Genomic DNA, 228,621 nt, shown 5'->3' with positions numbered 1-228,621 from the left:
GCGGCGGCCAGCAACTCGCGGGTGTAGTCGTGCTGCGGGTGGTCGAACACCGTGTCGCGCGGCCCGGATTCGACGATCTTGCCGGACTGCATCACCGCCACCCGGTCGGCCACCTGCTCGACCGCGCCGAGATCGTGCGACACGAACAGGCAGGCGAAGCCGTAGCGCTCCTGCAGTGCCCGGAACAACTCCAGGATCTGCTTCTGCACCGTCATGTCGAGCGCCGAGACCGGCTCGTCGGCAATGACGAAGGCGGGGCGGCGGATGATGGCGCGGGCGATCGCCACGCGCTGGCGCTGCCCGCCCGAGAGCTGGTGCGGATAACGCGTTGCGTGGTCGGGAGAGAGACCGCAATCGGCCAGGGTCTCGGCCAGCCGGTCCGCCTTCTGCTTCGGCGTCATCTCCGGCGCCAGCCGCAGCGGCTCGGCCACGATCGGGCCGATCTTCATCCGCGGGTCGAGCGAGGAATAGGGGTCCTGGAAGATCATCTGGCAGTTCAGCCGATGATCGCGCGCGGCCGCGCCGTCCCGGTCGCCATGCACGTCGCCGCCGCGGAACAGGATGCGGCCGGCGGTGGGCTTCAGCAGGCCGACGATGGCGCGGCCCAGCGTGGTCTTGCCGCTGCCACTGCCGCCGACCAGCGCCACCGTCTCGCCCGGATGGATCGCCAGGCTGACCCCGTCCACCGCCCGCTTCGGCGGGGTGCGCGAGAACAGGCGCTGCCGGCCGGCATGGTCGATGGTGACGTCCTCGACCGCGATCAGCGGCGCGCTTTGGTCGACCGGCGGCCGGGCGGCGCCGCGCTTCGGCAACGCGTCCAGCAGCTTGCGGGTGTAGTCGTCGCGCGGGCTCAGCAGCACCTGCTCGGTCGGGCCGCCATCGACGGCGCGGCCGCGTTGCAGCACCACCACATGGCGGGCGTAGCGCGCCACCATCGCCAGGTCGTGGCTGATCATCAGCACGGCGGTGCCGTTCTCGCGCGTCAGCTCGACCATCAGGTCCAGCACCTCGCGCGCCACCAGCGTGTCCAGCGCCGTGGTCGGCTCGTCGGCGATCAGCAGGGCCGGCTTGGTCAGCATCACCGAGGCCAGCATGATCCGCTGCCGCATGCCGCCGGAGAATTCGTGCGGATAGGCCGACAGGCAGCGCTCCGGATCGGCGATGCGGATCCGCTCCAGCATCGCCAGGCTGCGGCGCCGGATCTCGGCATCGTCCAGCCGCAGATGCAGCTTCAGCGCCTCGGCCATCTGCCGGCCGATCGGCATCGCCGGGTTCAGCGAAACCATCGGCTCCTGGAACACCATGCCGATGCGGGCGCCGCGGATACGGCGCAGACCCTTGGGCGGCAGCGCCGCCAGGTCCTGGCCGTCGAAGCGGACACGGCCCGCGATCCGCTGCATCGGCGGCGGCAGCAGGTCCAGGATGGCGCGCGCCGCCATGGTCTTGCCGCTGCCGGATTCGCCGACCAGCGCGAGCATCTCGCCGGCCGGCAGGGCGAAGCTCAGGTCGTCGACCACCACCGGGCCGCCGTCGCCGGCGCGGATGGTCAGGTGCTCGACCGAGAGGAGGGGGCTCATCGCTGCATCCTGGGGTCGAGGCGGTCGCGGATCGCGTCGCCGAACAGGTTGATGCCGAGCAGGGTGAGGGAGATGCACAGGCCGGGGAAGATGCCGAGCCAGGGCGAGGTGCCGATATAGGGCCGGCTGGCGGCCAGCATGTTGCCCCAGGTCGCGGCCGGCGGCGGCACGCCGAGGCCGAGGAAGCTGAGCGCGCTTTCCGACAGCAGCACCCAGCCGAACATGCTGGTGGCCAGCACGGTCAGGGGGGCGATGCAGTTCGGCAGCACGTGCCGGGCCATGGTGAACAGCTCGGAATTGCCCATGATCTGCGACGCCTCGACATATTCGCGGCCGCGGATCGACAGCACCGTGCCGCGCACCACGCGGACCACCGAGGGCATGTAGGCCAGGCCGAGGGCCAGGATGATGCCGTATTTGTTGGCGCCGAGCACCGCCATGATGCCGAGCGCCAGCAGGATGCCGGGGAAGGCCAGCAGCGCGTCGTTGAACATCATGATGATGCGGTCGACCCAGCCGCGCATGTAGCCGGTCAGGACGCCGATCAGGGTGCCGCCGGTGACCGCGGTGGCGACGGTCAGCAGGCTGATCCAGGAACTGGTGGCGGCGCCGCTCATCGCCCGGCTCAGCACGTCGCGGCCGAACTCGTCGGTGCCCAGCCAATGCGCGGCCGAGGGCGCCTTGAACCGCGACAGGATGTCGATCTTCAGCGGGTCATAAGGCGTCCACACCACGCTGAGCAGGGCGGTCGCGACCAGCACGCCGATGATCAGCCCGCCGATCGCCGCATTGGCGCGGATCTTGCGCCGCCTCGGCAGGGCGAGGGTGGCGGGGGTCTCAGCCTGTGCGCTCATGCCGTCACCCGCGGGTCGAACAGGGGATACAGGAGGTCGACGAACAGGTTGACCAGGACATAGATGCCGGCGACGAACAGCAGGCAGCCCTGCACCACCGGATAGTCGCGGGCATAGATCGAATCGACCAGCAGGCGGCCGAGGCCGGGGATGGTGAACACGGTCTCGACCACGGCGATGCCGCCCAAGAGGTTGCCCAGCATCAGGCCGATCAGCGTCCAGGTCGGGGCGAAGGCGGTGCGGAAGGCGTGGCGCCACAGCACCGCGCTTTCAGACAGGCCCTTGGCCCGGGCATGGGTGATGTATTCCAGCCGCATCACCTCGATCGTGCTGGCCCGCGCCATGCGGATGATCACCCCGGTCTCGACCAGCACCAGCGTCGCCACCGGCATGATCATGTACAGCAGGGCGGCGCCGGCATCCTCGCCGAACGGGACGTAGCCGATCACCGGCAGCCAGCCGAGCTTCAGCCCGAACAGCAGCAGCATCAGCAGGCCCAGCCAGAAGCTCGGGATCGACAGCAGCAGCGTGGCGCCGGAGATCACGGTGAGGTCCAGCGCGCTGTCCTGCCGCCAGGCGGCGATCATGCCGGCGGGCACGGCAACCAGGCTGGCCAGGGCCACCGCCGCCAGCACGATGGTGGCGCTGACCGAGAACCGGTCCAGGATCAGCGGCAGCACCGCCTGGCCGGTGCTGATCGAGGTGCCGAAATCGCCGGACAGGACGTTGCTGAGCCAGTACAGGAACTGCACCGGGATCGACTGATCCAGCCCGAGCGACCGGCGCAGATCGGCGACGGCGGAGGGGTCCGCCATGTCGCCCAGCATCAGCGTCACCGGGTCGCCCGGGATCAGCCGGATCAGGGCGAAGACGGTGATGGCGACGATCAGCAGCGTCGGCACCGCCATGCCCAGGCGTTGCAGCAGGAAGCGAAGCATCGCGGCCTCCCCCGAGCGCGTCGGTTCAGTTCTTGATCGCCACGTTCCACAGCCGCGGCTTCGACGCCGACCAGGGCTGGTAGCCCTCGATCCGGTCGGAGATCGCGGCGATCTCGGCACCGTTATAGGTCACGATCAGCGGCACGTCCTCGATCTGCATCTGGTGCAGCTTGTCGAAGATCGCCTGGCGCTGCTTCGGGTCGCTGGTCACCATCGCGTCCTGGATCAGCTTCAGCGCCTCGGGATTCTCCCACACCTTGCGCGGCTGCGTGTCCTTCGGGCCCGACATCATCTCGTAGCTCAGCGCCGGGTCCATCCGGGCGGAGTAGCTGAACGACATGGTCTGGTAGTCGCCGCTGGTGTAGCGGTCCAGCTGGGCGCCCCAGTCCAGCACCTCCAGCTCGATGTTGATGCCGGCCTGCTGCGCCAGGGCCTGGGCCAGGATCGCGGTGTCGTAGACGCTCTGGTACTTGCGGTTGACCAGCATCTTGATCGGCTGGCCGGTGTAGCCGGCTTCGGCCAGGAGCTTCTTGGCCTCCTCGATGTTCGGCGTGTAGCCCTGGCGCTCGACATCGGTGTAGTAGGGGCTGGCGGCCGGGATCACCGAGGGGTTGGCCGGCGCCGTGCCCAGGGTCACCGCCTGGGCGATCTGGCTGCCGTCGATCGCCAGCGCCAGGGCTCGGCGGATGCGGACATCCTTCAAGAGCGGGTCGCGGGTCTGTAGCAGGATCGCGCTCATCGACAGGGTCTGCGCCAGCTTGGTCTGCACGCCCTTCTGGCCGTCGAGCTCGGCTCTGTCGGAGACGCTGACATCCGGCACCAGGTCGATGTCGCCGGACAACAGCGCCGTCTTCGCCGCCGCCGGGTCGCCGATGATGGTGAAGCGCACGGTCTCGGCCAGCGCCTGCTTGCCGCCGGTGTAGCCGTCGCGGTCGCCGCCGCGCGAGGCGTAGTCGGCGAAGCGCTTCAGCAGCACGTATTGCGCCGGCTCCCACTTCTCCAGCTTGTAGGGTCCGGTGCCGATCGGCGCGATCCACTTGCCGTCCGGCCCGACCGAATCCGGATGGATGATCGCGCCCTCGGCGCAGTCGGTGCGGGCGATGGTGGTCAGGAACAGGGCGCTCGGCGCGTTCAGCTTGAACACCACGGTCTTCGGGTCCGGCGCCCCGACCGACTCGATCTTGATCCGGCCGCGGCCGTCGAGCTCCGGCAGGCAGCGCCACTCGGTCTTGGGATCGAGCCAGCGCTTCCAGCTCCACACCACTTCGGCCGAGGTCATCGGCGCGCCGTTCTGGAACTTCACGCCGTCGCGCAGCTTGAAGGTGTAGGTCTTGCCGTCGTCGGAGACGGCGACGCTGTCGGCCAGCATCGGCCCGACCGTGGCGTCCTCGCGATAGGCGACCAGGCCTTCCACCACATGCAGGATCACCGCATCGGTGTTGTCGTCGCGCTTGGTGCCGGGGTCGGTGCTGCGCAGGTCGCCGTTCAGCGCCACGCGGATGGTGTCGGCTGGCGGCGCCGCCCAGGCCGGGACGGTCGAGGCGAGCGCCGCCGCGAGCGCGAGAAGGGAAAGACGGGTCAACAGGGCCTCCCTGTGTTGAGGCGTTGAAAAGGCCGGACCGCGTTCAGGCCGCGTTTTTGGTCCGGCGGGACAGATCGAGCGCGTAGGTGGTGAAGGTGCGGTTCAGGGCGGGCAGCGGCGCCACCTCCATGACCCCCTCGGCCGGGCGCATGATCACCATGGCGACGGTGGCCGACAGGTTGGCCCGCGACGACGGCCGCGGCGGTCGGCACACGGCGTAGGGCGCGCCGAAATCGTCGAAGAAGGCCGCCTTCATGTCCTCGGCGGTCAGCTGGCCGCGCTTGGCCTGGAGATGCTGCTGCACCCGCCAGTCGCGGTAGTAGCTCTCGGGCGAGCTCGGGATGCCGGCTTCCTTCAGCTTCGTCAGGGCCACCGGGCTGCGCCAATGGTTGGCATGGACCAGCAGGCCGTCCTCCGGATACAGCGGGAAGGTCTCGTCCGGCGCGCATTCGAAGTCGATGGCGAAGCCGCCGGCATTGCTCAGGATCATGTTGTTCGAGGCGGATTTCGCCGTGGTCGCCACGATCCGCATCGACAGGGCGAAATGCTCCTGCTCCAGCGCCTTGCGCCGGATCAGCGGCAGCGGCACGCCGACCCCCAGCTTGTAGTCGCGGTCGGATTCGAGGTAGTTGGCGGTGATCGCGGTGCCGACCGAGTTCAGCCCGTTGCGGGCCAGGCCGCCGGCCTCGGTGAAGGTCAGCACGTCCGGCCCGTCCTCGCGCCGCACCCGCAGCACGATCGCGGTCTCGGCGCATTCCGCCCGCCAGTCCCAGTTCTGACCATGGATCAGCTGGCCGTCGGCGCTGGCCGACCCCATGATCACGGCGCCGGTGCAGCCGTCCGGATCGTCCTCGGCCAGCCCCTTCCGCCGGTGCGCCAGCTGCATCACCTCGGTGCGGCAGTTGATCAGCGCCACCGCCTCGAAGTCCAGCTCCGCGCCTTCGGCGATGCCGCGCATCTCCTCGATCAGCTCCGGCGCGAAGTCGTCCATCTTCGGCAGGAAGTCGGCGACGAAGCCGCGGATCTGCGCCCAGTCATAGCCGAGATCGCGCAGCTGCCGGGCATAGACCTCGACGCTCTTGCGGGTGCGGTCGGCCGCGGCGGCGCCGTATTGCCGGCCGCGCTCGCGCGGCGTGCCGTGGATGTCGACGAAGGGGAAGGGCGTCATGATCGGGAACCCGTTGTCATCGGTTGGTCACACCGTAATGCGCTTTGTGGATACGAAAAACATCTTTTTCGGGCATGCTGCGAAGTCGAAAGATTTTTACACGCTCGCCGCACGCCCTTTCCCCGCGCCGAGCGATCGCTATCATGAAGGGGCACAGCGTGGAGCACAGCGTGTCAGCGGCGGAAGCGGCGGAGCGGGCGAGCCCGCTGCAATTGGAACTGGCCCGGCAGATCGTCGAGCGGATGCGCGACGAGGGATGGGGGCCCGGCATGCGGGTGTCGGAGCAGGCGCTGGCCCGCACGCTCGGCGTGTCGCGCTCGCCGATCCGCGGCGCGCTCGACCTGCTGGTGGCGCAAGGGGTGCTGGAGGCGGCGTCCGGCCGCGGCTTCGTCGTGCTGCGCCGGCCCGGGGACGATGAGATCGCCAAGCTGATCCCGCGGTCGGAGGGTGAGGAGGTCTACGTCGCGATCATGACCGACCGGGCCAATGGCCGCCTGCCGCAGGAGGTGTCGGAGGCGGAGCTGATCCCGCGCTACGGCGCCCCGCGCGGCGTGGTGCGCAAGGTGCTGATGCGCTTCGCCGCCGAAGGGCTGGTGCAGCGTCAGCGCGGCCATGGCTGGCGCTTCGTCGACAGCCTGGAGACCGACGAGTCGGTGAATGAGAGCTACCAGTTCCGCATGGTGGTGGAATGCGCGGCGCTGCGTCAGCCCGGCTTCCGCGTCGACCGCGACCGGCTGCAGCAGCTGCGCCGGGCGCATGAGGACATCACGGCCCGGGCGGCGGGCGGCGTCGGCACCGACGAATGGTTCCGGGTCAACACCGCCTTCCACGAGATGCTGGCCGCGTCGTCCGGCAACCGCTTCTTCCTGCAGGCGGTGCGGCAGCAGAACGCCCTGCGCCGGATGCAGGAATACGCCGATTTCGTCCAGTTGCCCCAGGGCCGGGTCGAGCAGTCCTGCCGCGAGCATCTGGCGATCCTCGACGCACTCGAGGCCGGCGATATCGAATGGGCGGCCGCGCTGCTGCACCGCCACCTGGCGCTGGCCGCCGGCACCTATGCCGGCGACGCCGCGGCGGAGGGCAAGCAGCGGGCCGAGCTGAGCGCATGACGACGGCGGGGCCTTACCACATCCGGCCAGGCCGCCCCGACGAGGTCCAGGCTGTCCGCATCATCGAGGTCGCGGCGGCGTCGCGGTTCCGCGCCATCGGCCTGCCGATGATCGCGGCGCTCGACCCGGCGGAGCCGCAGGAGGTGCTGTTGCGGGCGCAGGAGGGGCGGCTGCTGGTCATGGCCGACGCCGCCGACCGGCCGGTCGGCTTCGCCCTGTTCAGCGAGATCGACGGCACGCTGCACATCGAGGAGCTGGACGTCCATCCCGACCATGCCCGCCGCGGCCTGGGCGCGGCGCTGATCGAGTGGCTCGACGCCGTGGCCCGGAAGCGCGGGCTGCCGGAGCTGACCCTGTCGACCTTCCGCGACGTGCCCTGGAACGCGCCCTATTATGCCCGGCTCGGCTTCCTGCCGATGGCGGACGAGGATCTCGGCCCCGGCCTCGCCGCGATCCGCGACATGATCGCCGTCAAGGGCATCGACATCGTCCCGCGCCTGTTCATGCGCCGTCCGGTGACCGGCTAAGGCTGGTCCATCCTGACGAATTCGGCGCGGAGCCGGGCCGCGGCGAAATCCACGAACGCCCTGACCTTGGCGCTGGCCAGGCGGCCTTCCGGAATGACGAGATGGGCCGGCAGCGGCGGCAGCTCATCTTCCGGCAGCAGGATGACGAGGCGGCCCTCCCGGACATGCTGATCGATCTTGTATGACATGATGCGGAGCACGCCCTCGCCGTCGACGGCAGCATCGACCGCCGCCTGATCCGCATTCACCATCAGGCGCGGGCGCATCCGCACGTTCCGGTTCATCCGCTGTCCCGGCGCGGGCGGGAAGCTCCAGATCTCGTTCGGGCTCAGCTGGGCGATCGCGATGCAGTCATGGTCCGAAAGGTCGGCCGGCGCCGTGATCGGCGGCCTGCTCGCGAGGTAGTCCGGCGAGGCGCAGAGCACGCGCCTGACGTCGCCGACATGCAGCGCGATCATCGCCGAATCCGACAAGGCTGCGATCCGGAGGGCCACATCCACACCCTCCTCGATCAGGTTGATCATCTGGTCCAGGAGCAGGAAGCGGATCTGGACTTCGGGGTGGGCTCTCAGGAACGCGCCGATGATCGGGCGCAGGATGTGGGTCCCGAACATCACCGGCGCCGTGATCGTCAACAGGCCGCGCGGCGCGGTGCGCTCGCCGGCCACCGACAGGTCGGCTTCCTCGAGGTCGGCCAGCATGCGCCGGCAGGCCGCGGCATAGCGTTCGCCGGCATCGGTCAGCCGCAGGCCGCGAGTGCTCCGATGCAGCAGCTGGACGCCGACCTGGCGTTCGAGAAAGGCGATCGCGCGGGTGACCGCCGCCGGTGACCGGCCCAGCCGGCGTCCCGCGCCGGCAAGGCTGCCTTCGTCGAGGCTGGCGACGAACACGCGCATGGCGTCGAGTCGATCCATCGTCCTTGCGGCTGGCGAAAGAGAAGCTTTCCGAGGATAGGCGTTCTGGCGATCGGGACAAAGCCGTAGCCTTCTGCGGCGACAGGGCGGCCACGCCCCTCTGCAACCCCGCCAGAACGAGGAAGATCGAGATGTCAGCGACGAGACCGGCCGTCACCCATCACCGCACGGCCACCGTGGACGGCGTCGACATCTTCTACCGCGAGGCTGGCCCGGCCGATGCGCCGGTCGTGCTGCTGCTGCATGGCTTTCCGACCTCGTCGCACATGTTCCGCAACCTGATCCCGGCGCTCGCGGATCGCTACCGCGTGATCGCGCCGGACTATCCCGGCTTCGGCCAGAGCGCGATGCCCGACCACCGGGAATTCGCCTACAGCTTCGCCCATTACGCCGAGCTGATGGATGGGCTGCTGGGGCAGCTCGGCGTGCGGCGCCATGCCATGTATGTGATGGATTACGGCGCGCCGGTCGGCTACCGCCTGGCGCTGAGGCACCCCGAGCGGATCAGCGCGCTGATCATCCAGAACGGCAACGCCTATGAGGAAGGACTCAAGGAGTTCTGGGATCCGATCAAGGCCTATTGGGCGGACGGCTCGGCGGCGCGCCGCCGGGCGCTGGACTTCCTGGTGGCGCCGGAGACGACGAAGTTCCAGTACACCGACGGCGTCAGCGACGTCTCGCGCATCTCCCCCGACAACTGGGTCCACGACCAGGCGTTGCTGGACCGGCCGGGGAACAAGGACGTCCAGCTCGACCTGTTCCGGGACTACGGCACCAATGTCCCGCTCTATCCCCAGTTCCAGGCCTTCTTCCGCGAGCGCAAGCCGCCGACGCTGCTCGTGTGGGGCCAGAACGACAAGATCTTCCCGGCCGACGGCGCCCATCCCTACAAGCGCGACCTGCCGGACCTGGAGTTCCACCTGTTCGACACCGGCCACTTCGCGCTGGAGGACAAGGCCGACGAGATCTTCCCCCTGATCCACGATTTCCTCGACCGGAAGATCGGCCGGCCATGACTCAGTCCCATCACCTTGCCTTGTCGCGCCGCGGCTTCTGCCTGTGCTGCGCCGGCTCGGCCGCCTTCGCCGCCGGCGGCGGCTGGCTGACGCCGCGCCAGGTCTTCGCCGAGGCCCGCGGCATCGTCGACACGATCCGCGCCGCGGCGGCGACGGCGCCGATCCAGGTCCACACCCTGCGCGGCAATGTCAGCGTGCTCGAAGGCTCGGGCGGCAATATCGCCGTGCTCACTGGCCCGGACGGCAAGCTGCTGGTCGACGCCGGCATCACCGCCTCCCGCCCTCAGCTTACCAAAGCTCTCGCCGGGTTGGGTCCCGAGCCGATCACGCATCTGATCAACACCCATTGGCATTTCGACCATGCCGACGGCAACGAATGGCTGCATTCGGAGGGCGCGGCGATCCTGGCGCACGAGAACACGCGCAAGCACCTGCTCTCGGCCCAGCGCGTCGAGGATTGGAACTTCGACTTCCCGGCATCACCTCCCGGCGCCATCCCCGTCGACGTCTTTGCCTCGGATCGCACCGTGCAGGTGAACCGTTCGACCCTTGCCCTTAAGTATTACGGCCCAGCCCACACCGACAGCGACATTTCCGTCACCTTCACCGAGGCCGATATCGTCCACGCCGCCGACATCTACTGGAACGGGGTCTACCCGTTCATTGACTATTCGACCGGCGGCAGCATCGACGGGACGATCCGCGGCGCCGAGGCCACCCTGGCCGCGACGACCGACAAGTCGATCATCATCCCGGGACATGGCCAGCCGGTCAGCAACCGGTCCGAGCTCCAGGCCTATCGCGACATGCTCGTTGCGATCCGGGACAACGTCGCCGGGTTGAAGCGGCAGGGCCGGCCGCTCGAGGACATCGTCGCGGCCAAGCCGACCGCTGCCTACGATGCAAAATGGGGCCGGTTCGTGATCGGGCCCGATGTCTTCACGAGGCTCGTCTACGAAGGCGTCTGATGTCACGCCCCGCCTGAGCTTAGGGCTCGGGACCCTGGTGAAGGTCCGCCTTCGAGGTTCGATCCCGGCCTGAACGTCAGAACGCCGTCAGCCCGGCGACGTCCCGGCCGAAGGCGGATTGCGGCTGGGAGGGCTGGAAGCGCTTGGCCCGTTCGCGTCGGGCAACGCAGCCGGAAACGTCCGTCGCGATCGCGGTCCAGGCCGCGCCGCGCTTCAGCGAATCGAGGAAGCATTCGTCGTAATAGGTGTAGCGGTCGTCGGCACCGCAGCCGAAGGACGGCCGGTCGGCCCGGGCCGCGGTCAGCACGATGCGGTCCGGCGTCGTCAGCGCCGGTGTGTCGCTGTAGATCCCGGAATAGCAGCCGGATGTGACCAGGACGGTCGGCCGGCCGGCACAGGACCCGTCCAGGGCCTGGGCCAGATAGGCCGGCGGGATCACCGCATCGTCGGCGGCGGCGAACAGCCCGCGGCCCTCGATGCCATGTGAGGTGATGTAGACGAAGCAGCCGGTTCCGGCGGGGCCGGCCAGACCGGTCATGGCGCGGTCGAAATTCGCCTTGGTCGCGACCGCCTCCGGCTGCCGCGCATCGGCCTTGAGCACGGCGATATCGGCCGACGCCATGCCGAAGGACAGCAGGTGGCGCCGCAGCGCGTCGACGCCGTTGTCGAACACCGGCTCGGCATCTTCGGCCGCGACCAGCAGCGCCTTCCATCGCAGCGGCGCGTCCGTCGCGGCAACGGAGGGGGAGGGGACGGCCTGGCCGGCACAGCCCGACAGCAGCGCCGCAGCCGCCAGGGCCACCAGTCGCAGCATCATCGTCGAGCCCATGTGCCCCCCATCATCCCAGAGACCGTTTGAAAATGCGCTGGCGTGAGTCGGCTGGTGGTGGTGTCGAGAACCGGAGCGCAGCGGACATTTCGTCCGTGAGCACCGGAAGCGGAGACACCGCCGCCAGACGGCCACGCCAGTAGCATTTACAGGCGGTCTCTCACCAGGCGCCGGTGTTCGGCATCGATGCCCAGGGCTCGGCCGGCGGCTTCGAGCCGCCTTTCTGCAGGATCTCGATCGAGATGTTGTCCGGCGAGCGGACGAAGGCCATGTGCCCGTCGCGCGGCGGCCGGTTGATGGTGACGCCGGCCTTCTGCAGCCGGTCGCAGAATTCGTAGATGTCGTCGACCTGATAGGCCAGGTGGCCGAAGTTGCGGCCGCCGGTGTAGACCTCGGGGTCCCAGTTGTAGGTCAGCTCGATCGGTGCGTCCTCCTGGCCCGGCGGGGCGAGGAAGACCAGGGTGAAGCGGCCCTTCTCGTTCTCGATGCGGCGGGTCTCCTTCAGGCCCAGCAGGTCGCGGTAGAAATGCAGCGACTGCTCCAGGTCGGTGACGCGGACCATGGTGTGCAGGTATTTCATCTTCCATCCTCTCGCGGGTTCGCGGCGGCGGGTGTCGGATCGTCCGAGGCAGTCCGGACCCGCGCTACCATCGTCGCCCGGCGGCTGTCTGACAAGTCGCTCCGGCCATTCAGCCGGAGGCGGAGAAAATCTCGTGACAGCGCATATCAGAGGTTGTGATCGGCCCCATCGTTCATAAATGATGGAGCAGTGTCGGCCCGGCCGATGCATCCCCGACCATCTCTGCTCCGGAGGCCGAGGCGCATCCATGCCGCACGATACCCCCCTGATCGCCACCATCGTCGCCGGCCTCGGCCTGGCCTTCATCTTCGGGGCCCTGGCCAACCGGATCAAGGCGCCGCCGCTGGTCGGCTATCTGCTGGCCGGCATCCTGGTCGGGCCGCACACGCCGGGCTTCGTCGCCGACCAGGCGCTGGCGCCGGAGCTGGCCGAGATCGGCGTCATCCTGCTGATGTTCGGCGTCGGGCTGCACTTCTCGCTGAAGGACCTGCTGTCGGTGCGCGCGATCGCGGTGCCCGGCGCCGTGGTCCAGATCGGCTTCGCCACCGCGCTTGGCCTCGGCTTGGCGCTGATGCTGGGCTGGACCATCCCCGCCGGGCTGGTCTTCGGCCTCGCCTTGTCGGTCGCCAGCACCGTGGTGCTGCTGCGGGCGCTGCAGGAGCGCCGGCTGGTGGAGACCGAGCGCGGCCGCATCGCCGTCGGCTGGCTGATCGTCGAGGATCTGGCAATGGTCCTGGCCCTGGTGCTGCTGCCGGCGCTGGCCGGGCTGGTCAACGGCGACACCGACCTCGGCTCCGATCCGCTCGCCGTCTCGCTCGGCCTCGATCTCGGCGTCGGCGGCATCCTGGCGCTGACCCTGGTCAAGGTCGCCGCCTTCGTCGCGCTGATGCTGGTGGTCGGCCGCCGGGTGATCCCCTGGGTGCTGCACTACATCGCCCACACCGGGTCGCGTGAGCTGTTCCGGCTGGCGGTGCTGGCGCTCGCGCTCGGCGTCGCCTTCGGCTCGGCCAAGCTGTTCGGCGTGTCGCTGGCGCTGGGCGCCTTCTTCGCCGGCATGGTGCTGGCCGAATCCGAGCTGAGTCACGCCGCGGCGCAGGAGACCCTGCCGCTGCGCGATGCCTTCGCGGTGCTGTTCTTCGTCTCGGTCGGCATGCTGTTCGACCCGACCAGCCTGTGGCGCGACCCGCTGCCGCTGCTGGCGGCGGTGTTCATCATCGTCATCGGCAAGTCGGTCGCCGCCTTCGTCATCGTCCGGATCTTCGGCCATCCGGTGACGACCGCGCTGCTGATCTCCGCCAGCCTGGCGCAGATCGGCGAGTTCTCCTTCATCCTGGCTGAGCTCGGCGTGAAGCTGGGCCTGCTGCCGGAGGCCGGGCGGGACCTGATCCTGGGCAGCGCTATCCTGTCGATCCTGCTCAACCCCGTGGTGTTCAACCTCTTCGGCCGGCTGCGGCCGCTGCTGGAGCGCGTGGCGCCGGTCCCGGTTCCGGCGGGCGGCCCGGCCATCCCCGCCGAGGAGGCGCCATCGGCCGAGCCTGCGCCCACCGCAGCACCCGCGCCCGAGCCGGCCACGCTGGATGAGCCGGCGTTGCCGACCACGCTCACGGATCATGTCGTCCTGGTCGGCTACGGCCGCGTCGGCAGCCTGATCGGTGCGTCGCTGCAGGCCGCCGGCCGGCCCTTCGTGGTGATCGAAGATGCCGACCAGCCCTTGGCCCGGCTGCGCGAGGCCGGAATCGAGACCATCATCGGCAACGCCGCCGTGCCGGAGGTGCTGGGCCTGGCCAACCTGCCGGGGGCCCGGCAACTGGCCGTCGCTGTCCCGAACGCTTTCGAGGCCGGCCAGATCGTCGCCCAGGCGCGGGCCGCCAATCCCGGCATCGCCATCATCGCCCGGGCGCATTCCGACGCCGAGGTCGAGCATCTGCGCAGCCTCGGCGCCGATGCCGTGATCATGGGCGAGCGTGAGATCGCCCGCGGCATGGCGGATGCCCTGGTGGCACACGAGGGCGAAAAGCCCGGAGTCCCGCTACCCGCGTGACTCCGCCAAGCCCATTGCAAATCTGTTGCGCGGGGGCATGGCTTTAGACATATTACATATTGTATACCAGTTGAAATCCTGCCAATCATGACTGGTCGGCTTCGATGCCAAAGCGGCGCTCAGCGTCTGCAACCCTCCATGACTCGATTGGCGCTCAGCGCCCTACGCCTTTGCAGGCTCTGCCCGACGGCTCGGGATGAGGCAAGGCCGGCTCTCCGGAGGCCCCGGAGGACCGGCCCGACCCCGCAGCCACCGCCGGTAGAGCATCGGAGGCCAAAGAACCGCCGGCAATCAACGACCGGTCGAACGAGTGCAACGAGACACTGGGAGAGCCATCGCCATGAGTGCGATTTCCAACGCGAGCGCCGGGACGGGGAGAGCGCCCGCGAATCGCTGGATTCAGCTGATCGCCGGCATCGTCTGCATGGTCGCTGCCGCGAACATCCAGTACGCCTGGACCCTGTTCGTTCCGGAGATCCAGGAGACCTATGGCTGGAGCCGCGCCGCGATCCAGACCGCCTTCACTATCTTCGTCGTCGTCCAGACCTGGCTGACCCCGATCGAGGGCTACTTCATCGACAAGTACGGCCCGCGCGCGATGGTGCTGGTGGGCGGCGTCATGACCGGCCTGTCCTGGATCGTGAACTCCTACGCCACCTCGCTGACCGGCTTCTATGTCGGCGCCGCGATCGGCGGCATCGGCGTCGGCTGCGTCTACGCCACCTGCGTCAACGCCGCGCTGAAATGGTTCCCGGACCGCCGCGGCCTGGCCGTGGGCCTGACCGCCGGCGGCTACGGCGCCGGCTCGGCCCTGACCATCATCCCGATCGCCAGCGTTATCGCCGGCTCGGGCTATCAGACCGCCTTCTTCTGGTTCGGCCTGATCCAGGGCAGCATCATCTTCGCCGCCGCCTGGTTCCTGCGCGCGCCGGGCAAGGAGGAGGTGAAGCACTCGACCAAGGTCGCCCAGACCCGGCGCGACTACACGCTGGGTGAGGCGCTGCAGACGCCGGTCTTCTACGTCATGCTGTTCATGTTCATCTGCACCGTCACCGGCGGTCTGATGGCGGTCGCCCAACTCGGCGTCATCGCCCAGGATCTCGGCGTCAAGGACATGCCGGTGAACCTGTTCTTCTTCACCATGGCGGCGCTGCCCTTCGCGCTGATGCTCGACCGCATCATGAACGGCATCTCCCGGCCCTTCTTCGGCTGGGTGTCCGACCATATCGGGCGCGAGAAGACGATGTTCATCGCCTTCACCATGGAAGGCATCGGCATCGTCGCGCTCGGCACTTTCGGCCACAACCCGTGGGCGTTCCTGATCCTGTCGGGCGTGGTGTTTCTGGCCTGGGGCGAGGTCTACTCGCTGTTCAGCGCCACCGCAGGCGACACCTTCGGCACCAAGCATGTCGGCAAGATCTACGGCGTCCTCTACTGCGCCAAGGGCGTCGCCGCGCTGCTGGTGCCGTTCGGCAACCTGCTGATGGAGGCCACCGGCACCTGGTCGACGGTGCTGTACACCGTGGCGGTGATGGACCTGATCGCGGCGTTCTCGGCGATCGTGATCCTGCGGCCGATGCTGCAGCGCCATCATGCCCGCAACGCCTCGGCCCTGGCGACGGCCGAACCGCAGCGGGCGGTCAGCCACAGCGGCCGGCTGGCCAGCGCGAACTAGGCTCCGGGCCGGGCCGGCTCTTGCGGCGCGAACCCCCTCCCCCTAACCCCCTCCCGCGAGGGGAGGGGGGACCAGGGTTGTCTGGTGTCGGGAGCGCTCTCTCACCTCACACCGTCAGAGTCCCCCCTCCCCCTGCGGGAGGGGGGTAGGGGTAGGGGGAGGGGGGTCCAGCCGCAAGAGCCGCTCCATCGCTCCGCTTCGCAGATCCGCCACAATCCGGCGGGACGATGCTGCCATGTCCGACACCGTCAGCATCATCCACATCCTCGGCCGGTTCCTGCTCAACATCCTGGTGGTGCTGGCCTGGCTGTTGGCGGCGGCGTTGGCGTTCACGCTGGCGAGCTGCACCTCCGGTGACCCGCTGAGCTGGGCGGTCCTGGTCCTGGTCGTGGCCGGCTACTTCCTGTGGCCGGTGACCCTGGCGCTGCTGGCCGGGGCGCTGGTGCTGGCCGTCCGCCGCCAGCCGACCCGCAGCTGGCTGCGGACCATCCTGGCCGTCGCGGCGATCCTGGCCTTCCTTGCTGCCGCCGCCGGCTTCGGCAATCGCGAGGCCTGCACCTTCGGCGGCTTCTGAAGCCGCCTCAGAGACCGTTCGGAAATGCGCTGGCGTGAGTCGGGTGGCGGTGGTTTCGAGAGCCGGCGCGCAGCGGGCGTTTGAGTCCGTGAGCACCGGAAGCTTCGAGTCCGCCGTCAGACGGCCGCGCCAGTAGCGTTTCCGGACGGTCTCTCAGCTCTCGAAGACGAGTTGGATGCGGTCGCTGGCGAAGCTGGACAAGCCGAACTCGACCACCGCGCCCTCGGCGTCGACATTGATCGCCTCGGTCGCCATCACCGGCCGGGTGCGGGTGATCTCGAGCAGCCGCTGCTCCCGCGCATCCGGCAGTCGGGCCGACACCCGGGTGCGCCGGCGGGTGTAGTCGGCGATGCCGAAGCGGGCGAAGCTCGCGGTCACCGATCCGGTCTCACGGAAGATCTCGACCAGCCCCGGGAAGCGTGCCGCCGGGAAGTAGTGGCTGGCGAGGCTCAGCGGCAGCCCGTCGGCATGCGACCGGGTGTCCAGCCGGATCACCGGCGTTCCGGCCGGCACCTCCAGCTCCCGCGCGACCGCGGCCGAGGCCATTTCGTTCGCCGAGTCCAGCAGTTCCAGCCGGGCGGAGCGGTTCTCCCGCCGCATGTTCTCGTGGAAGCGGGTGCGACGGCCGATCAGATAGGCGATGGCGCCGAGATGGACGAAGGTGCCGCGGCCCTGGGTGACGTCGATCAGGCCGCGCTCCTCCAGCTCCGCCATGGCCCGCCGCACCGTGTGGCGATTGACGCCGAACCGTTCCGACAGCTCCGCCTCCGTCGGCAGCCGGGCGCCGGCGGCGTGCACGCCGTCGCGGATCTCGTGCTCCAGCGCCTCGCTGATCTGGCGCCACAAGGCGACGCCGGCGCCGCGGCTGAGCGAGGTGCGTGGAGTCATGCGGGTGCCGTCACGCAAATTTCATCCTTGCCGACTTGCGGCAGTCGTCGAATCTCGTCCATGATCTAAACATACGGATGACTAGATGAATGTGCAATAGGTTGATCGGTCTATGACCAACGAAACCGAACAGCGCCGGGACTGGATGGCCGTGCTGGCCAAGTCGGATCCGGCGACGCTGCAGCGCCTGTGGTCGGATCTCGGGGACGAGGCCGGCTTCACCGCGCTGCGCCCGGCCGAGACCGGCATGGTGATGGTGCGCGGCCGCGCCGGCGGCGACGGCATGGCCTTCGCGCTCGGCGAGATGACGGTGACCCGCTGCACCGTTCGCCTCGACGGCAGCGACGTGCTGGGCTTCGCCTATGTCGCCGGCCGCGACCGCCGCCATGCTGAGATCGCGGCCCGCGCCGATGCCCTGCTGCAGACCGACCGGCGCGAAACCGTCGAGGCCGCCCTGATCGCGCCGCTGCGCGCAGCGCAGGCCGAGGCTCGTGCCGTGGCCCGGCGCAAGGCGGCGGCGACCCGCGTCGACTTCTTCACCATGGTGCGGGGGGAGAATCCGCGATGAGCGCGATCCTCGATCCGGCGGCGCTGCTGCCCGGCTTCGCCGACCCGGTGCTCGGCAGCCAGTCGGTGTTCCGCGCCGTGCTCGACGCCATGTCCCGGCCGGGCCGGCCGGTCGCCTGCCCGGAGCCGCTCGCGGCGCCGGCTCCGCTCGGCCGCGCCATGACGGCGGCGGCGCTGACCCTGGTCGATTTCGACACGCCGGTCTGGCTGGACCCGGCCCTGGCGACCCCGGCGGTGCAGAGCTTCCTGCGCTTCCACACCGGCGCACCGCTGGTCGCCGACCCGGCCGCGGCGGCCTTCCTGCTGGTGGCCGATGCCGCGTTGCTGCCGCGCCTCGGCGGCCTGGCCCCAGGCGAGGACCGCTACCCCGACCGCTCGGCGACGCTGGTGGTCGAGGTGTCGGCGCTGGACGGGCCGGAAGCCGGCCGCTTCACCGGCCCCGGCATCGAGACGGCCGAGCCCGCCCGGATCGCCGGCCTGCCCACCTGGTTCCGCGAGGATTGGGCGGCCAACGGCGCCGCCTATCCGCTCGGTGTCGACCTACTGCTGACCTGCGGCGACCGGATGCTGGGCCTGCCGCGCACCACCCGCTGGGAGGGCTGATCCGATGTATGTCGCCGTCAAGGGAGGCGAACGCGCGATCGAGAACGCCCAGGCGCTGCTGGCGGAGACCCGTCGGGGCGATCCCGCGGTGCCCGAGATCGCCCCGGGCCAGATCCGCGAGCAGCTGGGCCTGGCCGTCGACCGGGTGATGGCCGAGGGCTCGCTGTACGACCGCGATCTCGCGGCACTGGCGATCAAGCAGGCGCAGGGCGACCTGGTCGAGGCGATCTTCCTGCTGCGTGCCTACCGCACCACGCTGCCGCGCTTCGCGGTGTCGGAGCCGGTCGACACGGCCAGGATGACGGTGCGGCGCCGCGTCTCCGCGACCTACAAGGACATCCCGGGCGGCCAGATCCTGGGGCCGACCTACGACTATACCCACCGCCTGATCGACTTCGCCCTGGCCGCCGCGGGCGAGCCGCCGGCGGCGCCGGAAGGCGAGGCGGGGCCGGACGGGCCTGTGCCGCGGGTGGTCGACATCCTCAACCGCGAGGGGCTGATCGAGCGCGAGGCCGAGGCGCCGGAGGGGCATGAGCCGGTCGACCTGACCCGCGACCCGCTGAGCCTGCCGGCCGACCGCGACCAGCGGCTGCAGAACCTCGCGAGAGGCGACGAGGGCTTCCTGCTGGCGCTCGGCTATTCGGTGCAGCGCGGCTATGGCGGCAACCACCCCTTCGCCGGCGAGATCCGGCTGGGCGAGGTGGCGGTCGAGATCGTGCCGGAGGAGCTCGGCTTCGCCATCGAGATCGGCGAGGTCACCGTCACCGAATGCCAGATGGTGAACCAGTTCGCCGGGTCGAAATCCGCGCCGCCGCAATTCACCCGCGGCTACGGCCTGGCCTTCGGCCATTGCGAGCGCAAGGCCATGGCGATGTCGCTGGTCGACCGGGCGCTGCGCGGCCGCGAGCTGGGTGAGGACGCGCGCTACCCGGCGCAGGACGAGGAGTTCGTGCTGGCGCACAGCGACAATGTCGAGGCCTCGGGCTTCGTGCAGCATCTCAAGCTGCCGCACTATGTCGACTTCCAGGCCGAGCTGGAGCTGATCCGCCGGCTGCGGGCGAAGCATGAGCAGCGCGCCCGCGAGGCCGACGACACCCGGAAGGAGGCGGCGGAATGAGCGCCGGTATCGTGACGAAGAGGGTGGGGCGGCGCCACCTCCTCACCCTCCCAGCCCAAGTGGGCTGGGCCCCTCCCTCTCCCCGAGGAGAGGGAAATGGAACCAAGCGCAGTTTCACCTCTCCCTGGGGAGAGGTCGAAATCGCGCAGCGATTTCGGGTGAGGGGGCAGAGCGATGTCTGACGCAGCGACCAGCGTGGCCCGCGACCCCGGCTACAACTTCGCCTATCTCGACGAGCAGACCAAGCGGATGATCCGCCGGGCGCTGTTGAAGGCCGTGGCGATCCCCGGCTATCAGGTGCCGTTCGGCGGCCGCGAGATGCCGGTGCCCTATGGCTGGGGCACGGGCGGCATCCAGGTCACCGCCAGCATCATCGGGCCGGACGACGTGCTGAAGGTGATCGACCAGGGCGCCGACGACACCACCAACGCCGTCAACATCCGCCGCTTCTTCGCCCGCGTCGCCGGGGTGGCGACGACCGAGGACACCGGCGCGGCCACGGTGATCCAGACCCGCCACCGGATCCCGGAGCAGCCGCTGGTGGAGGGCCAGATCCTGGTCTACCAGGTGCCGCAGCCCGAGCCGCTGCGGCAGCTCGAGCCGCGCGAGATCGAGACCCGGCTGATGCATGGCTATGCCGATTACGGGCTGATGCATGTCCGCCTGTACGAGGACATCGCCCGCTACGGCCATATCGCCACCACCTACTCCTATCCGGTGATGGTGCATGGCCGGTATCTGATGTCGCCGTCGCCGATCCCGAAATTCGACAATCCGAAGATGCACATGAACCCGGCCCTGCAGCTGTTCGGGGCGGGGCGCGAAAAGCGGATCTACGCCATCCCGCCCCACACCCGGGTGGTCAGCCTGGATTTCGAGGATCATCCCTTCGACATCCAGCATTGGGACCAGCCCTGCGCCCTGTGCGGCGCCGAGGACAGCTATCTCGACGAGGTCGTGCTCGACGATGCCGGCGGGCACATGTTCGTCTGCTCCGACAGCCATCACTGCCGCACCCGGCGCGAGGCCGGCCATCACGGCGCCCTGAGCGGCGAGGCGCTGGCCGCGTACAACCGCGCGGTCGACCAAGCCCATGGCGAGCAGGCTCATGAGCCGAAGGGAGCCGAGGCATGAGCGGCGACATCCTGCTGCGGGTCGAGGGCCTGACCAAGCTGTACGGCGACACCGTCGCCGCCTGCCGCGACGTCTCCTTCGAGATGTCGCCCGGCGAGGTGCTGGGCATCGTCGGCGAGAGCGGCTCGGGCAAGACCACGCTGCTCAACTGCATCTCCGGCCGGCTGCCGCCGAGCGCCGGCACGGTCGCCTTCGACACCCGGGTTCGCGGGCTGATCGACATCTACGCGCTGTCGGAGCCGGAGCGGCGGATGCTGGCCCGCACGGACTGGGGCTTCGTGCACCAGAACCCGCGCGACGGGCTGCGCATGGAGGTCAGCGCCGGCGCCAATGTCGGCGAGCGGCTGATGGCCGTCGGTGCCCGGCACTACGGCCAGATCCGCGGCCAGGCGCAGGACTGGATGGCGAAGGTCGAGCTCGACCTCGGCCGCATCGACGATCGGCCGGCGACCTATTCCGGCGGCATGCAGCAGCGGCTGCAGATCGCCCGCAACCTGGTCACCAACCCGCGCCTCGTGTTCATGGACGAGCCCACCGGCGGCCTCGACGTCTCGGTCCAGGCCCGGCTGCTCGACCTGCTGCGCGGGCTGGTGCGCCGGCTCGGCATCGCCGTGGTGCTGGTCACCCACGACCTCGCCGTCGCCCGCCTGCTGGCCGACCGCCTGATGGTGATGCGGCACGGCAGGGTGGTGGAGACCGGCCTGACCGACCAGGTGCTGGACGACCCACAGCACCCCTACACCCAGCTCCTCGTCTCTTCCGTCCTGCAGGTCTGAGCCATGCCGCACACGAGTCCGATGATCGAGGTCTCCGGCCTGTCCAAGACCTTCGTTCTCCACAATCAGGGCGGCGTCCGGCTGCCGGTGTTCGACGGCGTCGACTTCACCGTGGCCGCGGGCGAATGCGTCGTGCTGGGCGGCGCGTCCGGCGCGGGCAAGAGCACCTTCATGCGCACCCTCTACGGCAACTACCTGGCCTCGGCCGGGCGGGTGCTGATCCGGCACGACGGCGCGCCGGTCGACATCACCGCGGCGACGCCGCGCCGGATCCTCGAGGTCCGGCGCCGGACGCTCGGCTATGTCAGCCAGTTCCTGCGGGTGATCCCGCGCGTGCCGACGCTGGAGATCGTCAAGGAGCCGATGCTGGCCTCCGGCGTCGCCGAGGCGCAGGCCGAGCGCCGCGCCCGCACCCTGCTGGCCCGGCTGAACCTGCCCGAAAGCCTGTGGTTGCTGCCACCGGCCACCTTCTCCGGCGGCGAGCAGCAGCGGGTCAATCTCGCGCATGGCTTCGCGATGGAGTATCCCATCCTCCTCCTCGACGAGCCGACGGCCTCGCTCGACGCCGACAACCGGCGCGTGGTCATCGAGCTGATCGAGGAGGCCAAGGCCCGCGGCGCCGCCATCGTCGGGATCTTCCACGACACGGCGGTGCGCGACCGGGTGGCGACCCGGATCTTCGACGTCACGCTCTACAAGGCGGCCGCATGAGCACGGATCTGATCTTCTCGAATGCCCGGATCGTCACCCCCGAGGCCGTCGTCACCGGAACGCTGCGGGTCGAGGACGGCCGTATCGCGGCGATGGAGGAGGGAGGCTCGATCGTCGGCGACGATGCCGATGGCGACTACCTGATTCCCGGCATGATCGACCTCCACACGGACCATCTCGAGCGCCATGTGGCACCACGGCCGGGGGTGATGTGGAACAACGTCTCGGCGGCGATGGCGCATGACGCGCAGGTCGCCACCGCCGGCATCACCACCGTGTTCGACAGCCTTTCGCTGATGGGCGAGCACAAGGGCGTGCCGCGCGGGAGCCTGCTGCGGCCGATGGTCGACGGGCTGGAGGCGGCGCGCCGCCAGGACATGCTGCGGGCCGACCACTTCCTGCATCTGCGCTGCGAGGTCGCCGACCCACATGTGCTCGACTACCTCCAGGTGCTGGTCGACGACCCGGCGGTGCGGCTGCTCTCGATCATGGACCACACGCCCGGCCAGCGGCAGTACGCGCAGGTCGAGAAATGGCGCCAGGCCAACCGCCACCGTTACAGCGAGGCGGAGCTGGACGTGCTGATGAGGCAGCGCCAGGAATCGCAGGAGGCGCATGCCCACCGGCATCGCCTCGCCATCGCCGAGCTTGCCGCAGGCCGCGGCCTTGCCCTGGCCAGCCATGACGACGAGACTCCGGCCCATGTCGACGAGGCGGTGTCGCTCGGCGTCTCGATCTCGGAGTTTCCGACCACGGCAAGCGCGGCCCAGGCGGCACGCAGCCATGGCCTGTCGATCCTGATGGGCGCGCCGAACGTCGTCCGCGGCGGCTCGCACAGCGGCAATGTCGGGGCGGCGGACCTGGCGGCGGCCGGTCTGCTCGACATCCTCGCCTCGGACTACGTGCCGATCAGCATGCTGCACGCCGTCTGCCTGCTGGCCGAGGCACCGGTCGGGCTCGGCCTGCCGGAGGCGGTGGCGCTGGTCAGCACCAACCCGGCCAAGGCGGCGGGCCTCGACGACCGCGGCCGGATCGCGCCGGGGCTGCGGGCCGACCTCGTCCGCTTCCGCCTGATCGACGGCGTGCCGCACATCCGCGCCGTCTGGCGCGCCGGCAAGCGGGTTGCTTGAACGGGATAGGCCGATGAACCGTCGCGTTGCCTCTCCCGCTTGCGGGACCTTTTCGCAGCACCCATTCCAACCCCGTCATTGCGAGGAGGCGAAGCCGACGAAGCAATCCATGCCTCCGCTCTTGCGGCCCGATGGATTGCTTCGCTGCGCTCGCAATGACGGTGTTGGAATTCCGAGAGGGTCTCGCTTGTGGGACAGGCAACGCGAACTCCCTGTCCGACCGATGTTTGAGACGACGACATGACCCGACGCTACGCGATCTACTTCGCCCCGCCTCCCGCATCCGTATTGGCGGAGCTCGGCGCTGAGCTGCTCGGCCGCGATCCGGAGACGGGAGAGGCGCGGCCGCAGCCGCGGCTCGACGGCCTCGACCCCGACCGGTTCCACGCCATCACCAAGGACGCCCGGCACTACGGCTTCCACGCCACGCTGAAGGCGCCGTTCCCGCTCGCCGAGGGCGTGTCGGGCGAGGCGCTGCATGCGGCGGCGGAAGCCTTCGCGGCCGGCCGCGCCCCTGCGACTGGCCCGGCGCTGGCGCTCGCCTCGATCGGCGGCTTCCTGGCGCTGGTACCCTCGGCCGATGCGCCGGCGGTGCATGGCCTTGCCGATGCCTGCGTCGAGGCCTTCGACCGGTTCCGCGCCCCGCTGACGGCGGCGGAGTTGGAGCGGCGGCGCCGGTCGCCGCTGACCCCGGCGCAGGACCGCCACCTCGAGCGCTGGGGCTACCCTTATGTGTTCGACGAGTTCCGTTTCCACATGACCCTGACCGCCCGCCTGACCGACAAGGCCGAGCATGACCGCGTCCGCACCCTGCTGGCAGAGCGCACCGCGCCGGTCTGCATCGATCCGCTGCGGATCGATGCGATCGCGGTCTACGAGCAGGCCGACCGGCAATCCCCGTTCCTCGTCACCGGCCGCTATCCGCTGAAGGGCGCGTCGGCATGACCGCCACGGTGACCGCGGTCGGCCTCAGCCCGACCCACAGCTTCAGCAAGCCGGTGCTCGATGCGATCCGGCTGTTGGCCGGGCTCGGGGTCGAGGGCGACGCCCATCTCGGCGTCACGGTGAAGCACCGCTCGCGGGTCAAGGCCGACCCGACCCAGCCCAATCTGCGCCAGGTCCACCTGATCCAGAGCGAGCTGCATGACGAGCTGGCCGCCGCGGGCTTCACCGTGGTGCCGGGCGACCTGGGCGAGAACGTCACCACCCGCGGCATCGACCTGCTCGGCCTGCCGACGGGCGCCAAGCTGCGGCTCGGCCCCGACGCCGTGGTCGAGATCACCGGACTGCGCAACCCCTGCAGCCAGATCGACGGCTTCCAGCAGGGCCTGCTGAAGCAGGTGCTGGGCCGCGACGAGGCTGGCAACCTGGTGCGCAAGGCCGGGGTGATGGGCATCGTCCTGGCCGGCGGCACGGTGTGCCCCGGCGACCCGATCGGAATCGAGCTGCCGCCGCAGCCGCACCGCCCGCTGGAGCGGGTGTGAGCGGCTTAATGTGACGCCGGCGCGCCCGGCTGGCGCAGCGGATGGGCGCGAGCGAAGCTGTCCAGCGTCAGGCAGGCCTCCGCGATCCGGTGCACGGTGGGCAGCTCCGCGGTGTCGATCTGGAAGCCCCGGGCGCCGGCCACCTGGCTGATCAGGCAGAGATCCGCCAGGGTGGGGGTGTCGCCATGGCAGAATCGCCCTGTGCCGGACTCCGCCGACAGCCGCCGCTCCGCCTGCACCAGCCCTTCCCGGAACCAGTGGCGAAGCCAGCCCGTCCGCCGCGCCTCGTCGATCTGCAGCTCGTCGGCGAGATAGCGGCGCACGCGCGGGACGATCAGCGGATGGTGGTCGGCCGCGAACAGCAGCGCCAGGGAGCGCACCCGCGATCGGCCGCGGGCATCCGCCGGCAGCAGCGCCGGCTGCGGATGCGTCTCCTCCAGATATTCGAGGATCGCCAGGGACTGGGTGAGGGGCGGGCCGTCATCGACGAAGAGCGAGGGCACGACCGACTGGGCATTGACCGCGCGATAGCCGGGCGCGTGCTGCTCGCCGGCGTCGAGATCGATCATCGTCTCCTGATAGGGCAGCCCCTTCAGGTTCAGCGCGACGCGGACGCGGAAGGAAGCAGCCGAGCGCCAGAAGCCGTACATCCGGATCATGAGGCGACCTGTCGTGGAGTCGGGCGGGGATGGCCGGATCGGCCCGGCCATCCTGTATCTGGGAGCCGCCGGCTCCCCGTTCCCGACCTTCCTGGGCTCGGCCGTCGCGCCCTATCGCCGCAGATTGGTCTTCGCCAGCTCGATCAGCTCGCTGCCGCGGCCGTTGATCACGGCGCGCAGCATGTACATGCCGAAGCCGGCGACCTGGCTGGCCGAGACAGTGGGCGGCATCATCAGCTCCAGCTTGTTGGTGGCGACGTCGATCACCACCGGCCCGTCATGGTGCAGGCCGCGTCGGATCGCGTCCTCGACCTCGCCCGGATCCTCGACCCGGATGCCGAAGATGCCCATCGATTCCGCCATGGCGGCGAAGTTCGGGTTCTCCAGGTCGGTGTAGGTGTCGAGGAATCCGGTCGCCTTCATCTCCATCGCCACGAAGCCCAGCACGCCGTTGTTGTAGACCACCACCTTCACCGGCAGGTTCTGCTGCTTCAGCGTGATCAGGTCGCCCATCAGCATGGTCAGGCCGCCATCGCCGGACAGCGACACCACCTGCCGCTTCGGATAGGCGGACTGGGCGCCGATCGCCTGGGGCAGGGCATTGGCCATCGAGCCGTGGTTGAGCGACCCGATCAGCCGCCGCTTGCCGTTGACCTTGAGATAGCGCGCCGCCCACACCGAGGGCGTGCCGACATCGAAGGTGAAGACCGCGTCGTCGTCGGCCAGGTCGCTGACCAGCTTGGTGAGGTATTGCGGGTGGATCGGCGGCCGGCCCGCCTTGCCGGTGGCCAGGTCGTCCAGCCCCTCGCGCGATTTGACATAGTCCTGCAGCGCGGCGTCGAGATGCTCGCGGTCGTCCTTGACCTCCAGCCGCGGCAGCAGCGCCGTGATGGTCTCGCGCACATCGCCGACCAGCCCCAGCTCCAGGCTGCAGCGCCGGCCCAGATTCTCGGCCCGGATGTCGACCTGGATGATGCGCGCATCGGCCGGATAGAACTGACGGTAGGGGAAGTCCGTGCCCAGCATCAGCAGCACGTCGCAGTTCATCATGGCATAATAGCCGGAGGAGAAGCCGATCAGCCCGGTCATGCCGACGTCGTAGGGATTGTCGTACTCGACGAACTCCTTGCCGCCGAAGGCGTGGACGATCGGGGATTTCAGCGTCTCGGCAAGGCCCATCAGCGCCTCATGGGCGCCGGCGCAGCCGCGGCCGCAGAACAGGGTGACCCTCCGGGCCTCGTTCAGCAGGGCGGCCGCCCGCTCGATCTCGGGTTTGGCCGGCACCACCACCGGCTGCGCCGGCAGCAGGAATGGGGAATGGCGCCGGTCGCCGATCTCCTTCAGCGCCACGTCGCCGGGAATGACGACGACGGCGACGCCGCGCTTGGCCACCGCCTCGCGCATCGCGATCTCCAGCACGCCGGGCAGCTGCGCCGGGTCGGAGACCAGCTCGCAATAATGGCTGCACTCCTGGAACAGGGTCTGCGGGTGAGTCTCCTGGAAATAGCCGCGGCCGATCTCCGAGCTCGGGATATGCGCCGCGATCGCCAGCACCGGCACGCGGTTGCGGTGGCAGTCGAACAGGCCGTTGATCAGGTGCAGGTTGCCTGGCCCGCAGCTGCCGGCGCAGACCGCGAGCTCGCCGGTCAGATGGGCCTCGGCCCCGGCGGCGAAGGCCGCCACCTCCTCATGCCGCACCCGGATCCAGTCGATCGTCTTCTTCCGGCGCAGGCTGTCGGTCAGCCCGTTCAGTGAATCGCCGACGATGCCGTAGATCCGCTGGACCCCGGCATCGGCCAGCATATCGGCGATCATATCGGCAACCGTTCTCTTGGCCACGACCGGTCCTCCTGCAATCGGGTTGGGCTTCGGCATGATAGCCGGATGAGGCGCTATCCGAAGACCGAACGGTTCGATGACGGATGCAACGGGTTTCGTGGACCCCGACATGCGGCCGTAGCGCTGCCGGAGCAAGCTGCGCTGCTCTAGGGTCCCCGACCGACCCCTTTGGTACGACAAATCGTTCATCGAACGGCAGAGCCCGACATGACCCATGCCATCGCCGCCGACCCTCCGTCGGCCCGGCGCCTGACCGCCGGCGACTACCGCACCCTCGGCCTGGCCGCGCTCGGCGGCGCGCTGGAATTCTACGATTTCGTCATCTTCGTGTTCTTCGCGGCGGTGATCGGGCAGCTGTTCTTCCCGCCGGACATGCCGGACTGGCTGCGCCAGTTCCAGACCTTCGGCGTGTTCGCGGTCGGCTATCTGGTCCGGCCGCTGGGCGGCATCGTCATGGCGCATTTCGGCGACCTGTTCGGCCGCAAGCGGATGTTCACGCTCAGCATCCTGCTGATGGCGGCGGCCACGCTCGGCATGGGGCTGCTGCCGACCTATGCCCAGATCGGCGTCTGGGCGCCGGTGGCCCTGCTGGTGCTGCGCATCCTGCAGGGGGCGGCGATCGGCGGCGAGGTCCCGGGCGCCTGGGTGTTCGTGGCCGAGCATGTGCCGGCGAACCGCATCGGCTATGCCTGCGGCACGCTGACCGCGGGGCTGACCGCCGGCATCCTGCTGGGATCGCTGGTGGCGACCGCGATCAACAGCAGCTTCGGCCAGGCCGAGATCGCCGGCTGGGCCTGGCGGCTGCCCTTCCTGCTGGGCGGCGCCTTCGGCCTGCTGTCGGTGCATCTGCGCCGGATGCTGCACGAGACCCCGATCTTCCAGGAGATGCAGGCCCGCAAGGCGCTGGCGGCGGAGCTGCCGCTGAAGGCGGTGCTGCGCGACCACCGCGGCGCGGTGCTGGTGTCGATGCTGCTGACCTGGCTGCTGTCGGGCGCCATCGTCGTGGTCATCCTGATGACGCCGACGCTGCTCGAGAAGCTGCACAGCGTGCCGCCGACGCAGGCGCTGCTGGCCAACAACGTCGCCACGCTGGGGCTGACGGCCGGCGTCATCCTGGCCGGCCTCATCATCGACCGGATCGGGGCGGGGCGGTTCTTCGCCATCGGCTGCCCGCTGCTGGGGATCGCTGTCTGGCTGCTCTACACCAAGGGCGCGGCCAGCCCCGACTTGCTGCTGCCGACCTATGCCCTGGCCGGTCTTCTCGTCGGCGTGGTCGGCGGGGTGCCCTTCGTCATGGTCCGCGCCTTCCCGGCGGCGATCCGCTTTACCGGCCTGTCCTTCTCCTACAACGTCTCCTACGCCGTGTTCGGCGGGCTGACGCCGGTGGTGGTGCCCCTGCTGCTCGCCGCGGATCCGCTGGCGCATCTGCACTACATGCTGGCGCTGTGCGTCCTCGGCTGCGGGGTCGGCCTGTGGCTGATGCGGCGGGAGAGCCTGTCGCCGCTCACCGCATCATCAGCACCGGGATGAGGCAGGACCGCGCCATCGCGGTGGTGGTGCTGCCGATGATCAGGTTGCGGATGCGCGAGTGGCCATAGGCGCCCATCACCAGGAGGTCGATCGAGGCCGCCGCCACCTCGGCCGAGATCACCGCCTCCGGCTCGCCCGGCAGGATCCGGGCGCGGATGTCCCAGCCGGCGTCGCGCAGCCTGGCCTCGGCGGCGTCCAGCTTGGCCTCCGCCTCCTCGTCCGGGCTGCCGGCCATCAGCAGATGGCCCTCCAGCCCGCGCAGCAACTGGCCGTTGGCGATCAGCTCGACCGCCTTGGTCACGCTCGGGCCGCCGTCGAAGGCGATCAGGAAGCGCCGGATCGGCTTGAAGGCGCGGGCGGCGACCAGCACCGGCTTCTTCGCCGCGCGCGCCACCCGCTCGAGATTCGAGCCGAGATGCAGCTTGGCGAAGTCGGCCGCCTCACCGCGCTTGCCGATGACGATGACGCTGGCATCCGGCTCGAACTCGCCGACCGTCTCGACCAGGTCGCCATTGTAGAGATGGGTGACGACATCGGCGACGCCGGCTTCCTTCAGCCGGGTGCGGCCTTCGTCGAGGATCAGCCGGCCGCGCTTCTGCGACAGGCCGGCCCGCTGCTCGTCCATCGCCGCCAGCTCGGCCAAGATGTCCTGGGAATAGGCGACCAGCGTGCCGCTGATGTCGACCGGGATGGTGGACACCTCACGGCGGCCCAGCACATGCAGCAGCTCGACCGGCTGGTTCAGCCGCGACGCCGCCCAGGCCGAAAGATCACAGATGCTGTGGGAGTAGATCGAGCCGTCGATACAGGCGAGGACCTTGGCCATGCCATCGGCTCCATGTTGGCCGGGCCCGCGCTGGGCGATCGGCGACAATGAAGACTGACTCAATGCCGATACCGACACAACCATGTGGGTAGGACGGTGCGGTGATCCAAGATCGAAATGGAGCTAACGCGGCACGTTCGACGCCCAGGGCACCTGCTTCATAAAGGCGGCGAGAACGGCCCCGGACGCGTCGTCATGGACTGGCGTGACTCGGTACTTCACGATCCAGAGGCGTTCGACATAGCAAAAGATGTAGATTTCCGAACGGACCAACCCTGGCGTGTTGTTGATAAAATCGTTGGTTTCATAGATCGCGACGTGCCCTGGCACGCCGGCTTCGTTATGCGGCGGCGCGACCGTGTCCTCCCGGATCAGCCGCGCCTCGGGATGGAAGGCTACAAGCTCCTGCTCCCGTCGACCCAATTCCTGCCGACACAGCTCGCCGCGAAGTAGAGACTCCGACGTGCGAATGACAGTCTCGTCGGTTCCTTCAGGTCCGCGCAGGCTGAATGGTGTCGGAACCGGATAGACATGGGCCGAGATCCGCATCCGGCCTGAGGATGTCCGCACGTCGTAGTTGGCGCCGACATCCCGTCCCTTGTCGTCATACTGCGTGACCGTGACCCGGACGAAACGGGAGCCCGCGGCCGTGCCTTCGGTCGGAAAAGCCATGCCCGAGCCGGCATGGACATAACGGCCCTGGACGGCGACCTCTCCCGGCCGGGGCAGGATCGGCGTCGAGCCTTCAGGGGTTCGCGGTCCGGCGCATCCGGCCAGGACCAGGAACGCCACGACACACCATCGAGCCGGTCCGGCCCTGAAGCCTTTCGGCATCGCCCCCTCCCTGTGATGCCGCTCCACGATGCCATAGCTTGCGGACCGGAGCGAGGCGGGGCCTTCGAAGGGGGATGGCCCACCGAAGCGGGCGCCGGGTCAGGCGGCCTGGTACAGCCGTGTGGTGTCGGCCGGCAGGGAGACGCCCAGGTCGATCACGGCCTTGAGCGGCAGGTGATCGGAGGCGATCCGCGACAGCGCGCTGCGATGGACGTCCACCTGGCGCAGCACGCCCTGCGGCCAGCCCAGGATGCGGTCGAGCGAGATCAGCGGCAGCGGGGCGGGGAAGCTGGGCGGGCTCGCCTGCAGCGGCCCGAACAGCGCGCCCAGCGGCCGCAGCGAGGAGCGGCGCCCGGGGCGCCATTCGTTGAGGTCGCCGACCAGCAGCGTCGGCATGCTCTCGCCCTCGGCGATCTCGTCGAGGATCATCGCGGCCTGGCGCATCCGGCAGCGCCGCAGCAGGCCGAAATGGGCGGCCACCACCCGCAGCCGGCCGGCGGGCAGCGCCAGCTCGGTGACGATGGCGCCGCGCGGCTCGGCGCCCGGCAGCGTCAGGCGACGCAGGCGGGTGACCGTGCCGTCCCGCACGAGCAGGGCGTTGCCGTGCCAGCCATGGCCGTCGGGCAGGTCGGAGACATGCACGAGATGCAGGCCGCTGTCGCGGCGCAGCGTCTCGGCGTCGAGCAGGCCGGAACGGCGACCGAACCGGCGGTCGACCTCCTGCAGCGCCACCACGTCGGCGTCGAGCTCGGCGACCACATCGGCGATGCGCAGCGGGTCGAAGCGCCTGTCCAGGCCGACGCATTTGTGCACGTTGTACGACCCGACCACGACCGTGCGGGCGGGGGCCGTCGGTGTCTCGGGCAGGATGCCGGTGCGGAAGGATGCGTCGTACGGGGCCATCTCGGTTCCGAAAGCCGGGACCGTCAGACATCGCCCGGGACTAACGGGATTTAATCTACCACGGTGCCGATGCCAAGATGCCGCGACGGAATGTACCGCCCCAGCCCGGCCGCATCCACCGAGAGGGCAGGGATCTGCGGGTGCCTGATCAGCGAGAGGCGGCTCCGTTGCCTATTCCGAAAAAATCGAACAAATCCGCGGTGCACAGAATAAGAACCTATCTGCAGAGATCAGGATATCGTTCTCTTTGGTCTTCAGTGCCGTCGGCTGTGAATAATCGAATAATTTCTGGGGATGGAGTTCGGGAAATCATGGACCGAGACGCCGAACCGATTTCAGATCAGCGGCAATACGGCGAGCCCGGCAGCGACAACGTGCTTTATCTGCCGCGTCGAGACGGCGCGAGGGATCCGAAGGGCGATCCGGGCCATGCCGTCCCGCAGGAAGACCGGTACGTGCCCGGAACCCGCTTCGAGGCGCCGCTGATCGTGTATCGCCCCGACGGCTCGCTGAAGTCCGAATGGTGGTTCAGCGCGGATGGCGCCCACCGCATCGACGGGCCCGCCTATGTCCGCCACAACCGGGACGGCAGCCGCGTCGAGCACTGGTACCTGCATCACCGCCGGCACCGGACCAGCGGGCCCGCGGTCATCGAGTGGACCAATGACGGCAGCGTGCGGCAGGCCCAATGGTGGATCGGCGGCAAGGAGGTCACGGAGATCGCGGAATCCTTTTTGGCCGAGGCAGAGGCGCCCTGGCCGCTCGACGCGACGGACGAGAGTGTCTTTCTCCGCCGCTGCGTCGGCGAGCTGCGCTCCCGTCGCCCGGGCGACGAGAGCATGCGGCCGGAGCCGATCGTCGTCGGCGTGTGCCTGGCCAGCCTGTTCTGGCTGCCCGTGGCTCTGACGGCCGCCCTGCTCTGGGCCTAGCCGGTCAGGGGTCGTCCGCCGCCGAGGCCTCCGGGCGCTTGCCCGCCGGCACCGCCATGCCCCGCCCGGACCGCGGCGGCCGGCCGAAATGCTTCTTGTACAGCCGATAGAAGGTCGACGCGTTGCTGAAGCCGTAATCCAGCAGGATGGTCGCCACCTTCTTCCTGCCCTGCTCGAGATCGCGATGCGCGGCTTCGAGCCGCAGGGTGATGATGGTCTCGCGCAGGGATGCGCCCAGCCGTTCGAACAGGCCGTACAGCTTTCGAGGCGAGATCTCGAAGTGGCGGGCGATGGATTCGGGCGAGAGGTCCAGGCTGCTCAGGTTCTCGGCGATGTGCATCTTGATCTGCTGGAGCAGCAGCCGGTCCCGGTCGTGAGTCCGTGACGGAGCCATCCCGAGCAGATAGGCGCGGATGATCTCGACCAGATGGTTGAACGACGGAACCTCCGGGATGGCGGTCAGCTCCGCCCCCTGGTCGCTGGTCATCAGCTCGTTGTGGAACCGGATATAGGTCGTGATCGCCTCGCTGTTGATCACCGCGAGGGCCTCCAGGCCCGGGAACAGGGCCTCGGCGCCCTGTGTGATGTGCAGCCAGTCGAGGAGACAGGAGCGCCCGGACTCCTTCTCCAGGACCAGATCGAAATCGCAGTTGCCGTCGAGGACGACGGCCGCGCCCGGCTTCAGCCGGACAGTCTGGTCCTTGATCAGCAGCGCGCAGCTGTTGCCGGTGGCGATGACCAGGCAATGGGCGGGGGCGGGGCTGCCCGGCGCGCCGCGGCGGCGCAGGATTCCGGGCGTGCAGTACAGCCGCAGGGATCGATGATCGTCGACGATGCCGAGCTTGGCCGTGACCCGGAACGGCACATCGGTGGTCGGCACGAAGTCCGCATGCAGCAGGGGCTGGCAGAACTGCGACCGGAAATAGTCGACACCCCCCTCATACAGCATCGAGCCGGATGTCGTGACCCGCTGGCCGGCCGAGGTGGTTTGGTGGGGGATGACCATCGTCTTGCATCACCGGAATGGCGGGGACATCGGAGGGGCGGCATCCGTCTCCGCGACCGTTCAGGCGGCGATGAAGGCCGGGGTCGGCGCGCATGCATCCGATATAGCGGGGATGGCAGGCCGGTTGGCGCGGCTTGGAATATCGTCCTGCGCAGATGTAATATCAAATTATGCAGGACATTATCGATCGGTGCGGCCGCGGGGCAGGCTGCTTCGATGCGGCCATGACGGTGCGCAGGCGGATCCTCGGTTCCGACATTCCAAGTCCCATGCTCGCGGTGGCCGGGCGCTTTCCGCCTTGGCTGCGCTCTCCGGCAGCCCGCGGGTCGCGCCTCGTGCTTTGGGCGAAGATCTGCTATGGGTCGGATGGCGGTGATCGTCTTTTACCTTCTCAAAGAACATTTTCCGATGATCTCGATCGTCCAGGCGGTTCGCGGGAACAGGGGTGGCAGGGAACGTTCCCTATGATAACGTCACCATGATGCAGCGGGACGTGGCAAGGATTCAGGGGAATGCCTCCCGGCTTTTCCAGTTTTTGGAACTCTCTGTCTTTCTGTAATTCAAAATGAAAAATTATTTCGATTTTGGGAGAGATAATAAACTTATTGTGATTTAAATTTATCACGCTTAGTTATCCGCGCGGTTTGGAAAGCACAAATCGAGGGGGCCTGCCTGATGGATTGCGTGAACCTGTTTTGCCTCCCCGACCAGGCAACGGACATCTGGTTGAGATGAGGTCACTCCTTTGTCGGAGTCGCGGAGTTGCCGATGATGCTTTGCAGCTCCCGGGGCTCGGCAGAGCCCATCCCGGATCGCCCGCGACGCCGATATGTTGCCATGCCCGGTGAAGGCGATCTCATGCTCTTCGTGAGAGCAGAGTCCTATCGCGAGGCCGGATGACCGCGCCGCACGCAGGACGACGCTGCAGACATTGAGACATGCAAGAGAGTTCTGCCTGGGGATCCATCCTGTGCGCTGGCCCGGACGAGCATTGCCGGCGGTTGTGCCAGCCGCTTCTCGATTCCGCGCTGGAGCCGCTGGGAAGCCAGTCCGGGGCCGCCAATGTGCTGTTCGGCTTCGTCGGCCGGCACCGGGCCATCCAGATCCGCTCGGGTCCCGGCATCATCCGCCGGCCGGCCGGGGGCTTCTCCCGCCTCGGCGACCACTATCTGGTCCTGGTGCCCTGGAGCGCCTGCCTGCTGATCAGCGGGGGGCAGAGCTGCGCCCTCGCGCCCGGCATGGTCGCCGCAATCGACGGTGACCGGGGCTTCGAGCTGCAGCTGGTCGACGACGGCGGCGAGGGCCATACGGTCGACTGGCTGCACATCGCGGCGCCCAGCCTGCCGGAGCTGCGCCGGATGACCGGCTGCATCGCCATGACCAGCGTCATGCTGGCGCGCTACGTTTCCAGCCACGCCAGGCTGATCGTCAAAGGGGTGGGGGCGGACGAGCCGCTGGCGGCGCGCATGCCGATCTTCGACTACATCCGCAGGGCGATCAGGGACTATGTGCAGCAGGCCGATGCGGCCGAGCCCGAGGGCGCGCGGTCGCTCGACCGGATCCAGTCCTTCATCGAGAGCCATGTCAGGCATCCGCAGCTGGGGGCCGATCTGATCGCCCGGGAATTCGGCATCTCCAAGCGCAAGCTGTACGCCGTCGTCGGCGAGAGCGGCGCCTCGCTGCACGACATGATCATGGCAGCGCGGCTGGAGGCGGCGCATCGGGTGATCGAGGCCGGCGGACAGAAGATGGCGAGCCTGATCCGCGACCACGGCTTCACCAACGCCTCGACCTTCTACCGCAACTACAAGCGCCGCTTCGGCCGGACGCCGCGGGCCGGATAGGCCGGCCGGGCGGTGGCTCCCGGACCTAGGTGGACTTTGCCGGCGCGCTCCTCGGGGCGTCGGTGCTGGCCCGCAGGAGCAACTGGCTCGACAGCGTCGTCTTCAGCGGCGGCGCGGCGCTGGCGTCCTCCAGAAGCTGCAGCATGATTTCCGCGGCGCGGGACCCGAGATCCTGGGTCGGCTGCGCCAGCGTGGTCAGGGGCGGATCGCAGAACGCGCCGACCGCGGCTCCGTCGAAGCCGAGGACCGAGACGTCGCCGGGCACCGCGACGCCGTGCGACCGGACAATGCCGATGAAAGAGATCGCGCCGTCGTCGGCCCAGCAGACGATGGCGGTGGGACGCCGCTTCATCGCCAGATAGGACTGCGCCGCCTCGACGCCGGCCCGCAGGCCGTCGTTGAACCCGAGACGCCCGCCATGGCGGATGACGGCCCGCTCGGGCAGGCCTGCCGCCGCCAGGGCGTCGAGCAGCCCGGAAAATCGCTCGGCCTCGTGATAGCCGCCGGCCGGGTCGGCGACATAGAGGAACGTCCGGTGGCCCAGGGCGATCAGGTGAAGCACGGCGTCGCGCATCGCGCCGCGATCGTTGGTGATGACGCTCGGGATGCCGGCCGTGCTGCGGTCGATCAGCAGCGACACCACCGGGACATCCGCATCGGCGAGCGACCGGCACCCGTAGGACGGCAGGGCCGCGGCTCCGAACACGACCACGCCGCGGACGGAGCCGCCGAAGGCCTGGCCGAGGATGTGCCGCTCGGCGGCCGGGGAGTTGCGGTTGCAGAACAGGAGATCGAAGCCGTGTTCCGAGAGGGTGGCGGAGAGGCTCTGCACCACCGCGGGAATGATCTGGGCGACGCCGAAGATGGTGCTCGGGCCCGGCAGGGTGGCCATGATGTTGGTGGATTTGCCGGCGCGCAGGCTTCGTGCCGCGGGGTTCGGGATATAACCCAGCTGTTCCGCCGCGGCGGCGACGCGCCGCCGGGTCTCTTCGTTGACCCGGCCGGGAACGGTGAGAGCGCGGCTGACGGTCGAGGTGGCGACGCCCGCCAGTCGCGCGACATCGCTCATCAGCGGCCCCGAACTCCGGCCGTCCTTGGGTCGCCTTGGCATGCCGTCCGTGCTCCTCTGCCCCCTCTCGTCGATGAAAGAATTGTTGCAAATGTGGCGGGCTGGCCGGGGGCGTCCGGGATCTCAGCGGGCCGGAAGAAAAATCTTGCAAACAATCCGACAATCACTATGGTCGGCAAACGATTGCCAGGCATCGGTCGGAACGGATGGAGGGGTTCGTTCCGTAATGCAGGGCCAACCAGACCCCAGGCAGGCGAATGCTGTCTGCCCAGGGGGCGATTTCCCCCACCCACTTTCACCGACCGACCGATGCGCCGGATAGCGTCCCACGCCGCCCCCACGCAAGGCAACTCCGTCTCGGGATCGATCCTCTTCGCTGATGCGGAGGCGTTCGCCCGGCAGGTCTGCGACTCCGTGCTCGGCGCGACCTTCACGCCGGACGGCGTGGATTTCCGCGCCGCGATCCGGTTCAACCTCGTCGGCTGCAGCGGGGCGGCCCATCTGCGCATCACCCCCGGGGTGCTCACGCGCCTCGGCCGGCCCTGCGACGGTCCCTGCGGCGGGCCGCATTTCCTGGTTTTGGTCCTGCGCGAGAACGGCCACCTGACGGTGGGGGAGAGCGGGCGGCCGCTGTCGCCGAATTCGGTGGTCGTGGTCAGCGGCGATCTGGGGTTCAGCCTGGCGCTGTCGGCCGGGACGGCGGGCGCCTGTGAGCTGGATGTGCTCCAGGTCGCCGGGGCCGAGCCGCCGGCCCTGGCCAAGGCGTCCGGCGTCGTGGTGGCGACCAGCGCCGCGCTGGCGGACTACATCCTCGGCCTGGCCGATCTGGTTCAGCCGGAAGGCGGGGAGATCGGGCCGTGCCAGCGGGACATCCCGATCTTCGACTATATCGGGGCCGCGATCCGCGACTATCTGGCAGGGGGCGAGGGCGAGGACGCCTCGCGCCCCGACCACGGCCTGTATCAGCGGATCAAGGGCTTCATCGCCCAGAACGTGAAGAACCCGGCCCTCGGCGCCGACCTTCTAGCCCGCACCTTCGCGATATCGAAGCGCAAGCTCTACAGCATCTTCTACGACAACCGCGCCTCGCTGCACGAGACGGTGATGACGGCGCGGCTCGAAGCCGCTCGGCGCGAGATCGAGGCGGGCGGGCAGAAGGTTGCGAGCGTGATTCTGGACCACGGCTTCTCCAACCCCTCGACCTTCTATCGCAACTACAAGCGCCATTTCGGCCGCGTGCCGCGCGCCTAGCCCCCGCATTCGGGCCAGACCGGTCGACAAGTTCCGTCGCCTCGAAACCAAGTTTGTTCAAGAGAATGACTCGCAATCATTCTCTGCCGGCCCGAATTCGATTTGTCATCTAAAATACAGTTTACAGTTTAGTAATATTTTATGCCCAAAATCTGCCGCCTCGCTGCGCAGAATGCGCTGATTGCCACAATAATTGCTCGATTTAGGAGATCGGTCTGCACCAAACGGCGCTGCGGGTGATGCAGCATTAAGGAATATGCAAATTACCTTCACCGATATGCAGATGGTCTGGGCAACGATCGACAATCGCGGGGCAATCATTTCGGCGTCCCAGGAATGGACAGCCGCTGGTGCGGGCCGTGGAGACGCCGGCCCCTCGCCAGCCGGGCAGATCGGCGCCGGGCCGTCTCGGCTCGTCATGCGGGAAGGCGGAATGAACCGATCGGATGCCCGGCCTTTTGCGGACGGTGCGGCGGCCGGCGCCCTGACCGGCCTCGCCCCCGTGATCCCGGGCGGATCTGTGGCAGGGATGTCGTATCCGTTGCCGGGCCCGCCGCCGGAATGGCGGGGCGAAGACCCTCATCTCCAACCGGCGGCCGGGCCGTCGGTGCGCGCCGGATGGCAGGGCCGGGTCCAGCTCGACCATTATCGCGACGTGCTGGCGTGGGAGCCGTTCCCGTCGGCGCCGCGTGATTTCGGCGACAGGCGGCCGTCGGCCCCACGCGGCGTCTCGACCCTGGCCTATGCGCCGGAGCAGCAGTTCGAGGCCTGGCGCGCGCATCACGCTCCGCTGATGGATGTCGGCCTGCCGCCCGGCGTGACGCCCGCGCACGGCTTCGTCGCCGAGTTCATGACCTGCGGCCTGGGCGGCCTGTGGCTGGCCTATGGCCATGCCGATGCCCATTCCTTCGGTCATGCCCTCGGCCAGGCGGGGGGCCGGCGCACGCCGATCGGCTGCTGGCGCCTGATGCTGCTGACGGTCGGGGAGATCTGGGTCGAGACCCCCGACGGCCAGGTCCATATCCGGCCGGGCGATCTGTTCCTGCTGTCGCTGGACGAGCCGTTCCGGGGCCACGCGACCCACCATGGCGGTCTGTCCCTGACCCTGCCGCGCGACCTGTTCGTGGCCGCCGCGGCGAATTTCGACGCCGCGGCGGGCGCCATCCTGACCGGGTCGCTCTCGGGACTCCTGGTCGATTATCTGCGCAGCCTCGAGGCGCGGCTGATCGGCATGTCGCCGGAGGAGCTGGCGCTGGCGGGGCGGGCCACGGCCGATATGCTGGCGGCCTGCGTCGGGCCGTCCCGCGACCGGCAGGAGCAGGCGCGCAGCGCCATCGCCTCGATCCTGTTCGACCGCGCCCGCTCGCACATCCAGGCGCATTTCGGCGACCCCGAGCTGACGCCGGAGCGCGTGGCCCAGGACCTGCGTGTCTCGCGCTCGAACCTGTACCGGGTGTTCGAGCAGTCCGGCGGGGTGTCGCGCTACATCCAGCAATGCCGCCTGTTCGCCGCCCATGCCGCCCTGACCCAGGAGAGCGGGCGGCGGATCCAGGACATCGCCTACAGCTGCGGCTTCAAGCTGGCCTCGGACTTCACCCGGGCGTTCCGGCGCGAATTCGGCTACAGCCCGCGCGAGGCCCGCGACGCTTGGCGCAAGACCGCGGGATCGGCCGCCGAGGCCGATGATCCGCGGTTCGGCCTGACCCCGATGCCGGCGGAGTGAGCCGGCAACCGCCGCGGCACACCAGCGGTGGGCATATGAGCGTATTGCCTCTCCCGTTTGCGGGAGAGGTCGGACATCCGAAGGATGTCCGGGTGAGGGGATAGCGGCCTCGCCGAAAGCACAGCTCTGCCAAGAGCGAGCGCGTGATCCCCCATCCTGAAACGCTGATCCTGGTGTCGCGGCCGAGCCGCCCTCACCCGGTCTCGCTGTGCGAGCCCGACCTCTCCCGCAAGCGGGAGAGGCAATTTGATAGCGCTCGGAGGACACGCCCGCCTCGCCCGGATTTCCCTCAAATTGCAGGGGCTTGTTGCGGTCGGGACACAGGGACGGCGCCGAAGCCACGAATGGGACGCCATGCCAATTATTGGGACGCCCAGCGGAGTGACGGCATCGGAGCCGTGAGGAATTCTTGGCCCGTTCGGTTGTCGGACAAGATCGAAGCAACAAGGCCGTCCAGAGAGCGCCGATCGGCAAAGAGAGACTGGGCTTTTACTTCGATTGTCTTCGGTCCGGCGACCAGGAAGGACGCCGGTCCTGACCAATCCTGTGCGGTTGGTGTGGATCGGTGCTGCGGCCGGCCTGTGCCGGCAGGTCATGCGGGGGAGGGGTGGGATGAATCGATCGGATGATCGGTCCCTGGATATCGAAGCGGCGGAGCCGAACGGGCCCGCCGGCGATGCGTTTTCCGACGGGCCGGACGGCCGGCCGCCGGATCCGCAGCCCAAACCTGATTCCCTCATCCATCAGCTGCCGGGCGTACCGGCGGCGCACGAGTTTCAGACTGGCATTTCAGCGGGGAGTGACATCATGAGCGACACCCAGATCAAGCACAGCGTCCGGCGTCATTCCTCCCATTTCGCCAGCAACTGGGTCGCCGGTGCCGACCAGCCCAGCAAGTCCCTGCGGCGGCGCCTGATGGCGGCGCTGCGCCTGGCGCATCGCGCGCTCGGCATGAAGCGGGACCGGCTGGGTCTCGGGGCCCTCGGCACCGGCGGCGCCGTCGGCGGCGCCACCCTCGCGGTCGACGGCGCCGCGGCGGCGCCGGCCACCCTGTTCGGGGTGCTGCGCCGGGCCAGGGGGCTCTACGCCGCCGTTTCGCTGGCGACGCTGGTGGCGCAGCTGCCGACCCAGGCCTTCGCGCAGGCCATCTTCGGCCCCGGCAGCAGCGGCAGCGGCGGCAACCCGACCGCCATCGGCAACAACGCCGTGGCGACCGGCAACAACTCCACGGCGCTGGGCACCGCCACCCGCGCCACCGGCGATGGTACGATCGCGATCGGCTATTCGAATCTCGCCAATGGCCTCAACGCGATCGGTATCGGCGTCTTTTCGAACGCGACCGGCGTCAACGCCCTCGCCCTGGGCGGAAACGCCCAAGCCATCGCGGACGGAGCCTCCGCCTTCGGCGTGAACTCCATAGCCAGCGGCGTCAGTTCAATCGGCCTTGGCAACAATGCCATCGCCTCCGGGGGGAATGGGACGGCGTTGGGCGTCAGTTCGCGCGCCACCGGCGGCAATTCGATCGCCGCAGGCGCCAGCGCCAGGGCGACCGCCGCCAGCGCATCGGCCTTCGGCCCAGGGGCATTCGCCAGCGGCAACAACTCCACGGCGCTGGGATTCAACACGCAATCGGCCGGCGATAGTTCCGTCGGCCTCGGTGCTGCGGCCAATGCCGCAGGCGTGCGTTCCATTGCCATGGGCACAACGGCCAATGCGGTCGGCATTCAGGCGATGGCGCTGGGATATCGTGCACAATCGACCGCCGAAAATTCCGTCGCGGTCGGGTCTGCGGCCACCGCCAGCGGCCTTGCGTCGGTGGCCATGGGGCTGTCGGCCACCGCGACCAACAACAGCTCGATTGCGATCGGCTGGCAGTCGGTTTCGACCGCCGTGAACTCGATCTATCTCGGCGCGCGCACCGTCGCGGGGACCGGGGCGACGGCGGAGAGCGCCATCGGCATCGGCACCGATGTGACGGCCTCTGCGGTGGACGCGCTGGCCATGGGCCGCCAATCGGCCGCGACCGCTGCTCGCGCAATGGCATTTGGGGTGAACTCCAGCGCCGCGGGCCAGGGCGCCGTCGCGGTCGGCCCCACCGCCAATGCGGCCGGCAACTTCTCGCTGGCCACGGGCAACGGGGCTGTGTCGAGCGGAGTCGGCTCGGTCGCGTCGGGGTCGGGGGCCCAGGGCACGGGCGTTTCCTCCACCGCGGTCGGCAACAACGCCGCCGCGCTTGCCGACAACGCGACCGCGTCCGGGGCAGGCGCCGTGGCGGGCGGTCTGAACGCCGCGGCCGTGGGCGCTTTCGCCAATGCCTCGGGTGCGAGCTCGACGGCCGCGGGCGTCAACGCGAGCGCCAGCGGTGCTGGTTCGCTCGCCGCGGGCACCGGCGCGGCCGCGAGGGGCGTCAATACGGTCGCGGCTGGCGCTGCGTCCAATGCCGCGGCAGCCGGCGCCATAGCCGTGGGCTCCTTCGCCAATGCCACGGGAGGGAATTCCACGGCGATCGGTGCCGGCTCCACGACGGGGGCGAGCAATGCCTTCGCCGGGGGACGTCTGGCCAATGCCGCAGGCCTGGATTCCATCGCCATCGGCACCACGGCCAACGCCACGGCCGCGAGCGCCACGGCGATCGGCGACGCCTCGCAGGCACTGGCCGCCTCGAGCGTGGCGCTGGGCGACACCAACACCGTGGCGGCGGCGGCCGGCCCCGGCTCGGTCGCGATCGGCCACAACTCGACGGTGAACGGCGGCACCGGCGCGGTGGCGATCGGCGAAGGCCAGGTCGTCACCGGCAACGGCGCGGTCGCGATCGGCGACCCGAACACCGTCAGCGGCACCGGTGCCGTGGGTATGGGCGCGAACAATGCGGCGACCGGCGACGGCGCCGTTGCGCTCGGCAACACCAACATCGCCAACGGGCTCAGCGCCGTGGCGCTGGGCAACGCCGCCAACGCCACCGGTACCAGCACCATCGCCTTGGGCAACGCGTCGGCGGCCGGCGCGAACAACGCGATCGCGCTCGGCAACGGCGCCACGGCCGGCCAGGCTGGTTCGGTGGCACTGGGCTCGGGCTCGGTGACGGCGGCGGCGGTCGGCACCGCCAGCACGGTCATCGGCGGCACCACCTACAATTTCGCCGGCACGACGCCGGGCAGCACGGTCAGCGTCGGCGCCCCGGGCGCCGAGCGCACCATCACCAATGTCGCGGCCGGCCGGATCTCCGCGACCTCGACCGACGCCATCAACGGCAGCCAGCTCTTCGCCTCCAACCAGGCGATCCAGGGCGTCGTGGCCGGTGCGGCCGTGCACTATTACAGCGTGAACGACGGCGGCACCCAGAAGGCGAACTACGGCAACGGCGGTGCCACCGGCATCAACTCGATGGCGGCCGGCGTGGCGGCGACCGCATCGGGCACGAACGCGTCGGCGGTCGGCTTCCAGTCCAATGCCAGCGGGAACCAGGCCGTTGCGTTCGGTGACTCGACGAATGCCTCGGCCAGCCAGTCGATCGCGATCGGCGCGACAGCCGCGGCGGGGGGAGCGAGCGGCTCGACCGCCGTCGGCGCCGGCGCTAATGCCAGCGCCACCAACAGCCTGGCGCTCGGCGTCTTCTCCAACGCGGGCGCCCAACTCGCCACGGCGGTCGGCCCCGGCGCGCAGGCCACGGACGCGAACGCCGCGGCGATCGGCCCGAACTCGCATGCGACGGCGCAAGCGGCCTCGGCGCTGGGCTTCCAGGCCAACGCAACGGGTCTCAATTCGACGGCGGTTGGCGCCGGATCGGTTGCGTCCGGCTCGGCGTCGGGCGCTCTCGGGGTCAGCGCCAACGCCAGTGGCGCCAGTTCCCTGGCCCTCGGCGGCGGCGCCATCGCCTCACAGGATTTCACGACGGCCGTCGGCCGCGCCGCCCAGGCGACCGCGGCGAACGCCACCGCCGTGGGCATTCTTGCCAATGCCGCCGGCGCCGGTTCATTCGCGGGTGGCCTGCAGTCCAATGCCGCCGGGCTGTTTTCGACCGCACTCGGGAATGCGTCCGTCGCCGCGTCCGATGGCGCCACAGCCCTGGGGAACCAGACCAACGCGACCGGCGTCAACTCCACCGCGGTGGGAAATGCCGCGGTCACCAACGGGGATGGCAGCGCGGCCTTCGGGGCGGGGGCGAACGCGACCGGCCTCCGCGCCACGGCCTTGGGCCGCCAGGCTCAGGCCAACGGTGACAATGCGGCCGCCATCGGCAACAGCTCGCAGGCGCTGGCAGCCTCGACCGTGGCGCTGGGCGACACCAACACCGTGGCGGCGGCGGCCGGCCCCGGCTCGGTGGCGATCGGCCACAACTCGACGGTGAACGGCGGCACCGGCGCGGTGGCGATCGGTGAGGGCCAGGTCGTCAGCGGCGACGGCGCGGTGGCGATCGGTGACCCGAACTCGGTGACCGGCACCGGCGCCGTCGGCCTGGGCGCCAACAACACGGTCAACGGCACCGGCGCGGTCGGTCTCGGCAGCGGCAACACCGCGACCGGCCAGGGCTCGGTCGCGCTCGGCAATGCCAGCAGCGCCGCGGGCGCCGGCTCGCTCGCCTTCGGCGACGCGGCTTCGGCGGTCAATGCCAAGGATGTGGCGCTGGGCTCGGGCTCGGTGACCGCGGCGGTGGTCAACACGCCCAGCACGGTGATCGGCGGCACCACCTACAATTTCGCCGGCACGGGGGCGACCAGCACGGTCAGCGTCGGCGCCGCCGGGGCCGAGCGTACCATCACCAATGTCGCGGCCGGCCGGATCGCGCTCGACTCGACCGACGCCATCAACGGCAGCCAGCTCTTCGCCACCAACCAGGCGATCTCGGCCATCGCCGCCAGCACGCCGCTGCACTATTACAGCGTGAACGACGGCGGGGTGCAGAAGCCGAACTACACCAACAACGGCGCGACCGGGCTCGATTCCATCGCGGCCGGCCCCGGGGCTTCGGCCACCGGAGCCTATTCGACCGCGGTCGGCACGACCACGAAGGCGACCGGCGACTGGGCGACGGCCCTCGGCCAGAACGCCAATGCGGCGGTCCAGCAGGCCACGGCCCTCGGCGCCGGCAGCCTCGCCACCGCCCAGTTCGCGACCGCGACCGGCTTCCAGGCCATCGCGACCGGGGTGGCGTCCACGGCGACCGGCCTGCACGCCAACGCCTCGGCCCAGAACGCGATCGCGATGGGCAACGCGGCCACCGCATCGGCGGCGGACAGCATCGCCGTAGGCACCAGCGCCATTGCCACGGGGCCGTCGGGCGGCGCGATCGCGGTCGGCCTGAACGCCAACGCCACCGGGTCGTTCACGACCGCGATCGGCACGGGCGCGAAGGCCAATGGCGATTGGGCCACGGCCTTCGGCCAGAATGCCAATGCGGCGGCCCAACAGGCCCAGGCCCTCGGCGCGGGAAGTGTCGCCTCGGGCCAGTTCGCACTCGCGACCGGCTTCCAAGCCTCTGCATCGGGGCTGGCCTCCACGGCGGTCGGCCTGCACGCCAACGCGTCGGCGGAGAATGCGATCGCGGTCGGCAACGCGGCCACCGCCACTACGGCAAACGCCACGGCGGTCGGCGCCTCCGCCACGGTCTCGGCCGTGAACGGCACCGCGCTCGGCAGCGGCGCCGTCGCCGCGGGAACCAATGGCGGCGCGACCGCGGTCGGCACCAACGCCAATGCCGCCGGCGAGTTCTCGGTGGCGGCCGGCATCAACGCCAATGCGGGCGACCACGCCTCCATCGCGATCGGCACCGGCACCAACGCGTCCGGGGCCCGCGCCATCGCCATCGGCGACACCGTCCAGTCCACCGGCGCCGGCTCGATCGCGATCGGCGCCAACGGCACCGCACAGGCCAATGCGACGGCGGACGACGCCATCGCCCTGGGCGGGGCCAGCGCCGCGTCGGCGGCGCAATCGCTGGCGCTGGGCGCCGGCGCCACGGCCGGCCAGGCGGGCGCGGTGGCGCTGGGCTCGGGCTCGGTGACGGCGGCCGCGGTCGGCACCGCCAGCACGGTGATCGGCGGCACCACCTACAACTTCGCCGGGACCACGCCGGGCAGCACGGTCAGCGTCGGCGCCCCGGGTGCCGAGCGCACCATCACCAACGTCGCGGCCGGGCGGATCGACGCCACCTCGACGGATGCCATCAACGGCAGCCAGCTCTTCGCCACCAACCAGGCGCTGGAATCCAGCATTGCGGGCGCGGCTGTCCATTACTACAGCGTGAACGACGGCGGCACACACGGCGCGAACTACGGCAATGACGGCGCCACCGGCGCCAATTCGATGGCGGCCGGCATCGCGGCCACCGCATCCGGCGATCAGGCCGTGGCGCAGGGCTATCAGGCGAACGCGTCGGGCGGCGATGCCATTGCGCTCGGCACCGGCGCCAACGCTTCGGCCGTCAGCAGCACCGCGATCGGCGTCAACGCCTCGGCATCGGGGGTCAGCGGCTCCACGGCGGTGGGTGCCTTCGCCAATGCCAGCGCCACCAACAGCCTGGCGCTCGGCGAGTTCGCCGGCGCGTCCGGGGAGTTCGCCACGGCTGTCGGTCCCGGTGCCAACGCCACCACCGCGAGCGCCACGGCCATCGGCAACGGGGCGCTGGCGACCGGCGGCAGCAGCATCGCGGTCGGCCGGATCAGTCAGGCGAGCGGCCTCAACGCCCTGGCCATGGGCGTCGGAACCAACGCAAGCGCCGACTCCGCCATTGCCCTGGGCAATGCGAGCGCCGCTTCCGGCACCTTGTCGGTGGCGATCGGCGCATTGGCCAATGCGTCGGCAGACAGCGCCATCGCCATGGGCAATGCCGCCAGTGCGACCGCGAGTTCCGCGATCGCTCTGGGCACCAACGCCAACGCCTCGAACTCCTGGGCGACCGCGATCGGCACCAATGCGATCGCGAGTGAAGAGACCGCTATCTCGATCGGCACCAACACCCAGGCTCTTGCCCGCTCGACCGTGGCCTTGGGCGAAGCCAGCACGGTGGCGGCCGGGGCCGGCCCGGGCTCGGTCGCGATCGGCACCAGCTCGCAGGTGCTGGGCGGCACCGGGGCGGTGGCGATCGGCCAGGGCCAGGTGGTGAACGGCGACGGCGCGGTCGCGATCGGCGATCCGAACTCGGTGACCGGCACCGGCGCCGTCGGCATGGGCGCCAACAACACGGTCAACGGCACCGGCGCGCTGGCGCTGGGCAACACCAACACCGCGACGGGCCAGGGCTCGGTCGCGCTCGGCAACGCCAGCAGCGCCACCGGGGCGGGCTCGCTCGCCTTCGGCGACGCGGCCTCGGCGACCAACGCCAAGGACGTGGCGCTGGGCTCCGGCTCGGTGACGGCGGCTGCGGTCGGCACGGCCAGCACCACGATCGGCGGCACCACCTTCAACTTCGCCGGCGCCGCCCCGACCAGCACCGTCAGCGTCGGCAGCGCCGGCAACGAGCGCACCATCACCAATGTCGCGGCGGGCCGGATCGCGATCGACTCGACCGACGCCATCAACGGCAGCCAGCTCTACGCCACCAACCAGGCGGTCGAGGCGATCGCCGCCAGCAACCCCGTCCACTACTACAGCGTCAACGACGGCGGCGCGCACGGGCCGAACTACATCAATGACGGCGCCACCGGCGCCAATGCGATGGCGGCCGGGATCGCGGCCACGGCATCGGGCGCGGGGTCGGTCGCGGTCGGCTATCAGGCCAACGCGTCGGGCGGGACCACGATCGCGGTCGGCAATGGGGCAAAGGCCATCAGCGGTGGCGGAGGCGGAGCCATGGCCCTGGGGTCTCTCGCCCAGGCCGTCGTCACGGGCGGCGACGGTTCGCCGATCGCCATCGGCATCGCGTCCACTGCGAGCGGTGCTGCCGGCACGGCGCTTCCAGGCGGCTTCACCTCTTTCGAGGCGGTGGCGCTGGGGAACTCCGCGAAGGCGACCGGGCAGGGCGGCTCGGCCCTCGGCCCCAACGCCGCTGCGACCGGCACCTGGTCCACCGCCGTCGGCCTGAACAGCACGGCGTCGGCGGATCGCACCACGGCCATGGGCGTTCTCGCCAACGCGACGGCGGCGAACGCGACGGCGGTCGGCGTCCTGGCCACGGCGAGTGCGGAAAGCGCCGTCGCCCTGGGCCTCAACTCCAATGCGTCGAACAGCTGGGCGGTCGCGATCGGCACCAATACCGTCGCGAGCGGCGCCACCGCCGTGGCGATCGGCACCAACAGCAACGCCCTTGCCGACTCGACCACGGCACTCGGCTTCAACAACACGGTCGCGGCCGCGGCCGGTCCGGGCTCGGTGGCGATCGGCGCCAACTCGACGGTGAACGGCGGCACCGGTGCCGTGGCGATCGGCCAAGGTCAGGTGGTGAACGGCGACGGCGCGGTTGCGATCGGCGATCCGAACACCGTCACCGGCACCGGCGCCGTGGGCATGGGCGCCAACAATACCGCCACCGGCACCGGCGCGCTGGCGCTGGGCAACACCAACACCGCCACGGGCCAGGGTTCAGTGGCGCTTGGTAACGCCAGCAGCGCGGCTGGGGCGGGCTCGCTCGCCTTCGGCGACGCGGCCTCGGCGACCAATGCCGACGACGTGGCGCTGGGCTCGGGCTCGGTGACGGCGGCGGCGGTCGGCACGGCCAGCACCACCATTGCCGGGACGACCTACACCTTCGCCGGAACGGCGCCGACCAGCACGGTCAGCGTCGGCGCGCCGGGGGCGGAGCGGACCATCACCAACGTCGCGGCCGGCCGGATCGCGGCCGACTCGACCGATGCCATCAACGGCTCGCAGCTCTTCGCCACCAACACGGCGGTCGACGACGTCGCCAGCCAGATCACCGACGTCACCGGCAAGCTGACGCACTATTACAGCGTCAACGACGGCGGCACGGCGGGCGGAAACTTCAACAATGACGGCGCGACCAGCGCGGGCGCCCTGGCGGCCGGCATCGGCGCCGTGGCCTCGGGCGGCCCGTCGACGGCGGTCGGCAACAACGCCGCCGCGACGGGCGGGACCACCGTCGCCCTCGGCAGCGGGGCGACGGCCACCGGCGGCGGCAGCGGCGCGGGCATGGCCCTGGGAACCGGGGCCAAGGCCATCGTGACGGCCGGCGACGGCTCTCCGATCGCCATCGGCCCGGGCGCGACTGCGAGCGGCGCCGCCGGCACGGTGCTTCCGGGCGGGTTCACCTCCTTCGAGGCGACCGCGATCGGCGGTTCCGCGACGGCCACGGGGGCCGGCGGCACGGCGCTCGGCGGCAACAGCAGCGCGACCGCGACCTGGTCGACGGCCGTCGGCCTGGCCTCCAGCGCGACGGCAGACCACGCCACGGCGGTCGGCGTCCTCGCCAACGCCTCGGCGGCGGATGCGCTCGCCCTGGGCAACGGCGCCACGGCCGGCGATGCCGGCGCAGTGGCGCTGGGCACAGGCTCGGTGACGGCGGCGGCGGTCGGCACGGCCAGCACCACCATTGCCGGGACGACCTACACCTTCGCCGGAACGGCGCCGGCCAGCACGGTCAGCATCGGCGCGGCAGGGGCCGAGCGGACCATCACCAACGTCGCGGCCGGCCGGATCGCGGCCGACTCGACCGATGCCATCAACGGCTCGCAGCTCTTCGCCACCAACACGGCGGTCGACGACGTCGCCAGCCAGATCACCGACGTCACCGGCAAGCTGACGCACTACTACAGCGTCAACGACGGCGGCACGGCCGGCGCGAACTATAACAATGACGGCGCCACCGGCCTCAATTCGCTGGCGGCGGGCATCGGCGCCTCGGCCACGGCGGCGAACGCCACTGCGGTCGGCGTCCTGGCCACGGCGAGTGCGGAAAGCGCCGTCGCCCTGGGCCTCAACTCCAATGCGTCGAACAGCTGGGCGGTCGCGGTCGGCACCAATACCGTCGCGAGCGGCGCCACCGCCGTGGCGATCGGCACCAACAGCAACGCCCTTGCCGACTCGACCACGGCACTCGGCTTCAACAACACGGTCGCGGCCGCGGCCGGCCCGGGCTCGGTGGCGATCGGCGCCAGCTCGCAGGTGCTGGGCGGCGCCGGGGCGGTGGCGATCGGCCAGGGCCAGGTGGTGAACGGCGACGGCGCGGTTGCGATCGGCGATCCGAACACCGTCACCGGCACCGGCGCCGTCGGCCTGGGCGCCAACAACACGGTCAACGGCACCGGCGCGCTGGCGCTGGGCAGCGGCAACACCGCGACGGGCCAGGGCTCGGTCGCGCTCGGCAACGCCAGCAGCGCGGCGGGCGCGGGCTCGCTCGCCTTCGGCGACGCGGCCTCGGCCATCAATGCCAAGGACGTGGCGCTGGGCTCCGGCTCGGTGACGGCGGCTGCGATCGGCACCGCCAGCACCACGATCGGCGGCACCACCTACAACTTCGCCGGCACGACGCCGACCAGCACGGTCAGCGTCGGCAGCGCCGGCAATGAGCGGACCATCACCAATGTCGCGGCCGGGCGGATCGCGATCGACTCGACCGACGCCATCAACGGCAGCCAGCTCTACGCCACCAACCAGGCGGTCGAGGCGATCGCCGCCAGCAACCCCGTCCACTACTACAGCGTGAACGACGGCGGCACGCCCGGCGCGAACTACATCAACGACGGCGCGACCGGCGCCAATGCGATGGCCGCCGGCATCGCGGCCACCGCGAGCGGAGGCCAGGCGGTCGCCATCGGGTACCAGTCCAATGCGAGCGGCCTGGAGAGCACGGCGCTGGGCTATCTGAGCCAGGCGACGGGCGTCAACGCGACTGCACTCGGCAACCAGATCACGGCCGAGGCTGACGGCAGCGTCGCGATCGGAGCGAACACCGGGCTTGCCGTCGACGCGGCGTCGACCAACGGCGTTGCGATCGGCTGGGGGGCGAAGGTCGCCAACGCTCCGTCTGCCATTGCCCTGGGCGACACGGCGAGCGCCGGGACTGCCGACGCAATCGCGCTCGGCCATGGCGCGACTGCGGGGGCGAATGCGGGCGACGTTGCGCTCGGTTCCGGCAGCATCACCACGGCGGCGGTCGGCACGGCCAGCACCACCATCGCCGGGACGACGTACAATTTCGCCGGCACGGCGCCGACCAGCACGGTCAGCGTCGGCGCGCCGGGGGCGGAGCGGACGATCACCAACGTCGCGGCCGGGCGGATCGCCATCGACTCCACCGATGCGGTGAATGGCAGCCAGCTCTTCGCCACCAACACCTCGGTGGACACGCTGAACACCAAGGTCGACAACATCAGCAACGGCGGCGGCATCAAGTACTTCCACGCCACCTCGACCCTGGCGGACAGCCAGGCGACGGGGACGGACAGCACCGCCGCCGGTCCTGAGGCCGTGGCCTCGGTGACGGACGGCGTGGCGGTCGGCCACGGCGCCACCGCCGGCGCCAATGCGGGCGACGTGGCACTGGGTTCGGGCTCGACGACGGCGGCTGTGGTCGGCACGGCGAGCACCACCATCGCCGGCACCACCTACGCCTTCGCCGGCACGGCGCCGACCAGCACGGTCAGCGTTGGTGCGCCGGGGGCTGAGCGGACCATCACCAATGTCGCGGCCGGCCGGATCGCGGGCGACTCCACCGATGCGGTGAACGGCAGCCAGCTCTTCGCCACCAACACGGCGGTGGACAGCGTCGCCAGCGAAGTCACGACCATCACCGGCAAGCTGACGCACTACTACAGCGTCAACGACGGCGGCACGGTGGGGGCGAACTACGACAATGACGGCGCCACCGGCACCAATTCGCTGGCGGCCGGCGTCGCAGCCAGCGCCACGGCGGCGGACGCGGTCGCCCTGGGCAACGGCGCGACGGCCGGCGATGCCGGCGCGGTGGCGCTGGGCTCCGGCAGCACGACCGCGGCTGCGGTTGGCACGGCCAGCACGACGATCGCCGGCACCACCTACAACTTCGCCGGAACCACGCCGGCCAGCACGGTCAGCGTCGGCGCACCGGGGGCCGAGCGGACCATCACCAATGTGGCGGCGGGGCGGATCGCGGCGACCTCGACCGATGCGGTGAACGGCTCGCAGCTCTTCGCCACCAACACCTCGGTCGACACGGTGAACACCAAGGTCGACAACATCAGCAACGGCGGCGGCATCAAGTACTTCCACGCCACCTCGACCCTGGCCGACAGCCAGGCGACGGGCACCGACAGCACCGCCGCCGGTCCTGAGGCCGTGGCCTCGGTGACGGACGGCGTGGCGGTCGGCCACGGCGCCACCGCCGGTGCCAATGCGGGTGACGTCGCCCTCGGCTCGGGCTCGACCACCGCGGCTGCGGTCGGCACGGCCAGCATCACCATCGCCGGCACGACCTACGCCTTCGCCGGCACGGCGCCGACCAGCACGGTCAGCGTCGGCGCGCCGGGGGCGGAGCGGACGATCACCAACGTCGCGGCCGGGCGGATCGCGGCGACCTCGACCGATGCGGTCAACGGGTCGCAGCTCTTCGCCACCAACACCTCGGTCGACACGGTGAACACCAAGGTCGACAACATCACCAACGGGGGCGGCATCAAGTACTTCCACGCCACCTCGACCCTGGCCGACAGCCAGGCGACGGGCACCGACAGCACCGCTGCCGGTCCGGAGGCGGTGGCCTCGGTGACGGACGGCGTCGCGGTCGGCCACGGTGCGACGGCCGGGGTGAATGCCGGCGACGTAGCGCTGGGTTCGGGCTCGACGACGGCGGCCGTGGTCGGCACGACCGGCACCACCATCGCCGGCACCACCTACGCCTTCGCCGGCACGGCGCCGACCAGCACGGTCAGCGTCGGCGCGCCGGGGGCGGAGCGCACCATCACCAATGTCGCGGCCGGCCGGATCGCGGGCGACTCCACCGACGCGGTGAACGGCAGCCAGCTTTTCGCCACCAACACGGCGGTGGACAGCGTCGCCAGCGAGGTCACGACCATCACCGGCAAGCTGACGCACTACTACAGCGTCAACGACGGCGGCACGGTGGGGGCGAACTACGACAATGACGGCGCCACCGGCACCAACGCGCTGGCGGCCGGCGTCGCAGCCAGCGCCACGGCAACGGACGCGGTCGCCCTGGGCAACGGCGCCACGGCCGGTGATGCCGGCGCGGTGGCCCTGGGCTCGGGTTCGGTGACGGCGGCGGCGGTCGGGACGGCGAACACCACCATCGCCGGCACGACCTACACCTTCGCCGGCACCACGCCGACCAGCACGGTCAGCGTCGGCGCGCCGGGCGCTGAACGGACCATCACCAACGTCGCGGCGGGGCGGCTCTCCGCCACTTCCACCGATGCGGTGAACGGCAGCCAGCTCTTCGCCACCAACACGGCGGTCGACGACGTCGCCAGCCAGATCACCGACGTCACCGGCAAGCTGACGCATTACTACAGCGTCAACGACGGTGGCACGGCGGGCGCCAACTACGACAACGACGGTGCCACCGGCACCAATTCGCTGGCAGCCGGCGTGGCAGCCAGCGCCACGGGGGCGCGGTCGACGGCCATCGGCTACCAGGCCAGCGCGTCAGGCGGCGCCGCGGTCGCGATCGGTCCGGGCGCCACCGTCACCGGCGCTTCCTCGGTCGCGCTCGGCGACGATGTCAAAACGGCCGGTGATATTGCGGTTGCGATCGGCTACTCCTCTCAGGCGTTGGGGGCGGCGACCGTGGCGATCGGCGCTTTCAACACCGTGGCGGCGGGGGCCGGTAGCGGCGCGGTTGCGATCGGCAACAACTTGCAGGTGCAGGGCGGCATCGGCGCGGTGGCGATGGGCGAGAGCCAGGTCGTCGACGGTGTCGGCGCGGTCGCGCTCGGCAACTTGAATTCGGTGACCGGCACCGGTGCGGTGGGCATGGGCTCCAACAACACCGTCAACGGCCCCGGCGCGCTGGCGCTCGGCAGCGGCAATAATGTGTGGGGCCAGGGTTCAGTCGCGCTCGGCAACGCCAGCAGCGCCACCGAGGCGGGCTCGCTCGCCTTCGGCGACGCGGCTTCGGCCACGAATGCCGGCGACGTGGCCCTGGGTTCCGGCTCGGTGACCGCGGCTGCGGTGGGCACCGCCAGCGCGACGATCGCCGGCGGCACCTACAACTTCGCCGGCACCTCGCCGGCCAGCACGGTCAGCGTCGGCAGCGCCGGCGTCGAGCGCACCATCACCAATGTCGCGGCGGGGCGGCTCTCGGCGACCTCGACCGACGCGGTGAACGGCAGCCAGCTCTTCGCCTCCAACCAGGCGATCGACAACGTCGCGAGCCAGATCACGGATGTGGACGGCAAGCTGACGCACTACTACAGCGTCAACGACGGCGGCACCCAGGGCGCGAACTACGACAACCGGGGCGCCACCGGCACCAACTCGCTGGCCGCCGGTGTCGGCGCCAGCGCGACGGCGGCGAACGCCACCGCGGTCGGCAACGGCTCGCAGGCGCTGGCCGCCTCGACCGTGGCGCTCGGCGACACCACCACGGTGGCGGCCGCGGCCGGCACGGGCTCGGTGGCGATCGGCCACAACTCCCAGGTGCTGGGCGGCACCGGCGCGGTGGCGATCGGTGAAGGCCAGACGGTGAGCGGCGACGGCGCGGTGGCGATCGGCGATCCGAACATCGTCAGCGGCACCGGCGCCGTCGGCCTGGGCGCCAACAACACGGCGGACGGCACCGGCGCATTGGCCATCGGCAGCGCCAACATCGCGACGGGCCAGGGCTCGGTTGCGCTCGGCAATGCCAGCAGCGCCGCCGGGGCGGGCTCGCTCGCCTTCGGCGACGCGGCTTCGGCCGGCAACGCCGGCGACGTGGCGCTGGGCTCCGGCTCGGTGACCGCGGCGGCGGTCGGTACGGCCGGCACGACGATCGCCGGCACGAACTACAGCTTCGCGGGCACGGCGCCGACCAGCACGGTCAGCGTCGGCGCGCCGGGCGCCGAGCGCACCATCACCAATGTCGCGGCCGGGCGCCTCTCGGGTACCTCCACCGATGCGGTGAACGGCTCCCAGCTCTTCGCCACCAACCAGGCGGTCGAGAGCGTGGCGACCGCAGCCAATGCCGGCTGGAACCTGAGCGCGGATGGCGGGGCGACCAGCCAGAACATCGCGCCGGGCGGCACTGCGAGCTTCGCGGCGGGCAGCAACACCACGGTCAGCCGCACCGGCTCGACCATCACCTACGGCGTGGTGGCCGACCCGAGCTTCAACTCGGTGACGGTGGGCGGCACCTCGATCACCACCGACGGGCTGACCATCGCCGGTGGCCCGAGCATCACCACGGCCGGGATCAATGCCGGCGGCAAGACCATCACCAATGTGGCGCCGGGCGTGGGCGGCACCGACGCGGTGAACGTCAACCAGCTCAACGAAATCGGCGACGTCGCCAATGCCGGCTGGAACCTGCAGGCGAACGGCGACACCGCGACCAAGGTGGCGCCGGGCGGCACGGTGCAGTTCCTGAACGGCCAGAACATCGCGGTCACCCGGACCGGCACGGACATCACCGTGGCGACCACGCCGGCCCTGACCGCGGACAGCCTGACCCTGACCAGCGGCCAGGTCTTCGACGCCTCCGGCCTCAACATGAACGGCACGAAGATCACCGGGCTGGCGCCGGGCGAGGTGTCCTCCACCTCCACCGAGGGCATCAACGGCTCGCAACTCCACGGCGTGGCCCAGAGCATCGTCACCCATCTCGGCGGCGACTCGACGGTCAACCCGGACGGCACCATCACCGGCCCGACCTACAACATCCAGGGCAACAACTACACCACGGTGACCGACGCCTTCGATGCGGTGGACGGCAACCTGACGACCATCAACAACCAGCTGACCAACATCAACAACGGCGCCGGCATCAAGTACTTCCACGCCAACTCGACCCTGGCCGACAGCCAGGCGGTCGGCACGGACAGCGTGGCGGTCGGGCCCGAGGCGGTTGCCTCGACCCAGGACGGCATCGCCATCGGCCATGGCGCCGTGGCCGGGGCCAATGCCGGCGACGTGGCGCTGGGCTCCGGCTCGACGACCGCGGCGGTGGTGGCCACCGCGGGCACCACGATCGCCGGCAAGGACTACAGCTTCGCCGGGGCGACCCCGACCAGCACGGTCAGCGTCGGCGCGCCGGGGGCGGAGCGGACCATCACCAACGTCGCGGCGGGCCGCCTCTCGGCCACCTCGACCGACGCGGTGAACGGCAGCCAGCTCTTCGCCACCAACTCGGCGATTAATGTTCTGGGCACCCAGGTCGGCAACGGCGGCATCGGTCCGGTCCAGTACAGCAATGCCGGTACGCCGACGACCCCGAACGGCGGCACGCCGACGTTCGACCTGACCCTGGTGGGCAAGGACTCCGGGCCGGTCAGGCTGCACAATATGGACAAGGGCGTGGTGTCCTCGACCTCGACCGACGCCATCAACGGCTCGCAGCTCTTCGGCACGGCGCAGAGCATCACCAACGTGCTCGGCGGCACTTCGACGGTGAACCCGGACGGCACCATCACCGGGCCCACCTTCGTCGTCCAGGGCGGCAGCTACACCACCGTCTACGACGCCATCGGGGCGGTGGACAGCACTCTGACCAACATCAACAACGGCGGCGGCATCAAGTACTTCCACGCCAACTCGACCCTGGCCGACAGCCAGGCTATCGGGACGGACAGCGTGGCGGTCGGGCCGGCAGCCGTGGCCTCGACCCAGAACAGCGTGGCCATGGGCAACGGGGCGCAGGCGAGCGCGAATGCCGGCGACGTGGCGCTGGGCGCGGGCTCGAAGACCGCGGCTGCGGTCGGTACCTCCAGCGCCTCGTTCAACAACTTCACGCTCGACAACTTCGCCGGGGCCAACCCGACGAGCACGGTGAGCGTGGGCGATGTCGGCGCCGAGCGCACCATCACCAACGTGGCGGCGGGGCGGATCACAGCGACCTCGACCGACGCGATCAACGGCTCGCAGATGTTCGCGCTGGCGTCGGTGGTCGACAACTCGATCAACGGCGGTGGCGGCATCAAGTACTTCCACACCAACTCGACCCTGGCGGACTCCTCGGCCACCGGCACCAACAGCACGGCCATCGGCCCGGCCTCGACCGCCAGCGCCGCCAATGCGATCTCGATGGGCAACGGCGCCAGCGCGTCCGCCAACAACGCGATCGCGATCGGCGCCGGGGCGCAGGCGACCAAGGCCAACTCGCTGGCCCTGGGCGCAGGCTCCAAGACCCTGGCCAACCTCTCCGACGCGGCCTACACGCCGGTGGTGGGCGCTACCACCGCCGGGGTGGCGACCGGCGAGGTCTCGGTCGGCTCGTCGGGGGCGGAACGCCGCGTCACCAACGTCGCCGCCGGCTCGGCCCCGACCGATGCAGCCAATGTGAGCCAGCTGCAGGCCCTGTCGAGCCTGTCGGTGAAGTACGACACCGACAGCTCCGGCAACATCGGCAACCGGATCACGCTGCAGGGCGGGGACAAGAGCGCGCCGGTCGTCATCGGCAATGTCGCGCCGGGCGTGGCCGGCACGGATGCGGTCAATGTCGACCAGCTGAACGGCGCCTTCGACTCTCTCAACGGCAAGATCAAGCAGGCGCGGCGCGAGGCCTGGCAGGGGGCGGCGATCGGCATCGCGGCATCGTCGCTGCAGTTCGATCCCCGTCCGGGCAAGATCAGCGCCGCGATGGGCGGCGGCATGTGGCACGAGCAGGGGGCCCTGGCCCTCGGCCTCGGCTACACCGCCGAGTCCGGCCGGGTCCGCTTGAACGCCCGGGCCGTCACCAGCGGCGACGACTGGGGTGGCGGCATCGGCGTCTCCTTCACCTTCAACTGAGGGCGAGGCCGATGCGGCTGGCAGGGCTCCTGTTTGCGGCGCTGGCGGTGGCGGCGACGTCCGGGACGGCTTTCGCGGTGGGCTGGGTGCAGTTGCCCGGCGGCTACGCGGTGAAGCCCTCGGAGGTTGCCATCCCCGACGGCGAGGAGCTCGGCCAGTACCGGCGGGTGGTCCAGCCGTTCAAGAACTGGACCCTGATCTGCGACGAGAGCCTGAAGTCGAAACGCCGGGTCTGCAACCTGACCCAGTCGATCGTCGACCAGCGCGGGGCGCCCGTCTTCAACTGGTCCTTCGTGGCCACGGCGGACGGGCAGCCCCTGGTGGTGATGCGGGTTCCGGCCGCGGTCGGCCTCGGGCAGCAGATCGGGCTGGCGCTGGGCGACAAGCCGGACCGGATCGTCGCCCAGACCGACCGCTGCGACGGGGCGTTCTGCACCGCTACGATCGCGATCGGCCGGATGCTGCGGCGGCACATCCAGGCCGGCACCGACTGCACTGTCTCCTACACGATTCCGGATGCGGGCGAGGTGTCGTTCCAAGCTCCCCTCGAAGGCCTGTTCACCGCCCTCTCGGCGATGAAATGACCCTTTCGAACTGGTTCTTTTAAAGAGAAGGATGAATACGATGCGACTGACCAAGACTCTGCTTCTGGGGACCGTCTCGGTCGCGCTCATTGCCGGCGCGGTCGTCGCGTTCGATCTGATCGGCTTTGCCCAGCTGCCGGCCCAGGCGGCGGATGCGCGGAAGCCGGCGGTAGAGGCGCCGAAGGCGCAGGAGCAGGCGGCCCAGAACAAGCAGCCCGCCGCGGCACAGCCGGCGGCACCGCAGCCGGCTGCGGCCACCACCGCAACCGGCACCGTCTTCGACGAGCACGTCAAGCAGGCCAAGATAGGCGCCTGCGGCAACGTCTTCTCCGCGCTCGGCCGCGGTGTCGCCGCCGATGCGAGCTACGCCGCGCAGACCCAGTGGGACACCAAGGCGGTGGATGCGCATGCGGTCGAATCGATCGTCGCGCTCAGCGCCGGTCCGTCGACGCAGGGAATGCCCGCAGCCGGCGTCGTTTTCACGGCTCCGGTCGGGCGCTCCTGCGAAGGCACCCTGGTCCGGGTGACGCCGGTCAAGGCCAGCTGCCAGGCCGTCGCGACCCAGCTCGTCGGCCAGGAAAAGGGCCAGGCCGGCATGCTCGGCGACCTGCCGCTGGTGTCCCTGCCCAACGGGGCGAGGGTCGTGCTCATGTCGATCGACGGCAACTGCGTGGCGATGACGAGCCTGCGCGCCGTCGGCTGATGGAACGCCGCCCGCGGCAGCGGCGGCCGGGATTGCGGGAGATGAAGATGCTTCGACCGATCGTTCTGGTTCTCACCTCCTGGGCCTGCTTCGCCGTCGCAGCCGGGGCGGCCGATCCGCCTCTCGCGCCGGCGCCGGCCGTGGCTGAGACGATCGATACCAACCGCAGCTACCTGGTGTTCTTCGACTTCGACAGCTCGAATCTGACCCCGGAAGCCAAGCAGGTCGTGGCCTCGGCTGCGGCCAGTGCGCTGCAGGGTGAGACCACCCGCATCGACGTCACCGGTCACACCGACCGTTCGGGCTCGGTCCAGTACAACCAGGCCCTCTCGGTTCGTCGTGGCGAATCGGTCCGTCGCGAACTGATTGCGGACGGCGTTGCCGACAGCCTGATCGCGGTCAAGGGCGTCGGCGAATCCGATCCGCTCGTCCCGACCGCCGACGGCGTCCGCGAGCCGCAGAACCGCCGCGTCGAGATCGTCCTGTCACCGACCGGGCCGGCGGCCGAGCAGAGTCCCGGGATGAGGGGGATCTGGGGCGCCATCGCCTATTCGGTGGCGGACCAGAAGCGAGGCTTCTTCTGGGGCGCCGACAAGCCGGATGAGGCACAGGAGATCGCCCTGCGGCACTGCGTGCACCGGGGCGGCCAGGATTGCCGGGTCGTGTCGTTGTTCCGCAATCACCGGCACTGGACCGATGACGACAAGAGCGGCTTCCCCTACGAGCACTGCGCCGCCCTGTCGGTCGGGAAGTCTCCCGCCGCCGGCCGGTCGGCCCCCTGGGGCGCCGCTTCGGCCGAGACCCGCCGCGAGGCCGAGGAGAAGGCCACCGCGATCTGCGGCGGCGATGCCAATGAGTGCCGGATCCCCGAATGGGTCTGCACCTGAGCCGGCGCGTGGCCGGAAAGACCAGCGATTAACCCGTCAGACAGCCGAGATTCTTTGATGCTCCCCGTTTCCGCCCTGCAGTCGATGAACGTGCTTCTGGCGACGCCGTGCTACATCTCGGCCGTCTCGATGAACTACGTGACCAGCCTGTTCGAGTTCACCCATGAGGCGATCCGGCTGGGACTGAGCTCGTCCCTGCACATGCGCTCGGAGAGCCTGGTCACTCGGGGCCGGAACGAGATCGTCAAGTTCTTCCTGATGAACGAGCAGTACACGCATCTGTTCTGGATCGACTCCGACATCGTCTTCAAGCCGGCGGACGCGATCCGCCTGCTGCTCTCGGACCATGATGTCGCTGCCGGGGTCTACCCGATCAAGCGCTTCAACTGGCCGCAGCAGGGCCTGCCTGCCGGCACGACGAAGGAGGCGTTCGAAACGCTCTACACCGACTACCCGTTCAACCCGGTCGGCCTCGGCTCCGAACCGCTGGCCAAGTTCGTCGGCGAGGAGGGCTTCGTCGAGGTGGCCGAGGCGCCGACCGGGTTCATGGTGATCAAGCGGCATGTGTTCAGCCGGCTGATGCAGCACTATCCGCAGCTCAACTACGTGCCCGACGGGCCGCCGAACAATCCGGAGGCGCCGTTCTACTGGCTGTTCTTCGACTGCATGGTGGACCCCGACACCAACCGCTACCTGTCGGAGGACTACGCCTTCTGCCGCCGCTGGCGGGATATCGGCGGCAAGGTCCATGCCGATCTCAAATCCGACCTCGGGCATCTCGGCCAGCACATGTTCCGCGGCAATTTCGCCGAAAGCATCAGGCTGCGGGCCTATGATCCGGGACACCGGAAATGACGCGAGGGCCGAGGTCCAGAGATCTCCCGGGCGGGAAACAGGCAATTCGGCGCATGTCCGCTTCGCAGATGCCGACGCGTTGACCGCTGTCCGGCGTGGACGCAGTCGGCTCAACCACGATCCTGACATCGGACGCGCGCCCCGACACAAGATGGCATATGATGCAGCCCGAGAGGGTCGCAATGCCGTCGAGCTTCAACGTCAATCGCGCAGCCGGCTACGAGCAGTTGATGGGGCGCTGGAGCCAGAAACTCGCGCCTTTGCTGATCCAATTTGCGGGCATCGATGACGGCGAACGGATCCTCGACGTCGGCTGTGGCACGGGCAGCTTGACCTTTGCGCTTCCACAGGCTGCAGACGTGAGGGAGGTCGTCGCGATCGACTATTCGCCCGTCTTCGTTGAGGAGACGAGACGTCGCAACCACGACAGGCGGATCGCTGTTCGGGAGGCGGATGCCTGCGCACTTCCCTTTCAGGACGGCTATTTTGACCGCGCTCTGTCGCTTCTCGTTCTTCACTTTGTAACCGATGCCGCAAAAGCGGTCTCCGAGATGCGCCGCGTGGTTCGTCCGGGCGGTGTCATAGCCGCCGCAGTCTGGGATCATCTCGGCGGGCTGCCTTCGATGCGAATGATGTGGGACACGGTGGCCGCATCGGGTGGTGCCGCGCGTGAGGCGCGCAGCCGATACCTGTTCCAACCGATGATGCGCCCGGACGAGATGAAGCAATGCTTCATCGAGCAGGGGCTGGCGGAGGTGGAGCAGACCTCGCTTGTGATCCGGATGGACTACCGGTCGTTTGATGACTATTGGGAACCGATCGCCGCGGGCGAAGGGCCGCTCGGCAAATATGTGTCGGCGCTCGGCCCGGCCGAGCGCGCCGAGACCGACGCCGCGGTCAGGGCCGCCTATGAGGGCGGCGAGCCTGATGGACCCCGGTCGTTCGCCGCGGTCGCATGGGCATGTCGCGGTGTCCGTCCATTCCCCTGAGGCGCGGTCAGAGCGCCGACGGAAAACCTGGACGGCATGCGGGCGCTTTGCCGATCCACTTCGTGGAGGTCGGGCCGACGGAATTCGAATCAGGGGGGCCGAAACCGAAGCTCCTCCAGACGCTTGTCGCATCCGGAAGAAGCTATGGAGTGGAAACGGCGACGGACGGAGGTCGCGGTTTCAATCTGAAATGGCTCCCTGGACTGGACTCGAACCAGTGACCCGCTGATTAACAGTCAGCTGCTCTACCAACTGAGCTACCAGGGAACACGAGCACCGGATCGCTCCGGGCTGTTGGTGGCGCGGCTTATAGCAACCTCGCCCCGCGCTGCCAAGCCTCACTTGCATCCCAGCGGCACTTTTTGGAGATGCTGTCCCGGCCGGCATTTTTGGTGAGCCGTTTGGAGGCGCGAGCCGGAATCGAACCGGCGTGCACGGATTTGCAGTCCGCTGCTTGACCACTCAGCCATCGCGCCTCGACGGCGGCCCCCGTATATCGTCCGCCGAGAAGCAGGGTCAAGGAGGAACGCGTGGATCTTTCGATCCGGTTCGCGCGGGCGATTGGGCCGCGTGGCATCAGACCGATTGTGTTGCGGGCGCGAAGGCCGATATAACCGCTGCGTTTGAGCGCGCAGCGGCCGCCCGGCCGCTGCGCCTCGCCGTTCTCAGATGCGGAATCCCATGGTCGACTACGCAGCCGCCCGCCTGAACATGGTCGAAGGGCAGATCAAGCCCAACAAGGTCATCGATCAAGCCCTGATCGACGCGATGATGGCCGTCCCGCGCGAACGCTTCGTGCCGGCCGACCGGCGCGGCGTCGCCTATGTCGACGAGGATGTGGCGATCGGCAGCCGTCGGGTGCTGATGGAGCCGCGGGTCCTCGGGCGGCTGTTGAACGACGCCCGGATCACGCCGGTCAGCCGGGTGCTGATCGTCGGCGCCGGCACCGGCTACAGCTCCGCGATCGTCGCCCGCCTCGCCGCCAAGGTGGTGGCGCTGGAGGAGGACAAGGCGCTGCTCGGCACCGCGCGTGGGGCGCTGTCGGAGCTGGGCATTCGGAGTGTCGCGCTGGCTGAAGGGCCGCTGGCGGAGGGTTGGCCGGCCGAAGGGCCCTACGACGTCATCCTGATCGACGGCGAGGTGGCGGAAGTGCCGGCGGCGCTGATCGCGCAGCTGGCGCCCGGCGGCCGCCTGCTCACGGTGGTGGATGACGGCAATGGCGTCGGCCGTGCTATGCTGGTCAGCGCGGTCGATGGAGTCGCGTCGCAGCGCCCGCTGTTCGACGCGACGACGGCGATGCTGCCCGGCTTCGAGCGCAAGCCGGCTTTCCAGTTCTGAGTGCGACGGGGCATCGGGTGCAGCAGTTCGAGATCGACGTGACGACCCTGTCGGATTGGCGGCGCGACGGCACCGGGCATGTGCTGGTCGATGTGCGCGAGCCGCAGGAGTTGGCGGTGTGCCGGATCGAGGGTTCGCTCGACATACCGATGGGCGAGATCCCGGGCCGGCTGGAGGAGATTCCGGGCGATCGCCCGGTGGTCGTCATGTGTCACCACGGGGGGCGCAGCGCGCAGGTGGTGCGATGGCTTTCGGCGAGGGGCATGGACAACGTGGTCAATCTGCGCGGGGGCATCGATGCCTGGGCGTGCGAGATCGATCCAACCATGGGACGGTATTGACGATGACACGATTTGGACGGTTCGGGCTCTCCACCGCGGTCCTGGCCGCGGCGCTGATGCTGGGCACCGCCCCGGCCTCGGCCCAGTCGATGGCCGAGGCCCTGGCCTCGGCCTACTCCACCAACCCGGATCTGGCCGCCGACATCGCCAATCTGAAGGCGGTCAATGAAGGCGTCGCCCAGGCCCTGTCCGGCTACCGGCCGCAGGTCAGCGCCACCGCCAGCATCCAGAGCCAGTTCACCAACACTCAGACTGATGGGAACGCAGGCGGCACTCCCCTCAACAACGGCGGCAGAGACAGCGAGTGGCACGAGGTCAACCCGGCCACGATCGGCATCACCGTCACGCAGGACATCTATGACGGCGGCCAGACTCCGGCCGCCGTCAATCGGGCCGAGAACACGGTGATGGCGACGCGTGCGGTCGTCCAGACCACCGAGCAGACGGTGCTGCTGGACGCCGCGACGTCCTATGCCGACGTGGTCCAGAACCAGTCGGCCCTCGACGTGCAGCGCAACAACGAGGCGGTGCTGCGCCGGCAGCTGCAGGCGACCCAGGACCGGTTCAATGTCGGCGAGGTGACCCGCACCGACGTCAGCCAGGCCGAGGCCAGCCTGGCCAGCGCCGTTGCCGGCCGGGTGGAGGCGGAGGGCACGCTGCGCGCCAGCCGCGCCACCTTCGAGCGCTTCATCGGCCAGCCGCCGGGGACGCTGGAGACGCCGACGGTGCCGGCGGGGCTGCCGACCTCGATGCAGGACGCGATCCAGAAGGCCCAGGCGAACTATCCGGGCATCGTCGCGGCGGTGTTCACCGAGCGCGCCGCGGCCGACAACATCGACCTGCAATTCGGCGCGCTGCTGCCGCAGCTGACGGTGCAGGCCCGGCTCCAGCGGCAGTATTCAACGGTCTCGCACCCGAAGACGACGATGGGGACGAACGCATTCGGGCAAGAGGTGCCGGAAAGCGGCGGGGCGCAGTCGCGCGTCGATTCGGCCTCGATCGTGGCCCAGCTGACCATCCCGCTATACTCGCAGGGCAATCAGGAATCGCTGGTGCGCCAGGCCCGCTACACCCATGGCCAGCGCCGGATCGAGATCGAAACACAGCGCCGCACCGCGATCCAGGGCGCGGTCCAGGCCTGGCAGGCGCTGGTGACGGCGCGGGCGGCGATCAAGTCGTTCCAGGCCGCGGTCAGGGCCGAGGAGCTGGCGGTGGAAGGCCTGCAGCAGGAAGCGCAGGTCGGGTCGCGCACCGTGCTCGACGTGCTGACCGAGCAGCAGAACCTGCTCAACGCCCAGCTCAGCCTGGTGCAGGCGCGGCGCAACGAGGTGGTCGCCGGCTACCAGCTGCGGAATGCCACCGGTACCCTGACCGCGCAGGACATGGGGCTGGCGGTCAGGGTCTACGATCCGGAGCCGGACTATCAGAAGACCCGCGCCCGCTGGTTCGGGACGTCGGTCGACGAGTGAAGACTGCTTCTCCCGGCGTGGGGAAGGCTGCGCGTCCTGTCGTTGCCGGGCCTGACCCGGCAATCCGGAGGTGTCGACAGTCTCCGGATGCCCGGCCCTGATCCGGGCATGACATTTGCTGGAAGTGAAAGACGACCGAGAGGATGAGCGAGACGCGGGCACAGCAGGAGCCGTCGATGGAGGAGATTCTGGCCTCCATCCGGCGCATGATCACCGAGGACGATCCGGCGCGCGGCCGGGCCGTCCCGATCGATGCTGCGCGGGCCCAGCCGTCCGCCGCGCCGGCCGATGACGACGTGCTGGAGCTGACCGAGGCGCTGGACGATCCGCGGCCGGCCGCGTCTCCGCCCCCTGTCGAGGCGCCGCCTGCCGCGGCTCCGGCTGCGGAGGACGACTCCGTGGTGTCGCCGGCCAGCGCCAACGCCGCGCTCGCGGCCCTGGCCCGGCTGAACGCCGCGGCGCCGCCGCCGGCGGCGGTGCACAAGAGCCAGACGGTGGACGATCTGGTGCGCGAACTGCTGCGGCCGATGCTGAAGGAATGGCTCGACGCCAACCTGCCTCGGCTGGTCGAGCAGGCGGTCGAGCGGGAGGTATCCCGCATCGCCAACGGCGCCGTACGGCGCTGACCCGCCGCTCCGCTTCACCGCTCCATCGTCAAGAATTCAAGAATACGGAAGGTTCAGCCATGCTGGACAAGACTTACGGGCCGCGCGAGGTCGAGGCCAAGCTTTATCCCGAGTGGGAACAGAGCGGCGCCTTCGCCAACAACGCCCAGTCGAACGCGGCGCCCTTCACCATCATGATGCCGCCGCCGAACGTGACCGGCAGCCTGCACATCGGCCATGCCTTCAACATGACCCTGCAGGACGTGCTGACCCGGTTCAACCGGCGGCGCGGCCGCGACGCGCTGTGGCAGCCCGGCACCGACCATGCCGGCATCGCCACCCAGATGGTGGTCGAGCGCGAGCTGGCGAAGGAAGGCATCAAGCGCCAGGATCTCGGCCGCGACGGCTTCCTGGAGAAGGTCTGGGAGTGGAAGGCGCAGTCCGGCGGCACCATCACCAGCCAGCTCCGCCGCCTCGGCGCCACCCCGAACTGGGAGCGCGAGCGCTTCACCATGGATGAGGGCCTGTCCCGCGCCGTGGTCAAGGTGTTCGTGCAGCTGCATCGCGAGGGCCTGATCTATCGCGACAAGCGGCTGGTGAACTGGGACCCGAAGCTGCGCACCTCGGTCTCCGACCTCGAGGTCGAGCAGAAGGAGACCAAGGGTCATCTCTGGCACTTCCGCTATCCGATCGAAGGCGAGGAGGGCCGCTTTATCGTCGTGGCCACGACCCGGCCGGAGACGATGCTGGGCGACACCGCCGTCGCCGTGCATCCGGATGACGAGCGCTATAGGGACCTGGTCGGCAAGCACGCCATCCTGCCGCTGGTCGGCCGCCGCATCCCGATCGTGGCCGACGCGTATTCCGACCCCGAGAAGGGCTCGGGCGCGGTCAAGATCACCCCGGCGCACGACTTCAACGATTTTGAGGTCGGCCGCCGTCACAACCTGCCGCTGATCAATATCCTCGACGAGGAGGCGCGGCTGAACGACCAGGTGCCGGAGGCCTATCGCGGCCTCGACCGGTACGAGGCGCGCAAGCGCGTGGTCGCCGATCTCGAGGCGCTGGGCCTGGTCGAGAAGATCGAGGACCATGCCCACACGGTGCCCTACGGCGACCGCGGCGGCGTGCCGATCGAGCCGTTCCTGACCGAGCAGTGGTACCTGAAGGCCGAGGTGCTGGCGAAGCCGGCGATCGAATCGGTGGAGCAGGGCCGCACCGTGCTGCTGCCGAAGATGGCGGAGAGCATCTTCTTCGAGTGGATGCGCAACATCCAGCCCTGGTGCATCAGCCGGCAGCTGTGGTGGGGCCACCAGATCCCGGCCTGGTACGGGCCGGACGGCACGATCTTCGTCGATGAGAGCGAGGCCGAGGCCAAGGCGGCGGCCGAGACCCATTACGGCGAGCCGGTCGAGCTGCGGCGCGAGACCGACGTGCTCGACACTTGGTTCTCCTCCGCTTTGTGGCCGTTCTCGACCCTGGGCTGGCCGGACCAGACGCCGGAGCTGCACCGCTACTACCCCGGCGACGTGCTGGTCACCGGCTTCGACATCATCTTCTTCTGGGTCGCCCGGATGATGATGATGGGCATCCATTTCATGGGCGAGGTGCCGTTCCGCACCGTGTACTTCCACTCCCTGGTCCGCGACGAGAAGGGCCAGAAGATGTCGAAGTCCAAGGGCAACGTCATCGACCCGCTGGAGCTGGTCGACCGCTATGGCGCCGACGCGCTGCGCATGACCATGGTGTCGCTGGCCGCCGGCCGCGACATCAAGCTCGGGCCGCAGCAGGTCGAGGGCTACCGCAACTTCGCGACCAAGCTGTGGAACGCCGCCCGCTTCTGCGAGATGAACGAGTGCCGGCCGGTGCCCGGCTACGACCCGGCGGCGAACACGCTGACGCTGAACCGCTGGATTGTCGGCGAGGTGGCGAAGACGGCGGAGAAGACGGCCGCGGCGCTGGAAGGTTTCCGCTTCAGCGAGACGGCGCAGGTGCTGTACCAGTTCACCTGGGCCGGCTTCTGCGACTGGTACCTGGAATTCGCCAAGCCGGTGTTCTCGGGCACGGACGAGGCTGCGAAGGCCGAGACCCGCGCCACCACTGCCTGGGCGCTGGAGCAGGTCCTGAACCTGCTCAACCCGATCATGCCGTTCGAGACCGAGGAGCTGTGGCGGCACCTGGCGGATCGCGGCGACGCCACGCTGGTGACCCAGCCCTGGCCGGAGTATCCGGCCGGCTTGGTCGACCCGCAGGCGGCGGCCGAGATGGACTGGGTGATCCGCCTGATCTCGGCGGTCCGCACCATCCGGTCGGAGATGAACGTGCCGCCCGCGGCCGAGCTGGCGGCGACGCTGCGCGACGCCTCGGCGGAGACCCGGCGCCGGCTCGACACCCATGGTGCGCTGATCCGCCGCCTGGCCCGGCTGTCCTCGATCGAGCCGTCGGAGGCGGTGCCGGCGAAGGGCGCCGCCCAGGCCGTGATCGACGAGGCGACGCTGGTGCTGCCCCTGGCCGGGATCATCGATCTCGATAAGGAGCGGGCGCGGCTGACCAAGGAGATCGAGAAGAACGCCTCCGAGGTCGAGAAGATCGACCGCAAGCTCGGCAATGCCCAGTTCCTTGAAAAGGCGCCGGACGAGGTGGTCGAGGAGCAGCGCGAGCGCCGCGCCGAGGGCCAGGCCGTGATCGAGAAGCTGCGCCAGGCCCTGGCCCGGGTGGCGGGCTGACCGGCGACACGACGCCGCCATAGCCGCGGGTTGATATTGCAGCGGCCGTTCGGGAGTGATCCTGGGCGGCCGCGCTGCTGTGTGCTTCTCCGGACAGAGGCAGGGAACCGGCCGCGGATGGCGGCTCGTTGACCCGATGAGCGGGCCCGCAGGGACGCCCCACGGGGCATCGTTCGACCCGCTGCCAATCTGCTACCGGCCGAGGGAGAGCCTTATGAGAATTGCCGAAGTGATGACCAGCGACGTCGCCGTGGTGCGGCCGCGGGACAGCGTCCGCCATGCGGCGCAGAGGATGGATGAGTTGAACGTCGGGTCGCTGCCGGTGTGCGACGGGAAGCGGCTGGTCGGCGTGATCACCGACCGCGACATCACCGTCCGCGTCACCGCTGCGGGGCTCGACCCCGAGGACACGGAGGTTTCGAACGCCATGTCCCAGGATGTGCGCTGGTGCTGGGCGGATGACGACGTCGAAGAGGTGTCGGAGCTGATGGGCGAGGCCCAGATCCGCCGCGTTCCCGTGATCAACGCCGACAAGCAGCTGGTCGGCATGGTCTCGCTCGGCGACCTGTCGACCAAGCACGCGCCGGGCGCCGCGGAGACGCTGGAGGAAGTGTCGACCCCATCCGCGCCGGACCGGAGCGGGAAGGGGAACTGAGGCCGATCGGCCTCGATCCTGATCGTCGCCCGACCGATCTGATCAAGTCTTGACAGAAAAAGTTGTCAAGGCTGGAATGGGCGCATGCTGGATGTGGATGTCATCGACGATCCGGCGGCCGCCATGGCCGCGCTCGAGCCGGTTCGCAGCCGATTGCTGGCGGAGCTGGCCGAGCCGGCCTCGGCCGCCGGGCTCGCCGCGCGGCTCGGGATCCCGCGACAGAAGGTGAGCTACCACCTGCGCGCGCTCGAGACGCACCGGCTGGTCCGCGAGGCGGAGACGCGGCGCTGGGGCGGGCTGACCGAGCGGCTCTACGTCGCCACCGCCACCTCCTACATCGTCTCGCCCCAGGCGCTCGGGCCGGTCGCCGCCGATCCCGCGCGCGCCTCCGACCGGCTGTCGGCCAGCTATCTGATTGCGCTGGCCGCCCGCGTCGTTCGGGAGGTCAGCGGTCTGTGGCGGGCCGCCATCCGCGCCGAGAAGCGGCTGGCCACCCTGTCGATCGACACCGAGATCCGCTTCGCGTCGCCCACCGACCGGGCCGCCTTCACCCAGGAGCTGACGGCGTCGATCGCCGCCCTGGCGGCGCGCTACCACAACGCGTCGGCGCCGGGGGGGCGGGACCACCGCCTGGTCCTGATGGCCTATCCCAAGCCCGCCGACCTATCGGGAGAGGAGCAGACATGCCACTGAAGACCGACGCGACGCGACGCTGGGTCGAGCTCGACGTGCTGCTGCCGGGCACGCCGGAGCAGGTGTGGCAGGCGATCGCCACCGGTCCGGGCCTCAGCGCCTGGTTCACCGCCACCTCGGTCGAGGAGCGGGTCGGCGGCGCCATCCGCTTCGAGTTCGGCGAGGGCATGGCCTCCGCCGGCACCGTCACGGCCTGGGAGCCGCCCTTTCGCTTCGCCTATGAGGAGACGGGCTGGAACGGCGAGGCGCCGCCGGTGGCGACGGAATGCGTCATCACCAGCCGGTCCGGCGACGCCTGCGTGCTGCGGCTGGTCCACACCCTGTTCACCACCGACGGCAGCTGGGACGACGAGCTGGAAGGCTTCGAAGCCGGCTGGCCGGGCTTCTTCGTCATTCTGCAGCTGTATCTGAAGCGATTTGCCGGGATGCCGGCGGCGCCGGCCCGGGCCATGGCCATGCATCCCGGCCCCGACCTCGCGGCCTGGATCGACCTGGGGCGCCGGTTCGGCTTCGCCGGCGTCAATGTCGGCGAGCGGTGGAGCGCGCCGGCCGACGTCCCGGCGCTGGCCGGAACAGTGGAGCGGGTGCAGCAGGATGCCAAGTCGCGCGAGGTGACGGTGGCGCTGGACCGGCCGGGGCCCGGCATCGCCCTGATCGGGATCCATGGCTGGCAAGACCGGGCCCGGGTGGCGGCGAGCGTGTTCTTCTACGGCGACCGCGCCGCCGACACCGCCGCCCGGTTCGAGGCCGAGCTGCGCCGCTGGGTCCACGAGACCTATCCGGACCAGGAAGGGGAATAGCGATGCCTGTGAAGAAGGACGAGACCGGACGGCGATACGTCGAGGTCGAGACCGAGGTGCCGGGCACGCCGGAGGAAGTGTGGCAGGCGATCGCCACCGGCCCCGGCGTGACCTCCTGGTTCGTGCCGACCCGGATGGAGGAGCGGGTGGGCGGCACGGTCACCGCCAATTTCGGCCCGGGGATGGATTCGCTCGCGACCATCGCCGTCTGGGATCCGCCGCACCGCTTCACCGCCGACAGCCGCGACGACATGGGGCCGGGCAGCCCGGCTATCGCCACCGAATGGACCGTCGAGGCGAAGTCCGGCGGCACCTGTGTCGTCCGGGTGGTGCATGCCTGGTTCGCCGACAGTGACGACTGGGACGCGCAGTTCGGTGCGTTCGAGAGCGGCTGGCCGGCCTTCTTCCGCATCCTGCGGCTGTATCTCGCCCATTTCCGCGGCCAGAGCGGCGTCAATCTCCAGCTGATGGGGGTGGCGTCGGAGCCGATGGCCGGGGAGGCCTGGGCGGCGCTGGCCGGGCGGCTTGGCATCGCCGGCGCCGGGCCGGGGCAGCGGGTGCAAGCGGCGGCCGAGGCGCCGGCCCTGGCCGGGCAGGTAGAGCGCGTCGGCCCGGACGATCATCCGGAGCTGCTGCTGCGGCTCGACGCGCCGGCCCCTGGCATCGCCCATCTTTTCGCCTTGCCGATGGGCGGGCAGGTCTATCTGCCGGTCCGGCTGTACCTGTTCGGCGACCACCCGGCGGCCATCGCCGCGCGGGAGGAGCCGGTGTGGCAGGCCTGGATGGCCCGCCACTTCCCGATGCCGGCCCAGCCGGGCTAGCTGAATTGCCGATGTAGCGAAGCCTCAGACCTGCCGCATGCCACCGTCGACGCAAAGCTCGACGCCGGCGATGAAGCTCGACTCGGCGCTCAACAGGAAGAGCGTCGCCGCTGCCACCTCAGCAGGCTGCGCCATACGGCCAAGCGGAATCGATGCGATCACCGCCGCACGCATCTCATCAGGAACTCTTGCCATCATCTCGGTGTCCGTCGGCCCTGGAGCGACGACATTCACGCGGATGCCACGCGGTGCGAGCTCGGCCGTCCAGGTTCGGGCATAGGAGCGCAGGGCGGCCTTGGTCGCGCCGTAGGTGCCATAGGAGGGAAAGCCGGCCGCCCCTGCGATCGACCCGACGAGTACGACCGAGCTACCATCGGCCAAGGCGCCGAGCGCCGCTTTCAGCCCGAAAACCGGACCACGGACATTGACCGCGAAAAGACGGTCGAAATGGTCCGGCGTCTTGTCGGTCAGGAGCGCCGGCTCGGCCATGCCGGCATTCAGCACCAGCGCGTCGATGCGGCCGCAAGCTTCCTTCACGGATGTCACGACTCGCGTCAGATCCTCCGGCGCGCTTGCATCTGCAACAAGACCGCGCGCACCGCCACCGATCTTCGAGGCTGCTGCCTCAACCTCATTGGGGGCTCGACCGGTGAGAAAGACGGTGGCTCCCTCCTCCGACAGCCGCTCGGCAATAGCAAAGCCGATCCCCTTTGCGCCGCCAACCACGAGCGCCACCTTGTCCAGCATCCGAGCCATCGTAAGTCCTTCAACTGAGTGATGGCGTTCCATATATACGGCGTATATCTGATATCAAGAACGCACCTAGAGTAGCCTAGATATGGTGGACGATACCGACCTCGCGCTGCTGTCAGATCGGGTGCTCTCCGATATGGCGCGCATACGCCCCGTGCTCGATAAGATCGCCGACAAGTGGACGATCATGATCCTGACGGTGATCTGTCCCAAGCCGTCACGCTTCAACGAGATCAAGCGGCGGCTGGACGGGATCACGCATAAGGCGCTCGCCGATGCCCTGAAGCGCTTGGAACGCAATGGTCTGGTGACACGGACCGTGCTGCCGACAACGCCGATCGGTGTCGAATATGCCATAACCCCGCTCGGGCACTCGCTGCGCGAACCGTTCGAGGCTCTGTGTGCTTGGGCACTGCAATATGGTGACGCGATCGAGGAGGCTCGGGTTGTCAGCGAGCGCGCGAGGGCGGAGAATTAAGCCTCGCTGAACGATGGCTGACGGAGGCGTCGGTCTTCGGTGTTGGTGGCGGGCTTCGGCGATTCCCGCCACCAACACAGGGCGTCTCAGCCCGCGCGCCTCAGCCGGCCTCGCGCTCCAGCAAAGCGCGCTTGCGGGCCACGCCCCAGCGATAGCCGGACAGGTCGCCATCGGAGCGGACCACGCGGTGGCAGGGGATGGCCACCGCCAGATCGTTGGCGGCACAGGCCTGGGCCACCGCGCGCACCGCCTTCGGGCGGTCGATCCGCCGGGCGATCTCGGCATAGCTGGCGGTGCTGCCGGCCGGGATGCTGCGCAGCGCCTGCCACACCTTCTGCTGGAAGGCGGTGCCGCGGATGTCGAGCGGCAGGTCCAGCATCGCCTCTCCATTGGCCGCCGACGGCGCCTCGACGAAACCGACCACCCGGGCCACCAACTGCTCGAATTCGGCATCGCCGCCGACCAGCCGGGCCTTGGGGAAGCGGTCCTGCAGATCCTCCAGCAGCGCCTGCGGGTCGTCGCCGAACTGGATGGCGACGATGCCCTTGCCGGTCGCCGCGACCAGGATGGCGCCGAGATGAGATTGCCCGACGGCGAAGCGGATCTCCGCCCCGGTGCCGCCGTCGCGGAAGGCGGTCGGGGTCATGCCCAGCCGCTGCGGCGCCGCGGCGTAGAAGCGGCCGTTGGAGTTGAAGCCGGCGCCGTAGATCGCCTCGGTCACCGTCTCAGTCTGCTCCAGCTCGTCGCGCATCCGGTCGGCGCGGTGGGCGTCGGCATAGGCCTTGGGGGTGACGCCGGCGACCGACTTGAACATGCGGTGGAAATGGAATCGGCTCAGCCCGGCCGCCTCGGCCAGCTCGTCCAGGCTCGGCATCTCCTCGGCCGTCTCGATCTTGCGGCAGGCCGCGATCACCAGGGCGGTCTGGCGCTCGGCCAGCGACAGCTCGGTCGGCTTGCAGCGCCGGCAGGCGCGGAAACCGGCGCGCTCGGCCGCGGCGGCGTCGGCGTGGAAGCTGGCATTCTCGCGCCGCGGATGCCGCGAGGCGCAGTTCGGCCGGCAGTAGATCCCGGTGGTGCGCACGGCGAAGACGAAGGCGCCGTCGGCGGCGCGGTCGCGGCGCAGCACGGCAGCCCAGCGGGCCTCGTCATTGACGAAGACCGGGGCGGGGACGGGGGCCGGAGGGATGAAACCCATGATGCGCTCCTGTTCGACGGTGGGATCGACAGGTCCCGCTGATATGGGGATGCCGATCGTTCTGTCGAAGATGGCGGGCCACGGGCCCGCCGGCACTCCGACCCTTGCTCTCAAATTCCAGGCCTCGCAGCGACCCGGTTCTTGCGATCCCGGGCTTGCGCCATGGGCTTGCGACCGAATTCGGTGGCAACAAGCGGAGCGCGGGGCAGGGGCGACGCGGGGATGCTGGGGCTCCCGCCGCCACCCGCGAGCTCCCAATGTCCGCCGTCGCCCCGCTTCCCGCGCCGTTCCGCCGTCTGGCCTGGTCCAATCTGGCCGCGCAGTCGGCGGAGCAGATCGGCCTCGCCGCCGCGCCGATCGTCGCCGTGCTCGCCCTCGGCGCCGGGGCCGGCGGCACCGGCCTGCTGCAGACCGTGCAGACGCTGCCCTTCCTGCTGCTGTCGCTGCCGGCCGGGCTGCTGGCCGACCGGTCGTCGCGCCGCCGGATGATGGCGGCGGCGGAAGCGCTGCGGGCAGTCTCGCTCTTCGCCGTGCTGCTGCTGTTCGCTACCGGCAGCCTCAGCCTCGGCCTGCTGGCGGCGCTCGGTTTCCTCGGCGCGGCCGGCACCGTGGCCTACAGCGTGGCGGCGCCGTCGCTGATACCGGACCTGGTGCCGCGGGCGGCGCTGCCGGCCGCGAACGGGCGGATCGAGCTGGCGCGCAGCGCCGCCTTCGCCGCCGGCCCGGCGGTCGCCGGCGCCCTGGTGGCCTGGACCGGCGCCGGTCTGGCCTTCGCCGCCGCCGCGGCCCTGTCGGTGCTGGCCGTGATCCTGCTGGCCGGCATCCACGAGCCGCAGCGGCCGGCGGCGCCGGGCCGCCATGTGTTGCAGGACCTGCGCGAGGGGGCTTCTTTCGTCCTCACCCATCCGCTGCTGCGGCCGGTGCTGCTGACCGCGGTGTTCTTCAATCTCGGCTGGTTCGTGCTGCAGGCGATCTATGTGCCCTACGCGGTCGACCATCTCGGCCTCGGCGCCTCCTCGGTTGGCGCCACGCTGGCGGTGTACGGCATCGGCATGGTGCTGGCCGCGCTGGCGGCGCCGCGGATCGCCCGTCACATCCCGGTCGGGCCGATGCTGCTGGTCGGGCCGTTCTCGGGCCTGGCCGGGGCGCTGCTGATGCTGCTGACCGTCTGGCTGCCCTTCGCCCCGATCGCCGGGCTGGCTTTTTTCCTGTTCGGCGCCGGCCCGGTGCTGTGGGTGATCTCTTCGACCACCCTGCGCCAGGCGGTGACGCCGCCGGCGATGCTGGGCCGGGTCTCCGCGATCATCACCATGGCCACTTTCGGCGCCCGTCCGATCGGCGCCGCCATCGGCGGACTGATCGGCGACAGCCGCGGCGCCGCCGCCTGCCTTGCGGTCGCCGTGATCGGCTTCGTCATCCAGGCCCTGGTGATCGCCGGGTCGCCGGTGCCGCGCCTCGCCGCCCTGCCGGCGGCATAAAGGCTCAGCGCGATCGGTCGAGCCGTCCCGCTACCAGGGCCGCCGCCCCGAAGGCGGCGCCGATCAGGCAGATCAGCGGCCACCCCCCGGCCGCCCAGGCGAGGCCGGCGGCGGCCGATCCGACCGCGCCGCCCAGGAAGAACAGGCCGACGAACAGCCCGTTCAGCCGGCCGCGCGCCTCCGGCCGCAGCAGGTTGATGGCGCGGCGGCCCAGCGTCTGGTCGCCGGTGACGCCGATGTCCAGCACCACTGCGGCCAAGCCCATGGGGACCAGCGGCAGGAGCCTCCCGCCAGACGGCGCCGCGCCGGCCCAGGCGGCCAGGGCGAAGCCGCCGATCACGGCGAGATGCGAGGCCAGGCTCGCCGGCCGGGTCCAGCCGCGGTCGCCGGCCCGGCCGGCCAGCGGCGTCACCGCGGCCCCGCCGGCGCCGACCAGGGCGAACAGGGCGATGCCGCCCTGGCCCAGCTCGAAGGGCGCCTGCGCCAAGCGCAGCGCCACCGCGGTCCAGAACAGGCTGAAGGCCGCCATCACCAGGCTCGCCGTCAGCGCCCGGCTACGCAGCACCGGCTCCTCGCGTAGCAACTGCCACAGCGAGGCGATCAAGGCCGGATAACCCGTCTCAGCCGCCGGCTGCCGCTGCGGCAGCCGTGCGGCCAGCACCAGGGTCAATAGCGCCATGGCGACGGCACTGGCCAGGTAGAAGCCCCGCCAGCCGGCGCTGCCGGCGATGACGCTGGCCAGCGGACGGGACAGCAGGATGCCGACCATCAGCCCGCCCATGACGTCGCCGATGACGCGGCCGCGCTGCTCCGGCGGCGCCATGGCAGCGGCGATCGGCACCAGGATCTGGATGGCGGAGCAGGCGGCCCCCAGCAGCACCAGCACCGGCAGCAGCGTGGCGGCGGTCGGAGCCAGGGCGGCCAGCCCGGCGCAGGCGGAGGCGCCAGCCAGCATCCGCAGGATCAGGCGGCGGTTCTCAGCCAGATCGGCCAGCGGCACCAGCAGGAACAGCCCGGCGGCATAGCCCAGCAGCGTCGCCGTCGCCACCAGCCCGGCCGCGGCAGCGGAGAGGCCGAGCGACGGGCCGATCAGCCCGACCAGGGTCTGCGGCGCGAACAGGTTGGTGACGATGATGCCGACCGAGGTGCCGAACAGCAGGATCAGCGGGCGGGTGAGGATGGCTTCGGGCTGCGGCAGCACCGTGGCCGGAGAGTCGCTGGTGACCGACATGATCCATTCTGGATGAGGGGTGGGTATATCGACCAACAGCTTTATTCGCATTCCTCAAGATGCTACAATTCAATTGTCTCTATAAAGATTATGCGAAGTCGGTATGAATATTCCGGATCTGGAGGCCTTTGTCGCCGTGGTGGAGACCGGGTCGATCGTCGCGGCCTCGGCCCGGCTTCACCTGACCCAGCCGGGCGTGACGCGGCGGGTGCAGAACCTGGAGGAGCGGCTCGGCGCGGCCTTGCTCGACCGTCAGTCGAAGCCGCTGAAGCCCACCGCCGCGGGACGCCAAGCCTACGAGCAGGGGCGCCGGGTGCTGCGCTCGCTGGAGGATCTGCGTGCTGCCGTGGCGCCCGAGGGCGAGGTCCGCGGCGAGTTCCGGCTGGGCATCATGCCGTATCTGTCCGAAGCGGCGTTGTCGGTGCCGCTCGACCGGTTGCGCGCCGAATTCCCGCAGCTCACCCTCCGCGTCACCTCCGGCTGGTCGGTACGGTTGGTCGACCAGGTGGCGCGCAGCGAGCTCGACGCGGCGGCGGTGTGCCTGCCGGAGGGCGTCAGCCCGCCTGAGGATCTGGTCGGCGAGGATCTCGGTGCCCAGCGCGTGCTGCTGGTGGCGGCGCCGTCGCTCGCCGTGCCGAGGCCGGCCAGTCTGGTCGAGCTGTCGCGCTTCCCCTGGATCATGAACGAGAGCGGCTGCGGTTTCCGCACCTATCTGCGGCAGCGTTTCGAGGCCGAGCGGCTGCCGTTCCAGGTGGCGATCGAGGCGCTGAGCGCCGACTTGCGGATGTCGCTGGTCGCCCGCGGCCTCGGCATCGGTATTCTGACCCCGTCCGCGTTAACCGACAGCCGTTGGCGGGACGCGGTCGAGGTGGTCGAGGCCGTGGATTTCCAGCCGCAGGTCCGGGCCTGGATACTGCACCGGCCGCCTGCGGGACGCTTGGCCCCGCCGATCGCGACGTTCCGCGACGGGCTGGCCGAAGCCCTGAAACTGCCCGGGCCGCTCCTGGCCTGACGGCGCGGAACGGCCCGGAGATCAGCCGGTTACTCCGCCGCCCGGTTGACCGTCGGGGTGATGTCGATCGAGACCGGCTGCGCCGGCAACGGATAGCGGTTCTCGACCGGATCCGACAGGTTCAGCTTCTTGAGGTCGATCCGCATGACCGTCGGATTGTCGTAGGTGCGGAAGTTGAAGACCTTCTCCGTCAGCTCCTTGACCACGACCACCTGGGGGTAGTCGTATTCCGGCGCTTTGCCATCCTGCGTCCGCGAGGCGCTGGAGCCTTTCGGGATGTCGACGGTGTTGAGCAGGTGCAGCGCCAGGTTGCAGGCCTCCTTGCTGTCCTTCGGCGGCTGGGCATGCTCGGCGAAGTGCTTGTTGAAGACGGTGCGGACGAAGCGGGACGGCGGGGTCGAGTCCCCGGGCACTCCCCGCATGCCGCTGCCGTGTCCCGCCTGCGCGAACCGCTTCAGGCCGATCTCGATGGGTTCGGCGTCGACATTGGACAGGCCGACATAGTTCTGGAGGTTGGTGATCTGCCAGGGGAAAGGCGGGTCGTTGGTCACCACGCCGACCGGGTTGTCGTAGACATGGGTCTCGCGATCGGTGAACTCGACGACGATGCTCCGGCCGGCCTCGTCATGGATCGGGAAATGCAGCGGCGATTTCTCATCCAGCACCAGATCCCCCCAGACCTCGATGTCCTTGTTGTGCAGCCTGTGCTTGACCTCGTCGACGGTGGCGCACGTGCCGAGCACCCAGCTGGCGAAGAGTTCGACGACCACGGCCTTGTCGCGACGTACGTCATGCTTGTAGCGCGTGGTGGGCAGCCACAGGGCGCCGATGCTCAGCCCACCTCGTTCATACCGTCGCTGACGATATTCCTGTTGTAGGCGCTGGTGCCGACATAGCCGTACTTGGCGTTCCAGCTATAGCCCTCCTTGCCGTCCGGGGCCGGGCTTTGCTTCAGGGTGCCTTTGCCGCCGACCAGGATTTGGGATTGGAGATCCGTTCCGAACTCCACGCTGCGTCCGTTGACCACGCTGGCATCGCGCGCCAGCAGCAAAAAATCGGTGCACATAATCTGCCTCCTCGCGTGAGGGATCCCGCCCGGAGCCGGCGAAATCGGCCGGCCGGCAATGCTCCGTGCCAGGACGGGACCCGGATGATGCTGGGTTCAAAAGGGCTCGGCGGCGAGGTGTCTGGACCAATCGCCCCTTGCCGTCCGAGCCGAAGCCAGGATGGCATCTGTCCATCCGGAGCGGTAGGTCCAGATGACTGTTATCGTTGAGTCCAGATCTATAAAATCCAATACTATGTTATATATCCTATAATGGAATAAAGACCTGTCTCGGCATGTTCAAAGCCTTCGCCCGGGAATGATCGCAGGACGGGTCTCTTCATGATCCGGTTTTGCCTCGAGACCCGCTCCTATGAGCAGGTCAACCTAGAGGGAGCCGGCGTTGAGCGACAGACAATCGCCAGCTAGCCGGACGAAATCCGACTCGCCCTTGGCACGATGGGCGACTGATAAAGGCCGATGGCCGGTTTTGCGCATCTAGCCCTTCTTGTCGGTCGCGGGCGCCGGTGTCTGGGGGATCTGCGTCTGGCCGGCCTGGATCTGGCTCTGTCCGCCTTTGGCGTCGGCCTGGGCGCTGTAGGGGCAGGCGAAGGCAGGTGACGCGATCAACAGCGCTGCGGCAGCAAGGGCAAGGAGCTTCATGTCGGCCTCCCGTTCCTGCGCCGGAGCGCCGGATCGTGGATCCGGGGTGCGGCGCCATGGCATAAGGCATCGATCCGGATCATCGTACTCGCCTGCGCCGGGTCTGGAAAGCCGCTGTCCGGAGTCGGGCTCAGGCGCGCTGCTTCTGCCGGGCCTGCTGCAGATAGGGCGCCAAGTACTGGCCAGTGTAGCTGCGCTTGGCGCGCACCACATCCTCTGGCGTGCCGGCGGCGATGATCTCGCCGCCGCCGTCGCCGCCTTCGGGGCCGATGTCGACGATCCAGTCGGCGGTCTTGATCACCTCGAGATTGTGCTCGATCACCAGCACCGTGTTGCCCTGGTCGACCAGTTCGTGCAGCACCTCCAGCAGCTTGCGCACATCATCGAAATGCAGGCCGGTGGTCGGCTCGTCGAGGATGTAGACGGTCTTGCCGGTGGCCCGGCGCGACAGCTCCTTGGCCAGCTTCACCCGCTGCGCCTCGCCGCCCGACAGCGTGGTCGCGGCCTGGCCGATCTTGACGTAGTCGAGGCCGACGCGGTGCAGCGTCTCCATCTTGTCGCGGATCGACGGCACGGCTCGGAAGAACTCCGCCCCTTCCTCGACCGTCATGTCCAGCACCTCGGCGATCGACTTGTCGCGGTACAGCACCTCCAGGGTCTCGCGGTTGTAGCGATGGCCCTTGCAGACGTCGCACTGGACATAGACGTCGGGCAGGAAGTGCATCTCGATCTTGATCACGCCGTCGCCCTGGCAGGCTTCGCAGCGGCCGCCCTTGACGTTGAAAGAGAAGCGGCCGGGGCCATAGCCGCGGGCCTTCGCCTCCGGCAGCCCGGCGAACCAGTCGCGGATCGGGGTGAAGGCGCCGGTGTAGGTGGCCGGATTCGAGCGCGGCGTGCGGCCGATCGGCGACTGGTCGATGTCGATGATCTTGTCGAGGAACTGGATGCCCTCGATCGCGTCATGCGGTCCCGGGTGCTCATGCGCGCCCATCAGCTGCCGGGCCAGCGCCTTGTACAGGGTCTCGATCACCAGGGTCGACTTGCCGCCGCCGGACACGCCGGTGATGCAGGTGAAGGTGCCCAGCGGCACCTCCATGGTGACGTTCTTGAGGTTGTTGCCGCGGGCGCCGACCACCTTCAGCACCTGGCCCTTGTGGCCGGGGCGGCGGCTCGCCGGCACCTCGATCCGCTTGGTGCCGGTCAGGTATTGCGCGGTGATGCTGTCGGGCGCCTTCAGCACCTCCTCGGGCGTGCCATGCGCCACCACGACGCCGCCATGCACGCCGGCGCCCGGGCCCATGTCGACCAGGTAGTCGGCGGCGCGGATCGCGTCCTCGTCATGCTCGACCACCAGCACGGTGTTGCCGAGGTCGCGCAGCCGCTTCAGCGTGCCCAGCAGCCGCTCGTTATCGCGCTGGTGCAGCCCGATCGACGGCTCGTCCAGCACGTACAGCACCCCGGTCAGGCCGGATCCGATCTGCGAAGCCAGGCGGATGCGCTGGCTCTCGCCGCCGGACAGCGAGCCGGAGCCGCGCGCGAGGGTGAGGTAGGTGAGGCCGACGGCGCTGAGGAAGGTCAGCCGCTCGTTGATCTCCTTCAGGATGCGGTAGGCGATCTCCTGGTCCTTGACCGACAGCTTGGCGGTCAGCGCCGCGAACCACTGCCCGGCTTCGGCGATCGACTTCTCCGCCACCTGGCTGACATGCAGCCCGTCGATCTTCACCGCCAGCGCCTCGGGCTTGAGGCGGGCGCCGCCGCAGGTCTCGCAGGGACGGGTGCCCTGGTACTTGCCCAGCTCTTCCCGGGTCCAGGCGCTGTCGGTCTCGCGGAACCGGCGCTCCATGTTCGGGATCAGCCCTTCGAACGGCTTCTCGGTCTTGTAGGTGCGCAGCCCGTCATCGTAGCGGAAGGTGATCGACTCCTTGCCGGAGCCGTGCAGGATCGTGTTGCGCACCGCCTCGGGCAGGTCGCGCCAGGGCGTGGTGGTGCTGACGCCGTAATGGCTGGCGATCGCCTCCAGCGTCTGGTGGTAGTATTTCGAGGACGACCCCTCCCACGGCGCTACCGCGCCCTTGGCCAGGGTCCGGCTCTCATCCGGCACCACCAACTCGGGGTCGAACACCAGCTTCGCGCCCAGGCCGTCGCAAGCCGGGCAGGCGCCGTGCGGGCTGTTGAAGGAGAACAGCCGCGGCTCGATCTCCGGGATGGTGAAGCCCGAGACCGGGCAGGCGAATTTCGAGGAGAACAGGGTGCGGTCGCCGCTGTCGGCGTTCTCGGCGATGGCCAGGCCCTCGGCCAGTCCCAGCGCGGTCTCGATCGAATCGGCCAGCCGGTTGCCCAGGTCGTCGCGCACCACCAGCCGGTCGACCACCACCTCGATGTCGTGCTTCAGCTTCTTGTTCAGCGTCGGCACGTCCTCGATCTCGTACAGGGTGCCGTCGACCTTGACGCGCTGAAAGCCCCGAGCCCGCAGCTCCTGCAGCTCCTTCTTGTACTCGCCCTTGCGGCCACGAACGATCGGGGCCAGCAGGTACAGGCGGGTGCCGTCGCCCATCGCCATCACCCGATCGACCATCTGGCTGACCGTCTGGCTTTCGATCGGCAGGCCGGTGGCCGGGGAGTAGGGCACACCGATGCGGGCGAACAGCAGCCGCATGTAATCGTAGATCTCGGTCACCGTGCCGACGGTGGATCGCGGGTTGCGGCTGGTTGTCTTCTGCTCGATCGAGATCGCCGGCGACAGGCCCTCGATCGAATCGACGTCCGGCTTCTGCATCAGCTCGAGGAACTGGCGGGCATAGGCCGACAGGCTCTCGACATAGCGGCGCTGGCCTTCGGCGTAGATGGTGTCGAAGGCGAGCGACGACTTGCCGGAGCCGCTGAGGCCCGTGATCACGATCAGCTGGTCGCGCGGCAGATCGACGTCGACATTCTTCAGATTGTGCTCGCGCGCGCCGCGGACGCTGATGAACTTATGCATCGCCAGGACTACTCTTGCGGGAAAGGCGTCCCCGGCTCCGGGCACACCGATGTGCAATATGGGGCGGGCGAAGCTGGAAAGCGACTCCGGCCCGGCTGCGGATTGCTATGGGCCTGCGCCGAGCTCCGGCCCAGAGCGAGTCCGATGTCGGGAATCGAACATATCGGGAACGTTGCGGTCAAGCGGAAAGCAAGATACGATGCCCGTCCAAGGCCTTCCAGGGGCTAAAGCCCGCGATGCCGCCGGTGTGAGATTCCATGATCTATCGGATTGGCCTGGTCGCTTTTCTTCTGCTGCTGTCGTGGGCCAGCGACTCGACGGCCGCTACGCCCGACTGCAGCGACGCCGGCAGGCGGCTGTGGAGCCGCAGCGATCCGCAGGTCAATCTCAGCCACATCTTCTGCGGCGAGATCGGGCGCAACGGCGACCCCAAGGGATTCCATTCGCGTGCCGCCGGCGTGCCGACCGGCGCGGTCGACCGGGTGGAGGAGACCGCCCATCGCGGCGACATTGTCTACGACGCGACCGTGATCTTCAGCAACGGCCGGCACAAGCGGTCGACCTTCTATCCCGACGACTGCCCGGCCGAGGCGATCCTGCGCTCGGTGCTCTATGCCTGGCGCAACCAGACCGGCGCGCATCCGGCCTGGGGCGTGCTCGGCCCTTCGGCACCGGATGGCGGGAGCCAGGGCGACGGTTATTGCCGCGCCGACCGCGGCCGGCCGTTCGAGATCCGGATCGGCACGGTCCAGCGCCGCGGCCAGGATGCGATCAACACCGCGTTCCCGAACTGAGAGGCCGGCATGAAGGGAAAGCAGAGCACGATCGAGGTCATCCGCGACGCCGAGGGGCGGCCCCGCGTCGTGTCCGGCACCGCGGCGCCGATCCTGGCCGATTTCCTCGAGACCGACCTGCGCGGCGACGCCACCTGGGCGGCGAAGGTGGCGGAGCGCCTGGGCGAGGCCGGGGAGGGGGGAGAGCCGATCACCGGCAACCTCTACGCGCTGGAAATCCGCGGCGCCCAGTCGGTGCTGCGCAACATCCACGACGCCGAGGTGCCGGCGCTGGTGCTGCCGACCCGGGATCTGGCGTCGGCGGTCGGCGCCTGGCTGGCGGCGCTGCGCAAGCCCGGCCGCGCGGCTCGGTCGCGGCGGAAGGAATGAGTCCGGCGGGAGTTCAAACGTGATTGGAATCAGGGAACCATCCGTCTAGGGTCCGCCGCTAACACGTATGGAGTGAGGTCTGGATCATGGCTGGCAGCGTCAACAAGGTCATTCTCATCGGCAATCTCGGCCGCGATCCGGAGATCCGGGCCTTCCAGAATGGCGGGCGCGTGGCGAATTTCTCGATCGCGACGTCGGAGAACTGGAAGGACCGCACCACCGGCGAGCGCAAGGAGCGCACCGAATGGCACCGCGTCGCGGTGTTCAACGACGCGCTGGTCGGGGTGGTCGAGCGGTTCCTGAAGAAGGGCTCGAAGGTCTATATCGAGGGCCAGCTCGAGACCCGGAAATTCAACGACCAGAGCGGCGCCGAGCGCACCATCACCGAGGTGGTGCTGCGTCCGTTCCGCGGCGAGCTGACCATGCTCGACGGCCGTGAGGGCGGTGGCGGCGGTGGTGGCGGTGGCGGCTTCGAGGACGAGGGCGGCGCAGGCGGCGGCTACAGCGGCGGTGGTGGCGGCGGCTACGGCGGCGGGCGGTCCTCCGGCGGCGGCGGCCCGTCGGGCGGTGGCGGCGGCTCCTCCGGCGGTGGCGGCGGACGCGGCCCGATGGCGGACGATCTCGACGACGAGATCCCGTTCTGATCCTTCCGGAGGGATGAAACGAAGCGGGCCGGCTAGTTTACCCAGCCGGCCCGTTTGCATTCAGGCTGCGGCGCTCAGCCGATCGCTTCGATCGGCTCCCGCCGCATATTGTCCGGCGGGGGGCGGCGCATCCCGGGCTGGGCGGCCCAGGACGCGGCGTTGGCGATCACCGTCTGCACCGCGGCATTGTGATAGCTCGGGAAGGTCTCGTGCCCGGGCCGGAAGTAGAAGATCCTGCCATAGCCGCGGCGGTAGCTCAGGCCGCTGCGGAACACCTCGCCGCCCTTGAACCAGCTGACGAAGACCAGCTCGTCCGGCTCGGGCACATCGAAGAACTCGCCATACATCTCCTCCTGCGGCAGCTCGATGTAGCGGTCGAGCCCGGCCGCGATCGGATGCGCCGGGGCGGTGACCCAGATCCGCTCGGTCTCGCCCTCCTTGCCGTGCACCCGCCAGTTGACGCTGCAGCTGGTGCCCATCAGCCGGCGGAAGATCTTCGAGTAGTGGCCGGAATGCAGCACGATCAGGCCCAGCCCACCCATGACGTGGCGGCGCACCCGCTCGACCACGGCGTCCGACACCTCCTCATGCGCCTTGTGGCCCCACCACAGCAGCACGTCGGTGCCGTTCAGCACCTCGTCGGTCAGCCCGTGCTCGGGCTGGTCCAGCGTCGCGGTGGCGACCGGAAAGCCGCGCTGGCGCAGCGGGTCGGCAATGGCCTCGTGAATGCCGTCGGGATAGACCGCCGAGACCTCGGGGTTCTGCAGCTCGTGCCGGTACTCGTTCCAGACCAGCAGGCGGGGAAGGGGCATGTCGCTTGTCTCCGGGATTGCGCGGTCAGGGAAGGATCTCGGACAGCGACACCCATGTGCCGTCCTGGGCGCCCGACCGCATGCAGGCGAAGCTGGTGGCGAGGGAATGGATGTTGTCCTCGCCGGAGGTGAAGTAACGCGGCGGCTGACCGTGGACAGCCGCGGCGAAGGCATTCAGCGTGCCGGCCCGGTCGATCAGCGCCAGCGGCTTCATCGGCAGGTCCCGGACCGACCCGTCCGGCTTGCGCAGCGCCAGCTTGTCGGCGATCTCGCCGGCCATGCCGCGGGCCTGCCACACCAGCTGCCCCTCTTCGCACTCGATGGCCCATTCGCCGGTCCAGGTGGTCGGCGTGCCGCGCGACACCCAGGAGCCGTTGTAGGACACCATCAACCCGTTCTCGAGCGCCAGCAGCGCATGGGCGGCGGCGTGGTCCTTGAACGGGCTGTCCGGCGTATTCCAGCTGCGGCAGGCGACCCGCTGCACATTCTCGCCGAAGATCATGCGCATCAGGTCGAAATGGTGGATCGCCATATCCAGCAGCAGCGGGCCGGGGATGTCGTGGTAGCGGTGCCCGGTGACCTTCCAGTTCTGCCGGAAGTCGATCAGCGCCGACAGCGGCCGGCCATAGGTGCGGTCGCGCACCAGGTCGGCCACCGTCTGCACCGCCGACATGTAGCGATAGTTCTGGCTGACCATCAGGATCCGGTCGACCTGCTTGGCTAGGCCGATCAACTCCTGCGCCTCTTCCAATGTCGAGGTGAAGGGCTTCTCCACCAGCACATGCTTCCCGGCCTTGAGCGCCGCCTCAGTGATGCTCTTGTGCCCGGCGGTCGGCAGCACTGCCAGGACCGCTTCGGCATCGACGGCGGCGATGGCGGCGTCGAGGCTGGGGAAGCACTTGTCCTCGGCCAGGCCGAGCGTCTCTTCGGCCCGCTTCAGCGCCTCCGGACTGGCGTCGACGAAGCCGACGACGTCGACCGCCTTGACCTGCGGCAGGATGGTGTGGGCCCAGTTCATGCCCCAGCCGCCCAGGCCGACCTGGATCACCTTGACCGACATTCCGTCTCCTTCATGCTTCCGTTATCCCGTGATGCTCACCAGCGGCCGCCGCGGCTCAGCCGGTTCAGGTCCTTCTGCAGCTGCGCCAGGTTGGCGGCGCCGTCGCCCTGCTTCGACAGGGTGCTGTGGACCGCGTTCCAGAACAGCGACGAGACCTCGCTGTAGCGCTCGCCCGTCACCGCCGAGGGCCTGGCCACGGCGCTGTCCAGGATCTGCCGCGTCGTCTTGAAGAACGGCCGCTTCTCCAGCAGCTCGGCATCCTCGTACAGCGCCGGGATGGTCGGCTGGTAGCCGCCTTCCATGGCCCGGCGCTTCTGCTCGTCCCGGGAGGTCAGGTAGATGGCGAAGGCCGCCGCCTCCTTCGGGTTCTCGGAGTATTTCGAGACCGCGATCTGCCAGCCGCCCAGCGTCGCGGCATTGCGGGCGCCGTCGCCGTCGCCCTTCGGCAGGGGCGCATAGCCGACCTTGCCTTTGACCGGGCTGTCAGCCGCCTCCGCCAGGCTGGCGGCGTAGGGCCAGTTGCGCATGAAGGCGGCGTTGCCGGACTGGAACACGCCGCGGGCATCCTCCTCCATGTAGTTCAGCACGCCGTCCGGCGCGATGGTGCCGATCCAGGCGGCCGCAGTGTCCAGCGCCTTGGCCGCTTGCGGGTTGTCGATGGTGATCTTGCCGTCCGGCCCGACGATCGAGCCGCCGCCGAAGCTGGCGATCCATTCCAGCGCGTCGCAGGTCAGCCCCTCATAGGCCCGGCCCTGGAAGACGAAGCCGAAGAAGCGGTCGTTGCCGTCCTTGCGCTCACCCTCCTGGATGGCCTTGGCGGTCTCGGTCAGCTCGGCCCAGGTCCCGGGCACCTTGAGCTTGTATTTGTCCAGCAGGTCCTGGCGGTAGTACAGCAGCCCGGCATCGGTATACCAGGGCAGGGCCAGCAGTTGGCCGTCGCGGGTCAGGCCTTGGACGATGTTCGGGAAATATTGGTCGATGGTGGCCTGGTCGACATATTGCTTCAGGTCGACGAAGTGGCTGCCGAGGATGCCGGGCCAGATCACATCGACCTGGAACACGTCGATGTCGCTGGACTTGCCGGTGAGGAACTGCTGGTAGAGGGCGAGCTGTTCCGAGGTCGATTGCGGGGCGGCGACGACCTTGACGGTGTTGCCGGTCTTGGCCGACCAGGCTTTGGCCGCCTCGTCGCACAGCCTGGACTGGATGCCGGTCGAGCCGCAGGCGAAGGTGACCTCGGCGCCGAAGGCGGCTGAAGTTGTCGCCATGGTGAGGGTAAGAGCGGCGAGAGCGGTCAGGTGCTTCCCGGACATGGTTCCTCCTGTGGTTCCGACGAACGGATTCTGATGTCCGCTGCAACCGCTTTCAGGTTAGTGGCGTGACGATGTTTGGCAACCGGCAATCGATGCCACGGATCGGCATCCGACAGCCTTTGCCTGCCGGAAGAGGGAGGGTGGTAAGGCTCGCTCAAGGGGTTTAAGGAGTACTTAAGGATCCCGCAGAAGGCATAATCCGCCCCGGCCTTCCACAACCAGCGGTCGTGGCCTCCATGACACGGCTGGATGTTTTCTCGATGCGAGATTAGACAAAAAAATGGACATAAATAAATATTCCGTATATTTCGATATAGTTTGCAACTCTCGGTCGGGTTTCTAGGAAAACACTCCGACGCGGCTTAGGTCCATTCTCATGCATAATATGATATGCGGGCTTTTCTGCTTCTTGAGTTCTAGTAAGATTTGCTGCTGCTTTTGCGGAACCTAATAAAGCTTGTGCCGAAGTCTGGTTTGTGCTACATAGTCGGCTATTACTGCTAGTTTAGCTCACCTTTTAGGGAACGCAGGGAATGAGCAAATACTCTGGAGTCCTGAGGCGCTAGGCGAGTAGGTTTGGCAACGCCGCCCGCTGAGCAGGCCGTACGGTTTGATATGTGCATTGAAGCCCCCCACCGATGAACACGAATGCGCTGACACGAGCTTATCTGGTCCTCGGGGGGCTGGGGGCGGTCTCGCTGATTGCCTATGGAATCTATAAGAGTTCCGTGCCGGTGGGAACGGTCTCAGCGTCGACTCCGGTGGCTCAGCCTGCGCCCGCCGACGTGAAGGTGTTCGGCGTCATGACGGCTGCCCGGTTCATCGCGCGTGGGCAGGTCATCACGCGCGAGGATGTGGCCACCACCTCGATCGCCGGCGGCGTGCCGCGGGGGGCGCGGACGGCGATCGGCGATGTGGTCGGCAAGGTGGCGACGGCCGACATCATGCCGCAGCAGCTGCTGCTCGATTCCACCATCTCCGCCGATCCGGCCCAGGCTGGCCTCGCCGCGCTGATCCCTAGCGGTTATCGCGCGATCAGCATCCTGACCAATGACGAGATCGCGGTTGGCCAGTTCGTCCGGCCGGGCGACAAGGTCGACATTCAGCTCGTGTTGCCGGACAACGTGCTGAGCAAGCAAGGCGCGATGGGGCGGCCTGAAGCAGACCTCAGCGAGGCGCGCACGGTTCTCCAGGACGTGCTCGTGCTCACCGTCGGCGCCACCCTCGGTGATCCGACTCTGACACAGGAAGCAGCCGAGAAGGCCGCAGGCGCCGCCGGACGCCGCAGCGAGCCGGCGAGGACCATCAGCCTGGCGATGACGCCGGACCAGATCGCCAAATTCGCCTTAGCCCGCAGCGTGGGTTCCTTCTATCTGTCCCTGCGCGGCAGCGACGATCTGCAACTGATCGACGACAACACTGCCAAGCTCTCCGATATCCGCGGTCCCGCCTCGCCGCCGTCCGCCCCTGCGCCGCCGCAGCAACGACCGATCGAGCTGATCGTCGGCGACAAGACCCAGTTGATCTACCCGAAGACGTCCGGAGAGCGGCGATGAGATTTGTGGTCCGTATGCTGTGCGTCGCGGTTCTCGTCTTCGTCTCCCAGATCGCGGGGGCGGAGGAACTGCGGCTCGGCGTCGGAGCCCAGCGCGTGATCAACCTGCCGGCGCCGATCACCCGCATCGTCGTCGGGCAGGGCGGTATCATCGACGCGACCGCGCTGAACGAGGACCAGTTGCAGATCACCGGGCTGCAGTCGGGCCAGACCACGCTGGCCGTCTTCACCGCCCAGTCGGGCCAGGGGATCTCCTACGACGTCACCGTGGGCGGCGCCCCGGCGGTCGCGCTGCCGACCATCCCGGACCGCGGCGATCCGGCCCGCCAGATCCGCGGCCAGCCGGGGCTGCAGGGCGTGCGGGTGAACCGCGACGGCGACACGCTGGTGCTGTCCGGCACGGTGCCGGATCTCGACGCCCATGCCCGGGCATCGAGCATCGCCCGCGCCTATGGCGGCGGCAACGTCGTCGACCTGACCCGGGTCACCGGCAACCAGATGGTCGCGGTCGACATCCAGTTCGCGGCGGTGTCGTCGACCACGCTGCGGGCCCTCGGCTTCAACTTCGCCGCGCTCGGCGGCAGCGATTTCCAGGGCGCGATCGTCGGGCCGAACACGCTGCGGAGCTTCGAGTTCAACCCCCGGCTGTCACTCGAAGCCTCCGCCCCGCTGGCCAGCGCCTTCAACCTGTTCCTCGGCGATCCGCGCAACGGCATCTTCGGGGTCCTGAGCGCTCTGTCGCAGGCCGGGCTGACCCAGCTCCTGGCCCAGCCGACGCTGCTCGTCCGCTCCGGCGACCAGGCCGAGTTCCTGGCCGGCGGCGAGGTGCCGATTCCGGTGCCGCAGGGCGGGGCGTCGAACGGCACGGTGACGATCGAATATCACGAATACGGCGTGAAGCTGGAGATCGCGCCCGTGGTGATGTCGGACAAGCGCATCGTGCTCAAGGTCGCGCCGGAGGTCAGCGAGCTGGACTTCGCCAATGCTCTCGAGTTCCAGGGGTTCAGCGTGCCGGCCTTCCGCCGCCGCTCGACCTCGACCACGGTCGAGCTCGGCAACGGCCAGAGCTTCGTCCTGGCCGGGCTGATGTATAGCAACAGCCAGATCAACGAGAGCAAGTTCCCCTGGCTCGGCGACATCCCGATCATCGGTGCCCTGTTCAAGAGCACCAACAACCAGCAGGAGCGGCAGGAACTGATCATCGTCGCGACGCCGCGGCTGGTGACGCCGCTGTCGCCCGGCCAGATCCCGCCGCTGCCCGGGGTGGATACGCGCAAATACAACCCGAGCATCGGCGACATGATCCTCAACGTGGATCAGGTGGAAGACCATCTCGCCCCCTACGGACTGATGCGGTAGGGCATGATGTTCAGGCTGATCGTCGCCTCCTCCGACACCGCCCTCGCCGCCCGGCTCATCGGCCCGCTGGAAGGCGTGGCCGCGATCATCCGCTCCGCGCCCGAGACCGCTGCGCTGCTGGAGCTGTGCCGCAGGGCCACGCCCGACCTCGTGCTGATCGATGCCGACCCGGTCGACGGCTTCGGCACTCTGTTGGGCGAGGCCATGCGCGATCTGGCCGGCGTCGATCCCGAGGCGTTGCTGGTCGTCCTGGGCGACGAGGGCGATGCGCGGTTGGTGCTGCGGGCGATCCGCGGCGGCGCCGCCGATGTGATCGACCGGGGGACCGAGGGGGACGAACTCCGCAACCAGATCGCCCACCATCTGACCGGCGCGCCGCGCGGCGATGCCGCCGGGGCCGGTGCGCTGACCCTGGTGATGAGCGGGCAGCCGGGCGGCGAGGGGCTGTTTGCGGTCAACTTGGCGGTGCTGCGCGCCAAGGCGCGCGGGGAGGGCCTGCTGATCGACGGGGCGTTGCCGTCGAGCGAGGCCGGCGCCGCACTCAACGTGCCGCTGACCTATACGATCCGGGATGCGGTCCAGGACCTGCCGCGGCTCGACCGGACGCTGCTGTCCTCGGCGCTCGGCCATCATGCGCCGTCCGGGCTGCACCTGCTGCCGCTCGCGGTGGCGGGGGAAGAGGTGCACGACATCGCACCCGACAGCATCGCCTCGATGCTGCTGGTGCTGCGCGCGATGTTCGGCGAAGTGGTGCTGAATGTCGGCGGCATCCGGCATCCGGGGTTGCTGACGGAATTCACGCGCACCGCTGCCCGGATCTATCTGGTGGCGCCGCAGAGGTTCACGGCGGTCAAGGCCTGCCGCGACCTGCTGGTGCAGATCGCCCCGAACCCGCAGGTGCTGGACCGGATCACGCTGGTGGTCGAGGACCATATGCCGGGCATCACGCTGAGCGAGGAACAGATGCGCGACGCGCTCGGGCTGCGGCGCTCGGTGCGGCTGCCGGCGGCGCGGGTCGAGTTGATCAACGCCCTCAACACCGGGCGCCCCCTGGTGCTCGACCAGCCGCGCGCCGCCTACAGCCGGGCTCTGGAGCGGCTGGCGGCGGGAGATCCCGTCCCGGCGGTGGTTCCGGCGGCCAAGCCGGCCGCGCGCAGCGCCGGCCTGTTCCGCCGCCTGCGGCCGTCATAAGGGGATGCGACGATGGCCGGGCTGATCAACGGGGTCGGTGTGAGGACGACGGGGGAGGCGGATCTTGGTGCCGCCGAGCTGCGCACGACCGACGGCTATCAGCGGACGAAGTTTGCGATCTTCAACCTGGTGCTGGAGCAGCTCGAGGCGCTTGGCATCACGGCGGAGACGGCTCCGGCTTCGATGATCCGGGACGGCGTCGAACAGGGCATCACCCGCTTCGCCGCCAAGGAAGGGCTGGCGCTGAATGCGGCCGAGCGATCTCTGCTGGCGGCCGAGGTGCACAACGAGGTGGTCGGGCTCGGCCCGCTGGAGCCGCTGCTGAAGGACCCGTCGATCGACGATGTCATCGTCAACGGCCCGTTCCGGATCTTTGTCGAGCGCGCCGGGCAGCTCTCGGCGGTGCCGGCGCGGTTCCGCGACACCGCCCATCTGATGAACATCATCCAGCGCATCGTCAGCCCGATCGGCCGCCGGGTCGACGAGGCGACGCCCTATGTCGACGCCCGCCTGCCGGATGGATCGCGGGTCAATGTCGTGATCCCGCCGATCGCGATCGATGGGCCGATGGTGTCGATCCGCAAGTTCCGCGCCCAGGCTATGGGCGGGCAGGACTATGTCCGGCTCGGCTCGATGAGCCAGGAGATGCTGAGCTTCCTCGCCGCCGCCGTGCGGTCGCGCCTCAACATCCTGATCTGCGGCGGCACCGGCTCGGGCAAGACCACACTGCTCAACATGCTCAGCAGCTACATCGAGGAGAAGGAGCGGCTGATCACCATCGAGGATGCGGCCGAGCTGCAGCTGCGGCAGAGCCATGTGGTGCGGCTGGAGACGCGGCCGCCCAATCTCGACGGCAGTCGCGAGGTCACCGCCCGCGACCTGGTGCGCAACGCCCTGCGGATGCGGCCCGACCGGATCATCCTGGGTGAGGTGCGCGGCGCCGAGGCGGTCGAGATGCTGCAGGCGATGAGCACCGGCCATGACGGCTCGATGGCGACGATGCACGCCAATACCAGCCGCGACGCCTTCGGCCGGCTGGAGATGCTGCTCGGCTTCGGCGGTCTCAGCGGCGATCCGAAGACCCTCCGGCGCTACATCGCCAACAGCGTTCAGATCATGGTCCAGGTCAACCGCATGGCCAACGGCAAGCGCCGGGTCACCTCGGTGTCCGAGCTGACCGGCCTGGAAGGGGAGAGCTACAGCCTCAACCAGCTCCTCACCTTCGTGGAGCAGCCGCCGCAGAGCGGATTGGGCGAGTTCCGGGTCCATTCCGCACGCCCGTTCTACGCTCATCGGCTGGTCGGGGGCCCCGATCTGCGGGCCGCCATGGGAGGCGCGCCATGACCGGCCTCGGCTTCCTCCTGCTCGGTGTCCTGGCCCTCTTCATCATGGCCGGGGTAAGCCTCCTGGCCGGCCGGGCGCAGCGCCGTCGGCAGCAGCACGTGCAGGAGCGGCTGCAGGCGTTGCGCGACAATATGCCGAAGGCAGCAGGCGTGGCACGATCGGCGGTCACGGCGCTGCCCGGTCCGCAGTTTCTGCGTCTGTGGCTGACTCGGGCCGACATCGCTCCGACACCCCGCTCATTGGGCGCTGCGACGCTGGCGATCGTCTTGACGGCAATTGCCGTAAACTGGCTGGCAGGGCCTTGGGCCGCCGCTCTGACCGCAGTGGCGCTTACGTTCGCCGGCATATACGGGCTGTGGCGCCTGGCCTGCCGCCGCCTGGACGCCTTCATCGAAGGGCTGCCCTTCTTCCTGGATGCGCTGCGTCAGCTGCTGGTGGTGGGGAATTCCGTCCAGCAGGGGCTGCTCAAGGCTGCGGAGAACACATCCCCTGCGATGCAACGCTATCTGCAGCCGATGATCCGCCGCATCAACAACGGCGCGCCGATTCCGGAAAGCATCGAATGGCTGGCGCAGCGGCTGGAGCTTGCAGAGCTGTATATGCTGGCCGCGGCCGTGGAAACAAATTTCCGGTATGGCGGCCGGATGTCCAATGTTCTGGCCAACCTGATCCAAATTCTGCGCGACCGGGCTCGAGTTGAAAGAGAGCTCAAGGCAGCAACCGCCGAGATTAGATTTAGTGCGATCGTGCTTGGTTTGATGCCTTTGATAGCGGCGGTGATGATTTCATTTATCAAGCCAAGTTATGTCATGTTCTTCGTCGAAACGGAGCGGGGGAATCGGTTGGCGCTGATTGCAGTCGGGCTGCAGATGCTTGGGACGGTCGTCTTGCGCCGTATAATGCGTCTGGAGTTCTAGGCCATGCCGACCGTTGAGCTCATCATCATCGTCGTCACGGCCTGTTCGAGCCTCGGGTTACTGATGCTCGGCCTGCGCGGCACGGTGAGCGAGTTCCGGCTGAGGCGCCGTCTGGTCGCCATCGCCGATCGGTCGGAGATGGTCGACGTCGGAAATATTGCTTGGCTCCTGCCCTTTGAGCGGGTTCTGGTCAGCAGCACCAAAGATCGGGAGGAAATCACCCAGGCGCTGCGGTCCGCAGGGCACTACGAAGCCGGGGCCGTGCTGGCCTTCGCAGGCTTGCGCTTCGCAGCTGTGGTTCTGGCCATCATCGGTACCGGTCTCGGATTGTGGCTGATGGGGCACTGGGGAGGCATGGCGCGGTTCCTTCCGCTGGCGGCGGGGGGCGTGACTTATGTCGGCGCCAAATTCGCATTGCAATGGCGAGCGTCGGTTCGGCAGCGCCGGGTCGCAGCCGAGCTGCCATTCGTGCTGGATCTGATGCTGCTGATGCTAGAGAGCGGTGTCAGCCTGGATCAGTGCTTCCGCTCGATCGCCCAGATGAACAACGGGGCGATTCCGTTGGTCCGGCAATCGATCCGTCTGCTGGTTGAAGATATCCAGCGCGGCATGCCGTACGACCAGGCCTTCGACCGTTGGGCGGATCGTCTGGGAGTGAATGGCGGACGCGAACTGACGGCGATGTTCAAGCAGACCATGCTCCATGGCACCGAACTCGGTCTCGCCTTGCGCGAGTTCATCCGTGAATTCACCGATAAGCGTGTGTCGTCGGTGCGGGAGAGCATCGGTCGCAAGACCACGCAGATGACCGTGGTCATGATCCTCTTTCTCATGCCGGCTTTGTTCATCGTGCTCTGCAGCCCGGCCGTTGTGACGATGTTCCGCACTTTGAAAGGCTCCTGAGGAATGCGGACGCCACTCCGCCTGGTATCGCTTCTGCTGCTGTCCTGGCTGTCGGCCTGCTCGAGCCTGTTCGGCAACGACAGCACGCCGCGCCGCGAACCATCGCCGGCCGACCAGCTGCCGCAGGCGGCGCCGCTCGACGCCGAGAATTCGCGCGATCTCTATCTTGGCATCGTCGACAAGCTGCGGCAGGGTGGCAAGTCGCGGGCCGCGCTGGCCTATCTCGACGACTACGACAACCGTCACCCGGGTGACCTCCGGGCGCAGGTGCTGCGGGCCGACTCCTTCCTCGACATCCAGGACTACGACCGGGCGGAGGCGATCTACCGCGAGCTCGTGAATGGCGACCAGGCATCGGCGGCCTATGACGGGCTCGGCCGCGTCGCCGCCGGGCGCGGCGACTGGGCCAAGGCCCGGGCGCAGTTCCATGAGGCGGTGCGGCGCGAGCCGATCAACGTCAAATATCTGAACGACCTCGGCTTCGCCGAGATGCGCATCGCCTCCTATGATGAAGCGCTGTTCACGCTGCGCCAGGCCAGCGAGCTGGCGCCGACCAACGCCCAGGTCCGCAACAACCTGATCCTCTGCCTCGACGTCGCCGGCCAGGGCGACGCGGCGAAGGCCATGATCCGCCGGATCGCCGACGCCAAGGAGCGGCGGGCGGTCGAGCAGATGGTCGGGGCCGCCCGCACCCAGATCCGCACGCCGACCACCGCCGGGGCGAGCCCCTCGGCAGCCCCGCGGCGCCTGGCCCAAGCCTCGGAGACCCAGCCATGATCCGACCGGCCCTAACGAAGGCCCATCTGTCGATGCTATGCGCCGCCCTCCTGCTTCTTCCGGCCGCCACGGCCGGGGCGCAGCAGGCGCTGGTGCCGGCCCGGCCTGCCGCGCCCGACTGGTTCGAATCCAACCGCACCCTCCAGATTCTGCGGGCGCAGCAGCAGCCGGCATTGCGTCCGGGGGGCCAGGGAGGGCTCGCCGGTGCGGAAGCCGCGCAGATCTACCGCAACTACACGCAGCAGATCGGCAGGCCGATCCAGGGTGGCTCCGGTGCATCCGGCTATGGTCCGTCGGGCGGATTCGGCGCCAATGGGTTGTCCTCCGGCTACAGGCCGCCGCAATGAAACGAGCGCGCGCCATCGCTGCAAGGGCGACGGAGCAGGGGGCGATCGCCCCGTTTGCGGCGGTGATGCTCGTTGTCGTGCTCGGGGTGGCGGCGCTCGCGACCGATGTCGGCGCTTGGTACGGAGGGCGTCGCCAGTTGCAGGCAGCGACCGACGCCGCGGCCTTGTCCGCCGTCAACACTCCCGATCGGGCGAGTGAGATCGCTGATAGAATTCTGGAACTGAACGGCTCCACCGGCGTCACGGTCACGGCTGTCAGCACGGGGACCTATTGCCCGAATGCCGAGTTGGCTTCGTCGGCGCGCTTCGAGCCCGGAATTGTCGCCTGTCCGAATGCGAGCTTTGTCCCGACGACACCGAATGCCGTGCAGGTGACGACCAGTTCCAGCGTTCCGATCGGTCTGGCCCGTGCGCTGGTATCGGAGGAAGTTTACCAGATGTCGGCCAGCGCCACGGCCGCCCGGATCGATGAGGCCGGGCTCCAGGCCGGCACCGGTCTCGTCCAGATCGATACACAAAAGAGCGCGCTGCTGAACCTGGTCCTGGGGAATCTGCTCGGGACCAGCCTGAACCTCAGCCTGGTTCAGTATGACGGCTTGGCCAATGCCGATCTGAAGGCGCTGTCCTTCCTCAACCAGCTGGCGGTGCAACTCGACCTGTCGGTCGGCACCTATGATCAGCTGCTGCAGACGCAGGTCCAGGTGACCGATCTGATCCAGGCGACGGTCGACGTGCTGGAGGCCCAAGGCCAGGTTGCCCAGGTGGCGATCGATGGGCTGCTGACGCTGCAGGGCTCGATCGTCGGCAACCCGGCGATCGAGCTGGGACAACTGCTCGACCTCGGTGTCTGGAACAACATGCCTCTGGGAGGGGAAGCCCAGCCGAGCGCGCTCGATGCCGGGCTGAACGTGCTGCAACTGGTAACCCTGGCGCTGCAGGCGGCCAACGGCAAGAACGCCGTGGCTTTGCCGGCCGTCAAAATAGGGCTTCCGGGCGTCGCCACGCTGCAGGTGACGGCGACGGCGATCGAGCCGCCGCAGTCGCCGCCTTTCGCCTTCGGCCCGGTTGGGATGTCCGTTCACACGGCTCAGGTCCGGCTGCAGCTGACGCTGAAGCTGCTCGATCTGTTCGGGCTTCTCGGCAAGGGCATCGAGCTCCCGCTCTATCTCGAAGTGGCCGCCGGTGAAGCCACCTTGACCGGCATCGATTGCGGCGACGAGCCCGACACCGATGCGACGGTGACGGTCCTGGCCAAGAGCGGTCTCGCCCGGATCTATATCGGCAAGCTGCCGTCCAACCTGATGACCAATTTCGACAGGGCGGTCTCTGACGAGGATATCAAATCCACGCCGCTGGTTGATCTCAGCGTCCTCGGGCTCCTGGGCCTCGTGCGCATCGACGGACGGGCGATCGCCAAGCTTGACGGCACTGAAAGGTCACTGACCTTTACCCAGGCTCAGATCAAGAATCGCGAGGCCCAGTCGATCAGCGCGGATCCATCGGCCGTTCTCGCCGGTCTCACCGGCGATCTCGCCGAAACTCTGGAACTGAAGGCTTGCTTGCTGGGTGGCCTCGGGGGCTGCAACGGTGGGGGGCTGGATCTCGGTTCGCTTCTCCTGCGCCCGGTCCTCGTGGCGGTGGATCAGCTTCTCGATCCGGTGATCAGCTCGGTGCTCGGTCCGCTGCTCGACAACGTGTTGCTGGCGCTGGGCGTCCGGCTCGGGAACATGGACGTGGTCGTCACAGGCGTCCGTTGTGGGGTGCCGGTGCTGGTCAACTGATCGAGATACCTGCCGGCGCACCGGGGCGCCGACGGGCATGTAGCATCCCGGATTTTGGAGGTTAGTGGCATGTTGCGGATTATCGTTTCGAAGTTCCTGACCCGCGTTGCTCGAGAAGAGGACGGAATCACCGCCGTCGAGTATGCGGTTCTGGGTGCGCTGATCGTTGCGGCACTGAGCGCGGTGGTTGGTGGTTTTACGACCGAACTCACGACAGCCTTCACAGACATTATCAAACCATAATGGCAGGCAGGAGAAAATGACCAGAGAACGTCTTCGTCTAATCCGCATTGGGCGTGAGGCGTCGTCTCGAGTTGAGATCGAGAGCAAGTCGGCGGGCAGCCAGCCCGCCGACCCATCCGGCGAGGCCGGGCTGGCGGCGGTCGAGTTCGCCCTGGTCGCCCCTGCCTTCTTGGCGATCGTCTTTGGAATCCTGATCTACGGCTTCTTCTTCGGAACCTGGATCGCGATTTCGCAGGCGGCGGCTGAGGGTGCACGGGCATCGGTGGCGGGCATGTCCACGACGGAGCGGACGAGCTTGGCTGAGGCGGCCGCGGCAGCGGTGCTCGTGAACTATGGCTCGCTTCTCAACTCAAAGAATTGGACAATTACGGCACAGCCCGGGGCGGCTCCCCACACCTTCCAAGTTAGCGTCCAATACGACTTGTCCGGGAAGAAATTCGAGGACGTCGCCAGCTCAATTTCCGCCTTGATTCCTGTGCCGACGGACACGCCGACGGCGACTGTAACCGTCGGCTATGGCGGCTACTGATGAGTGGTGTCGATTTCATCTTTCTTGGCCTCCTGATCCTGCTCCTGCTGCCGATCGTGCTGATCGATCTGCGCGAGAGCAGGATCCCCAATATCTGCAACCTGGCGTTGGCCGTGGGCGGGCTGGCCCAGGCCCTGGTCCGCAGCCCGACGCTGCAGACACTCGGCCTGGCGCTCGGTGCCGCGGTGCTCACCTTCGCCCTTCTGGCCGGCACCGCCTGGGTGATGCAGAAGATCGACCGCCACGCGCGGATCGGCTGGGGCGACCTGAAGTTCCTGACCGCCGCCAGCCTCTGGGTCGGGCTGCAGGGCAGCCTCGTGGTGCTGATCCTGGCCAGCATGGTGGCGCTGCTGGCCACACTGGCCATGGCGCCCTGGCGCGGCGTGAAATGGCGCGAGATGCGGCCCTTCGGCCCGGCGCTCGCGGTCGGGCTGCTGGTCGTCACCGTCACGGTCTTCATCCGCAACGCGTGACATCGGCCGTATTTTGCATGCGGCAGATGTTGATCCGATCAAATCCCTTCATCTCGCATGACAATGGTGCTTAGCTCCCGCCATCCATAGCTGGGAGCTTGCCATGAGCACCGATATGAATCGCCGGATTCTGCTGGCCGCGCGGCCGGTCGGGGAGCCGAAGGAGACCGATTTCCGCCTGGTCGAGGAGCCGGTGCCGGCGCCGGGGCCGGGCCAGTTGCTGGTCCGTACGCTGTGGCTGTCGCTCGACCCCTACATGCGCGGCCGGATGAGCGATGCGAAATCCTACGCGGCGCCGGTCGAGATCGGCCAGGTCATGGTCGGCGGCGCGGTCGGCCGCGTCGTCGTCTCGAACCATCCCGGCTTCGCCCCGGGCGATATCGTCGAAGGCCGCACCGGCTGGCAGGATTACGCCCTGTCCGACGGCACCGGGCTGCGTAAGGTCGACCCGGCGCTGGGGCCGATCTCGACCGCGGTCGGCGTGCTCGGCATGCCGGGGATGACGGCCTATACCGGCCTCCTCACCATCGGTCAGCCGAAGCCGGGCGAGACCGTGGTGGTCTCGGCCGCCTCCGGCGCCGTCGGGTCGGTGGTCGGGCAGATCGCGAAGATCAACGGCGCGCGCGTCGTCGGCATCGCCGGCGGCGCCGAGAAGGCCGCCTACCTGACCGGCGAGCTCGGCTTCGACGCCGCGGTCGACCACCGGGCGCCGGATTTCGCCGAACGGCTGGGCGCGGCCGTGCCGGACGGGATCGACGTCTATTTCGAGAATGTCGGCGGTACGGTGTGGGAGGCGGTGTGGCCGCTGTTGAACCCCTTCGCCCGGGTCCCGGTCTGCGGCCTGATCGCCCAGTACAACGCCACCGGCCTGCCGGACGGGCCGAACCAGGTGCCGGCGCTGATGCGCAGCGTGCTGTCGAAGCGGCTGACCCTGCGCGGCTTCATCGTCAGCGACTTCGCCGACCAGCACGCCGCCTTCCTGCGCGACGTCTCCGGCTGGATCCACGACGGCAGGCTCCGCTACCGCGAGGACGTGGCCGACGGGCTGGAGAGCGCGCCCCGGACCTTCCTGCGGCTGTTCCGGGGCGAGAATTTCGGCAAGCTCCTGGTCAAGGTGGCGGAGTAGCGTCGGATCACAGCAGGGTCCGTCCGGCCACGGCCATCAGGCCGATGCGGGTGATCGCGGCGTCGAAATCCGTGTCCAGCGGCAGGCCGAGGTCGCTGCGGCTGGAGTCGCTCAGCGTCTCCAGCCGCAGCCGGTTCGGCCGCGCGACTGCTCGCGTCGAACCGGCTGCGAGGCGGCGCCAGATCCGCTCCAGCAGGCCGGCGGGACGCTGACGCAGCGGCAGGCGCAGGGCATGGGTGCTCATGACGATCTCCTGGAAGCCATGGAAAGCGGGCAGGCGGCGGCCTTCGGCGCCGGCGGCGGGACCGTGTCGATGCCGTATCGTCCGATGATCACCGGGCCGCTGGCGTCGGACACCGTGACCACGGTCTCGGCCGCGGTGCCGGGCCGGGCCCGGTACATCACCACCTCCGTCAGAACGGCCATCGGATCCTCCATCTCGGCCCCGGCGACCCCGAGGCGATGATGGGAGATTACGCCACCCCTCCTGACATCATCCTGTCAGGAGAGATGACCGAGCAGCGTATTCGAGGGTCCGATTTTCGCCCGGCGCGCCGGTGCCGGTCTGGATCAGCCCCGGCTGGCGATCAGCGCGGCCGATCCCGCCATCATCGCGGCGGCGGAGCGGTTGGCCAGGCGCAGCCGGCGCGGCGACCGGAAGAAGCGGCGGGCGCGCGCGGCCCCCAGCACATAGGCCGACTGGACCGCGAGGTCGATGCCGACCTGCACCGTGAACACCGCCGCGATGCCGGCTGCGTCCAGCGTGGTCAGATCCAGCACCTGCGGCAGCACGGCGCCGAAGAATACCACCGCCTTCGGGTTGCCGAGGGTCAGCGCCGCCCCGCCCAGGAAGCCGCCGGTCCGGCGTGGCACCGCATCCGGCTCTGCTGCCGGGGCGCGCCACAGCTTCCAGGCCAGCACCGCGAGATAAGCGATGCCGGCCCATTTCACCGCGACGAAGACCGGCTCATAGGCCAGGGCCAGCGCCGACAGGCCGAACACCGCGGCGGCCAGCCACAGCGCGTTGCCGGCGACCATGCCGAGCACGAAGGGCAGAGCCTCGCCGGCGCCGCGCGACAGCACCCGGGCCACCAGCGCCGTCTGGGCCGGCCCGGGGATCAGGGCGGCGAGGGCAACGGGCACGGCGAACAGGGCGAGGGCGGTGATCATGGCGCGGCTCCGTCGGTCGGCGAGGGCCAGGATAGCTTATGTCCTTTGGCTGGCCTACGCGACGGTGGTCGCATGGCAGATCTGGCGTTTGAACGGCTGATCCCGGGGCAGCGCTGCTGCTAGGGTGCCGCTCCAAGGGAGAGGCGCCGCGATGTACCAGGTTCCGATCCGGCCGGGCGAAAGCTGGATGCGCGCCCGGGTCCGGCGACATATCTATGAGCTGCTGCGCCTGGCGCTGCCGGTGATTGTCGCGCGTGCCGGGCTGATCCTGATGGCGCTGGTCGACACGCTGTTCGTCGGCCGCTACGGCAGTGCCGACCTGGCGCATCTGTCGATCGCCAACGCCCCGATCGGCAGCATGATCGGCACCTCCACCGGCCTCGTCATCGGCACGCTGGTGATGTCCGCCAATTCTCTCGGCCGCGGCCGGCCCGATCAATGCGGCGCGGTCTGGCACCGGGCGCTGATCTATGGCGGCGCCATCGGCCTGGTGCTGGCCGTGCTGTGCCATTTCATCGAGCCGCTGCTGCTCCTGACCGGGCAGGCGCCGGAGCTGTCGAAGGCCGGCGCCGACATCGCCATCGTGCTCGGCTGGGGCATGCCGGCGGCGGTGATCTACACCGTCACCGCCTTCTTCCTGGAAGGGCTGAAGCGGCCGGTGCCGGGCATGATCGCGATGATCGTCGCCAACCTCCTGAACGCGCTGGTCAACTGGCTGCTGGTGTTCGGCGCCGCCGGGTTCCCGGAGCTCGGGGCGATAGGCGCGGCTTGGGCCAGCACCGCCTCGCGCGTGTTCCTGGCGGCCAGCCTGGTCGCCTATGTCTGGTGGATGCGCGACCGTGAGACCTTCGGCATCCGCCGCTGGCAGGGATGGCGCTGGCGCGACTGGACCAAGCAGCGCCAGCTCGGCTATGGCGGCGGCCTCAGCATCTTCATCGAATCGGGTGCCTTCACCGCGCTCACCTTCTATGCCGGGCTGCTCGGCACTCTGCCGCTGGCCGCGTTCTCGGTCGGCCTCAACCTGATCGCGCTGATCTTCATGGTGGCGCTCGGCCTCGCCTCCGCCACCGCGGTCAGGGTCGGCGTCGCCCATGGCCGGCGCGACCTGAAGGACATGGTGCTGGCCGGCTGGGTCGGGCTCGGCGTCAACAGCGTCGTCATGGTGGCCTTCGGGGCCGTGTTGTGGATCTTCGCCCGGCCGATCGCCGAGGCCTATACCAGCGATCCGGAGCTGATCCCGCTGGTGGTGCCGGTGGTCGTGGTCTCGACCTTCATCCTGATCGTCGATGGCGGCCAGGTGGTGGTGGCAAACGCGCTGCGCGGCCGCGGCGACGTGGTGGTGCCGACGCTGCTGCACACCATCTCCTACGTCGTGGTGATGACGCCGCTGGGCTGGTTCCTGGGCGTCCATCTCGACCGCGGCGCGGTCGGGCTGTTCGAGGCGATCCTGATCGCCAGCGTGGTCTCCGTCGGGCTCCTGGCCGGCCGTTTCCACCTGCTGGCGCGCGGCGACGCCCGGGCTTCGGCGGCGGCCGGCGCGACCGCCTGAGGACTGCTCGGGCGCGATTGTTCGCAGGTGCGGAAACGTGCTAGCGTCGCCGCGCCCGGCAGGCTGACCGGGCGCGTCCTTTTGTCAGTCCGGACAGTGCCTTGACCGAACGTCCCACCACGCCGCCACACTTCGACATCACCCCGGTGACGATCGAGGAGGAGATGCGGCGCTCCTACCTCGATTACGCCATGAGCGTGATCGTCTCCCGCGCCCTGCCGGATGTGCGCGACGGCCTCAAGCCGGTGCATCGCCGCATCCTGTTCGCGATGAAGGAGGGCGGCTACGATTCGACCAAGCCGTTCAAGAAGTCGGCCCGCGTCGTCGGCGACGTCATGGGTAAGTATCATCCGCATGGCGACAGCGCGATCTACGACGCCATGGTGCGCATGGCGCAGGACTTCTCGATGCGGCTGCCGCTGATCCAGGGGCAGGGCAATTTCGGCTCGATGGACGGCGATCCGCCGGCGGCGATGCGCTACACCGAGGCGCGCCTGGCCAAGGCCGCCGAGGCGATGCTGGACGACATCGACAAGGACACGGTCGACTACCAGCCGAACTACGACGAGACCCAGTCCGAGCCGACGGTGCTGCCGTCGCGCTTCCCGAATCTGCTGGTCAACGGTGCCGGCGGCATCGCCGTCGGCATGGCCACCAACATCCCGCCGCACAATCTGGGCGAGGTGATCGACGCCTGCCTCGCCACCATCGAGAATCCGGCGATCACGATCGAGGAACTGAACGTGATCGTGCCGGGGCCGGACTTCCCGACCGGCGCCATGATCCTCGGCCGCTCCGGCATCCGCTCGGCCGTCGCCACCGGCCGCGGCAGCGTGGTGATGCGGGCGCGGTCGTCGATCGAGGAGATCCGCAAGGATCGCGAAGCGATCATCTTCACCGAGATCCCGTTCCAGGTGAACAAGTCGCGGCTGATGGAGCGCATCGCCGAGGTCGTCAACGAGAAGACGGTCGAAGGCATCTCCGAGCTGCGCGACGAGAGCGACCGCGACGGCGTCCGCATCGTCGTCGAGCTGAAGCGCGACGCCAGCGCCGATGTGGTGCTGAACCAGCTGTACCGCTCGACCCCGCTGCAGACCTCCTTCGGCGTCAACATGCTGGCGCTGCTGGGCGGCCGGCCCGAGCTGCTGAACCTGAAGCAGATCATCGAAGCCTTCATCGCCTTCCGCGAGGAGGTGATCACCCGGCGCACCCGCTATCTGCTGACCCGCGCCCGCGAACGCGCCCATGTCCTGGTCGGTCTCGCCACCGCTGTCGTCAACATCGACGCGGTGATCGAGCTGATCCGCCGCGCGTCCGACCCGCAGACGGCGCGTGAAGAACTGATGGCCACGGCCTGGCCGGCCGGCGAGATCGCGCCGCTGATCGCGCTGGTCGACGAGCCCGGGCGGCCGCTGGCCGAGGACGGCACGTACCGGCTGTCCGAAGTCCAGGCCCGCGCCATCCTCGACCTGCGCCTGCACCGCCTGACCGGGCTGGAGCGCGACAAGATCGGCGACGACCTGCGCGCCATCGTGGCCGAGATCCAGGAATACCTGACGATCCTGGGCAGCCGCGAGAAGCTCTTGGAGATCCTTCGCGGCGAGCTGGTCGAGATGAAGGACCAGTTCGCCACCCCGCGCAAGACCGAGATCCTCGACCTCGAATTCGAGGCCGACATCGAGGACCTGATCCAGCGCGAGGACATGGTTGTCACCGTCTCCAACGGCGGCTACATCAAGCGCGTGCCGCTGTCGACCTACCGGGCGCAGCGCCGCGGCGGCAAGGGCCGCAGCGGCATGGCGACGAAGGAGGAGGATTTCGTCTCCGACCTGTTCGTCGCCAACACCCACACGCCGATGCTGTTCTTCTCCAGCCGCGGCATCGTCTACAAGCTCAAGGTCTACCGCCTGCCGATCGGCACGCCGCAGTCGCGCGGCAAGGCGATGGTCAACATGCTGCCGCTGCAGCAGGGCGAGACCATCTCCACGGTCATGCCGCTGCCGGAGGACGAGAGCACCTGGGACCAGCTCTACGTCATGTTCGCCACGGCCTCGGGCGGCGTCCGCCGCAACAGCCTGGCCGATTTCACCAGCATTAATCGCAACGGCAAGATCGCGATGAAGCTGGACGAGGGCGACAGCCTGATCGGCGTCAAGGTCTGCCGCGACGACCAGGACGTGCTGCTGGCCACCCATGTCGGCATGTGCATCCGCTTCCCGGTCACCGATGTCCGCGTCTTCAAGAGCCGCGATTCGGACGGCGTGCGCGGCATTCGCCTGGGTGAGGACGACCGCGTCATCTCGATCTCGATTCTGCACCATCTCGACGCCACGCCGGACGAGCGCGCCAACTATCTGCGCATGGCCAATGCGGCGCGCCGGGCCGAGGGCGAGGAGACCGACGGCGAGGACAGCGAGACGGTGGAGGAGCACGATCTCGACCCGGCCCGCTTCGCCGAGCTCGAGGCCGTCGAGGAGTTCATCCTGACGGTCAGCGAGGAAGGCTTCGGCAAGCTCAGCTCCGCCTACGGCTACCGGATCACCGGCCGCGGCGGCAAAGGCATCTGGACGATGGCGATGGGCGAGAAGAACACCGCCGTCACCGCCTGCTTCCCGATCTCGCCGAACCAGGAGATCATCCTGGTCACCGATGGCGGCCAGCTGATCCGCTGCCCGGTCGCCGATGTCCGAATCGCGGCCCGCAAGACCATGGGCGTGCGGCTGTTCAACGTCGCCGAGGGCGAGCATGTCGTCTCCGTCGCCTCGGTGCCGGAGGAGAACGGCGACGGTGGCGAGGGCGATGCGGCTGACGAAGCGGCGTCCGGTGAGGCCGCAGGTGAGCAACAGGACGGCGCCGCGTCGGGCGGCGACGGCGCATAAGGAAAGCCGCACGGATGTCCAAGGGCCGTATCGGGGTCTATCCCGGCACCTTCGATCCCATCACCAAAGGACATATGGACATCATCCAGCGGGCGACGCGGATCGTCGACCATCTGGTCGTCGCCGTGGCCCGCAATGACGGCAAGGGCCCGCTGTTCTCGACCGATGAGCGGGTGGAGCTGGTGCGGGCCGACGTCGCGCCCCTGGTGGCCCAGGGCATCTCGATCGAGGTCCGCTCCTTCGACGTGCTGCTGATGCACTTCGCCGCCTCGGTCGGCGCCACCACGGTGGTGCGCGGCCTGCGCGCCGTCTCGGATTTCGAATACGAATTCCAGATGGCCGGCATGAACGCCAAGATCAATCCGGTGATCGAGACGGTGTTCCTGATGGCGTCGGACCGCTACCAGTTCATCTCCTCGCGCTTTGTCAAGGAGATCGGCCGGCTGGGCGGCGACATCGCCCCCTTCGTCAGCCCGCTGGTGGCCAAGCGCCTGAACGAGCAGTTCGCCCGCAAGGGGATGGTGGCGGATTAGGGGCGGGCCAAGGCCGACCGGTCCTGCCAGGGCAGTATGACGCAAAGGTGCACCAGCAGTTCGTCCGGGGCGGGGTCTCCCGGCTGCCCTGCGGAGATCATGCCGTCCTCCGGCGGTTCAGCGACGGGAGGCAGCGCCCTGCAACGGACCGCCAGGATGTCCAGGGCCCGGTTCGCATGCGTCGTGCACTCCGCCAACCGACGCGCGGGCGACGGGCGGTCTGCAGTGACTTGCACCACCAACTGGTGCATGCAGAGGCCTATCGGCGCCATGATCAGGGCCTCCAGGACCTCGATGGGAGGCTTTGGCACAGGCTTCTGAGTGCAGGCCACCAGCAGCAGCGCGGCGACCGCCGCGCCGAGCAGTCGTCTTTCGCCAAGCATGTCCTTCCCCCGTGTCCGGCTGAGGGGAATGATGAGGCCGGGGCGGCATGCGGACTGTAACGCAGCTCACACTTTGCGGGTCGCAGGTGTTGACCGTCGGGCGGTGCCTCCCTAATGTGCGGCCCGCTCGCCTGGGGACACCCGGGCCGGCAGTGTGAGCCGGTAGCTCAGTCGGTAGAGCAGAGGCCTTTTAAGCCCCTGGTCGTGGGTTCGAGTCCCACCCGGCTCACCATCCCCTATACTAAGAAGTTGATTTAAAAGAGGGTTTGTAGATTTGGCCGGCGAGGTTTGTAACTCCTTGCCCGCCAGATGCTCGGTCATCTTGATCACGGCGGCCTTGGCGAGGAGCTTCTGCCGGGCTGCGGCCACGTAGCGTTCGACCTCCTTGATCGACTTGTGGCCGGTGATCGACATGATCTCCAGCGTGCTGCATCCGGCTTCGGCGAGCCGGCGCGCGGCCGCCTTCCGGAGGCCATGCAGGACGCAGCGATCCGGCACGCCGGACGCGCCGATCTTGTCGGCCATCCAGTTGCCGAACCCGTTCGATGTGAACGGCTGTCCGAAGTGCGTCGTCAGGATCACGCCGTGAGTACGCGTGAGCTGATGGCCGCGCGGATCAGGCGGCTTGGTCGAGCTGGCGGAGAGGCCGCCAATTCCATGGCAGCAAGTCGTCGATCCGTTTGATCGGATGATCGGCGATGCGGGCGATGACGTCGGCGAGGTAGGCCTCGACGTCGAGGTCGTTCATCTTGGCGCTCTCGATGATGGTGTACATGGCAGCGGGGTTGCGGCCCGGTCGAGCCGCTGTCGACCCGTCAGCTCAACCGTGCCGTCCATGCCGCCGCCGAGGTCGCCGGGATCAAGAAGCGGGTGTCGCCGCACACGCTGCGGCACAGCTTCGCCACCCACCTGCTGGAACAGGACGCCGACATCCGCGTCATCCAGAGCCTGCCCCCGCGAAGGCGGGGGTGCTGCTCGGCCACGCCAAGCTCGACACCACGGCCCTCTACACCCGCGTCGCCAACACCACGATCCGCAGCGTGACCAGCCCGCTCGACCGGCTTGCGCCGCTGCCCGCAGGGAGGCCGAGACCCGGAGCCTAGCCCGGCGGCGGTGCGCCGCCCGAAGCTGGAGGTCGCAGACATCTTCCATCACCATGCGGCCGCCTGGCGCCGAGCCAATGCCGGGCATGTGAGCCTCGGCCAGCTCAAGGTGATGTCGGCCATCGAATGCTGCCGCTCGGCCGCCCTCGGCGGTCATGTCGAGCACTGCGAGGATTGCGGCCACAGCCGGATCGCCGACAACTCGTGCCGCAACCGCCATTGTCCCAAGTGCCAGGGCGCGGCGGCGAAGGACTGGCTCGCCGCCCGCGAGGCCGATCTGCTGCCGGTCGGCTACTTCCACCTGGTCTTCACCCTGCCGGCCGAGATCGCCCCGGTCGCCTACCAGAACAAGGCGGTGGTCTACGACCTGCTGTTCCAAGCGGCGGCCGAGACGCTGCTCACCATCGCGGCCGATCCCAAGCATCTCGGCGCCCGCATCGGTGCCACCGCCGTGCTCCACACCTGGGGCTCGGCGATGACCCACCATCCGCATCTGCACATGATCGTCCCGGGCGGCGGGATCTCGCTCGACGGCACACGCTGGGTGGCTTGCAGACCCGGCTTCCTGGTGCCGGTGCGCGTCCTGTCCCGCCTGTTCCGGCGGCTCTTCCTGTCGCGGCTCGCCGATGCCCATGCAACCGGCCGGCTGGCGTTCTTCGGCGAACTCGATGGCTTGCGTGACCGGCAGGCCTTCGCCGCGCACCTCGCGCCGCTCGGCAGGAAGAACTGGTTCGTCTACGCCAAGCCGCCCTTCGCCGGGCCCGAGGCGGTGCTCGCCTATCTCGCCCGCTACACCCACCGCGTCGCCATCTCCAACAGCCGCCTGGTCGGCCTCGACGAGCGCGGCGTCACCTTCCGCGACAAGGATTACCGCCGCAACGGCCGGGAGCGGCTTCGCACGATGACGCTGGCGCCCGACGAGTTCATCAGGCGCTTCCTGCTCCATGTTCTGCCCAAGGGGTTCCACCGCATCCGTCACTACGGATTGCTCGCCAGCGCCACCTGCAAGGCCAACATCGCGCGGGCCAAAGAACTGATCGCCGCGCCCCCGATCTCGATCGATCCGGCAACCCAGCATGACGACGCGGACATGGCCGCCGGCGTCGCGGCCGACCATCGCCCGCCATGCCCCTGTTGCGGCGGCCGCATGATCATCGTCGAGAGCTTCAGGCGCGGCAACGCACCCCGCGGCCCACCATCGCCCCGAGCCGGGGGCAGGGCCGCGATGCCATGACGCCCACTGCCTCATCGCACCAGCCGCCTGCCGGGGGACCTTGCTTCCGCCGTCGCATCGCTGTCGCCCCGGCGCCTCCGAAGGCGCGGGCGACGCCGTCGATCATGCCAGGACAACCCCGCCGACGGCCGTCGCGACGACAAACTCCCGACCGCTATCGTCGTGCCGCCGCCATCGATACCCGCCAGCGCATTCCTCACGCACCCCGCCGCCGCCATCAAATCCCCATAGACCGCTGATCCCCACCCGGCCCCCGCGGGGTCCTTCCTGGGAGGGTTTCGGACGCCGGCCCTCAGCGCCGGCGGATAGGTCTCGACGGGCCGGCATCCGAAACCCTTCACCGAAGCGGACAAGAGGCGCGGCATGCTCGCCGCGCCCCTCTACGGTGTGCCGAGCATGACTGACAGCTTGGAGGTGGAAGTCTTCTGTCCAGCCTGATGGCGGTGAAGGACTATCGAAGCGCAAGGGCGTCGCCGCGAGGCGGGGTCTGAAGGAAGCGTGGAGCAAAGCCGCGGCCCGATGGACAAGAACCGGATATGAGGCCTACCCGGCCGGACGAGCGAGCCGTTGATCGCGAAGTCCAGGGCCATCAATGGCCGGGGTGGTAAATCCGGCGGGCGTGCGGTGAAGGCGGTCGGTCTTACCTCGGGAGGTCTGCGCCGTGTCCCTCGGGACTGAGGTGGCCGCAAGGCCGCCTGACCGCGGCGCAGAAGTCAGCTGAGGGCATAGTAGGCGGCGGTTGCCGCCGAAGGCCCGAACGGTGGAAGAGGCCAGTAGAGCGGCGATCTCGAGCGAGCCATGCGGCAGAAAGATCAGAGCAAGCTGACCCTGGGCCCCTCGGCGGAGGGTGAAGCCCCGAGCCTTGCGGCCCAGGCGACCGAAGCTCGCGCGGCGAGAGCCAGCCTCGAACGCCCGGCGGTCGCGGGACCGTCGATGGAGATCATCCTTGACCGAGAGAACCTGAAGACGGCGCTGGCACGAGTGCGGCGCAACAAGGGTGCGGCGGGGGTCGACGGCATGGGTGTCGACGATCTGCCGGCCCACCTGAAGCGGCATTGGCCCGCGATCCGGGCTCAGCTGATCAACGGCACCTACAAGCCGCAGCCGGTGCGGCGGGTGGAGATCCCGAAGGCGTCGGGTGGCGTGAGGCCGCTCGGCATCCCGACGGTGCTCGACCGCTTCATCCAGCAGGCGGTGATGCAGGCGCTGCAGGCGGACTGGGACCCGACGTTCTCCGAGGCCAGCTTCGGCTTCCGGCCGGGGCGCTCGGCGCATCAGGCGGTGGCCCGGGCGCAGACCGATATTGCGTCCGGCTACGGCGTGGTGGTGGATCTCGACGTGGAGAAGTTCTTCGATCGGGTCAACCACGATATCCTGATGGGGCTGGTGGCCAAGCGGGTGGCCGACAAGTGCCTCCTGAAGCTGATCCGCGGCTTTCTGACCGCGGGCGTGCTGGAGGGCGGCCTCGTCGGCCCGACGGAGGAGGGGACGCCGCAAGGCGGACCGCTCTCGCCGCTGTTGTCGAACCTGATGCTGGACGTTCTGGACCAGGAGCTGGAGAAGCGCGGCCATCGCTTCGTCCGCTACGCCGACGACTGCAACATCTATGTGCGCAGCCAGCAGGCGGGCGAACGGGTGATGGCCGGCATCGAGCGGTTCCTGGCCAAGCGGCTCAAGCTGAAGGTCAACAGGGCCAAGAGCGCGGTCGCCAAACCGAGCGCCCGCAAGTTCCTGGGCTTCAGCTTCACCGGCGGAAGAGAGCCGCGGCGCCGGATCGCGCCGAAGGCCATCGACCGCTTCAAGGCGAAGGTCCGGGTCCTGACGCGGCGCACCCGCGGCGACAACCTCAAGCAGATCATCGAGGAGCTGTCCGTCTACCTGATCGGGTGGCGCGGCTACTTCGGCTTCTGCCAGACCCCGTCGGTGCTGCGCGCACTCGACCAGTGGACCAGGCGGCGGCTCCGCGCCATCGCCTGGAAGCAATGGAAGCGCGGACCCAAGCGCTTTGCCGAGCTGCGACGCCACGGCGTCGGCCGGGATCTGGCGGCCCAGACCGCCGGCAGCCCACACGGCCCCTGGCGGCTCAGCAACAGCCCCGCGCTCACCATTGCACTCCCCACCGCCGCACTTCAGTCCCTCGGTCTCGCCTCCATCGCCAACCCGCTCCCCGCTTAATCCGCCGAACCGCCGGATACGGACCCGTACGTCCGGTGGTGTGGGAGGGGGGAGCCAAGAGGCTTCCCCCTATCCCGATGTCCGGATTGGGTTCTCTGCGGACACCCCGGTGATTGCTGCTGACCGCAGACGCTACAGCACGAAGTCGCCGGCGACGAGGCCAATGGCGCCGGCGAGCTGGATGTGGAAGTCGGAGACGCCGTCTCCGTCAATGTCGCCGGCAATGGTGGTGACGGTGCCGTCGGAGGCGTAGCGCAGCTGGCCGGCGATGCCGGTGTAGAGCCCGGTGCCGATGAAGGCGAAGGCCTGGTCGCCGGCGACGCTGGTGTCGGCATCGCTCGCCGACAGGTCGATAGTGTCGCCCTGCGCGTGACTGAAATCGGAGATCCGGTCGGCGTCGGCTCCGGTGAGGCTGTCACCGATCGTCGTGAAGACAAAACGGTCCGCCCCGGCGCCGCCGGCCAACACATCCCTGCCGGCGCCGCCCGTGAGCACATCGTTGCCATTCCAGCCCTGCAGGGTGTTGGTGAGGGCGTCGCCGGAGAGGTGGTCATCGCTTTGGCTGCCGGACAGGATCTCGAAGCCCGTCAGGATATCGCCCTCGGCGTCCCCGCCGTGGCCGGTGCCGGTCGCAAGGTCGACCGTGACGCCGACGGAGCTGTACCAGTAGCTGGCGGTGTCGCTGCCATCGCCGCCGCTCATCCCGTCGCCGCCAGCCCCGCCGCGAAGCACGTCGGCACCGGCTCCCCCGCTGAGATCGTCGCTGCCGTCGCCACCTTCGAGAGTATCGTTTCCGCCGAACCCACTGATGGAGTCTCCGCCCGAAGCGCCCTGGAGGATATTCGCCTGGTCATTGCCTTTCAGGATATCGTTGTGGCTGGAACCCTGGATATTCACAGCCGCACCGAACTGGAATCGATCGCCCTCGGCGTCGCCGCCGTAGGCGGAGCCGGGGCCGAATGTCAGATCGACCGTGACCGCGGCCGACGAGCCTTGGTAGCTGATGAGCGCTGTGGTGTCCAAGAAGTAGTCGGCGCCCGGACCGCCCCAGAGCACGTCGTCGCCGCCGCCGCCGGACAGGAGGTCATCTCCCGCACCGCCGTAGAGCTGGTCGGCAAAACCCGACCCGATCAGTGACTCTATCCCGATCAGCGTGTCGCCTTCGGCATCGCCGCCGCTGCCGGTACCGGCAGTGAGATGGATGGTGACCCCGGTGGCCGAGGACGAGTAATTCGCCGTATCGCGCCCGTCCCCGCCATTTAACACGTCAGAGCCTTGCCCCCCGATCAGCATGTCAATGCCGTCCAGGCCATTGATAATATCGTCATCGGCGGTCCCGTACAGGGTGTCAGAGCCAGACGTTCCATTAATCGTGGCCATATGATCTTCTCCCGGGAATGTGAATATAGATCCAATGTGTTGCCGGATCTGCCATTGTTCTCCAGCCTCCTATAAGAAGTAGTCTGTGTCGCCAAATTTTAGGTGCGCGGGATAGGCAAATAGATGAAGCGAGGAGCTTTTCACCTTTTGCGGACACCGAGGGGCCACGAGGCCCCGCCGCTAGAAGTCCGCTTTTTCCACCCGTTGCGAACATCGGAGCGATCAAGCGCTCGACGTCAATTCTGGACTGCTAGCTGAGAAGCCTAGTCCGACCTTGGAATATTATCAGTATTAGCGGCGAATTCGATTGCTTGAATTTTTGACTTAACATGCGATGCGCTTCCCCGTATCGATCTGCAAGAATTTTGCGTATAATAGTTATTTTAGAATACGGAGGTAAACTTGATATAGAAGATGCTGTGCAAATTTTATATGTTATTTCTATTTTTATAGATAAATCAATTCGTACTACTTTAGAATGAACATTTGGGGCGAGATATGCTCTGGGATAAGCAACTAAAAATCTGCAACTTCCAACCAGATGGTGGCCATATACCACCCGCGTCGGAATTGGTGCCCAATGGCGGTTTAGGTAGCATTTACGGTCTATTGGAGTGGAATTTATCCTATGAGCAATGTTATTGCGACCACAGGATGTGAACAGAACCAGAATTTCAATCGGATCACGCGGTTTCTGGACTCTGGGCGATATACCTCTCTTCTGCGCATAGCGGGCGAGCTCAGCGCAAAGATGGCCGTCCGGCCGATGCGCGCTTTAGAGATTGGCTGCGGCCCCGGGACCGCCCGCTCCTCGATGCCTACAGCGCCCTGCGGGACGGCCCTGACCTTCGATGCCCGACGACGCCTCTTAGCCCTCATAATCGAGGAGTAAGGGCATGAAGGCGAACCTCTTGAGAGGCCGCAATCCGCCCAATGCCGTCGGCGCGGCCAGTAGGATCGCGCCGAAGACCGCCAGTGGCCTGGCTTCCTTCGATGCTCGAACACGCTGCAACCGGGGAATCGCTGGCGGTCCCTTCCGTAGGCCGGGTCCGCTTTCGGGCCTGGATAGGTCGCTGGAAATGTCCGCTTCGGAGCACCCGATCAGGCCCCGTCGCTGTTTACCCTCCCGAAACAAGCGGTCCTTCCGGTCGCGATCCGGAAAGCGGGCGTGATCCGGACAGCGCCACCCGGACCAACCAATGGCCTGCGGTCGCTCCATCATCTTCCAGGAGCTGCCGGCCGCGGACGCAGAGCCCGACCTAGAACATGGTGAGGGGAGATCCGGGCCGGGCCTGAGCGCTGGTGTGAGAACGAGCGCTCGCAGAATGGAAGCCCTATCGCAAGTAGCAGAACAGGGGTGATAGCACCCCTTTTTGGATCTGATGACCGGAGGCTGAAAACGGAAAGCCCAGCCGAAGCTGCCTCGTGCTGAGTTGCCGGTGAAAAATGGCGAGAGCGAGTGGCGTTCACCGCCCAATCGTCAGCCCTTGCCTGCCGAGCCGATACCGTGATTTGGGCCGTGCTACTTGCAGTGCCAGACCGTCTCGCCGCGCGGGCCTGGCCTGCCGAAGGCGCCCCACTCGGTGCAGCCAGGGTGCTCGCAGTAGTGCACCCAGCCGGGGGCGATGATCTTGGAAGGGGGAGGGGCGTCGCTCATCCCTGAAGGTTAGCGCGGCGTCGGGTGAGTCGGTTGTGCCCCGCCCGGAGCGTCGCAGCATCGGGTAGCCGATCATCACGCATATGGAGGCACGTCGACCAGTGTTCCGATCATCCCCGGCCGATAGCGCGGCCGCGGGTGAGTCGGCTAGGGGCCGGCCTGAGGGTCGCAGCATCGGCTCCTCGAGCCTCAGGCATATGGCGGCACCTCGACCAGCGTTCCGATCAAGCGCAACAACGCCTGGTGCTCCGGCCCGCTGCCGCTGCGCAGGAACTCACCCAGCTCGATATGGGACAGCCGGCCGCCAGATGGGGCGTTGGGCTGATGGATGATGAAAGCGTGACCATCGGTCGGCTCGCGTGCGAGGAACCACGCGTCACCGCTCGGGCTGCGATAGAGTTCCCGCCGCTCTGTCATAGGGGCTCCTGTCGTTTGGTGACCTTGGGCGGAGTAGGGAGTCTCGGTTTCGCTCATCGGCTCGGGACGCAAGGACTCGGCCCAGCCCGTCGCTTCGGTCTGATTGCCGCTCCGATCGCCTCCTGGGCTGCTTGGTTGACCAGTGCAGAATTCTTCGGCTCTGGGCCGCCGCCTTGCCAGGCGATTCTGATCATGCCTGTTCGGAGCACTCGGAAGCGGCCTCGGTAAGCGGCACACTTGACCGTCCCTTCGCCTCCAATGTTCCGGACGGTCCAGTCGGACGGATCGCAGCCCTTGGCCATGCCGGGGCAACTGCACGAGCTGGCGCCCGGTTCCCGATCCAGAGCCTAGCGTCGGCCGAGCGTGCGATAGCAGGCCTCTCGCGCCGCGTTGTGCAGCCTCGAATAATTCGGCCCCCGGCTTCGGCCCACGTTCCCAGGCGATTTGGATGATCCCGCCGCTCTTAAACCGGAAGCGGCCGAGATAGTTGGCACAGGACACCGTGCCCTCGTCATCCGAGAACACTACCCGCCAATCCGACGGATCGAGGCAGCTTGTTCTAGTTCCGACTAAGATCCGCTCTGCGACCTGATCGCCGCGTCGATAGCCTCGTGGGCGGCGCGTCCAACCGGGCCATTCTCGGCTGGGCCTGGGCCGCCGCCCTGCCAGATGATGTGCACGACGCCGGCGTTGCGTACGCGGAACCGCCCGCGGTACTCGTGACACCAGATCGCGCCCTCGTCACCGGCGTGCTCGACGGTCCAATCCGACGCATCGCGCCCGCTTGCCATCTTCAGCCTCCAGCGTCGATGCGTCCAGCCTTGCTGGCAGGGCAGCGAACTCAAGTTACAGGTGACAGGGGGGAGAAAGGGCGAATCGCTGGAGGCGGATGCTTCGGAGCCGCCGAGATGAGCGAAGAGCAGGGGAGTGCGTGGCCGAAGTCGCGGCTGCGGGCGTTGTTGGAGCATTTTTCGACGATCGAGGATCCGCGGGACGTGCGTCGGATTCTGCATCCGTTGCCGGAGATCCTGCTGCTGGTGGTGTGCGGGACGCTGGCGGACTGCGACGACTATGAGGGGATCGCGTCGTGGGGCGAGGCTCATCTGCCGTTTCTGCGGCGCTATCTGCCGTATGAGCACGGGGGTGCCGGGCGAGCGCTGGCTGACGATCCTGATGAACCGGATCAACCCGGCGCTGTTCTCGGCCGCTTTCAGCGACTGGGTGCGCGAGACCTGGCCGGAACGGCCGGAGTTGGTCGCCATCGACGGCAAGACCTCGCGCCGCAGCCATGACCGGGCGGCGGGCGCCGGGCCGCTGCATCTGGTCTCGGCCTTCGCCACCACCCGCCGGCTGGTGCTCGGCCAGGAGGCCGTGCCCGACAAGGCCAACGAGCTGGCCGCGATCCCCGTCCTGCTCGAACGGCTCGGCGCCGAGGACGGGCTGAAAGGCGCCCTGGTCTCGATCGACGCCATCGCCACCAATGCCGACATCGCCACGGCCATCCGAAAGGTCGGCGCCGACTATCTGCTGGCGGTCAAAGCCAACCAGCCGACCCTCAGGGCCGAGATCGAAGCCGGCTTCGCCGCTGCCGAACCTCACAGCCTCGATACCGACATCGATCTCGACAAAGCCCATGGCCGCATCGAGCACCGCCGCGTCGATGTGCTCCGCGAGGTCGACTGGCTCTCCGGCGAGCTCCGCCTGCCCGGCGTCGCCTGCATCCTCCGCGTCCACGCCAAGGTCGAACTGGCCGACCGCTGCCGCCAGGACACCCGATACTTCATCTCCTCCGCCAGCCTCTCCGCCACCCAGGCCGCCGAGGCCGTGCGCGGACACTGGGCCATCGAGAACCGCCTGCACTGGGTCCTCGACGTCACCTTCCGCGAAGACCAGTCCAGGCTCCGCAAGGGACACGGTGCCCAGAACATGGCCGTCGTCCGACACTTCGCTCTCAACCTCCTACGCAACGCCCACGATAAAAAATCTCTCAAACTCCGCCGCAAAATCGCCGCCTGGTCCCCTGAATACCTCAGCTCGCTACTCTCCATGCCAGACCGGTAACTTGGATTCGTAGCCCTGGCCTTGCTGGTTCGCTGTCCGCCATCGGCCTTCTCGCACGCTTCGGTCGCAGCGTGGAGGACATCCGGCGAAAGCCCGCCTTCAGGCGCGCTGGCCCACTCGATCTGTATGTGACCGTGGCTGTTGCGCGTGAACCAGCCGCGGAGATCACCGCAACTCACTGATCCGGTGCCGTGGCCGGTCGGAAGGATGGTAAGGTCGCGCCAGTCGCTACAGTGCTCTATGTCGCTGGCAATGGGTGTCGCGGGCGCGGAGTTCCTTCGGCCACCCCGCGTTCATTGGTCGAACCGGTTGCCGCGCTTGTGGTTCAGATGCGGCAAGCCTACTTCGAAAGTAGTACTAGGGCGAAGCTCATAGCATGCTATGATATCATTGCTTCGACCGAGGAAATGAATGTGCTCGGGCCGTCACCCCGCACACGGTCTCGCGGATACAATATTCTTGCCCGTGATGACGGATCGGGAAGGAACGCTTGAAGCTGGAGAGGCCACCACACCGTGGCGGCCTTTTCTATTTCAAGCAGGGTGATTTCCGGCCGAATGCATCCGACGAGATGTATGGGAGCCACCTTTGGCCGCATGAAGCTTGAAGGCGATCTCAGTCCGGTTCCGAGCTTGCAGCTTCTTCATGATGGTCCGGATGTGCACCTTCACGGTGCTCTCGCACAGGTCCAGCTCATAAGCGATGATCTTGTTCGGCTTTCCGAGCGCGACGGCTTCGGCCACAGCGGCCTGCCGCTCCGATAGACCAAGCATGCTGTGGACGGATTGCTGGCGCTCCGGCCGCTCTCGACCAGCATTCTGCAGAGCGCTGGCAGGGACGAAGGTGCCCCCCGCCATGGCGAGGTGAAGCGCTCCGATCACAATACTCAGGCCGACACTGGTGGGAATGTAGCCGCGAGCTCCCAGCGCCAGGACCCCCGCCATATGGTGCGGATCCTCGTCTTCACCCAGCACGACCACGGGTAAATCGGGATGGGCGCTCACCAACGTCTGTACCTCGGTCTCAAGGGAACGCTGGTCGTTGCAGGCAGCCTCCCATTCCAGGAGGATGAGCGCCGTGTCGTCACGATCTGAGCTCAGTTCCCACTGATCGATGTCGGCGAAAGCCCGGGCTCGAAACCGGCCGTCGGTTGCGAGCGCCTGCGTCAAGATTTCCCGGCCCAGGGCGCGTCTGTCGATGATCGCGACCGTGGCCGGGCCCGGGGCAGGGTTATGATCATTCTGAGTGCCAATGAAATGACCGGTCTCAAAATCTCCCGCCTGACCTAGATCGAGCATCGCGCTGCGAGAAGCCGCGGAGTTATCGCTGATAGAAATCATTACTTAACCCCCTCTTAGCTGTTGAGAAGTACTTCCCCCAACTTCCCGGCTAGAGATCTGGTTTTTCTGCGCTCAATTTTTTATTTTAGCAGAGCCGAATCACCCCGCAATCATGCGGACCGACCTCGCCGTGCATATCTCATCTATTGCATGGCAATTTATGCAAAAGCAATAGATCGTGGTGTAAGCCATTCGGACAGGGGTTTTGAGCCCAAGCCCATCCTAAAGTAGTAGGTGGGCAATTGCGGGCACATGCTCGCCGATCGCCATCCCCATGGCCTAAGCGACTGCGACCCGTACTGGCGGGGCTGTTCGGCCTTCAACTGGCGCAACTGCTCGGCCACGTCGATCAGGACCGCTTCCCAGGAGCCCGGCACATACTCGCTGCCGCCGGTCACCTTGCCGAAGATCTTGCCGTCGGGGGACGCCATGTCCTCGGGTGGCCGGCTGCCATCCATGCGAGGGGGCTTATCCCAGCCGCACATCATGACCTAGATGAACGTCACCAATTCCTGGTCGATGTCGAGGGCGACCGATCCGTGGCCGGTGATGACGTTGTAACTCAGGTCCAGTCGGTAAATGCGGCCTTCATGCCGCCACATGATCCGGGCGTTGGCGCAGTCGTCGCTTTCCTCGTCGGCCGGCCAGACCTTGTGCTGGAATCCGAACAGAGGGAAGTCGTCATGGTTGCAAGCGGCGGCGGCGATCTCTCAGGCCGCAGCGGCCCATTTGCTCTTGGTCACCAGAGCGTCCAGCGCAGCCGCCTGCGCCAACTCGGCATCGTACAGCGCCTGCTGCTCCGGGCTGACCTCGATGTCGCTTCCTTTGCCGTCGAGAGGGAAGAGGGCGATCACGTCATGGATCCGTGTCGTCATGTTCGTCACCTCCTGATGTTCACAGCAGCGAGCCTTGCCGCGGCGGCTGGGCTGGCTAGCAGAGAAGGGTGGGAAGCTGACGCTGTCAAACTGACAGCCCAAATTCCCTCGTGAATGATTTGATCGAGGTGCAGAAAAAATCGCCCGATCTACGCGGAGATGTTGCAGAAGATTGCCCTTTTGATCGAGCGGCGACTCCCTTTCAGACAGGTTGACATCCAAAGTGATGGGCTTGGGCAAGCTGCTGGGTGGTTGCGCGACCGCTGGGTATGCCTAGTCTAAGGGTATTCGCATGGACCCGGTGAAATTCCGGGTGGCTCTTCCGGCCGCCGATCCGCCGGATAACGCTAGCGACATTCGACACAGTGACGACGGTCGACTCGATCTCTTTTCGCACAGAGGGCATCGAAGCGACACCCGTTCGCATGGGCACCTGTCCTGCACTCTAGCGGTCTCTTCCGACCTCAGGGCAATCGTCGCTGTTCGCGGTGCAATCGTGAGGACGGCAAATGAATCAGAAATCCTGATTTCGTGCATGATATCCATTCCAGGATATTTCTGCGCCATTCGCTTCAAATCTCCCATCTCTGCCACACCGGCCACTCATGGCTGTCTGGGTTGTTTGGCTGACCGCAGGGATGTTCCGACTTCTTCTGATCTTCGGAGGGAAAATGCCGGGCATCGCGAACGTGCTGTGCATCGTATGCGGATCATCGGACCTGACCAAATTGGTCGAGCTTGCCAGCGTCCCTGTTGTTGGTCCTCAGCTTCTACGCAGTAGCGAGGAGGCTCGAGCGGTCGCCCGGGACGATATCAGGCTCGTCGGATGCCGCTATTGCGGACACGTCTTCAATGCGGCGTTCAACGCCGCGCTGGTCGTGTACGATGAGAACTATGAAAACTCGCTTATGGGTTCGCCGCACTACCGCCGATATTCGGAGGACGTCATCAGTCGCCTCGTGTCGACCTACGGGTTGGCTGGGGGCACCGCCGTTGAGATCGGATGTGGCCGCGGCGAATTCCTACAGATGCTGTGCGAGCGGGGATTGCGCAAGGGAATCGGGTTCGATCCCGGCCGCCCGACGCACGAGCACACTGGCGGCGAGGCGGCGATCACCATCATCGGTGACATCTTCACACCGTCTCTGGTGCCGCGCGCCGACATCGTCTGCTCCCGTTATGTGCTGGAGCATCTGCCGCGCCCAGTTGATCTGCTTCGGTCGATATGTGAAGCCTATACTTCGCATCCCGCTCGGGTGGTGTTTATCGAGGTGCCGAACGGCACCTACATGCTCGACGAGTTCGGGATCTGGGATCCCCTTTACGAACATCCCTCATACTTCACGTCATCTTCGCTGGCACACGCGTTACGGCTAGCGGGCCTCACTCCTGGTCCAATCAATGTCGGGTTCGGGCGTCAATTTCTCGCGGCGGAGGCGACATTCGCCCCCTCTGGCACGGATGATCAATCTCCACGATCGCCGAACACCCGCAGCTTTGCCGGCTTCGCCGAGCGGTTCGGGAAGGCTCTCGTAGACTGGCAGGACTGGTTGGACCGTGCCCGATGGAATGGGGAGCGCCTGGCACTATGGGGCGCCGGCGCCAAAAGTATCACATTCTTGAACGTCCTGGACAGATCTGGCGAGAGGGCCATCGAGCGAGTGATCGACATCAACCCCCTCAAGGCGGGAACCTTCATCGCGGGCACCGGGCATCCGATTGTGCCGCCTGCGGTGCTGCAGGAGCATCCGCCTGATCGAGTCTTGGTGATGAACCCCGAATACGAAACAGAGATTCAGGAGGTGCTCAATGAGCTCGATCTCGACGTGGAACTGACCGTAGTCTCGGGCAGGTTGCCACCGCGGAATGCGGATCTGCGGAGGCCGGATCTGTTGGGTCGGTTGCTCACGGTGTAATGGAGCCAGACAATGCCGAACATCGTTTAACATCCGGTCGAGCCAGGCCGGCTGGAAAGGGTCGGTGCGCTCAATCCGGCAAATCCCGGTATTGGGGCGCCGACGTGACGGCCGCTTTTGTTCAGAGTTCGAAGCGGGCCTGACGCAGGAGACAGGGCCGGGGGGTGGGACCGCGGTGGCGCCCGTCAGCCGGAGGGCGGGAGCGGTCGCGACGTGGCTGAGTCGGGCGGAGCCACGGCCTGGGGCGACGGCGCAGGATCGAGCGTATCGACGCGGCTGTGCTCATGAGGTGTCCGACCAGGATCTATGCAATCGAGCCAGCGAGCCAAGTGGCAGGCTGACACCGATGGGCGACGGCTTTAGTCTCCGAGCAGCTCGGAGGCCTCCGGGCCGATTCCGCCTGTCCTACGTGTGTCGAAGTCAGTTCACTGGCTAGTGGATTGACTCCAACGTTTGGAACCCACGGTTTCTGGCGGCGATGATGGTGTCCGGATCGGCGCGCCAGAGGAAGGGTTTCGGCGCCTGGTTGTGCTCGGCGACGAAGCGGTTGATGGCGGCCTGGAGATCGACGAGAGATCGGAACACGCCGCGCTTCAGACGCCTCTTGGCAAGCTTGGCGAAGAAGCCTTCGACCGCGTTGAGCCAGGATGCCGAGGTCGGAGTGAAGTGGAAGACCCAGCGCGGATGGCGTTCGAGCCATTGCCGCACCTTGGGGTGCTTGTGGGCGGCATAGTTGTCCATGATGGCGTGGACGATCTTGCCGGCCGGCACCGCCGCCTCGACGACGTTGAGGAAGCGGATGAACTCCTGATGCCGATGGCGCTGCATGTTGCGGCCGATCACGGTTCCGTCGAGCCCGTTGAGGGCGGCGAACAGCGTCGTCGTGCCGTGACGGATATAGTCGTGGGTCATGGTCCCGGCGCGCCCCGGTTTCATCGGCACTGCGCCCCATAGGAATCCTCAGCCGGACTCTTCCGTTCCGGTCAATCCATTAGGTCCGCGGCTCCGCCGGCAGCCTGAACTGGAATAGGGGCGTGGCGGTCATACGGTCCGACGAGCTTCCGAGCGGATGGTTGATCGACAGGCGCAGTGCCCGTGCCTGCCAATCGACTCCGCCGAGAAACACCAGTTGGCCAATGACGCGTGACCGCGGCGGGATCTGCATATCCGGATTGTCGGGCGGCGGCAGGAAGGGATAGCTCCGGCCGCGATCATCGGTGAGCACCAGGCTGCCGAGCGGATTGAGCCGCCGTCGGTCGATTCCCGGGTTGAAGATCTCGACGGCGATGACGATGCTGGAGGGCAGGAAGTTCACGCTATCGACCAAGATGGTCATGCCGTTCGGATGCGTCTTGCTTTGCTGCACGCGGACGATGACCGGGGCGAGGTGCTCGACAGGTGGGGGCAGTGGCGGCTGACCGCTGTCGGGCCCCGGCAGCGGCAGTCCTGGCTTGACCAGTGGATAAGTGGGCGTCGGCATACCCGGCGGGCGGACCAACCGCTGCGGCGGAAGCGTCAGCTCGGGCAGCATCTGGGCGTATCCCGCATCGACCGGACTGGCAACGATCACCATGATTGCGGCTGTTTGAACGCAACGAACTGCGGTGCGTATCGGCGTCTCGGCGATCCAGCGCAATCGGCTCAGGCAGACGGGCTCGGCCATGATGCTCAAACTTTCGCCGCTGCCCCTCGGTTGCGCAATTCGGCGATTGGGAGAGTCCAGCCATCATTCGGGCGGGGGATGCCGTCTCTCGTCAATGCCGTCGACCGCCGCTTTTCGGCCGGGACACGGGGCGCGGGGAAGGTGGCGCGAGGCTGTGCCGCCAGAGTACCGCTCGGGAAGCACCGGCACCGATCAGCGCCGACCGGTTGTGCGTCAGACTGCGGTGTCATCAGTGTCCCTAGTCGGGGTTCCGCTGGCGTAGCCCTTCGGGACCACCGGACGCCGGTCGTGGGCCAGCGCGAAGAAGTAGGCCTGGATGAACACGCGAACCGCGCTGGACAGGCTGCCATCACGGCGCTGCGAACCACGTATTCGAGACACGAGGTCGTTCACGGAAATACCCTCCCGCGTCACGATTTCTTCCAGTCCGCTCCAGAATTGCTGCTCCAGCCGAATGCTGGTGCGGTTTCCGCCAACCGTGACGTTCCGGGTGCGAGGCTCAAGAGGATTCGCCAACTGAAGACTTCCGGACTGGTCCATTATCGTCGCTGCTTGAAAGAGTGAGCCATAGTATTTTTCGCAATTTCGTAAATAAAAGAACATCGAAATTAGGTCTACTGCATATCGATTTTGTTTAGGCAGCTACCCCTTCCGTAGCAATCCGACTCAAGGCACGGGCATGTGAAACTGAGGCGGTAAGATCGTCAGGCACGGACACCGCCAACCCGCCGCGCGGCCTGGCCTTTAACGCAGTGATCAAATGGCGATGGTCTTGCGATCAATGATCAATCAGGCGATCAGAGCCGGTGATGGTCAATCAGCCGGAGAGCGCGAGAGCCGGGGCGTAGCGGGAGAAAGGAGTAGTGCCTCCACCTGCGGATATGTCGGCCTCCTCTGGGATCGATTCGGAGTAAAGGCGCTCGCCGAAAGTGCATCTAGGTCGAGACCGGCCGGACACCTAGGATCTCATTTGGGAAATGATGGGGCTGAGGCGTCCCCGCTGATCAGCCTTTCTACTCCCTCACATGGGACCGGACAGGCGCCATCGCGAGCAATAGGAGGCGATCTGTCTGGTCCTGTGCCCAATCCGGCGACGAAGTGGTAAGACTCGAAGCAGGCGAGGAGATTAGGTGAAATCTCAGGCCAACATTGAGACGCGGCTCGACTGCGAGCTGAACAATGCTCGCAGCACTGCGTCCCGGCATGCGGTCACAGTGCTGCTCATCTTTACAGTCGGCGGTGGCTTCGTTGTGGAGGTGCTGGGAGCCCGCCGGGCCGAAGCTACTCCTCTGACAGCGATTGTCGAGGTTCCGCAAGTGCCCGCCTCCGCAGCCGCGGGGCCGCGGGCCGCGCCGGCGGCTTTGGCGCCCCATCCGATGGCCGCTGCGGCGTCTTCGCTGGAGCCCGGCGCTTTCTCCACTCCCGCCGGTGATTGGACAGTGCAGTTGCCGCTGCCGAACAACGCCTCTGCCGAGCTTCGCGGCTTGGCGCGCGGAGCCATCGCTGGCCAGGCGAACGCCGAGCATGATCTCGGCACTTTTTTTTGCGCTCGGCATCGAAGTCTCCCAGAATTTCGAGCGTGCCGCCTATTGGTATCGTCGCGCCGCCGATCAAGGCGTAGCCAGCGCCGCCTACAATCTCGGCGTGCTGTTTGAACGAGGCCTCGGCGTGCCGCGCGATCCGGAAGCGGCGGTGGCACGCTTCCGCCAGGCAGCGGAGGCTGGACACGCCGGCGCGCTGAATGCTCTTGGGATCGCCTTTCTCAGCGGCTCGGGCGTGGCGCGATCCGGCGGAAGCGTTGACTTGGTTCCGGCGGGCCAGCATCGGCGGCAATCCACGCGGCGCCTATAACGTGGCCAGACTCTATGAGAGCGGTGAGCTTGGGACACCGGATCCGCAGACCGCCGCGGGCTGGTATCGGGTCGCGGCCGATGCTGGAAGCGAGCCGGCCAGGACGGCGTTGGCGAAACTTCAGGTCTTAGCCTCCGGTGACGGTGCGCCTCGCATTGGATTTGTCAGCCTGGCGACCGAAGCCGGCCTTCTCGTTCTTGACCGGACCAGCGTGCCCGCCGCTCGCCCCGGCCCGATCCTCGACAGTCTAGCAGCACAAATGGTGGGCTTGCGGCCACCTGGTCCAGGCAAGGTGGCCATGGCATCCGCGTCGGCAGCACAGCCCGCGGGCTACCATCGCGGCCTTCCAGCGGAGCCAGGATCTGGCGGTGACGCGGCGGCCTTCGGCGGCATTGCTGAGTGCCCTTCGCATGGCCACGGCGCTGGCCAGCAGGGACTGACCGAAGGCGAGCGGGTGTGCCGAGAACCGGTGCCGGTGACCCCGTGCCGGCAAGGGCGCTACTCGTCGATCGACGTCCCCCACCAGCGGGCGCGGGTATTCTGGTAGTCCGGTTCGGGGTCGTAGACTCTGACCGGCAGACCCATATCCTGCGCTGTCAGGGTGCCGACCGCGTTGCGCAGCTGATAGCCGGCGACCACCTCGTTGCGCCGCGCCTGGACCAGGCTGAGCTGGGCGTCGAGCAGGTTCTGCTGCTCGGTAAGCACGTCGAGCACGGTGCGCGACCCGACCTGTGCTTCCTGCTGAAGGCCTTCCACTGCCAACTCCTCGGCCCGGACCGCGGCCTGGAACGACTTGATCGCCGCCCGCGCCGTCACCAGCGCTTGCCAGGACTGGACCGCACTCTGGATCGCCGTGCGGCGCTGTGATTCGATCTGGATCCGCCGCTGGCCATGGGTGTAGCGGGCTTGGCGCACCAGAGATTCCTGGTTGCCCTGGGAATACAGCGGGATGGTCAGCTGGGCCACGATCGCGGCCGAATCGACACGCGACTGCGCCCCACCGCTCGATGACGGGTGGGAGACCGTCGAATACTGCCGCTGGATCCGCGCCTGCACGTCGATCGACGGCAGCAACGCGCCGAACTGCAGGTCGATGTTGTCGGCCGCGGCGCGCTCGGTGAACACCGCTGCGACAATGCCCGGATAGTTCGCCTGGGCCTTCTGGATCGCGTCCTGCATCGACGCCGGCAGCCCGGCTGGCACCGCTGGCGTCTCCAGCGTCCCCGGCGGCTGGCCGATGATGCGCTCGAAGGTGGCACGGCTGGCGCGCAGCGTGCCCTCGGCCTCGATCCGGCCGGCGGTGGCGCTGGCCAAGCTGGCCTCGGCTTGGCTGACGTCGGTGCGGGTCACCTCGCCGACATTGAACCGGTCCCGGGTCGCCTGCAGCTGCCGGCGCAGTACCGCCTCGTTGTTGCGCTGCACATCGAGCGCCGCCTGGGCCTGGACCACGTCGGCATAGGCCGTCGCCGCGTCCAGCAGCACCGTCTGCTCGGTGGTCTGGACGACCGCGCGGGTGGCCATGATCGTGTTCTCGGCCTGGTTCACTGACGCCTGGGTCTGGCCGCCATTGTAGATGTTCTGCGTGACAGTGATGCCGAGCGTGGCCGGGTTGACCTCGTGCCACTCGCTGTCCCTGCCCCCGCTGGTGATGGGGCTGCCGCCTGCCTGCCCGTCAGTCTGCGAGTTGGTGAACTGGCTTTGGATGCTGGCGCTGGCGGTGATCTGCGGCCGGTAGCCGGACAGGGCCTGGGCGATGCCTTCATTGACCGCCTTCAGATTGGCGATATCGGCGGCCAGATCCGGGTTGGTGGCGTAGGCCGAGGCCAGCGCCTCGGTCATCGACTGGGCCGAGGCCGGGAGGGCTCCCAGCATCAGCATGGCGGACAACACCGAGGTGGAAAACCCGAACAATCCGTGTGTCATGGACAACGCTGCCGCATCCTTGGGTCGACATCGGCAGCCGAAGCGTCGATGCCGTCCGGATTGAAGGAGGTTTCGGCATGCCACAGACACGCGCCTCCCGGAGATAATGGTTTCCTGATCTCGGTGTGACTTCAATTGCTCCAAAAGAGATACGCAGCTACTCAAGTGACGCATTATCAATTCGGAGGTCTGCGCGAGCTCGAAATCGTTCACCGGTGGCAAATCAATAGACCGCCGCATATTTAGTTATGCGGCGGTTCAGGGCTCTCGAATCCGGGGCTCTGCCGCCGCTTTGCTCGCTGACCGGACAGATCGTTTTGACTGCGGCCGAAGATGGAGGCGTTGCGGGCTGGGCATCCAAATTGCTTCTTCTCAAACAGGTCCTTTTTAATCTAAAATTTCCCGATTCCTGTATCGTTCTTGATGCCTATCTGCTGCTCTTGGAAACTGGATGCGCCTCGATGCAATCGGGAACCTGTTGGCGATTACTCAGGTCTTAGGAGGTAAGTCATTATTCGCTTTCGCCGACGATGGAAACAAGGGTTGCCGGGAAAATTGGATCTCCTGACCGCGCGTCAGGCCAAGCAGTTTTTTCTTGTGTTTCAACCGATTGTGGCTATCTCTGATGGCGACTTGTGGGGCTTCGAAGCGCTGATGCGCTGGCGCCATCCGACCCACGGCGAAGTCGCGCCCAGCATCTTCATTCCGGTTGCCGAGGCATCAGGCCTCATCACTCACTTCGGCGAATGGGCACTCCAGGATGCCTGTCGGCAGGCGGCGTCCTGGCCATGGGGCGCGCAGGTCTCAGTCAACATCTCCGCAGCGCATATCCGATCTGCCGCGTTTCCCTCGATGGTGGCGGCGGTGCTTGCGGCCGCCCGGCTGCCTCCGGCGCGACTGGAGCTCGAAGTCACGGAATCGGTTCGGCTCGATGCGTCAAAAGAGATCAGCGGAGTGTTCGAGCAGTTGAAGAGTCTAGGCATCCGACTGGTGCTCGACGACTTCGGTACCGGTTGGTCTTCGCTCGACAGTCTGCGCCGATTTCCATTTGACGGGCTGAAGATCGACCAGTGTCTGGTGGCAGATCTTCCATCCAACCCGCGCGCCATCGCCATCGTCCGAGCAATTGTTCAACTTGCCAGGGAGCTGGACATTAGTGTGACGGCCGAGGGCGTGGAGGACGCAACCCAGCTGCGGATCCTGCAGGATCTCGGCTGCGAACGGCTGCAGGGATTTCTGGTCGCGGTGCCGGAACAGAAGGCGGCCGCGCCAAGCAGGGATCTCTGGCGCGTGCCGGTGCAGTGATCGATGGACACGGCGACGGTCCTGGCTCTGAATGGATGGTCCGCAGGCGCCTCGTCGGGCGCCCGATGCCGGGGGTCAGAATGGTCGCGATTGGTCATGGCAGAAGTGTCTCGGCGGCAGCGGCGATCGAACAGTGCCGTGCAGTGTTGGGGGATATCGTCCCGCATCTGTTGCTGGTGTTTTGCGGCGGAAAGCACGACGGCTCCGATATCCTCAAGGCGCTCAGGACCACCTTCGGCGACGCGGTCCCGATCGTCGGCGGATCAGCGGCCGGCGTGATCTGGCGAGACGGCCTCGGCTATAGTGGGTTGGAGGTCGGTCTCGTCGCCTTCGGAGAGGACGACTTCCTGCCGCAGATCGTGGTCAACCGTGATCTGCTGCAGGGTGAGCACGCCGCTGGTCTCTCATTTGGACGGATGTTGGCCGAAACTGCTGAGCCGGACTCTGTCGTTTTGATGTTCTATGACAGTGTCGCCAGCCCATCGCCGCTTCGGCTGCACCCGGCGAGCGATCTGGTCGACGGGCTGCAATCGGGCCTTGGCGGTCATAGGATCCGCCTGATCGGCGGTGGGACCCTGACCGACATGAATCTGTCCGATGCCTGGGTGCTCGATGGCACATCGGTCGCCAAGCATGCGGCTGTCGCGCTCGTCTTTCCGCCCGCGCTGAAGGACGAAACCGTCATCCTGCACGGCTGTCGACCGGTCAGCACCTTCATGGAGATCACTCGGATCGAGGGGGCGGAGGTGTTCGAGCTGGACGGCCGGCCAGCGCTCGAGGTGATCGAGCAGATGCTGGGCGTGACGCTGGGCAACACCTCGTCGCACGACCTGTCGCTGATCGCCACCCTGGGAGAGAAGCAGGGGGATCCCTACGCCGCCTATGATGAAAACAGCTACGTCAACCGTCTGATCCTCCGCGCCAATCGAGCCACCGGCTCTATCACCCTGTTTGAAAAGGACTTCCATCTCGGCACGCGGGTTCAAATCATGTCCCGCGACAACGCGCTGATGCTCGACAGCGTTCGAAACGGCATCAGCAAGCTCAACAAAGCACAGCGGGGGAGGCAGCCCTTCCTGGCGCTCTATATCGACTGTGCGGGTCGCGCCAGCGCCCGCAGCGGTGCCGCGGTCGAAGAGGCTCGGCTGGTCGCGGACGGCTTCGACCCATCCATCCCCTTTCTCGGCTTCTACTCCGGGGTCGAGATCGCGCCCTTCGATGGTTACAGTCGGCCCCTGGACTGGACCGGCCTGCTGACCGTGCTCTCGCCACGATGAACGACAGTTCGCGAAGGGCTGTCGGTGTGTCGCCTGGCCAGTTGGAGCGGGAGCTTGCCTATTACCAGCGCGAGTGCAACGATCTCGGCGCGCGCCTGCTGCGGCTGCAGGAGGAGCAGAGCCAGGCCTTCCGGGAGGCGCGGCGCAGCAGAACCCTGGCCAAGCTGATCCGTGAAGCCCACCGCCTCGCCGACACGGTGATCAGCCCGGAGGACCTTGGCGACCGGATTCTGGAGATCGTCGTCGACAATGCGATGTGCGACCGCGCGGCGCTCCTGGTCGAGGAAACCCCCGGAAGCCGGGCCTTCCGTGTGACGCATGCCATCGGACTACGCGAAAAGGCGACCACGCCGATCACGCTGCCGAGCGTTCCGGATTTCTTCTTCACCACCGCTCAGTCCAGGATCGAGCCGCCGGCCTATGAGCTCACGGGCATCCTGCAACTGCCCTATGTCCTCTGGGCGTATGATCGCATGACGGGCCAGGCGCTGATGATCGGCAACCGGTCCGAGGCGAATGTCAGCCGGGCGTTCGAAGCCGGTGACCAGGAACTCATCGAGGGCGGCCTCTCCGTCTACATCGATGTGCTGGCCCGCAAGCAGGCGGAGCAGGAGTTGCGGCGAGCGATGCGTGCTGCGGAGCAGGCCGATGAGGCGAAGGCCGCCTTCCTCGCAACGCTGAGCCACGAGTTGCGGACGCCGCTGAACGCCATCATCGGTCTGGCCGATATCCTGTCCTCGAAGCGGCCCGCCGCACTGACCCCCGAACGATCCGTCGCCTATGCGACCGAGATCGCCGGTTCGGGCCGCCACCTGCTGCGCCTCATCAACGACATCCTGGACTATTCGGGCATCGCCCGAGGCCATCTGGCCATTCAACCCGAATGGATTCGCCTGGAGCATGCGGTGGGCGCTGCGGTCCGGGCCGCGCACGGCATGGCGGCGGAGCGGGGCGTCACGCTGTCGATGTCGCCAATCGATCCGGCCTTCGGCCTCCTGGTCGATTCGGTCCGCTTCCGCCAGATCCTCGACAACCTGATCGGCAATGCGGTCAAGTTCACACCGCAGGAGGGGCAGGTCATCGTCGATGTCGAGGTCAGGGCGGACAGATCAATCCACATCCTGGTCAGGGACACCGGGATCGGAATGCGGCCGGAGGAGATCGCGATCGCGATGGAGCCGTTCCGCCAGCTTGAGAACGCCTTGACCCGCAGAACGGCGGGCACCGGATTGGGGCTGCCGATCACAAAAGGCCTCGTCGAAGCCCATGGCGGTGCCCTCACGGTCACGAGCGAGCCGGGCCGCGGCACGACCGTGCGCATCATGTTTCCCGCAGCCCTGGGCAGCCCCGGAGAGCCGGTCAGCCGGAAGACGAAGCGCTAAGCGTCCGCGCCGCTAGAGCGGCCATGTCGGTACGACGCCCTTGGGTGTGGCCGACAGGGTCGCGAGATTCTCGTCGATGGCGCGGAACAGCCCCCAGGTCTCGCCGTAGTTCAGGGGAAAGCCGGGGCATCCGGCATCCACATCCCTCTGCCGGGCGTGAATGTAGTCGGTCCACTGTTTGGTCGACGGGCGCCGGTGGTGGAAATCGTGGCATGGCGCGTCCCCAACCAGGACGATGACGCGGACCAGGAGCTGGACCGTAAGCAGGTTCAGCCACCAGCCGCTCCAGGCCGCCAGGCCCGTCAGCGACCAAGCCGACTCCTGCGGCGGAGGGGTGCCCGGAAACACCCCGGCGGTCGCCAGGCAGATGAATTCCTTGCCTCGTGCGGCGATCAGCGCCGACTCGGGAAAGCGATGCTCACAGAGGATCCGGCCGATCGTCGCCCATTGCAGGAACAGGGTCAGCGGCAGGAGCCAGATAACGAGAAAGGCGAGAGCGTGGCCCGTGAAGGCTGAAACCAGCGCCGGGATCGCCAAGGCGGCCATTGCCATTGCGTTGTGCTTCGGGTCGTGCGAGCGCGTGGCGGCCCGGATGCGCCGCAGCAGGAACCGGATATGGAAGCCAGGCGAAAAGACGACATTGACCAGCACGCGTCGCCACAATTCGCGCTTCGGCACCTCCGGCTCGAGACGGCACATGCCGAGGACGAAGTCGGCGAACTCGTCCTCCTCGGTCAGCAGCTTGCGGGCGCTGTGGTGATGCATGTGCTCCTTTCGATAGTGATCGAAATGCTTGAACAGAAAGACGGATGAGATCAGCCGACCCACTGCCCGGTTGCGCTCCCAGGTGCGGAAGACGGTTCCATGGGCGCAATGATGGAACACCACGACCTGGAACACGCCGAGACCGGAGGTCGTGAGAATCAAGGAGATAAAGAGCAGGAGGGCGCCCGGGACCGGTGGGACGATGGTCCACAGCACGCCGAACGACAGGCCCGCCGCAACCAGGAGGCAACCTTGATGCACGAAATGCATCGGGCTGTGTGCGGCTTCGGCCTCCCCCGGCGCCGGCCGGGCGGTCAGCCAGGACAGGAACGGCTGCATGGCGGCCGGCAGCCGCGCGGCCATCTCGGCGCGGGGGTCTTGCCGCGTGGTGAGCGCTGTCTCACGCGCGTGTTCAATTTCGGCAACGAATACAGACATCAAACGCTCCTTCCGCATCGGCACGGCGGTAATTCGTCATGGCATCGAGTCCGGCGAAAGCCGTCTCAAAGGATGGGAATTACCTAAAAAGACTGCCTTATGCTCGCGAGACGTGAAAGCAGTAGCGTCGCCCCGTCAATAGATGGCGCGCCCCGGACGCTGGTTACAATGTATTCTTCGGATCAAGACCGCGCCCGCGTCCGGAAAGGAACGGTCAGGCGGCCGAGCAGATGGATGCAAGCAGGCCGGACATCGGCCCGGTGTGCCCGAATCAGCAGCTCAAAGCGGTCTGGCCGTCCTGGCCTGTCAGGACGGTGATCTCGACCCGGTTGCGGCCCCGTGCCTTGGCGAGATACAGCGCGCGGTCGGCTGTCCGCATCAGCTCATCCATGTCGACATCGCAGGCCTGGGCCACCGCGGCGCCGATGCTGACGGTCAATGGAAACGCGCTCTCATGGGTCGGGGCGAATTCCTGCGCCGCCAGCTTGGCCCGGACCCTCTCCGCTATGGCGGCGACTTCATCGGCGCTGGCGCCGATCATGACGACGGCGAATTCCTCGCCCCCCAGCCGGGCCACGAGATCCACTGCCCGGACATCGAGGCGAAGCCTCTCTCCTAGCAGCTCGAGCGCAGTGTCGCCGGCCTGATGGCCGAACCGGTCGTTGACGATCTTGAAGCTGTCGACGTCGATCATCAGCAGGGCGACGTTGGCCATCTGTTTCGCCGCCAGCACGCCTTCGAGGTGCCGCATGAAGTAACGACGATTGTAGAGGCCGGTCAGCGGATCGGTCAGCGCCATCTTGAGGGCTCCGTCGAGCGCGCTTCGCAGCCGGTCCTGATAGAGTTTCCGCCGGATCTGATTGCAGGCCCGGACCCTGAACTCATTCGGGTTGAACGGCCGCGAGATCCAGTCGTTCACGCCTAGATCGAAGCCGCGCAGGACCAGGTCCCGATGATCAGGCTCGGCGATCAGGAGAAGAGGTATGTCGCGGCTGGCCACTTTGGCGCGAAGCCGCGAGGCGAGGCGCAGGGGCTCGAAACCCCTCATCGAGAGGTTGATGACGATCAGGCTCAGCTCATGGCCGGTGCTGATCGCGATCGCTTCCTCCTCATTGGAGGCGCGCAGGGCCTGAATACCATCTTCTGCGAGAGCGGTCTCGACGCTTGCCGCGCCGAGATCCCAGTCGTCTACGATCAGCGCGCGAGTCCCGCTCACCTCGACCTGATCGAGCGGCTCGGGAGCAAGGCCCAGGGCCCGCGTCGTCGCGTGCCGGGCCCTCCATTCATCGGAAAGCTGCTTGAGGCGGACGAGACCTTTGATCCTGGCGAGGAAGGTCTCCGTATCGATCGGCCGGGTCAGGAAATCGTCGGCACCGCATTCGAGTCCGCGCAGTTTCTCGACGGTGCCATCAAGTGCGGTGACCATGACCACCGGAATGTGCATGGTCCGTTCGTCCGCCTTCAGGCGCCGGCAGGTCTCGTAACCATCCATCTCCGGCATCATCACGTCGAGAATGATGACGTCCGGCTGCCAATTCCGTGCGAAGGTGATCGCCTCGACGCCGTTCGAGGCTGTCAATACGGCGTAATACTGGTCTTGAGCAACAACGCTCAGTATGTGAGCATTTGCTTCTATATCGTCGACGATCAGTACCTGAGCGGTCATTCACTTCATCTCAAGTCGAAATAGCGATTCAAAAGCCTTTGGAACTCAAAAATTTCTGTGATCAGAGCGAGATCGGTAGGGATGCCTGGGTCACGGTTAAAGGAAAGCTAGCACATCGGACCGGAAACATAAACCAGGATGATGCGGCCCTATGTCGTTACGAGGCTCTTCGGCTCGGCATTACAGTCTGGATGCGGGAATTTGGCGTAGGTCGCATATAATCATATGACAAATTGTCATATGATTATATGGGGTGACCTGCAGCGGCTACAAGGCCGCCGCGGCCTTGCAGATCCAGCTCCCATGGCGCCACGAAGATTGCGACCCGGGCGCGCGAGGCGCCCGAGCCGGCAAGGATTACAGAACGAAGTCTGAGGCCTGCAGCGTGATCGCACCATCGAGATGAATGACCATGTCGGCGGTGCCGTCGCCGTTCACATCGGCCGAGACCGTCGTCGTGCTGCCGGTGATTTCGTACCGAAGCTGCCCGGCGGTGCCAGTGAAAGCACTGGTACCGATGAAGCTGAAGGCCGTGTCGCCGTTCCCCCAGTTGCCGTCGGCATCAATCGTCCTCACGGAGATCAGATCGAAGCCGCTCTGGAAATCCTGGATCGTGTCGGCGGCCGAAGCCGTGCTGTCGGAGACGGCTGTGTAGCTGAAATAGTCCCGGCCGCTGCCGCCATCCTGCGTGTCGGCACCCTGGCTTCCCCGGAGCACGTCGTTGCCGCCGCCGCCGCTGAGTGCGTCGTCCCCGCCAAATCCGACGAGCTCGTTGGCCAGAGCATTGCCGACCATGACGTCGTCATGCGTGCTGCCATTGATTACTTCGACGTCGTTGGCGATCTTGTCGCCCTCGGCCGTGCCGCCGGTGTTGACCCCGGTCTCAAGATTGATTGTCACGCCCACCAGACTGTCGAAGTAGCTGGCAATATCGATGCCCTCACCGCCGGTAAGGTCGTCGGGGCCGGCGCCGCCGCGCAGGATATCGCCGCCGGCGCCGCCGATCAGCCGATCGGCCCCATTGCCGCCCTCGAGAGTATCCCAGCCGGAGCCGCCATCGAGCACGTCGTCGCCGTCGAAGCCCCGCAGCGTGTTGCTCGCACCATCGCCGGTCAGGCTGTCGCCGAAGGTGCTGCCATGTACGGTCTCGAAGCCGCTCAGCGTGTCGCCCTCGGCATAGCCCCCTATGTTGACATTGGTCGCCAGGTTGACCGTGACCCCGGATCCGCTGCCATTGTAGCCCACGATGTCGATGCCGGCGCCGCCGTCGATCTTGTCGGCCCCGGCTCCGCCATTCATCTGGTCATTGCGGTCGCCGCCGGTGATCGTGTCGTCGCCCGCCGCGCCATTGACCGTATCGTTGCCGGCGCCGCCATCGATGGTGTTGGCGTTCCCGTCGCCGATCAGGATGTCCCAGCCCTTCGAGCCGACGAGGTTCTCCACCGAGGCGAGCTTGTCGCCCTGGGCATCGCCCCTCGCGCCGGCGCCGGACCTCAGGTCGACCGTTACCCCGTCCTCCGAGGCATCATAGCTCGCGGTGTCGATGCCAGTTCCGCCACAGATCACGTCGGCCCCGGCGCCACCAGCAAGCCAGTCGTTGCCGTCGCCGCCGTTCAGATTGTCATTTCCTGTGCCGGCGCTGATGAGGTCGTCGCCCGTGCCGCCGGTGAGGCAATCGATGCCGGCGCCACCATCGAGCGTGTCGTTGCCGTCGCCGCCGTCGACTTCGTCGTTGTCGTCGTCGCCATTGACGATATCATCGCCCTCCTCACCAAAGAGGTGGTCGGCGCCGGCACCGCCCTTCATTTCGTCGTCGTCGGCGCCGCCGCTGAGACGATCGCTGCCGGTCCCGCCAAACAGGGCATCGCGACCATCGCGGCCCCAGAGGGTATCGTCACCGTCGTCACCATAAAGGATGTCGTTTCCGTTGTCGCCGCTAAGCGCGTCGGCTTCGGCGCCGCCCTCGATCCGGTCGTCGCCTTCGCCGCCGTTCAACGTGTCCCAGCCCCATCGGCCATAAAGCAGATCATTGCCATCGTCGCCGTCCACCCGATCGCCGCCACTGCCGCCATCGAGTTGGTCGTCGCCGTTGCCGCCGTTGAGCGTGTCGATCTCGATACCGCCAGAGACCGTATCGTTCCCGTCCCCACCGTCGAAGTAGTCGCGGCCATTGCCGCCATACAGGGTATCGTCGCCGCCATCACCGAGCAGGAAGTCGTCGCCGTCGCCACCAATCAGAGTGTCATTTCCGTCGAGGCCGGAGATATGGTCGTCGCCGGCCAATCCGTCGATGTGATTGGGTCCAGCTGAGCCGGTGATAAAGTCGTCGTACGTCGTCGGGAAGATTGCCATCGTGTCCTCGTGAGATAAATGGTAGATGCCTTGGTGCAAGGTGAAGGGTGGTGATCTGTCTCTAAGTTGTTTCTGCTCCCATCAGGCGCGAAAACCTAAGTATTGAAATTCTTCGGCAATATAGCCTCAAAAAGCTGGAAGTAATCCATTCGCCATTTAGGATGTGGAAAGACGCTCAAGGGTTGGGTGGCAGCGGCTAAGGATAGGAAGAAAGAATATAGAAATAATCCTAAATGCCGTTCATGGGCTGCGATTGGGGAGGGGCCGGCTAGCCTAGCCATGCGGAATCGACAGAAGGCTTAGGTCGGAATAGACGTTTGTTGGGGGCTTGGCCCCCTGTTGAGCATCATCTCCTCTGTCATGCGACAGGCTGGCGCAACTGGCTCGCGAGGAAGTGGCCCGGCCCTGCTCGCATGAGGATCGCTGCGGCTCGTTGACCGCCTACTCGCAGAGCTCGCTATGATCGAAGCGAATTGAGCCTGCAAAAGAGGTACTCGTGTTTCATAATTTCTCATTATATGCTTAGTTCAGAAATCGATCTCGTGCCGAAATCCAAAGTAGTCGGTGGCCTGGAAGTGGATGCATGGAGCCGATCTGGCATTTCTTGATGGCTAGATTCGCAGGTCGTGCATGGCAGGACCGGTCCGACACTTCATCTGGGCAGATCCGAAGGTGAAACACGGATTTCTGATTTATGGCATGGCGCTCGCACTTTTTCCGGCGTCATCGACCGTCATATACAGGCTCGCGACAGAGCCGGCGGAGTTACAGCCGGTCGAGTTGACGCCGGCATCGCCGGCGCTGTCGCCTGGCGCCGATCGTCCAATGGCTTCGCCCAACTTGGCGGAAGGGGGGCTCGCCCCTTCCGGGGGCGGCGACGAAGCCCGGCTGGGCATAGACGCCGACCGTGAGGCTCAGCTGCGCTTCGACGCGATCCGTGTCAATCCAGATGGATACCAAGTCATTGCAGGCCGGGGGCCTGCCGGAGCCCGGATCACTTTGTTTGATGGCGGGGCGGCGATCGGTTCGGTCGATGCCGATGCCAAGGGCGATTGGGTTTTCGTCTCGGAGGCGCCGATCGCACCGGGCGATCATCAGCTTTCGCTGAGCGCAACCCGTGATGGCGATACGGCGACATCCGACGACATCGCGCTCGTCGTCGTGCCCTCCCGCGACGGCACTGCTGCCGGCGGGGTCGGCCTGGGCCAGAGCGACGGCAAGCCGCTGGTGTTCCTGATCCCGAAGAACGGCGGCGCGTCCACCATCCTGCAGGCACCGGACGAAGCCGCCTCGGGGCTACCCGGCCTGTCCATCGACGTCATCGACTACGGCGAAGATGGGGCGGTGATCATCAGCGGGCATGGGGCTGCCGGCGCCTTCGTCCGGCTCTATCTCGACAACCTTCCAATCGGAGAAGGCCCGATCGAGGCAACGGGCATGTTCCGCATTCCGGCAGGCCGCCCGATCGCCCCAGGCACGTATCGTCTGCGAGCCGACCAACTGGACGCAGAAGGGCGCGTGACCGACCGGACCGAGACGCCGTTTCAGCGTGCAACTCCCGCCGACATTGCCCTGGACGACGGTAGGGTTGTCGTCCAGCCGGGCAACAGCTTGTGGCGGATCGCGCACAGCGCGTATGGACGAGGCACTCACTACACCATCATCTATCTGGCCAATCGCGCTCAGATTCACGATCCGGACCTGATCTATCCAGGCCAGATCCTTACTGTCCCAGCTCCCCGGACCTGAGCCGCGCTGTTTGCCGCTCTTGATTGGCGCCCACGGCGAACAGTCGCGACGGGTGCCGAATGCCATGCGGCTGCAGGCACGATGGTGAGAGCCTACGCCGCGACATGGCCTCTAGCGATCCATTCTCAAGGCCACCCGCCGATCAGGCGGATATGAGGATCAACTTAAAGCGGGTGCAAGTCTCACCAATTATGCGGTGCCCCCGGATGTCCGTGGAATAGGGTGGCTCAATCCGATGACGGCGAAGACGGACGATTGCCGCGATGCTCCCTCCGATCGGATCTCTCGGAAGTGGATGAGCCGATGACATAGCCTCTAACTCGGGCTGGCAACCAGCGTCGGGCCCAAGGGATCGGGAGCGCCCGTTCGTCTCCGCAAATCAGGGGGAACACCGTGAGAGTTCTGGTTACTGGTCACCGGGGTTACATCGGCGCGGTAATGGTTCCGATGATGCTCCGGGCGGGTCACGATGTGACCGGATGCGACAGCGATCTCTACGAGCGGTGCACCTATGCTGCCGGAGGCGATATCGCTGACATCGCAAACATCCGCAAGGACATCCGAGACGTCACGCCGAGCGACCTCGAAGGCTTCGAAGCGGTGGTTCATCTGGCCGGACTGTCGAACGATCCGCTGAGCGACATCAATCCGGACGTCACTTACAGCATCAATCATCGCGGCAGCGTGCATCTGGCCAAAATGGCGAAGTCGGCCGGGGTCAAGCGCTTCCTGTTCGCATCGTCCTGCAGCAACTACGGCCTGGCTGGCGATGAGATGATCGACGAAACCGGGTCGCTCAACCCGGTGACGCCCTATGGGCAATCGAAGGTGTGGGCGGAGCGCGACATCTCCCTCCTGGCCGATGATTGCTTCTGCCCGACCTATTTCCGGCCTGCTACGGCCTATGGTCTCTCCCCGCGCGTCCGCTTCGATATCGTCCTGAACAACCTCGTCGCCTGGGCCGTGACCAAGGGTTTGATCTACCTGAAATCCGATGGCACGCCTTGGCGGCCGATCGTTCATATCCAGGACATCGCGCGAGCCTTCCTGGCCGGTCTGCACGCGCCGGTCGAGGCGGTGTACAATCAGGCCTTCAACGTCGGTCGGACGGAACACAACTATCGCATCCGGGACATAGCCGAGATCGTGTCGGAGGTCGTTCCCGGCTGCCGCCTGGAGATCGCGGCGGACGCAGGACCCGACAAGCGGTCCTACCGGGTGAGCTTCGAGAAGATCGCCCGGATTCTGCCCGAGTTCAAGCCGCAGTGGGATGTGCGCAAAGGGGCTGAGCAGCTCTACGCGGCCTATCGCTGCTCACGCCTGACGCACGAGGAATTCGAAGGACCCCGTTATCAGCGGATCAGCCACATCCGCAAGCTCATGGCTGAAGGGATCCTGAATGGTGATCTCCGCCATGTGGCCCGAGCGGACACGCAGGCACTGGCTGCGTACGCGGCCGAGTGATGATGCTGCGCGCCGAGTGAGGGCCTTGCTGGCCGGAGGCTCGGCATTGGCTCCACTCGGCAGCCGTCATCAACCGCATGATTGATCCGGTTGCAACCTTGGAGGTATGGGCTGAACCTATTCCCGAATGGGAGCAGGTGCAGAGTTCTAATAGACTCCTACGCTGCGAACATTTGTGGTGAAAAAATGGTATCCTCCATCGGTATTGCGGTTGGCTCATCAAGTTTAAAAGCAGGTTTTATTGTTGGGTAGTTCTGCCGGTCTGAGACGTGAAGATAACCTTAGATTCTGTTTCGGTCCCAAGGGCCGAATGCAAGAGGGGCCGTTATGGTCAACCACAGATACAGGGTCTCGATCGGCTTGCCGGTTTACAACGGTGAGAACTATATCGATCAAGCCATCGATTCAGTCCTGGTTCAGACCTATGCAGATTTCGAGCTCGTCATCTGCGACAATGGATCGACGGACCGGACCGAGGAAATCTGCCGGCGCCAAGCCGAGGCGGACCCCCGCATCCGATACCACCGCAATTCCGAGAATCTGGGTGCAAGTGCCAATTTTCGGCGAACCTTCGAGCTCGCTACGGGAGAGTACTTCCGGTGGCTCGCGCATGATGACGTCTTGGCGCCGCAATATCTCGAGCGCTGCGTGGCGGCGCTCGACCGCGAGCCGGACGCGATCTTGGCCCAGCCGCTCGTCGGCATCATCGACGCCAAGGGCGTGATCAAGTCGATCGGCGACGACGGCCTCCAGCGGGCAAGCTCTCCGCGGGTGTCAGAGCGGTTCGCTGCCCTGGTCAGATACCCCCGCCGCTACTGGGAAGTGTTCGCGCTGATCCGAAGGGAAGTCCTGGCCAAGACGGGCCTGCTCGCCCCGTTTACCTGCTCCGATGTCGTCCTCGGCACCGAGCTGGGGCTGCTGGGTCGCTTCGTCCTGGTCCCTGAACCGCTCTTTCTGAACCGGCATCATCCAGAGCGCTTCAGCCAAGCGGTCCTGGTCGACCGCGCCGCATCCTTGCGATGGTGGAACAACAGCGACCGTGCCCGGCTGATCGATCTCTGCCCCACCTGGCAGATCCAGATGCACGCCCTTAATGCCATTCGCAAGCACGTAGCGAACCGGTGGGAGCGCCAAAGGCTCTATCTCATGCTCCTGCGTCATCTTCTGACGCGATATACGCTGTCACGGCTGATCATCGAGCCGATCACTGCGGCCGATCCCCGGATCCTGATGGCAGGGCGACGGGTCAAGCGCTGGCTGCAGACCCGAAAGGTACCCAGTCTCGCCGCGGCGGGAAGCGGATCCGGTCCCGAGGTGCAGAAATGAAGGTCGTCATTCTCGCGGGTGGAAAGGGATCTCGGCTCGCCGAGGAGACCGGATCCAAGTCGAAAGCCATGGTCCGGATCGGAAGCGATCCGATCCTCTGGCATATCATGAAATATTATAGCTCCTTCGGTTTCTCGCATTTCGTGGTGGCACTTGGCTATCAGGCGGAATCGATCAAAAAATATTTCGAATCCGAGGGCTCTGGGCCGGTGATCGAGGATGGCCCGCGCACGATTATCCATCCGAGGTCGGAGCCGGGTTGGACGGTCGAACTGATCCACACCGGCCTTGAGACATTGTCGGGGGGCCGGCTCAAGCGGTTGGCCCCGTATCTCGGTTCGAATCCGTTCATGCTGACCTACTGCGACGGGCTCGCCGACGTCGATCTCGGCCGACTGCTCGCCTTCCACACTGCGCATGGCCGGCTGGTGACGTTGACGGCGATCCACCCGCAGGCAAGGTTCGGTGGTCTATCGCTGAACGGCGACCGCGTCGCGGCCTTCCAGGAGAAGGTCGTTGATCCAAATCACTGGGTTAACGGCGGGTACTTCGTCCTGAGCCCGAAGGTCTTCGACTATATTGCGGGTGACTCGATCCAGTGGGAGAGAGAGCCATTGGCCGATTTGGCGGCCGCTGGCGAACTGATGGCGTACCGACATGAGAATTTCTGGCAGTGCATGGACACGCTGCCTGAATCCATTCTGCTCAACGACCTCTGGCACACCGGCAAAGCTCCCTGGAAGCGGTGGGCGCCAACCACGATCACCTCCGGAGTGGCGGTCTCACCGCCGCTCCTCCGGCCGGCGCTCGAGGCCACGTCCTAGTTCTGACGGCAGGTCTCGTCAGCAGGCGGAACTTCAGGCGCGCGGCCGGCTACCATTGGAGACGACCATGACCATTGATTCCACCTGTCCCAGCTGCGGGGCAGGGGTGGGAGCTTCGTTCTATGAGCTGCCCGCGATTCCGACCAACAGCTGCCTTCTGATCAATGACCGAATGGCCGCGCGCGACTTTCCAGTCGCTCCCCTGCGGCTGTCCTGCTGTCCAGACTGCGGTTTCATCTTCAACGCAGCCTGGGAAGCATCGCGCACGGTCTATTCGGAGGCATATGAGGAGACGCAGGGCTTCTCTCCGACCTTCAACGCCTTTCACGAACGCCTCGCCCGCGACCTGATCGACCGGCATGATCTTCACGGCAAGCGTGTGATCGAGATCGGCTGCGGCAAGGGGGAATTCCTCGCCCTGCTATGCCGGCTCGGGGACAATGAAGGGGTCGGCTACGACCCGAGCTTTGTGCCGAGCCGCCTTGATGCGGCATCGGCTGGGCGGGCCAGGTTTGTCCGCGAGTTCTTCGACGAACGAACCGGTCCGGTGTCGTGCGACTTCGTGTGCTGCAAGATGACCCTAGAGCATATCCCGGACGTCGGCCGCTTCGTCGGCATGGTCCGCCGGGCTCTCGAAGGGCAGGAGGACACGTCTGTCTTCTTCCAGGTCCCCAATGCCAAACGGGTCCTGCAGGACGGGGCATTCTGGGATATCTATTATGAACATTGCTCGTATTTCACGGCGCAAAGCCTCTCGCACCTCTTCGCACGGTCCGGCTTCGCCGTTGATCGCGTTTGGACCGATTACGACGACCAGTATTTGATGATCGAGGCCCGGCCGGCGAATACCCGGATGCCAGTCTCGGCGAGCGCCGACGCGGTTGCGGAGACCCGGGAGTGGATCGAGGAGTTTCGGCGGAGTGTCGGAAGCGCCAGCAGGGCTTGGCACCATCACCTGCGGGACATGGCCGCGGCAGGCAGGCGGACGGTGCTCTGGGGATCGGGCTCGAAGGCCGTCGCCTTCCTGACCACGCTCGGCGTCGACGGCGAGGTGGAGTCGGTGGTGGATATCAATCCGTTCCGCCACGGCCGCTACTTGCCTGTCACGGGCCACGAGATCGTATCCCCGGACGAGCTGTCGACGACGTCGCCCGATCTGGTGGTGATCATGAATCCCGTCTACCGCGACGAGATCCGCGAGATGCTGAGGGTCCGGGGATGCGAACCCGAAATCCGGTGTGTGTGAATCATGGACGGGCTTGACATCGATCATCGGCGGCTTGATCCGCAGCGCCGCTGCGTCAACGGGGGGGCGATCGAACCGTACAGCGCGGCCAAGGCCGGCGCTTCCCCGGCTTCATCCGGTCGACTTCCATGATCGGTCGAAAGATTGCCCTTGCCGTCTCGGCTTCATGGCTCAGCCAGGTGATCCGGATCGGACTCAACCTTCTCATTCTCCCGATCCTGTTCCATGCCATGAATCAGGAGGAACTCGGGCTCTGGCTTATTCTCGGCCAGAGCACAATTTTTCTCGGCATCGTCACGGAGGCTGGCTTTACGCCCACCATAACGCGACGGATCGCATTTGCGGCGGGCAAGAGCCGGGCCGGGCCCGATCAACCTCTGGATGAAGAGGCGCGGCGCGAACTCGCCGATCTGCTTGCGTCCGGGACGCTCGCGTTCCGCTTCGTGTCCGTCGGCGTGTTCGTCCTCACCTTTGCGCTGGGCAGCCTGTACCTTTGGCAATTGGATCTACGGGAGGTGTCGCCGACCACGGCCTGGGTCGCCTGGACTCTCCTGTGCTTCGGCTATGCTACAACAACCTGGTCCGGCCTCTGGACGGCCCTGGCGACCGGCCTGGGTTATGTGGCCGCGGGAACCATCATCGTCACCGTGGTCGGGATCGTGACCCTGCTGACGCAGATGCTGGTGGCGTTTTTCGGTGGCGGCCTGCTCTGGCTTTCGATCGTCGCGGCGATCAGTGGCATCGCGGTGCGCCTGGCAACCCGCCTCTATGTCCGGCACCGGCAGCCGCAACTGTTCTCGACCCCTGGCCGCTGGGACCGGACTGTCATGCGCAGCATGTTGGCGCCTTCGATCCGGTCATGGCTCACGGCTGTCGGCTTCGCCATGCTTTTCAAGACGGACCAATATTTCATCGCGCTCTATGTCGATACGACCCAGGTGCCGGCCTACTATGCTGTCTACGCGCTGCTTCACAATCTTGCGATCCTGGCCCTGGCTCTGGGCCAAACCTCCAGCGTCTATGTCAGCCAACTCTGGCACAACGGCTCGTTGGAGGAAATTCACGATATCGTGCTGCGCAGCCTCCGCATCACCCTGATCCTGATGGCCTGCGGCGTGGCGACGTTCCTGGTCGTGGGCGGGGACCTCATCAGCGTCTGGATCGGATCCGAGCATTTCGCCGGCTACGCCGTGCTGACGGCCCTCGGCGCCATGTTCTTGCTGTGCGTGCAGCAGAACGCAATTCTCGTGTTTTCCCGGGCGACTGAGAATGAAGTCTATGCCATCCCCTTTCTCGTGGCGGGCGGGCTGAATCTCGCCCTGTCCTGGGTGCTCGTGCAATATATGGGGCTGCTGGGTGCTCCCCTGGCCACGCTGCTGGCACAGTTGCTCACAACCAGCTGGATCGTCCTGAGCGACGGCCTGCGGCGGCTGCAGCTGCCCATTGCGACCTATGTCCGGACTTGCCTTCTGCCGCTGTTGCCGGTCTCACTAGCGACTTATTTCGCGGTGATGGCGGTCGCGAACGGGTCAGTGCTGCCCACCGCCTTTGACCGCCTTCTGGCCGGCACCGTGGTCGCTGGATGTGTGTGCCTCGGCGGCATGTGGCTGTTCGGCCTGACAGCGGCCGACAGGAGCCAGGCCAGTGCTGGGCTGCGCACCGCCCTGCGTCGCCGTCGACCCGCCACTGCAGCAGGGCGGATGGAGCCGCCGATCCACCCCGGCTGATCACGCCCGGGGAGCTGATGGGTGTTTCCGATATCAGCGTTTCTTCCTACCCATTTCGGGGTAGCTGCGCGATCCGAATGCATCACTTGAACGAATTAGTCACCCGCTCAAATAATGGGCTTCAGCTATCCACTCTGATACATGGCAAGTCAATCTTAATGGTGTGATCGTATAGATCTACTTGGTTGCTACACTTCCCGTTGGGAGACAGCATCGCTGCGCTGTCGGCAGAGAAATCAAGCATGAAACAAATTTGACGATTTGGTGAAGCGGGGCTTGGCCCCAGTTCGCGCCGGCCGCGTTGGCGGTCTCCTGATACCGAAAGGGCGCAAACGGCGTCCATGGAGATTGGGGATGAATATCCAGTTAATCGATACACCAACCGACGTTGTTGACGCGGCACATGGGACTCAGCTCGCTCACGCAGCCCGCTGCCGTCTTTGCGGCAGTCATCTCGAGCATGTCTTCGTCGATCTCGGCTCCTCGCCACTGTGCCAGACCGTCATCACCCCCGAGCAGCTCGATGAGATGGAGCCGCATTTTCCGCTCCACGTGCTGGTCTGCGGCGAGTGCTTCCTTGTCCAGCTCCGGGAATATGTGAGCCCGGAGAACATCTTCCGCGAGTATGCCTATTTCTCGTCCTATTCGACGAGCTGGCTCGCGCATGCCAAAGCCTATTGCGAAATGATCAAGCAGCGGCTCGGACTCGGAACGGACAGCCTGGTCGTCGAAATCGCGAGCAATGACGGCTACCTGCTGCAGCACTTCCTGCCGCTCGGCGTTCCCGTCCTGGGGGTAGAGCCGGCGGCCAACGTCGCCAAGGTGGCGATCGAGAAGGGCGTCCCGACCCTGGTCGACTTCTTCGGCTTCGATCTTGCCGGGACACTCGTCGCCGAGGGAAAGCAGGCCGATCTTATCGTCGGCAACAATGTGCTGGCCCAGGTCCCGCAACTTAACGACTTCGTCGCGGGCCTGGCTCGGCTGCTGAAGCCGGAAGGCGTCATCACGCTGGAGTTCCCGCATCTCGAACGGCTGATGGCGGAAAACCAGTTCGACACGATCTATCACGAGCACTTCTCGTATTTCTCGCTGGTCACGATTGAACGGCTGGCGGCCAGGCATGACCTGAGGATCATCGATGTGGAGGAGCTTCCGACCCATGGCGGCTCGCTGCGCGTGTATCTGTCCCATGCCGGCTCGGCCCGACCGACCGAGAAGAGCGTCCCCGATCTCCTGGCCCGCGAACACCGGCTGGGCTTTCGCGACATCGCAAGTTACGCGTCCTTCGCCGAGCAGGTTCGCCGCACGAAGCGCCGGCTTCTGTCCTTCCTGATCGAGGCGAAGAACGCGGGCAAGACCATCTGCGGGTATGGGGCGCCGGGCAAAGGCAATACGCTGCTGAACTATTGCGGCATTGGCCCGGACTTCCTGGATTTCACGGTCGACCGCAATCCCTACAAGCAGGGGCAGTTCACGCCCGGCATGCGAATTCCCATCCTTTCGGTGGAAGCCATCGACGCGGCCAAGCCCGACTATATCCTGATCCTGCCCTGGAATCTCAAAGACGAGATCGTTCAGCAGATGCGCCATGTCGCCGAGTGGGGTGGAAAATTCATCGTTCCGATCCCCGAGGTGGCGGTTATCGGTCCGAAGGAATTGCTCTGATGAAAGTGGTTCTTTTCTGCGGCGGCTTGGGGACCCGAATTCGTGAGTACTCCGAGACTGTCCCAAAACCAATGATACTGATCGGTCACCAGCCGATACTATGGCATGTAATGCAGTATTATCGGCAATACGGGCACTCCGATTTCATTCTTTGCTTGGGATACAAGGCTGGAATCGTCAAGGACTTCTTCCTCAATTATCGCCCGCAGAATTTTTCCGATTGCGTGATCTCGGGCTTCGGCGCCAATGTCGAGTTGCTGAATGAGCCGGATAGGGATTGGCGGGTTACCCTCATCGACACCGGGATCTGGCGCAATATCGGCGAGCGTCTGTGGGCCGTGCGGGATCAGGTGCGGGACGAGGAGATCTTCCTGGCCAATTACAGCGACGGCCTGACCAACTGCGACCTCGACGACATGATCGACCGCTTCAAGAAAAGCGGAAAGGTCGCCTGCTTCATGGCTGTGCGCCCGCCCCTGACCTATCACCTGGCGGATATCGGCAAGGATGGCGAGGTGCACGACTTCCGCAGCTCCGATCGTTCCGATATCTGGATCAATGGTGGCTACTTCCTGTTCCGGCGCGAGATCTTCGATTTCATGCAAGAGGGCGAGGACCTTGTCCTCGAGCCTTTCCGGAGGCTCATCGAGGTGAACCAGATCATGGCCTACAAGCATGAGGGGTTCTGGCGCTCCATGGACACGCTGAAGGATCGTCAGGCTCTCGAGGATATGGTCGAACAGGGCAAGATGCCCTGGCGCGTGCCGCGCCCGCCCAAGGAGAAGGCCAAGACCCTGGTGCTGGCCTGATGAGGGCATTGGGTCTGGCGCGGCCGGGCGAAGACCTCACCGTTCTTTGCCTCGGCGCCCATTCCGATGATATCGAGATCGGGGCAGGGGGCACGCTTCTGTCGTGGATCGCGGCCGGAGTCCGGCTCCACGTCCATTGGTGCGTGCTTAGCGCCGCCGGTCCGCGCGCGGCGGAGGCCGAGGCTTCCGCCGCCGCCTTCCTCGCCGGTGCGGCGAGTTCCGTCGTCGAGCTCGCCGCCTTCAGGGACAGCTTCTTTCCCTACCAGGGCGGCGAGATCAAGGCCTGGTTCTCCGAACTGAAGGCTCGCAGCAATCCGGATGTCGTCCTGACCCATCGCCGGACCGACGCGCACCAGGACCACCAGGAGACCTGCCGGTTGACCTGGAATGCCTTCCGCGATCATCTCATCCTTGAATATGAGATTCCAAAATGGGATGGCGATCTCGGCCAGCCGAACCTCTATGTACCGCTCGACTCCGATGTCCTTGAGCGCAAGATCGAGCTTCTTCTGGCCCATTTCGGCACGCAGCGGTCGAAGGACTGGTTCGATGCCGAGACGTTCCGGGGGCTGGCCCGCCTGCGCGGTATGGAGTGCCGGGCGCCGGAGCGCTATGCCGAGGCCTTCGTCCTGCCCAAAGGGTTGATCGGTTGAGGTTGCTACGATCGGGGCCTATCCGCGGAGACGCCGAGGTGATGAAGCCTCGATCCCCCAGAACCCGCCGGATCTGTGTGGCGATCATGCTGATCTCGCTCACCAGCTGCGTTGCCGTCGCGGTGGCCGTGAAGGCTTCGGAACCGCTGCTTCTCGTCCGAACCCCGCTCGAGCCGGCCGATGTCATCGTCGTCCTCGGCGGCAGCGGGCCGAACCGGGCCTGGCGCGCAGCCGCCCTCTACCGGCAGGGGCTCGCGCCGAGGGTTCTCGTGACGGGCGTCGGCGATTGCGAGAGCATCCGAAGCCACATGGTGGACTCGGGCGTGCCGCGGGAGGCGATCCAGGTTGAATGCGCCGCCCAGAACACGTGGGAGAACGCGGAGTTCTCCGCTCCCATGCTGATGGCGATGGGCGCACGACGCGCCATCCTGGTCACGAGTTGGTATCATACCCGTCGGGCTCTCGCCTGCTTCCGGCTGGTCCTGCCGCAATTGGAATGGATGTCAGCACCAGTCGAGCGGAGCGAATCCTACCGGCAGATGATACGCGACGACGGCGGCCTCATGGTGCTGAAGGAATACCTGAAGATCGCATGGTATTCCCTCCAATACGGCGTCACGGCGTTCTGAGAGCCAGGCCGGATCAGCGACGGACTGCGGTATGGGCTTGAAGCCCGTCCATGAATTCTCTGTATCGATCGCTCGTGCTGTCCTCCGGTGCGATTCCCGACGGCGCGCCGCCCTGCGAATGGTTGATTGTCGCTGGAAACGGCCGGGCTCCTGCAAAAGAGGAAGGCCCGCAACGGGACCGTCGGTTTGAGAACTTTGTCGTCCCCTGCGTCCAAAGACTGCGGCCGCAATGATGGAATTCTCCTTCCGGATAGAGCGGACCACCAGTTTGTCCGAATCGAACATAGCAAGGCCGTTGCCTAGAGTTCCAAGGCGGGCTTCGGGCCGCCGATTCATCCGGCCTTTATGCGCCGTCCGGCGCTCCACGAAGATTACGGTTCATGAAAGGGGGCGCGATGCCGAATTTAGCCGCCCATCTACTGAACGGCTTTCTCCTTGCTGTGGTTCTGGTCGTCTGGCTGCAGCGGATCGCCCCCAGATTCGGGCTCGTCGATCATCCGACCGCACGCAAGGCGCATGAAGGGGTGATCCCAGTCTGCGGCGGGCTGGCGATGTTCGCCGCCTATGTCATCGGAACATGTGTGCTCGAGCCGTCCTTGCGGGCTCCCTGGTCGTTCATCGCCGGTCTTGCGATCCTCGTCGCGGTCGGAGCCCTCGACGATCGCCTGAATCTCCGCCCGCTCTGGCGGCTGATGATCCAGGCGACGGCAGCGATCATCATGGTCGGCATCGGCGGGCGCTCGATCGGCAATTTCGGCAGCGCCTTCGTGGACGTTCACGCCATCGTCGCGGATCCGATCCTGTCGGCGCTGGTCTTTTGCGTCACTGTCCTGTTCCTGGTCGGGCTGACCAATGCCTTCAACATGATCGACGGTCTCGATGGTCTCGCCGGGGGGGTCGCCGCCTCGGCGCTGTTCTGGCTGGCCCTGATGGCCTCCTTCCTTGGGCGCGATGCAGCCATCACGCAGCTGTTCCTGCTGCTGGCCGTGGTTCTGGGCTTCCTCACCTTCAATATGCGCCATAGATGGCGGCCGCGCGCGCTCGTTTTCATGGGCGACGCCGGCAGCACGATGCTGGGCGCCGCGGTCGCCTACTTCATCGTCGACATGTCGTCGGGACCGCAACCGACCATTCCGTTTCCCGTCCTGCTCTGGGTCTGCATCATCCCGATGGTCGACACGCTCAACCTGATGGCGCGCCGGCTGCACGCGGGCCGCAGCCCCTTCTCTCCCGATCGCTGGCACTTGCATCATCTGCTTCTGGAGCGTGGGCTCACCCATGCCGCCACGACCGGCGTGATCGTCGGCCTCTCCATCCTGTGCGGTGCAATCGCCTATGTCGGAACCGTCTACGCCGTCTCCGACCAGCTGCTCACTATCGGACTACTGCTTCCGGTCGCAATCCATTGCGGATTCGTCTGGATCTCGGTCCGCCGGGCACGGCCGCTTCGGCCGACGGCCACCACACGTATGTGATCCCGCAGGAGCGTCCGGATGAAGCTCGCCTATTTCGGGTTTCCCCATATCGGCGGGACATATTCAGTGTTTCGGCATCTGCGAACCGGCCTCGCCGGCGCCGGGATCGAGCTTCGCTGGCTGGGGTGCGGACCGAATGCTCACGCTGCGGCGGACAGCCCGATGTTCCGCACGGAAAGGGATCACGGCAACACGGTCGGCCGGCCCGACGACGATGACCATGCGCGCATGCGGGCGATGGTGAGGGCGATCGAGGACGGCTTTCACGGCGTGTTCGTAAATGTGCTTGCCGACCCGGTCCAGACCAATGCCGTCCGCTATTTGGATCCACGCATCACCCGGATCATGATCGTTCATAACATCACGCCCGGGACCTATGCGGCAGCCCGCGCAATCCGCGACCATGTCCATGCGACAGTCGGGGTCTCACCGCGGATCAAGACTGATCTCGTGCACCGGTACGGCTTCGATCGCGGCTGGACGGTCGCCATCCCGAATGGGATCGATACCGCCGGATTGGCATTGGCGCGCCCCGAGCGCTCGTCTAAGAGCCTGCGGGTGCTCTATCTCGGGCGGGTCGAGGACCAGGCCAAAGGCGTGCTCTGGCTGCCGCGGATCTTCCGCAAACTGCCTGCCTCCATCACCCTCACGGTGGCCGGCGACGGACCCGACCTCGCCCGGCTGAAGGCGCAGTGCGCAAGTCTTGGAGGCCGCGTCCAGTTCCGCGGTGCGGTGGCGCCGAGCATGATCGGCAAGCTCCTGGCGGAGCATGACGTGCTTCTGATGCCTTCCCGGTTCGAGGGGCTGGGGTTGACGCTGGTCGAGGCCATGGCCGCGGGCTGCGTGCCGGTTGCCTCTTACATCCAAGGTGTCACCGACCTGTCGGTCGAGCACGGTGTGAATGGGTTTCTGTTTCCCGTCGGCGACTCGCGATCAGCGGCCCGGGCGATCGTCCGGCTCGCCGAGGACGAGGCCGGCCGTGCGGAGATGGCGGCCCGGGCGAGCCGGAAAGCGCGTGACCACTTCGGCATCGGCCTCATGACGGAGCGCTATCGCGACTTGATCGACAGCCTGCGATACTCGCAGCCTGTCATCGCACCGTCGCTCGACCTTGCAGAATGGCGCTTGCCGTCGGGTCTGAGGCCCGGCCTTCGGACCTATCTGCCGACACCTCTGAAGAACGCCATCCGGATGCTGCGTGAGCGCCAGGCCTGAACGCCGGCTTCGCATCGCAATCGTAGCCCGGCGGCTGCGCCGCCGGGACAGATCGGTCCCCGTGATCTCCCGCGCGGATCGACGCCGGCCCTGAATTTCGACGCAAGCCAGCCGGAGGCCAGCTCTTCGCCGCGTGCGCTGCCAGGCGCGGGTAGAGAGCTGCACGGCATCCCAGATGATCGCGGGCGGCGGGTCGGATCGCAAGAATTCGGCCGAAGGCGACGGCTTCCTCGGTCGGATCTGTCGTATGATGCCCTTCCGAGGGCCGGCATAATGATAGCGCCGGCCCGGACGATCAGGAGTTCAAGTTACCCCTCGAGACCTGTTCGATCCACTCGTTGCCGAACACGGCACACCATATGAAATATTCGGTTTGCGGTGGCAGCTTCTGCTTCGTGGCCAGCTTCGACCTGATGGCAAGAAGGAACTTGCGGTCGAGAAAGCGGCTCAGCGGCGCCTGCGGCTCCAGCAGTTTGTCGAACGCCGTCAGAAAGGCTCTATGCCCAAATTTGTCAGGCATCGAGGCGACGAACCCGCTCTTGGCCCTATACACCATCGTGGATGGAACGTGCTGCGCCAGCGCAGCCTTCAAGACCCGCTTCACTTCCGTCCCAGATCCGGGCCAGTCGACCGACGCAAACGCCACATTGACCATATCCGGCAGGAGGTAAGGGTAGACGACATCCAGTGACGTCCCGTCGAACAGCGATCGCGATTTCTGTGCAGTGATCGAGGCACAACCCAGCGACAGGTCGAATGCCGCCAGCTGCAGGCGAGGATCGGGCGGCGACAGATGGGGCAGCCATCCAGCCAGGTGCTCTTCGATGGCGTCGACGTCTTCCTTCGATGGGTGATAAGCAATACCGAGCAATGCATTTTCGGCAACGGCCGCGAATGGGTGCTTCAGCTGCTCGGCACGGCGAAGGATCCGCAAGTAATACTCAAGCTTGCTTTCCCCTCCCCAGGCCCGCGTTGTCCGATAGGCCATGGCGCCGAGTTTCCGGCTCCAAGCTGGCAGCGCATAGACACGTTGCCATTGCATGGCCCTGCCGAATTCCCCGAAGCCTGAATCTGCCCCTGTCCCTTCAAGAACGATACCGCCGGCTTCACATTGGGGAATGGCCGCACGGATCATCGCACATGTCGGGGCGACGGAGTGATCGCCGAAGAGAGTTCGGTAATAGACACCGGCATGCCGCAGGACATCGGCAACATCCGAGCCGCCAGTATCCTCCATGATTCGTACGAACTTCAGCCCGAGATGGCGGGCCATCTGCTCAGCAAGCATCGATTCCGCGTCGTTCGGGCCGAAGCTGTAGTTGACGAGAGTGACGTTCTTCAGTCTAAGGACGGCCGCTCTGGCCGCCAGGAGCCCGGAATCGACCCCGCCGCTAAACAGGATCGTGACCGGACGCCCCGCGCAATGCTCGAGCAGGGACCGATCAAGCGCCGATACGACCATCGAGATCTGTTGCTCAATGTTCGGCGAGCGAATGGCTTGGGTCGGAGGCTTCTGTGGGCATGATCTACGAACTGATGGCGTGCTGGCATTGGAGACGATCGTGGTCGTCCCAGGAACAAATCGACGGATTGATTTCCAGGGGCTTAGAGGTGGAACAACAGCGCCAAACTGCAGATATGAATAGATCGCGACTTCGTCAAGTTCGTCATTGGGTCTTTGCAAGGTTCGCAAATCGTCGCTTATTCTGAGCGATCTTTCATCCGATCGATAGTACAACTGCTCTGTTGTGGTCAGCGGTACTGATATCTCGGTTGCGCCCGACCTATCGCGAAACCGGAAGCTCGTCGGCAATGGCGTCCTGCTGCTTGCAAGTTCTGTGATCATCTCGATGTCCTCTTGTTCGCTGTAGGCGCCGATTGTGGATTGCGTCAGTAGCTCCCAGCGATCACACGTGCTTCATCGTCAACGGGCGTGCAGAATTTGTGGCGTCTTGCTGATGGTAAGGTTGAGATAACCGCTCGGGCGTTCCCGAAAGATACGTGAGCAAGATGTTGTCGAACTGTCAGGTGTCGGCGTCTGTAGGATCTCTGAACGAGGAGGATTGACGGATCATTAGAAACCGGAGATGTCCACCGGATAGCTTTCAGGAAATGGCCGGCTGGCGGCAGGCGTGATCTGACGGCCGGCATCGGTGTCGTTCCATGACAGCCCCGGCGCGGTATGGGAGGCTCTCACGGTCACGTCGTGCAGCCTGGGCACATAGAGTTGAGTTCCCGTCACCGAGCCGGGGCCCGCTTTCCAATCGATATCGAAATGCATGGAGTCGGACTCGCCGGTGATATCGGTGACGATGCCCCAGTTCGGAGACGGCACTGCGTCCGCATACACGATCGCGCCTGCCCAGGCGGCGCGGGCCCAGATTTTATTGCGGTCGGACGAGGATATCGCGGAAAGCGTCAGTCGCCGGCCGTCCCAGCTCACCCCATCCTGCCCGACGACCAGGTTTTCGGGCGGCCATTCGGCAAAAACCGGTCCGGCGCCGACAAAGGTGCTGCCGTTGACATCCACCTGTTGCGTCGTCCACGATCCTTTGAACGTGAGCGGTGCGTACTCGATGCCGCGGAGGGTTGAATTGATGGCGCGCAGCTGGCGCGGCGCGAGCCCATAGCCGCTGGTCGCATCGGTGTTCTTGAACAACAGATAGTCCACACCGGTTCCTTCATACAGATCCCTCGTGGTGGTGCCGTCGAACACGACCATGCTGACCAGCTTGTCGAGCTCGCCGCTCAGCACCGATCCGCCGCTGACCCGAGCGAAGCGAGCCTGCGTCGGTACGAAATGGGGGATGACGCAGTTCTCGAAGCTCATCTCGAGGGCAGCGCCGTAGAGCTTGCTTCCCGGTGTCCCCTTGTCGGGATCGGCCAGGAATTCGATGTCCTTGATGCGGGCGCGCAATGTCAGACGCTGGTCGTCACGATCGATCGCATAAATGCGAGCAACGCCGAGGGAGTTCGGATCCTGGAGGGTTTCCCAGTAATCGTCCTTGTGCCTTTGCCGAAGAGGCCGGTCCAGAACGACCCTCCTGCCGCTGACCGACATCACCCTCGCATATTCGAAATAGCGGATATTGGGAGGGAAGCCGTACATCTGCTGGTCGTAGGAACCAACCATCACGTAGCGGCCGATCGGGAAATTGCGCGCATCGCTCGCGTCTTTCAGCATCACGGCATCATCGCCGGGGGGGGGTGGTATCGATCTTGAAGCCGACCGATCTCGGCTGCTCGCAGATCCAGTCGTCCGTCGGTCCGACGCATTGAAAGTATTGGCGCCCCAGCTGCAGGATGGCCGCGGCGATATGATAAGGGCTGTCCGGCGCGATGTTGCGCAGCTTCGCACGAACACCGGGAGTGTCGCTACGGATATCGAGGTACTGGATACCGAAAGTCCAGCGATTGTTCGCATAATCGTACTGGCCGCCGCCGTGAAAGATGATCGCCGCTCGCAGCTTGCCGTCTCCCACTGCCTTCTGGTCGAGGATGATGGCGCGCCGGATCTTCATCAGGACTTCGGTGTAGTCAGTGCCGACCGGGGTGCCGTACTCACCGGAGTCAACCACATAGTCCCTGTGAAGAACGGCGCTCTTGGTGCGGCGGGCGGTGACCCCGGCCATCACCTCGAGTGTGACCGGGAAATTCGCCACTTCTGAGCTATCGCCGCGATTGTGCACCGATGTCTTGAAGGCATAGGTGGCGACGGCGAGCGGCGCTGCAACCGACAGCATGCCGCTGTCGGCATCCACGGTCACCCCCGCAGGCGCGTCCGAGATCGAATAGGTATAGGCGTAGCCGAATTCCGAGCCACCCCACGCTTCGAGATAGCCGATCGGGCCGGCTTCCATCGACGAGATGACGAAGCGGGATTCGGAGAGCCATTTGGCCGGGCTTGCAGCCGAGGACGTGCCTTGATCGGCGACCGCACTCGAAAATGCCAGAAGGATCGTGACACAGATAAGTCGCTTGATGAGCATGGCTGCAACGCGGCGCCGAAACACCCCCCCTTGGGACATCTCTCTACATATCGCGCATATCCGCGCATGGTGATCTGGCAATCGGGGGTAGAGCTGCAATCGGGGCTCATCCTTTTGCCGGGTATGTTCTCTCTTGGTGGCGAGATCCGGCGGGTGGGGCGCCTGCCGAACAGAAGGCCTCAGGACTTGCCTCAGCTGAACCCGCCCTTCGGAGTAGGGCTTCACTCCAATAGGCAGATCTGAGGTCTCCGTCGGGAGTGATAGCGTCCTGCATGAATCGCAGGGGATGTCAGCATATCATGATATTGAGATTTCCAGTCGCCCCCGCTGGCTTGCACCTGCCTTTGATTGGGCCGGGACGGTGTTGGTCCGGCTTCAGCGGTGATCCGAGCGACGTTGGCTCGACGATGATTGCGGCGAGCCGGTTGTGAATTGGATCCTCACCGGGTTGTTGGCTGGCCTGTGCCTATGGATGTTGGTGGCGGCAGGGACACGGAGCGGGAAGCTGTATGAGTTTCCCTTCCTGGCCAGTGCCATGATGTTCTCATTCATTCTGCCGCAACTGCCTGGCCTGGCGGTCGATCAATTCATGCCGGCCGGGCTCTACGCCAAGACCGTCGGCTTCACGGTTCTGTGCCTTGCCATGTGCCGGCTGGGCTGGATGCCAAATCGCCTTCCGGTAATGCGCGCGTTTCAATGGCAGTTCAGCGAGACGCGGCTGCTTCTCGCCTCCGCCATCCTGTCGGCGATCGGATCTTATTTTTACTACAAGCTGAGCGAAATCCCGATCGAGATGGCTGTTGCCACCATGTTCACCGGTTACTACGTGATAATATCTTTCTTTTCAGAATTTCTTCCGTACGGTCTTTCTATTGCGCTCTTGTGCTTTGTCAACAGGAGATCGTTCCCGGCCTTTATGATTATTGCAGTCGATTTAATGTTCTACGTCGAGCAGATCATGAGGACAGGAAAACGAGGCGAGACCACCGAGCTGATCATACTTTTCGCGCTTGCGATCTGGTTCAAATGGCGCCGGGCGGTGCCGCATTTTCTGGCGCTGGCAGGGATTCTGGGCGGCACCCTGGCGCTGACCAGCACCGCCGATTATCGCCAGATGAATGTCAAGAACGATGGTCCGGCACTATCGAAACTCATGGAGATTTCGGTGTTGGACAACTTTGAACGGATACTCACCGCCGGTGGTGAGGAAATGCGCAACGCGATGTATAGAATTCACATGGTCGATCGGAATCAATCTTTCGATTACGGTGCCTTCCATTGGGACACTCTTGTATGGAATTACATTCCGGCCCAAGTAGTCGGAAAGCCGTTAAAAGATTCCTTCATGATTGGTATCGAAGATCAGTTTGATCGTGCCTATAATAAGCCCACCGGCACGACAGAAACGGGTATGACCGATGCCTATGCCTCATTCTGGTATTTCGGTGCTTTCAAGTTCTTCATCATTGCCTATTTTCTAAGCCGGCTTTACGGCGCGGCGATGGCCGGCCACACGGCGCCGCAGCTCTTCTATATGCTGCTGGCCGTTTCGTCGATGCACACGATTTCGCACTACACACAGTGGATCCTCTCGTCATGGGTCCAAATGGTGCTGTTCCTCATACCCGCTCTGCTGTTCGCCCGAACTCGCAAACCTGTTGCACAGCCTTCGGCCGCCGTGACGATGACGCCGCCTTCGGCCGCCGCAGCGATGGGGAGGGTGCCGTGAAAAGCCTTGATGTGCCGCGCCTCGAGCCACGTCTCGGCGGGCCGACCTTCGCCCTGGGCGACCGGCTGCGCCGCTTCGTTTGGTCGGTCTGCTGGCGCTTGCTCGGGGCCTGGACTCCGCGGCCGTTCCACCGATGGCGGCGCCTGGTCCTGCTGGCCTTCGGGGCGCGGATCGATCCGACGGCGCGCGTCTATGGCCAGACGACCATCTGGTGGCCGCCTCACCTCACGGTGGGGCGGCATGCCGTGATCGCCCCCGGGGTGACCTGCTATAACGTCGTCCCGGTCGCCATCAGCGATTTCGCCGTCGTGTCGCAGGGCGCGCATCTGTGCACCGGGACGCATGACGTCGACGATGCGCGATTCCCGCTGCGGGCGAGACCGATCGTCATCGGGGCTCAGGCCTGGGTCGCAGCAGAGGCCTTCGTCGGGCCGGGCGTCACGGTCGGGGAAGGGGCGGTTCTCGGGGCGCGCGGCGTGGCCTTCCGGGATCTCGATTCCTGGATGATCTACGCCGGCAATCCAGCGCGCAAGCTGCGCGAGCGGACACGGTTTCTGCCACCGCAGGGATGACCTTCGCGGCATTCCCCGCCGCGCTCGGTTTTCAGCCGGGTGGCCGCGGGCTTCGAGCAAGTTGATTCAGAGCAGAGGTTACGCAGATGCGATATTTTATAACAGGAACGGCTGGATTTATCGGCTTTCATCTGGCGCGCCTGCTTCTCGCGCGGGGCGCCTTCGTCGTCGGCTACGACGGGTTGACACCCTACTACGACGTGTCGCTGAAGGAGCGCCGCCATGCCATCCTGTCCGAGAATTCGCGGTTCAGGCCGGTGGTCGGCATGCTGGCAGATGCCGGCAAGCTGCGGCAGGCGGCGCAGGAGGCCATGCCCGACGTCGTCGTGCATCTCGCTGCGCAGGCCGGTGTGCGATACAGCCTGGAAAACCCGCGCGCCTATGTCGATGCCAATCTCGTCGGTTCCTTCAACCTGCTGGAGGTCGTCCGGGAGCTCAAGGTGCGGCATCTGATTGTGGCCTCGACCAGCTCGGTCTACGGCGCCAATTCCAAGTGTCCGTTCACCGAGATCGACCGCGCGGACGAGCCGATGACCCTTTACGCCGCCTCCAAGAAGGCGATGGAGGCAATGGCTCATGCCTATGCGCACCTGCATGACATTCCGACCACCGTTGTCCGCTTTTTCACGGTCTATGGTCCGTGGGGACGTCCGGACATGGCGCTGTTCAAGTTCGTCTCGGCGGCGTTGAAGGGAGAGGCGATCGACGTCTATGGCGAGGGCCGCATGGAGCGAGACTTCACCTATGTCGACGATCTCGTTGAGGCCATCGCTCGCCTCGCCGAGATCGCGCCGGTCCAGGGCCGGCCGGTGACCTTCGAGGGAGGCGAGGACAGCCTCTCGCCGATCGCGCCGTTCCGGGCCGTCAATATCGGCGGTGGCGCGCCGGTGGGATTGCTGCCCTTCATCGACACGATCGAGCGGCATCTCGGGGCGCCGCTGACCCGGCGCATGCTGCCGATGCAGCCGGGGGACGTGCCCAGGACCTTCGCTTCGCCCGATCTGCTCAAGGCGCTGACCGGCTACGTCCCGCAGACCAAGGTGGACGCCGGTGTGCGCGCATTCATCGAGTGGTTCCGGGAGTATCAGAGCGGTCAGGAACCGGCGGCGCCCAGCAACGAACGCCTTCGCCGACCGCCCGCCAAGTCTCTGCGCAAGCCGAAGGCATCTTCGCCAGGACCAGTTGGGGTCAACGCCGCCTGAAGCAGGAGCCCCGCCCGCCTCGGCTGGGCGGGGCTCGGCATTTCCGGAGACAGGCTTCAGGCGAGGTCGACTGTCTCCGGACGCTCCTGAAGGCCCAGCAGCCAGCGATAAACCGCCTCCAGTTCCGCCGCCACCACCTGCCAGGAGAACCGCTTCGCGACCAGGGCGCTGCCCCGGGCCCCCATCACCCGACGCTCGCCGTCGGTCATGTCGGTCAGCCGCCGAAGCCCGTTTGCGATGGCGAGCTCGTTCGGCTCGATGGCGATCGCAGCTCCGTATTCAAAGCCTTCCGGCAGGTTGCACTGCGGGGTGAGGAGCGACGGCAGGCCGTGAGCCCAGGCCTCCAACGCCGCGTTCGGCATGCCTTCGCTGAACGACGGCAGGATGAAGGCGTCCGACGACGCAAAGGCCGCCGCCTTGTCCGGGCCATAGCGGGGACCGGCGAAATGCACCGTTTCGCCCACTCCCAGATCCGCGGCCAGGGCCTTCAGCTCCGCACAATATGCTTCGGGGCCGGATCCGACGAAGACGAGATGCCAGGACGATGTCGCCGACGCCCGGCTGTTGGCCCACGCCCGGATCAGGGGGGCTGGCCCTTTCTTCGGCGTGAGCCGGCCGAGATACAGCAGGATGCGAGCGTCAGCGGGCAGCTGCGCTCTCCAGCCAGGGCGCGGCGGCGGCACGCCGTCGGGCAGGGTGGCGCCATTCGGGATGCGGCAGATCGGCGCCGTCAATCCGAGGGCCCGGATCGACTGCGCCTCAGACTCGCAGAGCGCGTGCAGGCAAGCGGCCCGCCGCAGATGGGCATCCTCATAGGCTCGCATGGCGAGCTGCTTCTTCCAGCCGTGGTTTGCGAGGGCCCATGGGTCGAGCATGCCGCGCGGGCTGATCACATAGGGCTTCCTGGTATGCACGGCCCACTGCTTGGCGGCGATTGAGGTGTACATCCAAAGGCCGTGGACATGCAGCAGATCGGCATCGCTGCTGCGCAGTGCCGCCTGAAGGCTTCGGGAATAGCCGAAGCTGCGGGGGCCCCGGACGGGCAGGAGATGGACGGGGACATCCCCCCAGCCCACCCGGTCGGAGTCGGCGTCGCGATCGAGCGCGAATACCTCGATCGAGATCGCCGGCGATTGACGCATCGCCTGGCACACGGCTCGGAGTGCGGTCGGTGGCCCGCCATCGGACAATGAGGCAGACGCCGTCAGCATGGCGATCCTGATCCGGGACTCAGCCTGCCCCTGTCGGGGGCCGCGGGATGGCTCGGACCGAAATCCGATGCGTTCATGAAGCATGGCGAACCTTCCGGAGATTGCCGGCTGTCGGCACCCGGGCCTTCCCGAGCGCATCGCAAAGCCGCCGTCCGTAGCCGGCCAAGTCGAAATCCTGCGCGCGGAGCTTGGCATTGTGCGACATCTCGGAAAGCCGGGCGCGGTCAGCACGAAGCAGATGGAGGGATTGGACAATGGCGTCGACGTCGCGGATGGGAACGACAAATCCGTCCGTGCCGTCGCGAACGACACTGCCGGTATTTGGCGTCGTGATGACGGGGAGACCGGCTGCCAGCGCTTCATAAGTCACTGTGGCGGATCCTTCGCACACCGACGGCAGGAGGAAAACGTCGGCCCAAGCGTATTGAGCAATGATCTCCAGCCGTGGAATGGGGCCGGTGAACTGGACCACCCCGTCCAGGCCGGCGCAGGCCGCCGACGGCACAGCGCCTCTTCCAACCATGCGGAAGTCGGCCCTTCCGCTCATCCGTCTGGCCGCTTCGAGGACATAAGGCGTGCCCTTGCGCAGGCCGAGGCTACCGACGGTCAGGACCCGTAGCGGACCGTTCCGTCGATCGCGCGTCGGGATCTGGAACCGGGCGTCGACGCCGTATGGAACGATGACGCAGCGGTCGACCGGCCCTCCATATTCCGCCACGCTCTGGCGGACGAATTCGGAAGGGCACACGATGAGATCGGCCTCGGCCCATTCCGCTCTCTCACGAGAGGCATACGCCTCCGAGGACGCCCTTTCGGTGACTTCGGAGATCCAGGCCGGAAAACGCTCCTGCTCCTCGCGTTCCAGGCGATCGACCAGTTCCCAGGCTGCGATGTTCTGCTCGACAGCGGTCCACATGCCGCGGGCCCGCGCCGCCTGGAGTGGCTCCAGACATTCGCGGATGAAGCCGTAGAAGCCGCTGGCTTGGCCGAAGCCATGGCGGACGACGAGCTCGGAAAGACGCCGGCCTGCATCGAGTTCCGCTCTCATTCTGTCATCGGGACGCGCATGGGCTCGCATCCGCCGCAGCGCGAAGGACAGGCCGACGCCCGGGAAGCACGTCATCCGCCGCGGCGGGATGCCGGACGGCCTTCGCCCGATCAGCCGCCGAATCCCCGCCGGTTGAAACCGGTGGGGGAGATATCCGACCAGGCGGGGCCACCCCTTAGTTGCGCAGATGTCGGTGTAGAAATGCTCCAGCATGCCGTGTGCGTTCAGGATACGCGGCACGGCATAGTCCATGCGGGCGCCGAGCTGGCTGACGACCACGCGTTCCTTCATGGCGGGCTCCTCTCGGCGGCAGGAATCGCTGCGCTGGCCTTTCGGGACGCGACGTCACCGGCCGCCGACGTCAGAAGCCGTGACAGCAGCTCGATCCATTCGCGGGACCCTCGGTCCTCAGTGTAGTCGGTGTCGAACAGCCGTCGGGCGCTGGTCGCCATCTCGCTCAGCCGCTGGGGTGAATCCCGCAGATCGAGGATATGGCGGGCCAGAGTTTCGCTATCGCCGATGGCAACGGCATGTCCGCAGCGGTGCTGCTGAAGGATCAGTCCGATCTCACCCTCCAGGTCGCCAACGAAAAGGGTAGGCCGGCCGGCGGCCAGGATGCCGTAGACCTTGCTGGGGATGACGAAGGGCTCGAGCGGAGGCAGGAGCGATACCAGATGGACATCCGCCAAGCCGAGGGTCTCGGCCAACAGCTCGCGCGGCTGCAGCGGCTTGAGGATAACGTTGTCCAGCCCCTGCGCCCGTATCTCCGCTTCAATGGCCGCCCGTTTGTGCCCGCCACCGATGAACAGGAAGCGGATATCGTCCCGGTTCTTCAGCCGCGCCGCGGCGCCGAGGATGGTGTCGAATTCGTGAGCGCGCCCGAAATTGCCCGAATAGCCAACGACGAAAGTGTCCTCCAGCTTCCAGTCCCGGCGAAGCGGGTTTGCCTGCCGGGGGATCGGTCGGATGGCCGCGCCATCCGACCAATGATGCACCACGGCGAGACGCTCGGCGGGAATCCCGCGGCGCTCGAGGAAGCGGGCCATTTGCGCGATCGGAGCGACGTTGCACACCGCACGGCGGAGCGACCAGTCGCGCAAGGCCAGTGCCGCCCGGCCGGCCCGACCCCGCTTGACGACGGACAGCTCCAGTGCGACCTCGGGAAACAGGTCGTGCAGCCAGTTCACCATCCGGGCTCGCTTCAGCCTGAGGGGCAAGGCCAAACTAACGGAAAGGAGCGGAGGGTCGGTGCATGCCACACAGATATCCCCAGGCCGCGCGTGCCATAGCACCCAGAGCACCGCACACAGATGGAAGGTGAGGTAGTCGAGCGCACGACCCCAGAGCCGATCGCGGCCGAAGCCGGATGTCGCCAGGCGGTGAATGGTGATGCCGTTTGTCATCTGCCGGGCCGGCAGATGCCGGACGCGGTCATTGTGGAACTGCCTGCTTGTCAAGCCGTGTACGTCAAAGCCCTTCCGGGCGAGTGCGAATGCCAGGCTGGATGTCATGCGGCTGGTCGCCGACTCGTCTGGATACAAATAGCGGTTCGCCAGAATGATTTTCATCTGTCCGTCGCTCACGGATCGTTGAATGAAGCGTCAGGCCGCAGGGCCAATAATTGTCGCCGATGGTGGGGCAGCGACGATTTCGTGCCGGAAAGCAGAGCGGCGTGGCGTGTTTCCCGCTCATCGAATCTGAAGTTTAGCCCGGACGCCATTGTGAGGAGGGCCCACTGGCCCAACAAGGAAGGCAAAGGCGGTATCGAGACCGTTCCAAACGGGACCGTTCCCTCCACTGGTCGTAGACGCTGGCAGGTCGGTACGCAATTTGCCGGCGGTAGGACTGTCCGGATGGAGGACCCGGATCCATTGGCTGATCGCATTTGCCGATCGGCTCTATCTCTCTTTGCCAGCCTCTTGCTTTCCATCAAAGGCTATATCCTGAACTCGATTTCAGAGCCTGCGGCCTGACGCAATGTCGATAAAGATTGCGAGATATGGAGCTCTGGAGCGCATGGCACAATAGATCAGTAAAGATTGAAATTTATCGCGACCTGTCGAGGGGCGAGAAGGGTAGAACCAATACTTCTGAAGCATAATAATTGTTTGTCTGCGCCTCACGACTAGGTTGGAGCGGCTTATCTTCATGTATCTGCGCGACAGTTCGGCCGACCGCAGCGACTGCCCTGAAAGGTCATGATCCCGTTCATGGATCTGGCGGCACAGCACCGCATCGTCGGGGCCGAGGTCGAGCGCGCGATACTCGATGTTGTCAGAAGCGGCGACTACCCGACGCATCCCGCCATCGCCGAGTTCGAGGATGCCTTCGCCGCCTATTGCGGCGCGCGCGATGCGGTCGCCCTCAACTCAGGTGTCTCGGCGTTGCACCTCGCCATGCTGGCGGCCGGCATCGGACCGGGCGACGAGGTGGTGACGGTTCCGGCCGCCTTCGTCGCGACAGTCGCGGCCATCATCCATGCCGGAGCGAAGCCGGTGTTCGTCGACATCGACCCGCAAACCTGGACGATGGACCCATCAGCGATCGAGCCGGTCCTGACCCCGGCAACCAAGGCCATCGTCCCGGTGCACCTGCACGGCCGCCTCGCGGACATGGACCGGATTCTGCCGATTGCGCGCCATCACCGGCTCTGGGTGATCGAGGACGCAGCCCAGGCCCACGGGGCATACCGCAACGGCGTTGCTGCGGGAACGTTCGGCGACATGGGATGCTTCAGCTTCTATCCCGGCAAGATTCTGTGGGGGTACGGCGACGGCGGCGCTGTCGTCACGGATCGCCCGGACTTGGCCGAGACCATCCGGTGCCTCCGGGAGATGGGCCAGAGCGGTAGGCACAACCACGTCCGTCACGGCTTCAACGATCGCATGGATGCGGTTCAGGCGGCCGCTCTAGGTGTCAAGCTTCGATATCTGGATCAATGGATCCAGGACCGAAGGCGCATCGCGTCATTCTATGACCAGGCTTTCGAAGGAACTGCGATCCAGAGACCGGCATGGCCGGTTGGCGGAGACCACGCCTATCAGATCTACGCCATTCGAATCAGCGAACGGAATCTCGTCCGTTCGCGGCTCGCGCAGATCGGCATCGCAACTGGCATCCACTACCCGCTCCCGGTCCACCTCCAGCCCGCCTACACCGGCCTGGGCTATGGGCCCGGCCGATTTCCTGTCTCCGAAGCGCTGTCGGCACAGACCCTGTCACTGCCGATCTACCCCGGACTGCCCGCCGCCGCAGTGGAGCAGATCGCGCGGGCGGTGAACGAGTTCTGCCGGTCATGAGACGTATCGGTCGCCCCGTCGTCCCGCCCATGCCGTTGCTTCGATCCACCATGATGCGATGTGATGCGGGGTGGCGCGATCCGACTGCGGCTGGCGCCGGATCAGCAGGGCTGCGCCCTTTGCCGGTGCCGTTTCGCTCCACCGGCGAGGCCCTCCTAAGTGAGGCGCCGCCATGCCTCGCACAGATGTGGGGTCTCCGCCTTTTGTATAGGATGCCTATTTGCTTTAATCAGCATAAATTATAACTCAGATTGGAAATAAAACCTCTCCGCCTCTGTAATGATCCTCGGAGTTGAGCATGCCAGAAAAGATCGCCTTGATTGTTGGTGTTACGGGACAGGACGGAGCTTATCTGACGGAACTTCTTTTATCCAAAAATTACATTGTTCACGGAATCAAGAGGCGGTCCTCCTCTTTCAATACCCAGCGGATTGACCATCTTTACCAGGATCCGCATGGCGAGTCCGTCCGATTCCATGTCCATTATGGCGATCTCACCGATTCGACCAATCTTTGCCGTATCATCCAGGACGTGTGTCCGGACGAAATCTACAATCTCGGTGCGCAGAGTCATGTCCAGGTCAGCTTCGAGACGCCGGAATACACCTCGAACGCGGACGCCCTCGGGACGATGCGGTTGCTCGAGGCGTTGCGGATCCTGAAGTTGGGCGATCGATGCCGGTTCTACCAGGCATCGACCTCGGAGTTGTTCGGACGTGTCCAGGCGGTCCCGCAGGACGAGCGCACGCCTTTCTATCCCCGCAGTCCCTATGCGATCGCGAAGCTCTATGCCTATTGGATGACCGTCAACTACCGCGAGGCATATGGCTTTCATGCCTCGAACGGCATTCTGTTCAACCACGAGAGCCCGATCCGGGGTGAGACTTTCGTCACCCGGAAGATCACCCGGGCCGTCGCGGCGATCGAGCGAGGCCTGCAGAAGTGCCTGTACCTCGGCAATCTGGATGCGCAACGCGACTGGGGGCATGCGCGGGACTATGTCGATGGGATGTGGCGCATTGTCCAGCAGGACGGTCCCGACGATTATGTGCTGGCAACGGGTGAGACCCACACCGTGCGGGAGTTCGTCGAACTCGCCTTTCGGACGGCGGGCCGCGACATTGAATGGATTGGGACGGGCGTCGACGAAAAGGGCCTGGATGCCAGGACCGGTATGCCGCTGATCGAAATCGATCCGCGATATTTCCGACCGACCGAAGTCGATCTCCTGCTCGGCAATCCGGCAAAGGCTCGGGAGAAGCTCGGCTGGAGCCACACCATCCCGTTCGGTGACCTGGTCGCCGAGATGGTGAATTCGGATTTGATCGCCGTGATGCGGGAGGCCGGTCGCAATGACCGCTATGAATGACATCGTCGCCCGTCCGCCCCTCGAGTTGCGCGGCAAGCGGGTCTGGGTCAGCGGTCACCGGGGCATGGTGGGATCGGCACTCGTCCGCCGGCTTGCGCGGGAAGATTGCACGCTTCTCGTCGCGGATCGGAGAGAAGTCGACCTGACCAGCCAGGCCGCCACAGGGGACTGGATGCGGCGGGAGCGGCCGGAAATCGTCTTCGCAGCGGCGGGGCGCGTCGGCGGGATTGTCGCCAACGCAAGCTACCCGGCCGAGTTCCTCTATGAGAATCTCATGATCGCCGCCAATGTGATCCATGCAGCGCATCAGATCGGTGTCGAGAAGTTGCTGTATCTGGGATCGAGCTGCATTTATCCGCGCGACACGGGCCAGCCGATCCGCGAGGACCAGCTCCTGACCGGGGCGCTCGAAAAGACCAACGAGGCGTATGCGATCGCCAAGATCGCCGGGGTGAAGTTGGTGGAGTCCTATGCCCGCCAACATGGCTGCCGCTTCATCTCAGCGATGCCAACCAATTTGTATGGGCCTCACGACAATTTCGATCTGGAAACCGCGCATGTGCTGCCGGCGCTGATCCACCGCATTCATGAGGCGAAAGTCCACGGCCAGGCGACCGTCGAGATCTGGGGCTCTGGACGGCCGTGTCGCGAGTTCCTGCACGTCGACGATCTCGCCGATGCCTGCATCCTCGCCATGCAGCGCTACGAGGATCCGACTCCGATCAATATCGGCACGGGATCAGACATCTCCGTAGCCGACCTCGCCCTGCTGGTCGCAAAGGCAGTTGGTTATAAAGGCGCCTTCGCCTTTGATACGCGCCGACCGGACGGCACTCCACGGAAGCTGCTCGATGTCGGGCGAATCACGCGTTTGGGGTGGCAAGCTGGAATCGACCTGGATAGCGGGATCCGGAATACCTACCGCTGGTGGCTTGAGGAGGCGCGGCGAGCGGGCAGCGACGATCGCCAGGACGGCGAGCGCAGCCAATCGGGTCGGTCTTCAGTTGCCCTGGCGCTTAGCTAGCTCTGCGCGATATGCGGCGTATCTTCTCGGTGCCGCAGGCCGAGCCATTCAACCGGATTTGAAGCTAAATCTGATGTTAATAAGATCAAATATGATACAAACTGTATGATACAGTTGCCGGATATCTAGCTATGCGGATCCTGGTATATGGATCCAGAATAACTGGATGCGGTGCCGGAAAATGTGGCGTTGATGAGGTGCTGCTTCTGGCGTCCATAGTCGATCGGACCGACATGTGTTCGGAGATTATTGACTAGGGTTGTCCTATGAACCGGAGGATTTGAGATCGAGAAAGTGTCAAAATATACTGCTTGAAATATTATAATTAACATATTCCGCGCTTGATGAATCATGTTGATGAACATGCCGAAGCAGTAGTGCGAAGGTTGGATCTCGGTTTGCTCGCAGGTAACAACATGACTGGGCTGGAAGAAGCACTGCTGCTGAAGATCGGTCGATATTTTACACCCTCGCCGTCGGAGGCTCTTGCTTTAAAAGAGTTGCTTGCAACCCGCGAGCAGTACGCACTCCGCCTGGAAATAATGAATGATTCGGACAAGCAGTTTCGAGTTCTAGCTCTGGGCGCTGGTTGGGGATACTCCTTCAAAGATCTTCCTAACGGATTGCGGCAGATTATAGATTTCTTGCTGCCTGGGGATCTGTTTGGGTTGGAAGGGATATTCGTAAATGGTTCTGGATTTAGCTTTGCCACCATAACGCCAGTCGAGGTCGCCTCGATCTCGCCTCAGGCGTTGTTTGCTGTGTCCAGGCAATGGCCGCGCCTCGGTGGGGCACTTCTCTGGAGCTCCAGCCTTGAGAGTTCCATTATGAGGGAACGCCTGGTCGCGATCGGGCGCAGGTCCGCTGCAGCGCGCGTGGCCCACCTCCTTCTCGAGCTGTCTGTTCGGTTGGAGTTGATTGGCCAGGGCAGTTCGTCGGGGTTCTGCTGCCCGCTTGCCCAGCACGATCTGGCCAACGCTCTCGGACTGACGGCCATTCACGTCAACCGTGTGCTGCGGAACCTGCGGCAGCTCGGGCTCGTCGTCTTCCGAAATTCGGAGGTCGAGTTTCTCGACCGGGCCGGCTTGGTGGAACTCGCCGACTTCGACGCCGGTTATCTCGGCCTGGGCCGTGCGTCTTCGCGCAAGATCTTCAGAGGTTGAAGCGGCAAGCCTGAGGCTTGGAGGGGCGGGCTTGGTGACATCCCTGAACGCTGCGTTGCCAAGCCTTGCGTAGCGGCCTGCAGGCGATCGTTCATCGGCATAGGGAGCCCGGCTGGCACGCAGATGCCGTTTGATGCCCCGAAGTTCGGGTGCTCGCGAGTGCCGTCGGCGAGCTGACAGTCGGCTGCCAAGTCCTGCAATTGGCCGGGTGAACCGGATCAATGGAGGCAACTTCCTACTCCATTCCGGTCTGGTTCACCGGTGGGCGGGGCTGCGCCTCGGGCGCCTGGAGGGGAAGTTTCATCCCCAATTTCGGGCCGACCATGCCGCTGGAAGAATGCCTGCATCATGCAGAAGCGCGCGGATCCCCATATTCCTAGCAAACTCGTTCGGGGATGCTGAGCCCAAAGGAGTACAGATCGCCTAATTTAGGTTAATTCCCAAAGCGTCCCAATCGCTTATTATGCTTTATGACGACCCTGGTCCAGAGGGTTTCCTGCCACCCGGCAGGAAACGTCCAAACGATACTTTGATAAACATAAATATATCTAGCAGGAGCGGCAGGTTCGACTGCCGCATCCTGAGGAAGTGAAAGGGTTGAAGAGGCGGGCTGCCAAGATAGCTGCGGAGCAAATTTGCTTAAAACTTGATGGAATGTCGCTCTGACGACGAAGGCGACCTCTCATCACAGGGGGAAATAATATGTCGCACCATCTGGAATTTTCGACCGCCGGGGTTGCCAAGAACTACCTCGGGCCATCCGAAGCAAATTCGAGGGTGTATGAACTTCCCGATGTATCGGGGCTAAAGCACCGTTCCACAGGCGACCCGATGGTCTCCGAAAGTGCCGGCGATATCCACATAGCTGTGATTGATTATCGCAAGCTTGAGCTGGAATGCCTGATCAGGGGATTTCGGTCGAGAAATTCAAACATGGAGTCTTCCGCCTTCTCCAGTATCGATGAATGGAAAAGCGCGACGGAGATTCACAATCAGGCATCGGCCATACTGTTCAACATCGGGTGGCGAAATGCGAATGACCTCGATGTGATGGAGTCCGTGAAGTTCCTGGCATCGAACTTCGCAGATATTCCAACGATCGTGATCGGCGATGTGGAAGAGATGGCTCATGTCATGAAGATACTCGAATATGGCGCACGCGGCTACATTCCCACCAGCGTGGGTCTGGACGTCGCCATAGAGGCGGTCCGTTTGGCACGCGCCGGAGGGATTTTTGTTCCGGCCAGCAGCCTCGCTTCCTTTCAGCAACATCTGTCGGGGGATAAGCCGCCTCAGAATGGCGTGATGAACGGTCTATTCACCGCCCGGCAAGCGGCAGTGGCCGATGCGTTGCGCCGAGGTAAGGCGAACAAGATCATCGCCTATGAGCTCAATCTCTGTGAGAGCACTGTCAAAGTCCACATCCGGAATATTATGAAAAAGCTCAAGGCGAAGAATAGGACCGAAGTGGCATATAAGATTAACGACATGATGCCGAGGGGTGGTTCAGATAGAACTATGTAGTTTTGCACCTAATTGGCATTGGTTCAGCATGAGGATAGGTGTTCGTGATAGAGAGCGATGACAAATCCGATCGGCGGACGCGAACCCTAAGAGACTATATTCGGATATTGCGCCGGCGGAAATGGGCCGTCTGGATTCCGGTGGCCGCCGCGATGGGTATCGCCGCCTTCCTCTATATACAGGCGCAGCAGCGCTATGTTGCGGAGGTCGTCGTCGCGATCGATGTCCGTCGGGTTCAGGTCCTGCCTGCTGACGCTGTGGTCTCCCAATTGCCTCAGGACAGCCCCGTTCTTCGGACCGAGCTCGACGTCATCGCGTCCCGGACGATGGCCGACCGCGTGGTGCGCATTCTCGAGCACGAGGGTTACCAGCCGGCTGACATCGCGCCGCCGCTGGTCGAGAACTTCCGGCAGAAGGTCGAACGGTGGATCGGGGACGGATGGCGCGCGATCGTCGGGCAACCCTCACCAGACCAATCGGAGCCGCAATCCGATGCGGGGGAGACGCCGTCGCAGCGCGATGTGATCGATCGCCTGCTTGGCAACCTCCTGGTGAGCAACGACGGGCGCTCCTACACGATCTTCATCTCCTACGTGGCCGAGGATCCCAAATTCGCCGCGGCTGCCGCCAATGCGTTCGGCGAGGCCTATCTCTCCTATCAGGCCTCAGTCCAATCGGAGGCCACCCGCCAGGCGAGCGAATGGCTCGGCGCGAAGCTCAATGACCTGCGGCAGCGGCTTGAAGTCTCCGAGGCGACGGCCGAGCGCTTCCGCCGCGATGCCGGGCTCGTCGAATCCGACGGAATGACGCTTGCGACCCAGCGGATCAATGCCCTGAATCTCGAGTTGGTCCAGGTCCGGTCCAGCCGCGCCGATGCCGAGGCCCGGCTCGAGACCGCGAAGACGCTCTCCCAGACCAAGGGCGGGTTGGACAACTTCGCCCAGGTTCTGGGATCCGCAACGATCCAGGCGCTTCGCGCCGAACAGGCGAAGGTTGAACGCAGCCTGTCCGAGCTGCAGGCCACGGGCACCATCAAGAGCAGCCAACTCCCATCTCTTCAGTCTCAGCTGGATTCACTCAAGCAGCAGATCGCGGTCGAGGTGCAGCGCATCCTCAAGAGCCTCGACAACGAGCTCGACGTCGCCCGACGCAAGGAGACTGCGCTGCAAGCCGCCTTTGACGAGGCCGAGGTCGACCTGAGCAACAACAGCGATGCCCGGGTGCAGCTCAACCAATTGGAACGCGAGGCCACCGCCGACCGCACGATCTACGAGACCTATCTCAACCGCTACAAGCAGACGATCGAGCAGGAGGGCTATGCCGTCCGGGAGGCCCGCATGGTCTCCGAGGCCGAACCGCCATCCGTGCCGGCGAGCCCGAAACTCGTTCCCTATGCCGCGCTCGGACTCCTTGCTGGCCTCGGTTTCGGCTTCGGTCTTGCTCTACTGCGCGAAAATCTCGATGACCGGGTCCGATCTCCGGAAGATCTGGAAAGGGCGGTCGGCCTTCCTGTGATCGACCTGGTTCCTCGGATTCGCGGGGTGAAGCGCCCAGCAACCGTGTCCGAATTCGTGGTGGACCAGCCCCGGTCCGCGTTCAGCGAGGCCGTCCGCGCACTTCGATCGACGCTCCAGCTGGCGCCGGCGACCCGTCGCGCACAGGTCCTGATGCTCACGTCAGTTCATGCCGGCGAGGGCAAGACCAGTCTGGCAGTTTCGCTGGCGCGTTCGGCGGCCCGGACCGGGATCAAGGCCATCGTCGTCGACGCGGATCTTCGCAAGCCTGCGATTGCCGCCCAGTTCGGAAGGCCCGCGGCTCCGTCGCTGCCTGGTGTGATTGGCGGCGCACAGTCATTGGAGGACGGGATCCAGGCCGATCCGCGGTCGTCGGCGCATTTCATCGTCCCGGCGCCGTTCAGCGACTCTGTCGATTGCGCCCTCGGGGGGGGCACTCTGCGCGAGACACTCTCGAAGCTGAGAAAGCGGTACGATCTCATCATTCTCGACACCGCCCCGACCTCGACCTCTAGCGACGCAGCGCAGATCGGGGGATTGGCGGACGCCGTCATCCTGGTCGTGCGCTGGGGCGAGACGAACACGGAGGCCGTCGCCACGGCCGTCCGGCAGCTCGCCTTCCGCGGGGTCACGGTCTCGGGCGTGATCCTCAACGGTGTCCCTCCGGGCCCCCAGGCGCGCTACGAGAGCGGATCTTTCGCCCAATGGCCTCCCGAGATCGACCAGCCGCGTCCGCCCGACTTGCGCGGTCAAGGCATTGGCCTTGTGAAGGAAGCACAGAGGGGCGGCTCATGAGCGCCGAGACGGGGATGACGATGACAGCCTTGGCGTGTTCGCGACGGGCTCCGAACCGGCGGATCGCAGGACGGATCCTCCCTTGCCTGCTCGCGGCTCTTCTCTGGGCGAACATTGCGCCGCCCGCCGCGGCAGGCGATGGCGCCTACCATGTCGGTCCCGGCGATACCCTGGCGGTCAGAGTCTATGGGCAGGAGACGCTCACCGGCCAGTTCCGCGTCGGTCCCGACGGAAGCATCGGCTATCCGCTCCTCGGTGACATCGATGTCGGCGGACTGACCACCGGTGAGATCGCCAAGCGGATCGGTGCCGAGCTGGAGGAGCATGTCCCGTCGGGCAACGCCGTCAGCGTGTCGATCCAGGAGTACGCGCCGGTCTTCGTCCTGGGAGAGATCGAGAAGCCGGGCCCATACCCGTATCGGCCCGGCATGATCGCGCTGGAGCTTCTCGCCGTCGGCGGCGGCTTGAAGAAGCCTACCTTGACTCTGGAGAACAACCGTCTCCAGATCATCGGCACCGAGCAGGACTATATTGATAGCCAGCTTCAGCGCTTTTCTCTTCAGGTGCGCCGGGCCCGGCTCAAGGCGGAGATGGACAGGGCCGATGATTTCTCCTTCGTCCTGCCGACGTATGACACCATCCAGGACACCGATGCGCTGAACCGGATCGTGGAGGGCGAGAAGAACCTGTTCACCGTCCGTAAAGCGTCGCTGGAGAGCCAGGACCAGGCGCTGCTGGCGCAGCGTGTCAGCTACGAGCAGGAGATCTCGACGCTGGAGCAGGCCATTAAGCTGCACAATGACGAGCTGGCTCTGTTGGCCGAGGACGTGAAGGCGATGCAGACCCTGGCCGATCAGAAGCTCACCCAGCTGACGCGGCTGCGTGAGGCGCAGCGGAGCTATTCGGTGGCCCAGCGGGACACGCTGGAGCAGCAATCCTATCTGGCGCGCGCGCGTCAGAACCTGCTGGACATCGAACAGCGGCGGATCGAATTGCGGAGCAGCCGGGACGACGAGGATGCCGCCGGCATCCGCGAGGCGGATTTCGAGATCGCTCGTGCAGACCAGAAGCTGTCGTCCCTCCTTGTCACGCTCTCGGAGGTGAAGAAGGAGATGACGAGTGCCACCGACGCCGTCGCGACCCTGACGACGACCTATGCCATCACCCGACAGGTCGATGGCCAGTATCAGGAGATCGCGGCGGACGAGCGGACGGAAATCAAGCCCGGGGATATCCTGCGCGCCAGCCAGAAGATCGATCGGCGCGGGCCGCAACTCACTCTCAATTGACCGGCTGCTGCGTGGCGCCGGCCCATTGCCGCCGGCGCCGTCCTCGTCGAACGGGCTCTCACTCCACCGTGACGCTCTTGGCGAGGTTGCGGGGCTGGTCGACGTCGGTGCCCTTGGCCACGGCGGTGTGGTAGGCCAGGAGTTGCACCGGCACGGCGTAGAGGATCGGCGCGACGAAGGGGTCGACGGCCGGCAGGTCGATCGCCGCGACGGGGCCGGGTCCGAGCCTCTCGATGCCCTCGCGGTCGGAGAAGAAGATCACCTTGCCGCCGCGGGCCATCACCTCCTGCACGTTCGACACGGTCTTGTCGAACACCGGGTCGCGCGGCGCCAGCACGATCACCGGCACCTTGTCGTCGATCAGCGCGATCGGCCCGTGCTTCATCTCGCCGGCGGCATAGCCCTCGGCGTGGATGTAGCTGATCTCCTTCAGTTTCAGCGCGCCTTCCAGCGCCAGCGGGTAGGACAGGCCGCGGCCGAGATACAGCACGTCGCGCGCCAGGGCCACCTGGTGGGCCAGGTCGCGGATCGTGGCGTCGTGATTCAGCACGTCGGCCAGGCGGCCCGGCACCTCGGTCAGGGCGGTGGACAGCGCCGCCTCCCGCGCCGCGTCGATGGCGCCGCGCGCCCGGGCCGCGGCGACGGCCAGGCAGGCCAGCACGGTCAGTTGGGTGGTGAAGGCCTTGGTCGAGGCGACGCCGATCTCCGGCCCGGCCAGGGTCTGGATTACCGCGTCGCTCTCGCGCGCGATCGAACTGTCCGGCACGTTGACGATCGACAGGATGCGCTGGCCCTGCGACCGGGCGTAGCGCAGCGCCGCCAGCGTGTCCGCGGTTTCGCCCGACTGCGACACGAAGATGGCCAGGCCGCCCTCGGGCAGCGGCGCCTCGCGGTAGCGGAACTCCGAGGCGATGTCGATCTCGACCGGCAGCCGGGCCACGGTCTCGAACCAGTATTTCGCCACCATGCCGGCATAGAAGGCGGTGCCGCAGGCGACGATGGTGGCGCGCGGCACGGCGGCAAAGTCGAAGGGCAGCGGCGGCAGCACGATCGCCCGGGTGGCCGGGTCCAGCATGGTGCGCAGCGTGTCGCCCACCACTGCCGGCTGCTCGTAGATCTCCTTCAGCATGTAGTGGCGGAAATCGCCCTTGCCGATCAGCGCGCCGGTGGTGGCGATCGGCTTGACCGGCCGGGCGACCGACTGGTCCGTGGCGTCGTAGATCTCGACGCCCGAGCGCGCGATCACCGCCCAGTCGCCCTCGTCGAGATAGCAGATCCTGTCGGTCCAGGCGCCGATCGCCAGCGCGTCGGAGCCGACATACATCTCGCCGTCGCCGAAGCCGATGGCCAGGGGCGAGCCGCGGCGGGCGACGACCAGCAGGTCCTCCTCGCCGTTGAACAGGAAGGCCAGGGCGAAGGCGCCCTCCAGCCGCTTCAGCGCCGCCGCGCTGGCCTCGCGCGGCGCCATCTGCCGGTCGAGATAATGGCTGACCAGATGGGCGACGATCTCGGAATCGGTCTCGGTGGCGAAGACGTGGCCGAGCCCTTCCAGCTCCTGCCGCAGCTCGCGGAAATTCTCGATGATGCCGTTGTGCACGATCGCCACCCGGTCGGTCGCGTGCGGATGGGCATTGGTCTCGTTCGGTCGGCCATGGGTGGCCCAGCGGGTGTGGCCGATGCCGATGGTGCCGTCGATCGGCGCCTCGCCGAGCCGGGCCTCAAGATGGACCAGCTTGCCCTCGGCGCGGCGGCGCTCGATCCGGCCGCCGACCAGGGTGGCGATGCCAGCCGAGTCATAGCCGCGATATTCCAGGCGCTTCAGGGCCTCGACCAGGCGCGACGCGACCGGCCGGGTCCCGACGATGCCGACGATGCCGCACATCAGCTCTTCTCCTGCTCGCGCTCGGCTTTCTCAGCCTTTTCCGCTCACGACCCTGTCAATGTCTTTTTGCGAGCTCCGCCGATCAGGAGCGGCAACCTTGCTCTGCGCCTAAAAATTGGATGGTTCTACTTGATTACTCTGCATCTAGGCGGCGGCCGCGTTCTACTTCGACGCATAGCGCCCCGACCGAAGCACCTTACCGCAGTCAGGACAAAGCAGGATTGCTCGATCGAACAGTTGTCGCAGACTTGCGGGACAGCATTCGCGCCTATCGCCACACCAAAAGGCTGACCCGGTCCCTTCCTCTGGACTTCGCCCCCCCGACAACATCCTAGCCAAGCTCAGGCGTCACCATACTCCTTCCGAAGGTTACTGTGCACTAGCTCCGGCACGAAGGTGCCGCCGGCGCGGGCCAGCCGGATCGCTTCGATCGCTCCGGCCAGACCGACCTTCGTTGGGATATAGCTGCATGCGCCATATTCCAGAATATTGATGATATGATCCGAGCCGTCAAGATCGCCGATGGCAATAATCGGAATATCCTTGAAGTCTACGACGAGCTTAGAAATGTCGACTTGCACTTGGGTATCGCCGCTGTTGCGTGACCCTATCGCGAAGAGTATGGCGGACGCGCGGTTGTGCAGCTCGTGTGCCTGCTGCCATTCCTCGATCGAGCCGAAGGAAAGGACTGTGATGCTGATGTTGCTTGCCATCAATCCTCTGGCAAGACACTCCCTCTCCAGGGCGCGTGTGTCGATGATTACGATGCAACCGTGCGGCCATCGGTTGGCTTGCATGCGCTCCGCCGGCTCGAGGTTGGAGGTAAACATGTCCAAATTTACGAGGTCGGTTTCGTGCGGCCTGAGTGCTGCTTCGATCTTGGAAGTCACATCCTATACTCCCGTTAGTCTGCGCGTGACATGACCATTGTTATTACTATTTTGCTCCATTCTGTCTAAGTCTTGATATTGTCACAGGCAATTTGCATTCATCTGCGAAAACTAAAAAAATATCTATAATCTATCTCCATGGCGCATAGCATCTTAATGTCATAAATATATGATGCTCAAATTAGATAGTGTCTTTGGAATTTTTAAGTCAAATGGTACTTATTTCTGATTATTGTGTTTGTGATCAGGTTGATATCTGGAATCGAGAATTTAGTGGTTCGTCTAGGATAATGCCAATATTTTAGTTGAAGCGCTGATCGGTATATTAGTTTGCGCATGGGATGTCCTGCAACTCAGGCTTTCAGCGGAGGCCGCCGAAGCCGAATGGGTTGATCGACATGCTACTTCCGGGCAGATTAGGTGATGGTCGTGAGATCGTGTTCATCGCCGCCGGGCCGTATATCGGACTCGGCACCGATGCTCCGGATCTCACTGCTTCTGCCCGTCCATGATGAACTCGGCGCATCGGCTTCCCATCATCAGCGCCGGTGCGTTCGGCGACCCGGCCGGGCGGGGCACGGGCAACAGCCGCGACGGCACCTCGGCCAAGACGGTGCTGACCGAGGAGGGCGAGCTGGAGCTGGCGGTGCCGCGCGACCGCAACGGCACCTTCGAGCCGCTGATCGTGCCCAAGGGCGCACGCCGTCTCGACGGCTTCGACGAGCGGATCGTGTCGCTTTACGCCCGCGGTATGACGGTGCGCGAGATTCAGGGCCACCTGCAGGAGATGTACGGCGTCGAGGTGTCGCCGGACCTGATCAGCCGGGTCACCGACGCCGTGCTCGAGGAGGTCCGGACGTGGCAGACCCGGCCGCTCGACCCGGTCTATCCGGTGGTGTTCTTCGACGCGCTCAGGGTCAAGATCCGCGACGAGGGCCTGGTCCGCAACAAGGCGGTCTACGTTGCGCTGGCGATCACGGCCGAGGGCGACAAGGAGGTGCTCGGCCTGTGGATCGAGCAGACCGAAGGCGCCAAGTTCTGGCTCAAGGTCATGAACGAGCTGAAGGCCCGCGGCGTCGGCGACATCCTGATCGCGGTGGTCGACGGGCTGACCGGCTTCCCCGATGCGATCGGCGCCGTGTTCCCGCAGACGACGGTGCAGACCCCCGATCGGGTCGGGGGCAGGCTCTGCATCGTCCATCTGATCCGCAACTCGCTGGCCTTCGTGTCGTGGAAGGACCGCCGCACGGTGCTGCCCGACATCAAGGCGATCTACCGGGCCGAGACAATCGAGGCGGCTGCGGCCAGGCTCGACGAGTTCGAGACCGAGTGGGGGGCGCGCTATCCGGCGATCGCGCCGATGTGGCGGCGGTCCTGGGAGCACGTGGTGCCGATGTTCGCCTTCCCGCCGGCGATCCGGAAGATGATCTACACCACCAACGCGGTGGAGAGCCTGCACCGCTCGCTGCGCAAGATCATCAAGACCCGCGGCAGCTTCCCGAGTGACGAGGCCGCGACCAAGTTGCTGTTCCTGGCGATCCGCAACGCCGGCCTGCGCTGGAAACGGCCGGTTGAATGGACCGCCGCGATGGGGCAGTTTGCCATTCTGTTCGCCGACCGCTTTGCGGCCTCAGCGCGCTGAGGCCGCAAAGCACGATGCCCGCGGGCCACTTACACAGATCATCGGATACACCCGGTCTACGACAGCACGGGCTCGGCCACGGCCAGGACGGCGCTGGAACGCATCGGCGAGCTCTTCGCCGTCGAGCGTGAGATCCGGGGCCGCGCGCCGGAGGAGCGCCTGGCCGCCCGGCAGGGCCGCTCGGTGCCGGTCCTGAAAGCCTTGCGGCTATTCCTCGAAGAGGCGTTGGCGCGGACCAGCACCAAAGGCAAGCTCGCCGTCGCGATCCGCTATTCCACCACCCGCTGGGCGGCGCTGACGCGCTACACCACTGATGGCAGGCTGGAGATGAGCAACAATGCGGCCGAGCGCGCCATCAGGCCCCTGGCTCTCGGCCGCCGGAATTGGACCTTCGCCGGCAGCGACGCTGGTGGCCGGCGGGCCGCTGCCATGTACACCATCATCGAGAGCGCCAAGATGAACGACCTCGACGTCGAGGCCTACGCCCGCATCGCCGATCATCCGATCAAACGGATCGACGACTTGCTGCCATGGAATTCGCGGCCTCTCCGCCAGCTCGACCAAGCCGCCTGATCCGCGGCCATCAGCCTGATCCGCGCGGCCATCAGCTCACGCGTACGAAGCATCTGCCCGCTCGCGCGGCACCCCGTGTCCGCCGCGTCCAGATATATTTTGCATAAATTAGCATATATTCTTGGCATTTGTTCAAATAGATGTCATGGGCTGCAAGAATTTTTCTGATAATTTGCTGTTGAGTATTTCATGTCCAAAGTCGAGATTGAGTTTTGGGAGATAGGGCGGCGCCCGCATTTCCGGGCTGTCTGCTGGTCTCGCCCGGCGGCTCCGGCCGGCCGATGGATTCGAACTGACGGGGGACGATTCACCATGCAACGCAGAGACCTGATGATCTCCGGGCTTGCCCTGCTCATGGCGGCCGCCACGGCGTCCGGCGCCGGCGCGGCCGAGTGGTGGGGCAAGAAGCTGCCCGGCCAGCCGCAGAATTTCATCTTCGGCTACGGATCGCTGATCAACACCGCGTCCCGCAATTCCACCGCCAGCAAGCCGATCGACGCGATCCCGGTGCGGGTCTCCGCCTCCGTCGGCTATGTCAGGGCCTGGGTCGACCGCGCCAAATCGGGCTTCACCGCCCTCGGGCTGCGCAAGCCCGGCGCCGGCGAGCAGGCGACGACGATCAACGGCGTGCTGTACCCGGTCGAAGGCAACGACATGGGCGCCTTCGATGCACGCGAGGCCGGCTACAAGCGCATGGAGGTGCCACGCGAGGCGCTGGAAGGGGTGTCCTGGGAGCAGGTGCCGCCCGAGGGCAAGATCTGGGTCTATGTCTCGGTCGGCAAGGACGGCGTGCCGGGCGAAGGGCTGCAGCCTCCCTCGGCCGACTATCCGCTGCTGCAATCCTATGTCGACGTCGTCATCGACGGGGCCTTGGAATACGGTCCGGACTACGCCCGCGAGCTGATCGAGACGACGGCGGATTGGAACCGCTACTGGCTGAACGACCGCGAGCTGCCGCGCCGGCCCTGGGTCTACGACAAGAACTACGCGGCCGTGGACAAGCTGCTGGAGGAGACGGCCCCGGCGGCGCCCCATTTCAAGGACCGGCTGTTCCCCGAGGTCTACGCGATCCGCAACGTGGCGCCCGCCGCGCAGTGAAGCGGAAAGGCAGGCGCCGGCCTTGCCCGTGTTCAGGCGACCTGCCGTGCCGGGGCCTTGCGCAGCCGGGCCCGGAGATGCGGGCAGGTGCCGCATTCGGTGATCTCCGGCAGCCGGTAGCGCAGGCAGCACAGCCGGCGCCACCGCTTGGCCTCGCCATCCTCCTCGATCGTCTGGATCGGGTCGAACAGCGGGTTCGGCGTGCCGTCGGGCCGCTCGCGGTCGGACAGCAGCCGGATGGCCTCGGCCGCGAGACCGTCCATGGCCAGTGGATGGGCCGCGATCTCGCCCAGGATCCAGTCCAGATAGACCGCAGCGTTGTTCCAGTAGAGGCGCGGCGCCACCTGGGTGTGCTGCGCCCAGGCGGCGATGAAGGGCTCGATATGGCCGGCCAACAGCCGGTCGAAGCGGCGGAAGGCGTCCGGCTCGTCCTCGCGCTCGCCGTCATGCGCCATGCGGAAGGCGATCGGATGGCCCTCCGGCGCCCGGATTACCGCGATTTCCGACAGGGCGATCGGGAAGCGGCGGCCCAGCAGCAGGCTGGCCGCCATCACCGGCGGCAGCAGCCGGGCGAAGTACCATTGCGACCAGAAGGAGGCGACGGCGCGCCGGTCCGCCCCGGGATACCGGCCGGCATAGTCGTCCAGCACCCGGTCGATCGCCACCGGGTCGAGCAGGCCGGCGCCGGGCAGGGCGGGGCGCTCGTCGTCCGGCAGCACCACCGCCTCGCCGCAATGGGCCAAGTCGCCGGTGAAGATCGGCCGCAGGATCTCGATCATCGCCGCTGGTCCGGAATGCGTGTCATTCTCAACTGGCTATCGCAATCGGATGGCGATCGCAATCGCCGCGATGCCGGGCTGACGGTCAGCGGCGGCGCAGGTCGCGCCCGTCCAGCGTCACATTGGCGTCGGGGTCCAGCCGCCGCTCCTCGATCCGCAGCTCCGCCGCGCGCTCGATCCCGGCGCGGTGGTGATGGTAGATCTCGACCGCCTCGGCCGGCGTCGGGCGGTGCCCGAGCAGCGAGCGCAGCGCCGCCGCCGGCAGGAACACCCGGCCGGCATAGTCGCCGACCTCGACCCCGAACTCGACCGCCTGGCGCGTCTCGTTCCATTCGGCGTCGTCGGGGAAGGTGAAGATCGGGCGGCCCATGGCGCCTTCTACCAGCCCGCGGTGCGGCGCCGCAACGTCAGGAACCGGCCCGCAGCGGCCAGGCGGCGCGATAGGCGGCCTCGACATGCGGGCCGCAGGCCAGCGCCCGGCTGCGGTCGCCGCTGAGCGGCACCGCCACGGCGTCGTAGTCGGGATTGGCGAAGAACGGCACCGAGATCCGGTCACGGCCGGAGCGGTTGGCGACCCGGTGCGGGGTCGAGACGAAGCGCCCGTCGATCCAGCTCTGCATCATGTCGCCGATGTTGATCACGAAGCTGCCCGGCACCGGCGTCGCCGCGATCCAGTCGCCGGCCCGGTTGCGCACCTCCAGCCCGCCGGTCCCGTCCTGCAGCAAGATGGTGAAGGCGCCGGTGTCGGTGTGCGCCTCGACCCCCTGCACTGCCTCGTCCGGCGGTTGCGGCGGGTAGTGGAGCAGGCGGAGCTGGGTCAGCGGCTTGCGGAAATACGGGCGGAAATGGTCGGGATCGAGATCGAGGGCCCGGGCGAAGGCGGCGAGCAGCCGGTCGGTCAGCCCGGTCATCGCGGTGTAATAGGCCTCCAGCGCCGTCCGGAAGGCGGGGGCGTCCGGCGGCCAGCGGTTCGGGCCGTGCATGACGCTGCCGGCCCGGACGTCGGGATCGTCCGGGCCGAGCTCGAGCAGCACCTGGAAAGCCTCCAGCAGCCGTCGCGGCACGCCGGGGCCGGTGATGCCCATCGGCACATGACCGCGGAAGCAGGGCGACCCGGCGACGTCCAGCGCCTCGCGCTCCACCGGTGGCCGGTCGAAGAACCAGCGGGCGGCGGCGAACACGTCGTCGACCACCGCCGCCGGCACGCCATGGCCGGTGACGTAGAAGAAGCCGGCCGTCTCGCAGGCCCGGCCGATCTCGGCCGATGCGTCTGCGGCGCCGAGGTTGATCACCGGGATCCGCTGGAAATCTGTCACCGCGCCTGCCCCGTCCTGGTGGAGAGGGCAGGGTGGCGGGGGCGGGTCAGCGGGTCAACGCCCCTACTTCTCGGTCAGGAAGGTGATGACGTCGCCGTCGAATTCCTTCGGGTTCTGCAGCATGCCGAAATGGCTGACATTCGGCAGGATGTGCAGCTCCGCGCCCGGGATGGTGTGCGCCAGATACTCGGTGTGCTCGCGCTTGATGCCCTCGTCGTATTCGCCGTCGGCGATCGCGGTGCGCACCTTGATGCCGCGCAGCTGGTCGGCGGTGAAGTCGGGCTGGGTCGCCCACATCTGCGAGATCTGATGCAGGAAGCTGTCATACTGGTCCGGCGTCTTGGACAGCTTCTGGTATTCGGTGCCGGCGCGCTCGATGAAAGCGGCGAAGGTCGGGTTCTTGTCGAAATCCGGCTTCAGGCCGCTGAGGTCGGAGTTCGCGCCATACGCATAGAGCCGGTTCAGCCGCTCGGGATGGTGGATGGCGATGTCGAGGCCGATGATGCCGCCGTCGCTCCAGCCGACCAGGTCGGCCTTCGGGATCTTCAGATGGTCCAGCAGCGCCAGCGCGTCCGACGACATCAGGTCGTAGCTGTAGGGCTGGGCCGAGCGAGTGCTGCGGCCATGGCCGCGGCTGTCGGCCACGATCACCTGGAAGTTGTGCGCCACCAGATCGGGGATCAGATAATTCCAGTAGTCGGAGTTCGACAGCCCGCCATGCAGCAGGATCACCGGCTGTCCCTTGCCGTAGACGGTGTAGTACATCTGGATGTCGTTGACCGGGGCCGTGCCGGTGGTGTTGGCCTTCGGCGCCGGCCCCAGGGCCGGTAGGGTCTGCCAGACCTCGGCGGCCTGGGCTTGGATGGTGGCTGCCGGGGCGGCCAACAGGGCTGCGACCGCCAGGCCGATGCCGACGGCGACCGCCGCGCACCGCAGAGCGCTCCCCATAGATCGGCGCATGTCCATTCCCCTTACGCTGACGTGAATTTGCGAGGTATCACAGCGAGAGGATGATGCTAGCACCGGACCGCAGTGCGGAGCGATCTCCGCAAGGTTGCCGCTGCAATCTTGACGAGGCCCGTTAGCCGGCCTTCGGCGCCAGGGCGCGGATCGACTGCATCCCGCTCTCGAGGAAGCGGTCCGACAGCGCTTGGTCGGTGGCGCCGCGGGCCAGGATCAGGGCACCGACCATCGCGGCCACCGCCTGTGCCGCCGCCGCCGGGTCGCCGCCATCGGCCTCGATCGCCTCTTCGGCCAGCGCCAGGAGGCCGTGCAGCCCCTGCGTGTACTCGGCCCGGGTCTCGGCGGGGTGGCGCGCGATCTCCGGTCCGATCGCGGCGGCGACGCAGCCTTGGCCGGGATGGTCGCGATGGGCCGGCGACAGATAGGTCTCGGCCAGCGCCGCCAGCTTCTCGCCGGGCGGCCGGCCCTCGACGAGCCGGCGCAGGCGGGCCTGGCTCTCGGCGAAGCCCTCGGCGCAGGCGGCGGCCACCAGCGCCTCCTTCGACGGGAAATGGGCGTAGAAGCCGCCATGGGTCAGCCCGGCATCGGCCATCAGCGCGGCGACGCCCACCGCCTCCACCCCATCCTCGCGGAATCGCCTGGCGGCGGTGCGGATGATCCGCTCCCGGGTCTCCTGCTTGTGGTCCTTGCTGTAGCGCATGCCGGCCTCCGCTCTCCCCGCATTGCCTTCTTAAATGATGCTTATCATATTGTGAGCATCATCTCACTGTCCAAGGGGCTGTCCATGTCTGCCGAAGATCCCGTCGTGATCGTCGGGTCCGCCCGCACGCCGCTTGGCCGCTTCCGCGGCGCGCTGGTGCCGCTGGCCGCGCCGCAGCTCGGTGCCGCCGCGATTGCCGCCGCCCTGGCCCGGGCCGGCGTCGCGCCGGCGCAGGTCGACGAGGCGCTGGTCGGCTGCGTGCTGCCGGCGGGGCTGGGCCAGGCCCCGGCGCGCCAGGCGGCCCGTGGCGCCGGCCTGCCCGATGCGGTCGGGGCCACCACCGTGAACAAGGTCTGCGGCTCCGGCATGAAGGCGACGATGCTCGGCCGCGACCTGATCGCCGCCGGCTCCGCCGACATCGTCGTCACGGGCGGCATGGAGAGCATGTCGAACGCGCCCTGGCTGCTGCCGGGCGTGCGCGACGGGCTGCGCTTCGGCCATGGCCGGATCTTCGACCATGCGGCGCTGGACGGGCTCGAGGACGCCTACGACAAGGGCCGGGCGATGGGCGATTTCGGCGAGGCCACGGCCGCCCGCTACGGCTTCAGCCGCGACGACCAGGATGCCTACGCCATGGCCTCGCTGCGCCGGGCCCAGGCGGCGATCGCGGAGGGCGCCTTCGCCGCCGAGATCGCGCCGGTCTCGGTTCCGGCCAAGGGCGGCCCGGTCGAGATCGCGGTCGACGAGAACCCGCAGGCGCTGTCGGCCGACAAGATCCCGAAGCTGAAGCCGGCCTTCCGCCCGGACGGCACCATCACCGCCGCCAGCTCCAGCGCCAATGCCGACGGCGCCGCGGCGCTGGTCCTGGCCCGGCGCTCGGTCGCCGACCGGCTGGGCCTGCCGGTGCTGGCGACGATCCGCGGCCACGCCACGCAGTCCCAGGCGCCGGAATGGTTCACCACGGCGCCGATCGGGGCGATTCGCACGCTGCTCGACCGGGTCGGCTGGTGCGCCGGCGAGGCCGACCTGTTCGAGATCAACGAGGCCTTCGCCTGCGTGGTGATGGCGGCGATGCGCGATCTCGACCTGCCGCATGACAAGGTCAACATCCATGGCGGCGCCTGCGCGCTGGGCCACCCGATCGGCGCCACCGGCGCCCGGCTGATCGTCACCCTGCTGGCGGCAATGCAGCGCCACGACCTGCGCCGCGGCGTCGCCGCGCTGTGCATCGGCGGCGGCGAGGCGACGGCGATCGCGATCGAGAGACCTCAGCCGGCGTAGCGGATGGCGCCGTGGGCGTCGGGCCCGATGCGGCGCAGGCCGATCTTCTCGGCCACCCGCATCGAGGCCGCGTTGTCGGGATGGATGTCGGCGACCACTGTGACACCCAACGCATCGCGGGCATGGGCCAGCACCGGCGCCGCGGCCTCGGTGGCGTAGCCATGGCCCCAGCTCGCCCGGGTGAAGCGCCAGCCGATCTCGATCGCGGTACCGTCGAGCGGGATCAACAGCACCCAGCCGAGGAAGGCGGCTTCCGGCGCCCGGGTCCGCACGGTCCAGTAGCCCAGCCCGGCCGGATAGGCGGCGGTGATCCGCGCCTCGACGAACGCGCGATGCGCCGCCGGGTCGGCCCAGGGCCCGTCGACATAGCGCACCACCTCCGAATCGCGGTCCATGGCCAGGCAGTCCGGCAGGTCAGCCATGGTCCGCGGCCGCAGCACCAGCCGCGGCGTCTCGAAGGACGGCGGCACCGCTTCTACCGCGGCAGCGCCTTGGTCTGGCCCGGTGCGATGCCGCCCAGCTGGGTCAGCAGCGCCGGATAGCTCGGGTCGGTCGGCAGCACGACGCGGTGCGGCGTCCCGGCCCGGGCCGCGCTGACCGGACCGAAGCTCAGCACGATCGCGGCGTCCGGGCGCATCGTCGCCGTATCGCCGCCCTGGGGGGCCGGCACCGGCGGAGGCAACGGGCGCGCGAAGGCGGGGGACGGCGCCGGGGTGTAGACGGTGCCCGGCGTGCCTACGACCACCACCGGCGCGGCCCCCTGGATCACCAGCGGGCGCGACGCCGCCACCGGGTTCGCCGGCAGCGGCAGCATCGGCTGCGGCGCCACCCGTGGCGCTGTGAACGGGGACGCCACCCGGGGCGCCGTGACCGGCGACGCTGCCCACGGCGTCACGGGCGTGGTCGGGGCGATCAGCACCTGCCGCGGCTGCGGCTGAAACTGCAGCGAAGGCGGGACCAGGCTCGGCGCCGCGGGACCGTTCGGCAGTGCCACCGGGGTCGCCAGCGGCCGCAGCGCACCCGGCCCGTCGGGCTGAAGACCGCCGGGGCCGCCGACCAGCCGGGCCTCAAAGAAGGGCGCCCCGGCCGTGCCGCAGGGGATGAACAGGTCGACCGGCGTGCCGATCGCCAGCCGGCCGGGACTGTCGGGATAGGTCCCGATCACGCCGGTGCCGATCCGGCACGACCCACCGCCGGCAACGGTGGTGGCGTTGACCTGGAGCTGGACATGATAGGCGGGGGCCTGGGCATGGGCCGGGAGCGCGAGCCCGAATGCAGCGACCAGAAGCAGCGAGGGTTTCATCGTCGCACATCCTCCGAAGCCAAGCGCTCAGTATGCCCTGTCCGGCGGGGCGGCGGAAGCGGAGCGAGGCGTCAGCCAGCACCGCGCTGGCGATAGGCCCAGACCGAGGCCGGCGGGATGTTGGCCGGGACGAAGCCGACGCGGCGGCCGGTCAGGCCCAGCTTGTCGCGCGGCAACGGCGAGGACAGGGCATAGGTGTAGAGCACGACCTGTCGTCCCTTCGGCATCACCGAATAGGCCGAATCGAGGATCGCCTTCTGCTCCTCCAGCGTCAGCAGCAGCATCGGAATGCCGCACACCGTGGTGCCGACCTTGCCGACCACCTCGGGCGGCAGGATCTCGGCCAGGCGCCGGGCGTCGCCCTCGATCACATGGATGCCCGGGAAGATGTCGCGCAGATGCTGCGCCATCTCCGGGTTGATCTCGAGCACGTACAGGCGATCGGCCGGAACGCCGCGCTCCAGGATGCCGCGGGTGATGGCCCCGGTGCCGCCGCCCAGCTCGATCACATATTCGTCGGGGGCGCGCACGATCTCCTGGGTCAGCCGGCGCTTCAAGGCGGGCGAGGACGGCGCCACCGATCCCACCTCGCGGGGGTTGGCGAGCCAGCGGCGGAAGAACAGCCAGGGGTTCATGTCCGGCCGGTCCTGGCCGGCTTTACGGTCGGTCATCGAGCAACGGGTCCTTGCGACGTCGAACGGATGGAGGCGTCCGATCCTCCGGGCGACGAACGCTTGATGCTCCGTTCCGCCGCCGATCGCAAGATCATCGCAGGGGATTCTGGTAAGGATCGTCCCGGCTGCGTGTTGCAGCGGTCACCGTTTTCGTGGTGCCTGACATCGTGCCGTAGCGGGCCTCGCGCACGCTGGCACGCTGGATCGGGCGCGGATCCCGACCGACAGACGGCAACAGTTCCCGCGTGACGCGCTGCAGTCATGCCGTGGCCGCCGGTCAGGTTGCTGTTGACGGCGCCCGCACTTGGGACAGATATGGAACCCCGCTCAGCAGCCTGCGCAACAGTCGGTATCCTCCTTCATGACGGACACAACTTTCGGCTCGGCCACGCCGGCCGCCGCCAATTCCACCGGCCGGATCGTGATGGCCAGCCTGGTCGGCACCGCCATCGAGTTCTACGATTTCTATATCTACGGCACAGCCGCGGCCCTGGTGTTCGGGCCGGTGTTCTTCCCGCAGGAATCGGATGCGGCGCAGCTGCTGCTCTCCTTCGCCACCTTCGCCATCGCCTTCGTCGCCCGGCCGGTCGGCTCGGCCCTGCTCGGCCATTTCGGCGACCGCGTCGGCCGCAAGGCGACGCTGGTGGCGTCGCTGCTGCTGATGGGCGTATCAACCATGCTGATCGGCGTCTTGCCCGGCTATGCCACGATCGGCTGGCTGGCGCCGGCGCTGCTGTGCCTGATGCGCTTCGGCCAGGGCCTCGGCCTCGGCGGCGAATGGGGCGGGGCTGCGCTGCTGGCGGTGGAGAACGCCCCGGCCGGCAAGCGCGGCTGGTTCGGCATGTTCCCGCAGCTCGGCGCCCCGATCGGCTTCCTCGCCGCCAACGGCCTGTTCCTGCTGCTGGCGTTGGGGCTGGACGAGGAGCAGTTCCGGGCCTGGGGCTGGCGCGTGCCGTTCCTGCTCAGCGCCGTGCTGGTGGCGGTCGGTCTCTATGTCCGGCTGAAGCTGGTCGAGACGCCGGTGTTCCGCGAGGCGATGAAGCGGCAGGAGCGGGTGCGCGTGCCGATCGGCGAGGTGCTGACCCGCTATACCCGGATCACCATCCTCGGCACGCTGGCGATGGTGTCCTGCTACGCCCTGTTCTACATCACCACGGTGTTCTCGCTCGGCTACGGCACCAAGACGCTGGGCTATTCGCGCCAGACCTTCCTCGGGCTGGAATGCTTCGCCATCATCTTCCTCGGCCTCGGCATCCCGCTCTCCTCCTGGCTCAGCGACCGGATCGGGCGGCGCCCGGTGCTGATCGTCGGCGGCATCCTGACGGCGCTGTTCGGCTTCGCCCTGGCGCCGCTGCTGGGCGGCGGCTCGATGCTGCTGGTCACCCTGTTCCTCTGCCTCGGGCTGTTCCTGATGGGGCTGATCTTCGGCCCGATGGGCGCGTTCCTGCCGGAGCTGTTCCCGACCCGGGTGCGCTACACCGGGGCGTCGCTGACCTACAACCTGGCCGGGATTCTCGGCGCGTCGCTGGCGCCCTACATCGCCCAGACCCTGGTCGAGCAGGGCGGGCTCGGCTGGGTCGGGGGCTATATCAGCATCGCCGCGGTGATCAGCGTCGTCGCGGTCTGGCTGATCCGCGAGACCCATGACCAGGATCTGACCAGGGTCGGCCGCTGACGGAGCTGTTGGCGGGAATATCACAAAACTGTAATCTTCACCCTCAACCTTCGGTTGCCGGGGCGCCGTATTTCGGTGGGCCCGGCCGGCCGGGGCGGGACGGGGGATTGCGGGTTGCGGTATCGGGATCGCCTGTGGCGAGAGGTCTGGCATGTGCTGCGGAACCATCGCCGGCGGGGCGCGTGGCTGGGCCGCAACGTGCTGCGGCGCCTGCTGGCGAAGCGGTTCGGCGCGTTGCCGCCCGGCGACGGCCGCTGGACGATCTCCCGCGAGATGTGGTCGACCGAGGCGCTGGCGCGGCACGGCAACGGGCGCCACGACCGGACCATGCCCTGGGGGCTGCATGGGCCGATATTGATGGCTCGCCGATCAGGCGAGTATTGGGTGATCGACGGATCGAACCGCATCAACCACTGGGCCGCGGCCGGCGACACCAGCCGGCACGAGGCGCTGGTCATCGACCTCGACCGCCTGGTCGAGGCGCGTGGCTTCGGCCCGGCATGGTGGACGATCGGCCGGGTCGCCGGCCTGGCTCTGCCCTGGCTGCTCGTCGCCGCGGATTCGCCGTTGCTTTGATGCCCGGCGGGCTGGTCGGGGCCGCACGCGGCGAACCCGACCTCTCATCGCCTCCTGTCCGAAGCGGGAAAGGCCACGCACATGCCTTCGGCCACGGTGCCGGTCGTCCGGTCAGCCGTGCCGAGATGTGGACGAGCCTCCGCATGCGGCGCCGCCGGTCGTTGCGCTCGGCCCCGCGACGGCGCCAATTCCGGTCCTGACGTGGAAATGTCGGATTCATCGACTGGATCGGCCGATTCATCGAATAGGTCGCACATCGGCTGCTGCGAAGATGTTAGGATTTAAGTCTGGAATGGGCGGTATTTTCGTACCCGGAAGGAACCGAAGGCATCTTTCTGCCGGATGTGAAGGCGGGCGTCGCAGCCGGTCGGTGCCGAAGCCGACAGCTCGGTGGCGTCGGTCAACCACGTGCACCAGTAGCAATGACAGACAGAGCGGCCCGTGATGGATTTCGACGGACCGATGATGGCGGGGCCAAAGACCGGGGCGCGGCGAAGCCTGGGCCCATTTCCATAAGCAAATGGCAGAACGGCATGTCTTGAGCTGACTTCGAATGAAGACGGAAGGGATCATAAGATGTCGTCATATAATCAGGCTCTTGAACAAGACGAGCGCGCCAAGCTGCTTTCGCCGTCTCGCAATCGTCTGGTCCTGGCTCTCTGCGCATTCGTCGTCGGCGTTCTGATCGCCGGCTTCTGGAACTATCATTGGGTAGACGGATTCGGCCGGGAGATCGTCGCGGGCCAGACGATCGGAGACACGCAGCGCCTGTCCGATTCCTACAGCGAACGGGGAGCGGGATTCGGCTTCATCTTCGCGATCATTGCCGGCTTGGCCGCGACTTTCACGGCGTGCAACTGCGTCGTGTTCGCCATGCTTCCGGGCCTTGCCTGCGCGACGGAGAAGGCCGGATCGCCCCGCCGGCTCGCCATCGAGGCGATCGGCGTTTTTTCGCTTTTCGTCCTCCTGGTCTGCTTCGGCTACGGGCTGTATGTCGGCTCGCTCGGACCGGAGCGCGTCGACGCGCTCAACGCCCGAGACAGCCGCATTCTTCAGGCGCAGGTGACATTCACCCTGCTCGGCATCGTTCTGCTCGTCTGGGGTCTGATCTCGTTTGGATTCGCCGATGGAATGCTCCGCCGCCTGTCGCCCGGGGTGGTGCGCTTCGGCGCCTCGCCGCTGACCAAGGCGGTCTTCATGGGAATACTGGTCGGTCTGTTCGCCATCGGGCGACCATTTCCCGTGTTCCGGGATTTTCTCGCCTATGCCGCCGCCTCCGAGAGCCCGCTGTATGGCGGTGCGGTAATGGCCCTGCAGGGAATCGGGCAGATCCTGCTGATGGTCCTGCTGTTCCTGGCGCTGATCGTGCCGTTCTCCAAGCGGCTTACGAACTGGTCGGCGCGGCACCCCGGCAGATTGGAGCAGTTCAGCTCGGCCGCGCTGGTCGCCGGCGGCGCCTATTTCGTTTTCTATTGGGGCGTCGCCTTTGCCTATGACGTCGGCAGATGGGGCTTCAAGCTGGACTGGTACAGCTAGCGGATTGTCTAGCCGGATCGATCACCCCTGCCGGTGGCCGTAGAGATCCTCCGGGTCCTGCAGCACCGGCAGGTCGACATGCCAAGCACCGTCGCGCGCGACCCGGAAGAAGCAGCTGCGCCGGCCGGTGTGGCAGGCGACGCCGGTCTGGTCGACCCGCAGCAGCACCGCGTCGCCGTCGCAGTCGAGGCGCAGCTCGACCAAGCGCTGCACCTGGCCGGAGGTGTCGCCCTTGCGCCACAGCGCCTGACGCGAGCGCGACCAGTAGCAGACCCGGCCGGTTGCCAGCGTCTCCGCCAGCGACTCGCGGTTCATCCAGGCCAGCATCAGGATTTCGCCGCTGTCGTGCTGCTGGGCGATGGCGGGGACCAGGCCATCGGCGTCGAACCGGACCTGGTCGAGCAGCGTTTCCGCGGTCATGCCGCCGCCCGCAGCCGGTCGAGGCCGGCCTCCAGATCGGCGATCAGGTCGGCCGGGTCTTCCAGGCCGACATGCAGGCGCACGCCCGGCCCCTCGGCCTGCCAAGTGGTGGCGGTGCGGATCTTCTCCGGATGGGTCGGCAGGATCAGGCTCTCATAGCCGCCCCAGCTGGCGCCCATCTGGAACAGCTCCATGCCGTCCAGCATGGCCGCGACTTGGTGGGGCGAGGCCGGCCGCAGCACGATGGCGAACAGGCCGGAGGCGCCGGTGAAGTCGCGCCGCCACAGCGCGTGGCCGGGGTCCTGCGGCAGGGCCGGGTACAGCACGCGCGACACCTCGGGCCGGGCCTGCAGCCAGCGCGCGATCTCCAGCGCGTTCTCCTGGTGCTGGCGCAGCCGCACCCCCATGGTGCGCAGGCCGCGCTGGGCCAGGTACAGGTCGTCCGGCCCGGCGCAGTGGCCGGAGGTCACGGCGAAGTTCTTGAGCGTCTGCCACACCCGCTTCTCGCGGGCGCCGACGATGCCCATCATCGCGTCGGAATGGCCGACCATGTATTTGGTCGCGGCGTGAACGGTGACGTCGACGCCATGGCCGAAGGCGTCGAAGCCCAGCGGCGTGGCCCAGGTGTTGTCCAGCGCGGTCAGAACGCCGCGCGCCCGGGCGGCAGCGGCGATCGCCGGCACGTCCTGCACCTCGAAGGTCAGCGAGCCCGGCGATTCGAGATAGACCAGCCGGGTGTTGCCGCGGAACAGCGCCTCGATCCCGGCGCCGATCAGCGGGTCGTAGTACTCGACCTCGACGCCGAAGCGGGCCAGCACCGTATCGGCATAGCGCCGGGTCGGCCCATAGGTGCTGTCGGTGATCAGCACATGGTCGCCGGCCTTGACGAAGGCGGTCAGCACGACATTGACGGCGGCGAGGCCGGAGGAGACGGCGATGGCGCCGTGGCCGCCCTCCAGCGCCGTGACCGCGTCCTCGAAGGCCTCGCTGGTCGGGGTGCCGACCCGGCCGTAGCTGTAGACGCCGTGCTCGAAGCCGGCATGCGCCTGGTCCATCGCCGCCACCGTCGGCCACAGCACGGTCGAGCTGTGATAGACGGGCGGGTTGACCATGCCGTGGTTCTCACGGGGGTGGCGGCCGGCATGGGCGAGGATGGTGGCGGGGCGGCGGGACTTGGACATGGCGGTCGCTCGGTCGTGGCGGCGTTTCTCAGTCAGGGCTGACTGACAGGGCCGACATCTTTCGGCCAGCCGGGCGGGCCGGTCAAACCCGTTCCGCGCAGGTCCGGCCGGCGGGTGCGACGAAAATCGCAGCCCCTGTCACCGACGTAACACTCTTCCCGCGTTCCGCAATGCGACGGTCATCCGGCCCGCCGAGGATGGGCGGATCGATGCAATGGGACGCGGATGATGGATATGACGGATCTCAAGCCGACCTGCCGGGTGGTCGGGGCCGGGGCGCGGTTCACCGGCAAGCAGGCGCTGACCTACACGCCCGGGATCTCGGCCGAATCGGTCGGGGCGACGGGCATCCACCTGCAGCTCGTCACCCTGCCGCCGGGCGGCCGGGCCAAGGCTCACCGGCACGAGGCGCACGAGACCGCGATCCATGTGCTGAGCGGCGAATCCGGCATGTGGTACGGCGACAGGCTGGAGCAGCACCTGACGGCCCGGGCCGGGGATTTCGTCTACATTCCCGCCGGCATGCCGCACCTGCCGTACAACCCCAGCACGACCGAGGCCTGCGTCGCGGTGATCGCCCGCACCGACCCGAACGAGCAGGAGAGCGTGGTGCTGATGCCGGAGCTCGACGGCATCCATGCCGTCGAGCCGGGGCACGGGTGTATCAGTTGTTGATCGAGACCGAGACGTTGCCGGGTAGGCCGTCGCTGGACGAGCCCTTCTGCGTCTGCACGTCCGCGACGATGTACCCGTCGACATAGTTGATGGTGTCGACCCAGACCTCGCCGGCCGAGACAATACCGCAGCGGTGCTGGTGAACGGCGAAGGAGGCCACCGAGTTCGTGCTCGAATAGTTCGGGTCCCAGACGCTGAAGTCGGTCGCCAGGCCGCCGTCATAGCTCGACAGGATGGTCACGCTGGTGTTGGGCGGCAGCGGGATGCTGCCCGACAGGTTGGTCGTGCCCTCGGTCGCCGTCGCCGTGAGGGTGAGGGCGTTGGCCGTGCCGTTGGTCACCGTCGTGAGCAGGGAGTCGCAACCCTGGCTCATCCCCGTCCATTGCTGGGCCTGGGTGTTCTGCGCAGGCTCGAGCACCACTGCCGAATCGGTGGGGCTGTTCGGCGAATAGACGGTCAGCACCTGCCCGGTCTGCTGGCTCGCGATCGGGCCGAGATCGTTGGGGCCGCCGGCGAACTTCCAGAGCTGGGCCTCGTTGCCCGCCTGCAGGGTGTCGACGATCAGCGCGTTGTTCGGGCCGATGCTCAGGGCGAGGGTCGAATCATAGGTGCTGACGATCTGGCCCTCCGAAGTGAACTGCCAGAGCTGCGACGGCAGCGAGGTGTTGGGCGCCGTCTGCAGGGACGCTCCCGGAGCCGGGGCTCCGGCGATGCTGAGAACCGGCCCGGCGCCGCCGTTCAGGTCGACGTCCGTGATGAAATAGATCAGCCGCATAATCGGATCCTTCGTAAGGAATTGTCAATTCATGAGCAATGCCCGGGTGGAATCCCGGGGCAAAAAGATCGTCCCGATCCGCAGGATCGGCCGACGATTTGAGTAACGAGATACGAAGAATGGAGAAAATATGAACAGATGCCTTCGACATCCAGAATAAAATATCATGCGTCATTGATGCTGAGTTCCGCTGGTCGGAAGTGCGGAAAATTTTCAAATAATTTTATGAATAGCGTTGTGTCAGGCTGCAGCGCACTTTCAGCATACGCTACTCGACATGCTGCTCGATCACCTCGAGGAAGGCGCCGGCGTAGCGCAGCAGCTTGGCCTGGCCGACGCCGGGGACGGTGGCGAACTCCGTCATCGAGCGCGGTTTGGCATGGGCCAGTTCGGTCAAGGTGGCGTCGTGGAAGATGACGTAGGGCGGCACGCCCTGCTCACGCGCCAGCTCCAGCCGCCGCGCCCGCAGCGCCTGGAACAGCGAGGCCTCGGCCGGGTCGTCCGGCAGCGCCCGCACGGCGCGGCCGCCCGCCTTGCCCGCCGACTTGCCGCGCGCCGTCCGCTTCACCGCCTCGCGCCGCAGATGGATCTCCTTCTCGCCGCGCAGCACCTCGCGGCAGTCGGGCGCCAGATGCAGCCCGCCATGGCCCTCGGTGTCGACGATCAAGAGGCCGGCGGCGACGAGCTGCCGGAACACCGACTTCCACTCCGCCTTCGACAGGTCGCGGCCGATGCCCCAGGTGCTGAGCCTGTCATGGCCGAGCTGGCGGGTCCGGTCGGTCTCGGTGCCGGTCAGCACGTCGATGACATGGCCGACGCCGAAGCGCTGCCCGGTGCGGTAGACGCAGGACAGCGCCTTGCGCGCCAGCTCGGTGCCGTCGAAGGACTCGACCGGCTCCAGGCAGGTGTCGCAGTTGCCGCAGGGCTGCGGCAGCACGTCGGAGAAATACTCCAGCAGCACCTGGCGGCGGCAGCGCACCGTCTCGCAATAGCCGAGCAGGGCGTCCAGCTTCTGCCGGTCGATCTGCTTCTGCCGCTCCGGCGCGTCCGATTCGGCGATCAGCCCCTGGATCTTGCCGACATCCTGGATGCCGTAGGCCAGCCACGCGTCCGACGGCAGCCCGTCGCGGCCGGCGCGGCCGGTCTCCTGGTAGTACGCCTCCAGGCTCTTCGGCAGGTCGAGATGGGCGACGAAGCGGACGTCGGGCTTGTCGATGCCCATGCCGAAGGCGATGGTCGCGACCATGACCACGCCGTCCTCCTTGAGGAAGCGGTCCTGGTTCCGGGCCCGGACCTCGCGATCCAGCCCGGCATGGTAGGGCAGGGCCTCGATGCCCTCGCCGCGCAGCCACTCGGCCGTCGCCTCGACCTTGATGCGCGACAGGCAGTAGACGATGCCGGCCTCGTTCGGATGCTCGCTGCGGATGAAGGACAGCAGCTGCGCCTTGGGATTCTCCTTCGGCACGATGCGGTAGCGGATGTTCGGCCGGTCGAAGCCGGCGACGAAGATGCGGCCGTTCTGCAGCTTCAGCCGCTCGGCGATGTCGCGCCGGGTCGGGCCGTCCGCGGTCGCGGTCAGGGCGATGCGCGGCACGCCCGGATAGCGCGTCGCCAGCGTGTCCAGCTGCAGGTATTCCGGGCGGAAGTCGTGGCCCCATTGCGACACGCAATGCGCCTCGTCGATCGCGAACAGGGCCAGCTTGCAGTCGTCGAGCATGTCGAGCAGCCCGTCGGTCAGCAGCCGCTCGGGCGAGACATAGAGCAGGTCGAGCTCGCCCGCCCGCATCGCCCGGGCGATGTTGCGCGATTCGCCGGGCGGCAGGGACGAGTGCAGCGCCGCGGCGCGGACGCCGAGCTGACGCAGCGTCTCGACCTGGTCCTGCATCAGCGCGATCAGCGGCGACACCACGACGCCGAGCCCCGGCCGCACCAGCGCCGGCACCTGGTAGCACAGCGACTTGCCGCCGCCGGTCGGCATCAGCACCAGCGCGTCGCCGCCGGAAATCACCTGGGCCACGATCTCGGCCTGCTCGCCGCGGAAGGCGGAGTAGCCGAAGACGTCGTGCAGGACTGTGAGGGGATCGAGGGACATGGACCGCTTATAGCGGGCGGCGGCCCCGAACCAAATACCCGATTGCAACGGCACTTCGACCACAACAGATTGTGGTCAGGTGGCTTCGTCGCATCCAGGCCTGGATGGTTTAGGCGGGCGCCAGATCCGGGCTGGTCGGCGCCTCCGCCGGCACCTTCCGGCGCCGCGCGATCAGCAGGATGGTGAAGCCCACGATCGTGGTCAGCACCGGCAGCACATACATGATCGGCAGCAACTGCAGCGAATCGCGGGCCACGCCGGCGATGCTCATGGTCGTCGCCTGCACCGCGACGACGCCGACGGCGGCGATCAGGATGCGGCGGCTCAGGCCGCGGCGGTTGTAGTCGCCGCTCAGCAGGACGCCGAGGCAGAGCACGACATAGGCGAAGGGCAGCAGCGGGTCGGTGATGCGCTTGTGCCCCTCCATCACCAGCCGGCCGTAGTTCCGCATGTCGCGGGGCGAATTCGGGTCGGGGTGCAGCAGGTCGGGCAGGAACCGCTCGGACGGGGCGCGGTAGCTGCGGGCCAGATCCTCGACGCCGGGAGTGTTCAGCGGCACGGTGTAGCTGTCGAAGGCGACCGGGTCGACCTTGCCGGTCTTGCGGTCGAGCTGCTGGATCACGCCCTTCAGGGCCACGATCCGCGGCCCGTCCTCGCTGTCCTCGACATAGCCGCGGTCGGCGATGATGGTGATCGGCTGGTCCGCGTTGTCGGTGCTGTGCACCAGGATGCCGCTGAGGTCGCCGGTCACCGGGTTGCGGTCGCGCACGAACACGGTCTTATTGTCGCCGATGGCGTTGAACTCGCCGGTCTGCAGGAAGGCGGCCGAGACGTCGGACTGGGCCATCGCCGTCAGGTCGCGGAACTCTCGGTTGGCCACCGGCCAGAAATACAGGGTCATGGTGTAGCTGAGGGCGGTGATGATCACGCCCATCGCCAGGCCGGGCAGGGCCAGCCGCAGCTGGCCGATGCCGGCGCCGCGCATGACCAGCAGCTCGCCGTCCGACAGCATCCGGTTGTAGACGATCAGGCAGGCGGCCACGACTCCGACCGGCAGCACCGCGATCAGGAACTCCGGCATCGACAGGAATACGAGCTCGAGGAACAGCCCGACCCCGACGCCGCCGTCGACGATCAGCTGGATCAGCCGCATCGAGGTGGTGAGCATGATCGCGAAGACCAGGATCACCGTGGCGAGGACCGTGGCGACCGCGATCTGGCGGAAGATGTAGCGGCTGAGGAGCGACATGGCGGCACCGTATACACGAGCCTCGGCGCGACGGCCATGTTGCCAAGCGTCGCGACGGTGATCCAGAATGCCGCGTGCGAAAAGCACGACAAATCAAGGCGCCGGCCGATTCTGCCGTGCTGTCTGAGGAAACCCAGGGAAGCTTCTGACAATGCTCAAGAATATCGATCCGATCGTCACCCCGGATCTGCTCACGGTGCTGGCCAGCATGGGGCATGGCGACGACCTGGTGATCTGCGACACCAACTTTCCGTCCCGGTCGGTGGCGCAGCACACCATGGTCAAGGCGCCGATCGAGCTGCCGAATGTCAGCGCCGCCCGGGCCGTGCGCGCGATCCTGTCGCTGATGCCGCTCGACAGCTTCGTCGACCATCCGGCGCGGCGGATGGAGGTGGTGGGCCAGCCGGACGAGATCCCGGAGGTGCAGCGCGAGGTCCAGGCCGAGATCGACCGGGCCGAGGGCCGGTCCTGGCCGATGGGGTCGGTCGAGCGCTTCGCCTTCTACGAGGACGCCAAGAAGGCCTATGCCGTCGTGCGGGCCGGGGAGGGGCGGTTCTACGGCTGCTTCCTGCTGAAGATGGGCGTGATCCCGCCGAAGTAGGAACCGACCCATGACCCCGCCGAAGATCGCCGTCCAGGGCGTGTTCGTCGCCGACCTCGCCTTCCGCGCCGCCCGGCTGCCGGTGATGGGCGAGACCCTGCTGTCCAACGGCTTCAAGCTCGGTCCCGGCGGCAAGGGCTCGAACCAGTCGGTCGCCGCGGCCCGGGCCGGCGCCGACGTGGCCTTCATCAGCAAGCTCGGCACCGACCCGTTCGGCCAGATGGCGCGCGGCCTCTATGCCGCGGAAGGCATCGACGCGACCCATGTGCTGGCCGATCCGGAGCGGCCGACCGGCGCCGCTTTCATTTTCATCGACGGCAAGACCGGCGAAAACGCGATCATCATCGAGCCGGGGGCGGCGGCGGCGCTGACCGAGGCCGAGATGGAAGCGGCGGCGCCGGCCATCGCTGCGGCGCAGGTCTTCGTCGCTCAGCTCGAGTTGCCGCTGCCGGTGGTGCGCCGCGGGCTGGAGATCGCCCGGCGGCACGGCGTGACCACGATCCTGAACCCGGCCCCGGCCACGACCCTGCCGGACGATCTCTATCCCCTGGTCGACTACCTGACCCCGAACGAGACCGAGGCCGAGAGCCTGGTCGATTTCGCGGTCGACAGCGGCCAGCAGGCAGCGCGTGCGGCGCAGGTGCTGCTGGACAAGGGCGTCGGCACGGTAATAGTCACCCTCGGGGCCAAGGGCGCCCTGCTGAGGAGCCGATCGGAGACGGCGCATGTTCCGGCCTTCTCGGCGGGGGACGTGGTCGAGACCGCCGGGGCGGGCGACGCCTTCAACGGCGGCTTCGCTCTGGCCCTCGCCGAGGGCCGGCCAGTGGCCGAGGCGGTCCGCTTCGGCTGCGCCGTCGCCGGCCTCTCGGTGACCCGTCCCGGCACGGCGCCATCGATGCCGCGGCGAGAGGAGATCGAGGCGCTGCTCCGCCAGGGCTAAATACCGACGAGACCTGGATCGATCGTCATGGCGAGCCCCGAAGGGGGGCGTGGCCATCCCGGCGGCACCGCCTGCTGGATGGCCACGGCGCTGCGCGCCTCGCCATGACGACAGGCAGGAGGCGATCTCGAATGTCGCCGGCCGACTACCATTTTATGCAAAATAAAATAGAAATATCTGAGAAGTATTGCAGTAATTGATGAGTCATGAATCCTATTTTCCTGCATAAATTCTTATTTTTCTCCGAAGTACATGCTAAGCTCGCAGCAGAGGCTCGAAACCGACAGAAGAACGGTGCCGTCTGGGACTACCCATTCCCTGGAGGAGAAGACGATGGCTTCGACGAGTTCCGTGGATGGACTTCTGGATGAAGACGGCTTGCTGGGAGGGCTGCTGGGCGGCCTGCTCGGCGAGGACGGTCTGGTGGCAGGGCTGCTGGATGGCCTGCTCGGCGATGGCGGCCTGCTGGGCGGCGTGGTCGACGGCGTCGGCGGTCTGCTGGGCGGTGTTCTCGGAGGCGTCGGCGGGCTGCTCGACGGTCTCCTGGGCGGGCTGCTCGGCGGCCTGCTCGGCGGCGGTCTCAACGGCCTGCTCGGCAATCTCCTGGGCGAGCTCGGCGATGCCGGCGGCCTGCTCGGCGAGCTGCTGACCCCCGAGCTGATCGGCGGTGTGGTGTCCGGCCTGCTCGGCAATCTCGGCGGTCTGCTGGGCGGGGCGATCGGCGGCGTGCCGGTCGGCGACCTGCTCGACGGGCTGTTCGGCGACGGCGGCCTGCTCAGCCCCGACGGTCTGCTCGGTGGTCTGCTCGGCGAGGATGGGCTGCTGACCCAGCTGGTCGAGATTCTGGGCAGCGGCGGCGACCTGATCGGCGCGCTGCTCGCCCCCGACGGGCTGATCGGCGGCCTGGTCGACACGGTCGGCGGCCTGGCCGATGGCCTGGTGGGCGACAATGGGCTCGTCACCAGCCTGATCGGCGGATTGCTGGGCGATGTCGGCGGGCTGTTCGACGACCTGACCGTCACCGGCATCATCGGCAACCTGCTCGCTCCGGACGGCCTGATCGGCGGCGTACTGGCGAATCTCGGCGTCGGCAGCGACATCGGCGAAATCATCGGCGGCATCTTCGACCAGTTGCCGGGGCTGGACCTGCTCGACAGCCTGCTGACTGAAGGCATCCTCGGCGGCCTGCTCGGCGACGTGCTGGGCCCGGACGGCAACGGCCTCACCGACCTCCTGCTCGGCGCCCTCGGCAGCCTGCCGCAGGATGTGCTGATCGCCAACATCGTCGACAGCGGCGGCGTCTCCGGGCTGCTCGACAGCGCGGTCGGCGGCGCCGTCGGCCTGCTCGACACTCTCCTGACCGACGTGCTCGGCGGGGCGCTGAGCGGCGGCCTGCTGCAAGGCGATGGCGGTCTGATCGGCAACCTGTTCGGCGAGTTCGGCATCCTCGGCGGCGACCAGTTGGGCCTGCGCGACGCGCTTGGCGACGGGCTGATCGGGGACGTGTTCAACACGCTGCTGGATGTCGGCGTGCTGGTGGCCGGGGGCGAGGTGATCAAGGTTGCCGGCCCGCTCGCCATCGCCGGCACCGTGGCCGACCTGCTGGCCGGCGACAACGGCCTGCTGCATGGCCTGGTGCCCGAGGCGGCGCTCGCCCAGGTGTTCGGCGAGGACGGCGTGCTCGGCGCCGCGCTGGAGAGCCTGGTCGGCGGCGTCAACGGCCGCGACGGCCTGCAGGCCGTGCTCGACATGACGGTGATGAACATCTCCGACGTGGTCCAGGACCTGAAGGAGGTGATCGCCGAGTTCCAGGACATCGGCATCGCCGTGCCGCAGCTCGATGCCCTGATCTCGCTGGCCGGGACACTCGAGGAGGTGGCGGAGACGTCGGCGCAGGTGTTCACCGATCTGCATGGCGCGATCCGCGACATCAACGACATCCGGGTCGGCACCTCCGGCGTGGACACCATCGACGGCTGGCTCGGCGATGACCAGCTCGACGGCGGGGCTGGCAAGGACGAGCTTTCCGGCGGCACCGGCGACGACCTGCTGAAGGGCGGCGCCGCCGGCGACACCCTCAAGGGCGGGATCGGCGACGATATCCTGATCGGCGGCGCCGGCACCGACGCCATGACCGGGGGCGGCGGCGCCGACATCTTCCGCTTCGCCGCCGCGTCGGAGTCGACCGCGGGCGCCGGCCGGGACTTCATCACCGACTTCATCCATGTCGAGGGCGACAAGATCGACCTGGCGGCGATCGACGCAAACACCCAGGTCTTCGGCAACCAGGCCTTCAGCTATATCGGCGACCAGGCCTTCCACAACGTCGCGGGCGAGCTGCGCTTCTCCGGCAGCGTCCTGGCCGGCGACACCAATGGCGACGGCCGGGCGGATTTCGAGGTCTTCGTCCGGATGCACGGTCCCCTGGTGGCGGGCGACTTCGTGCTCTGACCGACCTTCCGGTCGCAGCGGCCGCGCGGCGTTGCCTGCCGCGCGGCCTTTTTCATGGGCGCTGCGGATCCGCGCCCCAGTTGATTTCCGCGGCCCGGACGCTTATCTCAGTTCTTATGAGAACACCGTGGACGAAGCCGTTGGCGGCGCATCGAACGCCGCTTCACGCCCGGGGCTGCTGACCGCGGGGGCGATGCCCCCCAGGTCGGGCCGCCCCGTCGTCCGTTCTCGTCTCCGTCGCCTCGTGCGACCCGTTCTCCCAGCCTCACCAGAATTCCCGTCCCGGTCGCCCCGTTGCGCCGGGCCGCACCCGAACCCTCCGGGAACGACCCCGGAGCGGCCGATCAGAAGAAAGGAAAGTCGGCATGTCCCGCAGCAGCCTGCCCAAGCGTCCGGAGATCCATGTCACCGCCGGCGATTACGATCGCCTCGCGGCGCTGGCCGACGCCGCGGCGGACGCCTTCCCCGCGGTCGCCGATTTCCTGGCGGACGAGCTCGACCGGGCCCAGATCATCGAGACGGCCGCGGCCAAGGGCGTGGTCCAGATGCACTCGACCGTCACCTATCGCGACGCCGCCAGCGGCGAGGAGCACACCGTGACGCTGGTGTATCCGGAGGAGGCCGACATCCAGGCCGGCCGGCTGTCGGTTCTGACCCCGGTCGGCGTGGCGCTGATCGGCCTGCGCAAGGGCCAGACCATCACCTGGATCACCCCCTCCGGCAAGCCGCGCAACCTGACCGTGGTCCGGGTCGAGCCGGCCGTGCGCCCGGCCGCCGCCTGACCGCAGGCTAGCCCCGCAGCCCCGTCACCAGCCCGGCCAGGTCGTCCATGTGCGGGCAGATCAGCCGGGCACCGGCGGCGCGCAGCCGGTCGGCATGGCCGTCGCGGATGTGGCGGCCGCCGAGGAAGCCGATCACGGTCATGCCGGCAGCGACGCCGGCCGTGGTGCCGGGGACGCTGTCCTCGATCACCAAGCAGCGGGCGGGGTCGACTCCCAACTGGGTGGCGGCGTGCAGATACAGGTCGGGCGCCGGCTTCGGCCGGGCCACCGCTTCGGGCGTGTAAACATGCCCGCCGAACAGCTGGGTCAGGCCGGCGATCTCGAGCGAGCGGCGGACCCGGCCCAGATGGCTGTTCGAGGCCACGGCCATCGGCAGCCCTAGCCCGACCAGCGCCGGTTGCACGCCGGGGATGGCGTCGAGGCTGAGCGCCAGCGCATCGTCGATCACCCGCGCCATGCGCGGGCCGATATCCTCCGGGAACACCGTGCCGAAGCGCGCCGCCACCTGACGGATGATGTGCAGGTCCGGCGTGCCGACCAGCTGCTCCACCAGCTCCTCGACCGGCGCCTGCGGCTCGTAATGCGCGATCAACTGCGCCACCGCCCGGCAGGCGATGAACTCGCTGTCGACCAGCACCCCGTCGCAATCGAAGATCACCGCCGAGATGCCGCCGGCCGTAGGGGCGGGCGCGGCAGTCCGCACGGGGTCGACGGCGTCCATCACATCCTTACTCCATTCCGTTCCGCCGGTTGCGCCGGCGGGGCGAGTCACCATAACGTACGACAAGTCAACGAAGCGGCGCGACAATCAGCGCCGGCAAGGGGGGAACTTGCGGGAGCCGATCAAGCACGCCTTCATCTGGCCGGCTTTCCTGGTCGTGCTGCTGGTCGGCATCTTCCCTCTCATCTACTCGCTGACGATCAGCTTCCAGAGCATGCGGCTGGTGCCGCCCATGCCTACGCGCTTCGTCGGGCTCGACAACTACGCCTCGCTGCTCGCCAATCCGCGCTTCTGGGCCACCGTGCGGACGACCGCGACCGTCGTCTTCATCTCGGTCTCGGTGCAGTACGTGCTCGGCTTCGCCATCGCGCTGGCGCTGCATAGCAAAGTTCCGGGCGAGCGTCTGTTCCGCGTCGGCTTCCTGCTGCCGATGCTGATGGCGCCGATCGCGGTGTCGCTGGTCGGGCGCATGCTGTTCCATTCGACGGTCGGGCCGGTCAACGACCTGTTCACGCAGTTCGGCCTGGCGAACCTGCCGTTCCTGACCAATGCCACCTGGGCGCTGGGCACCATCATCGCGGTCGAGGTCTGGCAGTGGACGCCCTTCATCATCCTGATGATGCTGGCCGGGCTGCAGAGCCTGCCGCAGGACGTCTACGAGGCGGCGCAGCTGGAGAATGCCAGCGCCTGGCAGCAGTTCTGGGGCATCACCTTCCCGATGCTGCTGCCGATCTCGGCCGCGGTGGTCTTCATCCGCATCATCGAGGGCTTCAAGATCATCGACACGGTCTTCGTCCTGACCGGCGGCGGCCCCGGCGTGTCGACCGAGACCCTGACCCTGTTCGCCTACCAGGAGGGATTCAAGAAGTTCAACCTGGGCTACACATCGGCGCTGAGCTTCCTGTTCCTGATCGTGATCGTCGTCTTCGGCACGATCTATCTCGCCATCCTGAAGCCGCATCTGGAGAAGCAGCGATGAGCCGGGGCGATCTCCAGCGCGGGGGCACGAAGCGCGGCCTGATCTTCCTGCTCTGCCTGGGCTGGTTCGTGGTGACGATGTTCCCGATCTACTGGACGCTGATCACCTCGTTCAAGCCGCCGACCGCGGTCAGCGGCGGCCCGACCTACCTGCCCTGGATCGATTTCGAGCCGACGCTGCAGGCCTGGATCGACGCCTTGTCCGGCGTGCGCGGCAACTTCATCACGCCCTTCGTCAACTCGACCCTGATCGGGCTGTCGGCGACGGTGCTGTCGGTGGCCCTGGGGTCGATGGCCGCCTATGCGCTGGTGCGCTTCCCGTTCCAGGTCCGGCTGCTGGCCGGCGTCGCCTTCGCCGTGGTCGCGATCGGCGGCTTCCTGCTGCTGCAGAACGTGCTTGGGCTGAAGCGGGTGCCGGCGCTGGGCGGCGCGCTGGTGGCGGCGCTGGCGGTGTCGATCGTGCTCAACGCGCTGCGCCTGCCGGGCCCGGTGCTGGGCAATGACGACGTCGTGTTCTGGTTCGTCAGCCAGCGCATGTTCCCGCCGATCGTCACCGCCTTCGCGCTCTACCTGCTGTATTCCGAAATCGGCAAGGCCGGTTTCCCCCTGCTCGACAGCTTCTGGGGCATGACGCTGTGCTACACCGCCTTCTCGCTGCCGATCGTGGTCTGGCTGATGCGCGACTTCTTCCAGGCGCTGCCGGTCGAGATCGAGGAGGCGGCGCTGGTCGACGACGTGCCGCGCTTCCGCATCTTCCTCGAGATCGTGCTGCCGATGGCGCGGCCCGGGCTGATCGCCACGGCGATGATCACGCTCAGCTTCGTCTGGAACGAGTTCCTGTTCTCGCTGCTGCTGACCGCGGGAAGCTGGCAGACCCTGCCGATCATGCTGTCGGGGCAGAACTCCTATCGCGGCGACGAATGGTGGGCGATCTCGGTCGCCGCCATGATCTCGATCGGGCCGATGATGGTGATGGCGATTCTCCTGGCCAGGCTGATGCGATCAGGCCTGCTGCTGGGCAGCATCCGATGATCGCAACACAGGGAGGAACAACAATGAAGACCATGCTTCTCGCCGCCGCCGGTGCCCTGGCGCTGACCGCGGCGCTCCACGGCCCCGCCGCCGCGGCCTGCGACCCGGACTATTCCGGCGTGACTCTGACCGCGGGCTCGCAGACCGGGCCGTTCATCGCCCTGGCGCTGCAGATGGCGGCCAAGACCTGGGAGCAGAAGACCTGCGGCAAGGTCAATGTCGTCGAGTTCCCGTTCGGCGAGCTGTACCCGAAATACCTGACGGCGATGACCGCCGGCGAATCGACCTTCGACGTCATCACCTTCGCCCCGGCCTGGATGCCGGACTTCTCCCCCTATCTGTCGGAGATGCCGGAGTCGGTGCGCCAGGGCAAGGACTGGGAGGACATCGCCCCGGTCTATCGCGACCGGCTGATGGTGTGGGACGGCAAGCACCTGTCGCAGACCATCGACGGCGACCTCCACACCCTGTCCTACCGCCAGGATCTGTTCGACGACCCGAAGGAGAAGGACGCGTTCAAGGCCAAGTACGGCTACGACCTGGCCGCGCCGAAGACCTGGAAGGAATATTACGACATCGCCGAGTTCTTCACCCGGCCCGACCAGAAGCTGTGGGGTACGGCGGAGGCGTTCCGGCGCGGCGGCCAGCAGTTCTGGTTCTTCTTCACCCACGCGGCCAGCTACACCAACGACCCGCAGAACCCGGGCAGCATGTTCTTCGACCCGGAGACGATGGACGCCCAGGTCAACAATCCCGGCTGGGCCAAGGCGCTTGAGGACTACATCAAGTCGGTGAAGTTCTCGCCGCCGGGGGCGCTGAACTTCTCCTCCGGCGACATCCGCACCGCCTTCTCCGGCGGCCAGGTGGCGATGAACTTCGACTGGGGCGATACCGGCGTGATCGCCGCCGACAAGACGCAGAGCAAGGTAGCCGGCCATGTCGGCTCGGCCCTGACCCCGGGCTCGACCGAGATCTGGAACCACAAGACCAAGGCCTGGGACAAGTCCGACCAGCCGGTGTTCTCGCCCTTCATGGCCTTCGGCGGCTGGCAGGCGGCGGTGCCGGCGGCGGGCAAGAATGTCGAGGCGGCCTGGAACTACATCGAATGGGTGTCGAACCCGGAGAACAGCGGCATCGCCACGGTGACCGGCGGTTCCGGCGTCAACCCGTACCGGCTGAGCCATTTCGCGCCCGACCGCTGGCTGGCCAAGATGACCAAGGAGGAGGCGGACGAGTATCTGGCGGCGCAGCGCGGCAGCCTTGAGGCCAAGAACGTGGCCCTCGACATGCGCATCCCCGGCTACTTCTCCTACACCGAAGTGCTGGAGATCGAGCTGTCCGAGGCGCTGGCGGGCGAAGTAACGCCGCAGCAGGCGCTCGATACGATCGCCCAGGAGTGGAACAAGCTGACCGACGAGTTCGGCCGCGACACCCAGCTCGCCGCCTATCGCGCCTCGATGGGCCTGCCGCCGCTGAAGAAGTAGATCGGACCCGCCCCGCCGCGCGCTGTGGCGGGGCGGCGCGCCGAAGCTCGAGACCCAAGGACATTATGGCCCGCGTCAGACTCGAAGCCGTCACCAAGGCCTTTGGCGACGTGCCCGTCATCCCGTCGCTCGACCTCGAGGTCGCGGACCGCGAATTCGTCGTGCTGGTCGGCCCCTCGGGCTGCGGCAAGACCACGACCCTGCGCATGATCGCCGGGCTGGAGGCGGCGAGCGCCGGCACCATCCGGATCGGCGACCGCGACGTCACCCAGCTGCGCCCGGGCCTGCGAAACTGCGCCATGGTGTTCCAGAACTATGCCCTCTATCCGCACATGACGGTGCGCGAGAACATCGGCTACGGCATGAAGGTGCGCGGCGAGCCGAAGGCCGAGATCGAGGCCAAGATCGCCAACGCCGCGCGCATCCTCGGCCTCGATCCCTATCTCGACCGCCGGCCGAAGCAGCTGTCCGGCGGCCAGCGCCAGCGCGTCGCCATCGGCCGCGCCATCGTGCGTGACCCGGACGTGTTCCTGTTCGACGAGCCGCTGTCCAACCTCGACGCCAAGCTGCGGATCGAGATGCGGGCCGAGATCAAGGCGCTGCACCGGCGGCTGCAGACCACCATCGTCTATGTCACCCACGATCAGGTCGAGGCCATGACCATGGCCGACCGGGTGGTGGTGATGAACCAGGGCCGGATCGAGCAGGCGGCCGAGCCGCTGACCCTCTATGAGCATCCGGCCAACCTGTTCGTCGCCGCCTTCATCGGCGCGCCGAGCATGAATTTTTTGCCCGCGACCCTGGTCGGCGACGGCGGCTTGCGCCTGGCGGACGGCACGGTGCTGCCGGTGCCCGCGGCCAGGCGCGCGGCGCTGGCCGGGCGCGACGGCCTGGCCGTCACCATCGGCCTGCGGCCGGAGCATGTCGCCGGCGGCGCCGCCGGGCCGGTGTCGCTGCCGATCCTGCCGCGCGTGATCGAGCCGCTCGGCGCCCACACCCTGATCCTGGGCGAGGTCGCGGGGGCCAGGTTCACCGCCCAGGTCGACGCCCACTACCCGGCCCGGCCGGACGAGCCGACGACGATCAGCCTGGATCCCGAGCGGCTGCACCTCTTCGAGACGGAAAACGGCCGGGCTGTGGGATCGTAGTCCGGTCATAAAAGGTCAGTCATATAGTCTGGTCGTATAGTCTAGTCATAAGGGGGAATGAATGAATGCTGTGCGTTGGGGGCTTCTGCTCCTGCTGACCCTGGCCGCCTGTGTCCCGACGCCAGCGGCGCCCCCGGCGCCACCCGCACCACCGCCACCCTCCGCCATCATCGATTCAGCCGCTCTGCTGCAGGATGTACGGCTGCTTTCGGCCGACGAGATGGAGGGGCGCGGCACCGGCACGCCCGGGATCGAGAAGGCCCACGCCTATCTGGCCGAGCGCTTCCGACAGGTCGGGATCCGGCCCTTCGGCGCCTCCTATGACCAGGCCTATTCCGGCCGCAACCGGCGGGGAGTGGAGGTCAGCGGCACCAACCTCGTCGGCTACCTGCCGGGCACCGGCCAGGAGCAGCGCTACCTCGTCGTCACGGCGCATTACGACCATCTCGGCACCCGCGGCGGCCGCATCTACAACGGCGCGGACGACAACGCCTCGGGCACCGCAGCGCTGCTCGCGCTGGCCGGATATCTCGGCAAGCACCCGACCCGGCATCCGGTCATCTTCGCCGCCTTCTCCGGCGAGGAACTGGGCATGCAGGGCAGCGAGGGCTTCGTCCGTACCCCGCCGGTCCCGCTCTCGGCCATGGGGGTCGAGATCAACATGGACATGATCAGCCGCAGCAGCCGCAACGAGGTCAGCATCCTCGGGACCTGGCACTATCCCTTCCTGCGGCCCTGGCTCGAGCCGCTCTCCGGCAGGGCGGGGGCACCGAAGATGATGTTCGGCCACGACTCGCCGGAGCCGAAGGAAGAGGACTGGACCCTGCGGTCCGACCACGCCCCGTTCCACAAGGCGGGCATCCCCTTCGTCATGTTCGGGGGCGAGGAGCACGCCGATTACCATCGCCCGACCGACGATTTCGAGCGGATCAACCCGGTGTTCTATGTCCGCACGGTCGAGATGATCACCCGAGCCGTGGCGGTCCTGGATGAGAGGTTGGACGAGTTTCCGACCCGGGGCGGCGCCTGAAGCTGTTGGTCAGTGGATAGGGGCGGCGCTCCACAGGACCGCCGCGCTTGCAGGAAATTCGGTGTATGACAATATCATACTCGTCACTCTTGCCGGAGCTTGCTGATGGCCCGCACAAGCCGCCCCGTCACCGTTACCCTGGGTGACCTGCAGGAACATGTCGAAGCCCGCGTAAGGTCAGGGGCCTATGCCTCGACCAGCGAGGTCCTGCGGGCCGCGGTTCGGGCGCTGGATCGCGAGGAACAGGCGATCGGCGATTGGCTGAAGGAGAAGGTCGATGAGGCCTTCGCCGATCCGGCCCCGAGCGTACCGGCCCGCGACGTCTTCCGCCGGCTGAGGGCCTATCACGCCGAGCAGGCCAAGGCGGATACGGAGTGAAGTACCAGGTCCGGTTCAGGCCGCGGGCCGAAGCGGACCTGTTCGATCTGCATCGCCATATCGCCGCCGCATCGGGCCGCGCTGCCGCGGGTGGCTATATCGATCGGATCGAGGCGGCCTGCCTGTCGCTCGGAACCTTTCCGGAGCGCGGCACCCGTCGGGACGAAATCCGCCCGGGCCTTCGGGTGATGGGATTCGAGCGCCGGGCCGTGATCGTGTTCCAGATCTCCGGCGATGAGGTGGTCATTGCCCGCGTTTTCTACGGGGGCCGCGACTACGAACGGGCCTTGCTTGGCGCGACCGACGATTGATCGTCTGATCTTTCGCGAGCTGTGCCGTCACGCCTTCGGCTTGCCGTAGACCCCGCGCAAGAAAAAATCCCAGATCGCGTAGACCAGCGCGGCACCCCACAGGAACAGCCACAGCCGGTCGCCCAGCCACAGGAACTCCGCCGCCAGGGCGGCGATCAGGAAGACGACGATCAGCAGCCGGACCCAGAGGGGTTCGAGCCAGGGATGGGCTTGTGGGGTCGGCATCGTCTCCAGCGGGGTCAGGCAGGGCAGGGGCGGGGGAGAGTGGCACGGACCGCGCCCGGCATCCAGCCCGTCGCGGCGCTCCGCGGCCCGCGCTATGGTCAGGGGGATTCGCGACCGACAAGGAACCCCGCCGATGCCGAAGATCATCCTCGACTGCGACGTCGGCATCGACGATGCGCTGGCCATCCTGTGGCTGGCCGACCGGCCGGGGGTGGAGATCGCGGCGCTGGGCAGCGTGCACGGCAACGCCCATGCCGAGACCGCTGCCGTCAACGCCCAGCACGTCTTCGACGTGGTCGGGCTCGGCCATGTCCCGGTTGCCGTCGGGGCCGAGTCGCCGCTGGCCCAGCCGGTCAGCATCAGTGGCCATGTCCATGGCGATGACGGCCTCGGCGGCTACGGGCCGAAGGCGCCGCTGCGGCCCTTCGCGGCCGAGACCGCGGCCGAGCAGCTGGTCCGGCTGGCGCGGGCCGAGCCGGGAGCGTTCAGCCTCCTGGCCACCGGGCCGCTGACCAACCTGGCGCTGGCGCTGCATCTCGAGCCGGACCTGCCGCGGCTGGTCGACCGTGTGGTGGTGATGGGCGGCGCGGTGACGGTGCCGGGCAACATCACCGCCGCGGCCGAGGCCAACATCTTCCACGACCCGGAGGCGGCCGAGGCGGTGTTCGCCGCATCCTGGCCGGTCACTTTGGTCGGGCTCGACGTCACCATGACCGCCTGGCTGGGCGCGGCCGAGCTGGCGCGGATCGAGGCCGATTCCCGACCGCGCGGGCGCTTCGCCTGGTCGATCCTGCAGCATTATGTCGGCTTCTATCACACCCGCTACGGCATCCGCGGCTGCGCCCTGCACGACCCGGCGGCGGCGATGCTGCTGCTCGACCCCGGCCTCGCCGACTATGATGACTGGCCAGTCCGGGTCGAGCTCAGCGGCGACCTGACTCGCGGCATGACCCTGGCCGATCGCCGGGGCGTGCCCGAGGAGCAGGGCGCGGCCGTGCGGCCCGCCGTGCGGGTGGCGACCCGGATCGACCGCGATCGCGTGGTCGGCGGCTTCCTCGACGGGCTGCTGCGCTGACGGCGGGAAGTCGACCCGCCGGCTATTCTTGCCGATTGTCACGATACATCCGGTCGCAGCCTGTCGGTGATCCGGCCGTCGGGCAAGGTGGCGCGCCTGATGCCGAAAGAACGATCAACCCCTGCGCGTGGATTGGTCGGATGATTATTCGGAAAGCACGCGGTTCGGGCGGCGTTTGATTGAAATACCATATCCCAGTGGTTCGCTGGCAGCGGCAAACCAAAAAACCCGTGCATTTATCCATGATGTTCCATTAAATGACCCTCCCCCGGCAGCGTGCTGCCGGGACGATCTTGCGGTTTCGCTCCGGCGAAGGCCGGAGCAAAAAGGGGAGGTTTCATGAAGGTTCGTACTCTGCTCGCGGCGGGGGCTGCGGTCGTCGCCGTGGCGGGCTTCACCGCTTCAGCCCAGGCCGGCGCGACGTTTGATGCCGTCAAGCAGCGCGGTTTCATTCAATGCGGCGTCAACACCAGCCTGGCCGGTTTCGCGCTGGCGGACAGCCAGGGCAAGTGGGCCGGCATCGACGTCGACACCTGCCGCGCCCTGGCCGCGGCGGTGTTCGGCGACCCCGAGAAGGTCAAGTTCACCCCGCTGAACGCCCAGGTGCGCTTCACCGCGCTGCAGTCGGGCGAGATCGACGTGCTGGCCCGCAACACCACCTATTCGCTGTCGCGCGACACCTCGCTCGGCCTGACCTTCACCGCCACCAATTTCTATGATGGCCAGGGCTTCATGGTGAACAAGTCGCTCGGCGTGTCGAGCGCGAAGGAGCTGAACGGCGCCACCATCTGCGTCCAGCCCGGCACCACCACCGAGCTGAACCTGACCGACTGGTTCCGCGCCAACAAGCTGGACTTCAAGCCGGTCGTGATCGAGAAGCTGGAGGATGTCGAGGCCGCCTTCTTCTCCGGCCGCTGCGACGCCTACACCACCGACGCCTCGGGCCTGGCCGGCACCCGCGCCGCCAAGGCGCCGAAGCCGGACGACTACCTCATCCTGCCCGAGATCATTTCCAAGGAGCCGCTGGCGATCGCCGTGCGGCAGGGCGACGACCAGTGGGCCGACATCACCCGCTGGGTGTTCTTCGCCCAGGTCCAGGCCGAGGAGAGCGGCGTCACCAGCGCGAACATCGACAGCTTCGCCGATTCTCCGGACCCGACGATCCAGCGCTTGCTGGGCAAGACCCCGGGCATGGGCGAGGCGCTCGGCCTGCCGGAGACCTGGGCCTACAACGCCATCAAGCTGGTCGGCAATTACGGCGAGATGTTCGAGCGCAACGTCGGCGAGAAGACGCCGCTGGGCCTCAAGCGCGGCTTGAACGCGCTGTGGACCCAGGGCGGCCTGCAATACGCGCCCCCGATCCGGTAACCAGTGATGATGCCGCCGACCCCGCAACGGGTCGGCGGCGTTGTTTTCGGGGCCTGGGATCCTCGGGCCAAGAAGAAGCGACAGGGCGGTTTGAGCGAGGTGTGACGCAATGACCATGGACGTTGCCGCGGCAGGAACTGCCGTGCGCCGTGGATCCGCTATCAACGACCCCAGACTCCGGGCGATTTTCTACCAGGTTGTGCTTTTGCTGGTGGTCGTCGGCATCGGCTGGTTCCTGGTCTCCAACCTGATCCACAACCGCGAGGTCCGCGGCATCCAGACGGGCTACGGGTTCCTGACGCGCGAAGCCGGCTTCGCCATTTCCGAGACGCCGATCTCCTATTCGCCCAGCGACCCTTATGCCCGAGCCTTCCTGGTCGGGCTGGTGAACACGCTGCAGGTCTCGGTCCTCGGCATCATCCTCGCGACCCTGCTGGGGCTGGTCGTCGGCGTCAGCAAGCTGTCCTCGAACTGGCTTCTGGCCAAGCTGGCCGCAGCCTATGTCGACATCGTCCGCAACATCCCGCTGACCGTGCAGCTGCTGCTCTGGGCCGGTCTGATCCGGGTCAGCGCCCCGCCGCCGCGCCAGGCGGCGAATCCGGTGCCCGGCGTCTTCATCAGCAATCGCGGCATCCAGGTCCCCTCGGTCGAGAGCAACCCGATCTTCCTGTGGATGCTGATCGCGGCGCTGGTGGCACTGGCCATCGGCTGGGGGATCGCCCGTTGGGCCCGACGGCGTCAGGCTGCCACCGGCCAGCCGTTCCACAGCTTCTGGGTCGGGCTCGGCCTGTTCATCGGCCTGCCGCTGGTGGTCTGGCTTGTTGGCGGCGCGCCCGCGGCCTTCGAGATTCCGGAGCTGAAGGGCTTTAACTTCCAGGGCGGCTGGACGCTGACGCCGGAATTCGCGGCGATGGTGATCGGCCTGACCGTCTACACCGCCGGCTTCATCGCCGAGATCGTGCGCGGCGGCATCCTGGCCGTGTCGCACGGCCAGACCGAGGCGGCCCGCGCCCTCGGCCTGCATTCCGGCGTCACGCTGCGCCGCATCGTGCTGCCGCAGGCGCTGCGCACCATCATCCCGCCGCTGACCAGCCAGTACCTCAACATCACCAAGAACAGCTCGCTGGCGGTAGTGATCGGCTATCCGGACCTGGTGTCGATCGGCAACACCATCGGCAACCAGACCGGCCAGGTGGTCGAGGCGATCTCGATTTTCATGGCGGTGTATCTGTTCATCAGCCTGTCGATCTCGATCGGCATGAACATCTACAACCGCCAGATGGCGCTGCGGGAGCGTTGATCATGGCCAGCACCACCCGAGCCTTGACCGAGCCTTTCGTCGCCACCCAGGAGATCCCGGCGGCACCGCCGCCGGGTTCGACCACCGGTCCGATCGCCTGGGTCCGGCAGAACCTGTTCAACTCCTGGTTCAACGCCATCCTGACGCTGCTGATCGCCTATCTGGCGATCCGGCTGGTCCCCCCCTTCGTTCAATGGGCCCTGATCGATCCGGTCTGGGGCCCGTCGACGCCGGACGAGTCGCCAGCCGACGTGGTGGCCGCCTGCCGGGCCGCGACCGGCGCCTGCTGGGCCTTCGTCGAGGAAAAGTACCGGCTGATCTTCTTCGGCCTGTACCCCTATGGCGAGGAATGGCGGCCGATCATCGCCATGGCGATGCTGATCGGCCTCGCCATCGCCAGCACCATGCGCCGCTTCTGGGGCAAGCGCCTGATCGTCGCCTGGGTGGTGGTGATCATCGCCGCCATCAGCCTGATGTACGGCGCCGTGCCGCTCGGCTTCCTCGATATCCCGATTCCCGGCCTGACGCTGGTCGAGACCCGGAACTGGGGCGGGCTGCCGCTGACGCTGGGCCTGTCGATGATCGGCATGGCGCTGGCCTTCCCGCTCTCCGTCCTGCTGGCGCTGGGCCGCCGGTCGCATATGCCGGCGATCCGGACCCTGTGCGTGTCCTATATCGAGCTGGTGCGCGGCGTGCCGCTGATCACCGTGCTGTTCATGGCGTCGGTGATGTTCCCGTTGTTCCTGCCCGAGGGCTGGAACTTCAACTACCTGCTGCGGGCCCAGGTGGCGATCATCCTGTTCACCGCCGCCTATCTCGCTGAAGTGATCCGCGGCGGCCTGCAGGCGATCCCCAAGGGCCAGTTCGAGGCGGCCGACAGCCTCGGCCTCAGCTATGGGCAGAAGCAGCGGATGATCATCCTGCCGCAGGCGCTCCGGATCTCGATCCCGGCGCTGGTCAACACCTTCATCGGCGCCTTCATGGACACCACGCTGGTGATCATGGTCGGCCTGTTCGACCTGCTCGGCGCCGCCCGCCTCGGCCTGTCCGATCCGATCTGGGGACCATTCTACAAGGAAGCCTATCTGTTCGTGGCGCTGCTGTTCTTCGTCTTCTGCTTCGCGATGTCGCGATACTCGCAGCGTCTGGAAACCTATCTGAGCCGGGGCACGCGCCGCCGCTGACGGAGAGATGAAAATGGCTGTAAATCCACAAGCGACTGCCGCCGCGCCGGAAATCCTGATCCAGATGTCCGGGGTCAACAAATGGTATGGCGAGTTCCATGTCCTCAGGGACATCAACTTCGCCGTCGAGAAGGGCGAGAAGGTGGTGATCTGCGGGCCCTCGGGCTCCGGCAAGTCGACCCTGATCCGCTGCCTGAACCGGCTGGAGGAGCACCAGAAGGGCTCGATCGTCGTCGACGGCATCGAGCTGACCAACGACGTCAAGAACATCGACGCCATCCGCCGCGAGGTCGGCATGGTGTTCCAGCAGTTCAACCTGTTCCCGCATCTGACGGTGCTGGAGAACCTGACCCTCGCCCCGATCTGGGTTCGCAAGACCCCGAAGAAGGAGGCCGAGGAGACGGCGATGTACTTCCTCAAGCGGGTCAAGATCCCCGAGCAGGCGCAGAAGTACCCGGGCCAGCTCTCCGGCGGCCAGCAGCAGCGCGTGGCGATCGCCCGCTCGCTGTGCATGAAGCCGAAGATCCTGCTGTTCGACGAGCCGACCTCGGCGCTCGACCCCGAGATGATCAAGGAAGTCCTCGATGTCATGATCGAGCTGGCGCGCGAAGGCATCACCATGATCTGCGTCACCCATGAGATGGGCTTCGCCCGTACCGTGGCGAACCGGGTGATCTTCATGGATCGCGGCCAGATCGTGGAGCAGAACGAGCCCGAGGAGTTCTTCAAGAACCCGAAGTCGGAGCGCACCAAGCTGTTCCTGAGCCAGATCCTGGCGCATTGACGGGCAGGGCGCCGCCGCGGCGGCGCCCCGGTCCATCCGTCCCGAGGCCGGCGAGGCGCTGCTCCGCCGGCCTTTTTCATGCCCGGAGCCCGCCACTCCGCTGCTGCAGCCCGATGGCTTTCGCTGAGCCAGGGCATCGCCCGACCCGCTTCTCCCTGACCATCCTGACGGCTCCGACGGCCAAGTGTGGCTGCTCGGCCACAGTTCGTTGCGATTTTATCTTACATACATTCTAGGATGTATAATGCGATTGCCGCCTCCGCGAGGCTGGGACTATGGTCGCCGAAGTCTCGGGGCATCGTTCCAGCCGGCCATCAGGGTCGAACGGACTGTGCCTTCCAAGACACAGATCGGCGCCGTTTCGGGGGACTCGCTTTCGACACGGCCGCCATCGCCCGACCGGCAGCGTCGGGTTCTGCCTGCAAGCCCCGATGGGCAGCCAAGACGGGGCAGGCAAGCAGGCGGGCCGAGAGGCGTCTTGAGCGAACCGCCCTGCATCGGTGTGGGGCATAGGAGGGAAGAATGAAGAAGGTATTGCTGGGTGGCACGGCGCTGGTCGCCGCCGCCCTGATCGGCGCGATGCCGGCATCGGCGGAAGACGCCAATGTGACGTCCGGTCTTCAACTGAAGATCAGCGGCTTCGTCGGGTCCCAGGCGACCCTGTCTCTGGGCGACAGCCAGAACGACGAGTTCGCCCGCGACTATGACTTCCAGACCAACGCCCGGATGATCTTCGACGTCAAGAACGTCACCGATTCGGGCCTGGAGTACGGCGGCCGCATCCGCTTCAACTCGGTCAACCGCCGGGAAGACGTCCAGGTCGACCGTACTTACGTGTATTTGAAGGGCGCCTTCGGTCAGGTGACCTTCGGTAACGCGCCGACGACGGCCGACGACTTCGGATACGTCTATGCGCATGACGAGCTGAACGGCGACATGGGCCTGGGCGCCGGCTTCGGCGACCTGCTCGACGGCAACTTCTTCCTCGGCGGCGGCGACTTCTTCTCGATCGACGCGACCTACCTCGCCGGCGTGAGCAATGCCGACACCCGCATCAAGTACACCTCGCCGACCTTCGACGGCTTCAGCTTCGGCGTCGACTTCACCCCGGTGATCGGTGGTCCGGACCACGCCGGCAACGGCGGCCGCAACGACCTGTTCAACGACGACGAGACCGTCTATGAGAACGTCGTCAGCGCCGGCGTCAACTACGAGCAGACCTTCGACTCCGTGTCGGTCCGCGTCGCCGCGTCGGCCATCACCGGCAACGGCGTCCTGACCTCCGGGTCCGGAGCCAACCCGGGCGGCCACGACCTCGAGGTCTACACCCTCGGCGGCCAGGTCGGTTCCGGCGGCATCACCGCCAGCGTGAACTGGACGCACAACGAGCAGACCGCGAGGGCCGACAAGCCGGTCGACACTATCATCGGCGACCTCAGCTACCAGTTCGGTCCGTTCCTGGCGTCGGCGTCCTACGCCTACACCTGGGCCGACAAGGGCAACGGCCTGAACTCGTCCTACGGCAGCGGCGAAGACCTCAAGGACAACCACATGGCCGGTGTCAACCTGACCTACACCCTGGCCCCGGGCCTCAACACCTATGCTGAGGTGCTGTACGAGAAGCAGAACTTCCGTCAGGGCGCCGAGTGGGAGTCCGCCAGCCTCGGCACCGGTATCGTCCTCGGGTTCTAACAACCCCGGACGAGCCCGGACCGAAAGGTTGGCTCGAGAAGACCGGACGTGACGGACCACTCCTAACGGTCTCTGTCTCGTCCCCTCGAAGGCTGAAACGTCACGTCCGGTCGAAGGAGGATGCGCGGCTCTGCAGGCCGCGCATCCTTTTTTATTGCCTTTTCAGGACGGCCAGTCGGCCGAGACGCAATCCTTCCGTAACATACGTTCATGTATGTATATTCCTGTTGCTTCACTCCACCTCGCAGCTTACGATTTTGTAACCACGCGGACGGGTCGATGCCCGGCGGCCTCCAGGCCCCAGGCGGCCCCGACGCTTCCGCGGGATGCACTCTCGATGTCCTGAAGCAAAGCCAAGCCTCGGCGCCGACGGCCGCCTTTCTCCGGCAGCCGATGTGGTCAGCACACCGGTGCGGCCGTCGAGACGGGCCGAGTGGAGGAGGGGAAGTGAAGAAGGTTCTTCTCGGTGGGGCGGCGCTGGCCGCCATGGGACTGGCCGGCGCCGCGCCGGCATCGGCGGCCGACGCGAATGTGACGTCCGGCCTGCAACTCAAGATCAGCGGCTTCGTCGGCTTCCAGGCCACGTTGAATCTGGGCGATACTCAGAACGACGAATTCGCCCGCGACTATGACTTCCAGTCCAATGCTCGGTTGATCTTCGACGTCAAGAACGTCACCGATTCGGGCTTGGAATACGGCGGCCGCATCCGGTTCGAATCGGTCAACCGCCGCGACGACGTCAATGTCGACCGCACCTATGTCTATCTGAAGGGCGGCTTCGGCACGGTGACCTTCGGCAATGCGCCGACGGTGGCGGACGATATCGGCTACGTTTATGCCCATGACGCCCTGGCCAGCGAAATCGGCGCCGGCGGCATGAATTTCGGCGACCTGCTGGACGGCGACTTCCCGCTGGGCGGCGGCGATCTCTACTCGCTCAATGCGACCTATCTGGCGGGGCTGAGCAACGCCGATACCCGCATCAAGTACACCTCGCCGACCTTCAGCGGCTTCAGCTTCGCCTTTGATTTCACGCCGGTGGTCGGCGGCGCGAATCATGCCGGCAATGGCGGCCGCAACGACCTGTTCGACGACGACGACACCTATTACGAGAACGTCGTCACCGGCGGCGTCAACTACGAGCAGACGTTCGATTCCGTCTGGGTCCGGCTGGCCGCCACCGCGGCCTACGGCAACGGCGTCCTGACCTCCGGGGCGGGCGCCAACCCGAACGGCAACGACCTCGAGGTCTACACCCTCGGCGGCATGGTCCAGTCGGGCGGCATCGCCGCCAGCGTGAACTGGACTCATAATGAGAGCATCGCTGTCGCCGAGAAGCCGGTCGACTCGATCGTCGCCGATCTCAGCTACCAGTGGGGTCCGTATCTGGCGTCGCTGTCCTATGCCTATACCTGGGCGGACAAGGGCAACGGCCTGGACTCGCAATACTCCAGCGGCACCGACCTCCAGGACAACCACATCGCCGGCGCGAACTTCACCTACACGCTGGCGCCGGGCCTCAACACCTATGGCCAGGTGATCTACGAGATCCAGAACTATCGCGCCGGCCAGGATTGGGAGACCGCCAATCTCATGACCGGCGTGCTGCTGGCGTTCTAAGAACACCGTCACCTGGTGACGGCTCGGGAAGACCGGGCGTGACGGACCACTCCTGACGGTCTCTGTCTCGTCCCCTCGAAGGCTGAAAAGTCATGTCCGGTCGACGGAGGATGCGCGGCTCTGCAGGCCGCGCATCCTCCTTTTTTTTCGGCAGGGGTCGATCGGGATTTTCTCATTTATGCTTTATTTACATACATTCACGAATGTATATAGATATTGCCCGAAGCTTACGGCAAGCTTACCGTCTGGATGTCTCCCGGTTGAGTTTCCACGCCCGAACTTGCGTGACGGAGCGGAACTCGCCGCGGGGGACTTCGTCTCTATATGTCTCGGTGCAGTTTCTCACGGCCCCCGGCGGGCCTGGCTCCGGCAATGAACGCGATCCGGATACAGGCAGTCGTGACGGTGGGGCGGGAGGAGGGGAAGTGAAGCAGGTTCTTCTCGGTGGGGCGGCGCTGGCCGCCATGGGGCTGGCCGGCGCGATGCCGGCTGTGGCGGCCGACACGAATGTCACCTCGGGTCTTCAACTGAAGATCAGCGGCTTCATCGGCTTCCAGTCGACCCTGGTGCTCAGCGACAGCCAGCACAGCAGCCTCGACCGCGACTACGACTTCCAGTCCAACGCGCGGGTGATCTTCGACGTCAAGAACGTCACCGATTCCGGCCTGGAATACGGCGGCCGCATCCGCTTCGATTCGGTCAACCGCCGCGACGACGTCAACGTCACGCGCATCTACACCTATCTCAAGGGCGCCTTCGGCACTCTGACCTTCGGCGACGCGCCGACGGTCGCCGACGATATCGGCTATGTCTATGTCCATGACGACCTGGTCGGCGACATGGGCGCCGGCGCCATGGATTTCGGCGAGCTGCTGGACGGCGACTTCCCGCTGGGCGGCGGCAACTTCTATTCGATCAACGCCACCTATCTCGCCGGGCTGACCAATCAGGACACCCGGATCAAATACACCTCGCCGATGTTCAACGGCTTCAGCTTCGCCGTCGACTTCACGCCGGTGGTCGGCGGCGCGGACCACGCCGGCAATGGCGGCCGCAACGACCTGTTCGACGACGACGAGACCTATTACGAGAACGTCGTCACCGGCGGCGTCAACTACAAGCAGACATTCGGCGACTGGTCGGTTCGGGGCGCGGCCACCGCGGCCTATGGCCATGGCACCCAAACCTCGGCCTCCGGTGCCAACCCGCACGGCAATGATCTCGAGGTCTACACTCTCGGCGGCCAGGTCGGGTACCAGGACTTTCATGCCAGCGTGAACTGGGTTCACAATGAGAGCATCGCCGTTGCCGACAAACCGGTCGACACCGTCATCGGCGACATCAGCTATCAGATGGGGCCGTTCCTGGCGTCGCTGTCCTACGCCTATACTTGGTCCGACAAGGGCAACGGCCTGGACTCGCAATACACCAGCGGCACCGACCTCCAGGACAACCATATCGCCGGCGCCAACGTCACCTACACGTTGGCTCCCGGCCTCAACACCTATGCCGAGGTGATCTACGAGAAGCAGAACTTCCGCGCGGGCCAGGATTTCGAGAACGCCAATCTGATCACCGGCGTCATTCTCGGGTTCTGATACCAGTGGCCTTTGAGATCGGCTGTTCGATCCCTCTCCGTCTTGGCGAGGAGCGAAGCGACGTGGCCATCCAGGAGGCCGGGTGCGAGCGGCCCTGGATGGCCACGCCCCTTTGGGGCTCGCCATGACGGGTCAATGTTTCGGGCCCCTGGTATAACGTCCTGTGCCCCGGCGTCAGGTCGCGAGCGGAATGTGCGGCGCAGCCGTCCGCGGCAACAGCCCTGTAACGCGCGGGTCGGGCTTGCGCACCGTCCGCTGCGCATAGGGCACGAAGCCGGCGCGCTGGTAGTGGGCCAGCGCCTTCGGATGGTCGAGGGTGCAGGTGTCGACCGTCATCCGCCGGATCGGCCGCGCCCAGGCCAAGTCGATCAGCGACCACAGCAGGAACGGTCCCAGCCGGCGGCCGATGAATTCCGGGATCAGCCCGAAATAGGCCAGGTCGGTGGTGTCGCCTTCGGCCTGGAACAGCTCGCCGAAACCGGCGGGCGTGCCGTCGAGATACAGCACATAGACGCCGGTGCGCTCGTCGTTCAGCCGCTCGGCCAACCGGTCGTCGCCCCATTCCCGCCGGTCGGTCCACAGCCAGTTGGCGCCGACCGTGTCGTAGAGATAGCGATAGAAGGACACGGTCGCCGGCTCGGCCCGCATCAGCAGGTGCCGGGCCAGGGGCGGGGGCGGCGGATTGCGCAGCGGCTTGGCCGTCATCTCCAGCTGGGTGACGGTGACCGCCAGCTCCGGCACGGCGTTCACGACCGCCTCCGCGCCGGTCCGGTCTCGACCGGCGTGTCCCCCGGCATGCCCCATTCGGACCAGGATCCGTCATAGACCGCCGCATCCTCCCGCCCGATCCGGTGCAGGCCCAGCGCCAGGACGCAGGCGGTGATGCCGCTGCCGCAGCTCGCTGTCACCGGGCCGCTCTCCGGCAGGCCGGCGGCGGCGAAGCGCGCGGCGATGTCTTCCGGCGGCAGCAGGGTCTTGGTCGCCGGGTCCAGCAGCTCGCCGAAGGGCAGGTTCAGCGCGCCCGGGATATGGCCGCCGCGCAGGCCGGGCCGCGGCTCCGGCGCCGTGCCCTCGAAGCGCTCGCGTGCCCGGGCGTCGATCACCGTGCCGACCCGGCCAGCCAGCACCTCCGCCTTGCTGCGCACCAGCGCCGGCCGCGGATGCGGGGTGAAGCGCGCCGGGGCGGGAGCCTTCGGCACGCTGGTCTCCAGCGGTCGGCCCTCGGCCTTCCAGGCCGGCAGCCCGCCATCCAGCACCGCCACGCCGTCATGGCCGAAGGCGCGCAGCATCCACCAGGCGCGGGCCGCGCTCATCAGCCCGTGCACATCGTAGCAGACGACGAAACTGTCATTGCCGATGCCCAGCGCCGCCATCCGATCGGCGAACAGCCCGGGCGGCGGCAGCATGTGCGGCAGCCCGCCCGGTGCCTTGCTCTCCGGCGCCGCGATGTCGTCGACATCGAACAACACCGCGCCCGGGATATGGGCCTCGGCGAACTCCGCCGCGGCGTCGCGGTTGGTGCCCGGCAGGTGGTAGCTGGCGTCGACGATGCGGACATCCGGATCGTCGAGATGGTCGGCCAGCCAGGCGGTGGAGACGATGGTGTTCATGCTTCGCCTGCGAAGGTGATGACGACCCGGCGGTTCTGCTTGCCCTTGTTCTCGATCTTGGCGATCGCGAGGGCGCCGATCTCCGCTGTGTTGCGGACATGGGTGCCGCCGCAGGGCTGCAGGTCGACCGGGGCGGCGGCGTCGCCGATCCGCACCAGCCGGACCCGGCCGAGGCCGCTCGGCGGCTTCACCGACATGGTCCGCACCAGCTCCGGCCGCGCCGCCATCTCCTCGTCCGTGATCCACTCGGTCCCGATCGGCAGGGCGGCGGCCACCAGCTCGTTCAGCCGGGCGGTGATCGCCGCGGCGTCCAGCGCGTCGCCCGGCAGGTTGAAGTCGAGCCGGCTGCGCTCGGCACCGATCTGGCCGCCGGTGACATCGCCTGGCACGGCGACGCACAGCAGGTGCAGCGCGGTGTGCATCCGCATATGGCGGTAGCGGCGCTCCCAATCCAGCGCCAGCTCGACCGGCGTGCCGGGGGCGGGCAGGGCGGCGCCCTCGGCCGCGACATGACGGACCTCGTCCGGGGTCGCGCCCTTGCGGGTGTCGGACACCGCCGCCTCGCCGCCGGCCCAGCGGATCGCGCCGCTGTCGCCCGGCTGGCCGCCGGCGGTGGCATAGAACACGGTCCGGTCCAGGACGATGCCCTCAGGCGCCGCGGCGACCACGGTGGCCGTCGTCTCGCGGGCATAGGCGTCGTCGCGGAACAGCAATTCGGTCATGCGCTGGTCTCCAGCCAGTCGGGTTCCGGCAATCCCTTCTCGCGCAGGAAGTCCGCATTGTAGAGCTTGGACTGATAGCGGCTGCCGTGGTCGGCCAGGATGGTGACGATGGTGTGGCCCGGCCCCATCCGCCGCGCCATCTTCACCGCGCCGGCCAGGTTGATGCCGGTCGACCCGCCCAGCAGCAGCCCTTCCTCCCGGGCCAGGCCGAACAGGATCCGAAGTGCTTCCTCGTCGGTGGCCTGCTGCGCCCAGTCGAGCGGCATGCCTTCGAGATTCTTGGTCACCCGGCCCTGGCCGATGCCCTCGGTGATCGAGCTGCCCTCGGCCTTCAGCTCGCCATGCTCGTACCAGTTGTACAGCGCCGCCCCCAGAGGGTCGGTCAGGGCGATCTGGACCTTCGGGTCGCGCTCCTTCAGCGCCAGGGCGACGCCGGCCAGGGTGCCGCCGGTGCCGACGGCGCAGGTGAAGCCGTCGACGGTGCCGCCGGTCTGCTGCCAGATCTCCGGCCCGGTGGTGCGGTAATGGCCCTCGCGGTTGGCGACATTGTCGAACTGGTTGGCCCAGATCGCGCCGTTCGGCTCGGTCTGCGCCAGCTCCGCTGCCAGGCGCTCGGAGTAGCGGACGTAGTTGTTCGGATCCTTGTAGGGAACGGCATCGACCTCGACCAGCCGGGCGCCGGCCAGGCGGATCGCGTCCTTCTTCTCCTGGCTCTGGGTCCGCGGCAGCACGATGACGCTGCGGTAGCCCAGCGCCCGGCCGACCAGCGCCAGGCCGATGCCGGTGTTGCCGGCCGTGCCCTCGACGATGGTGCCGCCCGGCTTCAGCGTGCCGCGCGCCTCGGCGTCGCGGATGATCGCCAGCGCCGCCCGGTCCTTGACCGAGCCGCCGGGGTTGAGGAACTCCGCCTTGCCCAGGATCTCGCAGCCCGTCTCCTCCGACAGGCGGGCGAGGCGGATCAGCGGCGTGTTGCCGATCGCGCCGACGAAGCCGTCGACGATCTGGCGGGAAGGCGTGTCGCTCATGCTCGGTCCCAATTCTCGGCTCGGGAAGTCCCCAGAGACCTTAGAGGGCGCTATTCGCAGCTTCAAGCGGTGCCCAGCGGCGTCGCCCATTGGCGTCGCAACGACTCCCGGTTCAGCGCGAACCATTGCAGCGCGATCAGGGTGATGGCGTTCTGGATCCGGCCCTCGGCCAGCAGCGCCAGGGCGTCGTCCGCCGCCATCGGCAGGATGCGGATGTCCTCCTGCTCGGTCGCCAGCCCGTGCAGGCTGCCCTCGGCCGGTGCCGCGACCCGGCCGCAGAACAGGCTGACCCATTCGTTGAAGCCGCCGGGGCTGGTGGCGAACTCGCCGACCGGCAGCAGCTCGGCGACGGCCAGGCCGGTCTCCTCCTGCGTCTCGCGGGCGGCGGAATGCTCCGGCGACTCGCCGGCGTCGATCAGCCCGGCCGGGATCTCGATCATCCAGCCCGGCCGGTCGGTGATCCAGGCGCCCAGCCGGAACTGCTCCAGCAGCACCACCCGGTCGGCGACCGGGTCGTAGGGCAGCAGGGCGGCGGCCGGGCGGCGCAGCACCAGCTCGCGCGCCAGCGGCTCGGTCCAACCCCCGTCGAAGCGGCGGTGGCGCAGCTGCAGCCGGTCCAGCCGGAAGAAACCGGCATACTCCGTCCGCCGCTCGATCAGCTCGACATCGGCGTCATTGTCGAAGGCCACTCTCATACACTCCATGCGGGCTCGGCCGGACGATAGCGGCGCGGCTGCCCGGACGCCACGACGCTCCACGCCGCAGGGCCGGGATTAAGGTTTGACGCCGCGGCGGAACGATCGCGATACTTCCGGCCGGGCCCGGTTGGCTGCGATGTCGCGGACGAACGCTTCGCCGTCGCCAGGGGAAACAACGGGATCGCCCATGGGCCGTCTAATGGCCTTGTTGCGGGCCGAGGCTTCAGAAACGCAAGAAAGCGTCGCCCCACAGGGTGGTTCCAAGCGTCTCGACAGGGAGAGCCTGATGGATATCAAGGATCTGGGTAAGGTTCACGTCGCGATTCCGAAGCTGGCCGAGGATCTGCGCGACGGGAGGCTCGACCGACGCGAGTTCCTGCGCACTTCGGTGCTGCTCGGCCTGGCGATTCCGACTGCGTATTCCGTGGCATCGGTGCTGACCGGCGAGCCGCTGATGCCGCAGGCTGTGGCGCAGGAGACGCCGCGCAAGGGCGGCACGCTGCGGGTCGGCATCTTCGTCATGGATGCCAGCGACCCGGCGATCTACGACTGGTCGGAGAAGGGCAATTCCGCACGCCAGCTGATCGAGCCGCTGGTGCGGATCGGCACCGACAACCTCTCCCACCCCCATCTCGCCGAGAAGTGGGAGGCGAATGACGACGTCACGGTGTGGACGCTGTCGCTCCGCAAGGGGGTGAAGTGGAGCAACGGCGACGATTTCAACGCCGACGACGTGATCAAGACCTTCGAGCGCTGGCTCGACAGCAAGACCGGCTCCTCCAACCAGGGGCGGTTCAGCGGCCTGACGGTGAAGGAAGGCGACACCATCAAGATCGCGCCGAACGCGCTGGAGCGGGTGGACGACCATACGGTGCGCTTCCACTTCCAGAACGCCATGCTCTCCTTCCCGGAGAGCCTGGGCGACTATCCGGCGCTGATCACCCATCGCGACTTCGCCACCAAGTTCGAAGCTAACCTGATCAAGAACCCGATCGGCACCGGCCCCTTCAATCTGAAGGAATACTCGGTCGGCCAGCGCGCGGTGTACACCAAGAAGGCCGATTACTGGGGCGGCGAGCCCAATGTCGACGAGCTGCAGTTCATCGACCTCGGCGCCGACCCGGCGGCGGAGCTGGCGGCCCTGTCCTCGGGCCAGGTCGACCTCCTCTACAAGCTCGACCCCAACCTGCTGCCCGGCTACCAGGCCAATCCGCAGTTCAAGGTCTATGACAAGGACACGGCGATCGTCGGCGTCGCCCGCATGCGGGTGACCGAGAAGCCGTTCGACGACAAGCGGGTGCGCCAGGCGGTGCAGGCCTGCATCGATCACGACCGGCTGCTGCAACTGGCCTATCAGGGCCTCGGCATCGCCGGGCAGGACTTCCATGTCGCGCCGATCCACCCCGAATACACCGATCTCGGCCCGATCAAGCAGGACTACGAGAAGGCCAAGAAGCTGCTGGCCGAGGCCGGCCATCCGAACGGCCTGGACATCGAGATCAACTGTGTCGACGACCCGAAATGGGAAGGCCAGATCGGCGTGGTGCTGTCGGAGATGGTGAAGCCGGCCGGCATCAACCTGAAGGTCAACATCCTGCCCGGCGGCACCTATTGGGATCGCTGGACCGCCTGGCCGTTCAGCGTGACCCAGTGGACCACCCGGCCGCTCGGCGTGCAGGTGCTCGACGTCGCCTACCGCAAGGGCGCGTCCTGGAACGAGACCGGCTACGACAATCCGGAGTTCGAGAAGCTGCTGAACCAGGCGCAGGCCACGATCGACGTGCCGAAGCGCAAGGAGATCGTGAAGCAGATCGAGCAGATGCTGCAAGACGACGCCATCACCATTATCCCGTTCTGGCTCAAGATCTACACCGCCAGCACGGACAAGGTGCAGGGCTTCGCCTACCACTTCGCCCGCGAGATGTATTTCGACAAGGTGTGGCTGTCGGCGTGAGGACACAGACCAGAGGCATCGGACGGGGGCGCGTCACGCGCCCCCGGACCGGAAAGCGCGGGGAGGCGGTCTAGCGATGCTGATCTTCCTCGCCAAACGCGCCTTCTTCATGATCCTGACCATGCTGGCGGTGTCGCTGCTGGTCTTCCTCCTGCTCGAGGTGAACGGGTCGTCGGTGGCGGTGAAGGTCCTCGGCCCCTACAGCTCGCAGGAGCAGCGGCAGCTGTGGCTCGAGGCGCATGGCTATTTCGCGCCCTGGTACGAACGCTATTTCGCCTGGCTCGGCCGCATGGCCAGCGGCGATTTCGGCGACAGCCTGCGCTTCAAGACATCGGTCGCCTCGGTGCTCTGGCCCCGGCTGGAGAACACCGCGATCCTCGCCGGCTGCGTCTTCCTGATCATGGTGCCGGTCTCGGTCGTGCTCGGCGTGCTCGCCGGCATGCGCGAGGGCTCGGCCACCGACCGCTCGATCTCGGTGCTGTCGATCGTCACCACCTCGATCCCGGAATTCGCCTCGGCGACCTTTCTGTCCTTCCTGTTCGTGCTGGTCCTGAAATGGCTGCCGGGGACCAGCGGCATGAGCCAGGGCTTCGACGTCCTGCAGCTGGTCATGCCGGTCGCGGTGCTGGTGCTGTACGATTTCGGCTACGTCACCCGGATGATGCGCGCCTCGATGGCCGAGGTGATGCAGAGCCCGTATATCCGCACCGCGGTGCTGAAGGGCATCCCCTACCACCGTGTGATCATGCGCCACGCCCTGCGCAACGCCCTGATCGCGCCCTTCACCGTGATCGTGCTGCAGATCAACTGGCTGCTGTCAGGCGTGATCGTGGTCGAGGCCTTCTTCGGCTACAAGGGTTTCGGTGCCCTGCTGCTGGAAGCCTCGCTGAACCAGGACATCTACCTGATCCAGGCCTGCGCCATGGTCTCGGTCTTCGTCGCCGTGGCGACTCAGACCATCGCCGATGTCGGCTACACCTACCTCAACCCGCGCATCCGCTTCACCTGAGGGGTCGGAATGGCCGAGATTTCGCTGCCGCCACCATCCTCGCTGAGCCGCAACCCGATCTTCCGCGCGCTGCGCTCGGTGCTGCTGCTGCGCGAAAGCTGGGTCGGCGTGATCGGCGTGCTGATCGTGGTGTTCTGGATCGTGCTGGCGCTGCTGGCGCCGGTGATCGCGCCGTTCCCGCCGAACCAGAACCTGCTGCCGTTCAAGCCGCCCGGCACCGTGGCGCCGGATGGCGGGGTGTTCTGGCTCGGCACCGACCAGCTCGGCCGCGACATCCTCAGCCGGGTGATCTGGGGCGCGCGCCGGGTGCTGATTTACGCCCCGCTGGCCACCGCCTGCGCCTATGCGCTCGGCGTCACCATGGGGCTGCTGGCGGGTTATAAGCGCGGCCTGTGGGACGACGTGCTCAGCCGGATCGGCGACATCATCCTGTCCTTCCCGATCCTGGTGCTCTACGTCGTCATCATCACCACCTTCGGCCCGTCCGGCATCAACATCGTGCTGGCGGTGACCTGCGCCAGCGCCCCCGGCATCATGCGCATCGTCCGCGGCCTGACCCTGGACCTGCGCAACCGCGACTACGTCGCCGCGGCGCAGACCCGGGGCGAATCCTCGCTCTACATCATGTTCGTCGAGATCCTGCCGAATGCCCGCGGGCCGCTGATCGTCGATGCCTGCCTGCGCCTGGGCTACACCATCATCACCATCGGCGTGCTGGGCTTCCTCGGCCTCGGCCTGCCGCCGCCGGACCCGGACTGGGGCGGCATGGTCAACGAGACCCGCGCCATGGCGGCCTTCGCGCCCTGGATGACGGTCTTTCCCTGCATCGCCATCTCCTCGCTGGTCCTCGGCCTGAACCTGCTGGCCGACGGGTTGCGCGAGATCTCCCTGAAGGATTGAGGCGATGACGGTCGAGCTGATCCCGCCGCGCGACACCTCCACCCCGATCCTGGAGATCGACAAGCTCTCGATCTCCTACCTCACCCGCGCCGCCGAGATCCCGGCGGTGGTCGACTTTTCGCTCACCGTCCGGCCCGGCGAATGCGTCGGCCTGGTCGGCGAGAGCGGCTGCGGCAAGTCGACCGTGGCGATGGCGATCATGCGCTATCTCGGCCGCAACGGCCGCATCGCCGGCGGCACCATGAAGTTCCGCGGCCGCGACCTGATGGCGATGTCGGAGGAGGAACTGCGGCGGGTCCGCGGCGCCGAGATCGCCATGGTCTACCAGGAGCCGATGGCGGCGCTGAACCCGGCGCTGCGGATCGGCGACCAGCTGGCCGAGGTGCCGCTATGCCACGAGCCCGGCTGCACCCGCGAGCAGGCGCTGACCCGGGCGCGCGACATGCTGGCCCGGGTCCGGCTGGGCGACCCCGACCGGGTGCTGCAGGCCTATCCGCACCAGATCTCGGGCGGCCAGCAGCAGCGCGTCGTCATCGCCATGGCGCTGCTGTCCAACCCGTCGCTGCTGCTGCTGGACGAGCCGACCACCGCGCTCGACGTCACGGTCGAGGCCGGCATCGTCGACCTGATCGCCGAGCTCGGCCGGACCCTCGGCACCGCCATGCTCTACATCAGCCACAATCTCGGGCTGATCCGTGAGACCTGCGACCGGGTCTGCGTCATGTATGCCGGCCAGGCGGTGGAGGAGGGGACGATCGACCAGATCTTCGCCGCCCCGCGCCATCCTTACACCCAGGGCCTGTTCGGCTGCATCCCGACCCCGGGGCGCGACAAGACCAGCCGGCCGCTGGTGCCGATCCGCGGCCAGCTGCCGCTGCCGCAGAACCGGCCGAAAGGCTGCTGGTTCGGGCCGCGCTGCGACCATTTCCAGCCGGGCCGCTGCGACGCCGCGCCGGTGCCGATGCTGCCGGCCAGCGAGACCCGCGGGGTGCGCTGCCTGCGCTGGCAGGAGATCGAGGCGCTGCCGCCGGTCCCGGCGCCGCTCGAGGTCATGCCCGCCGCCGTCGCCGCCGTCGCCAACGACCTGCCGGTGCTGCAGGTCGCGGCGATGCGCAAGCACTACCCGATCTACGACAGCTCGATCGCCGCCCTGTTCGGCAGCGACCGCACCCGCTACGTCCGCGCCAACGAGGCGATCAGCTTCGAGGCCAAGAGTGGCCAGACCGTCGCCATCGTCGGCGAAAGCGGCTGCGGCAAGTCGACCTTCGCCCGGGTGCTGATGGGGCTGGAGACGGCGACCGACGGCAGCGTCTCCTTCCGCGGCACCGATATCGGCCGCAAGCCGGTGCAGCAGCGCGACGCCAAGCTGCTGTCCTCGCTGCAGATGGTGTTCCAGAACCCGAACGACACGCTGAACCCCAGCATGAGCGTGGGCCAGCAGATCGGCCGGGTGATCCGCAAATTCGGCATCAAGAAGGGCCGGCGCAACGTCGAGGAGGAGGTGCTGCGCCTGCTCGACCTGGTCAAGCTGCCGCGCGCCTTCATCGACCGTAAGCCGCGCCAGCTCTCCGGCGGGCAGAAGCAGCGCGTCGGCATCGCCCGCGCCTTCGCCGGCGCCCCGGCCATGGTGGTGGCGGACGAGCCGGTCTCGGCCCTCGACGTCTCGGTCCAGGCCGCGGTCACCGGCCTTCTGGTCGACATCCAGCGCCGCTCCGGCACCACGCTTCTGTTCATCAGCCACGATCTCGGCGTGGTGCGCTACCTGGCCGACCGGGTGGTGGTGATGTATCTCGGCCAGATCATGGAGCAGGGGACGACCGACGCCGTCTTCCAGCCGCCCTACCACCCCTACACCGAGGCGCTGCTGGCCGCCGTGCCGGTCGCCGACCCGACGATCGAGAAGAAGCGCATCATCCTGGAAGGGCCGCTGCCCAGCCCGCTGGACCCGCCGCTGGGCTGCCCGTTCCACACCCGCTGCCCGCGCAAGCTCGGCAGCATCTGCGAGAGCGAGGCGCCGCCGGAACGCGCCGGCATCGATGGCCATCTCATCCGCTGCCACATTCCGCTGACGGACCTCGAGGCGGTGGAACCCGTGCTGGGGCGTGCGGGTTAAAGAGGCCTGGTGCAAATCGCCTTATGCGGGTATTGCGGCCGAGTTCTTCGCGGCATACTATAGTATGAGGCGGGCCGGGTTCGACACTGCGGCACATAGGGGGACCGCACCAGATCGATCGTTCGCGATCGCATTGGTGCCGGGCCGTGCCCGCAGGAGGAACTATGAGTATGGCGACCCGCGGCTTGGACCGACAGCGCCGACGCAAGACCATCACCGAAGATGGCCCGGACCCGGTGGACATCCATGTTGGTACCCGACTGCGCCAGCGCCGCACCCTTCTGGGGATGAGCCAGGAGAAGCTGGCTGCGGCCTTCGGCGTGTCCTTTCAGCAGATTCAGAAATATGAGCGCGGTGCCAACCGCGTCAGCGCCAGCCGGTTGCACCAGCTGACGCGCATCCTCAACGTGCCGGTCGGCTATTTCTTCGAAGGCATGACCGACGTCCCGCAGAACGGCTCCGCCCACCATCCGGCGCATGACAACGAGATGGTGGCCAGCCGCGAAACGCTGGAGCTGGTGCGGGCCTATTACCGGATCGAGGATGCGACGGTCCGCCGCCGCCTGGTCGACCTGCTGCGCTCGCTCGGGCCGGAAGCCGCCACCGAGCACTGAGGCAGGCCGCCCGGACGGCGTTTCAGGCTGGCGTCTGGGCCGGGGCGGGGCTACATCAGCCCTGTTCCGATACAGCCGAGGCTTGCCCGTGTCGCTTCCCTTCGTCGACCTCAAGCAGCAATACGCCCGCCTGAAGCCCCTGATCGACGCCCGCATTCATGCGGTGCTCGACCACGGCCAGTACATCCTGGGGCCAGAGGTGGCGGAGCTGGAAGGCGAGCTGGCGCAGCGGGCCGGCGCCCGCCACTGCCTGACGGTGGCCAGCGGCACCGACGCGCTGATCATGCCGCTGATGGCGCGTGGCATCGGTCCCGGCGACGCCGTCTTCGTCCCGGCCTTCACCTTCACGGCGACGGCCGAGGCGATCCTGCTGCTCGGTGCCGCGCCGGTCTTCGTCGATGTCGATCCCGCGACCTATCTGGTCGACCTGGCCGATCTCGAGCGCCGCATCGCCGCCACCAAGGCCGCCGGCAAGCTGGCGCCGAAGGCGGTGATCGCGGTCGACCTGTTCGGCCTGCCGGTCGACTATCCCAGGCTGCAGGCGCTGGCCGACGCGCATGACCTGCTCGTGATCGACGATGCGGCGCAGAGCTTCGGCGGCGCCTTCCACGGCCGCCCGGTCGGGTCGCTGGCGCCGGTCACCGCCACCAGCTTCTACCCGGCCAAGCCGCTCGGCTGCTACGGCGACGGCGGTGCCATCTTCACCGATGACGACGAGCTGGCGGCCATCCTTAAGTCGATCCGCGTCCATGGTGAGGGCGCCAGCCGCTACGACACCGTGCGGGTCGGCCTCAACGCCCGCTTCGACACCATCCAGGCTGCGGTGCTGCTGGCCAAGCTGCCGAGCTTTTCCGAGGAGCTCGAGGCCCGCGACCGGCTGGCCCGGCACTATTCCGCCCGGCTGTCCAACCGGGTCCAGACCCCGGTGATGCCGGATGGGCTGGTCTGCGCCTGGGCGCAATACACCATCCGCGTGGCCGACCGCGACGCGGTGCGGGCCAGGCTGGGCGAGGCCGGGGTCCCGACCGCGATCTACTACCCGACGCCGATGCACCTGGCCGAGGCCTACCGCGCCCATGGCGAGGGCGAAGGCTCGCTGCCGGTCAGCGAGGCGCTGAGCCGCGAGGTGCTGAGCCTGCCGATGCACCCTTTCCTGTCCGACGCCGACGCCGACCGCGTCTGCGACGCGGTGATCGCGGCGGTCGGGTAGAACCTGAAAGCGCTGATCCCTCACTCGATGCAGCTTCCAAGAAAAACCGTCATGGCGAGCCCCGCAGGGGCGTGGCCATCCAGACTGTCGCCATGACGAGCGGCGGCTGAAAGACTGGATGGCCACGCTGCGCTCTTGAAGAAATTAAAACTTTCTTTC

General features: G+C 67.0%; 189 protein-coding genes, 3 tRNA genes, 6 pseudogenes and 1 other annotated feature (1 of these 199 cut by a window edge). Of the genes and pseudogenes, 124 read left to right on the top strand and 74 right to left on the bottom strand.

Annotation, left to right across the window (positions count from 1 at the left end):
- The 5 genes in view from QFZ27_RS30610 to QFZ27_RS30590 are tightly spaced (at most 43 nt apart) and all read right to left on the bottom strand, a layout consistent with a single transcriptional unit that may run on beyond the window.
- Positions 1-1,577: the 5' portion of an ABC transporter ATP-binding protein gene (locus tag QFZ27_RS30610; protein ID WP_429230229.1), read on the bottom strand. 67 nt of this gene lie to the left of the window's left edge; only the first 1,577 of its 1,644 coding nucleotides appear in the window; the start codon lies at positions 1,575-1,577; its stop codon lies off the left edge, out of view.
- Complete coding sequence (locus QFZ27_RS30605; RefSeq protein ID WP_429230228.1) at positions 1,574-2,431, bottom strand: ABC transporter permease; 858 nt, start codon at positions 2,429-2,431, stop codon at positions 1,574-1,576. The genes QFZ27_RS30610 and QFZ27_RS30605 overlap by 4 nt, the downstream gene beginning before the upstream one ends.
- The gene (locus tag QFZ27_RS30600) at positions 2,428-3,369 is read right to left on the bottom strand and encodes an ABC transporter permease (protein WP_429230227.1); all 942 of its coding nucleotides are present in this window, start codon (positions 3,367-3,369) and stop codon (positions 2,428-2,430) included. The genes QFZ27_RS30605 and QFZ27_RS30600 overlap by 4 nt, the downstream gene beginning before the upstream one ends.
- 25 nt (positions 3,370-3,394) lie before the next feature.
- On the bottom strand, positions 3,395-4,951 hold the full coding sequence (locus tag QFZ27_RS30595) for an ABC transporter substrate-binding protein (RefSeq protein WP_429230226.1): 1,557 nt from the start codon (positions 4,949-4,951) through the stop codon (positions 3,395-3,397).
- Positions 4,952-4,994: 43 nt separating this feature from the next.
- Positions 4,995-6,119 (bottom strand): C45 family autoproteolytic acyltransferase/hydrolase, encoded by a 1,125-nt coding sequence (locus QFZ27_RS30590; RefSeq protein ID WP_429230225.1) that lies wholly within the window; start codon positions 6,117-6,119, stop codon positions 4,995-4,997.
- A 143-nt stretch (positions 6,120-6,262) separates the two neighbouring features.
- Between QFZ27_RS30590 and QFZ27_RS30585 the strand changes: the two genes are divergently transcribed.
- Positions 6,263-7,228 (top strand): GntR family transcriptional regulator, encoded by a 966-nt coding sequence (locus tag QFZ27_RS30585; protein ID WP_429230224.1) that lies wholly within the window; start codon positions 6,263-6,265, stop codon positions 7,226-7,228.
- Positions 7,225-7,755 carry a GNAT family N-acetyltransferase gene (locus QFZ27_RS30580; protein ID WP_429230223.1) on the top strand — a complete coding sequence of 177 codons (531 nt, stop codon included), beginning with the start codon at positions 7,225-7,227 and terminating at the stop codon, positions 7,753-7,755. The genes QFZ27_RS30585 and QFZ27_RS30580 overlap by 4 nt, the downstream gene beginning before the upstream one ends.
- On the opposite strand, the gene QFZ27_RS30575 is transcribed toward QFZ27_RS30580, so the two are convergent.
- Positions 7,752-8,669, bottom strand: coding sequence for a LysR family transcriptional regulator (locus tag QFZ27_RS30575; protein WP_429230222.1), 918 nt, complete (start codon positions 8,667-8,669; stop codon positions 7,752-7,754). The genes QFZ27_RS30580 and QFZ27_RS30575 overlap by 4 nt on opposite strands.
- A 131-nt stretch (positions 8,670-8,800) precedes the next feature.
- Between QFZ27_RS30575 and QFZ27_RS30570 the strand changes: the two genes are divergently transcribed.
- Positions 8,801-9,685: an alpha/beta fold hydrolase gene (locus QFZ27_RS30570; protein WP_429230221.1), complete on the top strand. Its 885-nt coding sequence runs from the start codon at positions 8,801-8,803 to the stop codon at positions 9,683-9,685.
- Positions 9,682-10,653, top strand: a complete 972-nt coding sequence (locus QFZ27_RS30565; RefSeq protein WP_429230220.1) for an MBL fold metallo-hydrolase — start codon at positions 9,682-9,684, stop codon at positions 10,651-10,653. Before QFZ27_RS30570 ends, QFZ27_RS30565 begins: the two co-directional genes overlap by 4 nt.
- A 76-nt stretch (positions 10,654-10,729) precedes the next feature.
- On the opposite strand, the gene QFZ27_RS30560 is transcribed toward QFZ27_RS30565, so the two are convergent.
- Positions 10,730-11,482 carry a C13 family peptidase gene (locus tag QFZ27_RS30560; protein WP_429230219.1) on the bottom strand — a complete coding sequence of 251 codons (753 nt, stop codon included), beginning with the start codon at positions 11,480-11,482 and terminating at the stop codon, positions 10,730-10,732.
- Between the two features lie 160 nt (positions 11,483-11,642).
- Entirely contained in the window at positions 11,643-12,062 is a 420-nt protein-coding gene (locus QFZ27_RS30555) for a VOC family protein (RefSeq protein WP_429230218.1), read from the bottom strand.
- 247 nt (positions 12,063-12,309) lie between these two features.
- Between QFZ27_RS30555 and QFZ27_RS30550 the strand changes: the two genes are divergently transcribed.
- The 3 genes from QFZ27_RS30550 (at position 12,310) to QFZ27_RS30540 (ending at position 16,352) form a co-directional block, all read left to right on the top strand.
- Complete coding sequence (locus tag QFZ27_RS30550) at positions 12,310-14,103, top strand: cation:proton antiporter domain-containing protein (RefSeq protein ID WP_429230217.1); 1,794 nt, start codon at positions 12,310-12,312, stop codon at positions 14,101-14,103.
- A 340-nt stretch (positions 14,104-14,443) separates the two neighbouring features.
- Complete coding sequence (gene oxlT / locus QFZ27_RS30545) at positions 14,444-15,778, top strand: oxalate/formate MFS antiporter (protein WP_429230216.1); 1,335 nt, start codon at positions 14,444-14,446, stop codon at positions 15,776-15,778.
- A gap of 235 nt (positions 15,779-16,013) precedes the next feature.
- Complete coding sequence (locus QFZ27_RS30540) at positions 16,014-16,352, top strand: hypothetical protein (RefSeq protein WP_429230215.1); 339 nt, start codon at positions 16,014-16,016, stop codon at positions 16,350-16,352.
- A 153-nt stretch (positions 16,353-16,505) separates the two neighbouring features.
- Here QFZ27_RS30540 and phnF read toward each other — a convergent pair whose 3' ends face one another.
- A complete protein-coding gene (gene phnF, locus QFZ27_RS30535; protein ID WP_429230214.1) occupies positions 16,506-17,240 on the bottom strand; it encodes a phosphonate metabolism transcriptional regulator PhnF in 735 nt (244 codons plus the stop codon).
- Between the two features lie 112 nt (positions 17,241-17,352).
- Between phnF and phnG the strand changes: the two genes are divergently transcribed.
- From phnG to QFZ27_RS30490, 9 genes are all read left to right on the top strand, one after another.
- Entirely contained in the window at positions 17,353-17,808 is a 456-nt protein-coding gene (phnG, locus tag QFZ27_RS30530) for a phosphonate C-P lyase system protein PhnG (protein WP_429230213.1), read from the top strand.
- Positions 17,805-18,410: a phosphonate C-P lyase system protein PhnH gene (gene phnH, locus QFZ27_RS30525; protein WP_429230212.1), complete on the top strand. Its 606-nt coding sequence runs from the start codon at positions 17,805-17,807 to the stop codon at positions 18,408-18,410. The genes phnG and phnH overlap by 4 nt, the downstream gene beginning before the upstream one ends.
- Positions 18,411-18,414: 4 nt before the next feature.
- The gene (locus QFZ27_RS30520; protein WP_429230211.1) at positions 18,415-19,527 is read left to right on the top strand and encodes a carbon-phosphorus lyase complex subunit; all 1,113 of its coding nucleotides are present in this window, start codon (positions 18,415-18,417) and stop codon (positions 19,525-19,527) included.
- A 174-nt stretch (positions 19,528-19,701) separates the two neighbouring features.
- Positions 19,702-20,661 (top strand): alpha-D-ribose 1-methylphosphonate 5-phosphate C-P-lyase PhnJ, encoded by a 960-nt coding sequence (locus QFZ27_RS30515; protein WP_429230210.1) that lies wholly within the window; start codon positions 19,702-19,704, stop codon positions 20,659-20,661.
- On the top strand, positions 20,658-21,437 hold the full coding sequence (phnK, locus tag QFZ27_RS30510) for a phosphonate C-P lyase system protein PhnK (protein ID WP_429230209.1): 780 nt from the start codon (positions 20,658-20,660) through the stop codon (positions 21,435-21,437). The genes QFZ27_RS30515 and phnK overlap by 4 nt, the downstream gene beginning before the upstream one ends.
- Positions 21,438-21,440: 3 nt before the next feature.
- Positions 21,441-22,148 carry a phosphonate C-P lyase system protein PhnL gene (gene phnL, locus QFZ27_RS30505; RefSeq protein ID WP_429230208.1) on the top strand — a complete coding sequence of 236 codons (708 nt, stop codon included), beginning with the start codon at positions 21,441-21,443 and terminating at the stop codon, positions 22,146-22,148.
- A complete protein-coding gene (locus QFZ27_RS30500) occupies positions 22,145-23,278 on the top strand; it encodes an alpha-D-ribose 1-methylphosphonate 5-triphosphate diphosphatase (protein ID WP_429230207.1) in 1,134 nt (377 codons plus the stop codon). The genes phnL and QFZ27_RS30500 overlap by 4 nt, the downstream gene beginning before the upstream one ends.
- A 240-nt stretch (positions 23,279-23,518) precedes the next feature.
- A complete protein-coding gene (locus tag QFZ27_RS30495) occupies positions 23,519-24,223 on the top strand; it encodes a DUF1045 domain-containing protein (protein ID WP_429230206.1) in 705 nt (234 codons plus the stop codon).
- Positions 24,220-24,762 (top strand): MOSC domain-containing protein, encoded by a 543-nt coding sequence (locus QFZ27_RS30490; RefSeq protein WP_429230205.1) that lies wholly within the window; start codon positions 24,220-24,222, stop codon positions 24,760-24,762. The genes QFZ27_RS30495 and QFZ27_RS30490 overlap by 4 nt, the downstream gene beginning before the upstream one ends.
- 5 nt (positions 24,763-24,767) lie before the next feature.
- Here QFZ27_RS30490 and maiA read toward each other — a convergent pair whose 3' ends face one another.
- Positions 24,768-25,421, bottom strand: a complete 654-nt coding sequence (maiA, locus tag QFZ27_RS30485) for a maleylacetoacetate isomerase (protein WP_429230204.1) — start codon at positions 25,419-25,421, stop codon at positions 24,768-24,770.
- Between the two features lie 111 nt (positions 25,422-25,532).
- Positions 25,533-27,260 carry a ubiquinone-dependent pyruvate dehydrogenase gene (gene poxB, locus QFZ27_RS30480; RefSeq protein WP_429230203.1) on the bottom strand — a complete coding sequence of 576 codons (1,728 nt, stop codon included), beginning with the start codon at positions 27,258-27,260 and terminating at the stop codon, positions 25,533-25,535.
- Positions 27,261-27,467: 207 nt separating this feature from the next.
- On the opposite strand from poxB, the gene QFZ27_RS30475 reads away from it, so the two are divergent.
- Positions 27,468-28,790, top strand: coding sequence for an MFS transporter (locus tag QFZ27_RS30475; protein WP_429230202.1), 1,323 nt, complete (start codon positions 27,468-27,470; stop codon positions 28,788-28,790).
- Here the strand turns inward: QFZ27_RS30475 and QFZ27_RS30470 are convergent.
- From QFZ27_RS30470 to QFZ27_RS30460, 3 genes are all read right to left on the bottom strand, one after another.
- Positions 28,765-29,616, bottom strand: coding sequence for a universal stress protein (locus QFZ27_RS30470; RefSeq protein ID WP_429230201.1), 852 nt, complete (start codon positions 29,614-29,616; stop codon positions 28,765-28,767). The genes QFZ27_RS30475 and QFZ27_RS30470 overlap by 26 nt on opposite strands.
- A gap of 123 nt (positions 29,617-29,739) precedes the next feature.
- Positions 29,740-30,450 carry a hypothetical protein gene (locus QFZ27_RS30465; RefSeq protein WP_429230200.1) on the bottom strand — a complete coding sequence of 237 codons (711 nt, stop codon included), beginning with the start codon at positions 30,448-30,450 and terminating at the stop codon, positions 29,740-29,742.
- A 99-nt stretch (positions 30,451-30,549) separates the two neighbouring features.
- Positions 30,550-31,353, bottom strand: coding sequence for an endonuclease/exonuclease/phosphatase family protein (locus QFZ27_RS30460; protein WP_429230199.1), 804 nt, complete (start codon positions 31,351-31,353; stop codon positions 30,550-30,552).
- 311 nt (positions 31,354-31,664) lie between these two features.
- Here QFZ27_RS30460 and QFZ27_RS30455 point away from each other — a divergent pair, with 311 nt between their 5' ends.
- Positions 31,665-32,282 carry a hypothetical protein gene (locus tag QFZ27_RS30455; RefSeq protein WP_429230198.1) on the top strand — a complete coding sequence of 206 codons (618 nt, stop codon included), beginning with the start codon at positions 31,665-31,667 and terminating at the stop codon, positions 32,280-32,282.
- A 4-nt stretch (positions 32,283-32,286) separates the two neighbouring features.
- Here QFZ27_RS30455 and QFZ27_RS30450 read toward each other — a convergent pair whose 3' ends face one another.
- Positions 32,287-33,288 (bottom strand): helix-turn-helix transcriptional regulator, encoded by a 1,002-nt coding sequence (locus tag QFZ27_RS30450; protein WP_429230197.1) that lies wholly within the window; start codon positions 33,286-33,288, stop codon positions 32,287-32,289.
- A gap of 938 nt (positions 33,289-34,226) precedes the next feature.
- Between QFZ27_RS30450 and QFZ27_RS30445 the strand changes: the two genes are divergently transcribed.
- Positions 34,227-35,132, top strand: coding sequence for a helix-turn-helix domain-containing protein (locus QFZ27_RS30445; protein ID WP_429230196.1), 906 nt, complete (start codon positions 34,227-34,229; stop codon positions 35,130-35,132).
- A gap of 25 nt (positions 35,133-35,157) precedes the next feature.
- Here the strand turns inward: QFZ27_RS30445 and QFZ27_RS30440 are convergent, their stop codons facing one another.
- Positions 35,158-36,201 (bottom strand): LacI family DNA-binding transcriptional regulator, encoded by a 1,044-nt coding sequence (locus tag QFZ27_RS30440; RefSeq protein ID WP_429230195.1) that lies wholly within the window; start codon positions 36,199-36,201, stop codon positions 35,158-35,160.
- 309 nt (positions 36,202-36,510) lie between these two features.
- On the opposite strand from QFZ27_RS30440, the gene QFZ27_RS30435 reads away from it, so the two are divergent.
- The 8 genes from QFZ27_RS30435 (at position 36,511) to QFZ27_RS30400 (ending at position 61,001) form a co-directional block, all read left to right on the top strand.
- Positions 36,511-37,452 carry a helix-turn-helix domain-containing protein gene (locus QFZ27_RS30435; protein WP_429230194.1) on the top strand — a complete coding sequence of 314 codons (942 nt, stop codon included), beginning with the start codon at positions 36,511-36,513 and terminating at the stop codon, positions 37,450-37,452.
- A 607-nt stretch (positions 37,453-38,059) separates the two neighbouring features.
- The gene (locus tag QFZ27_RS30430) at positions 38,060-39,175 is read left to right on the top strand and encodes an AraC family transcriptional regulator (RefSeq protein ID WP_429230193.1); all 1,116 of its coding nucleotides are present in this window, start codon (positions 38,060-38,062) and stop codon (positions 39,173-39,175) included.
- 807 nt (positions 39,176-39,982) lie between these two features.
- On the top strand, positions 39,983-56,983 hold the full coding sequence (locus QFZ27_RS30425; RefSeq protein WP_429230192.1) for a hypothetical protein: 17,001 nt from the start codon (positions 39,983-39,985) through the stop codon (positions 56,981-56,983).
- Positions 56,984-56,994: 11 nt separating this feature from the next.
- Complete coding sequence (locus QFZ27_RS30420) at positions 56,995-57,567, top strand: invasion associated locus B family protein (RefSeq protein WP_429230191.1); 573 nt, start codon at positions 56,995-56,997, stop codon at positions 57,565-57,567.
- Positions 57,568-57,607: 40 nt separating this feature from the next.
- A complete protein-coding gene (locus QFZ27_RS30415; protein ID WP_429230190.1) occupies positions 57,608-58,270 on the top strand; it encodes a hypothetical protein in 663 nt (220 codons plus the stop codon).
- Positions 58,271-58,317: 47 nt separating this feature from the next.
- On the top strand, positions 58,318-59,157 hold the full coding sequence (locus tag QFZ27_RS30410; RefSeq protein WP_429230189.1) for an OmpA family protein: 840 nt from the start codon (positions 58,318-58,320) through the stop codon (positions 59,155-59,157).
- A 57-nt stretch (positions 59,158-59,214) separates the two neighbouring features.
- On the top strand, positions 59,215-60,012 hold the full coding sequence (locus QFZ27_RS30405) for a hypothetical protein (protein ID WP_429230188.1): 798 nt from the start codon (positions 59,215-59,217) through the stop codon (positions 60,010-60,012).
- A gap of 158 nt (positions 60,013-60,170) precedes the next feature.
- The gene (locus tag QFZ27_RS30400) at positions 60,171-61,001 is read left to right on the top strand and encodes a class I SAM-dependent methyltransferase (RefSeq protein ID WP_429230187.1); all 831 of its coding nucleotides are present in this window, start codon (positions 60,171-60,173) and stop codon (positions 60,999-61,001) included.
- Positions 61,002-61,192: 191 nt separating this feature from the next.
- On the opposite strand, the gene QFZ27_RS30395 is transcribed toward QFZ27_RS30400, so the two are convergent.
- Together QFZ27_RS30395 and QFZ27_RS30390 are read right to left on the bottom strand one after the other, a co-directional pair.
- Positions 61,193-61,268: transfer RNA gene (locus QFZ27_RS30395), tRNA-Asn, on the bottom strand.
- A 135-nt stretch (positions 61,269-61,403) separates the two neighbouring features.
- A tRNA-Cys gene (locus QFZ27_RS30390) sits at positions 61,404-61,477 on the bottom strand.
- Between the two features lie 205 nt (positions 61,478-61,682).
- On the opposite strand from QFZ27_RS30390, the gene QFZ27_RS30385 reads away from it, so the two are divergent.
- The 9 genes from QFZ27_RS30385 to QFZ27_RS30345 all read left to right on the top strand — a co-directional run bounded on the left by QFZ27_RS30385 (position 61,683) and on the right by QFZ27_RS30345 (position 70,449).
- Positions 61,683-62,339 (top strand): protein-L-isoaspartate O-methyltransferase family protein, encoded by a 657-nt coding sequence (locus QFZ27_RS30385; protein WP_429230186.1) that lies wholly within the window; start codon positions 61,683-61,685, stop codon positions 62,337-62,339.
- Between the two features lie 17 nt (positions 62,340-62,356).
- A complete protein-coding gene (locus tag QFZ27_RS30380; protein ID WP_429230185.1) occupies positions 62,357-62,680 on the top strand; it encodes a rhodanese-like domain-containing protein in 324 nt (107 codons plus the stop codon).
- 2 nt (positions 62,681-62,682) lie between these two features.
- On the top strand, positions 62,683-64,149 hold the full coding sequence (locus QFZ27_RS30375; RefSeq protein WP_429230184.1) for a TolC family outer membrane protein: 1,467 nt from the start codon (positions 62,683-62,685) through the stop codon (positions 64,147-64,149).
- Between the two features lie 176 nt (positions 64,150-64,325).
- Positions 64,326-64,775: a DUF2497 domain-containing protein gene (locus tag QFZ27_RS30370; RefSeq protein ID WP_429230183.1), complete on the top strand. Its 450-nt coding sequence runs from the start codon at positions 64,326-64,328 to the stop codon at positions 64,773-64,775.
- Positions 64,776-64,834: 59 nt separating this feature from the next.
- Positions 64,835-67,480: a valine--tRNA ligase gene (locus tag QFZ27_RS30365; RefSeq protein ID WP_429230182.1), complete on the top strand. Its 2,646-nt coding sequence runs from the start codon at positions 64,835-64,837 to the stop codon at positions 67,478-67,480.
- A gap of 214 nt (positions 67,481-67,694) precedes the next feature.
- Positions 67,695-68,135, top strand: coding sequence for a CBS domain-containing protein (locus tag QFZ27_RS30360; protein ID WP_429230181.1), 441 nt, complete (start codon positions 67,695-67,697; stop codon positions 68,133-68,135).
- A gap of 84 nt (positions 68,136-68,219) precedes the next feature.
- Positions 68,220-68,828, top strand: a complete 609-nt coding sequence (locus QFZ27_RS30355; RefSeq protein ID WP_429230180.1) for a helix-turn-helix domain-containing protein — start codon at positions 68,220-68,222, stop codon at positions 68,826-68,828.
- Positions 68,819-69,628: an SRPBCC family protein gene (locus QFZ27_RS30350; protein ID WP_429230179.1), complete on the top strand. Its 810-nt coding sequence runs from the start codon at positions 68,819-68,821 to the stop codon at positions 69,626-69,628. The genes QFZ27_RS30355 and QFZ27_RS30350 overlap by 10 nt, the downstream gene beginning before the upstream one ends.
- Positions 69,629-69,630: 2 nt before the next feature.
- Positions 69,631-70,449 (top strand): SRPBCC family protein, encoded by an 819-nt coding sequence (locus QFZ27_RS30345; RefSeq protein ID WP_429230178.1) that lies wholly within the window; start codon positions 69,631-69,633, stop codon positions 70,447-70,449.
- Between the two features lie 24 nt (positions 70,450-70,473).
- On the opposite strand, the gene QFZ27_RS30340 is transcribed toward QFZ27_RS30345, so the two are convergent.
- Positions 70,474-71,196, bottom strand: coding sequence for an SDR family NAD(P)-dependent oxidoreductase (locus QFZ27_RS30340; protein WP_429230177.1), 723 nt, complete (start codon positions 71,194-71,196; stop codon positions 70,474-70,476).
- 91 nt (positions 71,197-71,287) lie between these two features.
- Between QFZ27_RS30340 and QFZ27_RS30335 the strand changes: the two genes are divergently transcribed.
- Complete coding sequence (locus QFZ27_RS30335; RefSeq protein WP_429230176.1) at positions 71,288-71,680, top strand: winged helix-turn-helix transcriptional regulator; 393 nt, start codon at positions 71,288-71,290, stop codon at positions 71,678-71,680.
- A gap of 100 nt (positions 71,681-71,780) precedes the next feature.
- Here the strand turns inward: QFZ27_RS30335 and ada are convergent, their stop codons facing one another.
- A complete protein-coding gene (ada, locus tag QFZ27_RS30330) occupies positions 71,781-72,875 on the bottom strand; it encodes a bifunctional DNA-binding transcriptional regulator/O6-methylguanine-DNA methyltransferase Ada (RefSeq protein ID WP_429230175.1) in 1,095 nt (364 codons plus the stop codon).
- 257 nt (positions 72,876-73,132) lie between these two features.
- On the opposite strand from ada, the gene QFZ27_RS30325 reads away from it, so the two are divergent.
- Positions 73,133-74,353, top strand: coding sequence for an MFS transporter (locus QFZ27_RS30325; protein ID WP_429230174.1), 1,221 nt, complete (start codon positions 73,133-73,135; stop codon positions 74,351-74,353).
- 4 nt (positions 74,354-74,357) lie between these two features.
- Here QFZ27_RS30325 and QFZ27_RS30320 read toward each other — a convergent pair whose 3' ends face one another.
- The gene (locus QFZ27_RS30320; protein ID WP_429230173.1) at positions 74,358-75,584 is read right to left on the bottom strand and encodes an MFS transporter; all 1,227 of its coding nucleotides are present in this window, start codon (positions 75,582-75,584) and stop codon (positions 74,358-74,360) included.
- A 103-nt stretch (positions 75,585-75,687) separates the two neighbouring features.
- Between QFZ27_RS30320 and QFZ27_RS30315 the strand changes: the two genes are divergently transcribed.
- Positions 75,688-76,596, top strand: a complete 909-nt coding sequence (locus QFZ27_RS30315; RefSeq protein WP_429230172.1) for a LysR family transcriptional regulator — start codon at positions 75,688-75,690, stop codon at positions 76,594-76,596.
- 29 nt (positions 76,597-76,625) lie between these two features.
- Here the strand turns inward: QFZ27_RS30315 and QFZ27_RS30310 are convergent, their stop codons facing one another.
- From QFZ27_RS30310 to uvrA, 4 genes are all read right to left on the bottom strand, one after another.
- Positions 76,626-77,411: a linear amide C-N hydrolase gene (locus QFZ27_RS30310; RefSeq protein ID WP_429232513.1), complete on the bottom strand. Its 786-nt coding sequence runs from the start codon at positions 77,409-77,411 to the stop codon at positions 76,626-76,628.
- Positions 77,412-77,428: 17 nt separating this feature from the next.
- Positions 77,429-77,662 carry a hypothetical protein gene (locus QFZ27_RS30305; protein WP_429230171.1) on the bottom strand — a complete coding sequence of 78 codons (234 nt, stop codon included), beginning with the start codon at positions 77,660-77,662 and terminating at the stop codon, positions 77,429-77,431.
- Between the two features lie 477 nt (positions 77,663-78,139).
- Positions 78,140-78,304, bottom strand: a complete 165-nt coding sequence (locus QFZ27_RS30300; RefSeq protein ID WP_429230170.1) for a hypothetical protein — start codon at positions 78,302-78,304, stop codon at positions 78,140-78,142.
- A 130-nt stretch (positions 78,305-78,434) separates the two neighbouring features.
- On the bottom strand, positions 78,435-81,284 hold the full coding sequence (uvrA, locus tag QFZ27_RS30295) for an excinuclease ABC subunit UvrA (RefSeq protein WP_429230169.1): 2,850 nt from the start codon (positions 81,282-81,284) through the stop codon (positions 78,435-78,437).
- A gap of 257 nt (positions 81,285-81,541) precedes the next feature.
- Between uvrA and QFZ27_RS30290 the strand changes: the two genes are divergently transcribed.
- The 3 genes from QFZ27_RS30290 to ssb all read left to right on the top strand — a co-directional run bounded on the left by QFZ27_RS30290 (position 81,542) and on the right by ssb (position 83,091).
- The gene (locus QFZ27_RS30290; protein WP_429230168.1) at positions 81,542-82,078 is read left to right on the top strand and encodes an EndoU domain-containing protein; all 537 of its coding nucleotides are present in this window, start codon (positions 81,542-81,544) and stop codon (positions 82,076-82,078) included.
- 9 nt (positions 82,079-82,087) lie between these two features.
- Positions 82,088-82,447, top strand: a complete 360-nt coding sequence (locus QFZ27_RS30285; protein WP_429230167.1) for a hypothetical protein — start codon at positions 82,088-82,090, stop codon at positions 82,445-82,447.
- An 86-nt stretch (positions 82,448-82,533) separates the two neighbouring features.
- Positions 82,534-83,091 carry a single-stranded DNA-binding protein gene (gene ssb / locus QFZ27_RS30280; protein WP_429230166.1) on the top strand — a complete coding sequence of 186 codons (558 nt, stop codon included), beginning with the start codon at positions 82,534-82,536 and terminating at the stop codon, positions 83,089-83,091.
- 74 nt (positions 83,092-83,165) lie between these two features.
- Here ssb and QFZ27_RS30275 read toward each other — a convergent pair whose 3' ends face one another.
- Genes QFZ27_RS30275 through QFZ27_RS30265 form a run of 3 tightly spaced genes read right to left on the bottom strand, consistent with a single transcriptional unit; the run spans position 83,166 to position 86,276 of the window.
- Positions 83,166-83,903: a ThuA domain-containing protein gene (locus tag QFZ27_RS30275; protein ID WP_429230165.1), complete on the bottom strand. Its 738-nt coding sequence runs from the start codon at positions 83,901-83,903 to the stop codon at positions 83,166-83,168.
- A 25-nt stretch (positions 83,904-83,928) separates the two neighbouring features.
- Complete coding sequence (locus QFZ27_RS30270) at positions 83,929-84,963, bottom strand: Gfo/Idh/MocA family protein (protein WP_429230164.1); 1,035 nt, start codon at positions 84,961-84,963, stop codon at positions 83,929-83,931.
- A gap of 35 nt (positions 84,964-84,998) precedes the next feature.
- Positions 84,999-86,276 carry an ABC transporter substrate-binding protein gene (locus QFZ27_RS30265; protein WP_429230163.1) on the bottom strand — a complete coding sequence of 426 codons (1,278 nt, stop codon included), beginning with the start codon at positions 86,274-86,276 and terminating at the stop codon, positions 84,999-85,001.
- Between the two features lie 638 nt (positions 86,277-86,914).
- On the opposite strand from QFZ27_RS30265, the gene cpaB reads away from it, so the two are divergent.
- The 13 genes from cpaB (at position 86,915) to QFZ27_RS30200 (ending at position 98,821) form a co-directional block, all read left to right on the top strand.
- On the top strand, positions 86,915-87,832 hold the full coding sequence (cpaB, locus tag QFZ27_RS30260; RefSeq protein WP_429230162.1) for a Flp pilus assembly protein CpaB: 918 nt from the start codon (positions 86,915-86,917) through the stop codon (positions 87,830-87,832).
- The gene (locus tag QFZ27_RS30255) at positions 87,829-89,190 is read left to right on the top strand and encodes a type II and III secretion system protein family protein (protein ID WP_429230161.1); all 1,362 of its coding nucleotides are present in this window, start codon (positions 87,829-87,831) and stop codon (positions 89,188-89,190) included. Before cpaB ends, QFZ27_RS30255 begins: the two co-directional genes overlap by 4 nt.
- Before the next feature lie 3 nt (positions 89,191-89,193).
- Positions 89,194-90,381, top strand: a complete 1,188-nt coding sequence (locus QFZ27_RS30250) for a CpaE/TadZ family protein (RefSeq protein WP_429230160.1) — start codon at positions 89,194-89,196, stop codon at positions 90,379-90,381.
- 12 nt (positions 90,382-90,393) lie between these two features.
- The gene (locus QFZ27_RS30245) at positions 90,394-91,725 is read left to right on the top strand and encodes a TadA family conjugal transfer-associated ATPase (protein WP_429230159.1); all 1,332 of its coding nucleotides are present in this window, start codon (positions 90,394-90,396) and stop codon (positions 91,723-91,725) included.
- Positions 91,722-92,642: a type II secretion system F family protein gene (locus QFZ27_RS30240; RefSeq protein WP_429230158.1), complete on the top strand. Its 921-nt coding sequence runs from the start codon at positions 91,722-91,724 to the stop codon at positions 92,640-92,642. Before QFZ27_RS30245 ends, QFZ27_RS30240 begins: the two co-directional genes overlap by 4 nt.
- A gap of 3 nt (positions 92,643-92,645) precedes the next feature.
- Positions 92,646-93,545: a type II secretion system F family protein gene (locus QFZ27_RS30235; protein WP_429230157.1), complete on the top strand. Its 900-nt coding sequence runs from the start codon at positions 92,646-92,648 to the stop codon at positions 93,543-93,545.
- A 3-nt stretch (positions 93,546-93,548) separates the two neighbouring features.
- Positions 93,549-94,322 carry a tetratricopeptide repeat protein gene (locus QFZ27_RS30230; RefSeq protein ID WP_429230156.1) on the top strand — a complete coding sequence of 258 codons (774 nt, stop codon included), beginning with the start codon at positions 93,549-93,551 and terminating at the stop codon, positions 94,320-94,322.
- Positions 94,319-94,669 (top strand): hypothetical protein, encoded by a 351-nt coding sequence (locus tag QFZ27_RS30225; protein ID WP_429230155.1) that lies wholly within the window; start codon positions 94,319-94,321, stop codon positions 94,667-94,669. Before QFZ27_RS30230 ends, QFZ27_RS30225 begins: the two co-directional genes overlap by 4 nt.
- The gene (locus QFZ27_RS30220) at positions 94,666-96,450 is read left to right on the top strand and encodes a pilus assembly protein TadG-related protein (RefSeq protein WP_429230154.1); all 1,785 of its coding nucleotides are present in this window, start codon (positions 94,666-94,668) and stop codon (positions 96,448-96,450) included. The genes QFZ27_RS30225 and QFZ27_RS30220 overlap by 4 nt, the downstream gene beginning before the upstream one ends.
- Positions 96,451-96,519: 69 nt before the next feature.
- On the top strand, positions 96,520-96,693 hold the full coding sequence (locus QFZ27_RS30215) for a Flp family type IVb pilin (protein WP_429230153.1): 174 nt from the start codon (positions 96,520-96,522) through the stop codon (positions 96,691-96,693).
- Between the two features lie 16 nt (positions 96,694-96,709).
- Entirely contained in the window at positions 96,710-97,222 is a 513-nt protein-coding gene (locus tag QFZ27_RS30210) for a TadE/TadG family type IV pilus assembly protein (protein ID WP_429230152.1), read from the top strand.
- A complete protein-coding gene (locus QFZ27_RS30205; RefSeq protein ID WP_429230151.1) occupies positions 97,222-97,695 on the top strand; it encodes a prepilin peptidase in 474 nt (157 codons plus the stop codon). Before QFZ27_RS30210 ends, QFZ27_RS30205 begins: the two co-directional genes overlap by 1 nt.
- Before the next feature lie 103 nt (positions 97,696-97,798).
- On the top strand, positions 97,799-98,821 hold the full coding sequence (locus tag QFZ27_RS30200; protein WP_429230150.1) for an NADP-dependent oxidoreductase: 1,023 nt from the start codon (positions 97,799-97,801) through the stop codon (positions 98,819-98,821).
- A gap of 7 nt (positions 98,822-98,828) precedes the next feature.
- Here QFZ27_RS30200 and QFZ27_RS30195 read toward each other — a convergent pair whose 3' ends face one another.
- From QFZ27_RS30195 to QFZ27_RS30185, 3 genes are all read right to left on the bottom strand, one after another.
- Positions 98,829-99,065 (bottom strand): hypothetical protein, encoded by a 237-nt coding sequence (locus QFZ27_RS30195; protein WP_429230149.1) that lies wholly within the window; start codon positions 99,063-99,065, stop codon positions 98,829-98,831.
- Positions 99,062-99,247 (bottom strand): hypothetical protein, encoded by a 186-nt coding sequence (locus QFZ27_RS30190; protein WP_429230148.1) that lies wholly within the window; start codon positions 99,245-99,247, stop codon positions 99,062-99,064. The genes QFZ27_RS30195 and QFZ27_RS30190 overlap by 4 nt, the downstream gene beginning before the upstream one ends.
- A gap of 144 nt (positions 99,248-99,391) precedes the next feature.
- On the bottom strand, positions 99,392-99,991 hold the full coding sequence (locus QFZ27_RS30185) for a LysE family translocator (protein ID WP_429230147.1): 600 nt from the start codon (positions 99,989-99,991) through the stop codon (positions 99,392-99,394).
- Positions 99,992-100,142: 151 nt separating this feature from the next.
- Between QFZ27_RS30185 and QFZ27_RS30180 the strand changes: the two genes are divergently transcribed.
- The 3 genes from QFZ27_RS30180 to coaD all read left to right on the top strand — a co-directional run bounded on the left by QFZ27_RS30180 (position 100,143) and on the right by coaD (position 104,952).
- A complete protein-coding gene (locus tag QFZ27_RS30180) occupies positions 100,143-101,540 on the top strand; it encodes an MATE family efflux transporter (RefSeq protein WP_429230146.1) in 1,398 nt (465 codons plus the stop codon).
- A 164-nt stretch (positions 101,541-101,704) separates the two neighbouring features.
- On the top strand, positions 101,705-104,419 hold the full coding sequence (gene gyrA / locus QFZ27_RS30175) for a DNA gyrase subunit A (RefSeq protein ID WP_429232512.1): 2,715 nt from the start codon (positions 101,705-101,707) through the stop codon (positions 104,417-104,419).
- Between the two features lie 14 nt (positions 104,420-104,433).
- Positions 104,434-104,952 carry a pantetheine-phosphate adenylyltransferase gene (coaD, locus tag QFZ27_RS30170; protein ID WP_342235648.1) on the top strand — a complete coding sequence of 173 codons (519 nt, stop codon included), beginning with the start codon at positions 104,434-104,436 and terminating at the stop codon, positions 104,950-104,952.
- On the opposite strand, the gene QFZ27_RS30165 is transcribed toward coaD, so the two are convergent.
- On the bottom strand, positions 104,949-105,335 hold the full coding sequence (locus QFZ27_RS30165) for a hypothetical protein (RefSeq protein ID WP_429230145.1): 387 nt from the start codon (positions 105,333-105,335) through the stop codon (positions 104,949-104,951). The genes coaD and QFZ27_RS30165 overlap by 4 nt on opposite strands.
- 156 nt (positions 105,336-105,491) lie before the next feature.
- Here QFZ27_RS30165 and QFZ27_RS30160 point away from each other — a divergent pair.
- Positions 105,492-105,567: transfer RNA gene (locus QFZ27_RS30160), tRNA-Lys, on the top strand.
- Positions 105,568-105,749: 182 nt separating this feature from the next.
- Here QFZ27_RS30160 and QFZ27_RS30155 read toward each other — a convergent pair.
- Both QFZ27_RS30155 and QFZ27_RS30150 read right to left on the bottom strand, forming a co-directional pair.
- A pseudogene (locus tag QFZ27_RS30155) lies at positions 105,750-105,917 on the bottom strand (hypothetical protein); the annotation flags it as partial.
- Between the two features lie 34 nt (positions 105,918-105,951).
- Positions 105,952-106,128, bottom strand: a pseudogene (locus QFZ27_RS30150) (transposase domain-containing protein); the annotation flags it as partial.
- An 11-nt stretch (positions 106,129-106,139) separates the two neighbouring features.
- On the opposite strand from QFZ27_RS30150, the gene QFZ27_RS30145 reads away from it, so the two are divergent.
- The 3 genes from QFZ27_RS30145 to ltrA all read left to right on the top strand — a co-directional run bounded on the left by QFZ27_RS30145 (position 106,140) and on the right by ltrA (position 109,847).
- A complete protein-coding gene (locus tag QFZ27_RS30145; RefSeq protein WP_429232511.1) occupies positions 106,140-106,379 on the top strand; it encodes a tyrosine-type recombinase/integrase in 240 nt (79 codons plus the stop codon).
- A 69-nt stretch (positions 106,380-106,448) separates the two neighbouring features.
- Positions 106,449-107,672: an IS91 family transposase gene (locus QFZ27_RS30140; RefSeq protein ID WP_429230144.1), complete on the top strand. Its 1,224-nt coding sequence runs from the start codon at positions 106,449-106,451 to the stop codon at positions 107,670-107,672.
- A 798-nt stretch (positions 107,673-108,470) separates the two neighbouring features.
- Positions 108,471-109,847 (top strand): group II intron reverse transcriptase/maturase, encoded by a 1,377-nt coding sequence (ltrA, locus tag QFZ27_RS30135; protein WP_429229270.1) that lies wholly within the window; start codon positions 108,471-108,473, stop codon positions 109,845-109,847.
- 132 nt (positions 109,848-109,979) lie between these two features.
- On the opposite strand, the gene QFZ27_RS30130 is transcribed toward ltrA, so the two are convergent.
- Complete coding sequence (locus QFZ27_RS30130) at positions 109,980-111,227, bottom strand: calcium-binding protein (RefSeq protein ID WP_429230143.1); 1,248 nt, start codon at positions 111,225-111,227, stop codon at positions 109,980-109,982.
- Positions 111,228-113,073: 1,846 nt separating this feature from the next.
- Positions 113,074-113,301, bottom strand: coding sequence for a hypothetical protein (locus tag QFZ27_RS30125; protein ID WP_429230142.1), 228 nt, complete (start codon positions 113,299-113,301; stop codon positions 113,074-113,076).
- A gap of 908 nt (positions 113,302-114,209) precedes the next feature.
- Here QFZ27_RS30125 and QFZ27_RS30120 point away from each other — a divergent pair.
- Positions 114,210-115,362 (top strand): annotated as a pseudogene (locus QFZ27_RS30120) (ISAs1 family transposase).
- Positions 115,363-115,895: 533 nt separating this feature from the next.
- Here QFZ27_RS30120 and QFZ27_RS30115 read toward each other — a convergent pair.
- The 3 genes from QFZ27_RS30115 to QFZ27_RS30105 all read right to left on the bottom strand — a co-directional run bounded on the left by QFZ27_RS30115 (position 115,896) and on the right by QFZ27_RS30105 (position 117,577).
- Positions 115,896-116,702 (bottom strand): response regulator transcription factor, encoded by an 807-nt coding sequence (locus QFZ27_RS30115; protein ID WP_429230141.1) that lies wholly within the window; start codon positions 116,700-116,702, stop codon positions 115,896-115,898.
- Between the two features lie 158 nt (positions 116,703-116,860).
- Positions 116,861-117,160, bottom strand: a complete 300-nt coding sequence (locus QFZ27_RS30110) for a hypothetical protein (protein ID WP_429230140.1) — start codon at positions 117,158-117,160, stop codon at positions 116,861-116,863.
- A 252-nt stretch (positions 117,161-117,412) separates the two neighbouring features.
- A complete protein-coding gene (locus QFZ27_RS30105) occupies positions 117,413-117,577 on the bottom strand; it encodes a hypothetical protein (protein WP_429230139.1) in 165 nt (54 codons plus the stop codon).
- A 291-nt stretch (positions 117,578-117,868) separates the two neighbouring features.
- Positions 117,869-117,924: a sequence feature (sul1 is cis-regulatory element that is thought to sense ions involved in sulfur or methionine metabolism; They are found in Alphaproteobacteria), on the top strand.
- A 324-nt stretch (positions 117,925-118,248) separates the two neighbouring features.
- Here QFZ27_RS30105 and QFZ27_RS30100 point away from each other — a divergent pair.
- Complete coding sequence (locus tag QFZ27_RS30100; RefSeq protein WP_429230138.1) at positions 118,249-119,493, top strand: class I SAM-dependent methyltransferase; 1,245 nt, start codon at positions 118,249-118,251, stop codon at positions 119,491-119,493.
- 432 nt (positions 119,494-119,925) lie between these two features.
- Here QFZ27_RS30100 and QFZ27_RS30095 read toward each other — a convergent pair.
- The 3 genes and pseudogenes from QFZ27_RS30095 to QFZ27_RS30085 form a co-directional block, all read right to left on the bottom strand.
- A pseudogene (locus QFZ27_RS30095) lies at positions 119,926-120,435 on the bottom strand (IS630 family transposase); the annotation flags it as partial.
- A gap of 49 nt (positions 120,436-120,484) precedes the next feature.
- The gene (locus QFZ27_RS30090) at positions 120,485-121,156 is read right to left on the bottom strand and encodes a hypothetical protein (protein ID WP_429230137.1); all 672 of its coding nucleotides are present in this window, start codon (positions 121,154-121,156) and stop codon (positions 120,485-120,487) included.
- Between the two features lie 213 nt (positions 121,157-121,369).
- Positions 121,370-121,696 carry a ribbon-helix-helix domain-containing protein gene (locus tag QFZ27_RS30085; RefSeq protein WP_429230136.1) on the bottom strand — a complete coding sequence of 109 codons (327 nt, stop codon included), beginning with the start codon at positions 121,694-121,696 and terminating at the stop codon, positions 121,370-121,372.
- Between the two features lie 984 nt (positions 121,697-122,680).
- Here QFZ27_RS30085 and QFZ27_RS30080 point away from each other — a divergent pair.
- Together QFZ27_RS30080 and QFZ27_RS30075 are read left to right on the top strand one after the other, a co-directional pair.
- Positions 122,681-123,007, top strand: coding sequence for a tetratricopeptide repeat protein (locus QFZ27_RS30080; RefSeq protein WP_429230135.1), 327 nt, complete (start codon positions 122,681-122,683; stop codon positions 123,005-123,007).
- Complete coding sequence (locus QFZ27_RS30075) at positions 122,898-123,554, top strand: tetratricopeptide repeat protein (protein WP_429230134.1); 657 nt, start codon at positions 122,898-122,900, stop codon at positions 123,552-123,554. Before QFZ27_RS30080 ends, QFZ27_RS30075 begins: the two co-directional genes overlap by 110 nt.
- On the opposite strand, the gene QFZ27_RS30070 is transcribed toward QFZ27_RS30075, so the two are convergent.
- On the bottom strand, positions 123,506-124,930 hold the full coding sequence (locus QFZ27_RS30070) for a TolC family outer membrane protein (RefSeq protein WP_429230133.1): 1,425 nt from the start codon (positions 124,928-124,930) through the stop codon (positions 123,506-123,508). The genes QFZ27_RS30075 and QFZ27_RS30070 overlap by 49 nt on opposite strands.
- Positions 124,931-125,485: 555 nt before the next feature.
- On the opposite strand from QFZ27_RS30070, the gene QFZ27_RS30065 reads away from it, so the two are divergent.
- The 3 genes from QFZ27_RS30065 to QFZ27_RS30055 all read left to right on the top strand — a co-directional run bounded on the left by QFZ27_RS30065 (position 125,486) and on the right by QFZ27_RS30055 (position 128,894).
- A complete protein-coding gene (locus QFZ27_RS30065; RefSeq protein WP_429230132.1) occupies positions 125,486-126,235 on the top strand; it encodes an EAL domain-containing protein in 750 nt (249 codons plus the stop codon).
- An 80-nt stretch (positions 126,236-126,315) separates the two neighbouring features.
- Positions 126,316-127,512, top strand: a complete 1,197-nt coding sequence (locus QFZ27_RS30060) for an FIST signal transduction protein (protein ID WP_429230131.1) — start codon at positions 126,316-126,318, stop codon at positions 127,510-127,512.
- Positions 127,509-128,894: a sensor histidine kinase gene (locus QFZ27_RS30055; protein ID WP_429230130.1), complete on the top strand. Its 1,386-nt coding sequence runs from the start codon at positions 127,509-127,511 to the stop codon at positions 128,892-128,894. Before QFZ27_RS30060 ends, QFZ27_RS30055 begins: the two co-directional genes overlap by 4 nt.
- Positions 128,895-128,906: 12 nt before the next feature.
- Here the strand turns inward: QFZ27_RS30055 and QFZ27_RS30050 are convergent, their stop codons facing one another.
- The 3 genes from QFZ27_RS30050 to QFZ27_RS30040 form a co-directional block, all read right to left on the bottom strand.
- Positions 128,907-130,097, bottom strand: a complete 1,191-nt coding sequence (locus QFZ27_RS30050; RefSeq protein ID WP_429230129.1) for a fatty acid desaturase family protein — start codon at positions 130,095-130,097, stop codon at positions 128,907-128,909.
- Positions 130,098-130,368: 271 nt separating this feature from the next.
- A complete protein-coding gene (locus QFZ27_RS30045; RefSeq protein WP_429230128.1) occupies positions 130,369-131,763 on the bottom strand; it encodes a PleD family two-component system response regulator in 1,395 nt (464 codons plus the stop codon).
- A gap of 357 nt (positions 131,764-132,120) precedes the next feature.
- Positions 132,121-134,115 carry a calcium-binding protein gene (locus QFZ27_RS30040; RefSeq protein ID WP_429230127.1) on the bottom strand — a complete coding sequence of 665 codons (1,995 nt, stop codon included), beginning with the start codon at positions 134,113-134,115 and terminating at the stop codon, positions 132,121-132,123.
- Positions 134,116-134,745: 630 nt separating this feature from the next.
- Between QFZ27_RS30040 and QFZ27_RS30035 the strand changes: the two genes are divergently transcribed.
- The 12 genes from QFZ27_RS30035 to QFZ27_RS29980 all read left to right on the top strand — a co-directional run bounded on the left by QFZ27_RS30035 (position 134,746) and on the right by QFZ27_RS29980 (position 148,897).
- Positions 134,746-135,864, top strand: coding sequence for a LysM peptidoglycan-binding domain-containing protein (locus QFZ27_RS30035; protein ID WP_429230126.1), 1,119 nt, complete (start codon positions 134,746-134,748; stop codon positions 135,862-135,864).
- 393 nt (positions 135,865-136,257) lie between these two features.
- Positions 136,258-137,328, top strand: a complete 1,071-nt coding sequence (locus QFZ27_RS30030) for an NAD-dependent epimerase/dehydratase family protein (RefSeq protein WP_429230125.1) — start codon at positions 136,258-136,260, stop codon at positions 137,326-137,328.
- A gap of 327 nt (positions 137,329-137,655) precedes the next feature.
- Positions 137,656-138,654, top strand: a complete 999-nt coding sequence (locus tag QFZ27_RS30025) for a glycosyltransferase family 2 protein (protein WP_429230124.1) — start codon at positions 137,656-137,658, stop codon at positions 138,652-138,654.
- Positions 138,651-139,478 (top strand): sugar phosphate nucleotidyltransferase, encoded by an 828-nt coding sequence (locus QFZ27_RS30020; protein WP_429230123.1) that lies wholly within the window; start codon positions 138,651-138,653, stop codon positions 139,476-139,478. The genes QFZ27_RS30025 and QFZ27_RS30020 overlap by 4 nt, the downstream gene beginning before the upstream one ends.
- 67 nt (positions 139,479-139,545) lie before the next feature.
- Positions 139,546-140,724: a class I SAM-dependent methyltransferase gene (locus tag QFZ27_RS30015; protein ID WP_429230122.1), complete on the top strand. Its 1,179-nt coding sequence runs from the start codon at positions 139,546-139,548 to the stop codon at positions 140,722-140,724.
- A gap of 128 nt (positions 140,725-140,852) precedes the next feature.
- A complete protein-coding gene (locus tag QFZ27_RS30010) occupies positions 140,853-142,451 on the top strand; it encodes a lipopolysaccharide biosynthesis protein (protein ID WP_429230121.1) in 1,599 nt (532 codons plus the stop codon).
- 354 nt (positions 142,452-142,805) lie between these two features.
- A complete protein-coding gene (locus QFZ27_RS30005; RefSeq protein WP_429230120.1) occupies positions 142,806-144,116 on the top strand; it encodes a methyltransferase domain-containing protein in 1,311 nt (436 codons plus the stop codon).
- Positions 144,116-144,925: a sugar phosphate nucleotidyltransferase gene (locus tag QFZ27_RS30000; RefSeq protein WP_429230119.1), complete on the top strand. Its 810-nt coding sequence runs from the start codon at positions 144,116-144,118 to the stop codon at positions 144,923-144,925. The genes QFZ27_RS30005 and QFZ27_RS30000 overlap by 1 nt, the downstream gene beginning before the upstream one ends.
- Complete coding sequence (locus tag QFZ27_RS29995; RefSeq protein ID WP_429230118.1) at positions 144,925-145,578, top strand: PIG-L deacetylase family protein; 654 nt, start codon at positions 144,925-144,927, stop codon at positions 145,576-145,578. Before QFZ27_RS30000 ends, QFZ27_RS29995 begins: the two co-directional genes overlap by 1 nt.
- A gap of 86 nt (positions 145,579-145,664) precedes the next feature.
- Complete coding sequence (locus tag QFZ27_RS29990) at positions 145,665-146,207, top strand: YdcF family protein (RefSeq protein ID WP_429230117.1); 543 nt, start codon at positions 145,665-145,667, stop codon at positions 146,205-146,207.
- A gap of 380 nt (positions 146,208-146,587) precedes the next feature.
- A complete protein-coding gene (locus QFZ27_RS29985) occupies positions 146,588-147,682 on the top strand; it encodes an MraY family glycosyltransferase (protein ID WP_429230116.1) in 1,095 nt (364 codons plus the stop codon).
- 18 nt (positions 147,683-147,700) lie between these two features.
- Entirely contained in the window at positions 147,701-148,897 is a 1,197-nt protein-coding gene (locus QFZ27_RS29980) for a glycosyltransferase family 4 protein (protein ID WP_429230115.1), read from the top strand.
- A gap of 295 nt (positions 148,898-149,192) precedes the next feature.
- On the opposite strand, the gene QFZ27_RS29975 is transcribed toward QFZ27_RS29980, so the two are convergent.
- From QFZ27_RS29975 to QFZ27_RS29965, 3 genes are all read right to left on the bottom strand, one after another.
- Positions 149,193-150,743 (bottom strand): asparagine synthase-related protein, encoded by a 1,551-nt coding sequence (locus QFZ27_RS29975; RefSeq protein WP_429230114.1) that lies wholly within the window; start codon positions 150,741-150,743, stop codon positions 149,193-149,195.
- A 228-nt stretch (positions 150,744-150,971) separates the two neighbouring features.
- Positions 150,972-152,081 carry a hypothetical protein gene (locus QFZ27_RS29970; protein WP_429230113.1) on the bottom strand — a complete coding sequence of 370 codons (1,110 nt, stop codon included), beginning with the start codon at positions 152,079-152,081 and terminating at the stop codon, positions 150,972-150,974.
- A 7-nt stretch (positions 152,082-152,088) separates the two neighbouring features.
- Entirely contained in the window at positions 152,089-152,886 is a 798-nt protein-coding gene (locus QFZ27_RS29965; protein WP_429230112.1) for a hypothetical protein, read from the bottom strand.
- A 427-nt stretch (positions 152,887-153,313) separates the two neighbouring features.
- Here QFZ27_RS29965 and QFZ27_RS29960 point away from each other — a divergent pair, with 427 nt between their 5' ends.
- From QFZ27_RS29960 to QFZ27_RS29950, 3 genes are all read left to right on the top strand, one after another.
- Entirely contained in the window at positions 153,314-154,615 is a 1,302-nt protein-coding gene (locus tag QFZ27_RS29960) for an O-antigen polymerase (RefSeq protein ID WP_429230111.1), read from the top strand.
- On the top strand, positions 154,612-155,187 hold the full coding sequence (locus QFZ27_RS29955; protein WP_429230110.1) for an LbetaH domain-containing protein: 576 nt from the start codon (positions 154,612-154,614) through the stop codon (positions 155,185-155,187). The genes QFZ27_RS29960 and QFZ27_RS29955 overlap by 4 nt, the downstream gene beginning before the upstream one ends.
- A gap of 86 nt (positions 155,188-155,273) precedes the next feature.
- The gene (locus QFZ27_RS29950) at positions 155,274-156,389 is read left to right on the top strand and encodes an NAD-dependent epimerase/dehydratase family protein (RefSeq protein ID WP_429230109.1); all 1,116 of its coding nucleotides are present in this window, start codon (positions 155,274-155,276) and stop codon (positions 156,387-156,389) included.
- Between the two features lie 56 nt (positions 156,390-156,445).
- Here QFZ27_RS29950 and QFZ27_RS29945 read toward each other — a convergent pair whose 3' ends face one another.
- The 3 genes from QFZ27_RS29945 to QFZ27_RS29935 form a co-directional block, all read right to left on the bottom strand.
- On the bottom strand, positions 156,446-157,600 hold the full coding sequence (locus QFZ27_RS29945) for a glycosyltransferase (protein ID WP_429230108.1): 1,155 nt from the start codon (positions 157,598-157,600) through the stop codon (positions 156,446-156,448).
- A 73-nt stretch (positions 157,601-157,673) separates the two neighbouring features.
- Complete coding sequence (locus QFZ27_RS29940) at positions 157,674-158,939, bottom strand: glycosyltransferase family 4 protein (protein WP_429230107.1); 1,266 nt, start codon at positions 158,937-158,939, stop codon at positions 157,674-157,676.
- A complete protein-coding gene (locus QFZ27_RS29935; RefSeq protein ID WP_429230106.1) occupies positions 158,936-160,216 on the bottom strand; it encodes a glycosyltransferase family 4 protein in 1,281 nt (426 codons plus the stop codon). The genes QFZ27_RS29940 and QFZ27_RS29935 overlap by 4 nt, the downstream gene beginning before the upstream one ends.
- 642 nt (positions 160,217-160,858) lie before the next feature.
- Between QFZ27_RS29935 and QFZ27_RS29930 the strand changes: the two genes are divergently transcribed.
- The 7 genes from QFZ27_RS29930 (at position 160,859) to QFZ27_RS29900 (ending at position 170,625) form a co-directional block, all read left to right on the top strand.
- Positions 160,859-161,947, top strand: a complete 1,089-nt coding sequence (locus QFZ27_RS29930; protein ID WP_429230105.1) for a DegT/DnrJ/EryC1/StrS family aminotransferase — start codon at positions 160,859-160,861, stop codon at positions 161,945-161,947.
- Positions 161,948-162,245: 298 nt separating this feature from the next.
- Positions 162,246-163,316 carry a GDP-mannose 4,6-dehydratase gene (gmd, locus tag QFZ27_RS29925; protein WP_429230104.1) on the top strand — a complete coding sequence of 357 codons (1,071 nt, stop codon included), beginning with the start codon at positions 162,246-162,248 and terminating at the stop codon, positions 163,314-163,316.
- Positions 163,300-164,340 carry a GDP-L-fucose synthase family protein gene (locus QFZ27_RS29920; protein ID WP_429230103.1) on the top strand — a complete coding sequence of 347 codons (1,041 nt, stop codon included), beginning with the start codon at positions 163,300-163,302 and terminating at the stop codon, positions 164,338-164,340. Before gmd ends, QFZ27_RS29920 begins: the two co-directional genes overlap by 17 nt.
- Before the next feature lie 416 nt (positions 164,341-164,756).
- On the top strand, positions 164,757-165,503 hold the full coding sequence (locus QFZ27_RS29915) for a Crp/Fnr family transcriptional regulator (protein ID WP_429230102.1): 747 nt from the start codon (positions 164,757-164,759) through the stop codon (positions 165,501-165,503).
- A gap of 702 nt (positions 165,504-166,205) precedes the next feature.
- Positions 166,206-167,027, top strand: coding sequence for a response regulator transcription factor (locus QFZ27_RS29910; protein ID WP_429230101.1), 822 nt, complete (start codon positions 166,206-166,208; stop codon positions 167,025-167,027).
- 152 nt (positions 167,028-167,179) lie between these two features.
- Positions 167,180-169,336: a GumC family protein gene (locus tag QFZ27_RS29905; RefSeq protein ID WP_429230100.1), complete on the top strand. Its 2,157-nt coding sequence runs from the start codon at positions 167,180-167,182 to the stop codon at positions 169,334-169,336.
- Entirely contained in the window at positions 169,333-170,625 is a 1,293-nt protein-coding gene (locus tag QFZ27_RS29900) for a polysaccharide biosynthesis/export family protein (protein ID WP_429230099.1), read from the top strand. The genes QFZ27_RS29905 and QFZ27_RS29900 overlap by 4 nt, the downstream gene beginning before the upstream one ends.
- Positions 170,626-170,683: 58 nt before the next feature.
- Here the strand turns inward: QFZ27_RS29900 and glmS are convergent, their stop codons facing one another.
- Together glmS and QFZ27_RS29890 are read right to left on the bottom strand one after the other, a co-directional pair.
- Positions 170,684-172,507 (bottom strand): glutamine--fructose-6-phosphate transaminase (isomerizing), encoded by a 1,824-nt coding sequence (glmS, locus tag QFZ27_RS29895; protein ID WP_429229249.1) that lies wholly within the window; start codon positions 172,505-172,507, stop codon positions 170,684-170,686.
- A 341-nt stretch (positions 172,508-172,848) separates the two neighbouring features.
- Positions 172,849-173,397: a hypothetical protein gene (locus QFZ27_RS29890; protein WP_429230098.1), complete on the bottom strand. Its 549-nt coding sequence runs from the start codon at positions 173,395-173,397 to the stop codon at positions 172,849-172,851.
- Positions 173,398-173,971: 574 nt separating this feature from the next.
- Here QFZ27_RS29890 and QFZ27_RS29885 point away from each other — a divergent pair.
- The 3 genes and pseudogenes from QFZ27_RS29885 to QFZ27_RS29875 form a co-directional block, all read left to right on the top strand.
- A pseudogene (locus QFZ27_RS29885) lies at positions 173,972-175,039 on the top strand (IS256 family transposase); the annotation flags it as partial.
- A gap of 57 nt (positions 175,040-175,096) precedes the next feature.
- Positions 175,097-175,612: pseudogene (locus QFZ27_RS29880) on the top strand (IS66 family transposase); the annotation flags it as partial.
- A 312-nt stretch (positions 175,613-175,924) separates the two neighbouring features.
- On the top strand, positions 175,925-176,710 hold the full coding sequence (locus tag QFZ27_RS29875) for a gamma-glutamylcyclotransferase family protein (protein ID WP_429230097.1): 786 nt from the start codon (positions 175,925-175,927) through the stop codon (positions 176,708-176,710).
- A 32-nt stretch (positions 176,711-176,742) separates the two neighbouring features.
- On the opposite strand, the gene fhuF is transcribed toward QFZ27_RS29875, so the two are convergent.
- The 5 genes from fhuF to QFZ27_RS29850 form a co-directional block, all read right to left on the bottom strand.
- Positions 176,743-177,489 carry a siderophore-iron reductase FhuF gene (fhuF, locus tag QFZ27_RS29870; RefSeq protein WP_429230096.1) on the bottom strand — a complete coding sequence of 249 codons (747 nt, stop codon included), beginning with the start codon at positions 177,487-177,489 and terminating at the stop codon, positions 176,743-176,745.
- A gap of 85 nt (positions 177,490-177,574) precedes the next feature.
- Positions 177,575-177,859, bottom strand: coding sequence for a DUF1488 family protein (locus QFZ27_RS29865; RefSeq protein ID WP_429230095.1), 285 nt, complete (start codon positions 177,857-177,859; stop codon positions 177,575-177,577).
- Between the two features lie 37 nt (positions 177,860-177,896).
- Positions 177,897-178,805: an isopenicillin N synthase family dioxygenase gene (locus tag QFZ27_RS29860; RefSeq protein ID WP_429230094.1), complete on the bottom strand. Its 909-nt coding sequence runs from the start codon at positions 178,803-178,805 to the stop codon at positions 177,897-177,899.
- Between the two features lie 63 nt (positions 178,806-178,868).
- Positions 178,869-179,765, bottom strand: a complete 897-nt coding sequence (locus QFZ27_RS29855; protein WP_429230093.1) for an alpha/beta fold hydrolase — start codon at positions 179,763-179,765, stop codon at positions 178,869-178,871.
- A 121-nt stretch (positions 179,766-179,886) separates the two neighbouring features.
- On the bottom strand, positions 179,887-180,468 hold the full coding sequence (locus tag QFZ27_RS29850; protein WP_429230092.1) for a TetR/AcrR family transcriptional regulator: 582 nt from the start codon (positions 180,466-180,468) through the stop codon (positions 179,887-179,889).
- Positions 180,469-180,552: 84 nt separating this feature from the next.
- Here QFZ27_RS29850 and QFZ27_RS29845 point away from each other — a divergent pair, with 84 nt between their 5' ends.
- Positions 180,553-181,749 carry an acetyl-CoA C-acyltransferase gene (locus tag QFZ27_RS29845; protein ID WP_429230091.1) on the top strand — a complete coding sequence of 399 codons (1,197 nt, stop codon included), beginning with the start codon at positions 180,553-180,555 and terminating at the stop codon, positions 181,747-181,749.
- Here QFZ27_RS29845 and QFZ27_RS29840 read toward each other — a convergent pair.
- From QFZ27_RS29840 to QFZ27_RS29830, 3 genes are all read right to left on the bottom strand, one after another.
- Positions 181,737-182,219 (bottom strand): GNAT family N-acetyltransferase, encoded by a 483-nt coding sequence (locus QFZ27_RS29840; protein WP_429230090.1) that lies wholly within the window; start codon positions 182,217-182,219, stop codon positions 181,737-181,739. The two genes, QFZ27_RS29845 and QFZ27_RS29840, sit on opposite strands and share 13 nt — an antisense overlap.
- A gap of 5 nt (positions 182,220-182,224) precedes the next feature.
- A complete protein-coding gene (locus QFZ27_RS29835; RefSeq protein WP_429230089.1) occupies positions 182,225-183,052 on the bottom strand; it encodes a hypothetical protein in 828 nt (275 codons plus the stop codon).
- 71 nt (positions 183,053-183,123) lie between these two features.
- A complete protein-coding gene (locus QFZ27_RS29830; protein ID WP_429230088.1) occupies positions 183,124-183,723 on the bottom strand; it encodes a class I SAM-dependent methyltransferase in 600 nt (199 codons plus the stop codon).
- A gap of 364 nt (positions 183,724-184,087) precedes the next feature.
- Between QFZ27_RS29830 and QFZ27_RS29825 the strand changes: the two genes are divergently transcribed.
- From QFZ27_RS29825 to QFZ27_RS29815, 3 genes are all read left to right on the top strand, one after another.
- Positions 184,088-185,401, top strand: a complete 1,314-nt coding sequence (locus QFZ27_RS29825; RefSeq protein ID WP_429230087.1) for an MFS transporter — start codon at positions 184,088-184,090, stop codon at positions 185,399-185,401.
- Between the two features lie 153 nt (positions 185,402-185,554).
- Complete coding sequence (locus QFZ27_RS29820) at positions 185,555-185,977, top strand: hypothetical protein (RefSeq protein ID WP_429230086.1); 423 nt, start codon at positions 185,555-185,557, stop codon at positions 185,975-185,977.
- A gap of 576 nt (positions 185,978-186,553) precedes the next feature.
- Entirely contained in the window at positions 186,554-187,513 is a 960-nt protein-coding gene (locus QFZ27_RS29815) for a hypothetical protein (RefSeq protein WP_429230085.1), read from the top strand.
- Between the two features lie 21 nt (positions 187,514-187,534).
- Here QFZ27_RS29815 and hisI read toward each other — a convergent pair whose 3' ends face one another.
- Both hisI and metC read right to left on the bottom strand, forming a co-directional pair.
- A complete protein-coding gene (hisI, locus tag QFZ27_RS29810) occupies positions 187,535-187,933 on the bottom strand; it encodes a phosphoribosyl-AMP cyclohydrolase (protein ID WP_429230084.1) in 399 nt (132 codons plus the stop codon).
- Entirely contained in the window at positions 187,930-189,114 is a 1,185-nt protein-coding gene (gene metC, locus QFZ27_RS29805) for a cystathionine beta-lyase (RefSeq protein ID WP_429230083.1), read from the bottom strand. The genes hisI and metC overlap by 4 nt, the downstream gene beginning before the upstream one ends.
- A 234-nt stretch (positions 189,115-189,348) precedes the next feature.
- On the opposite strand from metC, the gene QFZ27_RS29800 reads away from it, so the two are divergent.
- A complete protein-coding gene (locus QFZ27_RS29800) occupies positions 189,349-189,789 on the top strand; it encodes a cupin domain-containing protein (RefSeq protein WP_429230082.1) in 441 nt (146 codons plus the stop codon).
- Here the strand turns inward: QFZ27_RS29800 and QFZ27_RS29795 are convergent.
- The 3 genes from QFZ27_RS29795 to lptF form a co-directional block, all read right to left on the bottom strand.
- Entirely contained in the window at positions 189,779-190,564 is a 786-nt protein-coding gene (locus QFZ27_RS29795; RefSeq protein WP_429230081.1) for an RICIN domain-containing protein, read from the bottom strand. The genes QFZ27_RS29800 and QFZ27_RS29795 overlap by 11 nt on opposite strands.
- A gap of 268 nt (positions 190,565-190,832) precedes the next feature.
- Positions 190,833-192,656, bottom strand: coding sequence for a DNA helicase RecQ (recQ, locus tag QFZ27_RS29790; protein WP_429230080.1), 1,824 nt, complete (start codon positions 192,654-192,656; stop codon positions 190,833-190,835).
- A gap of 109 nt (positions 192,657-192,765) precedes the next feature.
- A complete protein-coding gene (gene lptF, locus QFZ27_RS29785) occupies positions 192,766-193,905 on the bottom strand; it encodes an LPS export ABC transporter permease LptF (protein WP_429230079.1) in 1,140 nt (379 codons plus the stop codon).
- A 151-nt stretch (positions 193,906-194,056) separates the two neighbouring features.
- On the opposite strand from lptF, the gene QFZ27_RS29780 reads away from it, so the two are divergent.
- From QFZ27_RS29780 to rnk, 4 genes are all read left to right on the top strand, one after another.
- Positions 194,057-194,506 (top strand): RbsD/FucU family protein, encoded by a 450-nt coding sequence (locus QFZ27_RS29780; protein WP_429230078.1) that lies wholly within the window; start codon positions 194,057-194,059, stop codon positions 194,504-194,506.
- Between the two features lie 10 nt (positions 194,507-194,516).
- On the top strand, positions 194,517-195,446 hold the full coding sequence (rbsK, locus tag QFZ27_RS29775) for a ribokinase (protein WP_429230077.1): 930 nt from the start codon (positions 194,517-194,519) through the stop codon (positions 195,444-195,446).
- Between the two features lie 333 nt (positions 195,447-195,779).
- Positions 195,780-197,897 carry a calcium-binding protein gene (locus tag QFZ27_RS29770; protein WP_429230076.1) on the top strand — a complete coding sequence of 706 codons (2,118 nt, stop codon included), beginning with the start codon at positions 195,780-195,782 and terminating at the stop codon, positions 197,895-197,897.
- A 365-nt stretch (positions 197,898-198,262) separates the two neighbouring features.
- Positions 198,263-198,679 carry a nucleoside diphosphate kinase regulator gene (gene rnk, locus QFZ27_RS29765; RefSeq protein WP_429230075.1) on the top strand — a complete coding sequence of 139 codons (417 nt, stop codon included), beginning with the start codon at positions 198,263-198,265 and terminating at the stop codon, positions 198,677-198,679.
- A 7-nt stretch (positions 198,680-198,686) separates the two neighbouring features.
- On the opposite strand, the gene QFZ27_RS29760 is transcribed toward rnk, so the two are convergent.
- Positions 198,687-199,400, bottom strand: a complete 714-nt coding sequence (locus tag QFZ27_RS29760) for an HAD family hydrolase (RefSeq protein WP_429230074.1) — start codon at positions 199,398-199,400, stop codon at positions 198,687-198,689.
- Between the two features lie 109 nt (positions 199,401-199,509).
- On the opposite strand from QFZ27_RS29760, the gene QFZ27_RS29755 reads away from it, so the two are divergent.
- From QFZ27_RS29755 to QFZ27_RS29725, 7 genes are all read left to right on the top strand, one after another.
- Complete coding sequence (locus tag QFZ27_RS29755) at positions 199,510-200,379, top strand: carbohydrate ABC transporter permease (protein WP_429230073.1); 870 nt, start codon at positions 199,510-199,512, stop codon at positions 200,377-200,379.
- A complete protein-coding gene (locus tag QFZ27_RS29750; protein ID WP_429230072.1) occupies positions 200,376-201,410 on the top strand; it encodes a carbohydrate ABC transporter permease in 1,035 nt (344 codons plus the stop codon). Before QFZ27_RS29755 ends, QFZ27_RS29750 begins: the two co-directional genes overlap by 4 nt.
- 23 nt (positions 201,411-201,433) lie before the next feature.
- The gene (locus QFZ27_RS29745; protein WP_429230071.1) at positions 201,434-202,894 is read left to right on the top strand and encodes an extracellular solute-binding protein; all 1,461 of its coding nucleotides are present in this window, start codon (positions 201,434-201,436) and stop codon (positions 202,892-202,894) included.
- 65 nt (positions 202,895-202,959) lie between these two features.
- A complete protein-coding gene (locus QFZ27_RS29740; RefSeq protein WP_429230070.1) occupies positions 202,960-204,042 on the top strand; it encodes an ABC transporter ATP-binding protein in 1,083 nt (360 codons plus the stop codon).
- A 61-nt stretch (positions 204,043-204,103) separates the two neighbouring features.
- On the top strand, positions 204,104-205,072 hold the full coding sequence (locus QFZ27_RS29735) for a M28 family peptidase (protein WP_429230069.1): 969 nt from the start codon (positions 204,104-204,106) through the stop codon (positions 205,070-205,072).
- 105 nt (positions 205,073-205,177) lie between these two features.
- Positions 205,178-205,450, top strand: coding sequence for a ribbon-helix-helix domain-containing protein (locus QFZ27_RS29730; protein WP_429230068.1), 273 nt, complete (start codon positions 205,178-205,180; stop codon positions 205,448-205,450).
- Positions 205,447-205,761, top strand: coding sequence for a type II toxin-antitoxin system RelE/ParE family toxin (locus QFZ27_RS29725; protein ID WP_429230067.1), 315 nt, complete (start codon positions 205,447-205,449; stop codon positions 205,759-205,761). Before QFZ27_RS29730 ends, QFZ27_RS29725 begins: the two co-directional genes overlap by 4 nt.
- Before the next feature lie 27 nt (positions 205,762-205,788).
- On the opposite strand, the gene QFZ27_RS29720 is transcribed toward QFZ27_RS29725, so the two are convergent.
- On the bottom strand, positions 205,789-205,986 hold the full coding sequence (locus tag QFZ27_RS29720) for a hypothetical protein (protein WP_380307568.1): 198 nt from the start codon (positions 205,984-205,986) through the stop codon (positions 205,789-205,791).
- A 133-nt stretch (positions 205,987-206,119) separates the two neighbouring features.
- Between QFZ27_RS29720 and QFZ27_RS29715 the strand changes: the two genes are divergently transcribed.
- The 8 genes from QFZ27_RS29715 (at position 206,120) to QFZ27_RS29680 (ending at position 216,607) form a co-directional block, all read left to right on the top strand.
- Entirely contained in the window at positions 206,120-207,061 is a 942-nt protein-coding gene (locus QFZ27_RS29715) for a nucleoside hydrolase (protein ID WP_429230066.1), read from the top strand.
- A gap of 339 nt (positions 207,062-207,400) precedes the next feature.
- On the top strand, positions 207,401-208,429 hold the full coding sequence (locus tag QFZ27_RS29710; protein ID WP_429230065.1) for an amino acid ABC transporter substrate-binding protein: 1,029 nt from the start codon (positions 207,401-207,403) through the stop codon (positions 208,427-208,429).
- A gap of 109 nt (positions 208,430-208,538) precedes the next feature.
- Positions 208,539-209,729 carry an amino acid ABC transporter permease gene (locus QFZ27_RS29705; RefSeq protein ID WP_429230064.1) on the top strand — a complete coding sequence of 397 codons (1,191 nt, stop codon included), beginning with the start codon at positions 208,539-208,541 and terminating at the stop codon, positions 209,727-209,729.
- A gap of 2 nt (positions 209,730-209,731) precedes the next feature.
- On the top strand, positions 209,732-210,913 hold the full coding sequence (locus tag QFZ27_RS29700; protein WP_429230063.1) for an amino acid ABC transporter permease: 1,182 nt from the start codon (positions 209,732-209,734) through the stop codon (positions 210,911-210,913).
- A 13-nt stretch (positions 210,914-210,926) separates the two neighbouring features.
- Entirely contained in the window at positions 210,927-211,697 is a 771-nt protein-coding gene (locus QFZ27_RS29695; RefSeq protein ID WP_429230062.1) for an amino acid ABC transporter ATP-binding protein, read from the top strand.
- Positions 211,698-212,219: 522 nt separating this feature from the next.
- Positions 212,220-213,389, top strand: a complete 1,170-nt coding sequence (locus tag QFZ27_RS29690) for a porin (protein WP_429230061.1) — start codon at positions 212,220-212,222, stop codon at positions 213,387-213,389.
- 447 nt (positions 213,390-213,836) lie between these two features.
- A complete protein-coding gene (locus QFZ27_RS29685; RefSeq protein WP_429230060.1) occupies positions 213,837-215,009 on the top strand; it encodes a porin in 1,173 nt (390 codons plus the stop codon).
- Positions 215,010-215,434: 425 nt separating this feature from the next.
- Positions 215,435-216,607, top strand: a complete 1,173-nt coding sequence (locus tag QFZ27_RS29680) for a porin (RefSeq protein ID WP_429230059.1) — start codon at positions 215,435-215,437, stop codon at positions 216,605-216,607.
- A 174-nt stretch (positions 216,608-216,781) separates the two neighbouring features.
- Here QFZ27_RS29680 and QFZ27_RS29675 read toward each other — a convergent pair whose 3' ends face one another.
- The 5 genes from QFZ27_RS29675 to QFZ27_RS29655 all read right to left on the bottom strand — a co-directional run bounded on the left by QFZ27_RS29675 (position 216,782) and on the right by QFZ27_RS29655 (position 220,653).
- Positions 216,782-217,357, bottom strand: a complete 576-nt coding sequence (locus tag QFZ27_RS29675; RefSeq protein WP_429230058.1) for a GNAT family N-acetyltransferase — start codon at positions 217,355-217,357, stop codon at positions 216,782-216,784.
- Positions 217,354-218,217 (bottom strand): 3-mercaptopyruvate sulfurtransferase, encoded by an 864-nt coding sequence (gene sseA, locus QFZ27_RS29670; RefSeq protein ID WP_429230057.1) that lies wholly within the window; start codon positions 218,215-218,217, stop codon positions 217,354-217,356. Before sseA ends, QFZ27_RS29675 begins: the two co-directional genes overlap by 4 nt.
- Positions 218,214-218,939, bottom strand: a complete 726-nt coding sequence (locus QFZ27_RS29665) for an alanyl-tRNA editing protein (RefSeq protein WP_429230056.1) — start codon at positions 218,937-218,939, stop codon at positions 218,214-218,216. Before QFZ27_RS29665 ends, sseA begins: the two co-directional genes overlap by 4 nt.
- Entirely contained in the window at positions 218,936-219,964 is a 1,029-nt protein-coding gene (locus tag QFZ27_RS29660) for a cysteine synthase A (protein WP_429230055.1), read from the bottom strand. The genes QFZ27_RS29665 and QFZ27_RS29660 overlap by 4 nt, the downstream gene beginning before the upstream one ends.
- 62 nt (positions 219,965-220,026) lie before the next feature.
- Positions 220,027-220,653, bottom strand: a complete 627-nt coding sequence (locus QFZ27_RS29655; RefSeq protein WP_429230054.1) for an NUDIX domain-containing protein — start codon at positions 220,651-220,653, stop codon at positions 220,027-220,029.
- 295 nt (positions 220,654-220,948) lie between these two features.
- On the opposite strand from QFZ27_RS29655, the gene QFZ27_RS29650 reads away from it, so the two are divergent.
- The 6 genes from QFZ27_RS29650 to QFZ27_RS29625 all read left to right on the top strand — a co-directional run bounded on the left by QFZ27_RS29650 (position 220,949) and on the right by QFZ27_RS29625 (position 228,462).
- Positions 220,949-222,616, top strand: a complete 1,668-nt coding sequence (locus QFZ27_RS29650; RefSeq protein ID WP_429230053.1) for an ABC transporter substrate-binding protein — start codon at positions 220,949-220,951, stop codon at positions 222,614-222,616.
- 76 nt (positions 222,617-222,692) lie between these two features.
- Positions 222,693-223,625, top strand: coding sequence for an ABC transporter permease (locus tag QFZ27_RS29645; protein ID WP_429230052.1), 933 nt, complete (start codon positions 222,693-222,695; stop codon positions 223,623-223,625).
- A gap of 9 nt (positions 223,626-223,634) precedes the next feature.
- The gene (locus QFZ27_RS29640) at positions 223,635-224,525 is read left to right on the top strand and encodes an ABC transporter permease (protein ID WP_429230051.1); all 891 of its coding nucleotides are present in this window, start codon (positions 223,635-223,637) and stop codon (positions 224,523-224,525) included.
- A gap of 4 nt (positions 224,526-224,529) precedes the next feature.
- Positions 224,530-226,638 (top strand): dipeptide ABC transporter ATP-binding protein, encoded by a 2,109-nt coding sequence (locus tag QFZ27_RS29635; RefSeq protein ID WP_429230049.1) that lies wholly within the window; start codon positions 224,530-224,532, stop codon positions 226,636-226,638.
- Between the two features lie 170 nt (positions 226,639-226,808).
- The gene (locus tag QFZ27_RS29630; protein ID WP_429230048.1) at positions 226,809-227,252 is read left to right on the top strand and encodes a helix-turn-helix domain-containing protein; all 444 of its coding nucleotides are present in this window, start codon (positions 226,809-226,811) and stop codon (positions 227,250-227,252) included.
- An 88-nt stretch (positions 227,253-227,340) separates the two neighbouring features.
- Positions 227,341-228,462: a DegT/DnrJ/EryC1/StrS family aminotransferase gene (locus QFZ27_RS29625; RefSeq protein WP_429230047.1), complete on the top strand. Its 1,122-nt coding sequence runs from the start codon at positions 227,341-227,343 to the stop codon at positions 228,460-228,462.
- Positions 228,463-228,621 lie beyond the last annotated feature (159 nt).

This window comes from Inquilinus ginsengisoli (assembly GCF_050434925.1).
Lineage (GTDB): Bacteria > Pseudomonadota > Alphaproteobacteria > DSM-16000 > Inquilinaceae > Inquilinus > Inquilinus ginsengisoli_B.
The sequence above is the reverse complement of the archived record's forward strand: the minus strand, read 5'-3'. Positions and strand labels throughout refer to the sequence as shown.

Excerpts from the sequence above, each read along its gene's own strand:
- QFZ27_RS30605 (WP_429230228.1), bottom strand. The coding sequence starts at position 2,431 with ATGAGCGCACAGGCTGAGACCCCCGCCACCCTCGCCCTGCCGAGGCGG.
- QFZ27_RS30600 (WP_429230227.1), bottom strand. The coding sequence starts at position 3,369 with ATGCTTCGCTTCCTGCTGCAACGCCTGGGCATGGCGGTGCCGACGCTG.
- QFZ27_RS30590 (WP_429230225.1), bottom strand. The coding sequence starts at position 6,119 with ATGACGCCCTTCCCCTTCGTCGACATCCACGGCACGCCGCGCGAGCGC.
- QFZ27_RS30585 (WP_429230224.1), top strand. The coding sequence starts at position 6,263 with ATGAAGGGGCACAGCGTGGAGCACAGCGTGTCAGCGGCGGAAGCGGCG.
- QFZ27_RS30580 (WP_429230223.1), top strand. The coding sequence starts at position 7,225 with ATGACGACGGCGGGGCCTTACCACATCCGGCCAGGCCGCCCCGACGAG.
- QFZ27_RS30575 (WP_429230222.1), bottom strand. The coding sequence starts at position 8,669 with ATGGATCGACTCGACGCCATGCGCGTGTTCGTCGCCAGCCTCGACGAA.
- QFZ27_RS30570 (WP_429230221.1), top strand. The coding sequence starts at position 8,801 with ATGTCAGCGACGAGACCGGCCGTCACCCATCACCGCACGGCCACCGTG.
- QFZ27_RS30565 (WP_429230220.1), top strand. The coding sequence starts at position 9,682 with ATGACTCAGTCCCATCACCTTGCCTTGTCGCGCCGCGGCTTCTGCCTG.
- QFZ27_RS30560 (WP_429230219.1), bottom strand. The coding sequence starts at position 11,482 with ATGGGCTCGACGATGATGCTGCGACTGGTGGCCCTGGCGGCTGCGGCG.
- QFZ27_RS30555 (WP_429230218.1), bottom strand. The coding sequence starts at position 12,062 with ATGAAATACCTGCACACCATGGTCCGCGTCACCGACCTGGAGCAGTCG.
- QFZ27_RS30550 (WP_429230217.1), top strand. The coding sequence starts at position 12,310 with ATGCCGCACGATACCCCCCTGATCGCCACCATCGTCGCCGGCCTCGGC.
- oxlT (WP_429230216.1), top strand. The coding sequence starts at position 14,444 with ATGAGTGCGATTTCCAACGCGAGCGCCGGGACGGGGAGAGCGCCCGCG.
- QFZ27_RS30540 (WP_429230215.1), top strand. The coding sequence starts at position 16,014 with ATGTCCGACACCGTCAGCATCATCCACATCCTCGGCCGGTTCCTGCTC.
- phnF (WP_429230214.1), bottom strand. The coding sequence starts at position 17,240 with ATGACTCCACGCACCTCGCTCAGCCGCGGCGCCGGCGTCGCCTTGTGG.
- phnG (WP_429230213.1), top strand. The coding sequence starts at position 17,353 with ATGACCAACGAAACCGAACAGCGCCGGGACTGGATGGCCGTGCTGGCC.
- phnH (WP_429230212.1), top strand. The coding sequence starts at position 17,805 with ATGAGCGCGATCCTCGATCCGGCGGCGCTGCTGCCCGGCTTCGCCGAC.
- QFZ27_RS30520 (WP_429230211.1), top strand. The coding sequence starts at position 18,415 with ATGTATGTCGCCGTCAAGGGAGGCGAACGCGCGATCGAGAACGCCCAG.
- QFZ27_RS30515 (WP_429230210.1), top strand. The coding sequence starts at position 19,702 with ATGTCTGACGCAGCGACCAGCGTGGCCCGCGACCCCGGCTACAACTTC.
- phnK (WP_429230209.1), top strand. The coding sequence starts at position 20,658 with ATGAGCGGCGACATCCTGCTGCGGGTCGAGGGCCTGACCAAGCTGTAC.
- phnL (WP_429230208.1), top strand. The coding sequence starts at position 21,441 with ATGCCGCACACGAGTCCGATGATCGAGGTCTCCGGCCTGTCCAAGACC.
- QFZ27_RS30500 (WP_429230207.1), top strand. The coding sequence starts at position 22,145 with ATGAGCACGGATCTGATCTTCTCGAATGCCCGGATCGTCACCCCCGAG.
- QFZ27_RS30495 (WP_429230206.1), top strand. The coding sequence starts at position 23,519 with ATGACCCGACGCTACGCGATCTACTTCGCCCCGCCTCCCGCATCCGTA.
- QFZ27_RS30490 (WP_429230205.1), top strand. The coding sequence starts at position 24,220 with ATGACCGCCACGGTGACCGCGGTCGGCCTCAGCCCGACCCACAGCTTC.
- maiA (WP_429230204.1), bottom strand. The coding sequence starts at position 25,421 with ATGATCCGGATGTACGGCTTCTGGCGCTCGGCTGCTTCCTTCCGCGTC.
- QFZ27_RS30475 (WP_429230202.1), top strand. The coding sequence starts at position 27,468 with ATGACCCATGCCATCGCCGCCGACCCTCCGTCGGCCCGGCGCCTGACC.
- QFZ27_RS30470 (WP_429230201.1), bottom strand. The coding sequence starts at position 29,616 with ATGGCCAAGGTCCTCGCCTGTATCGACGGCTCGATCTACTCCCACAGC.
- QFZ27_RS30465 (WP_429230200.1), bottom strand. The coding sequence starts at position 30,450 with ATGCCGAAAGGCTTCAGGGCCGGACCGGCTCGATGGTGTGTCGTGGCG.
- QFZ27_RS30460 (WP_429230199.1), bottom strand. The coding sequence starts at position 31,353 with ATGGCCCCGTACGACGCATCCTTCCGCACCGGCATCCTGCCCGAGACA.
- QFZ27_RS30455 (WP_429230198.1), top strand. The coding sequence starts at position 31,665 with ATGGACCGAGACGCCGAACCGATTTCAGATCAGCGGCAATACGGCGAG.
- QFZ27_RS30450 (WP_429230197.1), bottom strand. The coding sequence starts at position 33,288 with ATGGTCATCCCCCACCAAACCACCTCGGCCGGCCAGCGGGTCACGACA.
- QFZ27_RS30445 (WP_429230196.1), top strand. The coding sequence starts at position 34,227 with ATGCAAGAGAGTTCTGCCTGGGGATCCATCCTGTGCGCTGGCCCGGAC.
- QFZ27_RS30440 (WP_429230195.1), bottom strand. The coding sequence starts at position 36,201 with ATGAGCGATGTCGCGCGACTGGCGGGCGTCGCCACCTCGACCGTCAGC.
- QFZ27_RS30435 (WP_429230194.1), top strand. The coding sequence starts at position 36,511 with ATGCGCCGGATAGCGTCCCACGCCGCCCCCACGCAAGGCAACTCCGTC.
- QFZ27_RS30425 (WP_429230192.1), top strand. The coding sequence starts at position 39,983 with ATGAGCGACACCCAGATCAAGCACAGCGTCCGGCGTCATTCCTCCCAT.
- QFZ27_RS30420 (WP_429230191.1), top strand. The coding sequence starts at position 56,995 with ATGCGGCTGGCAGGGCTCCTGTTTGCGGCGCTGGCGGTGGCGGCGACG.
- QFZ27_RS30415 (WP_429230190.1), top strand. The coding sequence starts at position 57,608 with ATGCGACTGACCAAGACTCTGCTTCTGGGGACCGTCTCGGTCGCGCTC.
- QFZ27_RS30410 (WP_429230189.1), top strand. The coding sequence starts at position 58,318 with ATGCTTCGACCGATCGTTCTGGTTCTCACCTCCTGGGCCTGCTTCGCC.
- QFZ27_RS30405 (WP_429230188.1), top strand. The coding sequence starts at position 59,215 with ATGCTCCCCGTTTCCGCCCTGCAGTCGATGAACGTGCTTCTGGCGACG.
- QFZ27_RS30400 (WP_429230187.1), top strand. The coding sequence starts at position 60,171 with ATGATGCAGCCCGAGAGGGTCGCAATGCCGTCGAGCTTCAACGTCAAT.
- QFZ27_RS30385 (WP_429230186.1), top strand. The coding sequence starts at position 61,683 with ATGGTCGACTACGCAGCCGCCCGCCTGAACATGGTCGAAGGGCAGATC.
- QFZ27_RS30375 (WP_429230184.1), top strand. The coding sequence starts at position 62,683 with ATGACACGATTTGGACGGTTCGGGCTCTCCACCGCGGTCCTGGCCGCG.
- QFZ27_RS30370 (WP_429230183.1), top strand. The coding sequence starts at position 64,326 with ATGGAGGAGATTCTGGCCTCCATCCGGCGCATGATCACCGAGGACGAT.
- QFZ27_RS30365 (WP_429230182.1), top strand. The coding sequence starts at position 64,835 with ATGCTGGACAAGACTTACGGGCCGCGCGAGGTCGAGGCCAAGCTTTAT.
- QFZ27_RS30360 (WP_429230181.1), top strand. The coding sequence starts at position 67,695 with ATGAGAATTGCCGAAGTGATGACCAGCGACGTCGCCGTGGTGCGGCCG.
- QFZ27_RS30355 (WP_429230180.1), top strand. The coding sequence starts at position 68,220 with ATGCTGGATGTGGATGTCATCGACGATCCGGCGGCCGCCATGGCCGCG.
- QFZ27_RS30350 (WP_429230179.1), top strand. The coding sequence starts at position 68,819 with ATGCCACTGAAGACCGACGCGACGCGACGCTGGGTCGAGCTCGACGTG.
- QFZ27_RS30345 (WP_429230178.1), top strand. The coding sequence starts at position 69,631 with ATGCCTGTGAAGAAGGACGAGACCGGACGGCGATACGTCGAGGTCGAG.
- QFZ27_RS30340 (WP_429230177.1), bottom strand. The coding sequence starts at position 71,196 with ATGCTGGACAAGGTGGCGCTCGTGGTTGGCGGCGCAAAGGGGATCGGC.
- QFZ27_RS30335 (WP_429230176.1), top strand. The coding sequence starts at position 71,288 with ATGGTGGACGATACCGACCTCGCGCTGCTGTCAGATCGGGTGCTCTCC.
- ada (WP_429230175.1), bottom strand. The coding sequence starts at position 72,875 with ATGGGTTTCATCCCTCCGGCCCCCGTCCCCGCCCCGGTCTTCGTCAAT.
- QFZ27_RS30325 (WP_429230174.1), top strand. The coding sequence starts at position 73,133 with ATGTCCGCCGTCGCCCCGCTTCCCGCGCCGTTCCGCCGTCTGGCCTGG.
- QFZ27_RS30320 (WP_429230173.1), bottom strand. The coding sequence starts at position 75,584 with ATGTCGGTCACCAGCGACTCTCCGGCCACGGTGCTGCCGCAGCCCGAA.
- QFZ27_RS30315 (WP_429230172.1), top strand. The coding sequence starts at position 75,688 with ATGAATATTCCGGATCTGGAGGCCTTTGTCGCCGTGGTGGAGACCGGG.
- QFZ27_RS30305 (WP_429230171.1), bottom strand. The coding sequence starts at position 77,662 with ATGTGCACCGATTTTTTGCTGCTGGCGCGCGATGCCAGCGTGGTCAAC.
- QFZ27_RS30300 (WP_429230170.1), bottom strand. The coding sequence starts at position 78,304 with ATGAAGCTCCTTGCCCTTGCTGCCGCAGCGCTGTTGATCGCGTCACCT.
- uvrA (WP_429230169.1), bottom strand. The coding sequence starts at position 81,284 with ATGCATAAGTTCATCAGCGTCCGCGGCGCGCGCGAGCACAATCTGAAG.
- QFZ27_RS30290 (WP_429230168.1), top strand. The coding sequence starts at position 81,542 with ATGATCTATCGGATTGGCCTGGTCGCTTTTCTTCTGCTGCTGTCGTGG.
- QFZ27_RS30285 (WP_429230167.1), top strand. The coding sequence starts at position 82,088 with ATGAAGGGAAAGCAGAGCACGATCGAGGTCATCCGCGACGCCGAGGGG.
- ssb (WP_429230166.1), top strand. The coding sequence starts at position 82,534 with ATGGCTGGCAGCGTCAACAAGGTCATTCTCATCGGCAATCTCGGCCGC.
- QFZ27_RS30275 (WP_429230165.1), bottom strand. The coding sequence starts at position 83,903 with ATGCCCCTTCCCCGCCTGCTGGTCTGGAACGAGTACCGGCACGAGCTG.
- QFZ27_RS30270 (WP_429230164.1), bottom strand. The coding sequence starts at position 84,963 with ATGTCGGTCAAGGTGATCCAGGTCGGCCTGGGCGGCTGGGGCATGAAC.
- QFZ27_RS30265 (WP_429230163.1), bottom strand. The coding sequence starts at position 86,276 with ATGTCCGGGAAGCACCTGACCGCTCTCGCCGCTCTTACCCTCACCATG.
- cpaB (WP_429230162.1), top strand. The coding sequence starts at position 86,915 with ATGAACACGAATGCGCTGACACGAGCTTATCTGGTCCTCGGGGGGCTG.
- QFZ27_RS30255 (WP_429230161.1), top strand. The coding sequence starts at position 87,829 with ATGAGATTTGTGGTCCGTATGCTGTGCGTCGCGGTTCTCGTCTTCGTC.
- QFZ27_RS30250 (WP_429230160.1), top strand. The coding sequence starts at position 89,194 with ATGATGTTCAGGCTGATCGTCGCCTCCTCCGACACCGCCCTCGCCGCC.
- QFZ27_RS30245 (WP_429230159.1), top strand. The coding sequence starts at position 90,394 with ATGGCCGGGCTGATCAACGGGGTCGGTGTGAGGACGACGGGGGAGGCG.
- QFZ27_RS30240 (WP_429230158.1), top strand. The coding sequence starts at position 91,722 with ATGACCGGCCTCGGCTTCCTCCTGCTCGGTGTCCTGGCCCTCTTCATC.
- QFZ27_RS30235 (WP_429230157.1), top strand. The coding sequence starts at position 92,646 with ATGCCGACCGTTGAGCTCATCATCATCGTCGTCACGGCCTGTTCGAGC.
- QFZ27_RS30230 (WP_429230156.1), top strand. The coding sequence starts at position 93,549 with ATGCGGACGCCACTCCGCCTGGTATCGCTTCTGCTGCTGTCCTGGCTG.
- QFZ27_RS30225 (WP_429230155.1), top strand. The coding sequence starts at position 94,319 with ATGATCCGACCGGCCCTAACGAAGGCCCATCTGTCGATGCTATGCGCC.
- QFZ27_RS30220 (WP_429230154.1), top strand. The coding sequence starts at position 94,666 with ATGAAACGAGCGCGCGCCATCGCTGCAAGGGCGACGGAGCAGGGGGCG.
- QFZ27_RS30215 (WP_429230153.1), top strand. The coding sequence starts at position 96,520 with ATGTTGCGGATTATCGTTTCGAAGTTCCTGACCCGCGTTGCTCGAGAA.
- QFZ27_RS30210 (WP_429230152.1), top strand. The coding sequence starts at position 96,710 with ATGACCAGAGAACGTCTTCGTCTAATCCGCATTGGGCGTGAGGCGTCG.
- QFZ27_RS30205 (WP_429230151.1), top strand. The coding sequence starts at position 97,222 with ATGAGTGGTGTCGATTTCATCTTTCTTGGCCTCCTGATCCTGCTCCTG.
- QFZ27_RS30200 (WP_429230150.1), top strand. The coding sequence starts at position 97,799 with ATGAGCACCGATATGAATCGCCGGATTCTGCTGGCCGCGCGGCCGGTC.
- QFZ27_RS30195 (WP_429230149.1), bottom strand. The coding sequence starts at position 99,065 with ATGAGCACCCATGCCCTGCGCCTGCCGCTGCGTCAGCGTCCCGCCGGC.
- QFZ27_RS30190 (WP_429230148.1), bottom strand. The coding sequence starts at position 99,247 with ATGGCCGTTCTGACGGAGGTGGTGATGTACCGGGCCCGGCCCGGCACC.
- QFZ27_RS30185 (WP_429230147.1), bottom strand. The coding sequence starts at position 99,991 with ATGATCACCGCCCTCGCCCTGTTCGCCGTGCCCGTTGCCCTCGCCGCC.
- QFZ27_RS30180 (WP_429230146.1), top strand. The coding sequence starts at position 100,143 with ATGTACCAGGTTCCGATCCGGCCGGGCGAAAGCTGGATGCGCGCCCGG.
- gyrA (WP_429232512.1), top strand. The coding sequence starts at position 101,705 with ATGCGGCGCTCCTACCTCGATTACGCCATGAGCGTGATCGTCTCCCGC.
- coaD (WP_342235648.1), top strand. The coding sequence starts at position 104,434 with ATGTCCAAGGGCCGTATCGGGGTCTATCCCGGCACCTTCGATCCCATC.
- QFZ27_RS30165 (WP_429230145.1), bottom strand. The coding sequence starts at position 105,335 with ATGCTTGGCGAAAGACGACTGCTCGGCGCGGCGGTCGCCGCGCTGCTG.
- ltrA (WP_429229270.1), top strand. The coding sequence starts at position 108,471 with ATGCGGCAGAAAGATCAGAGCAAGCTGACCCTGGGCCCCTCGGCGGAG.
- QFZ27_RS30130 (WP_429230143.1), bottom strand. The coding sequence starts at position 111,227 with ATGGCCACGATTAATGGAACGTCTGGCTCTGACACCCTGTACGGGACC.
- QFZ27_RS30125 (WP_429230142.1), bottom strand. The coding sequence starts at position 113,301 with ATGACAGAGCGGCGGGAACTCTATCGCAGCCCGAGCGGTGACGCGTGG.
- QFZ27_RS30115 (WP_429230141.1), bottom strand. The coding sequence starts at position 116,702 with ATGATTTCTATCAGCGATAACTCCGCGGCTTCTCGCAGCGCGATGCTC.
- QFZ27_RS30110 (WP_429230140.1), bottom strand. The coding sequence starts at position 117,160 with ATGGATGGCAGCCGGCCACCCGAGGACATGGCGTCCCCCGACGGCAAG.
- QFZ27_RS30105 (WP_429230139.1), bottom strand. The coding sequence starts at position 117,577 with ATGACGACACGGATCCATGACGTGATCGCCCTCTTCCCTCTCGACGGC.
- QFZ27_RS30100 (WP_429230138.1), top strand. The coding sequence starts at position 118,249 with ATGCCGGGCATCGCGAACGTGCTGTGCATCGTATGCGGATCATCGGAC.
- QFZ27_RS30090 (WP_429230137.1), bottom strand. The coding sequence starts at position 121,156 with ATGGCCGAGCCCGTCTGCCTGAGCCGATTGCGCTGGATCGCCGAGACG.
- QFZ27_RS30085 (WP_429230136.1), bottom strand. The coding sequence starts at position 121,696 with ATGGACCAGTCCGGAAGTCTTCAGTTGGCGAATCCTCTTGAGCCTCGC.
- QFZ27_RS30080 (WP_429230135.1), top strand. The coding sequence starts at position 122,681 with ATGATCTCGGCACTTTTTTTTGCGCTCGGCATCGAAGTCTCCCAGAAT.
- QFZ27_RS30075 (WP_429230134.1), top strand. The coding sequence starts at position 122,898 with ATGCTCTTGGGATCGCCTTTCTCAGCGGCTCGGGCGTGGCGCGATCCG.
- QFZ27_RS30070 (WP_429230133.1), bottom strand. The coding sequence starts at position 124,930 with ATGACACACGGATTGTTCGGGTTTTCCACCTCGGTGTTGTCCGCCATG.
- QFZ27_RS30060 (WP_429230131.1), top strand. The coding sequence starts at position 126,316 with ATGGTCGCGATTGGTCATGGCAGAAGTGTCTCGGCGGCAGCGGCGATC.
- QFZ27_RS30055 (WP_429230130.1), top strand. The coding sequence starts at position 127,509 with ATGAACGACAGTTCGCGAAGGGCTGTCGGTGTGTCGCCTGGCCAGTTG.
- QFZ27_RS30050 (WP_429230129.1), bottom strand. The coding sequence starts at position 130,097 with ATGTCTGTATTCGTTGCCGAAATTGAACACGCGCGTGAGACAGCGCTC.
- QFZ27_RS30045 (WP_429230128.1), bottom strand. The coding sequence starts at position 131,763 with ATGACCGCTCAGGTACTGATCGTCGACGATATAGAAGCAAATGCTCAC.
- QFZ27_RS30040 (WP_429230127.1), bottom strand. The coding sequence starts at position 134,115 with ATGGCAATCTTCCCGACGACGTACGACGACTTTATCACCGGCTCAGCT.
- QFZ27_RS30035 (WP_429230126.1), top strand. The coding sequence starts at position 134,746 with ATGGCAGGACCGGTCCGACACTTCATCTGGGCAGATCCGAAGGTGAAA.
- QFZ27_RS30025 (WP_429230124.1), top strand. The coding sequence starts at position 137,656 with ATGGTCAACCACAGATACAGGGTCTCGATCGGCTTGCCGGTTTACAAC.
- QFZ27_RS30020 (WP_429230123.1), top strand. The coding sequence starts at position 138,651 with ATGAAGGTCGTCATTCTCGCGGGTGGAAAGGGATCTCGGCTCGCCGAG.
- QFZ27_RS30015 (WP_429230122.1), top strand. The coding sequence starts at position 139,546 with ATGACCATTGATTCCACCTGTCCCAGCTGCGGGGCAGGGGTGGGAGCT.
- QFZ27_RS30010 (WP_429230121.1), top strand. The coding sequence starts at position 140,853 with ATGATCGGTCGAAAGATTGCCCTTGCCGTCTCGGCTTCATGGCTCAGC.
- QFZ27_RS30005 (WP_429230120.1), top strand. The coding sequence starts at position 142,806 with ATGAATATCCAGTTAATCGATACACCAACCGACGTTGTTGACGCGGCA.
- QFZ27_RS30000 (WP_429230119.1), top strand. The coding sequence starts at position 144,116 with ATGAAAGTGGTTCTTTTCTGCGGCGGCTTGGGGACCCGAATTCGTGAG.
- QFZ27_RS29995 (WP_429230118.1), top strand. The coding sequence starts at position 144,925 with ATGAGGGCATTGGGTCTGGCGCGGCCGGGCGAAGACCTCACCGTTCTT.
- QFZ27_RS29990 (WP_429230117.1), top strand. The coding sequence starts at position 145,665 with ATGCTGATCTCGCTCACCAGCTGCGTTGCCGTCGCGGTGGCCGTGAAG.
- QFZ27_RS29985 (WP_429230116.1), top strand. The coding sequence starts at position 146,588 with ATGAAAGGGGGCGCGATGCCGAATTTAGCCGCCCATCTACTGAACGGC.
- QFZ27_RS29980 (WP_429230115.1), top strand. The coding sequence starts at position 147,701 with ATGAAGCTCGCCTATTTCGGGTTTCCCCATATCGGCGGGACATATTCA.
- QFZ27_RS29975 (WP_429230114.1), bottom strand. The coding sequence starts at position 150,743 with ATGATCACAGAACTTGCAAGCAGCAGGACGCCATTGCCGACGAGCTTC.
- QFZ27_RS29970 (WP_429230113.1), bottom strand. The coding sequence starts at position 152,081 with ATGCTGAAAGACGCGAGCGATGCGCGCAATTTCCCGATCGGCCGCTAC.
- QFZ27_RS29965 (WP_429230112.1), bottom strand. The coding sequence starts at position 152,886 with ATGCTCATCAAGCGACTTATCTGTGTCACGATCCTTCTGGCATTTTCG.
- QFZ27_RS29950 (WP_429230109.1), top strand. The coding sequence starts at position 155,274 with ATGCGATATTTTATAACAGGAACGGCTGGATTTATCGGCTTTCATCTG.
- QFZ27_RS29945 (WP_429230108.1), bottom strand. The coding sequence starts at position 157,600 with ATGCTGACGGCGTCTGCCTCATTGTCCGATGGCGGGCCACCGACCGCA.
- QFZ27_RS29940 (WP_429230107.1), bottom strand. The coding sequence starts at position 158,939 with ATGAAGGAACGCGTGGTCGTCAGCCAGCTCGGCGCCCGCATGGACTAT.
- QFZ27_RS29935 (WP_429230106.1), bottom strand. The coding sequence starts at position 160,216 with ATGAAAATCATTCTGGCGAACCGCTATTTGTATCCAGACGAGTCGGCG.
- QFZ27_RS29930 (WP_429230105.1), top strand. The coding sequence starts at position 160,859 with ATGGATCTGGCGGCACAGCACCGCATCGTCGGGGCCGAGGTCGAGCGC.
- gmd (WP_429230104.1), top strand. The coding sequence starts at position 162,246 with ATGCCAGAAAAGATCGCCTTGATTGTTGGTGTTACGGGACAGGACGGA.
- QFZ27_RS29920 (WP_429230103.1), top strand. The coding sequence starts at position 163,300 with ATGACCGCTATGAATGACATCGTCGCCCGTCCGCCCCTCGAGTTGCGC.
- QFZ27_RS29915 (WP_429230102.1), top strand. The coding sequence starts at position 164,757 with ATGACTGGGCTGGAAGAAGCACTGCTGCTGAAGATCGGTCGATATTTT.
- QFZ27_RS29910 (WP_429230101.1), top strand. The coding sequence starts at position 166,206 with ATGTCGCACCATCTGGAATTTTCGACCGCCGGGGTTGCCAAGAACTAC.
- QFZ27_RS29905 (WP_429230100.1), top strand. The coding sequence starts at position 167,180 with ATGGGTATCGCCGCCTTCCTCTATATACAGGCGCAGCAGCGCTATGTT.
- QFZ27_RS29900 (WP_429230099.1), top strand. The coding sequence starts at position 169,333 with ATGAGCGCCGAGACGGGGATGACGATGACAGCCTTGGCGTGTTCGCGA.
- glmS (WP_429229249.1), bottom strand. The coding sequence starts at position 172,507 with ATGTGCGGCATCGTCGGCATCGTCGGGACCCGGCCGGTCGCGTCGCGC.
- QFZ27_RS29875 (WP_429230097.1), top strand. The coding sequence starts at position 175,925 with ATGCAACGCAGAGACCTGATGATCTCCGGGCTTGCCCTGCTCATGGCG.
- fhuF (WP_429230096.1), bottom strand. The coding sequence starts at position 177,489 with ATGATCGAGATCCTGCGGCCGATCTTCACCGGCGACTTGGCCCATTGC.
- QFZ27_RS29865 (WP_429230095.1), bottom strand. The coding sequence starts at position 177,859 with ATGGGCCGCCCGATCTTCACCTTCCCCGACGACGCCGAATGGAACGAG.
- QFZ27_RS29855 (WP_429230093.1), bottom strand. The coding sequence starts at position 179,765 with ATGCGCCGATCTATGGGGAGCGCTCTGCGGTGCGCGGCGGTCGCCGTC.
- QFZ27_RS29850 (WP_429230092.1), bottom strand. The coding sequence starts at position 180,468 with ATGCGCTACAGCAAGGACCACAAGCAGGAGACCCGGGAGCGGATCATC.
- QFZ27_RS29845 (WP_429230091.1), top strand. The coding sequence starts at position 180,553 with ATGTCTGCCGAAGATCCCGTCGTGATCGTCGGGTCCGCCCGCACGCCG.
- QFZ27_RS29835 (WP_429230089.1), bottom strand. The coding sequence starts at position 183,052 with ATGAAACCCTCGCTGCTTCTGGTCGCTGCATTCGGGCTCGCGCTCCCG.
- QFZ27_RS29830 (WP_429230088.1), bottom strand. The coding sequence starts at position 183,723 with ATGACCGACCGTAAAGCCGGCCAGGACCGGCCGGACATGAACCCCTGG.
- QFZ27_RS29825 (WP_429230087.1), top strand. The coding sequence starts at position 184,088 with ATGACGGACACAACTTTCGGCTCGGCCACGCCGGCCGCCGCCAATTCC.
- QFZ27_RS29815 (WP_429230085.1), top strand. The coding sequence starts at position 186,554 with ATGTCGTCATATAATCAGGCTCTTGAACAAGACGAGCGCGCCAAGCTG.
- hisI (WP_429230084.1), bottom strand. The coding sequence starts at position 187,933 with ATGACCGCGGAAACGCTGCTCGACCAGGTCCGGTTCGACGCCGATGGC.
- metC (WP_429230083.1), bottom strand. The coding sequence starts at position 189,114 with ATGTCCAAGTCCCGCCGCCCCGCCACCATCCTCGCCCATGCCGGCCGC.
- QFZ27_RS29800 (WP_429230082.1), top strand. The coding sequence starts at position 189,349 with ATGACGGATCTCAAGCCGACCTGCCGGGTGGTCGGGGCCGGGGCGCGG.
- QFZ27_RS29795 (WP_429230081.1), bottom strand. The coding sequence starts at position 190,564 with ATGCGGCTGATCTATTTCATCACGGACGTCGACCTGAACGGCGGCGCC.
- recQ (WP_429230080.1), bottom strand. The coding sequence starts at position 192,656 with ATGTCCCTCGATCCCCTCACAGTCCTGCACGACGTCTTCGGCTACTCC.
- lptF (WP_429230079.1), bottom strand. The coding sequence starts at position 193,905 with ATGTCGCTCCTCAGCCGCTACATCTTCCGCCAGATCGCGGTCGCCACG.
- QFZ27_RS29780 (WP_429230078.1), top strand. The coding sequence starts at position 194,057 with ATGCTCAAGAATATCGATCCGATCGTCACCCCGGATCTGCTCACGGTG.
- rbsK (WP_429230077.1), top strand. The coding sequence starts at position 194,517 with ATGACCCCGCCGAAGATCGCCGTCCAGGGCGTGTTCGTCGCCGACCTC.
- QFZ27_RS29770 (WP_429230076.1), top strand. The coding sequence starts at position 195,780 with ATGGCTTCGACGAGTTCCGTGGATGGACTTCTGGATGAAGACGGCTTG.
- rnk (WP_429230075.1), top strand. The coding sequence starts at position 198,263 with ATGTCCCGCAGCAGCCTGCCCAAGCGTCCGGAGATCCATGTCACCGCC.
- QFZ27_RS29760 (WP_429230074.1), bottom strand. The coding sequence starts at position 199,400 with ATGGACGCCGTCGACCCCGTGCGGACTGCCGCGCCCGCCCCTACGGCC.
- QFZ27_RS29750 (WP_429230072.1), top strand. The coding sequence starts at position 200,376 with ATGAGCCGGGGCGATCTCCAGCGCGGGGGCACGAAGCGCGGCCTGATC.
- QFZ27_RS29745 (WP_429230071.1), top strand. The coding sequence starts at position 201,434 with ATGAAGACCATGCTTCTCGCCGCCGCCGGTGCCCTGGCGCTGACCGCG.
- QFZ27_RS29740 (WP_429230070.1), top strand. The coding sequence starts at position 202,960 with ATGGCCCGCGTCAGACTCGAAGCCGTCACCAAGGCCTTTGGCGACGTG.
- QFZ27_RS29735 (WP_429230069.1), top strand. The coding sequence starts at position 204,104 with ATGAATGCTGTGCGTTGGGGGCTTCTGCTCCTGCTGACCCTGGCCGCC.
- QFZ27_RS29730 (WP_429230068.1), top strand. The coding sequence starts at position 205,178 with ATGGCCCGCACAAGCCGCCCCGTCACCGTTACCCTGGGTGACCTGCAG.
- QFZ27_RS29720 (WP_380307568.1), bottom strand. The coding sequence starts at position 205,986 with ATGCCGACCCCACAAGCCCATCCCTGGCTCGAACCCCTCTGGGTCCGG.
- QFZ27_RS29715 (WP_429230066.1), top strand. The coding sequence starts at position 206,120 with ATGCCGAAGATCATCCTCGACTGCGACGTCGGCATCGACGATGCGCTG.
- QFZ27_RS29710 (WP_429230065.1), top strand. The coding sequence starts at position 207,401 with ATGAAGGTTCGTACTCTGCTCGCGGCGGGGGCTGCGGTCGTCGCCGTG.
- QFZ27_RS29705 (WP_429230064.1), top strand. The coding sequence starts at position 208,539 with ATGACCATGGACGTTGCCGCGGCAGGAACTGCCGTGCGCCGTGGATCC.
- QFZ27_RS29700 (WP_429230063.1), top strand. The coding sequence starts at position 209,732 with ATGGCCAGCACCACCCGAGCCTTGACCGAGCCTTTCGTCGCCACCCAG.
- QFZ27_RS29695 (WP_429230062.1), top strand. The coding sequence starts at position 210,927 with ATGGCTGTAAATCCACAAGCGACTGCCGCCGCGCCGGAAATCCTGATC.
- QFZ27_RS29690 (WP_429230061.1), top strand. The coding sequence starts at position 212,220 with ATGAAGAAGGTATTGCTGGGTGGCACGGCGCTGGTCGCCGCCGCCCTG.
- sseA (WP_429230057.1), bottom strand. The coding sequence starts at position 218,217 with ATGAACACCATCGTCTCCACCGCCTGGCTGGCCGACCATCTCGACGAT.
- QFZ27_RS29665 (WP_429230056.1), bottom strand. The coding sequence starts at position 218,939 with ATGACCGAATTGCTGTTCCGCGACGACGCCTATGCCCGCGAGACGACG.
- QFZ27_RS29660 (WP_429230055.1), bottom strand. The coding sequence starts at position 219,964 with ATGAGCGACACGCCTTCCCGCCAGATCGTCGACGGCTTCGTCGGCGCG.
- QFZ27_RS29650 (WP_429230053.1), top strand. The coding sequence starts at position 220,949 with ATGGATATCAAGGATCTGGGTAAGGTTCACGTCGCGATTCCGAAGCTG.
- QFZ27_RS29645 (WP_429230052.1), top strand. The coding sequence starts at position 222,693 with ATGCTGATCTTCCTCGCCAAACGCGCCTTCTTCATGATCCTGACCATG.
- QFZ27_RS29640 (WP_429230051.1), top strand. The coding sequence starts at position 223,635 with ATGGCCGAGATTTCGCTGCCGCCACCATCCTCGCTGAGCCGCAACCCG.
- QFZ27_RS29635 (WP_429230049.1), top strand. The coding sequence starts at position 224,530 with ATGACGGTCGAGCTGATCCCGCCGCGCGACACCTCCACCCCGATCCTG.
- QFZ27_RS29630 (WP_429230048.1), top strand. The coding sequence starts at position 226,809 with ATGGCGACCCGCGGCTTGGACCGACAGCGCCGACGCAAGACCATCACC.